Source organism: Arthrobacter sp. sptzw32 (assembly GCF_059089735.1).
Genome location: NZ_JBNHEZ010000003.1, coordinates 56,476 through 287,161 on the forward strand (window position 1 = coordinate 56,476; position 230,686 = coordinate 287,161).

Annotated in this window: 202 protein-coding genes, 4 tRNA genes, 2 pseudogenes and 2 riboswitches; of the genes and pseudogenes, 77 read left to right on the forward strand and 131 right to left on the reverse strand. The window is 65.9% G+C overall.

The annotated features are described in order from the left end of the window. Positions 1-98: 98 nt before the first annotated feature. From AC5RVN_RS06805 to AC5RVN_RS06825, 5 genes and pseudogenes are all read right to left on the reverse strand, one after another. On the reverse strand, positions 99-578 hold the full coding sequence (locus AC5RVN_RS06805) for a molybdenum cofactor biosynthesis protein MoaE (protein ID WP_494106471.1): 480 nt from the start codon (positions 576-578) through the stop codon (positions 99-101). Next, positions 568-1,092, reverse strand: coding sequence for a MogA/MoaB family molybdenum cofactor biosynthesis protein (locus AC5RVN_RS06810; protein WP_494040852.1), 525 nt, complete (start codon positions 1,090-1,092; stop codon positions 568-570). Before AC5RVN_RS06810 ends, AC5RVN_RS06805 begins: the two co-directional genes overlap by 11 nt. Further along, positions 1,089-1,583 (reverse strand): cyclic pyranopterin monophosphate synthase MoaC, encoded by a 495-nt coding sequence (gene moaC / locus AC5RVN_RS06815; protein ID WP_494040853.1) that lies wholly within the window; start codon positions 1,581-1,583, stop codon positions 1,089-1,091. The genes AC5RVN_RS06810 and moaC overlap by 4 nt, the downstream gene beginning before the upstream one ends. After that, positions 1,571-2,878 carry a molybdopterin molybdotransferase MoeA gene (locus AC5RVN_RS06820; RefSeq protein WP_494137457.1) on the reverse strand — a complete coding sequence of 436 codons (1,308 nt, stop codon included), beginning with the start codon at positions 2,876-2,878 and terminating at the stop codon, positions 1,571-1,573. The genes moaC and AC5RVN_RS06820 overlap by 13 nt, the downstream gene beginning before the upstream one ends. 21 nt (positions 2,879-2,899) lie before the next feature. Then, positions 2,900-4,470: pseudogene (locus AC5RVN_RS06825) on the reverse strand (molybdopterin-dependent oxidoreductase). Positions 4,471-4,671: 201 nt separating this feature from the next. Between AC5RVN_RS06825 and moaA the strand changes: the two are divergent. The 3 genes from moaA (at position 4,672) to AC5RVN_RS06840 (ending at position 7,900) form a co-directional block, all read left to right on the forward strand. Continuing rightward, a complete protein-coding gene (moaA, locus tag AC5RVN_RS06830) occupies positions 4,672-5,796 on the forward strand; it encodes a GTP 3',8-cyclase MoaA (protein ID WP_494137458.1) in 1,125 nt (374 codons plus the stop codon). 5 nt (positions 5,797-5,801) lie between these two features. After that, entirely contained in the window at positions 5,802-6,068 is a 267-nt protein-coding gene (locus AC5RVN_RS06835) for a MoaD/ThiS family protein (protein WP_494137459.1), read from the forward strand. A 77-nt stretch (positions 6,069-6,145) separates the two neighbouring features. Continuing rightward, positions 6,146-7,900 carry an HNH endonuclease signature motif containing protein gene (locus tag AC5RVN_RS06840; RefSeq protein WP_494137460.1) on the forward strand — a complete coding sequence of 585 codons (1,755 nt, stop codon included), beginning with the start codon at positions 6,146-6,148 and terminating at the stop codon, positions 7,898-7,900. A gap of 14 nt (positions 7,901-7,914) precedes the next feature. Here AC5RVN_RS06840 and AC5RVN_RS06845 read toward each other — a convergent pair whose 3' ends face one another. From AC5RVN_RS06845 to truB, 10 genes are all read right to left on the reverse strand, one after another. Beyond that, complete coding sequence (locus AC5RVN_RS06845; protein ID WP_494137461.1) at positions 7,915-8,430, reverse strand: DUF1579 domain-containing protein; 516 nt, start codon at positions 8,428-8,430, stop codon at positions 7,915-7,917. Positions 8,431-8,492: 62 nt separating this feature from the next. Continuing rightward, the gene (locus AC5RVN_RS06850) at positions 8,493-9,836 is read right to left on the reverse strand and encodes a M16 family metallopeptidase (protein ID WP_494040859.1); all 1,344 of its coding nucleotides are present in this window, start codon (positions 9,834-9,836) and stop codon (positions 8,493-8,495) included. Between the two features lie 115 nt (positions 9,837-9,951). Then, complete coding sequence (locus AC5RVN_RS06855; protein WP_494137702.1) at positions 9,952-12,213, reverse strand: polyribonucleotide nucleotidyltransferase; 2,262 nt, start codon at positions 12,211-12,213, stop codon at positions 9,952-9,954. A 243-nt stretch (positions 12,214-12,456) separates the two neighbouring features. Then, positions 12,457-12,726 carry a 30S ribosomal protein S15 gene (gene rpsO / locus AC5RVN_RS06860; protein WP_013600532.1) on the reverse strand — a complete coding sequence of 90 codons (270 nt, stop codon included), beginning with the start codon at positions 12,724-12,726 and terminating at the stop codon, positions 12,457-12,459. Between the two features lie 203 nt (positions 12,727-12,929). Further along, entirely contained in the window at positions 12,930-14,195 is a 1,266-nt protein-coding gene (kynU, locus tag AC5RVN_RS06865; RefSeq protein WP_494137462.1) for a kynureninase, read from the reverse strand. Then, entirely contained in the window at positions 14,192-15,046 is an 855-nt protein-coding gene (gene kynA, locus AC5RVN_RS06870; RefSeq protein WP_494040861.1) for a tryptophan 2,3-dioxygenase, read from the reverse strand. The genes kynU and kynA overlap by 4 nt, the downstream gene beginning before the upstream one ends. 39 nt (positions 15,047-15,085) lie before the next feature. Continuing rightward, positions 15,086-16,069, reverse strand: a complete 984-nt coding sequence (locus tag AC5RVN_RS06875) for a bifunctional riboflavin kinase/FAD synthetase (protein WP_494040862.1) — start codon at positions 16,067-16,069, stop codon at positions 15,086-15,088. Between the two features lie 135 nt (positions 16,070-16,204). Then, a complete protein-coding gene (locus AC5RVN_RS06880) occupies positions 16,205-16,627 on the reverse strand; it encodes a hypothetical protein (protein WP_494041329.1) in 423 nt (140 codons plus the stop codon). Positions 16,628-16,715: 88 nt separating this feature from the next. After that, positions 16,716-17,069 (reverse strand): hypothetical protein, encoded by a 354-nt coding sequence (locus tag AC5RVN_RS06885; RefSeq protein ID WP_494104720.1) that lies wholly within the window; start codon positions 17,067-17,069, stop codon positions 16,716-16,718. Between the two features lie 2 nt (positions 17,070-17,071). Next, positions 17,072-18,013 (reverse strand): tRNA pseudouridine(55) synthase TruB, encoded by a 942-nt coding sequence (truB, locus tag AC5RVN_RS06890; protein WP_494137463.1) that lies wholly within the window; start codon positions 18,011-18,013, stop codon positions 17,072-17,074. Between the two features lie 120 nt (positions 18,014-18,133). Between truB and AC5RVN_RS06895 the strand changes: the two genes are divergently transcribed. Then, entirely contained in the window at positions 18,134-19,300 is a 1,167-nt protein-coding gene (locus AC5RVN_RS06895; protein WP_494137464.1) for a pyridoxal phosphate-dependent aminotransferase, read from the forward strand. A 22-nt stretch (positions 19,301-19,322) separates the two neighbouring features. Here the strand turns inward: AC5RVN_RS06895 and trxA are convergent, their stop codons facing one another. Further along, positions 19,323-19,760 carry a thioredoxin gene (gene trxA / locus AC5RVN_RS06900; protein WP_494137465.1) on the reverse strand — a complete coding sequence of 146 codons (438 nt, stop codon included), beginning with the start codon at positions 19,758-19,760 and terminating at the stop codon, positions 19,323-19,325. A gap of 2 nt (positions 19,761-19,762) precedes the next feature. After that, the gene (locus AC5RVN_RS06905; RefSeq protein ID WP_494040867.1) at positions 19,763-20,251 is read right to left on the reverse strand and encodes a nucleoside deaminase; all 489 of its coding nucleotides are present in this window, start codon (positions 20,249-20,251) and stop codon (positions 19,763-19,765) included. Positions 20,252-20,431: 180 nt separating this feature from the next. Here AC5RVN_RS06905 and AC5RVN_RS06910 point away from each other — a divergent pair, with 180 nt between their 5' ends. Then, complete coding sequence (locus AC5RVN_RS06910) at positions 20,432-21,550, forward strand: ScyD/ScyE family protein (RefSeq protein ID WP_494137466.1); 1,119 nt, start codon at positions 20,432-20,434, stop codon at positions 21,548-21,550. Positions 21,551-21,621: 71 nt separating this feature from the next. Here the strand turns inward: AC5RVN_RS06910 and rbfA are convergent, their stop codons facing one another. The 5 genes from rbfA to rimP form a co-directional block, all read right to left on the reverse strand. After that, complete coding sequence (gene rbfA / locus AC5RVN_RS06915; RefSeq protein ID WP_494104715.1) at positions 21,622-22,134, reverse strand: 30S ribosome-binding factor RbfA; 513 nt, start codon at positions 22,132-22,134, stop codon at positions 21,622-21,624. Positions 22,135-22,387: 253 nt separating this feature from the next. Further along, on the reverse strand, positions 22,388-25,306 hold the full coding sequence (gene infB / locus AC5RVN_RS06920) for a translation initiation factor IF-2 (RefSeq protein ID WP_494137467.1): 2,919 nt from the start codon (positions 25,304-25,306) through the stop codon (positions 22,388-22,390). 152 nt (positions 25,307-25,458) lie between these two features. Continuing rightward, positions 25,459-25,797: a YlxR family protein gene (locus AC5RVN_RS06925; RefSeq protein WP_494041331.1), complete on the reverse strand. Its 339-nt coding sequence runs from the start codon at positions 25,795-25,797 to the stop codon at positions 25,459-25,461. Positions 25,798-25,980: 183 nt separating this feature from the next. After that, positions 25,981-26,961, reverse strand: coding sequence for a transcription termination factor NusA (nusA, locus tag AC5RVN_RS06930; RefSeq protein WP_494040871.1), 981 nt, complete (start codon positions 26,959-26,961; stop codon positions 25,981-25,983). After that, a complete protein-coding gene (gene rimP / locus AC5RVN_RS06935; RefSeq protein WP_494040872.1) occupies positions 26,961-27,569 on the reverse strand; it encodes a ribosome maturation factor RimP in 609 nt (202 codons plus the stop codon). Before rimP ends, nusA begins: the two co-directional genes overlap by 1 nt. Before the next feature lie 107 nt (positions 27,570-27,676). Between rimP and AC5RVN_RS06940 the strand changes: the two genes are divergently transcribed. The 3 genes from AC5RVN_RS06940 (at position 27,677) to AC5RVN_RS06950 (ending at position 30,724) form a co-directional block, all read left to right on the forward strand. Next, entirely contained in the window at positions 27,677-28,810 is a 1,134-nt protein-coding gene (locus AC5RVN_RS06940) for a DUF4439 domain-containing protein (RefSeq protein ID WP_494137468.1), read from the forward strand. Between the two features lie 80 nt (positions 28,811-28,890). Further along, the gene (locus AC5RVN_RS06945; RefSeq protein WP_494104712.1) at positions 28,891-29,613 is read left to right on the forward strand and encodes a VIT1/CCC1 transporter family protein; all 723 of its coding nucleotides are present in this window, start codon (positions 28,891-28,893) and stop codon (positions 29,611-29,613) included. A 49-nt stretch (positions 29,614-29,662) separates the two neighbouring features. Next, complete coding sequence (locus tag AC5RVN_RS06950) at positions 29,663-30,724, forward strand: aminoglycoside phosphotransferase family protein (RefSeq protein ID WP_494137469.1); 1,062 nt, start codon at positions 29,663-29,665, stop codon at positions 30,722-30,724. 20 nt (positions 30,725-30,744) lie between these two features. On the opposite strand, the gene AC5RVN_RS06955 is transcribed toward AC5RVN_RS06950, so the two are convergent. The 10 genes from AC5RVN_RS06955 to dxr form a co-directional block, all read right to left on the reverse strand. Next, positions 30,745-32,136, reverse strand: coding sequence for a pyridoxal phosphate-dependent decarboxylase family protein (locus AC5RVN_RS06955; protein WP_494137470.1), 1,392 nt, complete (start codon positions 32,134-32,136; stop codon positions 30,745-30,747). 45 nt (positions 32,137-32,181) lie between these two features. Next, on the reverse strand, positions 32,182-32,985 hold the full coding sequence (locus tag AC5RVN_RS06960) for a sulfite exporter TauE/SafE family protein (RefSeq protein ID WP_494137471.1): 804 nt from the start codon (positions 32,983-32,985) through the stop codon (positions 32,182-32,184). 10 nt (positions 32,986-32,995) lie between these two features. Then, positions 32,996-34,807 carry a proline--tRNA ligase gene (locus AC5RVN_RS06965; RefSeq protein ID WP_494137472.1) on the reverse strand — a complete coding sequence of 604 codons (1,812 nt, stop codon included), beginning with the start codon at positions 34,805-34,807 and terminating at the stop codon, positions 32,996-32,998. A gap of 339 nt (positions 34,808-35,146) precedes the next feature. Continuing rightward, positions 35,147-36,037, reverse strand: coding sequence for a GNAT family N-acetyltransferase (locus AC5RVN_RS06970; protein WP_494137703.1), 891 nt, complete (start codon positions 36,035-36,037; stop codon positions 35,147-35,149). Then, complete coding sequence (ispG, locus tag AC5RVN_RS06975) at positions 36,000-37,166, reverse strand: flavodoxin-dependent (E)-4-hydroxy-3-methylbut-2-enyl-diphosphate synthase (protein WP_494040878.1); 1,167 nt, start codon at positions 37,164-37,166, stop codon at positions 36,000-36,002. The genes AC5RVN_RS06970 and ispG overlap by 38 nt, the downstream gene beginning before the upstream one ends. A 34-nt stretch (positions 37,167-37,200) precedes the next feature. Then, on the reverse strand, positions 37,201-37,494 hold the full coding sequence (locus tag AC5RVN_RS06980; RefSeq protein WP_494040879.1) for a YciI family protein: 294 nt from the start codon (positions 37,492-37,494) through the stop codon (positions 37,201-37,203). Between the two features lie 81 nt (positions 37,495-37,575). Then, the gene (locus AC5RVN_RS06985) at positions 37,576-38,088 is read right to left on the reverse strand and encodes a hypothetical protein (protein WP_494104708.1); all 513 of its coding nucleotides are present in this window, start codon (positions 38,086-38,088) and stop codon (positions 37,576-37,578) included. Next, complete coding sequence (locus AC5RVN_RS06990) at positions 38,085-38,762, reverse strand: MarR family transcriptional regulator (protein WP_494040881.1); 678 nt, start codon at positions 38,760-38,762, stop codon at positions 38,085-38,087. The genes AC5RVN_RS06985 and AC5RVN_RS06990 overlap by 4 nt, the downstream gene beginning before the upstream one ends. Before the next feature lie 129 nt (positions 38,763-38,891). Further along, on the reverse strand, positions 38,892-40,223 hold the full coding sequence (locus tag AC5RVN_RS06995; RefSeq protein WP_494137473.1) for a M50 family metallopeptidase: 1,332 nt from the start codon (positions 40,221-40,223) through the stop codon (positions 38,892-38,894). An 18-nt stretch (positions 40,224-40,241) separates the two neighbouring features. Beyond that, the gene (gene dxr, locus AC5RVN_RS07000) at positions 40,242-41,426 is read right to left on the reverse strand and encodes a 1-deoxy-D-xylulose-5-phosphate reductoisomerase (protein WP_494137474.1); all 1,185 of its coding nucleotides are present in this window, start codon (positions 41,424-41,426) and stop codon (positions 40,242-40,244) included. A gap of 72 nt (positions 41,427-41,498) precedes the next feature. Here dxr and AC5RVN_RS07005 point away from each other — a divergent pair, with 72 nt between their 5' ends. Further along, complete coding sequence (locus AC5RVN_RS07005; protein WP_494104738.1) at positions 41,499-42,968, forward strand: lipase maturation factor family protein; 1,470 nt, start codon at positions 41,499-41,501, stop codon at positions 42,966-42,968. Here AC5RVN_RS07005 and AC5RVN_RS07010 read toward each other — a convergent pair. Genes AC5RVN_RS07010 through AC5RVN_RS07040 form a run of 7 tightly spaced genes read right to left on the reverse strand, consistent with a single transcriptional unit; the run spans position 42,965 to position 50,999 of the window. Next, positions 42,965-43,804: an HpcH/HpaI aldolase/citrate lyase family protein gene (locus AC5RVN_RS07010; RefSeq protein WP_494137475.1), complete on the reverse strand. Its 840-nt coding sequence runs from the start codon at positions 43,802-43,804 to the stop codon at positions 42,965-42,967. The two genes, AC5RVN_RS07005 and AC5RVN_RS07010, sit on opposite strands and share 4 nt — an antisense overlap. Further along, the gene (locus AC5RVN_RS07015) at positions 43,801-44,340 is read right to left on the reverse strand and encodes a MaoC family dehydratase (RefSeq protein ID WP_494104705.1); all 540 of its coding nucleotides are present in this window, start codon (positions 44,338-44,340) and stop codon (positions 43,801-43,803) included. Before AC5RVN_RS07015 ends, AC5RVN_RS07010 begins: the two co-directional genes overlap by 4 nt. Further along, the gene (locus AC5RVN_RS07020) at positions 44,337-45,107 is read right to left on the reverse strand and encodes a CoA transferase subunit B (RefSeq protein ID WP_494104704.1); all 771 of its coding nucleotides are present in this window, start codon (positions 45,105-45,107) and stop codon (positions 44,337-44,339) included. The genes AC5RVN_RS07015 and AC5RVN_RS07020 overlap by 4 nt, the downstream gene beginning before the upstream one ends. Before the next feature lie 2 nt (positions 45,108-45,109). Next, a complete protein-coding gene (locus tag AC5RVN_RS07025) occupies positions 45,110-45,877 on the reverse strand; it encodes a CoA transferase subunit A (RefSeq protein WP_494040887.1) in 768 nt (255 codons plus the stop codon). A 48-nt stretch (positions 45,878-45,925) separates the two neighbouring features. Continuing rightward, a complete protein-coding gene (locus AC5RVN_RS07030; RefSeq protein ID WP_494137476.1) occupies positions 45,926-47,089 on the reverse strand; it encodes an acyl-CoA dehydrogenase family protein in 1,164 nt (387 codons plus the stop codon). Between the two features lie 2 nt (positions 47,090-47,091). Further along, positions 47,092-49,380, reverse strand: coding sequence for an acetyl/propionyl/methylcrotonyl-CoA carboxylase subunit alpha (locus AC5RVN_RS07035; RefSeq protein WP_494137704.1), 2,289 nt, complete (start codon positions 49,378-49,380; stop codon positions 47,092-47,094). An 11-nt stretch (positions 49,381-49,391) separates the two neighbouring features. Next, complete coding sequence (locus AC5RVN_RS07040; protein WP_494137477.1) at positions 49,392-50,999, reverse strand: carboxyl transferase domain-containing protein; 1,608 nt, start codon at positions 50,997-50,999, stop codon at positions 49,392-49,394. A gap of 185 nt (positions 51,000-51,184) precedes the next feature. Between AC5RVN_RS07040 and AC5RVN_RS07045 the strand changes: the two genes are divergently transcribed. Continuing rightward, complete coding sequence (locus AC5RVN_RS07045) at positions 51,185-51,886, forward strand: SACE_7040 family transcriptional regulator (protein WP_494137705.1); 702 nt, start codon at positions 51,185-51,187, stop codon at positions 51,884-51,886. A gap of 97 nt (positions 51,887-51,983) precedes the next feature. On the opposite strand, the gene AC5RVN_RS07050 is transcribed toward AC5RVN_RS07045, so the two are convergent. Genes AC5RVN_RS07050 through pdhA form a run of 3 tightly spaced genes read right to left on the reverse strand, consistent with a single transcriptional unit; the run spans position 51,984 to position 55,596 of the window. After that, entirely contained in the window at positions 51,984-53,399 is a 1,416-nt protein-coding gene (locus tag AC5RVN_RS07050) for a dihydrolipoamide acetyltransferase family protein (RefSeq protein WP_494137478.1), read from the reverse strand. Next, on the reverse strand, positions 53,396-54,406 hold the full coding sequence (locus AC5RVN_RS07055) for an alpha-ketoacid dehydrogenase subunit beta (protein WP_494137479.1): 1,011 nt from the start codon (positions 54,404-54,406) through the stop codon (positions 53,396-53,398). Before AC5RVN_RS07055 ends, AC5RVN_RS07050 begins: the two co-directional genes overlap by 4 nt. Then, positions 54,406-55,596 carry a pyruvate dehydrogenase (acetyl-transferring) E1 component subunit alpha gene (gene pdhA / locus AC5RVN_RS07060; protein WP_494137480.1) on the reverse strand — a complete coding sequence of 397 codons (1,191 nt, stop codon included), beginning with the start codon at positions 55,594-55,596 and terminating at the stop codon, positions 54,406-54,408. The genes AC5RVN_RS07055 and pdhA overlap by 1 nt, the downstream gene beginning before the upstream one ends. A 192-nt stretch (positions 55,597-55,788) precedes the next feature. Here pdhA and AC5RVN_RS07065 point away from each other — a divergent pair, with 192 nt between their 5' ends. Then, positions 55,789-56,262, forward strand: coding sequence for an Lrp/AsnC family transcriptional regulator (locus tag AC5RVN_RS07065; protein WP_494040894.1), 474 nt, complete (start codon positions 55,789-55,791; stop codon positions 56,260-56,262). Between the two features lie 132 nt (positions 56,263-56,394). After that, entirely contained in the window at positions 56,395-56,994 is a 600-nt protein-coding gene (locus AC5RVN_RS07070) for a hypothetical protein (RefSeq protein WP_494040895.1), read from the forward strand. Positions 56,995-57,073: 79 nt separating this feature from the next. On the opposite strand, the gene AC5RVN_RS07075 is transcribed toward AC5RVN_RS07070, so the two are convergent. Together AC5RVN_RS07075 and AC5RVN_RS07080 are read right to left on the reverse strand one after the other, a co-directional pair. Continuing rightward, a complete protein-coding gene (locus AC5RVN_RS07075) occupies positions 57,074-58,690 on the reverse strand; it encodes a monocarboxylic acid transporter (protein ID WP_494040896.1) in 1,617 nt (538 codons plus the stop codon). Further along, positions 58,687-59,067: a DUF485 domain-containing protein gene (locus AC5RVN_RS07080; RefSeq protein WP_494040897.1), complete on the reverse strand. Its 381-nt coding sequence runs from the start codon at positions 59,065-59,067 to the stop codon at positions 58,687-58,689. The genes AC5RVN_RS07075 and AC5RVN_RS07080 overlap by 4 nt, the downstream gene beginning before the upstream one ends. 183 nt (positions 59,068-59,250) lie before the next feature. Between AC5RVN_RS07080 and AC5RVN_RS07085 the strand changes: the two genes are divergently transcribed. The 5 genes from AC5RVN_RS07085 to AC5RVN_RS07105 all read left to right on the forward strand — a co-directional run bounded on the left by AC5RVN_RS07085 (position 59,251) and on the right by AC5RVN_RS07105 (position 63,810). Then, positions 59,251-60,459, forward strand: a complete 1,209-nt coding sequence (locus AC5RVN_RS07085; RefSeq protein ID WP_494040898.1) for a sensor histidine kinase — start codon at positions 59,251-59,253, stop codon at positions 60,457-60,459. 41 nt (positions 60,460-60,500) lie between these two features. Beyond that, complete coding sequence (locus AC5RVN_RS07090; protein WP_494137481.1) at positions 60,501-61,217, forward strand: LytR/AlgR family response regulator transcription factor; 717 nt, start codon at positions 60,501-60,503, stop codon at positions 61,215-61,217. Then, the gene (locus AC5RVN_RS07095) at positions 61,214-61,564 is read left to right on the forward strand and encodes a DUF485 domain-containing protein (protein WP_494104695.1); all 351 of its coding nucleotides are present in this window, start codon (positions 61,214-61,216) and stop codon (positions 61,562-61,564) included. The genes AC5RVN_RS07090 and AC5RVN_RS07095 overlap by 4 nt, the downstream gene beginning before the upstream one ends. A 7-nt stretch (positions 61,565-61,571) precedes the next feature. Beyond that, positions 61,572-63,038 carry a sodium/solute symporter gene (locus AC5RVN_RS07100; protein WP_494137482.1) on the forward strand — a complete coding sequence of 489 codons (1,467 nt, stop codon included), beginning with the start codon at positions 61,572-61,574 and terminating at the stop codon, positions 63,036-63,038. A gap of 82 nt (positions 63,039-63,120) precedes the next feature. Further along, positions 63,121-63,810, forward strand: coding sequence for a hypothetical protein (locus tag AC5RVN_RS07105; RefSeq protein WP_494040902.1), 690 nt, complete (start codon positions 63,121-63,123; stop codon positions 63,808-63,810). 7 nt (positions 63,811-63,817) lie between these two features. Here AC5RVN_RS07105 and AC5RVN_RS07110 read toward each other — a convergent pair whose 3' ends face one another. From AC5RVN_RS07110 to rpsB, 6 genes are all read right to left on the reverse strand, one after another. Then, entirely contained in the window at positions 63,818-64,402 is a 585-nt protein-coding gene (locus AC5RVN_RS07110; RefSeq protein WP_494040903.1) for a DivIVA domain-containing protein, read from the reverse strand. A gap of 82 nt (positions 64,403-64,484) precedes the next feature. Continuing rightward, on the reverse strand, positions 64,485-65,408 hold the full coding sequence (locus AC5RVN_RS07115; protein ID WP_494040904.1) for a phosphatidate cytidylyltransferase: 924 nt from the start codon (positions 65,406-65,408) through the stop codon (positions 64,485-64,487). Then, on the reverse strand, positions 65,408-65,965 hold the full coding sequence (gene frr / locus AC5RVN_RS07120; RefSeq protein ID WP_494040905.1) for a ribosome recycling factor: 558 nt from the start codon (positions 65,963-65,965) through the stop codon (positions 65,408-65,410). The genes AC5RVN_RS07115 and frr overlap by 1 nt, the downstream gene beginning before the upstream one ends. 127 nt (positions 65,966-66,092) lie before the next feature. Then, positions 66,093-66,830, reverse strand: a complete 738-nt coding sequence (pyrH, locus tag AC5RVN_RS07125; RefSeq protein WP_104997352.1) for a UMP kinase — start codon at positions 66,828-66,830, stop codon at positions 66,093-66,095. A 171-nt stretch (positions 66,831-67,001) separates the two neighbouring features. Then, a complete protein-coding gene (gene tsf, locus AC5RVN_RS07130) occupies positions 67,002-67,838 on the reverse strand; it encodes a translation elongation factor Ts (RefSeq protein WP_494040906.1) in 837 nt (278 codons plus the stop codon). 128 nt (positions 67,839-67,966) lie between these two features. Further along, positions 67,967-68,845 carry a 30S ribosomal protein S2 gene (gene rpsB / locus AC5RVN_RS07135; protein WP_494040907.1) on the reverse strand — a complete coding sequence of 293 codons (879 nt, stop codon included), beginning with the start codon at positions 68,843-68,845 and terminating at the stop codon, positions 67,967-67,969. Between the two features lie 433 nt (positions 68,846-69,278). Here rpsB and AC5RVN_RS07140 point away from each other — a divergent pair, with 433 nt between their 5' ends. After that, complete coding sequence (locus AC5RVN_RS07140) at positions 69,279-69,821, forward strand: M23 family metallopeptidase (RefSeq protein WP_494137483.1); 543 nt, start codon at positions 69,279-69,281, stop codon at positions 69,819-69,821. Positions 69,822-69,852: 31 nt separating this feature from the next. Here the strand turns inward: AC5RVN_RS07140 and AC5RVN_RS07145 are convergent, their stop codons facing one another. The 6 genes from AC5RVN_RS07145 to AC5RVN_RS07170 form a co-directional block, all read right to left on the reverse strand. Beyond that, positions 69,853-71,043: an acyl-CoA dehydrogenase family protein gene (locus tag AC5RVN_RS07145; RefSeq protein WP_494137484.1), complete on the reverse strand. Its 1,191-nt coding sequence runs from the start codon at positions 71,041-71,043 to the stop codon at positions 69,853-69,855. Between the two features lie 145 nt (positions 71,044-71,188). Beyond that, positions 71,189-71,262, reverse strand: a tRNA-Ile gene (locus tag AC5RVN_RS07150). Between the two features lie 74 nt (positions 71,263-71,336). After that, positions 71,337-72,533, reverse strand: a complete 1,197-nt coding sequence (locus AC5RVN_RS07155) for a glycosyltransferase (RefSeq protein WP_494104692.1) — start codon at positions 72,531-72,533, stop codon at positions 71,337-71,339. 96 nt (positions 72,534-72,629) lie between these two features. Further along, positions 72,630-73,538 carry a DMT family transporter gene (locus AC5RVN_RS07160; RefSeq protein ID WP_494040920.1) on the reverse strand — a complete coding sequence of 303 codons (909 nt, stop codon included), beginning with the start codon at positions 73,536-73,538 and terminating at the stop codon, positions 72,630-72,632. Beyond that, positions 73,538-74,161, reverse strand: coding sequence for a CDP-alcohol phosphatidyltransferase family protein (locus tag AC5RVN_RS07165; RefSeq protein WP_494137485.1), 624 nt, complete (start codon positions 74,159-74,161; stop codon positions 73,538-73,540). The genes AC5RVN_RS07160 and AC5RVN_RS07165 overlap by 1 nt, the downstream gene beginning before the upstream one ends. A 101-nt stretch (positions 74,162-74,262) precedes the next feature. Continuing rightward, positions 74,263-75,117 (reverse strand): phage holin family protein, encoded by an 855-nt coding sequence (locus AC5RVN_RS07170; RefSeq protein WP_494104691.1) that lies wholly within the window; start codon positions 75,115-75,117, stop codon positions 74,263-74,265. Between the two features lie 181 nt (positions 75,118-75,298). Between AC5RVN_RS07170 and AC5RVN_RS07175 the strand changes: the two genes are divergently transcribed. The 3 genes from AC5RVN_RS07175 to AC5RVN_RS07185 all read left to right on the forward strand — a co-directional run bounded on the left by AC5RVN_RS07175 (position 75,299) and on the right by AC5RVN_RS07185 (position 77,217). Continuing rightward, positions 75,299-76,522: a multidrug effflux MFS transporter gene (locus AC5RVN_RS07175; RefSeq protein WP_494040923.1), complete on the forward strand. Its 1,224-nt coding sequence runs from the start codon at positions 75,299-75,301 to the stop codon at positions 76,520-76,522. Positions 76,523-76,526: 4 nt separating this feature from the next. Beyond that, positions 76,527-76,715, forward strand: coding sequence for a hypothetical protein (locus AC5RVN_RS07180; RefSeq protein ID WP_494040924.1), 189 nt, complete (start codon positions 76,527-76,529; stop codon positions 76,713-76,715). A gap of 94 nt (positions 76,716-76,809) precedes the next feature. After that, complete coding sequence (locus AC5RVN_RS07185; RefSeq protein ID WP_494137486.1) at positions 76,810-77,217, forward strand: hypothetical protein; 408 nt, start codon at positions 76,810-76,812, stop codon at positions 77,215-77,217. A 50-nt stretch (positions 77,218-77,267) separates the two neighbouring features. Here AC5RVN_RS07185 and AC5RVN_RS07190 read toward each other — a convergent pair. The 6 genes from AC5RVN_RS07190 to AC5RVN_RS07215 all read right to left on the reverse strand — a co-directional run bounded on the left by AC5RVN_RS07190 (position 77,268) and on the right by AC5RVN_RS07215 (position 83,576). After that, positions 77,268-77,340 (reverse strand) — tRNA-Asn (locus tag AC5RVN_RS07190). 123 nt (positions 77,341-77,463) lie between these two features. Continuing rightward, positions 77,464-77,536 (reverse strand) — tRNA-Asn (locus AC5RVN_RS07195). 76 nt (positions 77,537-77,612) lie between these two features. Then, entirely contained in the window at positions 77,613-79,529 is a 1,917-nt protein-coding gene (gene dnaG, locus AC5RVN_RS07200) for a DNA primase (RefSeq protein ID WP_494137487.1), read from the reverse strand. A gap of 52 nt (positions 79,530-79,581) precedes the next feature. Next, positions 79,582-80,880 (reverse strand): deoxyguanosinetriphosphate triphosphohydrolase, encoded by a 1,299-nt coding sequence (locus AC5RVN_RS07205; protein ID WP_494137488.1) that lies wholly within the window; start codon positions 80,878-80,880, stop codon positions 79,582-79,584. Then, positions 80,864-82,039, reverse strand: coding sequence for a tRNA dihydrouridine synthase DusB (dusB, locus tag AC5RVN_RS07210; protein ID WP_494040928.1), 1,176 nt, complete (start codon positions 82,037-82,039; stop codon positions 80,864-80,866). The genes AC5RVN_RS07205 and dusB overlap by 17 nt, the downstream gene beginning before the upstream one ends. A gap of 70 nt (positions 82,040-82,109) precedes the next feature. Then, positions 82,110-83,576, reverse strand: coding sequence for a YibE/F family protein (locus AC5RVN_RS07215; protein WP_494104689.1), 1,467 nt, complete (start codon positions 83,574-83,576; stop codon positions 82,110-82,112). An 84-nt stretch (positions 83,577-83,660) separates the two neighbouring features. Between AC5RVN_RS07215 and AC5RVN_RS07220 the strand changes: the two genes are divergently transcribed. Continuing rightward, positions 83,661-84,419 (forward strand): alpha/beta hydrolase, encoded by a 759-nt coding sequence (locus AC5RVN_RS07220; protein WP_494104735.1) that lies wholly within the window; start codon positions 83,661-83,663, stop codon positions 84,417-84,419. 76 nt (positions 84,420-84,495) lie between these two features. Here AC5RVN_RS07220 and AC5RVN_RS07225 read toward each other — a convergent pair whose 3' ends face one another. From AC5RVN_RS07225 to AC5RVN_RS07235, 3 genes are all read right to left on the reverse strand, one after another. Beyond that, the gene (locus AC5RVN_RS07225; RefSeq protein ID WP_494137489.1) at positions 84,496-85,524 is read right to left on the reverse strand and encodes a GNAT family N-acetyltransferase; all 1,029 of its coding nucleotides are present in this window, start codon (positions 85,522-85,524) and stop codon (positions 84,496-84,498) included. 2 nt (positions 85,525-85,526) lie between these two features. Then, a complete protein-coding gene (locus AC5RVN_RS07230; RefSeq protein WP_494104687.1) occupies positions 85,527-86,912 on the reverse strand; it encodes a glycine--tRNA ligase in 1,386 nt (461 codons plus the stop codon). Positions 86,913-87,047: 135 nt separating this feature from the next. Continuing rightward, on the reverse strand, positions 87,048-88,040 hold the full coding sequence (locus AC5RVN_RS07235) for a DMT family transporter (protein ID WP_494040932.1): 993 nt from the start codon (positions 88,038-88,040) through the stop codon (positions 87,048-87,050). A gap of 32 nt (positions 88,041-88,072) precedes the next feature. Here AC5RVN_RS07235 and AC5RVN_RS07240 point away from each other — a divergent pair, with 32 nt between their 5' ends. Further along, complete coding sequence (locus AC5RVN_RS07240) at positions 88,073-88,306, forward strand: RNA-binding S4 domain-containing protein (protein WP_494040933.1); 234 nt, start codon at positions 88,073-88,075, stop codon at positions 88,304-88,306. A gap of 30 nt (positions 88,307-88,336) precedes the next feature. On the opposite strand, the gene AC5RVN_RS07245 is transcribed toward AC5RVN_RS07240, so the two are convergent. Continuing rightward, on the reverse strand, positions 88,337-88,987 hold the full coding sequence (locus AC5RVN_RS07245) for an alpha/beta hydrolase (RefSeq protein ID WP_494040934.1): 651 nt from the start codon (positions 88,985-88,987) through the stop codon (positions 88,337-88,339). Between the two features lie 77 nt (positions 88,988-89,064). On the opposite strand from AC5RVN_RS07245, the gene AC5RVN_RS07250 reads away from it, so the two are divergent. From AC5RVN_RS07250 to AC5RVN_RS07260, 3 genes are read left to right on the forward strand one after another with little or no spacing between them, the layout of a single operon-like run. Further along, on the forward strand, positions 89,065-89,934 hold the full coding sequence (locus AC5RVN_RS07250; RefSeq protein ID WP_494104685.1) for an SGNH/GDSL hydrolase family protein: 870 nt from the start codon (positions 89,065-89,067) through the stop codon (positions 89,932-89,934). A gap of 45 nt (positions 89,935-89,979) precedes the next feature. After that, the gene (locus AC5RVN_RS07255; protein ID WP_494040936.1) at positions 89,980-91,197 is read left to right on the forward strand and encodes a winged helix DNA-binding domain-containing protein; all 1,218 of its coding nucleotides are present in this window, start codon (positions 89,980-89,982) and stop codon (positions 91,195-91,197) included. 13 nt (positions 91,198-91,210) lie between these two features. Next, positions 91,211-91,723: a hypothetical protein gene (locus tag AC5RVN_RS07260; RefSeq protein ID WP_494040937.1), complete on the forward strand. Its 513-nt coding sequence runs from the start codon at positions 91,211-91,213 to the stop codon at positions 91,721-91,723. Between the two features lie 6 nt (positions 91,724-91,729). Here AC5RVN_RS07260 and AC5RVN_RS07265 read toward each other — a convergent pair whose 3' ends face one another. Together AC5RVN_RS07265 and mmsB are read right to left on the reverse strand one after the other, a co-directional pair. Further along, complete coding sequence (locus AC5RVN_RS07265) at positions 91,730-93,214, reverse strand: CoA-acylating methylmalonate-semialdehyde dehydrogenase (protein ID WP_494040938.1); 1,485 nt, start codon at positions 93,212-93,214, stop codon at positions 91,730-91,732. Positions 93,215-93,227: 13 nt separating this feature from the next. Beyond that, a complete protein-coding gene (gene mmsB / locus AC5RVN_RS07270) occupies positions 93,228-94,130 on the reverse strand; it encodes a 3-hydroxyisobutyrate dehydrogenase (RefSeq protein WP_494040939.1) in 903 nt (300 codons plus the stop codon). A gap of 139 nt (positions 94,131-94,269) precedes the next feature. Here mmsB and AC5RVN_RS07275 point away from each other — a divergent pair, with 139 nt between their 5' ends. Next, entirely contained in the window at positions 94,270-95,169 is a 900-nt protein-coding gene (locus tag AC5RVN_RS07275; protein WP_494040940.1) for a LysR family transcriptional regulator, read from the forward strand. Between the two features lie 44 nt (positions 95,170-95,213). On the opposite strand, the gene AC5RVN_RS07280 is transcribed toward AC5RVN_RS07275, so the two are convergent. The 4 genes from AC5RVN_RS07280 to AC5RVN_RS07295 all read right to left on the reverse strand — a co-directional run bounded on the left by AC5RVN_RS07280 (position 95,214) and on the right by AC5RVN_RS07295 (position 100,668). Then, the gene (locus tag AC5RVN_RS07280) at positions 95,214-96,332 is read right to left on the reverse strand and encodes a zinc-binding dehydrogenase (RefSeq protein ID WP_494040941.1); all 1,119 of its coding nucleotides are present in this window, start codon (positions 96,330-96,332) and stop codon (positions 95,214-95,216) included. Positions 96,333-96,435: 103 nt separating this feature from the next. Continuing rightward, positions 96,436-97,818, reverse strand: coding sequence for an MFS transporter (locus AC5RVN_RS07285; protein WP_494040942.1), 1,383 nt, complete (start codon positions 97,816-97,818; stop codon positions 96,436-96,438). A 178-nt stretch (positions 97,819-97,996) separates the two neighbouring features. Further along, entirely contained in the window at positions 97,997-99,112 is a 1,116-nt protein-coding gene (gene metX, locus AC5RVN_RS07290; RefSeq protein ID WP_494104683.1) for a homoserine O-acetyltransferase MetX, read from the reverse strand. Positions 99,113-99,124: 12 nt separating this feature from the next. After that, positions 99,125-99,240: riboswitch (SAM riboswitch) on the reverse strand. A gap of 102 nt (positions 99,241-99,342) precedes the next feature. Further along, on the reverse strand, positions 99,343-100,668 hold the full coding sequence (locus AC5RVN_RS07295) for a bifunctional o-acetylhomoserine/o-acetylserine sulfhydrylase (RefSeq protein ID WP_494104682.1): 1,326 nt from the start codon (positions 100,666-100,668) through the stop codon (positions 99,343-99,345). A gap of 44 nt (positions 100,669-100,712) precedes the next feature. Beyond that, positions 100,713-100,828: riboswitch (SAM riboswitch) on the reverse strand. A 163-nt stretch (positions 100,829-100,991) separates the two neighbouring features. Between AC5RVN_RS07295 and AC5RVN_RS07300 the strand changes: the two genes are divergently transcribed. Then, entirely contained in the window at positions 100,992-101,630 is a 639-nt protein-coding gene (locus AC5RVN_RS07300; RefSeq protein WP_494137490.1) for a VOC family protein, read from the forward strand. A 255-nt stretch (positions 101,631-101,885) separates the two neighbouring features. Then, positions 101,886-103,418 (forward strand): HNH endonuclease signature motif containing protein, encoded by a 1,533-nt coding sequence (locus AC5RVN_RS07305; RefSeq protein ID WP_494137491.1) that lies wholly within the window; start codon positions 101,886-101,888, stop codon positions 103,416-103,418. A gap of 20 nt (positions 103,419-103,438) precedes the next feature. Here the strand turns inward: AC5RVN_RS07305 and AC5RVN_RS07310 are convergent, their stop codons facing one another. From AC5RVN_RS07310 to tdh, 6 genes are all read right to left on the reverse strand, one after another. Further along, the gene (locus AC5RVN_RS07310; protein ID WP_494104679.1) at positions 103,439-104,215 is read right to left on the reverse strand and encodes a CPBP family intramembrane glutamic endopeptidase; all 777 of its coding nucleotides are present in this window, start codon (positions 104,213-104,215) and stop codon (positions 103,439-103,441) included. 71 nt (positions 104,216-104,286) lie between these two features. Next, on the reverse strand, positions 104,287-105,075 hold the full coding sequence (locus tag AC5RVN_RS07315; RefSeq protein ID WP_494104678.1) for a DeoR/GlpR family DNA-binding transcription regulator: 789 nt from the start codon (positions 105,073-105,075) through the stop codon (positions 104,287-104,289). A 97-nt stretch (positions 105,076-105,172) separates the two neighbouring features. Beyond that, entirely contained in the window at positions 105,173-106,384 is a 1,212-nt protein-coding gene (gene hutI, locus AC5RVN_RS07320; RefSeq protein ID WP_494137492.1) for an imidazolonepropionase, read from the reverse strand. An 11-nt stretch (positions 106,385-106,395) separates the two neighbouring features. Next, on the reverse strand, positions 106,396-107,520 hold the full coding sequence (locus AC5RVN_RS07325) for an NAD(P)/FAD-dependent oxidoreductase (RefSeq protein WP_494137493.1): 1,125 nt from the start codon (positions 107,518-107,520) through the stop codon (positions 106,396-106,398). Between the two features lie 39 nt (positions 107,521-107,559). Beyond that, positions 107,560-108,756 carry a glycine C-acetyltransferase gene (locus AC5RVN_RS07330; RefSeq protein ID WP_494040952.1) on the reverse strand — a complete coding sequence of 399 codons (1,197 nt, stop codon included), beginning with the start codon at positions 108,754-108,756 and terminating at the stop codon, positions 107,560-107,562. An 8-nt stretch (positions 108,757-108,764) separates the two neighbouring features. Beyond that, on the reverse strand, positions 108,765-109,811 hold the full coding sequence (gene tdh, locus AC5RVN_RS07335) for an L-threonine 3-dehydrogenase (protein WP_494137494.1): 1,047 nt from the start codon (positions 109,809-109,811) through the stop codon (positions 108,765-108,767). A gap of 133 nt (positions 109,812-109,944) precedes the next feature. On the opposite strand from tdh, the gene AC5RVN_RS07340 reads away from it, so the two are divergent. Beyond that, positions 109,945-110,856: a LysR family transcriptional regulator gene (locus AC5RVN_RS07340; protein WP_494137495.1), complete on the forward strand. Its 912-nt coding sequence runs from the start codon at positions 109,945-109,947 to the stop codon at positions 110,854-110,856. A gap of 111 nt (positions 110,857-110,967) precedes the next feature. Here AC5RVN_RS07340 and gatB read toward each other — a convergent pair whose 3' ends face one another. The 4 genes from gatB to AC5RVN_RS07360 form a co-directional block, all read right to left on the reverse strand. After that, entirely contained in the window at positions 110,968-112,476 is a 1,509-nt protein-coding gene (gene gatB, locus AC5RVN_RS07345) for an Asp-tRNA(Asn)/Glu-tRNA(Gln) amidotransferase subunit GatB (protein ID WP_494040955.1), read from the reverse strand. Next, a complete protein-coding gene (gene gatA, locus AC5RVN_RS07350) occupies positions 112,476-114,047 on the reverse strand; it encodes an Asp-tRNA(Asn)/Glu-tRNA(Gln) amidotransferase subunit GatA (protein WP_494040956.1) in 1,572 nt (523 codons plus the stop codon). Before gatA ends, gatB begins: the two co-directional genes overlap by 1 nt. Before the next feature lie 3 nt (positions 114,048-114,050). Next, positions 114,051-114,347, reverse strand: a complete 297-nt coding sequence (gatC, locus tag AC5RVN_RS07355; RefSeq protein WP_307095783.1) for an Asp-tRNA(Asn)/Glu-tRNA(Gln) amidotransferase subunit GatC — start codon at positions 114,345-114,347, stop codon at positions 114,051-114,053. A 149-nt stretch (positions 114,348-114,496) separates the two neighbouring features. After that, the gene (locus AC5RVN_RS07360; protein WP_494137496.1) at positions 114,497-115,981 is read right to left on the reverse strand and encodes a CitMHS family transporter; all 1,485 of its coding nucleotides are present in this window, start codon (positions 115,979-115,981) and stop codon (positions 114,497-114,499) included. Positions 115,982-116,161: 180 nt separating this feature from the next. Between AC5RVN_RS07360 and AC5RVN_RS07365 the strand changes: the two genes are divergently transcribed. Beyond that, entirely contained in the window at positions 116,162-117,922 is a 1,761-nt protein-coding gene (locus AC5RVN_RS07365; protein WP_494137497.1) for a sensor histidine kinase, read from the forward strand. After that, positions 117,915-118,580, forward strand: coding sequence for a response regulator (locus AC5RVN_RS07370; RefSeq protein ID WP_494137498.1), 666 nt, complete (start codon positions 117,915-117,917; stop codon positions 118,578-118,580). Before AC5RVN_RS07365 ends, AC5RVN_RS07370 begins: the two co-directional genes overlap by 8 nt. Positions 118,581-118,593: 13 nt before the next feature. Here AC5RVN_RS07370 and AC5RVN_RS07375 read toward each other — a convergent pair whose 3' ends face one another. From AC5RVN_RS07375 to AC5RVN_RS07415, 9 genes are all read right to left on the reverse strand, one after another. After that, the gene (locus tag AC5RVN_RS07375) at positions 118,594-118,977 is read right to left on the reverse strand and encodes a RidA family protein (protein WP_494137499.1); all 384 of its coding nucleotides are present in this window, start codon (positions 118,975-118,977) and stop codon (positions 118,594-118,596) included. Positions 118,978-119,023: 46 nt separating this feature from the next. Beyond that, entirely contained in the window at positions 119,024-119,527 is a 504-nt protein-coding gene (locus AC5RVN_RS07380; RefSeq protein WP_494137500.1) for a GNAT family N-acetyltransferase, read from the reverse strand. Between the two features lie 110 nt (positions 119,528-119,637). Further along, positions 119,638-120,471: an inositol monophosphatase family protein gene (locus tag AC5RVN_RS07385; RefSeq protein WP_494137501.1), complete on the reverse strand. Its 834-nt coding sequence runs from the start codon at positions 120,469-120,471 to the stop codon at positions 119,638-119,640. Further along, positions 120,468-122,705 (reverse strand): NAD-dependent DNA ligase LigA, encoded by a 2,238-nt coding sequence (gene ligA / locus AC5RVN_RS07390; protein ID WP_494137502.1) that lies wholly within the window; start codon positions 122,703-122,705, stop codon positions 120,468-120,470. Before ligA ends, AC5RVN_RS07385 begins: the two co-directional genes overlap by 4 nt. 101 nt (positions 122,706-122,806) lie before the next feature. After that, positions 122,807-123,583 (reverse strand): PP2C family protein-serine/threonine phosphatase, encoded by a 777-nt coding sequence (locus AC5RVN_RS07395; RefSeq protein ID WP_494137503.1) that lies wholly within the window; start codon positions 123,581-123,583, stop codon positions 122,807-122,809. An 84-nt stretch (positions 123,584-123,667) separates the two neighbouring features. Further along, entirely contained in the window at positions 123,668-124,795 is a 1,128-nt protein-coding gene (locus tag AC5RVN_RS07400) for an adenylate/guanylate cyclase domain-containing protein (protein ID WP_494040965.1), read from the reverse strand. Further along, complete coding sequence (locus AC5RVN_RS07405) at positions 124,785-125,384, reverse strand: PH domain-containing protein (protein WP_494104665.1); 600 nt, start codon at positions 125,382-125,384, stop codon at positions 124,785-124,787. Before AC5RVN_RS07405 ends, AC5RVN_RS07400 begins: the two co-directional genes overlap by 11 nt. Continuing rightward, the gene (locus tag AC5RVN_RS07410; RefSeq protein WP_494137504.1) at positions 125,377-126,285 is read right to left on the reverse strand and encodes a biotin--[acetyl-CoA-carboxylase] ligase; all 909 of its coding nucleotides are present in this window, start codon (positions 126,283-126,285) and stop codon (positions 125,377-125,379) included. The genes AC5RVN_RS07405 and AC5RVN_RS07410 overlap by 8 nt, the downstream gene beginning before the upstream one ends. 35 nt (positions 126,286-126,320) lie before the next feature. Next, positions 126,321-127,208 carry an SDR family oxidoreductase gene (locus AC5RVN_RS07415; protein ID WP_494137505.1) on the reverse strand — a complete coding sequence of 296 codons (888 nt, stop codon included), beginning with the start codon at positions 127,206-127,208 and terminating at the stop codon, positions 126,321-126,323. A 222-nt stretch (positions 127,209-127,430) separates the two neighbouring features. Between AC5RVN_RS07415 and AC5RVN_RS07420 the strand changes: the two genes are divergently transcribed. From AC5RVN_RS07420 to AC5RVN_RS07430, 3 genes are all read left to right on the forward strand, one after another. Beyond that, positions 127,431-129,014 (forward strand): acyl-CoA carboxylase subunit beta, encoded by a 1,584-nt coding sequence (locus tag AC5RVN_RS07420; RefSeq protein WP_494040969.1) that lies wholly within the window; start codon positions 127,431-127,433, stop codon positions 129,012-129,014. After that, positions 129,011-129,286, forward strand: a complete 276-nt coding sequence (locus AC5RVN_RS07425; RefSeq protein ID WP_494137506.1) for an acyl-CoA carboxylase subunit epsilon — start codon at positions 129,011-129,013, stop codon at positions 129,284-129,286. Before AC5RVN_RS07420 ends, AC5RVN_RS07425 begins: the two co-directional genes overlap by 4 nt. A 95-nt stretch (positions 129,287-129,381) precedes the next feature. Then, the gene (locus AC5RVN_RS07430; RefSeq protein WP_494137507.1) at positions 129,382-131,067 is read left to right on the forward strand and encodes a DUF885 domain-containing protein; all 1,686 of its coding nucleotides are present in this window, start codon (positions 129,382-129,384) and stop codon (positions 131,065-131,067) included. Between the two features lie 34 nt (positions 131,068-131,101). On the opposite strand, the gene AC5RVN_RS07435 is transcribed toward AC5RVN_RS07430, so the two are convergent. After that, entirely contained in the window at positions 131,102-132,076 is a 975-nt protein-coding gene (locus AC5RVN_RS07435) for an NAD(P)/FAD-dependent oxidoreductase (RefSeq protein ID WP_494137508.1), read from the reverse strand. A gap of 122 nt (positions 132,077-132,198) precedes the next feature. On the opposite strand from AC5RVN_RS07435, the gene AC5RVN_RS07440 reads away from it, so the two are divergent. The 8 genes from AC5RVN_RS07440 (at position 132,199) to AC5RVN_RS07475 (ending at position 141,667) form a co-directional block, all read left to right on the forward strand. Next, positions 132,199-132,789: a helix-turn-helix domain-containing protein gene (locus AC5RVN_RS07440; RefSeq protein ID WP_494104659.1), complete on the forward strand. Its 591-nt coding sequence runs from the start codon at positions 132,199-132,201 to the stop codon at positions 132,787-132,789. Between the two features lie 165 nt (positions 132,790-132,954). Beyond that, positions 132,955-134,394 (forward strand): dicarboxylate/amino acid:cation symporter, encoded by a 1,440-nt coding sequence (locus AC5RVN_RS07445; RefSeq protein ID WP_494137509.1) that lies wholly within the window; start codon positions 132,955-132,957, stop codon positions 134,392-134,394. A gap of 141 nt (positions 134,395-134,535) precedes the next feature. Then, positions 134,536-135,246, forward strand: a complete 711-nt coding sequence (locus tag AC5RVN_RS07450; protein ID WP_494137510.1) for a TetR/AcrR family transcriptional regulator — start codon at positions 134,536-134,538, stop codon at positions 135,244-135,246. A gap of 18 nt (positions 135,247-135,264) precedes the next feature. Continuing rightward, entirely contained in the window at positions 135,265-137,787 is a 2,523-nt protein-coding gene (locus AC5RVN_RS07455; RefSeq protein WP_494137511.1) for an MMPL family transporter, read from the forward strand. Positions 137,788-137,842: 55 nt separating this feature from the next. Further along, the gene (locus AC5RVN_RS07460; RefSeq protein ID WP_494040977.1) at positions 137,843-138,487 is read left to right on the forward strand and encodes a Maf family protein; all 645 of its coding nucleotides are present in this window, start codon (positions 137,843-137,845) and stop codon (positions 138,485-138,487) included. Positions 138,488-138,616: 129 nt separating this feature from the next. Then, a complete protein-coding gene (locus AC5RVN_RS07465; protein ID WP_494137512.1) occupies positions 138,617-140,434 on the forward strand; it encodes an acetyl/propionyl/methylcrotonyl-CoA carboxylase subunit alpha in 1,818 nt (605 codons plus the stop codon). A gap of 15 nt (positions 140,435-140,449) precedes the next feature. After that, the gene (locus AC5RVN_RS07470; RefSeq protein WP_494040979.1) at positions 140,450-140,890 is read left to right on the forward strand and encodes a YybH family protein; all 441 of its coding nucleotides are present in this window, start codon (positions 140,450-140,452) and stop codon (positions 140,888-140,890) included. 39 nt (positions 140,891-140,929) lie between these two features. Continuing rightward, a complete protein-coding gene (locus AC5RVN_RS07475; RefSeq protein WP_494137513.1) occupies positions 140,930-141,667 on the forward strand; it encodes a glutamine amidotransferase in 738 nt (245 codons plus the stop codon). A gap of 56 nt (positions 141,668-141,723) precedes the next feature. Here AC5RVN_RS07475 and AC5RVN_RS07480 read toward each other — a convergent pair whose 3' ends face one another. Further along, complete coding sequence (locus AC5RVN_RS07480; RefSeq protein ID WP_494040981.1) at positions 141,724-143,136, reverse strand: MFS transporter; 1,413 nt, start codon at positions 143,134-143,136, stop codon at positions 141,724-141,726. A gap of 276 nt (positions 143,137-143,412) precedes the next feature. Here AC5RVN_RS07480 and AC5RVN_RS07485 point away from each other — a divergent pair, with 276 nt between their 5' ends. Genes AC5RVN_RS07485 through AC5RVN_RS07495 form a run of 3 tightly spaced genes read left to right on the forward strand, consistent with a single transcriptional unit; the run spans position 143,413 to position 148,671 of the window. Further along, entirely contained in the window at positions 143,413-144,885 is a 1,473-nt protein-coding gene (locus AC5RVN_RS07485; protein WP_494137514.1) for an MFS transporter, read from the forward strand. Between the two features lies 1 nt (position 144,886). Beyond that, positions 144,887-147,118 carry a molybdopterin oxidoreductase family protein gene (locus tag AC5RVN_RS07490; RefSeq protein WP_494137515.1) on the forward strand — a complete coding sequence of 744 codons (2,232 nt, stop codon included), beginning with the start codon at positions 144,887-144,889 and terminating at the stop codon, positions 147,116-147,118. Next, entirely contained in the window at positions 147,115-148,671 is a 1,557-nt protein-coding gene (locus AC5RVN_RS07495) for an FAD-dependent oxidoreductase (RefSeq protein ID WP_494137516.1), read from the forward strand. Before AC5RVN_RS07490 ends, AC5RVN_RS07495 begins: the two co-directional genes overlap by 4 nt. A gap of 3 nt (positions 148,672-148,674) precedes the next feature. On the opposite strand, the gene AC5RVN_RS07500 is transcribed toward AC5RVN_RS07495, so the two are convergent. The 3 genes from AC5RVN_RS07500 to AC5RVN_RS07510 form a co-directional block, all read right to left on the reverse strand. Beyond that, positions 148,675-148,860: a PspC domain-containing protein gene (locus AC5RVN_RS07500; RefSeq protein WP_494040985.1), complete on the reverse strand. Its 186-nt coding sequence runs from the start codon at positions 148,858-148,860 to the stop codon at positions 148,675-148,677. Between the two features lie 10 nt (positions 148,861-148,870). After that, positions 148,871-149,128: a hypothetical protein gene (locus tag AC5RVN_RS07505; protein WP_494040986.1), complete on the reverse strand. Its 258-nt coding sequence runs from the start codon at positions 149,126-149,128 to the stop codon at positions 148,871-148,873. A 114-nt stretch (positions 149,129-149,242) separates the two neighbouring features. After that, the gene (locus AC5RVN_RS07510) at positions 149,243-150,658 is read right to left on the reverse strand and encodes an NAD(P)H-quinone dehydrogenase (protein ID WP_494137517.1); all 1,416 of its coding nucleotides are present in this window, start codon (positions 150,656-150,658) and stop codon (positions 149,243-149,245) included. A 105-nt stretch (positions 150,659-150,763) separates the two neighbouring features. Here AC5RVN_RS07510 and AC5RVN_RS07515 point away from each other — a divergent pair, with 105 nt between their 5' ends. Continuing rightward, entirely contained in the window at positions 150,764-151,582 is an 819-nt protein-coding gene (locus tag AC5RVN_RS07515; RefSeq protein WP_494137518.1) for a purine-nucleoside phosphorylase, read from the forward strand. A 95-nt stretch (positions 151,583-151,677) separates the two neighbouring features. Next, a complete protein-coding gene (locus AC5RVN_RS07520) occupies positions 151,678-153,429 on the forward strand; it encodes a phospho-sugar mutase (protein ID WP_494040989.1) in 1,752 nt (583 codons plus the stop codon). A gap of 24 nt (positions 153,430-153,453) precedes the next feature. Here the strand turns inward: AC5RVN_RS07520 and nirD are convergent, their stop codons facing one another. Further along, entirely contained in the window at positions 153,454-153,840 is a 387-nt protein-coding gene (gene nirD / locus AC5RVN_RS07525; RefSeq protein WP_494137519.1) for a nitrite reductase small subunit NirD, read from the reverse strand. Positions 153,841-154,110: 270 nt separating this feature from the next. Between nirD and nirB the strand changes: the two genes are divergently transcribed. From nirB to AC5RVN_RS07555, 6 genes are all read left to right on the forward strand, one after another. After that, positions 154,111-156,753 carry a nitrite reductase large subunit NirB gene (nirB, locus tag AC5RVN_RS07530; RefSeq protein WP_494137520.1) on the forward strand — a complete coding sequence of 881 codons (2,643 nt, stop codon included), beginning with the start codon at positions 154,111-154,113 and terminating at the stop codon, positions 156,751-156,753. A 2-nt stretch (positions 156,754-156,755) separates the two neighbouring features. Further along, positions 156,756-157,790 (forward strand): uroporphyrinogen-III C-methyltransferase, encoded by a 1,035-nt coding sequence (gene cobA, locus AC5RVN_RS07535; protein ID WP_494040992.1) that lies wholly within the window; start codon positions 156,756-156,758, stop codon positions 157,788-157,790. Between the two features lie 14 nt (positions 157,791-157,804). Continuing rightward, positions 157,805-158,953, forward strand: a complete 1,149-nt coding sequence (locus tag AC5RVN_RS07540) for a uroporphyrinogen-III synthase (RefSeq protein WP_494040993.1) — start codon at positions 157,805-157,807, stop codon at positions 158,951-158,953. Positions 158,954-159,154: 201 nt separating this feature from the next. Next, positions 159,155-160,012: an FAD-dependent oxidoreductase gene (locus AC5RVN_RS07545; RefSeq protein WP_494137521.1), complete on the forward strand. Its 858-nt coding sequence runs from the start codon at positions 159,155-159,157 to the stop codon at positions 160,010-160,012. Positions 160,013-160,130: 118 nt separating this feature from the next. Continuing rightward, entirely contained in the window at positions 160,131-160,847 is a 717-nt protein-coding gene (gene deoC, locus AC5RVN_RS07550; protein WP_494137522.1) for a deoxyribose-phosphate aldolase, read from the forward strand. A gap of 50 nt (positions 160,848-160,897) precedes the next feature. Next, the gene (locus tag AC5RVN_RS07555) at positions 160,898-161,164 is read left to right on the forward strand and encodes a hypothetical protein (protein ID WP_494040996.1); all 267 of its coding nucleotides are present in this window, start codon (positions 160,898-160,900) and stop codon (positions 161,162-161,164) included. 57 nt (positions 161,165-161,221) lie between these two features. On the opposite strand, the gene AC5RVN_RS07560 is transcribed toward AC5RVN_RS07555, so the two are convergent. Together AC5RVN_RS07560 and mfd are read right to left on the reverse strand one after the other, a co-directional pair. After that, positions 161,222-162,034 (reverse strand): metal-dependent hydrolase, encoded by an 813-nt coding sequence (locus AC5RVN_RS07560; protein ID WP_494137523.1) that lies wholly within the window; start codon positions 162,032-162,034, stop codon positions 161,222-161,224. A gap of 6 nt (positions 162,035-162,040) precedes the next feature. Beyond that, positions 162,041-165,736 (reverse strand): transcription-repair coupling factor, encoded by a 3,696-nt coding sequence (gene mfd / locus AC5RVN_RS07565; RefSeq protein WP_494137524.1) that lies wholly within the window; start codon positions 165,734-165,736, stop codon positions 162,041-162,043. Between the two features lie 206 nt (positions 165,737-165,942). Here mfd and AC5RVN_RS07570 point away from each other — a divergent pair, with 206 nt between their 5' ends. From AC5RVN_RS07570 to AC5RVN_RS07580, 3 genes are read left to right on the forward strand one after another with little or no spacing between them, the layout of a single operon-like run. After that, a complete protein-coding gene (locus AC5RVN_RS07570) occupies positions 165,943-167,451 on the forward strand; it encodes an SDR family oxidoreductase (RefSeq protein ID WP_494137525.1) in 1,509 nt (502 codons plus the stop codon). A gap of 43 nt (positions 167,452-167,494) precedes the next feature. Continuing rightward, a complete protein-coding gene (locus AC5RVN_RS07575; RefSeq protein WP_494041000.1) occupies positions 167,495-167,992 on the forward strand; it encodes a DUF2505 domain-containing protein in 498 nt (165 codons plus the stop codon). Between the two features lie 3 nt (positions 167,993-167,995). Further along, entirely contained in the window at positions 167,996-168,214 is a 219-nt protein-coding gene (locus AC5RVN_RS07580) for an SCO4848 family membrane protein (protein WP_494041001.1), read from the forward strand. Between the two features lie 76 nt (positions 168,215-168,290). Here the strand turns inward: AC5RVN_RS07580 and sufU are convergent, their stop codons facing one another. The 9 genes from sufU to AC5RVN_RS07625 all read right to left on the reverse strand — a co-directional run bounded on the left by sufU (position 168,291) and on the right by AC5RVN_RS07625 (position 180,227). Next, complete coding sequence (gene sufU, locus AC5RVN_RS07585) at positions 168,291-168,740, reverse strand: Fe-S cluster assembly sulfur transfer protein SufU (protein ID WP_494137526.1); 450 nt, start codon at positions 168,738-168,740, stop codon at positions 168,291-168,293. Between the two features lie 32 nt (positions 168,741-168,772). Then, on the reverse strand, positions 168,773-170,098 hold the full coding sequence (locus tag AC5RVN_RS07590; protein WP_494137527.1) for a SufS family cysteine desulfurase: 1,326 nt from the start codon (positions 170,096-170,098) through the stop codon (positions 168,773-168,775). A gap of 439 nt (positions 170,099-170,537) precedes the next feature. Next, the gene (locus AC5RVN_RS07595) at positions 170,538-173,141 is read right to left on the reverse strand and encodes a LuxR C-terminal-related transcriptional regulator (RefSeq protein ID WP_494137706.1); all 2,604 of its coding nucleotides are present in this window, start codon (positions 173,139-173,141) and stop codon (positions 170,538-170,540) included. Between the two features lie 52 nt (positions 173,142-173,193). Then, the gene (locus AC5RVN_RS07600; RefSeq protein ID WP_494137528.1) at positions 173,194-175,932 is read right to left on the reverse strand and encodes a LuxR C-terminal-related transcriptional regulator; all 2,739 of its coding nucleotides are present in this window, start codon (positions 175,930-175,932) and stop codon (positions 173,194-173,196) included. Positions 175,933-176,053: 121 nt separating this feature from the next. Beyond that, positions 176,054-176,644 carry an aminoacyl-tRNA hydrolase gene (gene pth / locus AC5RVN_RS07605; RefSeq protein WP_494137529.1) on the reverse strand — a complete coding sequence of 197 codons (591 nt, stop codon included), beginning with the start codon at positions 176,642-176,644 and terminating at the stop codon, positions 176,054-176,056. Between the two features lie 110 nt (positions 176,645-176,754). Further along, the gene (locus AC5RVN_RS07610; protein ID WP_494041006.1) at positions 176,755-177,354 is read right to left on the reverse strand and encodes a 50S ribosomal protein L25/general stress protein Ctc; all 600 of its coding nucleotides are present in this window, start codon (positions 177,352-177,354) and stop codon (positions 176,755-176,757) included. 235 nt (positions 177,355-177,589) lie between these two features. Beyond that, complete coding sequence (locus tag AC5RVN_RS07615) at positions 177,590-178,570, reverse strand: ribose-phosphate diphosphokinase (protein WP_163164303.1); 981 nt, start codon at positions 178,568-178,570, stop codon at positions 177,590-177,592. Continuing rightward, on the reverse strand, positions 178,570-180,051 hold the full coding sequence (gene glmU, locus AC5RVN_RS07620) for a bifunctional UDP-N-acetylglucosamine diphosphorylase/glucosamine-1-phosphate N-acetyltransferase GlmU (protein WP_494041007.1): 1,482 nt from the start codon (positions 180,049-180,051) through the stop codon (positions 178,570-178,572). The genes AC5RVN_RS07615 and glmU overlap by 1 nt, the downstream gene beginning before the upstream one ends. 104 nt (positions 180,052-180,155) lie before the next feature. Then, positions 180,156-180,227, reverse strand: a tRNA-Gln gene (locus AC5RVN_RS07625). 187 nt (positions 180,228-180,414) lie between these two features. Between AC5RVN_RS07625 and AC5RVN_RS07630 the strand changes: the two genes are divergently transcribed. Beyond that, positions 180,415-181,041: a TetR/AcrR family transcriptional regulator gene (locus AC5RVN_RS07630; RefSeq protein WP_494137530.1), complete on the forward strand. Its 627-nt coding sequence runs from the start codon at positions 180,415-180,417 to the stop codon at positions 181,039-181,041. Between the two features lie 70 nt (positions 181,042-181,111). Here the strand turns inward: AC5RVN_RS07630 and AC5RVN_RS07635 are convergent, their stop codons facing one another. The 5 genes from AC5RVN_RS07635 to AC5RVN_RS07655 form a co-directional block, all read right to left on the reverse strand. Continuing rightward, the gene (locus AC5RVN_RS07635) at positions 181,112-182,941 is read right to left on the reverse strand and encodes an ABC-F family ATP-binding cassette domain-containing protein (protein ID WP_494104639.1); all 1,830 of its coding nucleotides are present in this window, start codon (positions 182,939-182,941) and stop codon (positions 181,112-181,114) included. A gap of 39 nt (positions 182,942-182,980) precedes the next feature. Next, a complete protein-coding gene (locus AC5RVN_RS07640; RefSeq protein WP_494137531.1) occupies positions 182,981-183,943 on the reverse strand; it encodes a 4-(cytidine 5'-diphospho)-2-C-methyl-D-erythritol kinase in 963 nt (320 codons plus the stop codon). Continuing rightward, positions 183,940-184,812, reverse strand: coding sequence for a 16S rRNA (adenine(1518)-N(6)/adenine(1519)-N(6))-dimethyltransferase RsmA (gene rsmA, locus AC5RVN_RS07645; RefSeq protein WP_494041011.1), 873 nt, complete (start codon positions 184,810-184,812; stop codon positions 183,940-183,942). The genes AC5RVN_RS07640 and rsmA overlap by 4 nt, the downstream gene beginning before the upstream one ends. 112 nt (positions 184,813-184,924) lie before the next feature. Next, positions 184,925-186,121: a resuscitation-promoting factor gene (locus tag AC5RVN_RS07650; protein WP_494137532.1), complete on the reverse strand. Its 1,197-nt coding sequence runs from the start codon at positions 186,119-186,121 to the stop codon at positions 184,925-184,927. A 279-nt stretch (positions 186,122-186,400) separates the two neighbouring features. Further along, positions 186,401-187,306: a TatD family hydrolase gene (locus AC5RVN_RS07655; protein WP_494104635.1), complete on the reverse strand. Its 906-nt coding sequence runs from the start codon at positions 187,304-187,306 to the stop codon at positions 186,401-186,403. Between the two features lie 162 nt (positions 187,307-187,468). Between AC5RVN_RS07655 and AC5RVN_RS07660 the strand changes: the two genes are divergently transcribed. The 3 genes from AC5RVN_RS07660 to AC5RVN_RS07670 are packed head-to-tail and all read left to right on the forward strand — an operon-like array spanning position 187,469 to position 192,538. Beyond that, positions 187,469-188,593, forward strand: a complete 1,125-nt coding sequence (locus AC5RVN_RS07660) for an AAA family ATPase (protein WP_494137533.1) — start codon at positions 187,469-187,471, stop codon at positions 188,591-188,593. A 10-nt stretch (positions 188,594-188,603) separates the two neighbouring features. Then, a complete protein-coding gene (locus AC5RVN_RS07665; RefSeq protein WP_494041015.1) occupies positions 188,604-190,040 on the forward strand; it encodes a DUF58 domain-containing protein in 1,437 nt (478 codons plus the stop codon). Beyond that, positions 190,037-192,538, forward strand: coding sequence for a transglutaminase TgpA family protein (locus tag AC5RVN_RS07670; protein ID WP_494137534.1), 2,502 nt, complete (start codon positions 190,037-190,039; stop codon positions 192,536-192,538). The genes AC5RVN_RS07665 and AC5RVN_RS07670 overlap by 4 nt, the downstream gene beginning before the upstream one ends. Positions 192,539-192,577: 39 nt before the next feature. Here the strand turns inward: AC5RVN_RS07670 and AC5RVN_RS07675 are convergent, their stop codons facing one another. Both AC5RVN_RS07675 and rsmI read right to left on the reverse strand, forming a co-directional pair. Then, complete coding sequence (locus tag AC5RVN_RS07675) at positions 192,578-194,077, reverse strand: NAD-dependent succinate-semialdehyde dehydrogenase (protein ID WP_494137535.1); 1,500 nt, start codon at positions 194,075-194,077, stop codon at positions 192,578-192,580. 178 nt (positions 194,078-194,255) lie between these two features. Further along, positions 194,256-195,194, reverse strand: coding sequence for a 16S rRNA (cytidine(1402)-2'-O)-methyltransferase (gene rsmI, locus AC5RVN_RS07680; RefSeq protein ID WP_494041018.1), 939 nt, complete (start codon positions 195,192-195,194; stop codon positions 194,256-194,258). A gap of 46 nt (positions 195,195-195,240) precedes the next feature. Here rsmI and AC5RVN_RS07685 point away from each other — a divergent pair, with 46 nt between their 5' ends. Continuing rightward, entirely contained in the window at positions 195,241-196,968 is a 1,728-nt protein-coding gene (locus tag AC5RVN_RS07685) for a dolichyl-phosphate-mannose--protein mannosyltransferase (RefSeq protein ID WP_494137536.1), read from the forward strand. 65 nt (positions 196,969-197,033) lie between these two features. Next, positions 197,034-198,860: an AMP-dependent synthetase/ligase gene (locus tag AC5RVN_RS07690; protein ID WP_494137537.1), complete on the forward strand. Its 1,827-nt coding sequence runs from the start codon at positions 197,034-197,036 to the stop codon at positions 198,858-198,860. Here AC5RVN_RS07690 and AC5RVN_RS07695 read toward each other — a convergent pair. Further along, the gene (locus AC5RVN_RS07695) at positions 198,851-200,149 is read right to left on the reverse strand and encodes a TIGR01906 family membrane protein (protein WP_494137538.1); all 1,299 of its coding nucleotides are present in this window, start codon (positions 200,147-200,149) and stop codon (positions 198,851-198,853) included. The two genes, AC5RVN_RS07690 and AC5RVN_RS07695, sit on opposite strands and share 10 nt — an antisense overlap. Positions 200,150-200,286: 137 nt before the next feature. Further along, the gene (locus AC5RVN_RS07700) at positions 200,287-201,279 is read right to left on the reverse strand and encodes a stage II sporulation protein M (RefSeq protein WP_494104628.1); all 993 of its coding nucleotides are present in this window, start codon (positions 201,277-201,279) and stop codon (positions 200,287-200,289) included. A gap of 64 nt (positions 201,280-201,343) precedes the next feature. On the opposite strand from AC5RVN_RS07700, the gene AC5RVN_RS07705 reads away from it, so the two are divergent. After that, positions 201,344-202,144, forward strand: a complete 801-nt coding sequence (locus AC5RVN_RS07705; RefSeq protein WP_494137539.1) for an RDD family protein — start codon at positions 201,344-201,346, stop codon at positions 202,142-202,144. 4 nt (positions 202,145-202,148) lie between these two features. On the opposite strand, the gene AC5RVN_RS07710 is transcribed toward AC5RVN_RS07705, so the two are convergent. The 4 genes from AC5RVN_RS07710 to AC5RVN_RS07725 all read right to left on the reverse strand — a co-directional run bounded on the left by AC5RVN_RS07710 (position 202,149) and on the right by AC5RVN_RS07725 (position 205,749). Next, positions 202,149-203,387 carry a L,D-transpeptidase gene (locus tag AC5RVN_RS07710; RefSeq protein ID WP_494137540.1) on the reverse strand — a complete coding sequence of 413 codons (1,239 nt, stop codon included), beginning with the start codon at positions 203,385-203,387 and terminating at the stop codon, positions 202,149-202,151. Between the two features lie 63 nt (positions 203,388-203,450). Further along, positions 203,451-204,929, reverse strand: a complete 1,479-nt coding sequence (ahcY, locus tag AC5RVN_RS07715; protein WP_494137541.1) for an adenosylhomocysteinase — start codon at positions 204,927-204,929, stop codon at positions 203,451-203,453. Between the two features lie 99 nt (positions 204,930-205,028). Next, positions 205,029-205,280, reverse strand: a complete 252-nt coding sequence (locus tag AC5RVN_RS07720) for a Trm112 family protein (RefSeq protein ID WP_494137542.1) — start codon at positions 205,278-205,280, stop codon at positions 205,029-205,031. 79 nt (positions 205,281-205,359) lie between these two features. Continuing rightward, positions 205,360-205,749, reverse strand: coding sequence for a DUF3499 domain-containing protein (locus tag AC5RVN_RS07725; RefSeq protein WP_494041027.1), 390 nt, complete (start codon positions 205,747-205,749; stop codon positions 205,360-205,362). 119 nt (positions 205,750-205,868) lie between these two features. Between AC5RVN_RS07725 and AC5RVN_RS07730 the strand changes: the two genes are divergently transcribed. Beyond that, the gene (locus AC5RVN_RS07730; RefSeq protein WP_494041028.1) at positions 205,869-206,381 is read left to right on the forward strand and encodes a metallopeptidase family protein; all 513 of its coding nucleotides are present in this window, start codon (positions 205,869-205,871) and stop codon (positions 206,379-206,381) included. A gap of 66 nt (positions 206,382-206,447) precedes the next feature. On the opposite strand, the gene AC5RVN_RS07735 is transcribed toward AC5RVN_RS07730, so the two are convergent. Genes AC5RVN_RS07735 through AC5RVN_RS07745 form a run of 3 tightly spaced genes read right to left on the reverse strand, consistent with a single transcriptional unit; the run spans position 206,448 to position 211,997 of the window. Further along, the gene (locus AC5RVN_RS07735; protein WP_494137543.1) at positions 206,448-208,115 is read right to left on the reverse strand and encodes a DUF5719 family protein; all 1,668 of its coding nucleotides are present in this window, start codon (positions 208,113-208,115) and stop codon (positions 206,448-206,450) included. Continuing rightward, a complete protein-coding gene (locus tag AC5RVN_RS07740) occupies positions 208,108-211,434 on the reverse strand; it encodes a glycosyltransferase family 2 protein (protein ID WP_494137544.1) in 3,327 nt (1,108 codons plus the stop codon). Before AC5RVN_RS07740 ends, AC5RVN_RS07735 begins: the two co-directional genes overlap by 8 nt. A 29-nt stretch (positions 211,435-211,463) precedes the next feature. Next, positions 211,464-211,997 (reverse strand): WhiB family transcriptional regulator, encoded by a 534-nt coding sequence (locus AC5RVN_RS07745; RefSeq protein WP_494041031.1) that lies wholly within the window; start codon positions 211,995-211,997, stop codon positions 211,464-211,466. A gap of 372 nt (positions 211,998-212,369) precedes the next feature. Here AC5RVN_RS07745 and AC5RVN_RS07750 point away from each other — a divergent pair, with 372 nt between their 5' ends. Continuing rightward, the gene (locus tag AC5RVN_RS07750) at positions 212,370-213,068 is read left to right on the forward strand and encodes a TIGR03089 family protein (RefSeq protein WP_494137545.1); all 699 of its coding nucleotides are present in this window, start codon (positions 212,370-212,372) and stop codon (positions 213,066-213,068) included. Between the two features lie 73 nt (positions 213,069-213,141). Here the strand turns inward: AC5RVN_RS07750 and AC5RVN_RS07755 are convergent, their stop codons facing one another. Then, a complete protein-coding gene (locus AC5RVN_RS07755; protein WP_494137546.1) occupies positions 213,142-213,708 on the reverse strand; it encodes a GtrA family protein in 567 nt (188 codons plus the stop codon). 174 nt (positions 213,709-213,882) lie between these two features. Here AC5RVN_RS07755 and AC5RVN_RS07760 point away from each other — a divergent pair, with 174 nt between their 5' ends. The 4 genes from AC5RVN_RS07760 to manA are packed head-to-tail and all read left to right on the forward strand — an operon-like array spanning position 213,883 to position 218,630. Further along, positions 213,883-215,079 carry a 5-(carboxyamino)imidazole ribonucleotide synthase gene (locus AC5RVN_RS07760; RefSeq protein WP_494137547.1) on the forward strand — a complete coding sequence of 399 codons (1,197 nt, stop codon included), beginning with the start codon at positions 213,883-213,885 and terminating at the stop codon, positions 215,077-215,079. Beyond that, the gene (gene purE / locus AC5RVN_RS07765) at positions 215,076-215,660 is read left to right on the forward strand and encodes a 5-(carboxyamino)imidazole ribonucleotide mutase (protein ID WP_494137548.1); all 585 of its coding nucleotides are present in this window, start codon (positions 215,076-215,078) and stop codon (positions 215,658-215,660) included. Before AC5RVN_RS07760 ends, purE begins: the two co-directional genes overlap by 4 nt. Positions 215,661-215,670: 10 nt before the next feature. Next, the gene (locus AC5RVN_RS07770; RefSeq protein ID WP_494137549.1) at positions 215,671-217,323 is read left to right on the forward strand and encodes an LCP family protein; all 1,653 of its coding nucleotides are present in this window, start codon (positions 215,671-215,673) and stop codon (positions 217,321-217,323) included. Between the two features lie 38 nt (positions 217,324-217,361). Then, entirely contained in the window at positions 217,362-218,630 is a 1,269-nt protein-coding gene (gene manA / locus AC5RVN_RS07775; RefSeq protein WP_494137707.1) for a mannose-6-phosphate isomerase, class I, read from the forward strand. A gap of 82 nt (positions 218,631-218,712) precedes the next feature. Here manA and AC5RVN_RS07780 read toward each other — a convergent pair whose 3' ends face one another. Together AC5RVN_RS07780 and glpX are read right to left on the reverse strand one after the other, a co-directional pair. Further along, positions 218,713-219,768: a lipid II:glycine glycyltransferase FemX gene (locus AC5RVN_RS07780; RefSeq protein WP_494137550.1), complete on the reverse strand. Its 1,056-nt coding sequence runs from the start codon at positions 219,766-219,768 to the stop codon at positions 218,713-218,715. A gap of 87 nt (positions 219,769-219,855) precedes the next feature. Beyond that, on the reverse strand, positions 219,856-220,878 hold the full coding sequence (gene glpX, locus AC5RVN_RS07785; protein ID WP_494041339.1) for a class II fructose-bisphosphatase: 1,023 nt from the start codon (positions 220,876-220,878) through the stop codon (positions 219,856-219,858). Between the two features lie 206 nt (positions 220,879-221,084). On the opposite strand from glpX, the gene AC5RVN_RS07790 reads away from it, so the two are divergent. From AC5RVN_RS07790 to AC5RVN_RS07805, 4 genes and pseudogenes are all read left to right on the forward strand, one after another. After that, positions 221,085-221,792 (forward strand): DUF4245 domain-containing protein, encoded by a 708-nt coding sequence (locus AC5RVN_RS07790; protein ID WP_494137551.1) that lies wholly within the window; start codon positions 221,085-221,087, stop codon positions 221,790-221,792. Positions 221,793-221,801: 9 nt separating this feature from the next. Further along, positions 221,802-222,416, forward strand: a complete 615-nt coding sequence (locus AC5RVN_RS07795) for a carbonic anhydrase (RefSeq protein ID WP_494041039.1) — start codon at positions 221,802-221,804, stop codon at positions 222,414-222,416. A gap of 77 nt (positions 222,417-222,493) precedes the next feature. After that, positions 222,494-223,915 (forward strand): class II fumarate hydratase, encoded by a 1,422-nt coding sequence (locus AC5RVN_RS07800; RefSeq protein ID WP_494041040.1) that lies wholly within the window; start codon positions 222,494-222,496, stop codon positions 223,913-223,915. A 125-nt stretch (positions 223,916-224,040) separates the two neighbouring features. Further along, positions 224,041-224,553: pseudogene (locus AC5RVN_RS07805) on the forward strand (dihydrofolate reductase family protein); the annotation flags it as partial. Positions 224,554-224,588: 35 nt separating this feature from the next. Here AC5RVN_RS07805 and AC5RVN_RS07810 read toward each other — a convergent pair. Beyond that, the gene (locus tag AC5RVN_RS07810) at positions 224,589-225,059 is read right to left on the reverse strand and encodes an NUDIX hydrolase (RefSeq protein WP_494041041.1); all 471 of its coding nucleotides are present in this window, start codon (positions 225,057-225,059) and stop codon (positions 224,589-224,591) included. A gap of 43 nt (positions 225,060-225,102) precedes the next feature. Then, positions 225,103-225,657 (reverse strand): prepilin peptidase, encoded by a 555-nt coding sequence (locus AC5RVN_RS07815; protein WP_494041042.1) that lies wholly within the window; start codon positions 225,655-225,657, stop codon positions 225,103-225,105. 58 nt (positions 225,658-225,715) lie between these two features. On the opposite strand from AC5RVN_RS07815, the gene AC5RVN_RS07820 reads away from it, so the two are divergent. After that, positions 225,716-226,507: a hypothetical protein gene (locus AC5RVN_RS07820; RefSeq protein ID WP_494041043.1), complete on the forward strand. Its 792-nt coding sequence runs from the start codon at positions 225,716-225,718 to the stop codon at positions 226,505-226,507. Between the two features lie 42 nt (positions 226,508-226,549). Further along, on the forward strand, positions 226,550-227,197 hold the full coding sequence (locus tag AC5RVN_RS07825; RefSeq protein ID WP_494137552.1) for a GNAT family N-acetyltransferase: 648 nt from the start codon (positions 226,550-226,552) through the stop codon (positions 227,195-227,197). A gap of 158 nt (positions 227,198-227,355) precedes the next feature. On the opposite strand, the gene phoH2 is transcribed toward AC5RVN_RS07825, so the two are convergent. Beyond that, positions 227,356-228,774, reverse strand: coding sequence for an RNA 5'-3' helicase PhoH2 (gene phoH2 / locus AC5RVN_RS07830; protein WP_494041045.1), 1,419 nt, complete (start codon positions 228,772-228,774; stop codon positions 227,356-227,358). Between the two features lie 238 nt (positions 228,775-229,012). Further along, complete coding sequence (locus AC5RVN_RS07835; RefSeq protein ID WP_494041340.1) at positions 229,013-229,774, reverse strand: isoprenyl transferase; 762 nt, start codon at positions 229,772-229,774, stop codon at positions 229,013-229,015. Positions 229,775-229,925: 151 nt separating this feature from the next. Here AC5RVN_RS07835 and trhA point away from each other — a divergent pair, with 151 nt between their 5' ends. Continuing rightward, positions 229,926-230,684, forward strand: coding sequence for a PAQR family membrane homeostasis protein TrhA (gene trhA, locus AC5RVN_RS07840; protein WP_494041046.1), 759 nt, complete (start codon positions 229,926-229,928; stop codon positions 230,682-230,684). Positions 230,685-230,686 lie beyond the last annotated feature (2 nt).

Genomic DNA, 230,686 nt, shown 5'->3' on the forward strand with positions numbered 1-230,686 from the left:
GGGAACCGCGGAGTGTGCGTTACCTCGCAGGAACCCGTAAACCACAATGACAATGCCGGGACACCGGGTGGGTCCGGCAGTCAAGGAGCACGGCAGCGTCAGCTACCTGCGCCCACCCATTCCACCGTTCCGTCGGTGAAGAACTGTTCCTTCCAGATGGGAACCTGTTCCTTGATCCTGTCCACCAGCTCCGAGCAGACCGCGAACGCCTGGCCCCGGTGGGCTGCAGACACGGCACACACCAGAGCCGGGTCCCCGATCTCCAGCATCCCGATCCGGTGGGCCGCCCAGATCCGCACGGGCTGGGAGGAAGTGGCGGCGCCGCTCCCGCCCTGTTGGGCATGTTGTTCGGCAACCAGGCGCGCGACGACGTCGGCCATCACCTGGTGAGCCGTGGGGTGAGCGCTGTAGCTAAGGCGCTCAACTGCCTTGCCGCCGTCGTGGTTCCGCACGACGCCGCTGAAGCTGACCACCGCACCCGCGGTGTCACTTTCCACTGCCGCGATGGCCTGGTCAACGGAAATGGGTTCCGCGCTCAGGACAGCGTTGACAACCTCGAATACTGTTTCAGTGCCCATGTCCGCCTTCCAGTTGGTCGCACAGGTGCCCGATCACCGGGTCCAGGACGCTCAGTCCGTCCATGACCCCTTTAGGTGAGCCGGGCAGGTTGATGATGAAGGTCTCGCCGGCGGCGCCGGCGTAGCCGCGGCTAAGGGCCGCCAGCGGTGTCTTCGCTGCCCCGGCGCGGCGGACCGCTTCCATAATGCCGGGGATCTCGCGGTCCAGCAGCGGCAGCGTGACATCCGGGGTGCGGTCGTCCGGGCTCAAGCCCGTGCCTCCGCTGGTGATCACGACGGCGGGGCGCTGGGTCAGCAGGGCCCGGATGGCTGCGCCTACCGGCTCGCCGTCGGGAACCACCATGGCCGGAAACACGTCAAAGCCGTGTTCGGTGAGCCAGTCGGTGATCACGGGGCCGGTTTCGTCGCCGTAGATTCCGGCGGCGGCCCTGGTGGAGGCGATGACGACGCCGGCCTTTCGGCCCTGTACGTCTCCGTGGCGGTGGGGTTCGGGGGCGTTGGGAGTGCTGGTCACAGTGTCCAGTCCCCGCTCTTGCCGCCGCTTTTGGCCAGTACCTTGATGTCGTCCAAGACGGCGTGCTTGTCCACGGCCTTGATCATGTCATAGACGCTCAGGGCCGCGACGGAGGCTGCCGTGAGCGCTTCCATTTCCACCCCGGTGACGCCGCGGGTCTTAACCGTGGCCAGGATCGAGACCGCATCGGTGGCGAGCTGGAAGTCTACGGTGACCTTGGACAGCGGCAGTGGATGGCACAGCGGGATCAGTTCGGGGGTCTTTTTGGCGGCCATGATTCCGGCTACGCGTGCCACGGCCAGGGCGTCGCCTTTGGGCAGGCCGCCGGAGCCGAGCAGGCCCATGACCTCCGCGGTGGTGCGGACCGTGGCGGTGGCGGTGGCCTCCCGGGTGGTTTCGGCTTTGGCGGAGACATCCACCATCTGGGCGCTGCCGTCCTGGCGCAGGTGCGTCAGCGCGGCCGGGGATTGTTCTGCATTCACAGCATCCATACTTCCACCTCCGCCCCTGCCGCGAGCGCGTCCACTCCATCAGGGACATGGACCAGCACATTGGAACCGGCGAGCGCATGCATCAGGTGCGAACTATCCCCGCCCTGGAGCTCCACCGTTCCGTCGGGCTGGAGGGTGCCGCGGCGGACCTGGTGCTTGTGCGCGGGCGACGTCAGGGGATGCCGAAGGCGGGCCCGGAGGGGCAGGCGCGGCGCGGGAGCACCAAACAGGCTTGCCAGGACGGGGCGGAGGAACATCTCAAAGGACACCAGGCAGCTGACGGGGTTGCCCGGGAAACCCAGGAAGGGCCGCCCTTCGAAGCTGCCGATCCCCTGCGGGCCGCCCGGCTGCATGGCCACATGCAGGAACTCCACCGGCTGGTCCTCCATGGCCTGCCGCACCACCTCGTACGCGCCTTTGCTGACGCCGCCGGTGGTGACAATGAGATCCGTACCGTCTCCCTCGGTCCGCAGCAGCGTGCGAAGCGCCTCGGGGTTGTCGGTGGCGATTCCCGCACGGCGCACCTGCAGTCCTGCCTGCTTCATGGCAGCTTCGAGGAGCGTGCCGTTGGAATCGTAAATTTTGCCGGCGGGAAGTTCCTTGCCCGGTTCCACCACTTCGTCCCCGGTGGTCACCAGCAGTACGGTCAGGGCTTGACGGACTGCCACTTCCGGGATGCCCAGCGCCGCCAGCAGTCCCAGCTGGGCGGGGCCCAGGCAGGTGCCTGCCGCCAATGCTGTTCCACCTGCCCCCACGTCGCTTCCGGCAGCCCGCACGAAGGTGCCCGCCGCTGCCGGTGGCAGCTTTACCGTTGTCTGCTCACCGTGGGGCAGGAAACGGTCCGGAACGGCCCGCTCGATAGGGACGACGGCGTCGGCCCCCTCGGGGAGCATCGCCCCTGTCATGATCGGAGCGGCCATCCCAGGTTCAAGGGGTGCAGGGCTGGCGCCCGCTGGAACGGGAGGCATAACCCGCAGTTCCGCGCCGCCGTCGGGGACATCCACGGAACGAATGGCATAACCGTCCATCTGTGAATTGGCGAAGGGCGGCAGGCTGATGGGAGCGCGGACGTCGCTGACCAGTCCCCGGCCGAGGGCCGCGTGCAGTGGCAGCGCTTCGGTCCTGTCCGGTGACTGCAGCGGGCGCAGCAGTTCGGCGACGGCGGCGGCGTGCTCAGCGACGGACCTTGCCTGGTGCCGGGGTTGACGCCCGTTATGCCCGGTTTGGTGGCTATGGTGCTCTGCCTGCTCTGCTGTTGGGCGCAGGGATGTTCCATGCGGTTGAGGGCTGGTCATGGTTCCGCCTTCAGTGGGCCATCAGGGTTTCACGTCCACTCTAATGGTGTGCAGCCCTGTTGCTCCGTCGGGCGCAACAGGCCTGCTCTGCTCGTCCTGTGCCTGGCCTGCGAGAGTTGTGGCGCGGACCTGGACCTCGTACTGCCCTTCAACCAGTTCCATGCCGAGCTTCCATTGGTACCAAGTGTCCGGCGAGATGCCTTCCGCCAGGTCAGCCTGTTGCCACGGCCCACGGTTCACGCGGAGCTCCACCCGTCCGATGCCTGCGTGCTGCGCCCAGGCGACGCCGCCGAACATCACAGTGCCCGGTCTCACCGCCCGGCCGCTGCGGGGCACGTCAATCCGTGACGAACATTTGATGGGACCCCGCTCCGACCAACCCCTCGGTGTCCAATAGGCAACATCGTCGGTGAACCTGGTGACCTTAAGCTCCGTGACCCATTTGGTGGCCGACACGTAACCGTAGAGTCCGGGTACCACCAGCCGTACGGGGAATCCGTGTTCAAGGGGCAGGGGTTCCCCGTTCATTCCGACGGCGAGCAGCGCATCCCTGCCGTCTGTCAGGACCTCCAGCGGCGTCCCGCGGTCCAGCCGTCCACACTTCGGGAGAGCACCATGTCCGCGCCGGGCAGCGGCCCGGCGAGCGCGAGCAGTTCCCGGACCGGCCAGCCCAGCCAGCGGGCGTTGCCTATGAGGTTGCCGCCCACATTGTTGGACACGCATGCAAGGGTCAGGTGGCGTTCAGCCAGGGGCTTTGCCAGGAGTTCCGCGAACGGCAGCTCGACCTCCCTGTCCACCAGTCCGGTTACTTTCAGCACCCAGGTATCCGGGTTTACGGCGGGAACCGTGAGGGCTGTGTCGATACGGTAGAAGTCGGCGTTGGGCGTGACCAGCGGTTGCATGCCCTCGACTTTCGCCTCAGCAGTTGGAGGTATGGCCGGCGCCGCTGAAGCGGGAGTGGGCAGGGTTACGCGGCTCCTGGCTTCGCTAGCCACTGCTGAAGCACCTCGCCACTTCGCTGCCAGCGCTCCGCCGATGACAGTGAACGCGGCTCCTCCTGCCACGGCCTGCAAGAAGCGGCGGCGTGCCGGGTCGGCGTCGGTTCCTCCCGGCGGTTCTTCCCTTCCCCATTCCTGCAGCCGGCCCATCAGGTATCGCAGCAGGACGCAGGCGAGGACAGTGGTGAGGACCGCCAGGGCAGCCGCGATGGCGGTGGTTTGGGCGCGGGTCAGGACGGCTGCCAGGCCAACCAGCCCAAAGGCGGCAACCACCGCGACGCCGGCAGAGCGGCGGCGCTGCTCCATCACTCCGGCCAGCACAGCCAGCGCAGTTATCACCAGGCCCATTCCTGCCAGGAGAGCCACCTTGTCCGCCGTCCCGAACAGCCCCGCGGCCCAGTCCTTCACTGCGGGAGGGACAGCATCGATGACGGCGCCGCCAACAGCGGTCAGCGGCGACAGCGACGGACTGAACAAGCCAGCCAGCAGCTCGCCCAGCACCACCGCGCTGCCCACCGCCGCACTCCCGGCTGCCGCCGCCCACCCATGGTTCCGGCGTTGCGCTGACCGGGGTGGCGCTGACCGGGGTGGCAACGAAGGTGCCCCGTGCTTTTGCAACCCCGGCCCGCCGTCGCGCGTTGCCTTTGCCTGCCTTGGCTGGGTGGTGTCCACCCTCCCAGCATAGGTTCGCGGAGTCCCCGTGGCGCCGGTCCCGTCCCAGGTTCTTCCGCTGCTGCTTTACCTGCGTCCGTCACGAGGTGTGATGCACAACCCAACGTGGCGTAGCCTGAATTCATGAGTGTCCAGCTAGGCATGCCCCAGCCGCGGGAGGAATCAGCACCCCTGCCCCCGGTTCCCGCTGCCCGCCCCGGCAATGCTCCGGCGGGGCTCACCGACCGCTACGGGCGCCGTGCCACGGACATGAGGCTGTCCCTGACGGACAAATGCAACCTTCGCTGCACCTACTGCATGCCTGCCGAGGGCCTGGAATGGCTGGCGAAACAGGCGGTCATGTCAGCAGAGGAGATTATCCGTATTGTGCGGATCGGCGTGGAGCAGCTGGGGGTGCGCGAACTGCGGCTCACCGGCGGCGAACCTCTTGTGAGGCACGACCTGGTGGACATCATCTCAGCCCTTCGCAGCAACCACCCCAACCTGCCGATCTCCATGACCACCAACGCCGTAGGGCTTGCGAAAAAGGCGGCAGCGCTGAAGGCTGCAGGCCTGACCCGCATCAACGTCTCGCTGGATTCGCTGCACGAGGAAACCTTCACCCAGCTGACCCGCAGGCCCTTCCTCAACCAGGTGCTGGCCGGAGTGGACGCCGCATGGGCAGCGGGCCTGGGCCCGGTGAAGCTCAACGCGGTCCTGATGCGGGGCATCAACGATGCCGAGGCTTCCTCACTGCTGGCATGGGCCCTGGGGCGTGGCTACGAACTCCGCTTCATCGAGCAGATGCCGCTGGACGCAGACCATGGCTGGACACGGCGGAACATGATTACGGCGGCCGAAATCCGCGAACTGCTCTCGTCGGAGTTTGTCCTCACCCCGGATCCCCGCGCCCGTGACGGCGCCCCGGCGGAGCGTTTTGAAGTACGGCGGCGGGATTCCGCGTCCGCTGGTTCGGCTGGTCCCCTGCTGGGAACAGTGGGGATTATTGCCTCCGTGACCGAACCGTTCTGCTCTGACTGCCGCAGGACCCGGATTACGGCAGAGGGCAAAATCATGAGCTGCCTGTTCTCCCGTGAGGAGTTCGACCTGCTGGGCCTGCTTCGCTCCGGTGCTACCGACGACGCTCTGGCCCGGCGGTGGCAGGACGCGATGTGGATCAAACCCAAAGCCCACGGAATGGACCACGTGGGACTTGATGCTCCGGACTTCGTCCAGCCGGACCGCAGCATGAGCGCCATCGGGGGCTGACACTTTTGAACGTACGTTACTTCGCTGCCGCACGCGCCGCTGCAGGCCTTGAAGAAGAGAGCTTCGACCTTGCGCCGGGCTCCACTGTCGCTGATCTGCTGCAAACGGTTCTGTCCGTGAAGCGTCCGGAACCTCCCGCGGGCACTCCCCCGCTGCCCCGCATTTTGTCCCGGAGCAGCTTCCTGCTTAACGAGGTGGCGGTGAGGGACCAGTCTGTAGTTGTGGGTGCAGACGACGTGGTGGATGTCCTGCCTCCTTTCGCTGGAGGCTAGGAACCCTACCGGCTCCTCCCGGCGGCCATACAGCCCATCCCGCCGGAATTGTCGGTGCCTCGATGGATGATGTCGGTATGAAAAACGGCGCGGGGACAGCGGCAGCGATGAAGGGTGTTCATGCCTCCGTGGCCGTCCTGGACGCGCTGTTTCTTGAGGGTGCCGCCCTGACCGCTGGCGCCGCTGGTGCCTCTGCCGGCAGCGGTGTTGGCGGCGAAATCGATGTGTTGCAGCGCGCCTACGAACTCCGGCTGGACCGGCTGGGGCTGCTGTCGAAACTCGAAGCACAAATGGCCGGGCTGAAAGCCCGCGACGCCGCCGAGGCCCTCGACCTCCAACACGCGATGACCCCGCCGGAAGCACCCGTGCACGAACGGATTTACGCCGAAATGTCCGCGACCGAGGAAATCGCCGGCATCCTGACCATCAGCTCCCCCGCAGCCGCAGCGCTCATCACCCAGTCCCGTCAGCTCTGCACCCTGCCGCTGGCCATGGACGCCCTGTCCTCCGGCACCATCTCGTGGCAACACGCCCGGATCATCGCAGACGAAACCGAGACCCTGGGCCCCGCCGGCGGAACCGCCCTGACCGCGCACTTCCTGGACCCGGACGCACCCAACCCCGCCCGCGGAGCCGCCGCCGGGGACCTGATCCCCTCCCGGTTCCGGGCCAAAGTACGGACCTGGCGCGAACGCCACCACCCCGAATCCCTCGAAACACGGCACAACAAAAGCGCCGCCGACCGGCGGATGGAATACAGCCCGGACCGGGACGGCATGGCCTGGATCTCCGCCTACCTGCCCGCGGACAAAGCCTCTGCACTGTGGAACAACATCACAGCCACCGCCCGCGGCCTGCAAGGACCCAACGAACCCCGCACCCTGGCCCAACTCCGCCCCGACATCCTCTGCAACCGGATACTCCGCACCCGCGAACCCGGCACACAGGTACCCGGCACGCAGGTACCCGGCGCTCGGGTCCTTCCAACCGGACCCGTTCCCGCCGGGAACGCGGCACCAACCGTTGGCGGCGGGTCAGGGCAGCCAAGCGCTGAAGTGCCCACCCCCCGGACCGAGGTGCTGGTGACCGTCCCGGTGTTCGCACTCCTAGGCCTCATCGACGAACCCGCCATGCTCGACGGCCACGGACCCATCCCGGCATCCATGGCCCGGAAACTGGTCGCGGACGGGGCAAACTCCTTCTACCGGGTCCTGGTCGACCCAAGGGATGGGACGCCCCTGGAGATCGGCCGCAAAAGCTACCGGCTCCCCGAAACGATGAAGCGCTGGCTGCGGATGCGGGACGGTAAGTGCACCTTCCCCGGCTGCAACAACCGCACCCCCGACAACGAAACCGACCACCTTCAGGCCTGGCACCACGGCGGAACCACCGGAATCAACAACCTGGCCCAGCTCTGCCCCAAACACCACCGCCTCAAACACAACACCCCATGGGCACCCACACCAGCAACCCGAAACGAACCACCCGGCTGGACCTCACCCACCGGCCGCCACTACAAAAGCGAACAACCCGACCAGGAACCACCACACTGGCCCGCGGCTTTCGCTGGGCGTGAGCCATGGAGTTCGCCAGACGCTTCAACCGACACCCCGACGCCTCTAGCTGAAGGGAGGGACTCGCCACCGCAGTACGAGGAGCCTCCAAGCGTTCAACCTCCGTACGTTCAACCTCCGTACGAAGAACCTTCGGACCAGAACCTCGTCGACGCAGACGACATTCCGCCCGACGATGCTGTGTGGGAGGACTTTTACGCGAAACCATACGTCCTGCCGCCGGATCCGGTAAGGAATTGGGACTTGATCCTGTCCTGAACGGGGCCCGAATGTCAGTCTCTGTTGAACCACGACGTCATGAAGGGGCTGTATGCCGTGCCAGTACCATCAGCGGTTACGCGCTCCGCAAGACCACTTTCCCGTACAGCGCCATCTCCGCGCGGACGCAACTCCGTCACATGGGTCAGCACGTCGCCGTCAACGCGCAGCGTGTGCCGGGTCCACCCTGCACTGCCGTGCCGTTCCACCCGCAGGGCCCCTTCATGCCATAAACAGCGGACCGGTGCGTCCGGCGCCGGGCCGGCGCCGTCCACGTAGTACCACAGGACGTCCTGATGATCCGGATCCACGGTGAACATCCCGTGCCCTTCAAAATGCGCGCCGTCCGGCTCGACATGGCGGTAGCTCTGGACCACCGCGAAACCGCCTGCCACGCGCGTATAGGTTACTTCGGCATCAACAGTACGCTCGGGCCCCCAGGGACCAGCCGCAAGGCGGGTGCTCCCGCGCCAGTGACCGAGGAACGCAGCCAGGGCGCCCGGCAATCCGCCGGACTGCGTCCGTTCCACTGGCCCTCACTTCCGGAGCTTAAGTCCTGCCGTTTGCGGGATGCGTTGTTGTTTTGCCGCGGTCACAGACCGAAAGTCTCCGTCTCCTCGAACGGTCCCACCACGGTTACAGTCCTCGGCGCCGCGGCAAGTTCCGCAGCAAGATCCTGTACCTGCTCGGCCGTGACGGATTTGATCAGGCGCAAGGTTTCGTCGATGTCCTGGTACTCCCCGGAGACGAGCTCTGCCCGGCCCAGCCGGGACATCCGCGACCCGGTGTCTTCCAGGGCCAGGACGATGCCGCCGCCGAGCTGGCCTACAGCCTTGCGCAGCTCGTCCTCTGTGATTCCATGCTCCGCAAGCTTGTCCAATTCCGCGCCGAGCAGTTCCAGTACCTGCCGCACCTTGGACGGCGTGCAGCCCGCGTACATGCCGAAGTAGCCGGCGTCCGCGTAGGAGGAAGCGAAGGAGTAGGTGGAGTAGACCAAACCGCGCTTCTCCCGGATCTCCTGGAAGAGGCGCGAAGACATCCCACCGCCGAGCACGGCGTTCAGGACGCTCATGACATAACGCCGCTCGTCGGTGGCAACGATGGTGGGGCAGCCCATGATGATGTTCGCCTGCTCCACTGCCCGCTTGACCACGTGGAGTCCGGCGGTCCCCGTAATCAGGGCCCGGTCAGTGGAACGCCGCTCCACCGGCGCGGCGTCACTCTTCAGCGACCACCCGGCGGACTCAAGGGCGCTGACCACAAGGTCACAGACGACGTCGTGCTCCAAGCCGCCGGCTGCGGTGATCACCAGCTCATCCGGCCGGTAATACCTCTGGTAGTGCTCCCACACGGAGTCACGGGCCACGGCTTTGATGGCGTCCGGTGTGCCACCGATAGGGCGGCCCAGGGGGTGGCTGCCGAGCACTGCCGAGACAAAGTGTTCGTGCGCGACGTCGGTGGGGTCGTCACTGTCCATGGCGATTTCCTCGAGGATGACGTCCCGTTCCTGCTCCATTTCCGCCGGATCCAGGACGGCTCCGGTGATCATGTCGGCGATGACGTCGATGGCCATGGGCAGGTCCGAGTCCAGGACCCGGGCGAAGTAGCAGGTGCTTTCCTTGGCTGTGGCCGCGTTGGACTCCCCGCCCACCTCGTCAAAGGCCGAGGCGATCTCCAACGCAGTACGGCGCCTGGTTCCCTTGAACAGGAGGTGCTCGAGGAAGTGGGTGGAGCCGTGCTGTCCCGGGGCCTCGTCACGGGATCCGACGCCCACCCAGAAACCGATGGTAGCCGAGCGCTGGCCAGGCATTGCCTCTGTCAGCACCCGCACTCCCCCGGGCAATACCGAACGCCGGACCTCGGAGCCGCCGTCGGAACCGTGGACCAGGGTGTTGCCGCGGTGGTTCTGCTCGAGCGGCAGGGGTACTACAGTCATTGAGGCCTTTCAAAGGGGCAGCCGGGATCTGGCTGCCATCGTAACAGCGGCGGGGCCGGTGGATCATCCACCGGCCCCGCCGATTCATGCTTGTCCGTGCCGGAAACCCGAAGTGCTAGATGTCAGCGCCTTCAGCAGGTTCCGTGGTGTGGGCGCGCTCGGTCTCGACCTCAGCGCCTTCTTCCTCGGCCACAACCGGGGCGAGCGAGAGCTTTCCGCGGTCATCGATCTTGGTGATTTCCACCTGGACCTTCTGGCCCACCGAGACAACGTCGTCAACGTTGTCCACGCGCTTGCCGTTGGCCAGCTTGCGCAGCTCGGAGATGTGCAGGAGGCCGTCCTTGCCCGGGGTCAGCGATACGAATGCACCGAAGGTGGTGGTCTTGACGACCGTACCCAGGTAACGTTCGCCGATTTCCGGGACCTGCGGGTTCGCGATGGCGTTGATGGCGGAGCGTGCTGCGTCTGCAGACGGGCCGTCGGTGGCGCCAATGTAGACCGTGCCGTCGTCCTCGATGGAGATGTCGGCGCCGGTGTCCTCCTGGATCTGGTTGATCATCTTGCCCTTGGGGCCGATGACCTCGCCGATCTTGTCCACGGGGATCTTGACGGCGATGACGCGCGGTGCGAACTCGGAGAGCTCGTCCGGGGTGTCGATGGCCGAGTCGATGACCTCGAGGATGTGCAGGCGGGCTTCGCGGGCCTGCTTGAGTGCTGCAGCCAGGACCGAAGCGGGAATACCGTCAAGCTTGGTGTCCAGCTGAATGGCGGTCACGAACTCGGAGGTACCGGCAACCTTGAAGTCCATGTCGCCGAAGGCATCTTCGGCGCCGAGGATGTCGGTCAGTGCCGCGTAGCGCGTCTGGCCGTCAACCTGGTCGGAGACCAGGCCCATGGCGATGCCTGCGACAGCTGCCTTCAGGGGCACACCGGCGTTCAGCATCGACAGGGTGGAGGCGCAGACGGAACCCATCGACGTCGAGCCGTTGGAACCGAGGGCCTCGGATACCTGCCGGATGGCGTACGGGAACTCTTCGCGGGACGGCAGGACCGGCACGAGTGCACGCTCGGCCAGGGCGCCGTGGCCGATTTCGCGGCGCTTCGGGGAACCGACGCGGCCCGTTTCACCGGTGGAGTACGGCGGGAAGTTGTAGTTGTGCATGTAGCGCTTGGTCTTCACCGGCGACAGCGAGTCGATCTGCTGTTCCATCTTCAGCATGTTCAGCGTGGTGACACCCATGATCTGTGTCTCGCCGCGCTCGAAGATGGCCGAACCGTGAACGCGCGGCAGAACCTCGACCTCGGCGGTGAGCTGACGGATGTCCGTCAGGCCGCGGCCGTCAATGCGGATCTGATCCTTGAGGATGCGCTGGCGCACAACGTGCTTGGTGACCGAGCGGAATGCTGCGGACACTTCCTTCTCACGGCCTTCGAACTGGCCGGCGAGGGAAGAGGTAACCTCGTCCTTCAGGACGTCGGAAGCGTTGTCGCGCTCCTGCTTGTCGGCGATCTGGAAGACAGCAGCCAGCTTCTCGGCGGCGGCGGACTCAACAGCGGCGTATACGTCGTCCTCGTAGTCCAGGAAGACCGGGAACTCAACAGTGGGCTTGGCCGCGCGGGCAGCCAGGTCCGCCTGGGCGTCGCAGAGTGCCTTGATGAACGGCTTTGCAGCCTCGAGGCCTTCGGAGACAACCTCTTCGGTGGGGGCGGTGGCGCCCTGTTCCTTGATGAGGTTCCAGGAGTTGTCGGTGGCTTCGGCTTCCACCATCATGATGGCGACGTCGTCACCGGCCACGCGGCCGGCTACCACCATGTTGAAGACGGAGTTTTCCAGCTGCGAGTGCTTGGGGAAAGCAACCCACTGTGATCCGTTTTCGTCGCCAACCAGGGCAACGCGGACGCCACCGATGGGGCCGGAGAACGGCAGGCCGGAAAGCTGGGTGGACATGGAGGAGGCGTTGATGGCCACCACGTCGTAGAGCTCGTCAGGGTTGATGGCCAGGACGGTCACAACAATCTGGACCTCGTTGCGAAGGCCCTTGATGAAGGCGGGGCGCAGCGGGCGGTCCATCAGGCGGCAGGCCAGGATGGCTTCGGTGGACGGGCGTCCTTCGCGGCGGAAGAACGAGCCCGGGATGCGTCCGGCAGCGTACATGCGCTCTTCGACGTCGACCGTCAGCGGGAAGAAGTCAAAGCCTTCACGCGGGTGCTTGCCGGCCGTGGTTGCGGACAGCAGGGCGGTGTCATCGTCGATGTACACCATTGCTGCGCCGGCTGCCTGCTTGGCAAGGCGGCCGGTTTCAAAGCGGATCACACGCTTGCCAAAACGGCCATTGTCAATGACTGCTTCTGAGAACTGGATTTCGGGACCCTCCAAGAGAGTCACCTCCGTTTCTGTTTTACGGAAGTCCAGCCGCATCAACCCAGGCCAGCATCTGTCGACTGGCCCTGCACCCGGTCGTCGATCGAGACCCACGGGCCGGGGCTTCAGTCAACGAAGCCGTTCCCGGAGATCACTACCGAGGACCGCGAATGCGTGATGCGGTTGATCCTCCTGTTTAGTTTTTTTCATTGAAGGAGCGGCCCGTTCCGTTCCGGAAAGGGCCGCCCCAAAGTCCGACTAGCGGCGCAGGCCGAGGCGCTCGATGAGCGAACGGTAGCGGGCGATGTCAGTCTTCTTGAGGTAGCTCAGCATGCGCTTGCGACGACCAACCATGGCCAGCAGACCGCGCTGGGTGTGGTAATCGTGCTTGTGCTCCTTCATGTGCTCAGTCAGATCCTTGATCCGCTGGGTAAGGACTGCAACCTGGACCTCCGGTGAACCGGTGTCGCCTTCTCCGGTTGCGTATTCCTTGATGATGGACTGCTTTACAGCGGCGTCAAGTGCCACAATAACTCCTAGGGATGTGCCGTGAGGGCCCAGGTCAGTAACTCACTGCCGGGTCTGCCGCGGCGGCTGGTCCGGAGAAACAGGACTATGCCACACACAACAGGAACCAGCCGCCACGGACTGCAGCCGGATCCATCCCCCAGTTTACCGGCGCCTGCCCAATCTTGTCGAAACAGGCATCTCCCGGGAGGGAAGCTGCTGCCCTACCGCGCCAGTTGCTTCCGGATTGCAGCCATCCCGTGCAGTACTTCCGCGAAGCTGGTGCTCAGCGGGGACAGCCCCACGCGAACGCCGCGCGGCGCGCGAAAGTCCGGGATGACGTCGTCATCCCAGAGGGACGCGACAGTTGCTTTGGTAAAACCGGGGTGGTCCAGGGTGATGTGGCTGCCCCGCTCCCCCGGCTCCCGCGGCGAGGCGAGCTCCACCCCCAGGGGCGCCAGCCAGGCTTCGAAGATCTCGACGGCGAAGGCGGTCAGCTGCACCGATTTCGCCCGTACGGCAGCCATGGTTGCTTCCTCAATAAGGTCGAGGGTCCCCCGCATGGCAAGCATCCCGAATATGGCGGGCGTACCGCTGAGGAAACCGCGGATGCCGGGAGCTGGTTCATAACCGGAGCCCATGTCAAAGGCATCCTTGCGGCCCATCCATCCCCAGATAGGCTGATTGAGCGAGGCAAGGTGGCGGTGGTTGACGTAGGCGAACGCGGGCGAACCGGGCCCGCCGTTGAGGTACTTGTAGGTGCAGCCGGCAGCGAAGTCCACGTCCGCGCTGTCCAGGTCCATCTCCACTGAACCGGCGGAATGGCAAAGGTCCCACACCACCAGTGCCCCGGCGTCGTGCACTGCTGCCGTGATGCCCGGCAAGTCCGCCAGATGGCCGGAACGGTAGGCGACGTGGCTCAAAAGTACGACGGCGGTGCGCGGTCCAGCCGCGTTGCGCACCTGCTCAACTGTCACCCCCGCGTTGGGGTCCGTTTCAATCCAGCGGAGTGTCAGGCCTTCCTCAAGGGCAATGCCCTCCACAAGGTAGCGGTCGGTAGGGAAATTTTCCGTGTCCAGGACCAGTTCGTTCCGGTCCGGGTCTGCCACGGCTGCCAGGGCTGCCCGGATCAGCTTGTACAGCACCACGGTGGTGGAATCCGCGATGATTGTCTGTCCCGGGGCGGCGCCGAGCACGGCCCGGCCCAGCTGGTCGCCAATGGATTGGGGCAGGTCCAGCCATTCCTCGTCCCAGCCCCGGATCAGGCGTCCTCCCCAGCCGTCGCGGATGAAGGCGCTGATGTCCTCCGCCGTGCGCTGAAGCGGCCGGCCCAGGGAGTTGCCGTCCAGGTAGGACAAGGGCGTGTCCGTGCCGATGAACCGGCTCCTGTACTGGGCCAGAGGGTCCTTGCGGTCCAGCTCGGCCGCGCGCTGTTGCAAGGCGGCGTCCGCATCTTTTGTGGTTCCGGCAACGTGCTCCTGTGTGGTCATTGGCCGATCTCCGTCCTGACAGCGAAAAGTTCTGGGAAAAAGGTCAGTTCGAGGGCCTTCTGCAGGAACGCGGCCCCGCTTGAGCCGCCGGTCCCTGTTTTCATGCCGATGGTCCTCTGCACGGTGCGCAGGTGCCGGAAGCGCCACAGCTGGAAGTTGTCCTCGAGGTCCACCAGCTCCTCGCACGCCTCGTAGGCGCCCCAGTTATCCGCAGCGTTCTCGTAGATGTGCTTGAAGAGCGGCACCAGGTCGGGGGTGAATTCGTGGGCAGAGGTAACGTCCCGCTCCAGTACCGAGCGGGGCACAGCAAACCCCTGCCGGGCAAGGTAGGCCAGGAATTCGTCATAGATGCTGGGCGCGGAAAGCACCTCATCGAGCATGGCGTAGGCTTCCGGATCCGACTCGAACACCGGAAGCATCTTGCGGTCCTTGTTGCCGAGGATGAATTCAACGGCCCGGTACTGGCTTGACTGGAAGCCGGAGGAATTGCCCAGGAAGCCGCGAAACTGTGAATACTCGGTGGGCGTCAGGGTGGCCAGCACTGACCACTGCTCGGTGAGGGTCTTTTGGATGTGCTTGACCCGGGCTATGCCCTTGAGCGCGGACCCCAGATCATCCGCACGGAGCCAGGCCGCGGTGCTCCGGAGTTCGTGCAACACCAGCTTGAGCCACAGTTCGGTGGTCTGGTGCTGAATGATGAACAGCATTTCATCGTGATGTTCCGGCTGGCTGACAGGATGCTGTGCACTCAGCAGGGTTGGCAGGTGCAGGTACGAGGCGTAGCTCATCCGTGTGCTGAAGTCGCGGACTATGCCTTCGTCCAGTTTCCTGGTGTTTTTCTCAACGGACACGGTGATGCCTTTCCCTTGAGCGCTGTCCTGGCGGACGGGTCAGCGCCTGGCGAGGAGGTTGTGCGCCTGGACCACATCCAGCCGCATCTGGTCCACCAGCGCCTCCGGCCCACGGTATGCCACCATGCCCCTCAGCCGGGCCACGAATTCAACAACCACTGTCTGGCCGTACAGATCGAAATCCTCCACCGCTTCGTGGGGCCGGTCGATGACATGGGCTTCGACCTGCCGGCTCACACCATCGAACGTGGGATTCGACCCGACGGAAATAGCTGCAGGCCATCGCGTCCCGGCCTGGTCTACAAGCCAGCCGGCGTAGATGCCGTCCGCAGGGATGAGCCCGCTGGAGTTGCTGGACAGGTTAGCCGTAGGAAATCCGAGGGCACGGCCGCGGGCGGCGCCATGGACAACTTCCCCGCGCATCCGGTGCGCGCGCCCCAGTACTGCCGCGGCAGTGGCCACGTCACCCTCCTGCAGTGCCTCACGCACCCAGGTGGAGGAGCAGCGGCGGTCCGTGCCGTCGTCGTCATGCAGGGGGTAGCCCTCCGAGCCAAACTCACTGATGACCTGGACTTCGAACCCAAACTTCCCGCCAAGGGCCTGCATGGTGTCCAGGTCGCCGGAGTTTCCGCGGCCGAACCGGGCGTCGTGGCCGATCACTACGTGGCTCGCGTGCAGGCGGTCCACCAGGAACTGCTCCACGAATTCCTCAGCGGTGAGGCTGGCCAGATCCAGGGAGTACTTCATCACCAGGATGGCATCCAGGCCCAGCTCGCCCAGCGCCTCCAGTTTGTCGTGCAGGCCCATGATCAGCTCCGGCGCGGACTCGGGACGGTGGACCAGGGCCGGGTGGGGGTCGAACGTGATGGCCACCGACCTGGAGCGGGTGAGGCGGGCAGTGCGGATCAGCTGGGACAGCACCTGCTGGTGGCCGCGGTGAACTCCGTCGAAGTTCCCAAAGGTGACAACAGATGGGCCGAAGTCCGCCGGGACCTCGGACGGATCGTTCCAGATGTAGACCATCACCCTCGCCTTTTACTGCTGAAAATATCGACGTCCCGGACCCTGCCGGCCGCGGAACTCTCTAAAGATTACCCGCATTCACGCAACCGCTATTGCCAGGTGGCCGGGGTTGCCGCCTGGCCCGACGGACAGGTGTCAGGACCTGCGGGACGGCCGCCGCCGGTAGAGCCACACCAGGCCAAGGACGGGCAGCAGCAGGGGAATGAACGCGTAACCGCGGCCAAAAAGGGACCATACCGTCTCGTGCGGGAACTGGACCGGGTCGAAGACGCTCAGGCCGCCCACAACGAGTACCCCGACCAGTTCCACCAGGACCGCTGCCACGGATACTTTGAACCACGTACTGCCGGCCCGGGCAAGGGATACCGTGGCAATGACGTACACGAGTGCGGCGAACGCGGACAGCAGGTACGCCAGCGGGGCCTCGGAGAACTTGGTGAGGATTTGATACCCGGCGCGGGCAGAAGCCGAGATGGCGAAGACCGCATAAACAGCGATGAGCAGGCGTCCGGGCCCGGTATTGCGGGTGTTCCTGGACCCGGTTCCGTTGGGAGCCACGTCCTTGGCCGCACCGGCATGGGCTGCGCCGGTATCGGCTGCGCCAGGGGCGGAGTGCTGGTCTTTCACGTTGCGTGCTTCTTCCACTTCAGTACCAGATCTGGTTCATTCGGGCGGCCATCACCAGCGCGGTGACACCCACGGCGGCCAGGACAAAGTTGCTCCACCGGGTACGTTCCAGGATGGCCCAGTAGACGGCTGCGGGCGGCAGGAGCATCGCGGTGGCGAGGTAGCCCCAGAATTCCCAGGCCTCCCCGGCAATGGGCTCGCCCGCAACCACACGCACGACCGATCCCACCAGGTACACCAGCAGGGCCACCTCGACCGCGGCCACCGAGAGGATAGTGACGTCGTTGGGTGCTTTCTTCAGGATGCCGGCCAGCAGGCAGACTCCGCTGGAAAGCAGCCCCACCACCAGGATGATGTAAAAGTAGGCGTCCACCCTCAGGCCACCCCGGACGCACCGGCGCCGATACCAGTACCAGTACCGGGGGCGAACACCAGCACGGGCTTGGCGAAGCTGCCGGCGTCCGCAAGCAGCGCCACCAGGCTTCCGTCAGGGGCGAACGCGGCGGCGGGATGCTCAGCTGTGGCTGCTCCCGGGCTGCCGGGCGCGGCACCGGCGGCAATGCGCCGGCCAAAGGAAATCTCAATGGTCTCTTCCGCGCTGAGCTCGCGGTTGGGCATTAGCGCCCGGGCAGCCTCGGCCATGTCCAGAACGTTGAGCCCGTCCGCAAGCTGTTCGAGGGTGCGTGCCTGCTCAAGGGAGTAGGGCCCTACGTGCGTGCGCCGGAGGGCCGTGAGGTGTCCGCCGACGCCGAGTGCGTTGCCGAGGTCCCGGGCAAGGGCGCGGATGTACGTCCCGGAGGAGCATTGAACTGTAACGTCCAGGTCCACGACGTCGGCCCCGGTGTCCCTGTTGATGCTGTGCACCTCGAAGCGGTGGATGGTGACGGGGCGCGCTGCGAGCTTCACCTCTTCACCGGAGCGGACCCGGGCGTACGCCCTCTCCCCGTTCACCTTAATGGCGCTCACGCTGCTGGGCACCTGCTGGATCTGCCCGGTGAGGGCGGCAACGCCGTCGTGAATAGCCTGCTCGTCCACAGCGGCAGTGCCGGCAGCGGCCGTAACCTCACCTTCGGCGTCGTCCGTCACCGTGGACTGGCCCAGGCGGATGGTGGCGGTGTAGGTCTTGGAGGTGCCCACGATGTAGGTCAGCAGGCGGGTGGCTTTGTTGATGCCCACCACCAGGACGCCTGTGGCCATCGGATCCAGCGTTCCGGCGTGACCCACTTTCCGGGTACCGGCGAGGCGCCGCATCCGGCCAACCACATCATGGCTGGTCCATCCCTGCGGTTTGTCCACTATCACCAGTCCAGAAAGCACGCTCCCCAGTATATCGGCGCTGGTCCCGGCGCCCGCCCACGCCCGGATTGGGCGCAAGGGAGCCATGCCAGCGCCCTTTCCGCCGGTAACGCCGGTAGCCAGCCAGTTAGGATGGCAGGCATGCCTGAGCTTGCCGCGCACGTCCGCGACGTCCCTGTGAACCAGATCCGGGAAATCACCGAAGCCGCGTGGCGGACCCCCGGGGCCCTGGTCCTCAGCATCGGGGAACCGGGCTTCCCGCTCCCCCGCCACATCCTCGACGCCGGCATGGCCTCCCTGGACAGGGACGAAACCAATTACACCCCCAACGCCGGCATCCCGGCGCTGCGGGAGGCGTTTGCTGCCAGGTTCAGGGAGCGCGCTGGTGCCGGCCACAACAGTGAGATAGGCGCGGACCGGGTGTATGTGGTGGACGGCGCCCAGCAGGGCCTGCACTTTGCCATGAGCCTGCTGCTCTCCCCCGGCGATGAGATCCTGATCCCCAACCCGGGCTACCCCACCTTCGCCATGACCAGCCGCCTCTTGAATGCTGTCCCGGTGGGTTACCCGCTCTATCCTGAGCACGGCTTCCAGCCTCGAACCGGTGACATCGAGGCGCTGATCACGGACCGGACGCGGGTGCTGGTCCTGAACTCGCCCTCCAACCCGCTGGGCGCGGTTCTCGGCGAGGACCTGACCCGCGAACTCGTCGAGCTGACCCGCCGGCACGACCTGTGGGTGATATCGGACGAGTGCTATGAGGCGTTCACCTACGATGTCCCGCACGTAAGCCCTGCACGGTTCGACGGCGTCCTGCCGGGTGAGGCGCGCGTTTTCACCTCGCTGACCCTGTCCAAAACCTATGGCCTTACCGGGCTCCGCATCGGCGCCCTCATCTGCCCGCCGGGACTGGAGCAGAAGATGAACAACGTGATGGAATCAATCGTCTCGTGCGTGGCATCGCCCTCCCAGTACGCCGCGCTTGCCGCCCTCACGGGACCGCAGGATTACGTCGAGCAAGCCCATGGGCATTACCGGGCCAACCGGGACGCCGCCTCCGCCGTACTCGATGCCAAGGGCATCCCCTACTTGAAGGCCGACGGCGCGTTCTACCTTTGGGCGGACGTGTCCCATGTCAGCGGCGGCGACGTCCGCGGGTGGGTGCGGCGCTTCCTGATGGAGTCAGGCGTTGCGCTCGCTCCGGGAACTGCCTTCGGCTCCATCGGCGAGGGCTGGGTGCGGATCGCGCTGTGCGGCAAGAGGCAGGAACTGCTCGACGGCGTGGCCCGGCTGCCGGAACGCGTCTAGGCCCTGCCGCCGGGGTCCCGTCTCAACGGCGGGTGCCGGAAAGAGCACCGTCCAGCCAAGCGCGCAGGACGTCTGCGGGAGCTGCCCCCGCCTGCCGGGCAGCCACCTGCCCGTCAACCAGCACCATCAGGGTGGGGATGGCCTTCACGTCGAAACGCCGGGACAGGCCCGGGGATTTGTCGACGTCGACCTTCACCAGCTTCACTTCACCGGCACGTTCGCGCGCCAGTTTATCCAGGGCTGGACTGACCATCCGGCATGGACCGCACCAGGCAGCCCAGAAGTCCACCAGCACCGGAACCGGCGACTGTTCGGCCACAGTGCTGAAGTCCGAATCCCCGGCCTCCACGATCCAGGGCAGCCCGGCGCGGCAGCTGCCGCAGCGCGGCCGGCCCGCAGCGGCGGCGGGGATTCTGTTGGTCTTCCCGCAGTGCGGACAGCTGACAAGGGTGGCTTCCATGCCTAATAGTCTTTCCTGTTCTTGTGGGCGCCCCACGCCCGGAAAGGAGCGTCCGACGCCGGGACCTCACCTCTGCTGACGGGCAACAGGTCGGGGCGGGTACCAGAAAAGTAGTCGTAGAAGATGGCGTCGTCAAAACCCGCGGACGCTGCACCGTACCGGTCTGCTGCAAAGAACACACGGTCTATCCGGGCCCAGAGGGCAGAAGCCAGGCACAGCGGGCACGGCTCGCAGCTGGCGTAGAGGACCGCACCGCGCAGGTCGAAGTTCCGCACGGCAGCGGCAGCCGTACGGATGGCCACCACTTCGGCGTGGGCAGTGGGATCGTTGTCGCGGGTGACGCGGTTGACGCCCTCGTGAACCCGCCCGTCCTTCGTCACCACCACTGCGCCGAACGGCCCTCCCCCGTCCTCGACGTTTCGGGTGGCGAGGGCTACCGCCTGTTCGAGGTACTGCGTGGCATTGAGCTGCTGTTGGTCCGCCTGAGTCATAGCTAGATCCTAGCCAAGGGTATGGTCCCAGGGGACGTAAATAGGGGGCTGAATAGGGGGAATTTCCCTGCGACATAGTTGCCTGGGAGGAATACTCTGGCGCCGGGGGTTTTCCGTTTTTTCGCCTCTTGCGAGGCTTCCCATACCGGCCCGCAGAGGGCATCGAACCCGGAGTACCCAATGAAAAAAAGACTCAGCATCATCGTCTGCACCGCCGTGGCCGCTGCCATCGCACCGGCGGGCCCGTCGGCCGCTTCTGACCGGGAGCCGGAGGCCAGGGAAATAGTTGGCGGGCTCGTCTCACCGCTGCACCTGGCCATCGGAACAAATAGGTCCATTTACGTAACGCAGGATTTCGCGGGGAAGCTGAGCCGTGTCAACAGGGACGGCAGCGTCAACGACATCTACCAGGCAGATCCTGGCCGGGGCGTAGCGGGTGTGGAGACCCGTGGCGCCACAACGTTCTTCCTCGAAACCGCAGGCGCCGGCTCCAACGACCCTGCCGCCCTGCGGGGCCATTTGAAAGCGATCAGCCCGCGGGGAGATGTCAGGACCATTGCGGACCTGGCCGAACATGAGCGGAAAAACAACCCCGATGCGGGCCAGCACTACGGGTTTGGAGCGGATGCCAGCAGTAAGTGCCTGGAGCAGGCCGCAGCGGTTCCGGGTGCTCCGGGGGCACGGTACACGGGCGCCCTGGACTCGAACGCCTACGCCACTGCCGTCCAAGGCAACACCGCTTACATCGCCGACGCAGGGGCAAACGCCATCCTGAAGGTCAACATTCACTCGGGCGCCGTCAGCACGCTGGCGGTTCTGCCTCCCCGGCCTTCGGTCCTCACGCAACAGACCGCCACTGCTCTGGGGGCACCAGACTGTGCAAACTTCAAGTACGCCTTCGAACCCGTTCCAACTGACGTGGAGATCGGCCCGGACGGCTGGCTGTACGTGACATCGCTTCCTGGCGGCCCCGAAGCCCCTGGCCTGGGCGCACGCGGCGCGGTTTTCAAGATCAACCCCTGGAATGGCCGCACCAAGCTGTGGGCGGACGGGATCCTCAGTGCCACCGGGCTGGCAGTGGCAAACTCCGGTGATGTGTATGTTGCCTCGCTGTTCGGCAACGAGATCATCAGGTTCAGCGCTTGGAAGGGCCAGCGGTCAGTGTTCCTTCCGGTCCCTGCACCGGCCGACGTAGAAATTCAAGGCCGAACTTTGTATGCGACGGTCGATGCAGTGAACCCGGCCGCCCCACCGCCTCCTCCCGCCGAAGGCCGGGTGATAAAGGTGGACATCAGGTAATCCGGCCACCATTTGGGAAGCAAAAACCCCGGTCCGCAACTGCGGGCCGGGGTTTTCCCTGTCAGCAACGGTTACTGCTTGGTGCCGTCCTCCTTGAGTTCCTCGTCGTCTGCGACGTCGAAGTCCTCTTCATCAAAATCGTCTTCGTCGATGTCCACGTCCGCGGACGCATCGCTCCTGTAGGGATCGGCGTCCCCGGCGTGACTCGCGTTGGCAGCCAGGGCGGCCACTTCGGCGTCACGCCTCTTGGCCTCCCGCAGCAGTTCCTCCAGGTTGGAGGCGTTGACGGGGATTTCGTCGGATACGAATTCGAGGGTGGGAGTCAGTCGGATGCTGAGGTTGCGCCCCACTTCCTGCCGAAGCACACCCTTGGCCTTCTCCAGGCCCTTGGCAGCATCAGCCTGGACGGCCTCGTCACCGAAAACGGTGTAGTAAAGGGTGGCGTGCTGCAGATCGTTCGTCACCCGGGCATCAGTAACAGTGATGCCCTCCAGCCGGGGATCCTTAACCTTCCGGCCCAGGGCCTCAGCAACAACAACCTTAATCCGCTGCGCCAACTTGGCAGCACGTGCCGGATCAGCCATGAACAACTCCTATAAGAAGAAAAATTTGGGGGTACGACGGCGCCCCGACGGGGCCATACGTACGTTTGCGTTTTTGCCACCCACCTAAAGCGAGTGTACGACGGGACTCCCGTCGGGATTTCTCCGGCGGCCCGGGAGTGGCATCGGGCCTGCCGGAGCTGGGTGGCCGACGTCGTAAGACGTTGGCCACCCAGCGAAGGGGCGGGGCCGCCGGAAAAATCCCGACGGCCCCGCACCGGTAGAGCATCAACGCTTAGACGCGCGGCTTCTCACGCATCTCGAAGGTCTCGATGATGTCGCCTTCGGTGATGTCGTTGTAGGAGCCAAGACCGATACCACACTCGAAGTCCGTGCGGACCTCAGTGGCGTCGTCCTTGAAGCGCTTGAGCGTCTCAACGGTGAGGTTGTCACCGATGATCTTGCCGTCGCGGCTGATGCGTGCCTTGGTGTTGCGTCGGATGATGCCCGAGCGGACGATCGAGCCGGCGATGTTTCCGAACTTGGAGGAGCGGAAGACTTCGCGGACTTCGGCCGTACCCAGCTGGAACTCTTCGTATTCCGGCTTGAGCATGCCCTTGAGCGCCATCTCGATGTCATCAATCGCGGAGTAGATGACGGAGTAGAAGCGCATGTCCACGCCTTCGCGGTCTGCCAGTTCGGCAACACGCTCGGCGGGCTTGACGTTGAAGCCAATGATGACGGCGCTGTCCACCGTCGCCAGGTTGACGTCGTTCTGCGTGATGGCACCAACGCCGCGGTGGATGACGCGCAGCTGCACGCCTTCGCCGACGTCGATCTTGAGCAGGGCGTCTTCGAGGGCTTCCACGGCACCGGACACGTCACCCTTGAGGATGAGGTTGAGGGTGTCGATCTTGCCGTCGGCCACTGCCTGGTCGAAGTCTTCCAGGCTGATGCGCTTGCGGCGCTTGGCCAGGGCGGCGTTACGGTCCGCTGCTTCACGCTTCTCGGCGATCTGGCGGGCGGTGCGCTCGTCAGCGGTCACGAAGAAGGTGTCGCCTGCGCGCGGCACGTTGGACAGACCCAGCACCTGGACGGGGCGGGACGGGCCGGCCTCGGTCAGGGCGCTGCCGTCGTCGTCGAACATCGCACGGACGCGGCCGTGGGCCGTGCCTGCAACGATGGTGTCGCCGACGCGCAGCGAGCCGGACTGCACCAGGACGGTGGCCACGGAACCGCGGCCCTTGTCCAGGTTGGCTTCGATGGCGATACCGCGGGCGTCCTTGTTCGGGTTGGCGCGCATGTCCAGGGCAGCGTCTGCGGTGAGCAGGACTGCCTCGAGCAGCTCGTCGATGTTGAGGTTCTGGCGGGCAGAGACCTCCACGAACATGGTGTCGCCACCGTATTCTTCGGGAACCAGGCCGTACTCGGTCAGCTGGCCGCGGACCTTGTCCGGGTTGGCGCCTTCCTTGTCGATCTTGTTCACGGCCACCACGATCGGGACGTTGGCTGCCTGCGCGTGGTTGAGGGCTTCAACGGTCTGGGGCATAACGCCGTCGTCCGCTGCGACCACCAGGATGGCGATGTCGGTGACCTTCGCACCACGGGCACGCATGGCGGTGAACGCCTCGTGGCCCGGGGTATCGATGAAGGTGATCTTCCGGTCGTTGCCTTCGTGGTTGTGGGTGACCTGGTAGGCACCGATGTGCTGGGTGATGCCGCCGTGCTCGCCCGCCATGACGTCGGACTTGCGGATGGCATCAAGCAGGCGGGTCTTACCGTGGTCCACGTGGCCCATGACGGTGACAACCGGAGGACGTGCCTCGAGGTCTTCGTCGCCTTCGGCTTCCAGCTCTGCTTCGAAGTCGATATCGAAGGTGGAGAGCAGCTCGCGCTCCTCGTCCTCCGGCGATACGACCTGGAGCTTGTAGCCAAGCTCCTCGCCCAGCAGCGCAAAGGTTTCCTCATCCAGCGACTGGGTGGCTGTTGCCATTTCACCGAGGTGGAACAGCACGGTGACCAGCGCGGCGGGGTTTGCCTCGATCTTGTCGGCGAAGTCCGTGATGGACGAGCCGCGGCGGAGGCGGATGACAGTGTTGCCGTCGCCGCGGGGTACGCTCACGCCACCCAGCGACGGGGCACTCATCTGCTCAAGTTCCTGGCGCTTTGCACGCTTCGACTTGCGCTGCTTGCCGCGTCCGGCGCCACCCTTGCCGAAGGCACCCTGGGTGCCGCCGCGTCCGCGGCCGCCCTTGCCAAAGCCACCACCGGCGGGAGCACCGCCGCCGCCACCGGGACCACCTGTTCCGGGAGCGCCACCCGGGCGTGCCGGGCCGCGGCCGCCGGCACCTGGACGTCCAGCACCGGCCGGAGCCGGGCGTTCGGTGCGGTTGGGCATCATGCCCGGAGTAGGACGGTTTCCACCGGCGCCACCGGGGCGGGGTGCGCCGGGGCGCGGACCGCCGGCGCCTGCGGCGGGACGAGGCCCACCGGCGCCTGCTGCGGGACGGGGACCACCGGGACGGGGGCCGCCGGCACCTGCTGCGGGGCGCGGACCGCCGGGACGGTCGCCGTCGGTACGGCTTCCACCCGGACGGGGCATGCCCTGGGAGGTGGCGAACGGGTTGTTGCCGGGACGGGGTGCGCGCTCACCGTCGCCGCCACGGCCGCGGGGCATGCCCTGCGAGGTGGCGAAGGGATTGTTGCCCGGACGGGGACCGCCGGGACGGGGAGCGGAACCACCCTGTGATCCACCGGGGCGGGTGGGTGCAGCCGGGGTCTCGGCCTTGGGGGCCGGGCGCGCACCGGGCTTTGCGCCGGTGGACGGTGCAGCAGCCGCTGCCGGAGCGGCCGGAGCCGCCGGAGTGCTGGCAACAGGTGCTGCCGGCGCCGGTGCAGCGGGAGCTGCGGGTGCCGGTGCGGCGGGGGCAGGTTCCTGCGCCTTGGGGGCCGGAGCCTTGGGCGCTGCCGGACCGGGAGCGGGGGTGGAAGGACGCGCCTCTGCCGCGGGAGCGGCTGCCTTGGGCGCGGCGGCCGGAGCTGATGCCTTGGCAGCAGCGTCGGGGAAGGCGTTGCGCAGTTTGCGCACAACGGGGGCCTCAATGGTGGAAGAGGCGGAGCGAACGAATTCGCCCAGTTCCTGCAGTTTTGTCACTGCATCTTTGGAAGTTATACCGAGCTCTTTGGCGAGCTCGTGTACGCGGACCTTGGCCACATTTCTCCTGTCTCGGTCCGCACCGAGCCAGGCACGAACCGTCTACTTCTTACTGCGGGCCCCAGCCGCGATTGGTGCAGAAGGGCCCATTGCAGAGCGCAACAAAGTTGTCATCGTTGCGCACTCATCGCTGGGAACTCATCGGGTTTCCATCAGATTTCTGACCCGCTTTCAGGTTGGACGGTTGGTGTTGCAGTTGCCGTGGCTGCAACGCTCGCTTCCTTGATCCAGCGTTCGACGGCGGCGGTTCCGGTTGCGCCCGACAGGGCACGTCCGAAAGCCCGCCGTTTTAAGGCCAGAGCAAGGCACGATTCACTGGGGTGCAGCCATGCACCCCGGCCAGCCATCCGGCGTCGTTCATCCACAAGGACAGCGGTGGAACCGCTGCCTTCGGCGACGAGCCGGAGTAGTTCGGACCGCTTGCCCTTTTTCCGGCAGCCGATGCAGGTACGTTCCGGTTGACTCCCGGTGGAAAGCTCTGCCACGGTCATCTTCCTGACGTTCATATCTGCCGGCCCCGTCATGCCTTGCCTCCGCTTGTTCAGCGGAAGGGACACGCGCAGGGCGCACAACTGCCGGCCGTTGGGCGCGGCCTTATCTATTCTAGCCCCTCCGGGCCGTTCTGCCCGAAACGCATTTGTGGTCGCGGCGCGGCTGGCCGGTAACCGGCGGGACTAGTTTTCGCGGGGGGTCGCTGCGTCGGAGACGATGTCGATGCGCCAGCCGGTGAGCTTGGCGGCCAGGCGGGCGTTCTGGCCCTCCTTGCCGATGGCCAGCGAGAGCTGGTAATCGGGAACCACGACGCGGGCCGAACGGGTTGCCTCGTCGGTTATGGTGACCGAATTCACCCGCGACGGGGACAATGCACTGGCGATGAACGTGGCCGGATTTTCGCTGAAGTCGACAATGTCGATCTTTTCGTCATTCAGTTCAGTCATGACGGCCCGCACGCGTGAACCCATTTCGCCGATGCACGCGCCCTTGGCGTTGATGCCCGGAGCGTTTGCCTTCACGGCAATCTTGGTGCGGTGTCCCGCTTCCCGGGCCAGGGCGACGATCTCGACCGAACGGTCGGCGATTTCCGGTACTTCCAGTTCGAAGAGCTTACGGACCAGCCCCGGGTGCGAACGGGACAGCGTCACGGACGGGCCCTTGGAACCGCGGTGGACGTCGATGACCAGGGCACGCAGGCGGTTGCCGTGGATGTACTTCTCCCCCGGCACCTGTTCGGGCGGCGGAAGGAGTGCTTCCACAGCGCCGAGGTTGACCTGGACCATGTGCGGGTTGTGGCCCTGCTGGATTGTTCCGGCCACCAGTTCGCCTTCCCGGCCCTTGAACTCGCCCAGGACGTTGTCGTCCTCCACGTCACGCAGCCGCTGCAGGATGATCTGGCGGGCGGTGCTGGCGGCGATGCGGCCGAACCCTTCCGGGGTGTCCTCGAACTCGCCGATGGGGGCGCCGTCGTCGTCAATCTCCACGGCCCAAATGGTCACGTGGCCGCTCTTGCGGTCCAGCTCCGCGCGGGCCTTTTCGAAGGCGCCGGGCGACTTGTGGTAAGCCACCAGGAGCGCCTGCTCGATGGTGGGGATCAGGAGGTCCAGCGGGATTTCACGCTCACGCTCCAGAAGCCTCAGTGCGCTCATGTCAATATCCATCAGGCCTCCTCAGAAGGTCCATTGTGTGCAGTTTCCAGACCGTCCTCGTTGAGGTGGCTGAATTCGATCTCGACTTTTCCGTTGCGGATCCTGTCGAAAGGAAGCTTGAGGGGTTCGCCCTGCCTGGGCTTCATGCCCTTTTTCACGGCGATCTCGGGCACAAGCGTCACGCCGCCGTCGTCGACGGACTTGATCCGGCCAGTGATGTTGTCGCCCTGGACAACATTGACCTTGACCATGCGCCCCTTGGCGCGGTGCCAGTGGCGCGGCTCGGTCAGCGGCCGGCCGACGCCGGGGGAAGAGACTTCAAGGTCGTAGGGACGCCCATCGTCACCGGGATCGTTGTCCAGCACATCGGAAAGCACCTTGGAGATATCGGCAATGACATCCAGGCTTACGCCGCCGGTTTCCTCCTGCGGCAGGTCCACCACCACGTGGACCACCCGATGGGAACCGGGGATGATGGCCACGTCCTCCAGGTAGAGGCGGTTGGCCTGGACCGAGGGTTCAAGAAGGGCCCTGAGCCGTGCAGCTTCCGGATTGTGCGCGGCCTCGGCCTTACCCGTACCGGTCCGGTCTGATGAAGCCGTGGCTTCTGCATTGCTCACGATGCCGGCCGCCTCCCGTTTAGATGATGTTGTGTGTACTAGCGTAGCTATTTTAGCGGTTCCTTGGTGCACGAAGTTCTACCCCCGGCGTGACACCATGGTCTGTTGTGACAGACGACAGCCAGGAAAACCGCCTGCAGATGCGCTATTTCCGGTACGCCGTTTTTTCGCTCGCAGCCCTCCTCGTCCTGAGCCTGGGATTCGCCTTCATCCCCCCTGAACCGCCTGCCCCTGCGGAACCGCCGTTCTCAGAACGGGCCCGCGCGGCCGCGTACGAAGAGACAATGCGGCTGCGGTCCGCCGGGCTGGAACTTGCCGCTACCGGAGGAAACGCCGCCGCCGGTGCAACGGCTATGCCCCCGGTGGACGGGGTTGTGACATTGCTGACCATCCAGGCCCGGGCGCTGCTGCTTCCCGCAGGGCCTGCCCCCACTGACCCTGCGTCCGCCAGGGCTGCTGCGGCCTCAGCCACCGCGCCTCCTGCCGGCGCTTCGCCTTCAGCTTCTCCGCCGTCGCCGGCTCCTCCTGCCCAGGTCACGCCGGCGGAGTTCGCCGCCGCACTGGCCGCCAGCGGGCAGCAACGGCTGAAGGACGCGGAGACGGCCGACGGCGGCATGGCCCGCCTGCTGGCGGGGACCGGCACGGCGCAGCTCCTGGCAGCCGAACGGTTTGGGGCCCAGGGCGCAGGAACAGGGCCGGCAACAGCTCCGGCAGCTGCGTCAGGGGCACCCGGCCCAACAAAGTCCGCTGAGGCCTCTGCCTGCCCGGCCGCACCGACCGCGCCCGAGGAGCAAGCGGATGCGGACACCAGCGTTGGGGCCGCCCTTGCAGCCGTGGCTGTGGCTGAGCGGGAGACCGTGTACGGGTACCAGGCCGCCCTCAGCCGCCTTCCGTCCGAAGGGGCGGGCCCGGCGTCGGACTTCCTGAAACAGCACCAGGACCTTGCGGTACAGGCCGAAACGTTAAGCCTGAGACACTGCAGGGGCCCGGTTCCGCAACAGCCTGGTTACGTCCTGAACCAGGCGTTCCTTGATGCGCCAGCGGCAGGACTTGCCGGGCTGGAGTCAGACATTTTGCCCGCTTATGGGGACATTGTGGCGATTGCAGATGGATCCACCCGGGCCTGGGCCTTGTCCGCACTGCAGGGAGCAGCGCGCCGCGCCCAGCACTGGGGCGCCGGGGCGGTTCCCCTGCCGGGCCTTGTGGTGGACGCTGCCCAGCTGCCGCAACTGCCTGCGTAGGGCGGCCTTCGACTGCCCGGGCGCCAATACCCGGGCCTTGATGCTGGCGAGCCTGCCGCGCCCGGTGGTTTGCTGTAGGGATGGACGCCGCACCCCCTTTCCACAACAACGAACCGCACGGCAACGACATCGCGCAGCGGCTGAACTGGCTGCGGGCAGGGGTGCTGGGCGCCAATGACGGCATCGTCTCCGTTGCAGCGATAGTTGTTGGAGTGGCCGGCGCCACCGCCGCAACCGGGCCGATACTGACAGCCGGAGCCGCGGGCCTGGTGGGCGGGGCCGTGTCCATGGCGCTGGGCGAGTATGTCTCCGTCAGCAGCCAAAGTGACAGCCAGCGCGCGTTGATCGAAAAGGAACGCCGTGAACTGGCGGAGGAACCGGAAGAGGAACTGGCCGAGTTGACGGCCCTTTACCTGGCCAAAGGCCTCAGCCCGGAAACAGCCGGCAGGGTAGCCGAGGAACTTACAGCGCACGACGCACTGGCCGCACACCTGTCCGCCGAACTCAACATTGACGAGACCGGCATCGTCAGCCCCTGGCACGCCGCCTTCGCCTCTGCCATCGCTTTCGTCACCGGCGCCGTCCTCCCCATGCTGGCCATCCTGCTCCCGCCACCGGAGCTTCGTGTCCCCGTCACCTTCGCCGCGGTCCTCCTTGCCCTGGCCCTGACCGGTGGGGTTGGGGCCTGGATCGGCGGCGGTTCAAAAGTCCGGGCGGCTGCCCGGGTGGTTGCAGGCGGCGCCCTCGCCCTCGCAGCCACCTTCAGTGTCGGCAGCCTGCTCGGAGCCACGGGCGTGGTCTAAGGATGTACCCTGCGGCGCTGGCCGCTTCCGTACGCCTAGGCTGGAAGGGATGAGCGGGCCGGCGGCAGTACCAATCCCCCCTGACCTCACTGCGCGGTACAGCCGCAGCAGCGCAGGGCGGGCGTGGCTCGCGTCCCTGCCGGACCTCATCAAGGGCCGGCTGGAGAACTGGCAGCTGACACCGGACCTGCCTCCCGGCGCACTGCCCTGGAACGGCCGCGGCGGAGTGGTCATCCCGGTGACGCAGGCGGACGGCACCGCGGCGGCCCTCAAGATCGCCTTCCCCCACGAGGAAGCCCGGGTTGAACGGCACGCCCTTGCCCTATGGCAGGGACGGGGCGCGGCAGCACTGCTGGCCTCAGACGCAGGTACGTGCGCCATGCTCCTGGAAAGGCTCGACGGCGAACGGTCGCTCGCCGCTGTTTCCATGGAAGAGGCTGTGGAAGTGTGGGGCGGCCTGCTGCGGCAACTGAGCATCGCCCCCGATGACCGGCCGCAGTGGCAGGAGTTTGAACACATCGCCGCACGGGCTGAGCAATGGAGCGATGACCTGCCCCTGGAATGGGAACAGCTGGGACGCCCCTTTCCACGCTGGCTCCTCGAAGCTGCACTTGAGGTGTGCCAAACCCGTGGGGCGGTAGGGCGGCGTTCAGCATGCGACGTCCTGGTACATACCGATCTGTCCTTCCTCAACGTCCTGGCACGTCCCGCTGCGCCGGGACCGGCAGGCTCTGGAGCCCCGCCGGCGCTTCCGACGGCGGAAGGCTTCGCCGCCATCGACCCGCAGCCCATGATTGGCGAGCCGGAGTTCGCCGTGGCCCCGCTGCTGTGGAACCGCCTGTCCCGCTTGCCCCTGGACAACGCCGGAGCCGGGCTTCGGCAGCGTTGTGCTGAGTTCAGCTCTGCCGCGGGCCTGGACCCGGACGTGGCACGGCAATGGGGCATCGCCCGGGAAGTGGAAAACGCCCTCGCATACGCTGGGAGGCCAGGCCAGGGCGGGGACCTTGCCCGGTCCCTGTGGGTGGCCAGCACCCTGGCCGGCAGAACCCTGGAAGGGCTCCCGTCAGCGCATCGTCTTCCGGAACCCGGCAAGACTCCCGGCGCGCGCTGATGCCGGTGGCGCCTCGCTGCTCATGCTCCCCCCACGGCTGCGAGGGCGGACTCCACCGCTGCCACGGCAGTGCGCACCTCTTCCCCTGATGTCTGCCAGTTGCTGACGGAGATGCGCAGGATGTCCCGGTCGCGCCAGCGGGAGCCGGACATCCACACCCTGCCGTCCGCAATGATGCGTGCCGTTACGGCGCGGGTGGTCGCGTCATCGCCGAACGCAATACAGACCTGTGTGTAGCCGACATCATTCAGGACTTCCACGCCGTCGAGCCCTGCCAGGCCGGCGGCAATGTCAGCAGCCGCCGTCACCAGGCCCCGCACCTGGTTTTCCACGCCGTCACGGCCCAGGCTCTTCAGCGCAGCCCATACGGGGACCCCTCGGGCACGGCGCGACAGCTCCGGCACCTTCTCAAACGGGTCACCAGGACCTTCAGCATCCTGGATGAGGTAACTGGTGTGCAGGCCCATGGCGGACCGGAGGGCGGCTGCGTCGCGCACAATGGCGATGCCACAGTCGTAGGGAACGTTCAAGGTCTTGTGGGCGTCCGTCCCCCACGAGTCGGCATCCTCATAGCCCCGGGTCAGGTTCCGCAGTTCGGGTACTGCCGCCGCCCAGAGGCCGAATGCACCGTCGATATGGACCCAGGCGCCATGGTTCCGGGCGATGCCAATGGCGTCGGCAAACGGATCAAACGCCCCGGAATGAAGGTTCCCGGCTTGCAGGCATACCAGGGCCGGCCCCGAACCTTCAGCCAGCGTCGCCTCGAGGGCAGCAGGAACAAGCCGCCCCTGATCATCCACGTCAACCACTGCCGGCCTGCCCAAACCCAGGTACCTGAGGGCGAGGTCCACGGTGTCATGCCGTTCGCGGCCCACGAAGCACCTGATGCGTGGTGCTCCGTTCAACCCATCACGGTCCAGGTCCCAGCCGGCGTTCGAGAGGAGCCGCCACCGTGCGGCAGCCAGCCCGGTGAAGTTGGCCATGGTGGCCCCGGTGACAAAGCCGACGTCGGAGTCCGGTGAAAGCCCCAGCAGTTCCAGCAGCCACGTCCCGGCGCTTTCCTCGATGGCTGCCATGGCAGGGGTGGCGTAGCGGAGGCCGGCGTTCTGGTCCCACGCGCTGACCAGCCAGTCTGAGGCGAGGGCGGCAGGCAGTGTCCCGCCGATGACCCAGCCGAAGAAGCGGCCGGACGGCATCGCCATCAGTCCGGGTTCGGCTGTTTCAGCCAGGAGCTCAACAACATCTTCTGCAGGGACGCCGTGAGCAGGCAGCGGGCCGCCAAAGGCGCCGGTGAGGTCCTGGGCCGGCCGGCGTGGACCCACCGGCCTGTCAGGAAGGCTGCCCAGCCAGGCCTTGGCGTGCCTTGCCGCGGCAGCCAGGGCACTGGAGTACTCATCTTCGCCGTGTGGCATAGCTGCATGCTACTCCCCCGCCTTTGGTGCCCGGGAGGCTCCCGCCTACCCCTGTTGGGCGAAGTTTTCCTGCCAGACGTCGTAGCCGAGCTTGATGATCAGGGCGGCCACCACCACCAGGAAGACGACACGGACAAACCGGCTTCCCTGCGCTACCGCCGTCCTGGCTCCCAGGTACCCGCCGGCCATGTTGGCAAGACCCAGCAACAAGCCGAGTCCCCACAGGATGGAGCCGTGCGGCAGGAAGAACATCAGGGCGCCGGCATTGGTTGCCATGTTCACGATTTTGGCCTTGGCACTGGCTTCGAGGAACGCGTAGCCCATCGCGGAAACCAGTGCGATGACCAGGAAAGAACCGGTTCCAGGACCGATCAGGCCGTCATAAAAGCCGATGACGGCACCGATCAGGCACGCCACCACATAGTGCTTGTGTCCGTTGTGCCGCAGGGCGGTGATGTGGCCCGCGTCCGGCTTAAGTGCCGTAAACAGAGCAACCGCCACCAGTGCGGCCACAATTATGGGTTTGAACACGGCGGACGGCAGCGTGGCGGCCAAGACGGCACCACCGAAACTGCCTGCCAACGCGATTGCGGCCATTGGCAGTGCCGTCCGCAGGTCCGGTCCCACCCGCCGGTAGTACGTGACGGCGCTGGTGGCAGTTCCGAAAATGGACCCCATCTTGTTCGTGGCCAGTGCCTGCACGGGCGTGATGCCCGGGACCAGCAACAGGGCGGGGAGCTGGATCAGCCCGCCCCCGCCCACCACGGCGTCCACCCACCCGGCAGCGAAACCCGCAAGCACAATCAGTACCAGCGTGGTGAGCTGGATGGACTCAAGCCCTGGAAGCACCCCTGCTGCGTCAGCTGGCGCGGACAGCGTTGACTACGTAGTCAACAGCCTTGTCTACGGCAACGTTCTCGGCATCACCGCTGCGGCGGTCCTTGATCTCCACCACGCCGTCCACCAGGCCGCGGCCCACGGCAAGGATAGTGGGTACGCCGAGCAGCTCGGCGTCACCGAACTTGACCCCGGGCGAGACCTTGGGCCGGTCATCCAGCAGGACCTCAAGGCCCGCGGCTTCCAGGTCTGCTGCCAGCTGCCCGGCGGTGGCAAAGATGTCCTCGCCCTTGCCGACGGCCACCACGTGGACGTCAGCCGGCGCCACCGAACGGGGCCACACCAGGCCCTTGCTGTCATTGTTGGACTCGGCCAGCGCGGCAACTGCCCGGGTGACACCTACGCCGTAGGAGCCCATGGTGACGGTAACCTGCTTGCCGTTCTGGTCCAGGACCTTCAGCTCCAGGGCTTCGGCGTACTTCCGGCCGAGCTGGAAAATGTGGCCCATCTCGATTCCGCGGGCTATCTCCAGGGGGCCGGAGCCGTCAGGGGCAGGGTCGCCCTCGCGGACTTCCGTGCACTCGATGACGCCGTCCCACGAGAAGTCCCTGCCCGCCACCAGTCCGAAGACGTGCTTGCCTGCCTCGTTGGCGCCGGTGATCCAGGCGGTTCCGCTGACAATGCGGGGATCCACCAGGTACAGGAGCTTCGAGGCGCTCTCGCTGCCCAGCAGTGCTTCGTCCAGTGCAAGTCCGGGTCCAAGGTAGCCCTTCACGATCAACGGCTGCTTCTTGAGGTCGTCGTCGTTGGCGGCCTCGATGCCAATTTCGCCTGCGATTGGCAGGAAGGAGCCGATGTTCGCCTCAACGCGCTTCAGGTCCACGCCCCGGTCGCCGGGGACACCAATGACCACGAGCTGCCGTTCCCCGGTGGGCAGGGTGACGGCGAGCACGACGTTCTTGAGCGTGTCCGCGGCAGTCCACGCGCCGCCGTCGGCTGATGAACGCGGGGCGAGCTGGTTTGCAGCTGCGACGAGCGTGTCAATGGTGGGCGTATCAGGGGTGTCGAGGACCTCGGCGGCGGGAGCAGCCGAGAAGTCGATTTCCGCTGGCGCCACAGTGGTGACGGCCTCGACGTTCGCGGCGTAGCCCCCGGCGGATCGGACGAACGTGTCCTCACCAATCTCCGTGGGGTGCAGGAATTCCTCGCTCTTCGAGCCGCCCATGGCGCCGGCGGTTGCAGTGACAGGGATAACCTCCAGGCCGAGGCGCTCGAAAATCCGAAGGTAGGCCCCGCGGTGGGCCGCGTAGCTGGCGTCCAGGCCGGCGTCGTCGACGTCGAACGAGTAGGAGTCCTTCATGATGAACTCGCGTCCGCGCAGGAGGCCCGCGCGGGGGCGGGCTTCGTCCCGGTACTTGTTCTGAATCTGGTAAAGGCTGAGCGGCAGGTCCTTGTAGGAGGAGTAGAGGTCCTTGACCAGCAGCGTGAACATTTCTTCGTGGGTAGGGGCCAGCAGGTAGTCCGCGCCCTTGCGGTCCTGGAGGCGGAACAGGCCTTCGCCGTACTCGGTCCAGCGGTTTGTGGCCTCGTACGGTTCGCGCGGCAGCAGCGCCGGGAAGTGAACTTCCTGTGCCCCGATGTTCGCCATTTCCTCCCGGATGATGGCTTCAACCTTGCGCAGGACGCTCAGTCCCAGCGGCAGCCAGGTGTAGATGCCGGGGGCGGCGCGGCGAATGTAGCCTGCGCGGACCAGGAGGCGGTGGCTGGCAACCTCGGCGTCGACGGGGTCTTCGCGCAGGGTGCGCAGGAATAACTGGGACAGTCTTGTAACCACGGGAAGGTTTCCGTTTCTGGGGAGGTGCTGGAGCAGCAGCAGGCCGGGCATTTCGTCTGGGTACTAATCTACCGCCAAGCACAGCAGAGCCACGCCCGGGATACAAAGCCCCTGGCCCCCCAAAGGGCTGGTCATCGCATCCGGGCGTGGCTCAAAGCCGTTACCGCCTAAGTACTGGTGAGGACTGGTGAGACCGCCCACGCCACTCCAGCGCAGCTAAATCGAACCTAAGTGATGGGGCCCACAAATGACAAGTATTCTTTCCATCGGCGTTGATCAGCGTCATGTCCAGGTGCGGCGTAGACCAGCAGGTGAGAATGGGGCGAGTGGCAGGAGAGCCTAGAACAGCACGGTGGCGAACGTGCCCACCTGCCGGAAACCAACCCGCTCGTACGTGGCGCGGGCGCGCACGTTGAATCCGTTGACGTAGAGGCTCGTAATAGGAGCGATTTTCCTTGCCTGCTCCACAACGGCCGCCATGTAGCCGGAGCTGAGGCCCTGGCCGCGGTACAGCGGGTTCATCCAGACGCCCTGGACCTGGGTGACCTCCGAGGTGACGGCACCAAGTTCGGCTTTGAACACCACTTCATGGGCGTCGTTAAGGTGAACGAGGGAATGGCCTTGGCGGATCAGGCCTTCCACCCGCCGGCTGTAGAACTCCCTGCCGCCAAGGAAGGGGGAATAGCCCACTTCCTCCTCGAACATGGCCGCGCAGGCAGGAAGGATGCGGTCAAAATCGGCGAGGTATCCCAGACCGAGGCCGGGATCGGGCTGGATCGACGGCGGACCTTCAATAGTCATCAGGGGCTGCTCGGCGCGAACCTCGTGCGCCCGGTGGCCCAGTTCCACAAGTTCGGCGTGGAGGGCAAGGACCGACTCGGCAGGACCGAAGGCGGAGGCGTAGCGGCGTCCGGACCCATTGGCTGCCCGCGCAACGGCCCCGGCAAAATCGGGGTCCAGCTGGACCGGAACCAGGTTGGCCCCAGCCCAGCACGCTCCTACCAGCACGCCGTCGTCGAAGACGCCAATGACGCCGGCGCCGCCGCTGGTGGGAGCGGCGGTACCGGAAGCACGCAGGTGCGCAAGGATGAAGACGTTGGTTACCGGATCCTGCTGCGCCAGCATCCGGAGCGCGGCAGTATCCGTTCCGTCCAGCGTGCGGACAGAAATCCCCGGGGGGTCGGGTGCGTCCTTACGAGACGCTAACCACGGGGCTACCCTTGACAGCATCTTCGCCATCGGCCTCCCCCATCTCTTCCGCGATCCGCATGGCCTCTTCGATCAGTGTCTCAACAATCTGGCTCTCGGGCACAGTCTTGATGACTTCGCCCTTCACAAAAATCTGGCCCTTGCCGTTGCCGGAAGCCACGCCAAGATCAGCTTCGCGGGCCTCACCGGGACCGTTCACCACGCAACCCATGACGGCCACCCGCAGCGGAATCTCCATGCCTTCGAGTCCTGCCGTGACCTGCTCAGCGAGCGTGTACACATCCACCTGTGCGCGGCCGCAGGACGGGCAGGAAACGATTTCGAGCTTCCGCGGACGCAGGTTGAGGGACTGGAGAATCTGGTTGCCCACCTTGATCTCCTCCACCGGCGGAGCCGAGAGGGAAACGCGGATGGTGTCACCGATCCCCCGGGACAGGAGTGCGCCGAAGGCGGTGGCTGACTTGATGGTTCCCTGGAACGCCGGGCCGGCCTCGGTGACGCCAAGGTGCAGCGGCCAGTCGCCCTTCTCCGCCAGCATCTCGTACGCCGCCACCATGATCACCGGATCGTTGTGCTTGACGGAGATTTTGAAGTCGTGGAAGCCGTGCTCCTCGAACAGGGAGGCTTCCCAGACGGCGGATTCCACCAGTGCCTCCGGCGTGGCCTTGCCGTACTTCTTCAGGATGCCCGGTTCCAGCGAACCGGCGTTGACGCCGATCCTGATGGAGGTGCCATGGTCCCGGGCGGCCGCCGCGATTTCCTTGACCTGGTCGTCGAACTTGCGGATGTTGCCCGGGTTCACACGCACGGCGGCGCAACCGGCCTCAATCGCCGCGAAGACGTACTTGGGCTGGAAGTGGATGTCCGCGATGACCGGAATCTGCGACTTCCTGGCGATGATGGGCAATGCCTCGGCGTCATCGGCGGAAGGGCAGGCCACGCGCACAATGTCACAGCCGGACGCCGTGAGTTCCGCAATCTGCTGCAGGGTGGCGTTGATGTCCGTGGTGGGGGTTGTGGTCATGGACTGCACGCTGATGGGGAAGTCTGAGCCTACCCCTACTGAACCGACCTTGATCTGGCGGGTCTTACGGCGGGGGGCGAGGACGGGCGGCGGTGCTGACGGCATTCCCAGGCTGACCGAGGTCACGTGGACTCCTAGAGTTGAAAGGGTTTCGAAGCGGCTACGCGGTGAGGCCGGCGAGCACGCCGATGATGGGCGACCACTCCGTGATGCGGGTCCCGGCGATGACTCCGGCGGCGGCAAAGGGATCCTGCTTGAGGATTGAATTCAGGGCGGCTTCGTCTGCGGTCTTGAAAATCAGCAGCGCTCCGGCGCCGTCGCCGTACGGACCGCTGGCAAGGACGACACCATCCTGCGCAAGGCCCGCCAGCCATTCGCGGTGGGCTGGCCTGGCCTCGTTGCGGGCTTCGGTGGAATCGGCGGCGTAAACGTACTCAACGGCAAAAACTGTCATACCGCTACCCTATCGCCCCGCCTGCCCCAGCACCCATCCGGGAGCCCTGCCGGGCCGACGGGACTGCACAGTGCGCACGCCTCAGGAAAGGAACAGCACTTTAACCACCGCCGCCGTTCCGGCAGCCCACAGCATGGAGGTCAGTGTTCCGATGATGAAGCGTTCGGCTGCCACGGGCGTTTCCTTCAGCTCCGCGAACCTGCCCAGGCCCTTAATGGCCACGATGTAGGCGATGGCCACAGGTTGGCCGGTGAGGATTGCCAGGCACACGCCGAGCCGCTCCAGTACTCCAATAATTGCTCCGCCGCGGAGGATGCGCTGGCTGGAAACAGGGGGCATCCCAGCTGAAGCACCCGGTGACGGGGCGGCGGCTGCCGCTGTGAGCTCCCCGTCCACGTTTTGGGTTCCGGCACGGGGCGGGTCCACTGTCACGTCCGCGGCCGGGTCCTCGGTTGCCCTGCTGGCCTCCTCCGCAGCTCTGGCGGCATCGGCTTTGTCGTCGATGGTTCTGGCTACCCGGAACACCAGGGCGGTCACCGGCCAACCGGCGAAACCGGCCACGAGCAGCGCGGCCGTAACCCACAGTGCGGTCACTGGGCTGCCTCATTCCTGGTATGGACAGCCTGGAAGTGGGCGTGGTCCAAAAGCATCGCTGCTGCCGGCCTGGCTGCCCATTCTTCCTGCCAGCCGGAGCGAAGGACCGCCCGGCTCACTGATTGCTCCGTTATCCCCAACGAGTGGGCAACCTGCTTCTGGCTGCCATGCCGGCCCTCGCCGTCCTGGATCTCGCGCAGCCGGTCCACCACCCGCCACTGCGCCTCCGTGCGCTGCTGCACAACCCTTCCGATCAGGCGCAGCACCGCCTGGGCGTTTGCGCTGGCCATGGCACCTTCCTTTCCCTGGGACGGGAGGTCCCCACGGCCCATAATGCCCGCTACCACTGACAACGGAACCTGGCCCGCTGCACTTTTCGCCAGTTCCACAGCTTTGCGCGCTGCCACAAAGCCGCTGCCTGATCCCTCCCTGGGGCTGTTCCCCGGCGCCAGCTGTACGTTGCCTATCCCAATCCCGACGTACCAGTGGCCACTCCGAAGCGCGTGGAGTGCTATATCCACCACCTCTGCGGCGTTCTCCACAACGCCCTGGAGTTCGTCACCAACCGAGCGTTCGAAGGGTGCCGGCGTGAGGGTCCGGAGCGCGGAGATCAGGTCAGGGACCCGGTCGCGGTCCGAAGAGCTGCCGCGCTGGTCAATGGTCAGAACGTACATGCCATGACCCTAGACACCGGGCGGCACATAATCAATCGGTAATAGCTGATTATCCAATATCAGCCGTCAGAGGCTGATGAAAGCGAATCACCCTTAGCCGGTTTGCAACTCGCGCAAGGCGCTCGAAGGTCAGCCGAAGAGGTTGACGGGTTTGACGATGTCGGCGTAGATGAGGAGCGCGCTCATGCCCATCAGCAGGGCGGCCACCACATAGGTCACAGGGAGCAGCCTGGCAATGTCAAAGGCGCCTGGGTCAGGCTTGCCGAACAGTTTGGCCACTTGGCGCCGGGCCCCTTCGTAGAGCGCACCGGCTACGTGACCGCCGTCCAGCGGCAATAGCGGGATCAGGTTGAAGACCGCCAGGGCGAAGTTCAGCCCGGCCAGCAGTCCCACCAGGGTGGCCACCCGGGACTGTACGGGGATCTCCTCCATGGCGGCCACTTCACCGGCCACCCGGCCCACACCCACCACGCTGATGGGGCCGTTGGGGTCGCGGGGCTCCTCGCTGAAGGCGGCTTTCGCCACGCCTACCACCCGGGCGGGGAGGTTGAAGACCACTCCTGCCACCTGCCGGATGTTTTCGCCGGCCATGGGCAGAACGGACGACGCCGGCTGGGGCACCAGTTCTGTCTGCGCGCCAATGCCCAGGAAGCCGACGTCCTGGTAAAGGAGGGTGCCGGCGTCGTCCGTCGCCTGCCGGCCATCCGCACCGATGATGGGCCTGGCCGACAGTACCGGCGTCACGGTGGTGGAAACGCGGGCACCGTCCCGCTCCACCGTAATGGCTACTTCACGCCCTGCCGAAGCCCGGATCCATTCAGTCAACTGGTCCCAGCTGGTAACGGCTTTCCCGTCAAAGGAAGTGATGGTGTCGTTGGGTTTCAGGCCTGCGGCCGCGGCCGGCGTAAGCTGGCAGTCCGCTGAATCCGGGTCAATGGTTTCGCCCGCCGCCACCTGGCATTTGGAGACGTCCGAGATGGTGGTGGTGGCGGTGGCCATGCCAAAGCCCATCAGCAGGACAGCGGTCAGCACCACGCCGAGGACCATGTTCATGGCCGGGCCGCCCAGCATCACGATGATCTTTTTCCATACGGGAAGCCGGTAAAACACCCGGTTTTCATCACCCGGGCCAACTTCCTCCTGGGCGGCGGACCGTGCTTCCGTTGCCAGCGTCTGGAACATTCCCGTGCTGGAGGGCCTGACGGATCCGTCCTCCTGGTTGGGCGGGTACATCCCGATCATGGAGACGTAACCGCCCAGCGGAATGGCCTTCACGCCGTACTCCGTCTCGCCTTTCCGCCGTGACCAGAGTGTGGGGCCAAACCCGATCATGTACTTGGTGACGCGGACCCTGAAGAGCTTGGCGGGCACGAGGTGGCCCACTTCGTGGAGCGCGATGGAGGCAGCGATGCCGATGGCCACAAAGACGACACCGAGGATAAAGAGGAAAACGGGGGTCATGGAGGTACTTGCTGCTTCCTAGAGACTGCTGACTGCTAAACGTTCATTGGCGCGTGCGCGTGCCCAGCTTTCAGCATCCAGCACAGTTTCCACTGTCAGCCCGGAGGAGCCTGAATGTTCGCTGAGGACGGCGGCCACGGTGTCCACAATGTCCGTGAACCTGATCCGGCCGGCATGGAAGGCCGTCACGGCTTCCTCGTTGGCGGCGTTAAACACGGCGGGAAAGGTGCTGCCCCGTTTGGCCGCGTCCTTGGCAAGGTCAACGGCAGGGAAGGCAGCCACGTCCAGGGGCTCGAAAGTCCACGTGGACGCCTGGGTCCAGTCGCAGGCCGCGGCGGCGTTGGGCACCCTGTCCGGCCAGCCCAGCCCCAGGGCGATCGGGAGGCGCATGTCCGGCGGGGACGCCTGGGCAATGATCGACCCGTCGATGAACTGGACCATGGAGTGAACCACGGACTGGGGATGCACCACCACATCGATCCGTTCCAGCGGCACGTCGAACAGCAGGTGTGCCTCTATCACTTCCAGTCCCTTGTTGACGAGGGTGGCAGAGTTGGTGGTGACCATGACGCCCATGTCCCAGGTGGGGTGTGCCAGTGCCTCGTGCGGAGCGACATCGTGGAGTTCCGCCCTGGTCCTGCCGCGGAAAGGGCCGCCCGAGGCTGTGAGGATGAGTTTGTCCACCTCGGCCGCCGACCCCGAGCGCAGGCACTGGGCGATAGCCGAGTGCTCGGAGTCCACGGGGACAATCTGGCCTTCCCGTGCCGCCGCTTTCACCAGAGAGCCGCCAACAATAAGCGATTCCTTGTTGGCGAGGGCGAGGGTGGCGCCTGACTTGAGGGCCGCCAAAGTCGGTGCCAGGCCGATGGAACCGGTGATTCCGTTAAGCACCACGTCTGCCTGGACCTCTGCGATCCGGGTGGATGCATCCGGTCCTGCGACGATCTCCGGCCGGTAGCCGTGCCTGCCGGCCGCGGCGGCGGCCTCCCCGATCAACAGTGCGAGGCGTCGGGGGTCGCCGCCGGCAATGCCCACAGCCGCGGCTCCCGTGTGCACCGCCTGCTGCGCGAGGAGCTCCAGGTTGCCTCCCCCGGCACTGAGTGCCACCACCTCGAAAAGATGCGGGGCGCCGTCGACGACGTCAATCGCCTGGGTGCCGATGGAGCCGGTGGATCCAAGGAGGGCGATCTTGCGTGGCTGCATTGCTTAAGTATTGCGCACCATCCTTGGCCCGCTGCGCCTTGACCCCGGGTGGCCGGGCGTAACGTGGACTCCGTGGACTGGCTCTCGTGGTTTGATGCGCCGGAATACGAGTTCGCCCGGCAGGTGCTGCAGCGCGGCGTGGCAGCACTGTATTTCGTTGCGTTCCTGTCCTCACTGAACCAGTTCCCCGCGCTGCTGGGCGAGCGGGGCCTCCTTCCGGCGCCTGAGTACCTGTCCGGTTTCAGCCGTTTGCGCCGGCCCACCCTATTCCGCTGGCGGTACTCGGACCGGCTGCTGCGCTGGGTCTGCGCGGCAGGGCTTGTGGTGTCGGCGCTGCTGGTGGCGGGCATCCCGCAGCAGGGTCCGCCTTGGGTTCCCCTCATTGCGTTCCTGAGCCTGTGGCTGCTCTACATGTCCATTGTGAACGTGGGCCAGACCTTCTACGGCTTCGGCTGGGAGATGCTGCTCCTCGAGGCGGGCTTCACCGTGGCCTTCCTGGGGTCGGACCAGACCGACCCGCCGCGCACCATCCTGATCCTGATCGTGTGGCTGGTGTTCCGGCTCGAGTTTGGCGCCGGCATGATCAAAATCCGCGGCGGCCGTGAATGGCGCGACCTCACCGCCCTGTACTACCACCACGAAACCCAGCCCATGCCGGGGCCATTGAGCCGGCAGGCGCATCTGCTGCCCAAACCGCTCCACAAAGTTGAAGTCCTCGGCAACCATTTCGCCCAGCTGGTGGTGCCCTTTTTCCTGTTCGCGCCGCAGCCGGTGGCCAGCGTCGCGGCGGCGGTGGTCATCCTCACCCAGCTGTGGCTGGTGGCCACCGGCAACTTCGCCTGGCTGAACTGGATCGCCATTGTGCTGGCGTTCGCCGCGGTGAGCGACCCGGTGGCGCATGCTGTCCTGCCGGTCATCCCGCTGGACTGGCACGGCGAAGCCGCCGCGGGCAGGGAGACACCGCTGTGGTGGCTGGTCATCACGCTGGCCGTCACCCTTTTGCTGCTGGTGCTCAGCTACTGGCCCCTGCGCAACCTGTTCTCCAGCCGGCAACTCATGAACGCCAGCTTCAACCGGTGGCAGCTGGTCAACACCTACGGTGCGTTCGGTTCAGTAACCAGGAAGCGCATCGAGATCGTGGTGGAAGGCACGCTGGAGGAGGACCCGGACAGTTCCGCCAAGTGGCAGGAGTACGGCTTCAAGGGCAAGCCGGGCGATGTCCGCAGGGTGCCGCGCCAGTGGGCGCCGTACCACCTCCGGCTGGACTGGCTGATGTGGTTCCTGCCGCTGCGGAGCGTCCATGAGGAGTGGTTCTACGCTTTCCTCGGCAAACTGCTGGAAGCGGACCGCCCCACGCTGCGGCTGCTTCGCCAGGACCCGTTCGACGGCGTGCCGCCGCACTGGGTGCGCGTCCGCAGCTACCACTACCGGTTTGCGACGCGTCAGGAATTCCGGGAGACCGGGGACCGGTGGGTGCGGACGTTGCTCCACGAGCCGATTCCCCCGGTTTCGCTGCGGAAATCGAGCGGACGCAAACGTTAGGCGTGCTCCCCTGCACGGCGGATAACTGCCTCGGCGTGCCGGAGGATGGGCCCGTCAACCATGTGGCCGTTGTATTGGAAAACGCCCTGTCCTGCCGCCGCCGCGGCCTGGAGCAGCGCTGCGGCAGCCGAGACCTCCGCTTCCGAGGGCGCATAGGTCCCCCGCACCACTGCTGCCTGGCTGGGATGGATGCATGCCTTGGAACCGAAGCCTGACGCCACCGCATCCGCCGCTTCCGCCGCCAGGCCCGCCAGGTCCGGAATGTTGGTGTAGACGGCGTCCACCGCTTCCTTGCCGAAGGCCCGTGCGGCGAGCAGGACTGAGGACCGGGCGTGGAGCGCGACGGCCCGGTAGCCGCCATCGTCCGTCCTGCTGGAGTTCCCGCCCAGTGACGCCAGCAGGTCCTCAGCTCCCCACATCAGGGCCACTACGTTGGGGGCCGCGGCGATTGCCGGGGCGTTGAGGACGCCGGCGGCCGTTTCACACAGTGCAATCACCTGGTAGCGGGCCAGGGCATCCACCTGCGCGGTGCTCTCGGCTTTCGCGAGCATCACGGTTTTGTAGGGCGTGTGGGCCAGGCAGTGCAGGTCCTTCTCGAATTCTTCGCTCCCGGCAGGGTTTACCCGGATAATGGTCCGGCTCGGGTCCAGCTCGGGCACGTCGCCGGCAGCACCGAGCTGCGCAAGGATGGCACCGCGGGCGCGTTGTTTGTCCGCCGGGGCGACGGCGTCCTCAAGGTCCAGAATGACGGCGTCGGCGCGGGTGGCGGCTTTCTGGTAGCGCTCAGGCCGGTCCGCCGGGCAGAAAAGCAGGGCAGGTCCCATCACAAAGGTCATACCGGTATTGTCCCCTCTCCCGGGCCGGGCTGCCGAGCGTGCGCGTCCCGCGTCCACATCAGGCAACTGCGCTTCGCCAGTGCAACCACGGTGCCGTCCTGGTTGCGGCCGGTGTGTTCCATGCTGACGATGCCCTGGCCGGGGCGGGATGACGAGAGCCGTTTCCCGGCGATCACCGTCTCGGTGTAAAGGGTGTCGCCGTGGTACAGCGGGTGCGGGAAGGAGACGTCGGTGAGGCCCAGTTGGGCGATGATGGTGCCCTGGGTGAGCTGGGAAACGGACTGGCCCACCATGGTGGCGAGGGTGAACATGGAGTTCACCAGCCGCTGGCCGAAAGGCTGGCCTGCGCTCCAGGCAGCGTCGAGGTGCAGCGCCTGGGTGTTCATTGTCAGCGTGGTGAACAGGACGTTGTCCGCTTCCGTGACGGTCCGGCCGGGACGGTGGGCGTACAGCACGCCCTCCTCCAGCTCATCGAAGTACAGTCCGCGCTGCTCGATCTGGCGCAGCCCGTCGCCGGAATTCCTGCCGCCCCTCATACAGTCAGTTCCCGGTCTTCCTCGAAAAGCTCGGCACCGGTGGCCGCTGCCACGTCCTCCACGGAAACGTTGGGCGCCAGTTCCCGGAGTACCAGGCGCGAGCCTGCTGAGTCGACGACGTCGATGACTGCCAGGTCCGTGATGATCCGGTCCACGCAGCCTTTGCCCGTCAGGGGCAGGGAGCACTGCCGGACGATCTTCGGGTTCCCGTTGCGGTCCACGTGCTCCATCATCACGATGACCTTCTTGGCGCCGAACACCAGGTCCATGGCCCCGCCCATTCCCTTGACCATCTTGCCCGGAATCATCCAGTTGGCGAGATCGCCGTTCTCGGCCACCTCCATGGCACCGAGTACGGCGACATCCACGTGCCCGCCGCGGATCATTCCGAAGGAAGTTGCCGAGTCGAAGAAGGCAGCCCCCTTGTTGACCGTGACAGTTTCCTTGCCGGCGTTGATCAGGTCCGGGTCTACGGCATCCTCCGCCGGATAAGGTCCGACGCCGAGAATCCCGTTTTCGGAATGGAGCACCACTTCCACCCCGGCAGGGATGTAGTTGGGAATGAGGGTTGGCATGCCGATGCCCAGGTTGACGTACTGGCCGTTGCTGAGCTCCCGGGCCACCCGGGCGGCCAGTTCGTTCCGCGTCCAGCCCTTGGTTTGGGACGTGTCCCGTCCGTCGCCCGGGGCGTCGTGTTGGGAGGCTGCGCGGCGGTACTCCGGACGTACGCCTTCAGGCCGTGGCGCGTAGGGGCTGTTCGGGTCCATGGCTATGCTCCTGCCTGCTGGTTGAGGGCGACGGTCCGCTTTTCAATCCGCTTTTCGGCGTCCGGGGCCAGCACTACCCGCTGGACGAAAATCCCCGGTGTGTGGATGTGTTCGGGGTCCAGCTCGCCCGGTTCCACCAGTTCCTCCACCTCCGCGATGGTGATCCGCCCGGCCATGGCGCACAGCGGGTTGAAGTTCATGGCGGTGGCGTGGAAGACCAGGTTTCCGTGGCGGTCGCCCTTCCAGGCGTGGACCAGGCCAAAGTCCGGGGTCAGGGCCTCCTCCAGCACGTAATCGACCCCGGCGAAGGTGCGCACCTCCTTCGGGGCCGAAGCGATGGCGATCCCGCCGTGGGCGTCGTATTTCTGCGGCAGGCCGCCGTCGGACACCTGGGTGCCTACGCCGGCCTTGGTGAAAAAGGCCGGGATGCCGGCGCCGCCTGCCCGGAGTTTCTCTGCAAGGGTGCCCTGCGGAGTGAGCACCACCTCAAGCTCACCGGCCAGGTACTGGCGGGCGAACTCCTTGTTCTCGCCGACGTAGGAGCTGATGGTCCGGCGGATCCGGCCGTCCCGAAGCAGTATGCCCAGGCCCCAGTCGTCCACGCCGCAGTTGTTGCTCACCGTTTCCAGTTCCGTTGTTCCGGCCCGGTGCAGCGCGTCAATGAGGGACACCGGGATGCCGCACAAACCGAAGCCCCCCACGGCCAGGGAGGCGCCGTCCGGGATGTCCGCTACAGCCTCCTCTGCGGTGGCAACAACCTTATCTATCATCGGTAATCCCTTCAGGCCGGCTCGGTTCCATGGGGCAAGCGCCCGGTACTACAGACCCAGTTCGCGGGCAATCAGCATCAACTGGACCTCCGTGGTGCCCTCCCCCACTTCAAGGATCTTGGAGTCGCGGTAATGGCGTGCCACGGTGAACTCATTGATGAAGCCATAGCCGCCGAACACCTGGGTGGCATCCCGCGCGTTGTCCATGGCCGCCTCGCCTGCGACCATCTTAGCGATGGCCGCCTGGGTCTTGAACGGCTTTCCGGCCAGCATGCGGAACGCCGCGTCGTAGTAAGCCAGGCGGGCGGTATGGGCCCTTGCCTCCATGCGGGCGATCTTGAATGAGATCGCCTGGTACTTGCCAATTTGGTTGCCGAAGGCGCTCCGTTCCTTCGCGTATTTGACCGACAGATCCACGCAGCCCTGGGCGGCGCCGGTGGCCAAGGCTGCGATCGCGATGCGGCCCTCATCGAGGATGGACAGGAAGTTGGCGTAGCCGCGGCCCTCCACCCCCAGCAGGTTCGACTCCGGGACACGCACGTCCTTCAGCGTCAGCGGGTGGGTGTCCGAGGCGTTCCAGCCCACCTTGTTGTACGGCTTCTCCGCTTTGAAGCCTTCCGTGTCCGTGGGGACCAGGATGGTGGATATTTCCTTTTGGATGCCGCCGTCCGCGCGTTCCTTCTGTCCGGTGACGGCTGTGACCGTGACAAGCCGGGTGATGTCCGTGCCGGAGTTGGTGATGAACTCCTTGTTGCCGTTGATCACCCATTGCCCTGCCTCACGCCGGGCGGAGGTCTTGGTGCCGCCGGCGTCGGATCCCGCCTCCGGTTCGGTCAGGCCGAAGCCCGCGAGCGCCTGGCCGGACGCCAGCAGGGGCAGCCACTCCTGCTTCTGTTCCCCGGTTCCGAAGCGGTAGATCGGCATGGCGCCGAGGGACACGCCTGCCTCGAGGGTGATGGCAACGGACTGGTCCACCCGGCCCAGCTGCTCCAGTGCCAGGGCAAGGGCGAAGTAGTCCCCGCCCATGCCGCCGAATTCCTCGGGGAAGGGCAGTCCGAACAGCCCCATTTCCGCCATCTGCTTCACTACCCCGTAGGGGAAGCTGTGCTCTTCGTCGTGCTTGGCCGATACCGGGGCAACCACGTTGTCCGCGAAGTCCCGGACTGTGTCGCTGAGGTCCTGGTATTCCTCGCTGAGTTCAAAACCTGCCATGTCTAGGCTCCTTTGCCATCTGAAGGGGTGTCGTGTGGCTGTTCTGCGGCGGCCTCCGGGTGGGTGGCGTGGATGGTGGCCAGGACCTGGTCTGCCTTGACGGGGTCCCCCGGCCGGATACTGAGGTGGACCGTTCCGTCCAGCGGTGCCAGCAAATGGTGTTCCATCTTCATCGCCTCCACCGACGCCAGCACCTGCCCGGCCACCACGGCCTCTCCGTCGCTGACCGCGACGGACACCACGGTCCCCGGCATTGGGGAGCGGACGGCGGGATCGGCGGCGCCCTCCTCCCGGTGGACAGCTGCCAGGACCCGTTCCAGCCGTGACTCACGGGTGAGTATTTCCAGCCGGCAGGACCAGCCTTCATTGCCCAGGAACAGTTCCGCCGGTACTCCTGCAACCGGGTGGTCATTGTTAGGTGTCACCGGCCCACGGAAGACCGGTGCTACGGCGTAGGTGGTGCTCTGGCCGTCGAGGGTCAGCACGGCGGCGCGGGGGGAAAGGTACTCCAGCCGCGCCGGTCGCGCGGGCCCGCTGTCCACAGCCACGAGGACAGTGCCGCCGGGGGTCCTGCCTCCCGCGGGCACAGTGCCAAGCGCAGTACCGTCTGGTGATGCGCCGCTGATGCTTACGGTTGCCACGCCGCCGTCGGGCGTTCCCAAACTGATGCGGCGGGGTGCAGGTGCTCCCAGCCGCCAGCCATTGCGTGCCTGCCAGAGGCCGGGCGCGGGGGGCGTATTGTTCTGTGCCTCGGCACCGACGGTGAGGAGTGCCGCCGCCACCAGTTCGGCGTCGGCGACCCGGCGGAAGGTCAGCTTGGGCAGTTTGCGCTCTATCAGTCCGGTATCGAGGCGGCCGGCGCGGACGTCGGGATCATTGATCAGCAACCGCAGGTACTCCACATTGGTGTCCAGTCCCAGTGCGGTATAGCCTGCCAGGGCGGTATCAAGGGTGGCCAGGGCTGCCGCGCGGTCCTCGCCCCAGGCGATGAGCTTGGACATCATGGGGTCGTAGCTGGCCGAGAGCTCCAGCCCCTCCACCAGGGACGAGTCCACCCGCACCAGGCCGTTGCCGGCAGTGACCTGGGTTTGGGAAGGGGCGCTGGGGCGCCTTGGCCCACCGGGCAGTTCGTCCAGCAGGAGCAACGTGCCTGTGGACGGAAGGAAGTTCTTCTCGGGCACCTCGGCGTAAACCCGGGCTTCCACTGCGTGACCGTTAAGTCCGACGGCGGCCTGCCGGACGGTGAGTTCCTCGCCCGCGGCGATCCGCACCTGCCACTCGACGAGGTCGATGCCGGTGACCATCTCGGTGACCGGGTGTTCCACCTGCAGCCGTGTGTTCATCTCCATGAAATAGAACTCCTCCGGCGAATCGTCGGAGACGAGGAACTCCACGGTTCCGGCGCCGCTGTAGTTGACGCTGCGGGCTGCGTTGCACGCGGCTTCGCCGATGCGGGCACGGATGGCGGCGCCTGCCGGGAGTGCTTCAAGCAGCGGTGAAGGAGCCTCTTCGATAACCTTTTGGTGCCGCCGCTGCAACGAGCATTCGCGCTCGCCGAGGTGGATGACGTTGCCGTGGTTGTCGGCCAGGACCTGCACCTCGATGTGCCGCGGGGTGGACACCAGGCGCTCCAGGAACAGGGTGTCGTCGCCGAAGGCACTTGCCGCCACCCTTCGCGCCGTGGCCAGTGCCGGCACCAGGTCTTCCTGGCGTTCCACCTCGTGCATGCCTTTGCCGCCCCCGCCCGCTGAGGGTTTGATCAGGAGGGGAAACCCCACGGCCCCGGCAGCCTGTGCCAGTTGGTGGTCGGTCATTCCCGGTTGGGCAACCCCGGGGACCACGGGAACGCCGTATCCGGCCACGTGGTTCTTGGACCGGATCTTGTCCCCCATCACATTCAGGGCCTCCACACCGGGTCCGATGAAGGTAATGCCTGCCTGGTCCAGTGCGCGGGCAAAGTCCACGTTCTCGCTGAGGAAGCCATAGCCCGGGTGCACTGCTTCGGCCCCTGTCTTGCGGCACGCCTCGATAATGGCTTCGATCTTCAGGTAGCTCTCGGTGGCAGCGGCCGGGCCAATCCGGACGGCAGTGTCAGCTTCGCGGACGTGCCGGGCGCCGGCGTCGGCATCGCTGTACACCGCGACTGACCGGATACCCAGGGCGCGCAGCGTCCGGATGACGCGGCTTGCGATCTCGCCGCGGTTGGCCACGAGGACGGTGTCGAAGAGTGCATCCTGTTTTGGCGGTGCCGTGGCGGATGCTTCCGCGCGGGCGGCCGGCGATAGTGGCATGGTCACTGGGCTCACATCCTGAAGAGGCCGAAGGAGGTTTCCGGCAGCGGGGCGCGGGACACCACGTCCAGTGCCAGCCCCAAGACGGTACGGGTGTCCACGGGATCGATCACGCCGTCATCCCACAGGCGGGCGGTGGAGTAATAGGGGCTGCCCTGGTCCTCGTACTGCCGGCGGATGGGCGCCTTGAAGTTTTCCTCGTCCTCAGCCGACCACTCCTGGCCGGCTGCCTCGTACTGCTCCCGCTTCACGGTGGCCAGGACGCTGGAGGCCTGATTGCCGCCCATCACGGAAATCCGGGCGGCGGGCCACATCCACAGGAACCGCGGCGAATAGGCGCGGCCACACATCGAGTAGTTGCCGGCACCGAACGAGCCTCCGATCACCACCGTCAGCTTGGGCACACGGGCTGTCGCCACGGCGGTGACCATCTTGGCCCCGTTCTTCGCGATGCCGCCCTGCTCCGAATCCTTGCCCACCATAAAACCGGAGATGTTTTGCAGGAACAGAAGCGGGATTCCACGCTGGTCGCACAGTTCAATGAAGTGCGCGCCCTTGAGGGACGATTCGCTGAACAGGACGCCGTTGTTGGCCACGATCCCCACCGGGTGCCCGTGCAGCCTGGCGAAGCCTGTCACCAAGGTGGTGCCGTACTCCTTTTTGAATTCGTGGAACCGGCCGCCGTCCACCAGCCTGGCGATCACCTCATGGACGTCGTACGGGGCGTTGACGTCCGTTGGAACAGCGCCGTAGATCCCGCCAGGATCTGCTGCGGGTTCGACGGCGTCAGCCACCTCCCACACCGGTGGTGCCGGCGGCGGCAGGGTGGCCACGATGTCCCGGATGATCTGCAGCGCGTGTTCGTCGTTTTCGGCCAGGTGGTCCGTCACGCCGGAGATCCTGGAGTGCACTTCCCCGCCGCCGAGTTCCTCAGGAGTGACAATTTCACCGATCGCGGCCTTCACCAGCGGCGGCCCGCCCAGGAAGATGGTGCCCTGGTTCCGGACGATTACGGTCTCGTCACTCATGGCCGGAACGTAGGCACCGCCGGCAGTGCAGGAGCCCATGACCGAGGCGATCTGGGGAATCTTGGCCGCCGAGAGCCTGGCCTGGTTATAGAAGATCCGGCCAAAGTGGTCCCGGTCCGGGAAAACCTCATCCTGCTTGGGCAGGAAGGCCCCACCGGAGTCCACCAGGTAGATGCAGGGCAGCCGGTTTTCGAAGGCGATTTCCTGGGCCCGCAGGTGCTTCTTCACGGTCATCGGATAGTACGTTCCGCCCTTGACGGTGGCGTCATTGGAAATCACCAGCACATGCCTGCCGTGAACCAGCCCGATCCCCGCAATCACGCCGGCGCCGGGGGCCTCATCGTTGTACATCCCGGTGGCGGCCAGTGGCGCAATTTCGAGGAAGGGGCTGCCGTCGTCGAGCAGCTGGTCGATGCGTTGGCGGGGCAGGAGCTTTCCCCGGGCCACGTGGCGTTGCCTGGACTTTTCGGGCCCGCCCAGGGCGGCGTCGGCCAGCTTTTTCCGCAGCTCCTCGGCGAGCGCCAGCTGCTCGGCGCGGTTGGACGCAAAGGCCTCGGCCGTTGCGTCAAGCCGGGTGGCAAGGGTCTCCATTGACGGTCCGTTCCTGTTCCGGTCCGAGCTGTCCAAGCAACTCGGTTAGCGCCCAATAACTGAAAATCAGGTTAGTTTGTATTAACTGTGAAGTCCAACACATACCGCTCTGGCTGACGCCGCGGGGCCGAGGAGGAAACGTGGCCGGCACCGACGCCACCAAGACGGGCGGACGAGGATCCTCGATCCAGTCCCCGGCTGCGGATCCGGGTCCGGCAGGCGTTACCGCCGGCCGGCCCGAACCAGCCACCCAGCGCGTCCCGTCAACGCAGCGCGTCCAGTCAACGCAGCGCGGCAAGGCCAAGGAAAACCGCCGCCAGGCGCTGCTGTCCGCCGCGGCTTCGCTGTTCGCCGTCAACGGGTTCAACCGGGTATCCCTTGAAGACCTTGGAGCAGCGGCAGGAGTCAGTGGCCCGGCCGTTTACCGTCACTTTCCGGGCAAGCAGGCCGTCCTTGCCGACCTGCTGGTGACCGTCAGCCAGGAACTGCTGGACGGCGGCCGTGACGTTGTTGACCAAAATCCTGATCCCGCCTCCGCCCTGCGGCGCCTGGTGGAGTTCCAGGTGGACTTCGCCCTCGGCAAGCCTGACGTCATCCGGGTACAGGACCGGGACTTCAGCAACCTGTCCGAGCAGGACCAGACAGCCGTGCGTACGCTTCAGCTGAATTACGTCGAAGTCTGGGTGGACGTGCTCGCCCGGCTGCATCCGGACACGGACATCGCGGAGCTGCGGATGCGGGCGCACGCCACGTTCGGACTGATCAACTCCACGCCGCACTCGGTCCGCAGCCACGGCCGGAAGGTGGCGGCACGAACCGCCCGTCCCCTGCTGGAGGGCATGGCTTTGGCTGCGCTGCTGGTGGAGGTCCCGCAGGGCTCCCCGTAAGGCCCCGGTTCTTCAACAGCCGAAGGGACGCGCGGCCCGGCAGGAAACGTGCGGCCCGGCAGACCCGGCCGGCGGCAGCGGTCCAGCAGCTGCCGGCTCAGACCATCGTGAGGACCATTCCGGGCTCTGCGAGGATCGCGCCTACATCTGCCAGGAAACGGGAGCCCTGCTCGCCGTCCACCAGGCGGTGGTCAAAGGACAGGCTCAGTGTGAGGACCTGGCGCAGCGCCACCTGGCCCTGGTGCTCCCACGGCATGTTCCGCACCGCTCCCAACGCCAGGATGGCCGCCTCCCCCGGGTTGAGGATGGGCGTGCCGGCGTCGATCCCAAAGACACCGATGTTGGTGATCGAGATAGTTCCCCCGGACAAGTCCGCGGGTGTGGTCTTGCCCGCCCGGGCGGTTTCGGTGAGTTCCGTCAGGGCATCGGCCAGCTGCAGCAGGGACAGGGTGTCCGCGTCCTTGATATTGGGAACCGTGAGTCCACGCGGCGTCGCGGCGGCTATGCCGAGGTTCACGTAGTTGAACGTCACAATCTCCTGGTTCTGCTCGTCCCATCGGGCGTTGAGGGCGGGATTGCGCCGCAGTGCGATGAGTACGGCTTTCGCCGCCAGGGTGAGCGGAGTCAGCTTGTGGCCGCTGAAGCCGCGGCTTTCCTTGAGCCTGGCCAGGAGCTCCATCGACGGGGTGACGTCCACCGTGAGGAATTCGGTGACGTGGGGCGCGGTAAAGGCACTCTGCACCATTGCAGCCGCCGTGAGCTTCCGCACGCCTTTGATGGGCGTCCGGGTTTCCCGCCCGCCCTGCTGTGCCGCCAGCACCGGGGTTTCTGCTTCCCACGCAGGAGCAGCCGCCCTCGGCGACCTGCCGTCCAGGAATTGCTGGACGTCCTCGCGGGTGATCAAGCCGTGCGGGCCGGTTGCTGGAACCAGCGCCAGGTCCACGCCCGCGTCCTTGGCAAACTTCCGCACGGGCGGAGTGGACCGGGGGCGCATTGCGCCAGGGTCGGTTACGGCAGGCCCTGTTCCGGCCGGCTCAACCAACGGTTTTGTCGCTGCTGCCTCGGCCACCGGGGCCGCAGCAACCCGGAGCAGGTTGCGGGGGCGCCGTGCCGGACGGGCGGAGCTTTCGACGACGGCGCCGTACCCCACGAGGTTGGGTTGCCTCCTGGCGGGTTCCCCCTCCTGGCCCGCGGCGGAGGCGGCCGGGCCGGCCGGGGACAGAGCAGCGGTACCGGACCCTGCTGAGGCAGTGCCGGCGTCGTCTGCCACTTCAAAGGAGACGATGGGCTTGCCTACCTCCACGATGGTGCCGGGCTGTTCGTGCAGTTCCCGGATGACTCCGGCAAAAGGGGACGGGAGCTCCACCACCGCCTTGGCGGTTTCCACCTCGGCGATTACCTGGTTCAGGCTCACCGTATCCCCCACCCCCACTTTCCAGCTGAGGATTTCCGATTCAGTGAGTCCTTCGCCCAGGTCCGGGAGCCGGAATTCCTTGATCATGGTGGCGCTCATCCTTCCAGCCCGCTGAGGGAGTTGGGCCGGCCCAGGGCACGGTCCACGCCGTCGAGGATGCGGTCCAGGCCCGGCAGGTGGTGCATTTCCAATTTGGAGTACGGGTATGGGATGTCGAAGCCGGTCACGCGGACAGGCGCCGCTTCAAGGTAGTAGAAGCACCGTTCGGTAATGCTCGCTGCCACTTCCGCGCCGAGGCCTCCGGACTGGCCCGCCTCGTGGGTGATGACCAGGCGGCCGGTCTTGCGGACTGAGGACATCACGGTGTCGTAGTCCACGGGCGCGAGCGAACGAAGGTCGATGACTTCGATGGAGATGCCTTCGTCCGCGGCGGCAAGGGCGGCGTCCCGTGCTGTCTTTACCAATGGACCGTAGGCCACCAGGGTGACGTCTGTGCCGTCCGCCAGCACCCTCGCCTTGTCCATGGGTGCCGCTGACAGTGGGTCAAGCGCCTCGTCCACTTCACCCTTGTCGTGATAGCGGCGCTTGGGCTCAAAGTACAGGACGGGGTCGTCGCAGGAGATGGCCTGCTGGATGACGGTATGCGCGTCCTGGGGGCTGGAAACAGTCACCACCCGCAGCCCTGAGGTGTGGGTGAAGTAGGCTTCCGGGGATTCCGAGTGGTGTTCAGGTGAGCCGATGCCGCCGCCGAACGGCACCCTGATGGTGATGGGCATTTTCACCGCGCCGCGGGTGCGGTAGTGCAGTTTGGCCACCTGGCTGACGATCTGGTCTAATGCCGGGTAGATGAAGCCGTCAAACTGGATTTCCACCACGGGCCGGTAGCCGCGGTAGGCCAGTCCCACGGCGGTTCCCACGATGGCGGACTCGGCCAGCGGCGTGTCCACAACGCGGTGCCTGCCGAAGTCCTTTTGCAGGCCGTCTGTAATCCTGAAGACGCCGCCAAGGGCACCGATGTCCTCGCCCAGCAGGACCACCTTTGGGTCATTTTCCATTGATTTGCGCAGGCCGGCGTTGATGGCACGGGCAAAGGTCATCTGGGTCATCAGCGTTCACCTTTTTTTGAGACGGCTTCTGCGGGATCACCGAAGGAGGCCAGGTAACGGGTGTAGTGGTCCTGCTGCCGGTCCAGCCAGGAGTTGGGGGTGCTGTAGACGTGCTTGAAAACGTCCAGCGGCTGGGGCTCCGGCATGGTGGTGCAGCCCGTGCGCATGTCCCGTGCAACGGCGTCGGCCTTGTCCTTGACCTGCTGCTTGAACCCTGCCGTCAGGAGGCCTTTGCGGTCCAAAAGCGCTTCGACCCGGCTGATGGGGTCCTTCGCTGCCCAGTCCTCGAGTTCATTGGGGTCCCGGTAGCGGGTGGGGTCATCGGCCGTGGTGTGGGGGCCCATCCGGTAGCTGACGGCCTCAATGAAGGTGGGGCCGCCGCCGCGGCGGGCACGGTCCAGGCCCACCCGCGTTGCCGCCATGACGGCAAGGACGTCGTTGCCGTCCACCCGGAGGCTGGGGATGCCGAACCCGGCGGCCCGGTCCGCGAGCTGGATGTGCGACTGAACGCGCACGGGCTCGGAGATGGCCCAGTGGTTGTTGGTGCAAAAGAACACGACAGGCACCTGAAAGCTCGCGGCAAAGACCATCGCCTCGTTGACGTCACCCTCGCTGGTGGCGCCGTCGCCGAAGTAGGTGACGGCCGCGGAATCGGCGCCGTCGTTCTGGATGCCCATGGCATATCCGGTGGCATGCAGGGTCTGGGCGCCGATGATGATCTGCGGCGTGGCCATGTTAATGGAGTAGGGGTCCCAGCCGGACGAGGCGTTTCCGCGCCAGACCCGGACGATGTCCGTCAGGCCGACACCACGGCAGTAGGCCACACCGTTTTCGCGGTAGCTGGAAAAAACGAAGTCGTCCGCGCGCAGGGACCGGGCGGAGCCGACCTGCGCCGCTTCCTGCCCCAGCAGTGGCGGCCATAAGGCGAGTTCGCCCTGCCTTTGCAAGGCAGTGGCTTCAACGTCGATGCGCCGGACAACAGTCATGTCCTCGAACAGCGAGCACAGCTGCTCGTCAGTAATGTCCTGGACCCAGGGGTCGAATTCCGGGTGGCTTATCCGCTCCCCCCGGGGAGTGATCAGCTGGACAAGACCCTTGCCCTGCCGGTGAATATCCGCCCCGGCATCAGCACCCGCGGCATCTGCAAGCGGGGTATTTGCGCCGTCCTGGCCGGTTCTGTCTGTAGACACGATAGCCGCACCTTCTCACGTTGTTGACCAGCGGATTCGGGGACTTGTGGTCCCGCCTGCCTCCGGCCCCCGGGCGCCGTTGCCGCGGATACTGTGACCCTACTCACAATGCTCATTGGGTACAACCACCAGGTCGGTTATTTAGCACAATGCTCTGTGTGGCGGCTTGTGACGGTGCTAACGTTGCGCACTATGCAGGCTCTGGATGGCACTGACACCCGCCTTTTGTCCGCCCTCGCCCAGGATCCGCGGCGGACGGTGGTGGCGTTGGCCCAAAAGCTGGGCCTGTCCAGGAATACGGTTCAGGCGCGGATGGCCCAACTGGAGAAGAAGCACGTTTTCCTTTCCTTCGAACGCAGGATCAATCCCGTGGCCTTGGGATATCCGCTGATGGCGTTTATATCCGTCCACGTCCAGCAGCAAAAGCTCGCCGGGCTGGCAACGGCACTGGCCGGGATTCCGGAGATCCTCGAAGGCTACGGGCTCACCGGTCCGGCCGACCTGCTGCTCCGGGTGGTGGCACTGGACGCCGAGGACCTCTTCCGCATCAACGGGAAGATCCTGGCGTGTGACGGCGTGGACCGGACGGACACTGCCTTGGCGATGGGTGAGCTCATCCCCTTCCGGATGCAGCCCCTCCTGGAGCGGGGCCCGCGAAACGGCTGACAGTGCCGGCGGATCGCCGTGGAAGTACGACGGCGGCAGCGCGGGAATATAGGCTGTTGCAAGTTATTCACGGGTGCCGGGAGGTCCCCGCAACCAGGCGGGTGCCATGCATCACGCCGGAGAGGCTCGATCTTGGGCAATCCTCAGGAACCGTACCAGCCGGGACAGCCCGGGCAGGCGCCGCAGCAGCCGCCCCTGCCCCCGCAGCAAGTGCCGGGCTACAGCGGGCAGGCTTACCAGGCTCCCGCCGGGGCGTATGGGGAACCGGGCCCGTTTGGCCTGCCGGGCCGGCAGCCTCCGGTCAAGAGCCGGCGGAAATTGTGGATTGTGTTGGCGGCGATCGGCGGTGTCCTGCTTTTGGTGGTCCTGGGCGTCATCATCCTGGTTAACGTGGTGGGAAGTGCCACCAACCAGGCGAGGGGCGTTGCTGACGGTTTCACAAAGATGGTCATCAGCGGCAGAAGCTCAGAGGCTTACGACGAGTACCTTGACCCTGCCCTGAAGGAACAGCTGTCCAAGGAAGCGTTCATCGCCGGAGTGGACACCCTGGAGATGGACGATTCCTGCAAGCCGACGTATAACGACCTCCAGGTGGGAACCGAGAACGGGACCAAGGCGGCGGACGTGGCAGGTGTCATCACCTGCGAGGGCAAGGAAGTGGACCTGGCCTACCGCTTCGAAGGTACCGAGGACCTGAAGATGACCAACATCAAGCTCCGGCCCAAGGCCTGACTCCCCCGCACACGAAGGAGCCTCGGCGCCGCAGCGCCGAGGCTCTTTCCGTGATGCCGGGTAACCCTTGAGTCAGGGGTCAGTGGTTGACTGCCTTTTCTGCCCCGACCCCGGTCAGGGACCGGACTTCCATTTCGGCCTGCTTGGCGGTGTCTTCGCGCTTCTTGTCCAGGACGGTTCCGAGCCAGCCGAGGAAGAACGCCAGCGGGATGGACACAATGCCGGGGTTGCTCAGCGGGAAGATCGCGAAGTTGGCGTCCTTGATCATTGAGGTCGCGCCGCCGGAGACCACCGGCGAGAACATGATCAGGACGATCGCGGCGCCAAGCCCGCCGTACATGCTCCAGACCGCACCCTGGGTGGTGAACCTCCGCCAGAACAGGGAGTAGACGATGGTGGGCAGGTTGGCGGAGGCGGCGACGGCGAAGGCCAGCGCCACGAGGAACGCCACGTTCTGTCCGTTGGCGAGGATACCGCCCAGGATGGCCAGGACACCGATGACCACCACAGTGCGCCGGGCCACCTTGACCTCGGTGTCGGCGTCGGCCTTGCCCTTGGAGATGACGCTTGCGTAGATATCGTGGGCGAAGGATGCGGCGGCGGTGATGGTCAACCCTGCCACAACGGCGAGGATGGTGGCGAAGGCCACGGCCGAGATAAAGCCCAGCAGCAGCGGCCCGCCCAGGTAGAAGGCCAGCAGCGGGGCCGCGGCATTCACACCGCCCGGTGCCGTCCGGATGGTGTCGGGACCAACGAGAGCGGCGGCGCCGTACCCGAGCACCAGCGTGAACAGGTAGAAGAGCCCGATCAGCCAGATGGCCCACACCACGGACTTGCGGGCTTCCTTGGCGGTGGGGACGGTGTAGAAACGCATCAGCACGTGCGGCAGGGCGGCGGTTCCAAGGACCAGCGCGAGGCCCAGGGACATAAAGTCCAGCTTGGAGGTTTCGGTCTTGCCGTACTGCAGGCCCGGGTTGAGGACGGCCGGGTTGTTGGCCGTCTCAACTGCTGCGCCCAGCAGGCTGGAAAGGTTGAAGCCGTAGATCGCCAGGACCCAGATGGTCATGACGGCCGCGCCGGCGATAAGCAGGACTGCTTTAATGATCTGCACCCAGGTGGTGCCCTTCATGCCGCCGATGAGAACGTACATGATCATCAGGCCGCCGACGACGATGATCACCAGGGCCTGGCCGCCCCAGTCGCTGATGCCCAGCAGCAGCGAAACAAGGCTTCCGGCCCCTGCCATCTGGGCCAGGAGGTAGAAGAAGCAGACGGCCAGCGTGGAAATGGCGGCGGCGATGCGGACGGGCCGCTGCCGGAGGCGGAAGGACAGCACGTCCGCCATGGTGAACTTACCCGTGTTGCGCAGGAGTTCGGCCACGAGCAGCAGTGCCACCAGCCAGGCCACCAGGAAGCCTATGGAGTACATAAAACCGTCGTAGCCGTTGACGGCGATGGCACCGGTAATGCCCAGGAACGACGCTGCCGAGAGGTAGTCCCCCGCGATGGCCGTGCCGTTCTGTGAGCCGGTGAAGGACCGGCCTGCGGCGTAGTAGTCGGCCGCGGTTTTGTTGTTCCGGCTGGCGCGGAAAACAATGACCATGGTCACGGCCACGAACAGGGCGAAGACGCCCATGTTCAGGAGGGTGGTGTCCTTGAGCGCGGCGACGTCCACCGCTGCGGCAATCCCGATCATTTGTTTACCTCGCCCACGCGGTTGCCGTCCTTATCAAATTCATGCCCCTCGATTTCGTTCCGGATCTCCGCTGCGATGGGGTCCAGCTTCCGGTTTGAGTAGCTGACGTACCAGCTGGTGATCGCGAACGTCGAGACGAACTGGAGCAGGCCGAGGATCAGCCCGACGTTGATGTTGCCCCAGACCTTGGTGGACATAAAGCCCACCGCGTAGTCAGCCAGCAGGACGTAGGCGAAATACCACAGCAGGAATGCGATCGCCATGGGAAAGACAAAGCTGCGGTGACGCTTGCGCAGTTCCTGGAACTGCCCGGTCGACTGGACTTGTTCAAAGTCCACGGACGCCGCTGCGTCCGGAGTGTGGGCATCGTTACCCATCGTTCCTCCTCATTGAGACTTGCCTTGGACACACACCGGCCGGCAAATCCAGTCAGGGCTACCGCAAGTGTGACTGCAATCACTCTGCGGGCGATGGGCAGTACAAGCCATACCCGGCCCGCCGGCGGTCGCTCAACGGTCGGGATGCTGCGCCAAACGGCACCCGCCACTACGCTGGGCACCATGCCTGACTCCCCCCTCCTGACTGCCGCGGCGGTGGCAGTGATCGCCATGGCCGTCGCCGTCGTCGTCGGCGTGGGACTCAAGGTGCTGCGCTCATTCCGGGACCTCGGCACCGACGCCGAACGCGCCACGTACCACACCCTGCATGCGGCATCCCAGGCCGGCCAGCATCTCCGGCGCGGACTGAACCCCGCCGGCGCGGCAAAAGCCGGCAAGCAGCTGCGCGGGCTGCTCGGTTCCGACGCGCTGGCCATCACAGACACCACCGGCGTACTCGCGTGGGACGGTGCCGGCGAGGAACTGAAACCGCAACTGATGGCCCTTGCCGAAGGGGTGCTGGCTGGGGGGCGGACTGCGGTGCTGCTGGCGGGTTATCCCACCGGACCGGGCGGTGCCCCGAAGCGCGGTACGGGCGGGCCGCTCGCGGCGGTGATCGCCCCGGTGCGGGCCGGCACCCGCGTGGTGGGGGCGGTCGCTGCCTTCGCCCCGACAGCCGGCGCGGGCCTGGTGCGGGCCACCACAGAAGTGGCCGACTGGGTGGCCGTGCAGGTGGAGCTTGCCGAGCTTGACGCATCACGGACACTGCTGATGGAGGCTGAGGTCCGGGCGCTGCGCGCCCAGATCAGCCCGCACTTTATCTACAACTCGCTCAACGCCATCGCCTCCTTTATCAACACCGACCCTGCCCGGGCCCGGGAGCTGGTAGTGGAGTTCGCCGACTTCACCCGCTATTCCTTCCGGCGGCACGGCGACTTCACAACGCTCGCCGAGGAGCTCCGCTGCATCGATCGCTACCTCCTTTTGGAACGTGCCCGTTTTGGCGAGCGCGTCCAGGTCAGCCTGCGGGTGGCCCCGGAGGTCCTCAGCACCGTCATCCCCTTCCTCAGCCTGCAGCCGCTGGTGGAAAACGCCGTCCGGCACGGGCTGGAGGCCAAGGAAGGGCCGGGGCACATCAGCATCAGCGCGAACGACGCCGGCGCCTTCGCCGAGGTGACTATTGAGGACGACGGCGTGGGCATGGACCCTGCGCAGCTGCAGTCCATACTGGCCGGCCATACCGACGGCGAGCACGTGGGCCTGCGGAATGTGGACGCCCGCCTCCGCCAGGTCTACGGCAACGACCACGGGCTGGTCATCGACACCGCCCCCGGGGAGGGGACCCTGATCACCATGCGGGTCCCCAAGTCCCAACCCGGCCACGACGCGTGACCCCGCACACCAGGCGCCAGGCGGGAACGTACCCTAGGAAGATGATTTACGTCCTCGTCGTCGATGACGAGCTGCCCGCCGTTGAAGAACTGGCATTCCTCCTCGGCCGGGACGACCGCATCGGCACCGTCCTCCGCGCCACCTCCGGCACCGAAGCCCTCCGGGCCCTGGCAGCCAGCCCGGTTGACGCCGTATTCCTCGACATCCATATGCCGGCGGTCTCCGGGCTGGATATTGCCCGCGCCATCTCCGGGAGCCGGAATCCGCCCGCCGTGGTCTTTGTGACCGCGGACGAGGACCACGCGCTCAAGGCCTTCGAACTCGCCGCTGTGGACTACCTGCTTAAGCCGGTCCGGGCCGAACGTCTGGCCCGCTCCGTGGGGCGCATCAGTGAACTGCGCGACGGCGGTACGGCACCGGAGATGATCACCGTTGACCAGGGCGGTACCACCAGGATGATCCGGCGTGACGACGTCACCTATGTCCAGGCCCAGGGCGACTATGCACGGTTGCACACGGCTGATGCGAGCTACCTGATCCGGGTGCCGCTGGCGGACCTTGAGCAGCAGTGGGCCGACGCCGGCTTCATCCGGACGCACCGCTCCTACCTCGTTGCCCTGAAGCACGTTACGTCCATGAAGCTGGCTGCGGACGGTCCCTGCGTCACCGTTGCAGGTGCCGGCCTTCCCATCAGCCGGCGCCACCTGCCAACGGTGCGGGAAAAGCTGGGGGCCACCCGGATCAGGCCGCACGCATGAGCAGGGTACGCGTTACCGCCCCCCGTTCCGCTGCACTTCCTCCCCGGGACAGCCGGGAAGCGGCGCAGGATTCCGAGGTAGGGCAGGTCTTCGTCAGGTCGCTGATCCGGTCGCAGCTGCGCCTGGCGCTGGTGGTGGCTGCCGGGTTCCTGCTGATCCTTGGCGCTTTCCCGCTGCTGCTGGCCGTGGTGCCGGGGCTGGCGGAGACCCGCGTTGCGGGGATTCCCTTTGACTGGCTCCTCCTGGGCGCAGGCATCTACCCCCTGATCGGACTCAGCGCCTGGCTGTACGTCCGCACCGCTGCGCGCAACGAGGCACGGTACCGCGACCTGGCCAAGGACCAGTGAGGGCACCGTGAACCCCGGCGTGGCCATAGCCGCGCTCACGGTGGTTTCGGTGGCCACTGCGGTGATTGGTTTTTACGGCCTGCGCATTTCAAGGACCACCGGGGATTTCTACGTTGCTTCCCGAACGGTGCGGCCCTGGTGGAACGCCTCCGCCATTGGCGGCGAGTACCTGTCCGCCGCGAGTTTCCTCGGTGTTGCCGGGCTCATCCTGCTGTCCGGAACGGATGCCCTGTGGTTTCCGGTGGGCTATACGGCCGGCTACCTGATGCTGCTGCTGTTTGTTGCAGCGCCGCTGCGGCGCTCCGGCGCCTATACGATTCCTGACTTCACGGAGGCCAGGCTTGATTCACGGGCTGTCCGGAAGGTCACCAGCCTCGTGGTGGTGCTGGTGGGATGGCTGTACATTGTGCCCCAGCTGCACGGAGCCGCTTTGACCATCCGGATCACCACCGGACTGCCGTCCTGGGTGGGATCGGTGGCTGTGGTGGTTGTGGTGTGCCTGACGGTGGTTGCCGGCGGCATGCGTTCGATCACTTTTGTCCAGGCTTTCCAGTACTGGCTCAAGCTCACCGCCTTGGCGGTCCCCATCCTCTTCATCATCTTTATGCTGGCGGGGAACGGAACCCCTGCACTGTCAGCGCCCTCCGTAAATCCCACTTCCCTGGCCCCCGCCGGGCTGTACCAGAACGTGTCCCTGCTGGTGGCCCTCCTGTTCGGCACCCTCGGGCTGCCCCACGTGCTGGTCCGCTTCTACACCAACCCGGACGGGCATTCGGCCCGGCGCACCACGCTGATCGTCCTGGGGCTGCTGTCCGTGTTCTACCTGTTCCCCACGGCATACGGCCTGGTGGGCCGGATGTTCGCGCCAGGCCTCGCCCGCACCAGCCAGGCCGATGCGATGGTGCTGCTGCTCCCCGGCGAACTGGTGGGCGGTGCCGCCGGCGACCTGTTGTCGGCCTTTGTGGTGGCCGGCGCTTTTGCCGCCTTCCTGTCCACGACGTCGGGACTGGTGGTATCCCTTGCCGGAGTTATCAGCCAGGATGTGCTGGGCGCGGGCGTGGGCGGATTCCGGCTGGCCGCCGTGATCTCGATCGTGGTGCCGTTGGGTTTTGCCGCCATGACGGACTCGCTGGCCCTTGCCGGCAGCGTGGGCCTGGTTTTCGCGTTCACCGCCTCCACCGTATGCCCGGTGCTCCTGCTCGGCATCTGGTGGCGGGCGCTGACCGACGCCGGTGCCATCGCCGGGATGCTGACCGGCGGGGTCCTCTGCGGCGGCGCCATGATCGCAGGCTCAGTGGCCGGCGCGTCGAACCTCTCGCCCTGGCTGGCGCAGCCTGCCGCCTGGACAGTACCGGCCGCCTTCGCAGTGATGGTGGTTGTTTCCCGCGCCACCGCCAACAGGGTGCCCAGGACGATGTCCCGGGTCATGACGCGCCTGCACACTCCGGAACGGCCGCTGGCCACCGAGCGGTGAACAGGCCCGGCTGATCCAGCCGGACGCCGCCGTGGCCTGCTTTTTCCTCGCGCTGCTCCCCGGGATGGGAGACAATAACGCCATGTCCACCGAGGACGGCAGGCCGCGCGGCACGCCGGATGGCATTCCTCCGTCGGTGCGGGCCCAGCTGCTCGCCACTGAACACTGGGGCCTGCTGGCATCGCGCAGCACCACCCAGAGCGAGGTCCTGACCCGGATCAGCATGTTCCTTACCTTTACCTCCGCCAGTGTGGTGAGTGCGGCACTGGTGGGTCAGGCAACCCGCTTTTCCGAAGCCTTTGTCCTGCTTGCGGTGATCGTTCTGTGCATTGACGTGGCCATGGGACTCCTTACCCAGATCCGCGTTATGAATGTCGCGCAGGAGGACCTGATGTATGTGACGGCTATGAACCGGCTTCGGGCCGCCTACGTGGATCTTGACCCCGGTATAGCGCCGTACCTGATGGCCGCCAGCCACGATGACGAGGCCGGCTCCGGGAGGACCTACTTCTTCTTCGGGAACCGGAATTCCCTGAGCCATGTGCTGGGCAGCAGCATGATCTTCATGACTGCTGCGAACGCAGCCCTGATCGCCATCCTGTCCGGCCTGCTGTTGTCGCTCCTGGGAGCCGGCACAGCGGTGGCAGTCGTCGTTGGAGCGGTGGCGGGCCTGGCATTCGTGGCCGCGTGGTCGGTCTATGGTTACCGGGCCTACCGGAATATCTGGCGCAGGTTCAAGCCGCTCTCCCCCACTCCGCCCGGGGATGTGTGAAGGCGGCTCAGTCGATGGCTGCCATCAGTTCGACCACACGGTCGAGGAAGGCGTCAACCTGGGTTTCCTCGTACCCGTCACGGCCAACGGCGGGACGGAAGACTGCCCGGCGGACGTTGTCCACGCTCAGTGGCTTGTCCTGCTCAAGGTAGGCAATAAGTTCGCGGCAGAGCCGGTCCACGTCAACCGTGTTGTAGCTGCGCGCCTTCTTCTTTGCGGGGCGGCGGAAGCGGTCGCCGTCGGGGCGGTGCAGCCGGCCGCGGAGGATCCCGGACAGGTTGCCGATCTCGCGCAGCCACGCCTCCTCGCCACGGGCAGCGATCAACTCGTCCCGCTCACGGCGCGCGAAGGCATCTTCGAGGCGGTCCAAGGCCGCGTCAACAACGGCAGCGGAGTAACCGCCCTTGACGGGGTCGAAGGAAACCGCCCTGACGTCAGCACTGTTGACCGGCTCCGCCGCGGCGCCGGGGTTCTCCAGCGACACCCGCGCGCGCTGCAGGAACTGGTCCACCTGCTTGGCGTTGTAGCCGTAATCACTGCGCTGCACGCGCTCAAAGGACGCAGGGATCTGCCGATGAATGTCCAATGCCACTGATGATTCCTTCGATGCTTCTCAAGCCGTACCGCCCGGGCGCCAGTCTAGGGGTGCCCGGGTGTCCGGCGGGGGTTGTGTTTCAGGCCCCGGAGACGAGGCCGTACAGGACAAAGGCCGCCGGGGCTGCAAAGACGATCGAGTCCAGGCGGTCCATCACGCCTCCGTGTCCCGGCAGGATGCTGCTCATGTCCTTGACGCCGAGCTCGCGTTTGACCATGGATTCGGCGAGGTCGCCGGCTGTGGATGCGGCTACGAGTCCCACCGCCAGGACCACACCCACCCACCAGGGCTTGTCCAGCATAAAGAGGCTGGCCAGGACGCCTATAAGGATGGCGCCGCCGATGGAGCCGGCGAAGCCTTCCCAGGATTTCTTTGGGCTGATCTTGGGCGCCATCGGGTGCTTGCCCAATGACGCGCCCACCAGGTAGCCGAAGGTGTCGTTGGATACGACCAGCAGCAGCATGACCGCCACCTGCCACGCGCCGTCGGGAATCATCCCTCCCGGCCAAAGTCCTACGGGGGTGGCACCGCCCGAAGCATGCAGCGGAAGTGCCGCGAAGCTGATGAAGAACGGCACCCAGCCCAGGGTGAAGACGCCCGCAAAGATGCTGTTGGCTGAGCCGGCGGCACTCTCGATGGACCGCCACAGCAGCACGGCCACCGAGCTCAGCAGCATGGCAAACAGCAGGCTCTCGATCCCGCCGAAGTAGGCGGCAAAGGGCATGGCCACCGTGCCGGTTATTACCGGCACGATGGGCATCCTGGTGCCGTTCGCCTCCAGGGCACGGTAAATCTCCCAGACCCCGAAAACGGCGAACGCGGTGGTGACAGCAACAAAGCCGAGAGGGAGGAACAACAGCCCGCCCAGCACGGCGAAGAGCATGGCAAGGCCCACCGCCACCGCAGCCGGCAGGTTCCGTCCGGCCTTCGGCGTCGGGTTGGACCTGGGCTGCTTCCCCCGTGTGCGCGCCCGTTGTGCCGGGGCCTGCTCTGCCTGGCCCATCAGACTTCGAGCAGCTCTGCTTCCTTGCGCTTGAGCAGCTCGTCGATGCCGTCCACGTGCGCTTTGGTCAGGCCGTCAAGTTCCTTTTCGGCGCGGGTGCCCTCATCTTCACCGGCTTCGCCGTCCTTGACCAGCTTGTCCAGGGTTTCCTTGGCTTTGCGGCGGATGTTGCGGATGGAGACTTTGGCGTCCTCGCCCTTGGTCTTGACGATCTTGACGTATTCCTTGCGGCGTTCCTTGGTCAGCTCCGGAATGGTGATCCGGATGACGTTGCCGTCGTTGGACGGGTTGGCACCCACCTCGGAATCACTGAGCGCACGTTCGATGTCGCGCAGGGCCGTCTTGTCGAAGGGGGTGATGAGGATGGTGCGGGCGTCCGGAATGGCGAACGAGGCGAGCTGCTGCAGCGGCGTGGGTGAGCCGTAGTAGTCCACCAGAACCCTGTTGTAGAGGCCCGGATTGGCCCGGCCGGTGCGGATGGAAGCGAAGTCTTCCTTGGCTACCTCAACAGCCTTGTCCATCTTTTCTTCGGCTTCGAGCAAGGTTTCTTCAATCACGGTTTCTCCTGAAGATTCTGGTGCAGTCCGGGCCACCGGGTCCATGCACAAACGTGGTTCTGTTACTGCTTCCGCCCCTGGCCACACAGGCAGGGGCGGAACTGTCCTGAAGACATCCTAGCCGCAGCTAGGCTGTGACCAGGGTGCCCAGCTTCTCGCCGAGGATGGCCCGGGTAACGTTGCCTTCGCCTTCCATGCCAAAGACCACCATCGAGAGGTTGTTGTCCTTGCACATGGTCATCGCCGTCTGGTCCATCACGCGGATGTCGCGGCGGAGCGCGTCGTCATAGCTGAGGGTTTCGAGCCGCTCGGCAGTGGGATCCTTTTTAGGGTCCGCCGTGTACACAGCGTCCACGCCGCTCTTGGCCATCAGGACGACGTCGGCGTGCACTTCCAGTGCCCGCTGGGCGGCAACGGTGTCGGTGGAGAAGTACGGGAGTCCGGCACCGGCGCCGAAGATGACTACGCGGTCCTTTTCCATGTGCCGGATGGCGCGCCGCGGAATGTAGGCCTCGGCCACCTGTCCCATGGTGATGGCGCTCTGGACCCTGGTCTCCACGCCGGCCTGCTCCAGGAAATCCTGCAGGGCCAGGCAGTTCATGACCGTTCCGAGCATGCCCATGTAGTCGGCCCTTGAGCGGTCCATGCCGCTTTGGGAAAGTTCGGCGCCCCGGAAGAAGTTGCCGCCGCCTACCACGATCGCCACCTCCACCTGGGGGACGGCTGCTGCGATCTGCTTGGCGACGTCCCGGACGGTCTCAGGGTCAACGCCCAGCTTCCCGCCGCCGAAGACCTCGCCGGAAAGCTTCAGGAGGACCCGGCGTCGGCTTTTCTCTGGCTGGACTACAGTGTTGACGGCTTCCATGATGCCTTCCCGTTGGTGAACTCTGAAAAAAGGTTATCCTGCTGCGCGGCCGGGGACCCATTCGGGCCCGCACCATTCGAGCCTGTCCCGTTCGGGGCAGGTTCCCAGGCGGGCGTCCCCGCGCATGCAAAAGGGGCGGCCACCGAAGTGGCCACCCCCTTGCTGTTTCGACTAGGAGCCGACGCGGAAACGCGTGAACGCGGTTCCCTTGACACCGGCCTCTTCGAGGACCTGCGCCACGGACTTCTTGGCGTCCTTCGCGAATGCCTGGTCAACCAGGACCTCACCCTTGTAGAAGCCGGTCACGCGGCCTTCCACGATCTTGGTGAGGGCGGCTTCGGGCTTGCCTTCGGCCTTTGCGGTCTCTTCGGCGATGCGGCGCTCGGACTCAACCAGCTCTGACGGGACGTCTTCGCGGGTCAGGTAGTTCGGAGCCATGGCAGCGATGTGCACTGCAACGTCGTGGGCGGCGGTGCCAGCGGCTTCGCCTTCACCGTCGACAGCGAACAGCACGCCAACCTGGGCCGGGAGGTCCTTGGAAGTCTTGTGCAGGTAAGCGTCAACCGTTGCGCCCTCGACGCGGGAGACACGGCGGACAACAACCTTTTCACCCAGGACAGCGCCTTCTTCGACGACGACCTCGGAGAGGGGCTTGCCGTCAACCTCGGTGGCGAGCAGGGTCTCGAGGTCGGCTGCGCCGGACTCGACGGCAACGGCCAGGACCTTGTCGGCCAGCTGGATGAACTTGTCAGCCTTGGCCACGAAGTCGGTCTCGCAGTTGACCTCGATCATAACGCCGACGCCGTTGCTGACCTTGGCGGCAACCAGGCCCTCAGCGGTGGAGCGGCCCTCGCGCTTGGTAGCGCCCTTGAGGCCCTTGATGCGGATGATCTCGATGGCCTTCTCGGCGTCGCCGTTGGCCTCGTCAAGAGCCTTCTTGACGTCCATCATGCCGGCGCCGGTGCGCTCGCGCAGGGCCTTGATGTCCGCGGCAGTGTAGTTCGCCATGTGAACCCCTCTGTCTAGAAATTTATGGTGGTGTACGGACCGACAGGACAGCAGCCCACCTGGTGGGCCGCCATCCTGTCAGCAGCTCCGGCACCGCAGGGCGGCGCAGGAGAATCCGGATTTATTTGTTACTTGGCGTCTTCAGCCGGAGCAGCAGCGTCTTCTGCCGGGGCAGCTGCCTCGGCAGCAGCGGGTGCTTCAGCTTCTTCCGCCGGAGCGGCGGGAGCAGCTTCTTCAGCCTTGCTGCCTTCGAGGAGCTCGCGCTCCCACTCGGCCAGCGGCTCTTCCGGAGCCTCGGTGGTGCCGGTGGCGCGGTTGTTGCGGGCGATGAGGCCCTCGGCAACGGCGTCGGCAACAACGCGGGTCAGGAGGTTCACGGAGCGGATGGCGTCGTCGTTGCCCGGAATCGGGAAGTCGACCTCGTCCGGATCGCAGTTGGTGTCCAGGATGGCCACAACCGGGATGTTCAGCTTCTTGGCCTCGTCAACGGCGAGGTGCTCCTTCTTGGTGTCCACGATCCAGAGCACGGAGGGTGCCTTGGTCAGGTTGCGGATACCGCCGAGGTTGGACTCGAGCTTGGTGAGTTCACGCTTGAGGAGCAGCAGCTCCTTCTTGGTGTACGCGGAGCCGGCGACGTCGTCGAAGTCGATCTCTTCGAGTTCCTTCATGCGCTGGATGCGCTTGGCGACCGTCTGGAAGTTGGTCAGCATACCGCCGAGCCAACGCTGGTTCACGTACGGCTGGCCCACGCGGGTTGCCTGCTCGGCGATTGCTTCCTGGGCCTGCTTCTTGGTGCCGACGAAGAGAACGGTGCCGCCGTGTGCAACGGTGGCCTTTACGAACTCGTAGGCGCGGTCGATGTAGGACAGCGACTGCTGAAGGTCAATGATGTAGATGCCGTTGCGCTCGGTGAAGATGAAGCGCTTCATCTTCGGGTTCCAACGGCGGGTCTGGTGTCCAAAGTGGACGCCGCTGTCAAGCAGCTGGCGCATGGTTACGACGGGCATGCCGACGCTCCTTCCGGCAGGTCATTCATGAGAAAGCCCCTGGGCTTCTTACCCTGCCAATAGTTGACGGTTTATTAGCCGGGCCCGGGCGGGCCCTGCTCCTGGCATCCATCGCACTTCTCATCAGCACCGGGGGCGCTGACCGCAAGAAGCATGATCCTCCGCTGGAGGGCTGGATACGCGTAGTCAGCTGCCACTCCCCCACACTCCTGAATGAGACGTGCCGACGCAAACCCGGACAGGGGCGTATACCGTTGGAAAAAACCATTGGGATAGCCGCCGGACGGACAGCGTTGAGGGCGCAGCAAACTGCTCCATCAAGTGTACTACAGGCACCCGCGCCCCAAGGACGGGACACCGCTATGCCAGGCCTTATCCACATAGGCCGGGCTGGCCCTGCCCAGGTAGTTCCCCGCCGGTGCAGGCTGGGGCTATGAAACCTCCGGTCCTGCTCGCGGCCCTGCTCCTGCTGCCCGCTTCCCTTACCCCCGCCGGCGAGACGCTGGTGGCCGGCCCCCCGCTGTCCGCAGAGCCTGCAGCGGCGGAGCCGGCGCCTTCCTGGCAGTGGCCGCTCAGTCCCCGGCCGCCGGTCCTGCGCGACTTCGACCCGCCGCCCAAGCCGTGGCTCAGCGGCCACCGTGGTGTGGACCTGGCAACAGCGTCCGACGGCGCACAGGTCACCTCGCCGGCGGCAGGCACTGTCAGCTTCGCAGGGGTTGTGGTGGACCGGCCGGTGATCACCATTGACCACGGAAACGGCCTGCGCAGCAGCTTTGAACCGGTGGAGAGCAGCCTGGCCGCGGGAGCCGCGGTGGGCGCGGGCCAGATTATTGGCACTGTCCTGCCGGGGCACTGCCCCGGGGCTTCGTGCGTCCACTGGGGTGTCAGACGGGGCGAGGACTACGTAAATCCGCTGCAGTTTGTTCTGGACCTGCGTCCGTCCATCCTGCTGCCCCTAGCAGCACCGCCGCAGTAGCTGAGGTGCCGTGGAACCGGACCACGCCGGCTCAGACGATGGCTGAGATGCCGGTAATGGCGCGGCCGGTCACGAGGGTGTTGATTTCGTGCGTTCCCTCGTAGGAGTAGATGGCTTCGGCGTCGGCAAAGATCTTGGCCATTTCGAAGTCGGTCACGATGCCGTTGCCGCCCAGGAGGTTCCGGCCGATGGCAACGCTTTCACGCATCCTTGCCGTGGTGAAGGCCTTGGCCAGGGCGGACTGTTCGTCCTTGGCCACCCCGGCGTCCTCGAGCTGGGCCAGCCTCACCATCATGCCCATGGAGCTGACGGCGTTGCCCAGGATCTGGACCAACTGGCTCTGCAGCAGCTGGAAGGAGGCCAGCGGCCGGCCGAACTGGTGGCGTTCCACCGCGTAGCGCCGCGCCACGTCGAAGGCAGCCAGCTGCTGGCCGACGGCCTGCCAGGCGACGCCGAGGCGGGTGACTTTCAGGACTTTGTTGACGTCGCGGAAGCTATTGGCGTGGGCAAGCTTGCAGAAGTCAGGCACCACCACGTTGTCCAGGGTGATGTCGGCGTTCTGGACCGTCCGCAGTGCGATCTTGTTCTCGATTTTCTCCGCGCGGAAGCCCTCCAGCCGGGTGTCCACCAGGAAGCCCTTAACCTGGTTGTCCTGGATGTCCCGTGCGTAGATGACCACCCAGTCGGAGAAGGTGGCGTTCCCGATCCAGCGCTTGGCCCCGTTCAGGATCCACGAACCACCCTCGCGGCGGGCAGTGGTCCGCGTACCCCCCGCTACGTCGGATCCGCCCAGGGGCTCCGTCAGGCCGAAGGCTCCGATCTTCCTGAGCGAATAGATGTCCGGCAGCCAAGCCTCCTTTTGCTCCTGGGAGGCCAACGCTTCAATGGAACCGGTGAAGAGCCCGTCATGGACGCCCATAAAGGTGGAAATGGACGCGTCAGCGCGTGTCACCTCAGCATGCATCAGGCCCGCAAACAGGTTGGAGTGGCCCTGCCTGCGCACAGGACTGACCAGGTCAATATCCGCCAACTTGGGAATCAGGCCCATCGGAAACTCGGCGCGGTTCCAGTAGTCAACCGCAATAGGCCGTACCTCACGTGCCAGGAACTCCCTGACTTCCGACAGCCGGTCCTGCTCCTTCCCGCTGAGCAACTGCTCGAAGGCATAAAAGTCACCATCGGCGTAAGGCAGGTTGTTGAGGTCGGCAGCGGAAGTGGACATGTTTACCTCGCAAATGATCAGCGGTGACCGGGGGCCCCGGAAGGAGCACGTTAAGTTACTGCTCAGTAACATACCTCAGCAGGCACGCTTAAGGAAGAAAAAACCGCGGCCGGCACAAGTGCCGGCCGCGGTTACGCGCTTTGGGTAGGGCTACTCGGACTTGAACCGAGGACCTTAGGATTATGAGTCCCGCGCTCTAACCAGCTGAGCTATAGCCCCAGACGCCCTGGCCCGCCACCGCAAAAGGGATGCGCCGGCAGGGCAAAATTACTCTAGCAAACCCGGGAAAGCCTTCAGACCACTTTGTCCTCGAAGCGCGCCCCCCGGTACAGGTCCTCGAAAGTCTGCAGGGTGCCTTCGAGGCTGTGCGGTTCCACCATCTGCCGGCTGACCTGGCCCATCACGGCGCGCTGGTCCGCTGGCAGCTCAAGGATCATGGTGATCTTCTTGGCAAGATCATCACTGTCGTTTGGGGTAAACAGGTACCCGTTCTCGCCATCGCGGACCAGATGCGGCAAAGCCATGGCATCCGCCAGCACCACGGGAGTGGAAGCGGACATCGCCTCCAGGGTGACCAGGGACTGCAGCTCCGCAGTCCCTGGCATGCAGAAAAGATCAGCCTTGATGTAGGTCTCCCGCAGCTCCTCGTCGCTGACAAGGCCCAGGAACTTCACCCGGTCCCCCAGGCCCAGCCGCTGGACGAGGGTTTCGAGGGAGGAACGCACCTCGCCGCCACCCACGATTTCCAGGTGCACGTTCAGCTCCGGGGGCGTCTTGCTGATGGCTTCGATCAGCACATCCACATGCTTTTCTTCGGCAAGGCGGCCGGCAAACATCACGGTGGGGTGGGCGTGCGGTTCAATGTGCTCGCCCGGCTGAAGCTCGTAGGCGGCCGAGTCGATGCCGTTCGAGAGCGGCAGGACCTTGCGGAGGAAAGCGTGCTGGTGCATCGCCTTGGCCGCCAGCGGGGTGGGCGTAGTTACCACGTCCGCCCGCCCCATCACCTTGCCCATGTCCTTCCAGGAGATCCGCCCGATGATGTTCTTGAACCATTGCGGAAACGGCAGGAACGGGTTGAGGTTCTCCGGCATGAAGTGATTGGTGGCGACGATCCGGATGCCCCGCTTGTCGGCCTCGTACAGGACATGCTCACCGATCATGTAGTGGCTCTGGATATGCACTACATCAGGCTTAACGCGGTCAAAAAGGAGGCTGATTTCCTTCTTGATTTCCCAGGGAAAGCAGATCCGGAAGTACTCATGCGTGGGCACGCCGTGCGAGCGGAGGCGGTGCACCGTTGCTTCTGACCGGAACTCGGTGAAGCTCTTCCCGTTGTCCGCGCGGCAGGCCAGCACGTGCACGTTGTGGCCCCGGCCCGTCATGCCCTTGGCCAGCCGGTATCCGAACTGGGCTGCCCCGTTGATATGGGGCGGATAGGTGTCCGCGGCGATCAGGATGGTCAGGGGCTGCTGGTCTGCGGGCGTGGTCACGTGGAGAACTCCTGATGGTCACGGTGCGGACAGCTGGCACTGGCAGCACGGTTGGCCGCCGCTATGGGCGGGGGCCTCGTGTAGTGGCTGGACGGACTAGTGGGACGGCCTGCCCGCGGCCTTCCGAGCGTCTTTTTTGCGCTTGGTAACCTCGGGATGGTGCCTTGAAAGGGCTATTACCCCCACGATAGCAAGGGAAGCAGCGGTTCCCATGGCAATGGCCATCACGGCGTGGACATCGGGGCGGAGTTCACCGAGGATGACAATTCCGATGGCGATCCCGACCAGCGGATCGATCACCGTAAGTCCCGCAATCACCAGGTCCGGCGGACCCGCGGAGTAGGCGTTCTGGACAAACCACGAACCCAGACCTCCCGCGGCGATGAGGGCCAGCACCGAGTACCACTGAACGTTCAGCAGGAACAGCCCGTTCGGATCAAGCAGGTGTTTGCCGATGATCCGGGTGAGCACTGCTACGAAGCCAAACAGGACGCCGGCGCCAAGGATGTAGATAAAAGCGTTGATGCGGTGCTTGAACATCACGGCCAGGGTGCCGAAAAGTCCGACGGCGAGGGCCAGCAGCAGCACGATGGTCAGTTCGGCATCCAGGCTCACATGGTGGTTTTCCTGGGTGACGTTGACGGCCAGAAGCACAAAAAGCGCAGAGCCCGTCACGCACGCGCTGATGGCCACCACTGTCGCGCGGTTAATGGTGAGGTCCTGGTCCTTGGCATTGATGACGGTGGTGATGACGAGCGCGATGGCGCCGATCGGCTGCACCACGGTGAGCGGGGCGGACACCAGTGCCACCGCGTTCATGGCCATGCCCGCGCACAGCAGCAGGAGGCCGAAAACCCACCGCGGGTTACGGAGGAGGCGGAGGAATCCGTTGGAGCTCAGCGCCAGGCCACCGGTGTCGGCTTTAACCGCGCTCCCCTGGCGCTGGGCACCAAGGGCAAGGCAGAAAGCACCCAGCAGTGCCAGCCCAACCGCCACCCACACCATCAGGAGGTCCCGCCGTCGTGGTCCTGGACCATTCTGCCTTTGCGCAGGATGGCCCAGAAGTAGTTGTAGGCCGCGATCCAGTGCCCAATGAGGCCAAGGCCCAGGACAATCCACGCAGTGACGAGCAGCCCGCCCGAGAACGCGGTGTCCAGCCGGGACAGGACCAGCAGCGGCGTGCCCAGGAGCAGCAGGCCGGTGCGGACCTTGCCCACGGCGCTGACGGGCAGGTCCGGGTGGCCGCCGAAGAATGACAGCGTGAGCACCAGCAGCACGGCGTCCGGGATCAGCAGTGCGGCCAGGTACAGCCAGTGCACAATCCCGGCGATCACCAGCGTGACCGCGACGGCGATCAGCGCCAGCCGGTCCGCGATGGGATCCAGGACCCGGCCAAGCTTGGAGGCCTGGTCAAAGCGGCGCGCTACGTAGCCGTCAATCCAGTCGGTGCAGCCCATCACGGCCAGGACCACTACGGCGGGGCCGTATTCCTTTTGGGCCAGGACCAGCCAGACGAAGAGTGGTACGCCCATGAACCGGACCACAGTGAGCAGGTTGGGGATGGTGAACACGCGGTCATGGTCCACCTGGGGGCGTCCGGGACGGGAGCCGGCACCGATGAACTTCATCCCGACCCCCTTTCCTTCCTGCTGCCCCTCGGGCGCGGGCTAACGGTTCCTGCCGACGGACCTGCCGCGCTGCACGCTGCAGCGCGGGAGGAAGCCTGGTGCTAGTAGGTCCTCAGGAGTTTGCGGACCAGGACGACGAACAAGGTGCCGGCAGCCGCAAAGGCTGCCAGTGGCTTCCACCGGTTACCCAGGCCTCCGGCGGACTCGGAGAGTGCTGCAAGCCGGCGTCCGGCAAGGTCCTTGCCCCGCCCGGCGAGAACCTGGCCCTGGTGGAGCTTGCCCTGGGCGGCAGCCAGCAGGAACTGGGCCTGGGCTTTGACATCGAGCTCATCGCCGAGATCGTCGCGGACCTCTGTGAGGTGGTGGCGGCGCTGGTTGAGGCGGCGGACGAGGTCCGGCTCGGAGGCCTGCGGGTATTCCTTGTTGTGCTCCGCTGCCTTGGCCTCCTTTTCGGCCTTGGCCTTGGCATCGGCCTGCGCCTTGGCAGCCTTGGCCGCTTTTGCCTCGGGGCTTTGCGGATCGAGGATTGCGGGATTGTAGGCGGAGCCTTCCCTCGCGATGCCGATGTCGTGCTTGATGCCGCGGATGGTTTCCTCCGGCAGCAAAGGCATCGCCTTCTTGAATTTGCGCATGCCGATAAGGCCACCGATGAGTGCTATCAGCAGAAAAACCGCAGAGACCAGCAGGGCGGCCAGCCACGCCGGCATGACCGTGGCCAGGCCCATGATCGCGGCAACGATCAGGCCGACCAGCAGGAAGAGGAGGAAGACAAGCGCCACGACGAGGAAGGCTGAGGCAACTCCGACCTGGATACCCTTGCGCTTAAGCTCAATCTTCGCGAAAGCGACTTCGTCATTCAGTTGGCGGGGCGCCAACCGGAAAAGGAGTTTAAGCGTCCCGGGCAGCGCAGCGATGCGCAATCCCGGGCTGGTCCGCCCGCTGTGACGTCCGCTCATCGGTTCCGCCTTACTGTTTCATGGCCAATTCGGCTTCCATGTGCTGCGGGAAAGTGCAGCTGCACAGTCCCCGGCACCAAAAGTATCATTCGGTTGAATGACCGGCCCCCGTGGCTTGCCGGACGGCGCGGCCTACAACGCTGGAGAATTCCCTTAGCCCCCGGCCATAGGATTAATCTCCGTGACCACACCCAGCAATCCGGGCGACCTGTTGAGCCGACGCCGGAAACTTCTGTACATCCTCCTCCTCGGTGCCCTGACGGCCTTGGGTCCGTTCACGATCGATCTTTACCTTCCCGCCTTTCCCGCACTGGAGGCGAGCCTGGGCGTGAGTGAGGCCCAGGTCCAGCTGACCCTCGCCGGAACGACCGTGGGCTTCGCCCTCGGCCAGCTGGTGGTGGGCCCGTTCAGCGACAGGTTCGGCCGGAGGACTCCGCTGATCCTGGCCACGGCCCTGCATATCGCAGCCTCGCTCGGCGCAGCCCTGTCCACGGACATCACCACCCTGGGTATTTTCCGCGTGCTGATGGGGGTGGGCGCTGCCGGCGGCGGCGTGGTGGCGATGGCCATGGTCCGGGACCTGTTCTCCGGCTATGCATTGGTCAGGATGTTCTCCCGCATGTCCCTGGTCAGCGGGCTGGCGCCGATCCTCGCGCCTGTGATTGGCTCCCAGCTGCTCCTGGTGATGCCGTGGCCGGGGATTTTTGTTTTCCTTGCCGCCTACGGCACCCTGGTCATCGTCGCCGCCCTGTTCCTGGTGCGCGAGACGCTGCCGCCGGAAAAACGCCGGCAAAGCGGCATGACAGCCCGCCAGCGCTACCGTGTTCTCTTCACCGACAGGGTTTTCGTTGGGCTGCTGATGGTGGCTGGCCTGAACTTCGGCGGCCTGTTCACCTATCTTTCGGCGTCCCCGTTCCTGTTCCAAGACGTTTTCGGGTTCTCCGCCCAGGAGTACGGCCTGCTCTTCGGCATCAATTCGCTGGGCATCGTGGCCGGAATCCAGACGAGTTCGCGGCTGATCCGCCGCGTGCCGCCGCAGTGGATCCTTGCCGGCGCCACGGCGTGGATGTTCGTGATGGCAATGCTGATCGTGGTGTTCGACCAGCTGGGGTTCGGCCTCTGGGGCGTGATGGTCCCGCTGTGGTTCTACATCATGGGCACCGGCTTTATGTTTCCCTGCGTGCAGGTGCTCGCCCTGGCCAGCCACGCCGCCCAGGCCGGCACCGCTGCTTCCCTGCTCGGCTTCGCGACCTTCATGATGGCCGGGCTCATCTCCCCTGTGGTCGGCTGGCTGGGCATCAACAGCGCAGCTCCCATGGGCGCCGTGCAGGGTGCCTGCATCCTGCTGGCCATCGCAGCCCTCTGGCTGGTGGTACGGCCACGCACCGTCCCCTCGATCCACTGAAGCCATGAAGCATCCACGGCGAAAGCCGCACCGGAACCGCCGGGGCCTGTTCCTCGGAGCGGTGCTTGGCGCCGTCGCCGGCTATTTTGCAGGCCGGGCCCTGGGCAACCCTGCCATGGGGATCGCCCTGGGCATGATTGCAGGAGCGGCTTTGCTGTACCGCGTCAACCCGGGGCCCTGGAACCGGCCCTGATACTGGCCGCAGGGCTTCCCCGACGTTCCCGCGGCACGGCCGGACCGCGGCGCCATGTCTGCCGTCGCGGTGCCCTACGGGATAAACTGTGTCCGTGTCCCGCCGGCAGAACCAACCGCCGCTTCCGGCCACGTGGCAACGGTGCGATGCCCGGATACTGCCACTGTGGTGGGACCGGCTGCGTGCCCAGAGCGGCGAGCAGTCCGCCGCCCTCTACGCCGCCGGCCTGTTTACGGAGGACCGCCGCCGTCCGATCGCCCAGTGGTACAACCCCGCCTTCAAAGCAGCGCTGCTGGTAGCCCCGGAAACCTCGCCCGAGTGGCCCGTCCAGCGCTTTGGGATCTTTTATGCGCCCCCGGAAACGGGCTTTGTGCGCATCCATTCGGCGCCGCATGAGTGGAACCCGCGCCAGCCGCGGAGGTCGCCTACCGAGCAGGAGGCGTTCCTGGCCGCCGTAGCCGAGGCGGAGCGGTTTCTTCAAGTGGAGATGGACTTCGTCTAGGAAAGAAAAATCCCCGTTCTCCAATGGAGGAACGGGGATTTTTCCCTGGGCTCCTCCTGCTGGACTTGAACCAGCAACCCTTCGATTAACAGTCGAATGCTCTGCCAATTGAGCTAAGGAGGAATGAAGCAGGTATGACATTAGCAAAGGATCCACGCCAAAGTGAAATCGGCGGTTGTGCCGGGCCGGGAAGGCTTTGAGGGTACAAAAAATCCCCGTTCCGGAGTCCGGAACGGGGATTGCGCGCTCCTCCTGCTGGACTTGAACCAGCAACCCTTCGATTAACAGTCGAATGCTCTGCCAATTGAGCTAAGGAGGAATGAAGCGGGTATTAGCCTAGCAAAGACTCCGCCTGGAAACGAAATCGGGCCCGCCCCTGGGGCCTGCGGGACCTGCTAGGCCTCCGCCCGGAGCGCCCGGCGTTCCATTTCGAGCATCATGAGCTCGCGGTTGAGCCGCTGGTAGGTCTCCGGGTCTGCCGTCGGGTCCAGCCTCTGGAGCTGGCCCATCTTGTCGGCCTTGACCCGGGTGATCTGCAGTTCGAAAAGCCGCGCGAGGATGTCCCGGCAATACTTTTGCACTGCTTCCTCCGTGCTGGCGGGCAATGGCACCACAGCCAGTTCGGACACCAGGGGCCGCAGCGGTTCGGGGACTTCGTTCATCACATGCTCCACCCAGCGCACGGGATCGGCCGTGAGGGCAGGGTCCGTGGCGCGCATGGCGTCGTGGACCGCCTGGAAAGCCGGGGTGGCGAACCGGGCAGCGGAAAAGCGCTCCCAGACCCCTCCACGGAGCAGTGCGGGTTCCTGCAGTGCCACCTCCAGGGCCTGCCGCTCCATGGACGCCACAGGATCGCGCGGGTCCGGGCGGTGGAAGGACGGGACGGCGCCCTGCACCGGCCCGGCAGCGACGCCCGGACCGCCCGGCAGGGCGGCACGTGCGGAAGTCCGGGCATCTGTTGCGGGTGGCCCTGCCTGGTCTCCGCGTTTTACCGCGGCAGTTACCAGGCGCAGCACTTCGTTGGGGTCCGGCATGCCCAGCCAGCCCGTGAGCGCCTGGCAGTATCCGGTGCGGGTGGATGCGTCACGGATGGCGGCAACCACCGGTACGGACGCTTTCAGGCCCTGCACCCGGCCTTCCACGGTGTCCAGGTTAAACTGCTGAAGCGTGCTGCGGATGGCGAATTCGAAGAGCGGCCGCCGGGACTCCACCAGCGCGTGCACGGCCTCGTCGCCCCTGGTCTGGCGCAGGTCGCACGGATCAGCGCCCGTGGGCTCCACGGCAACAAAGGTCTGGGCGGTGAAACGCTGGTCCTCTTCAAAGGCACGCAATGCCGCCTTCTGGCCCGCGGCGTCGCCGTCGAAGGTGAAGATGACCTCTCCCCCGGTGCCGTCGTCGGACAGCAGCCTGCGGGCGACCTTGATGTGCTCGGTGCCGAACGCGGTGCCGCAGGTGGCCACCGCCGTCGGGATCCCTGCCAGATGGCAGGCCATCACATCCGTATAGCCCTCTACCACCACCAGCTGCCGGTCCCTGGCGATGTTGCGCTTGGCGAGGTCGATGCCGTACAGCACCTGGGATTTTTTGTAGAGGGTGGTCTCCGGGGTGTTCAGGTACTTGGGCCCTTGATCGTCTTCGTAGAGCTTCCGGGCACCGAAGCCGATGGTGTCGCCGGCGATGTCGCGGATGGGCCAGATGAGGCGGCCGCGGAACCGGTCGTAAATGCCGCGGTTTCCTTCAGAGAACATGCCGGTGAGCTTCAGCTCGGAATCGGTGAAGCCGCGGTTGCGCAGGTGCTTGAGCAGCGAGTCCCAGCCCTGCGGGGCGTAGCCGACGCCGAACTGCTCGGCGGCGGCGCGGTCGAACCCGCGGCCGTGCAGGAAGGTCCGCCCCTCGGCGGCACCGGGCGTCAGCAGTTGCGCCTGGAAGAACTCATCCGCGATTTTGTGGGCATCCAGCAGCCGCTGCCGCCGCCCGACTTCCTCGCGGCTGGGCCCTGTTCCGCCGTCTTCGTACCGGAGTTCGTAGCCGATCCGGGCTGCCAGCTTCTCCACGGCCTCCTGGAAGGAGCTGTGGTCCTGCTTCTGGACGAACGCGATGACGTCGCCGTCCTCGCCGCAGCCGAAGCAGTGGTAGCGGCCTACCTGGGGGCGGACGGTGAAGGACGGCGAGCGCTCGTCGTGGAACGGACACAGGCCCTTGAAGGTGCCCAGCCCCGCGCCCTTGAGCGTGACGTAGCCGTCCACCACTTCCTTGATGTCAGTGCGCTGGCGTACTTCGTCGATGTCTTCACGTTTGATCAGCCCAGCCACAGAGCCATCCTAGCCCCGGGGTACGACGGCGCCGGGCGCCTTATGGCGTTCCTCACCACAGTGACGGAAGGCTCCCCACCAGGCGTTCATACATAGCGAGCGCCGAACCGTCGGTGAGTGACGCCACCTGGTCGATTACGACGCGAAGGCGGGCTCCGTCGTCGGGAGCGTCACGCCAGTCCGCCGCGAACATCGGCTCGAGATGGCGGTCCCCGGTGGCGCTCAGGGCGGTTACCAGGGCGTGCAGCACCTCGCGCTGGCGCTCGTAGATCGGCTGGCGGTGCTCGGTGGTCATCACGAAGGTGGTGGCCAGGCCTTTCATGACCGCGATCTCCATGATGGTCTCGTCCGGCACCATGAGCTGGGCGTTGTAGCGGGTCAGGTTTTCCGGGCCGTAGACCGCACGCGTGGTTTCCAGGGCGCTCTGGCAGAACCGGCCAATGAGCTGGCTGGTCATGTTTTTCAGGGCTGCCATGGACTTGCGGCTGCCGTCCGCTTCGCGCACCCACACGTCGGTTGCCTCCAGCCGGGCCAGGGCGGCATCGATGGCGGCGGGGTCGTTGTGCGGCAGGTACCACTGCCTGGCATAACCCACCACCCGGGCGCGGTGGTCCGGGTTGTCCATCCAGCGGAGCTGGAAGTGTCCGGCGACGATCGCGTCCTCGACGTCGTGGACCGAATAGGAGATGTCGTCGGCGAGGTCCATGACCTGCGCCTCCAGGCAGGACCGGCGTTCCGGTGCGCCTTCGCGGATCCAGTTGAAGATGGGGAGATCGTCCTCGTAGGCGCCGAACTTGCTGGTCCTTTGGCCGTGGATCACCGGGGCTTCCAGCGCGGACCAGGGGTACTTCGTTGCCGCGTCGAGGCTGGCCCGGGTGAGGTTCAGCCCGGCCGGCTGGTTGTCTGCCGTCAGCACCTTGGGTTCGAGGCGGGTCAGCAGCCGGAGGGTCTGGGCGTTGCCTTCGAAACCGCCGATGGCGTGGGCCACCTCGTTCAGCGCCGATTCCCCGTTGTGGCCGAACGGCGGGTGGCCGAGGTCATGGCTGAGGCAGGCAGTGTCCACCACGTCAGGGTCGCAGCCAAGGGCGCGTCCCAGTTCGCGGCCCACCTGCGCCACTTCCAGGCTGTGGGTGAGGCGGGTGCGGACAAAGTCGTCAGTGTCCGGCGCCACCACCTGGGTCTTGGCCCCGAGCCTGCGCAGCGCGGAGGAATGCAGCACCCGGGCGCGGTCACGCTCAAAGTCCGACCGGTAAATGTTCTTGGGCGGCTCTTCCACCCAGCGGGCGGAATCATGGGTGTCATAGCCCGGCAGGACCGGGGCAGCAGTGCGCGTTTCAGCCACCGGAAACATCCAGTTCCGCCGCAGCAATGTCCCGGGACTGGTCCGCGTTCAACGCCCGCGAGTCCAGCCAGTCCTTGGGCAGGGCAGGCCTCTTCGGCGAGCCCGCGCGGCCCCGGGGACCCTCGGCGTCGTTGCCCGGGTACGGCGATTCAAGGTCCAGTTCGGCGAGCGTATCCCGCAGCACCTGCAGGCTGGTCACCAGGGCCAGCCGGGTCCGCAGTTCCCCGCCCACCACGTATCCCTTGAAGTACCAGGCAATGTGTTTGCGGATCTCGCGCAGCGCCTTGCCCTCGTCGCCGAAGGTTTCCACCATAAGTTCGGCGTGCCGGTACACGCCCTCGGCCACCTGGCGCAGGTTGGGCCGGAAGCGGGTGTCGCTGCCTTCGAAGGCTGCCTGCAGGTCCCCGAACAGCCAAGGCCGGCCCTGGCAGCCGCGCCCCACCACCACGCCGTCAACACCGGTGTCGCGGACCATCCGCACAGCGTCTTCGGCAGACCAGATGTCGCCGTTGCCGAGCACCGGAATGTCTGGCAGCGCCTCGCGAAGGCGGGCGATCGCGGACCAGTCCGCCTGTCCCGAGTAGAACTGGGCCGCGGTCCTGCCGTGCAGGGCGACGGCGGCAACACCGGAATCCCGGGCGATGCGGCCGGCGTCTAGGTACGTGAGGTGGTCGTCGTCGATGCCCTTGCGCATCTTGATGGTGAGCGGGACGTTGCCCTTTGAGGCCTCCCTGACGGCGGTCTGCACGATCGAGGTGAAGAGGTCGATTTTCCAGGGCAAGGCTGAGCCGCCGCCGCGACGGGTGACCTTGGGTACGGGGCACCCGAAGTTCAGGTCGATGTGGTCTGCCCGGTCTTCCTCCACCAGCATCCGGACGGCGCGGCCCACTGTTCCAGGGTCCACACCGTACAACTGGACGGACCGGACTTTTTCGTCATCATCGTGGGAGATGATGCGCAGGGACTCAGGCGTCCGTTCCACCAGCGCGCGCGAGGTGACCATCTCCGCCACGTACATGCCGCCGCCGTATTCACGGCACAACCGGCGGAAAGCCGAGTTGGTGATGCCGGCCATGGGCGCCAGGATCACCGGGGTGTCCACGGTGATGGGGCCCAGCCTCAGGGGCGGGAGTTCCAGCTTGGGGGCGGGAGGAGTTGCAACAGTCACCTGTCCATTGTTGCAAAGCCGGGCAAATCGGGCGTGCGCGCGGGTCCCGCTCCCCCGGTGACCGCCGCCGTCAGTCCCGCTCGGCCGCCCTGCGCCCCCGCCGGGTTTGCAGGGCAGCGGCGGCAAGCGTGCCTGTATCGCTGACGTCGTCCGGGTTGACGGCGGGCTGGGGCGGACGAGCCGGCCTTTCAGCAGCGGCGGCTTCACCCTGGCCCGATTCCGTTTGGAGGCCTCCGGAACCCGCGGGCTCCACTGCCCGTGCGCCGGTGGCCTTCACCACCAGCACGGCAATGAGGGTGGTGACCGGAATTGCCAGGACCAGGCCGATGGAGCCGACCAGGGTCCGGATGACCTCCTCCGACAACTCCGCGCTGGTGAGGGTGTCCGCGAGCGGGCGGTCGTAGAGCATCACGATGATGAGGATCGGCAGGGCGGCTCCGGCGTAGGCGAAGGCGATGGTGTAGACGGTGGAGGCGATGTGGTCGCGTCCGATGCGCATGGCGGAGGTGAACAGTTTCCGTGCGCTGCTACCCGGTGCCAGTTCGTACAGCTCCCACACGGCGGAGGACTGGGTGATGGTCACGTCATTCAGGACACCGAGTCCGGAGATGATGAGCCCGCACAGGATCACACCCGAGATGGAGATGTTGGTTGAGGTGTTCACCAGGGTGGTTGCCTCGTGATTGCCCACGCCGGCAAGGTTTGCGGCGCCGGTGGCCCAGGCTGCCAGGAGCGCTGTTATTCCGAGCCCGAACATGGTGCCCAGGAGGGCGGTGGACGTCCGGGCCGAGAAGCCGTGGGCGAAGTACAGCACCCCGATCATGATCACGGTCGACCCCACCAGGGCCAGCAGCAGCGGCGGTTTGCCTTCGACCAGGCCTGGAAGCATAAAGCCGGCCAGCACGAGGTAGGCCCCCACGAGTCCGATCAGCGCCCGGAGGCCCCGCCAGCGGGCAACTGCGATGACCACCGCAGCGTAAAGCAGTGCGAGCAGGACTATCGGCAGGGTCCGGACGAAGTCCACGAAGATGAAGGCGGGTGAACCCTGGGAGGCGGAGGCGCCCTGGGCGTTGGAAAGGTTCAGGTACCGGATCTGGTCGCCAGGCTTCACCCCGTGCGACTTGGCGACATCCGGGTTGATGACCACCTTGACGGGGCTTCCGCCCTTGTCCGGTTCGGTAAAGGCAAACGTACAGTCAGATCCCTGCTGGCTTTGTCCCTGTTGGTTTTGGCTTTGCTGGGTTTGGCTTTGCTCGCCCGGCCCCTGCTGGGCGACGCCCTGCATGCAGTTCTCGGTGACGACGCTTTGGATGGATCCGGTGTCGAACGTGACCCCCGGAGCGGCGGAGTAGGGGTTGGCCAGGGAGATGCCCTCCTTGCTTCCGGAGGGCCAGAGCATCGCCATGCCGGCCAGGGTCAGGAGCGTCAGGGGAATCAGCACCGCGGCGAGGATCCTGTTTGCCTTCCGGCGGGCGGCCATTGCCTGCGGTGAAGGCTCCGCATGGCCTGTGGAAGCGTGGGAGTGACCGGAGCCCATCAGCAGTAGAACCTCATACCTTGAACTCTACGTCCGGCACCATAGGGTTGATAAATGGACCGTCAGAACTGGGAGGAACCGGGCATGGCCAACCGCAGCACGGGAGAAAGCGGCCGTTTCAATGCCGCCGGAACTGCTTCTGACGCCGCCCCCCAGGCCGCACTCAGTGTTCTTCCGGCGTCCGGGCCCACCTTGGGGGTTGCCCTGGTGCTGCACGGCGGAAAATCGCACAGCCGCGAGCCGGTGGAAGCCATCCACCTGAGCCCGGCACGGATGATCCCCTTTGCGCGGCACCTGCACCGGGCCGGCCGGCAGAACGGACTGGCGGTGTGGTCCCTCCGCAACAGCGTGCGCGGCTGGAACGGCGCCGACATGTCGCCGCTGCAGGATGCGCGTTGGGCCCTTGAACAGATCAGCAGCCGGCACCCGGGCGTTCCGGTGTTCCTGGTGGGGCACTCGATGGGCGGCCTGACTGCCGTCTGCGCTGCAGACCACCCCCAGGTGGAAGCTGTTGTTGCCCTGGCGCCCTGGCTCAGCACCGGGACTCCGGTTTCGGCAGTGGCCGGCCGGAAGGTGCTCATTGTCCACGGCACCGTCGACAGGTGGACCAGCCCGCCGGCGTCGCTCGCGTTCGCCCGCCGGGCCGCCGCAGGTGCCCAGTCGATGCAGTACGTTGCCCTGAAAGGCGTGGGGCACTTCATGTTCCGCAAGATCGGCCTGTGGCATTCGCTGTCCACGGGATTTGTGCTGAAGGCATTCCACGACGCAACCGGGGCGGATGTTGCCCTTCCCCGCGGGTTTGGCCAGCTGCTGCCGGCATCGGCCGTCCAGGTGACCCTGTAACGCTGCAGAGAGGCTGCCCGCATGACCCGCAGTTAACGCCGGGGACGATCGCTGCGGGTCAGGTGGGTCAGTCTTCCTAGTCCGACACGACCAGGGTTTCGGGACCGGAGAGCCGCGCCTTGCCGTTTTCGAGGAGGGGCTCGACGGCGGCGCGAAGGGCCGTCATTGAATCGTCCAGTTCCAGCATGACCGGGTGCTGGTAAGCAATCAGCGCGAGCATGTCCCGGACGGCCTCGGCGGCGTCCTCCGGGGCAAGCGCGGGTTCGTGCCCAACGAACACGTCAGTAGGAACCTGTTCCCCCTGCGGCGCCGTGTCCTGTTCCGGGCCCTGCGCCTGGGCTGCATAACTCACTGCGAAAGCCCTGATCCGGCCCTTCCTGCTGGGCGAAACCCCCGCCCCGAACGCGGACTCCGGCTGCGCACGCAGCACGATGGCCCCGTGCGCGCCGGTCAGATCGTCCAGGAACAGCTTCTGCACCTGGCCCACGGACAGCACACCCGGCGAATCCCAGTCGTGGATGGCCGTGTAATAGCGGCCCACAACATCGGTCAGCTCCACGGACCCGGTAGCCAGGTCCATCACGACGTCGGAGCCTGCGTTCTCATCGTTCGCCGGCCCGCCGTCGTGGTCCTTGGCCGGGAAGACCGGAAGCCGCAGGGCGCCCGGCTCCACAACCACCAGCCGGGACCGCTGGATAGGCGAAAGGTCGAAATGCTCTGCGAAGGCGGCACCCGGAGTGCCCGGCTCCACCTTGGCCCGTAACCTGGACACGCCCGACGGCGACTGCGCGGCTTCGCGGCGCAGCATGGCCAGGAGCGTGGCGCCGATGCCGGAGCGGCGGTGATCACGTGCCACCTCGATGTAGGCCCACAGCCGCTCGGGGTGCAGTGAGGCCTCGTAGACAACGCCCGCCGCAACCGGAATGCCGACGCCGTCAATGACGTCCTCGGCCACGATGCAGCGCCGCCATGGCGAGCCGCTTCCGTCAGATGACGGTGCCAGGGCGCCGCGGAACTGCCGCGCCTGGTACGTTTCGGGGCCGCCCCAGATTTCCAGGAGGGCCAGGTCGTCGCCCTCGCGCCATTCGCGGTATTCGATAGCCATGGCTAGGCGCCGATCAGGCGGGCGGCCAGGTAGCCCTCCACCTTGTCCAGGGAGACGCGTTCCTGGCTCATGGTGTCCCGCTCGCGGATGGTGACGGCCTGGTCCTCCAGGGTGTCGAAGTCCACCGTGATGCAGAACGGGGTGCCGATTTCGTCCTGGCGGCGGTAGCGGCGGCCGATGGCTCCGGCGTCGTCGAAGTCGATGTTCCAGTTCTTCCGCAGCTGCGCGCCGAGGTCCTTGGCTTTCGGGGACAGGTCCTCGTTGCGGCTCAGCGGCAGCACGGCTGCCTTGACCGGGGCCAGGCGCGGATCCAGCTTCAGGACAGTGCGGACGTCTACGCCGCCCTTGGCGTTGGGGGCTTCGTCCTCCGTGTACGCGTCCACCAGGAACGCCATAAAGGACCGGGTGAGGCCGGCCGCAGGCTCGATCACGTACGGGGTGTAGCGCTCGTTCGTGGCCTGGTTGAAGTAGCTCAGGTCCGTGCCGGAGGCCTTGGCATGAGTGGAGAGGTCAAAATCCGTGCGGTTGGCGATGCCTTCAAGCTCGCCCCATTCCGAGCCCTGGAAACCGAAGCGGTACTCGATGTCCGTGGTGCCCTTGGAGTAGTGGCTCAGCTTTTCCTGCGGGTGCTCGAAAAAGCGGAGGTTTTCCTGGCGGATGCCCAGGCCCGTGTACCAGGACATGCGCTCCTTCATCCAGTACTGGTGCCATTCCTCGTCCGTGCCGGGCTCGACGAAGAACTCCATTTCCATCTGCTCGAACTCGCGGGTGCGGAAGATGAAGTTTCCCGGCGTGATCTCGTTGCGGAAGGACTTGCCGATCTGGCCGATGCCGAACGGCGGCTTCTTGCGCGAAGTGGTGAGCACGTTGTTGAAGTTCACGAAGATACCCTGAGCCGTTTCCGGCCGCAGGTAGTGCATGCCTTCCTCGCTGGCCACGGGACCCAAAAAGGTTTTGAGCAGGCCGGAGAACTCCTGGGGTTCGGTCCACTCGCCGCGGGTGCCGCAGTTCGCGCAGGCAATGTCCTTCAGGCCGTTCTCGGCAGGGCGGCCCTTCTTTTCCTCGTATTCTTCCTCAAGGTGGTCCGCACGGTAGCGCTTGTGGCAAGACAGGCACTCCACCAGGGGATCGGAGAAGACCTCCACGTGGCCGGAGGCTTCCCATACCTGGCGGGGCAGGATGACGGAGGAATCCAGGCCCACCACGTCCTCGCGGCCGCGGACCATGGACTGCCACCACTGGCGCTTGATGTTTTCCTTCAGCTCCGCGCCGAGGGGCCCGTAGTCCCAGGCAGAACGCGAACCTCCGTAGATCTCACCGGCCTGGAACACAAAACCCCTCCGCTTGGAGAGGGAAATGACCTGGTCGAGAACGGATTTTGCTGCCATGGGGAAAACTCCAATTTCTACAGGGCCGCTGGGTGCGGTCCGCGGTTTTTCGGGCCCGCGGTAAGCCGGCGGTGTGCAACCGCTGGCTGCCGCGGGGGCGGATGAAGGAAGATGCAGAAAGCTGCGTGACCTAGCCTACCGGTGCCCACTGTGGAGCGCGCCCCGAGGCCAGGGCAGGGTGGCCAGGATGATGGCCGCGAGAGTGAGGATGGTGCCGAGCACTGTGGCCGGGGCAACCACGCTTCCGGGCGCCGGCAGGATCACGTCGAGGGCGAGCGAGCCGAGCAACTGCCCGGCGATCATGCCCAACCCCGTCACCAGGACGCCCAGGCTGCGCACCAGCAGGGCGCCCAAACCGATGAACACGCACCCCATCGGGCCGCCAACGTAGTACCACCACTCCCCCGGCAACGGATTGCCCGGCCCGGCAACGGCCACCTTGATGGCATACGCCGTCCAGAGGACCAGCGAACCTGCCACGAAATTGACCAGGGTAGCTGCAATGGGCGTGCCGTAATGGGCTGTTGCCGTTCCGTTCATGGCCTGCTGGAAGCTCATCAGGAACCCGGCCGCGACGGGAAGAAGGAGGGGAAGCACCAGGAAAGCAGGACCGCCGTCGTGCGCTCCCCCGCCGGTTCCGGTGAACCGGGGCGAAACTGCCCAGGCGACAGCGGCGATGGTCAGCAGGCAGCCGATGAGCCGGATCGCGGTGACGGGTCTCTTGCCTGCCGGCCCGATGCCCAACCGGTCCACGAGCAGGCCGCTGACGGTTTGGCCGGTAACGGTGGCAACCGTGAAGAGGGCAACACCCAGGATGCCCACCGTGAAGGACTGGGCAAAAACGAACAGCGCCCCGATCCCGCCGGCGAAAACATAAACCCGGGGAAAGGCCCTGCTGCGGACGGCAGGTACGATCCGCGCCAGCCCGGCCCGGCCGCGCGGCAGCAGCAGCGAGATCAGGATCATCACCACAAGGCCTGTGCTGAAACTCACGACGGAAGCGGCAATGCCGTCGTCCAAACGGGCACCAAGGGCACCGTTGACACGGCCCTGAAGCGGAATGGCCAGCCCAGCGCCCACCGCCAACGGCAGGCCTGCGAGCAGCGGCAGGCGGGGGCTGGAGGTCACCGAATCCACCTTACGTCAGGCATCATTGCTTCATGAGCAACCCCGTTGAAGACATTCCCATCCGCGACAGTATGATCCGCCTCGGCCAGCTCCTCAAGCTCGCCAGCCTTGTGGAGGACGGCGTGGAGGCGGCGGATCTCATCAGGAACGGGCTCGTCAAAGTCAACGGCGAAATCGATGACCGCCGCGGCCGGCAGCTGCATCACGGGGACACCGTCACAGTGAACGGGCAGACCGTCCGGGTGGTGGCACCGAAGGCGGGCTGACCTCCCGGGCAGGCGCCCGGCGTCGTCCGCCTATTTCTTCAGCACCTCGTGGGTGAGGAATTCACCCACGTGCCCGATCTCCTGCTGGTTGATCCCGTGCCACATGCCTGTGTACAGCACCTTGGTGAGCTTGACGTGCTTGCGGACCCAGCCCATGGTGTAGTCGATCCTGTCCGGAGTGATCACCGGATCCTGCTGGTCCCGGCCCCAGAACATGGGAATGGTGCCGTCCAGTTCGGAGTCCCTGAAGCTGGGGTCGCCGCCCGCGTCCACCACAAAGCCCGAGAGCCCGACGACGGCCGCAAAGTCAGTGGGGCGCTGCCGCAGGAGCGTGGTGGCCATGGCCATTCCCATGGAAAAGCCCAGCAGTGACACCGAGGGGTGTCCTACTTTGATGGTGTCGATCCAATCCAGCACAAAGGACGACGCTGCCTTGACCCGATCCAGCGAGTACTCGATGGAGGCCGTGAGCGGAAACCAGGTGAAGCCCGGGCCCATGGCGATGGGGGCCCGGACTGAGGCCACGGCGAAGTCCCCCGGCAGCAGGTCAGCCAGACTGAGCAGGTCCTGTTCGTTGGCGCCGTAGCCGTGCAGCAGCACCAGCAGCGGCCTGCCGTCGCGCTGGTCCTCCGGATGTGACCACAAAACAACAGGGGCAGGAAATACTTCGGCTTCGGTCATGGTTTCCATTCTTACAGTTACCCCCAGGTAACAACCTACGTTCGCGTAGCCAGCGAAGCGGAAGGCAGGATAGGACCGTGACTGACACGAGTGCCATTCGAACCCCCACCGCCCACGCCGGATCCCACCCCTGGACCCGCTATGTGGCAATGGGCGATTCCTTCACCGAGGGCATCGGCGATCCCGAGCCCTCGAGCCCCGGCGGCTACCGCGGCTGGGCGGACCGTGTGGCGGAGGAACTGGGCCGCACCCAGCCCGACTTCGCCTATGCCAACCTCGCCGTGCGCGGCCGGTTGCTGCAGCAGATCGTGGACCAGCAGCTTGCCCCGTGCCTGGCACTGAAGCCGGACCTGGTGACCCTCTCGGCCGGCGGCAACGATCTCATCCGCCCTGGCGGTGACCCCGACGCGCTCGCCGAAAAACTCGATTCCGTGGTGCAGATCCTGGCGATGGGCGGCGCCACCGTGGTCCTCTTTAACGGCCCCGACACCGGCTCGTCAGTGCTGGGCAGGATCCGCAGCAAGGTTGCCATCTACAACGAGAACCTTCGCACCGTGGCTGCCCGGCACGACGCCGTTATCGCGGACATGTGGTCCCTGCGCCAGCTCAGCGATCCCCAGATGTGGGACCAGGACCGCCTGCATTTCTCTCCGCTGGGCCACCACACCATCGCGGCCATGGTGCTGGACTCGCTGAACGTTGAGCACACACTGGAGCCGCTCCAGCCCAAGCCTGTGCCTTCCCGCACCTGGCGCGAGGCGCGCTCCGGTGACCTGGTGTGGGCGCGCGAGTACTTTGTGCCCTGGGTGCTGCGCCGGCTGCGGCACCAGTCCTCCGGAGATGGAATCACCGCCAAGCGTCCGACGCCGGGGCCAGTCTTTGGCCCCGGCGTGCCGTTGGGATCCGGCGAGGGTCCTTTGGGCACCACCGAGGCTGCCAGGCGCTAGCGCCCGCAGGATAATCCCGACGGCGGCCAGTTCAGGCGGGCAGGCATGGAACCCCATGCGGTGGTGCGGATGCGGCTTCGGTCCCAGCTGCTCCGGGCACCTGCCGCGGCCTCTCCCGAAGCGGCACTCCGGAGGCTCCTGGCCGTGCAGGCACAGGAGTTTCCGTACGCGCGGTGGAGTCTCGCCCAGCGCGTATCGGCCGCCGGACGTGCACCCGTGACGGCTGCTGACATTGAACAGGCTGTGGCGGACGGCCGGATCCTGCGCACCCACATCCTCCGGCCCACCTGGCACTTCGTTCACCGGGACGATCTGCGCTGGCTCCGTGCGCTCTCCGGGCCACGGCTTGAGCAGGCCAATGCCTTCACCTACCGCAGCACCGGCATTGACGCGGCCGCTGCCGCGCGGAGCGCCGACGTGCTGGCACGGGCTGTTGCGGACGGAAACCACCTGACCCGTGAAGGCCTTGCGGACCGGCTGCGCGGGGCCGGGTTTACGGCGAAGGGCCTGGAGCTGGCCTACCTGATTATGCATGCCGAAATCAGCGGGGTCCTGGTGAGCGGGACGCCCGTGCGAAGCCGTGGCGGAGCGTTGAAGCAGACATACGCGCTTTTTGAAGAGCGGGTTCCCGCCGGGCCAGGGACGGCGCCCACCCGGGAGGAGGCGTTGGCCGAACTCGCCCGCCGCTATTTCACTGGCCGCGGTCCTGCCACAGCCAAGGACTGCGCCGACTGGTCGGGAATGACCATGACGGACGTCAGGAAGGGCCTGCAGCTCACCCTGGAAACTGAACCGGGGGCTCTCGCCTCAGCCCTTATAGACGGCGTCGTGTTCTATTACAGTCCTGAAGCCGCCGGCACTGGCGCCCGCGATGCTGAGTCCGGCAGTCCTGAAGCCGGGGCAGGAGACGGAGCCGCCGTCTCACCGGAAGGCCGGCCCCGGATCGACCTGGTCCAGTGCTACGACGAATACATCATGGGTTATTCCGCCACCCGGCACTACCTCGGGGGCAGCGCACCCGCTTTTCCCTCTGAAGGCCAGCCGATGCACGTGGTGCTGCTGGACGGGAAGATGGCCGGCGCCTGGCGGCATACGCTGCTTCCCGGCCGCTGCGAGCTGGATATCCGGCTGTCACTCTCCGCTGGGACGCCGGGTTCTCCAGTGGCCGCGGCAGTGCAGGAAGCAGTGGACCGGTACGGCGCATTCACCGGGCTCCCGGCCGTTCGCGTGCACTCCGGGGCTAAGCTTGAGGGACACATATGAGAGGCACGGCACCGTGAGCAACTTGTTTTTCTGGATCATCATTTTGTCATTCCTGATCCCGATGGCCATGCGGATGTACCGGAAGTCTGTGGCCCGCAGGAACCAGGAGCAGAGCTTCCTGGGGCGCTACCCCGAGCAGTTCCCGGGCGGAGGCCAGTTCCCGGGCTCAGCCGGCCCGCAGAACAAACAGCCCCGGGACGGCTTCACCCAGCAGGACTACTTCAGCGGCGGATTCCGCGGCCTTGACCGGCCCCAGCCGCTGCCGCCCGTCCAGCCGGTCCCGCCGATGGACCAGCAGTTCCCGCCGTACGGGCAGCAACAGCATGGGCAATACCAGCAGGGCCAGCCGGTGCAGGGACAACCCCAGGTGCCCCAGCAGCCGGCCGCCCCTGCAACTCCCCCGCCGCCGTCGGCCCCGCAGGGCTACCGCGCGCGCAGGCTGGCGGAGCTGGATGAGAAGTACAGCAACGGCGAACTGTCCGTTGAGGAGTACATGGCCCGCCGCGGCGAGATCATGAACGGCTGACGCGCCTCAGTCGACCTGCGGAAAGCCCAGGTCGATGACCGACGTCGCGGGGTCCGGCCACCGGGTGGTGACCACTTTGCCCCTGGTGTAGAAGCGGATACTGTCCGGCCCGTACATGTGCGTGTCACCGAACAGCGAGTTCTTCCAGCCGCCGAAGGAGAAGGTGCCCACCGGCACCGGGATGGGCACGTTCACGCCCACCATGCCCGCCTCCGCGTCGAACTCGAACTGCCGGGCGGCGCCGCCGTCACGGGTGAAGATGGCAACGCCGTTGCCGAACTCGTTGTCGTTGACCAGTTGGACGGCGTCATTGTAGGTATCCACGCGGACAACGGACAGGACAGGCCCGAAGATTTCGTCGTCGTACACCTTCATGCCCGGCTTGACGTTGTCCACCAGGCTGACGCCAATAAAGAACCCGTCTGAATCGAACTGCTGCGAGCGGCCGTCAACAACCACCGTGGCCCCTTCGTCCTCTGCGCCTGCCACGTAGGAGGCCACCCGCTCACGGTGCTCCGCCGTAATCAACGGGCCCATCTGCGATGCCGGGTCCGTGCCCGGGCCGATGGTGAGCGTCGCCATCCGGCTCTTGATGGCCGCCACGAGGTCGTCAGCGACGTTGCCCACCGCAACAAGCACGCTCACTGCCATGCACCGCTCACCCGCTGAGCCGTAGGCAGCCGACACGGCCGCGTCGGCTGCCATGTCCAGGTCCGCGTCAGGCAGGACCACCATATGGTTTTTGGCCCCGCCCAGTGCCTGGACCCGTTTGCCGTGGTCCGCCGCGCGCTTGTAGATGGACTGCGCGATGGGCGTTGAGCCCACGAAGCTGACGGCTTTCACGTCCTGGTGCTCAAGCAGGACATCCACCGCTTCCTTGTCTCCCTGGACCACGTTCAGCACGCCGGCGGGCAGCCCCGCTTCCGCGAAGACTTCCGCGATGAATACGGCCGATGAGGGATCCTTTTCGCTCGGCTTCAGGAGGACGGTGTTGCCGCACGCCAGTGCACTGCCGATCATCCACAGCGGCACCATGGCCGGGAAGTTGAACGGGGTGATGCAGGCCACCACGCCTACAGGCTGCCGGACGGAGTGAACGTCCACGCCGCTGGAAACCTGCTCAGAGCGTTCCCCCTTGAGCATGTGGGAGAGCCCGGTGGCGAACTCGATGTTCTCGAGCCCGCGGGAAATCTCCCCTTCGGCGTCGGAAAGCACCTTGCCGTGCTCGCTGGTAAGGACGGCAGCCAGTTCGGACTTGCGCTGGTTAAGGATTTCGCGGACGCGGAAGAAGATGTTGGTCCGCTTGGCCAGGCTCGTTGCCCGCCACGCCGGCAGTGCGGCCTTGGCCGCGGCGATGGCTTCCTCCACGCGGGCGGCCGAAGCCAGCGCCACCTGCTTTTCCTGCTCTCCTGTGGCGGGGTTGAAGACGGGGCCGAAGCGTTCCGCGTCGGTGACGCGGCTGCCGTTGATGTAATGCGGGATGGTTTGCATGAAAGTCTCTCTTCTACTTTGCTGAATCCAGGGAACCGTCAACGAGCTTGATGATCATGGAGCAGTCCTTGCCGGACTCGCCCGCATCGATAAGGCGCTGGTACAGCTGCTGGACGTGCTTGCCGATTTCCAGGGGCGTGCCGGTGTCTTCCGCAGCGCTGATGGCCAAGCCGATGTCCTTGTTTGCCAGTTCGGCGGTGAACGTGGGCGCAAAGTCGTTGTTGGATGCCGCGGTGGGGACGACGCCGGGAACGGGGTACCAGGTGCGCAAGGCCCAGCTGTCCCCGGAGGAGACGGAGGCGATATCCCAAAACACCTTCTTGTCGAGGCCAAGCCGGTCCGCCAGCACGGCGCCCTCGGCTGTAGAGGCAAGGTTGATCAGGAGCATCAGGTTGTTGCAGATTTTGGCCGCCTGGCCGGTGGTGGCTCCGCCGGTGGGGATGATGTTTGCGGCCATCGGTTGGATGAAGCCGGCAGCATCGGCCACGGCACCAGTTTCACCGCCGACCATAAAGGTGAGTGTTCCGGCTGCCGCGCCGCTCATCCCGCCTGAGACAGGGGCATCAACGAAGCGGAAGCCGGCGGCAGCGGCGGCGTCGTGCAGCTCCTTTGCTGCGGCGATATCGATAGTGGAGGAATCGACCAGGAGGGTGCGCGTATCGGCATGGGCCAGCACCCCGTCCGCGCCCAGGTAGACGGCCCTGGCGTGTTCGCCCTTCGGCAGCATGGTGAAGACGACGTCGGCGCCGGCCACAGCCTCGGCGATGCTTCCCACCGGTTTGACCCCTCCGGCCTCCGCTGCGGCGAGCGCGGCGGGGTTGAGGTCGAATCCCCGTACGTCGTGGCCCGCCTTGGCGAGGTTCCCCGACATGGAACCGCCCATATTCCCCAACCCAATCCAACCGACTACTGCCATGGTCCAAGCTCCTTTGCTGTGTCCCCGGCCGAAGGCAGCCGGAAGGTCTGTGTCCACCATCACACCCCTGTTACAGTGCAATCAAGGGGAAAAAACACAGACAGTATGTGCACTGATGCACACGGATGGAAGGTGATGAGTGGCGCGGCTACCGAGTCCGGACGACCTGCTGATTTTGCTGACCGTGGCCCGGCTGGGGCGTTTCAATGCCGTCGCAGAAACGCTTGGTACCACGCACACCACTATTTCCCGGCGGATCCTCGCCCTCGACAAGCAACTGGGCGGGCGCACGCTGGAGCGCAGCCCGCACGGGTGGGAATTGACGGAGCTGGGCGCTTCGGCCGTCGCCGCGGCCGAGAGGATCGAGGAAACCCTGGGTTCCCTGGCTGCGGTCACAGGCCAGGACCGGGACGCTCTCGCCGGCATGGTGCGGATCAGCACCTCTGACGGTTTCGGCGCCGAATTCGTCACGCCTGCGCTGGTCCGGCTGCAGCACCGGCATCCCATGCTCAATGTTGAGATGCTCAGTGCCACGCGCAAGGTCAGCCAGAACCGCTCCGGCGTGGACCTGGAGGTGGTGGTGGGACGCACGGACGTGAGCAACGCGCAGGCCATCTTCCTGACCAACTACTTCCTGCGGCTCTACGCCAGCCCCGCCTACGCCGCCCGGAGGGGATTACCGGAAACGCCCGACGGTGTGCGGCAGCATGGCTTCGTCTCCTACGTGGAGTCGGCACTTCAGGTGGCCGAACTGGGCCACCGGTCCTCGCAGCTGCCGATGCCTAAGTCCAGTTTCCAGGCGACGAGCATTTTCGCCCAGGTGGAGGCGGTACGCCGCGGTGCCGGCATCGGGTTGCTTCCCAGCTTTATGGTGGCCCGGGATCCAGGGTTCGTTCCGGTGCTCCGGGACTCCTTCCAGCGCCAGGTGCCCATCTGGGCAGTGGCCCGGCCGGAAGCGCTGCGGTCCGCCAGGGTGCAGGCCGTGATTGCTGCGCTGCAGGAAGAGGTGGCGGAACGCCAGGATCTGTTGGCAGCCTGATGCGGCGGGCGCGTGATCCTGCTGCAATTGGAGCAGGATCCATGTCAGGCCTGGAAGAGCCGCCTTACCACCTGTCCTGCGGCGAGCGCATCGAGGCCTTCGTTGATCTCCTCCAGCGGCCGGGTGTCCGTGTGCAGCAGCTCAACGGGGAGCCTGCCCTCCCGCCAGTACCGGAGATAGAGGGGGATGTCCCGGCCTGGAACGGCGTCGCCCATATAGGACCCGAGCAGCCGCTTGCCCGCTCCCGCGAACTGGAGCGCGGGCACCGTCAGCTCCGCAGTGGGGTGCGGCAGTCCCACGGAGACCACGGCGCCGCCGCGGGTCACGTGTTCAAGGCAGGAGGTGATGACACGTGCTGATCCCACAGCTTCGATGGCAGTGTCCACGCCGTCACCCGCGGCCTCAGCAATAAGACGGGAAGCCTCGTCCGGCGTCCCCACCGCCGTGGCGCCGCACTTCAGGGCGAGCCCGTGTTTGCCGGCATTCGGGTCGATGGCAATCACGGAGGAGGCACCCGCGAGAGCGGCGGCCATAACGGCCGAAAGCCCCACGGCGCCGAGTCCGAAGACCGCCACTGACTGGCCGGGCTGGACTGCAGCGGTGTTCATTACCGCTCCCATTCCGGTGAGTACGGCGCACCCGAACATTGCTGCAACAGTGTCCGGGACGTCGTCGTCGATAACCACCACCGATTCCCGCGCCACCACTGCATAGTCGGCGAACGCCGAGACCCCCAGGTGGTGGTTGATCCGTTCCCCTGCAGGCGTCCGCAGCAGGGCCTCGCCGTGCAGGAGGTCCCCGGTCCCGTTGACTTCCGCAGCGCGGTGGCAGAGTGCGGGGCGGCCTGCCCGGCACGCGCGGCAGGCACCGCAGCTGGGGACGAAGACGAGGACCACGTGGTCTCCGGGGGAAACATCCGTCACGCCCTCCCCCACTGCGGCAACGCGTCCTACGGCCTCGTGCCCCAGTGCCATGGGAAGGGGCCGGACGCGGGAACCGTCCACCACTGACAGGTCGGAGTGGCACAGGCTTGAGCAGGTGATGGTGATGCCCAGCTCGCCGGCCCGGGGTTCCGGCCGGTCGAGCTCCTCGACCCGAAGGGGGTGCGCGTCGGTGTAGCTCGTTCCGGGCGGGACAGTGGAGTAAAGAACGGCTGCTTTCATGGGAAATCCTGACTTCGTCGATGGGGCTGACGGCCGAACTGCCCGGGCCTGCGTTGTCGCGGGTCGGGCAGTCTGCGTGTTGTGCGGTGGCGGGTGCCGGAGCCTACTTCTTGGCCGCTGCCAGCAGGTCGGCCGTGCCCTTGGCGTCTGCCGCGTCCACGTCGTGGAGCGAGATGCCACGGGTCTCCTTGAGGAAGAACACCGAGATGGCGGTCACGATGCAGGCACCGAGCAGGTACAGGGCCACCGGGGTGGAGGACTTGAAGTTGCTCAAGAGTGCAGTGGCGATGATCGGTGCCAGCGAACCGGCAACGATGGAGGTGACCTGGTAGCCCAGGGAGACGCCAGAGTAGCGCATCCGGGTGGGGAACATCTCGGCCATGATTGACGGCTGCCCTGCGTACATCAGCGCGTGGAAGAGGAGGCCGATGGTGATGGCGGCCAGGATGACGATGTCGTTGGCGGTGTCCATCATGGGGAAGGCGAAAAAGCCCCAGGTTCCGCCGAGGATGGCGCCCGCCATGTAGACCGGCCGGCGGCCGAAGCTGTCGGACATCTTTCCCACGAGCGGGACAGCGCAGAAGTGGATGAAGTGCGCCACCAGCAGGAGCAGGAGGATCCGGGAGGTGTCGGTCTGGACGACCACTTTCAGGTAGGTGATGGAGAACGTCACCACGAGGTAGTACAGGATGTTCTCGGCGAAACGCAGGCCCATGGCGGTGAAGACACCGCGGGGGTAGCGGCGAAAGACTTCGGCGACGCCGTAGCCCTTCTTCTCGACGGTGACTTCCTTGCGGGCTTCGATGAAGATCGGGGCGTCCTGGACCTTGGTGCGGATGTAGTAGCCGACGATCACGATCACGGCCGAGAGCCAGAAGGCGACGCGCCAGCCCCAGCCGAGGAATGCTTCCTGGGAAAGCGTGGCAGAAAGGGTGAACAGCACGCCGGTGGCCAGGAGGTTGCCGAGGGGAACGGCGGACTGCGGCCAGCTGGACCAGAACCCGCGGGACTTGTTCGGGCTGTGCTCGGCAACGAGCAGCACGGCGCCGCCCCACTCCCCGCCGACGGCGAAGCCCTGGACGAAGCGCAGGAACACCAGGAGGGCCGGGGCCCAGTAACCGATCTGGGCAAAGGTGGGCAGGCATCCCATGAGGAAGGTGGCCACGCCCACCAGGATGATGCTCAGCTGCAGCAACTGCTTGCGGCCGAACTTGTCCCCGAAGTGGCCGAAGACAATGCCGCCGATCGGGCGGGCCACGAAGCCTACGGCGTAAGTAACGAAGGCAGCGATGATGCCGTCGAGTTCCGTCCCTGAGTTGGGGAAGAACATTTTGCCGAACACCAGGGTGGCGGCCGAGGCATAAAGGAAAAACTCATACCACTCAACTACGGTGCCGGCCATGGAGGCCGTCACTACTTTCCTCAGGCCTGTGGATTTGACGTCGGTTTCCTCTGGCCGCCGTGCGGCGGAGTGTTCCGTACTCATGTGAACTCCTTCGGCGTCGTCTTCGACACCACTGGGACAGTCTGTAGCGGATGCGTGTGGTTTTGGTCACGAACCGCCGGGTCCCATCGAGTATGGTCCTCCCAAACGCGCAGCTCAACGCCGAATGATGCAGAGTGCATCTGCATTAATGCACACGGGCAGGCTTGTGGGGCCGGGGCTACTCCGAAAGATGGTCCCGCAGCTGGCTCCCCAGCTGGGCGATCTCCGTGAGGAATCCGTCGTGCCCGATGGGTGCCTCGATAAGGTGGACGTCTACCTCGCCGGGGAGGGCACGGGCCAGTTCCCATGACTGGGACGGGAAGTAGAGCCGGTCAGAGTCCACCGCCGCTACAAAGAACCGTGCAGTGCAAGCGGACAGGGTCTGGACGAGGGCTCCACGCCCCCTGCAGATGTCATGGCTCATGAGCGCTTCGGTGATGGCGATATAGCTGTTGGCGTCAAACCTCTGGACCAGTTTGCTGCCCTGGTGGTCCAGGTAGCTTTCCACCTGGTAGCGCCCGCGCGCTGCAAGCTGCTCGCCTTGAAACGGTGATTCGGGAGCCTGCGGCGCACGGCCGAACCTGCCGTCCAGCTCGACCGGAGAGCGGTACGTGATGTGGGCGATCCGCCGGGCGAGGGCCAGCCCCTCCTCGGGGGCGGGGCCGCCGTAGTAGTCGCCGCCGTTGAAGTTGGCGTCCTGCCGGATGGCGAGCGTCTGTGCCTGGGCGAAGGCGATCTGTTCTGCCGTGCTCGCGGCACCAATGGAGATCACGGCGCAGCGCTGCACCCGTTCCGGAAAGGTGACGGCCCATTCGAGGGCGCGGGCGCCGCCCATTGAGCCGCCCAACACGGCGTACCAGCTCCGGATTCCGAGCTGGTCTGCCAGCCGGGCTTCGGCCACGGTGCTGTCCCGCAGGGTCACCAGCGGAAAACGCGAACCCCACGGTTTTCCGTCCGGGGCAGGCGACGAGGGCCCGGTCGAGCCGTAGCAGCCGCCCACAATATTTACGGACACCACGAAGAAGCGGTTGGTATCCACTGGTGCGTCCGGCCCGGCGAGTTGTTCCCACCAACCGGGCTCCTCGGTGTCGCCCCGGGTCACGTGGGTGCTGCCGGTCAGTGCATGTTCGATCAGGACGGCGTTGCTGCCGTCCTCGTTCAGGGTGCCCCAGGTTTCGTAGGCCACAACAACGTCCGGCAGGTAACCGCCGGCTTCGAGCTTCAGCCCGCCGATGGAGGCGTAGCGGACAATGCCGTGTTCGGGGACAGTTGTACGGGTGACGGTAACCGTCATGGCAAGACCTCTTCTACGCGCTTGCCCGCCGTCATATGACCGGCAGGCCAGGTCTTCACCCGGGGCACCCCGCCGCGGAAGGAGGGTTGCCGGCCAGCAAGCCGGGGCTGTCACTGGCACTCATGACCTGGTTCGAGTGTACGAAACAGCCCCTGCCTGCCGCCAAGAGTGTGACTGGTTGTGACTTCCCCGGCCCGTTGCTGCCCCCGGGCGCCCACCCTGTGGGAGGGCTAGGCTCCGGTGGCCTCCTTGGCCGCGCGGAAGCCGGCTTCGAGGTCGGCCAGGATGTCATCGATATGTTCGATCCCCACCGAAAGCCGCACCAGGCCGGGGTTCACGCCCGCCACCACCTGCTGCTCGGGCGACAGCTGGCTGTGGGTGGTCGACGCCGGATGGATCACCAGCGACCGGACGTCGCCGATGTTCGCCACGTGGGAGTGCAGCTCCAGCGCGTCTACAAAACGCTTGCCCGCCTCCGCGCCACCGGCAAGGTTGAACGACACGATGGCGCCGGTCCCCTTGGGGCCGTATTTGCGGCCCCGCTCGTACCAGGGGCTGGAGGGAAGCCCCGCATAGGCGACCGATTCGACGTCGTCACGCGCTTCCAGCCACTGGGCAACTTCCAGGGCGTTGGCAACATGCCGTTCCACCCGCAGGCTCAGCGTCTCCAGACCCTGGGCGATGAGGAAGGCGTTGAAAGGCGACACCGCCGAGCCGAGGTCCCGCAGCAGCTGCACACGGGCCTTCAGGATGTAGGACAGGTTCGCGCCGAGGGCACCGTCTGCGCCGAGATCGCGGGCGTAGACAAGCCCGTTGTAGGTGGGGTCCGGGGTGTTGAAGCCCGGGAACCGGGCAGGGTCCTTGCCAAAGTCGAACTTTCCGGAGTCGACGATCACTCCGGCAATGGCGGAGCCATGGCCGCCGAGGTACTTGGTGGCTGAGTGCACCACAATGTCAGCACCCCATTCGAGCGGCCGGATCAGGTACGGGGTGGACAGGGTGTTGTCCACGATCAGTGGAACGCCGGCGTCGTGCGCCACCTGGGACACGCCTTCGATGTCCAGGACGTCCTGCCGCGGATTGGACACCACTTCGCCGAAGAAGAGCTTGGTGTTGGGCTGGACTGCCCCGCGCCACTGGTCCAGGTTGTCCGGATCTGCCACGAAGGTGACTGAAATCCCGAATTTCTTGAGTGTATGGGCAAAGAGGTTGTAGGTGCCGCCGTAGAGGCTGGGGCTGGCGACGATGTGGTCCCCTGCCTCGGCGATGTTCAGGACGGCAAAGGTCTCGGCGGCCTGGCCGGAGCTGAGCAGCAACGCTCCCAGGCCGCCTTCCAGGCTGGCGATCCGCTGCTCCACCGCTTCCTGCGTGGGATTGCCGATCCTGGTGTAAATGGGTGCCAGCTCGGCCAGGGCAAAGCGGTTGGCGGCGCTTTCAGCGCTGGGGAAGACAAAGGACGTGGTCTGGTAGATGGGAAGGGCCCGGGCGCCGGTGGCACCGTCCGGCTCCTGCCCTGCGTGGATCTGGCGGGTTTCAAAAGACCATCCGTTGGACAAGTAAGGCTCCTTTGACATGGGCCCGGCATGCTGGGAAGCACCGCGGGCCGCGCTTGCCATCCGGCCGTTGCCGGACAACCAGGTCCTCACCCGGGGCACCCCACCGCGGGTGGAGGGTTGCCGGCCAGCAAGCCGGGGCTTCGTGCTGGCACTCATGACCTGAGCTCAGTGTAGGAACGTGCAGACACGGCCGAACAGGATTATGACGAACATAGTCCTCAAGATTTCGGGGACCTGCGCAGAAAAACCAGTGCTTCCACGGGAAAATCCCAGTAAGGGTTGCCTTAGCTGAGAGCCCGATCACAAAGTGCCAAGATGTTGCCATGCGCATGGATCACGTCTCTTACGCCTGTGAACACGATGGCCTGGCTGCCACCACCGAACGTATCTCCTCTGCCCTCGGCGTTGAGGCAGTGAAGGGCGGGGTACACCCGCGGTTCGGAACCCGGAATATGATCATCCCGCTTGCGGGACACAAGTACCTCGAAGTGGTGGAGGTCCTGGACCACCCCGCTTCGGACAAGGCTCCCTTCGGACAGGCAGTGCGTGCGCGGTCTGCCGCCGGCGGCGGCTGGATGGGCTGGTGCGTCGAGGTTGACGACCTGGCACCATTCGAAGAGCGCCTTGGCCGCTCCTCGGTCAACGGAAACCGTAAGTTTCCCGACGGCCGCGAACTGGTCTGGAAACAGATTGGCATCCTCGGTCTGATCGCAGACCCGCAGGTTCCGTACATGCTCAAGTGGGAGGGCGACCCGACCCTGCACCCGTCCAACGCCTACGAAACCAACGTCAAGATGAGCTGCCTGACCATTGCCGGTTCGGCTGAGCGCGTTACTGAATGGCTGGGTGAGCCGGTAGAGAAGCCGCTCGAGGACGTGGCCGTGGAGTGGGTGGCACCGCACGGAACCCCCGGGATCCTTTCGGTGACGTTCGAGACCGCCAACGGAGCCGTCACGATCTGACTGTCCCCGGCGGAGCTGCGGGGCTGCGGGGCTGATGCCCGAGCTTCCGTACGGGCTTCCGTACGGTCGGATATACCAGCTCGCTCTTTCCTGAGCTTCGGCCGCCATCAGCAGGTGACAACGGCGTCACCCGCTGATGGCGGCCGAATCCGTTTCCTGGTGCACCCCGCGGATGACGGCGCGGCAACGGGTAGTTCAGCTGCCTGCGCATCCACTCCAACCGGTATTGTCAGACCCCCTTGCCATGATGGGTGTATGGGAAAAGCGGCGGTAGCGAAGGCGTTTGAGGACATCAATGCCGCCCTTGCCGTGCTTTATGCCGAAGCGGAGGCTCCGGGTTCCGGGGTGGTTGATGGTGCTGATCCGTTGGCTGCCCTGGCCGATGGTTGCCTGGACATCCTCTCCGGCGCGGCCACCGTGGAGGCACGGGTCACAGGGCTGAAGGCCCGGGCGGCGGTGACGTACGCGGACACCGTCCATGCTGTCGCGGCGCCGGGAACCCCGGTGCAGGCGCGAGAGATGGCGGTCGCCGCGGAAATTGGCAGCCTCCTGGCCCTTGGCGGCCGTGCCGCTGGTGCGTTCCTGGCCACCTCCCACGCCCTGGTCACAGGGTTGCCGCTGACCCTCTCGGCCCTGCAAACGGGGACGATTTCGTGGCGGCACGCCCAGGTCATGGTGGAGGAAACCGCCACCCTGGACCCTTCCGGCGCCGCCGCCCTCGAAGCCCACTTCCTGGGCCCGGATACACCCATACCATCCACGGCCGCGCCGATCGGGGACATCCCGGCGTGCCGGTTCAAAGCCAAAGCCCGGATCTGGCGGGAACGCCACCACGCCGAGTCCATCGACCAGCGGCACACCAGGGGTGTGGCCGACCGGCGGATGGAATACCGTCCTGACCAGGACGGGATGGCCTGGCTCTCGGCCTACCTGCCCGCTGACCAGGCGGTAGCGGGCTGGAACCGGCTCACCGCCATCGCCAGGGGTATGCAGGGCTCCAACGAACACCGCACCCTCACCCAACTGCGGGCCGACCAGTTCGCCGGAGCCCTCCTCAGCAGCGGGGACATGATCAGCGGCGGAACCACTACCGGCAGCAGTGACGATACAGGCGCAGACGCAGGCCCGGCTGCAGACTCTGATGCAGGTACAGGAACGCATCGTGGGCCATCGTCATCGATCCGGCCACAGGTACTGGTCACCGTGCCCGTGTTCTCCCTGCTCGGCCTCACCGACGAACCCGCCATGCTGGACGGCTACGGACCCATCCCGCCCTCGATGGTTAGAGACCTCGTCACCAACGGCGCCAACTCGTTCTACCGGGTCCTCGTGGACCCCCGCGACGGCGCGCCACTGGAGATCGGTCGGACCAGCTACCGCCTCACCAAAGCCATGAAGAAAGCGCTCCAGCTCCGGGACGGCAAATGCACGTTCCCCGGGTGCAGCAACAACTCCCTGGACAACGAAGCCGACCACCTCACCGCCTGGCACCACGGCGGAACCACCGGAATCAGCAACCTCGGCCAGCTCTGCCCCACGCACCACCGCCTCAAACACGCCACCGCCTGGAAACCCACCAGGGCCACCAGCACCCAACCGCCGGGCTGGACCTCACCCACCGGCAGGCACTACAAACCCGAACACCACGACTGGGAACCACCACACTTGCCACGCCAACTCCAGACCGTGCCGGAAGACGCTACACGCGGCCACGTGGACTTTGTCCTCGTCGCGCACTCCCCCGGAGAGGACTGCATCGAACGGTTCCTGCACGCGCGCGGCGGTTGACCTTCACGGATTTTGAGCCTTTACCCCAGTCCTATGGCCTTGCCGAACAGGCTGAAGCCGACGAAGGCCACGATGTCCAGCACGGCATGGGCGATCACCAGGGGCATGACGCGGCGCGTCCGGGTATACAGCCACGCGAAAACGAGGCCCATCACCACGTTGCCGATGAAGGGGCCAAAGCCCTGGTACAGATGATAGGTGCCGCGGAGCACCGAGCTCACGACGATGGACAGCGGTACGCTCCAGCCGAACTTCCCAAAGCGGTTCAACAGGTAGCCCACCACGATGACTTCCTCCACCACGGCATGGCGCACTGCCGAGAGGATCAGCACCGGCACTGTCCACCAATACGCGTCGAGCGCACTGGGAATGATGGCCGTAGTAATTCCAAGAGCCCTCCCCGCGGCGTAAAGGCCAAGGGACGGGATACCTATCAGAGCCGCCAGTCCCAACCCCTGGAACAGGTCCCGGCCAGGCCGCTCGAAGTTGAATCCGAGCTTGCGGAAAGCCGAACCCGCGTTGCTGTCACCGGAGGCTGCCTGCCGCTGGTCCGTGAGGAAGTAAATCACCAGCAGCACGGGCACCAGCGCGAAGATGATGTCCAGCAGTTGGTAGGTCAGGTCAAAGTATTCACGAGTGCTCTGGGAGCGGTTGAGCGTGGACGTGCCTTCTGCCAGCGGCGCCCGTGTCATCTTGTCCAGTAGCTGCACCACCGAGTAGACCGCAGACTGGCCCAGGGACAGGCCCAGGACAATCCAGACTTCAATCTTCAAACGACGGCGGGAGGGAACCAGCATGTACCCATCTTGCCTGCAGTTCCTGGTTCCGGGCTGATTGCCCTTACCGTCCGGCTGGCACACAGCTGAAACTAGCTGGCAGCCACAGTCACTTCCGTACCGTTGGCTTCAAAGGCCGCCTTGTCCCGTGCCGAGATTCCTGAATCCGTAATGAGGCGGGTGAAGTTGTAGCCGTCCATGGTGGCAAAGGCGCGCACCCCTACTTTGGACGAGTCAGCCAACACATAAGAAACGCGTGCCCTGCTGGCTAGCAGGGCGTTCACCGAGGCCTCCCCCTCCCCCGTGTTGGTTGGTCCCACTTCAGGGTCAATGCCGTTGACGCCGATGAAGGCGATGTCCAGCACCACCTTCTGCATAATGATGTCCGTGTAAGGCCCCACGAGTTCATAGGAGCGCGGATTAAGGATTCCGCCGGTCACCATGACCTTGATGTTTGGCCGGACCGCCAACTGCCCGGCGATATTGATCGCATTGGTTACTACCGTGAGGGTGGGCTGGTTGGAAGGCGCGTTGAGGTCCTCGCGGGTGGCCAGGATCTGTGCCAGTGCGGTGCTGGTGGTGCCGCCGCACAGGCCGATCACCGCCCCTGGAGCAATCAGTGCAGAGGCGGCCTGGGCAATCTGTTCCTTGGCCTCGGCGTGGTCGTCACGGTTGTACCGGCCCGGCAGGTCGTACGCGAGAGCACCGGTGGTGGCACCGCCCCGGGTCCTGGTCAGCAACCGTCGCTTTGCCAGGCTGTCCAGGTCGCGCCGGGCAGTGGCTGGGGAGACGTTGAGGGTGGTGACGATCTCTTCGACCTCTACCTGCCCGGTTTTGGCAAGGAGATCAAGGATGGCCGTCAGTCGGTCGGTGCGGGTCATGGCAAAGGCCTCCAGCTACTCCGCCACCAGCTCCGATGACGCTTCCTGATCATAACAGGTCACTTACGATCATCTAACGCCATTTTGCTGGTGCTGGTTACCTGGCCCGCTTCCCAGCACGCCATACAGCGTACGTCAGTGGCATGCCCGGGCGGTAAGCAAGGTGCGTCGCAGAGGGTGCGTTGAGCAGCTGAAGGTCCGCCCGGTGACCGACGGCGATCGAACCCACCGCGCGTTCGCCGTCGGTATCGATTCCTGCGTCCTTGTGCAGCGCCAATGCACCGCCGTAGGTGGCGGCCCGGACGGCTTCATGGACGCTGAGGCCCATCTGCAGCACTGCCGTGGTGACGCAAAAGGCCATGGAGCTGGTGTAGGACGTGCCCGGGTTGCAGTTGGAGGCCAGCGCCACCTGGACTCCGGCGTCCAGCAGGGCCCGTGCAGGCGCGAGCGGCTGGCGGGTTGAGAGGTCGCAGGCCGGCAGGCAGGTGGCCACGGTGCCGCGCCGTCCGGTTCCGGCGGCATCATCCCAGGCGGCCCAGGTTCCGGCGAGCGCGTCCACGTCCTGCTCCGCAAGGTAGTTCACGTGGTCCACGCTGGCGGCGCCGAGTTCCACTGCGAGCTGCACTCCCGGCCCCTCGCCCAGCTGGTTGCCGTGCACGCGCAGGCCGAGCCCCGCTTCGCGGCATGCCAGCAGGACCCGCCGGGACTGCTCAGCCGTGAAAGCGCCCTTTTCACAAAAGACATCAGCCCACTGCACGTATGGCCGGACGGCGGCCAGCATCGGACCACAGACGAGTTCCGTGTAGTGGTCTGGATCCTGCCCGGCAGGCACCAGGTGTGCTCCGAGGTAGGTGACCTGGTCGGCCACGGTGGAGGCGATGCGCGCACTCCGGGTTTCGTGTTCAACGTCCAGGCCGTAACCGGTTTTCGTTTCGATGTAGGTGGTTCCCTGGGCGACAGCTTCGTCAATGCGGGCCAGCGCGAGGCGGGTGAGGTCGAAGTCGGAGGTTGACCGGGTGGCGTCCATAGTGACGGCGATGCCCCCGGCGGAATAAGACTCCCCAGCCATCCGCGCCTCGAACTCCGCCGTCCGGTCACCGGCGAAGATCAGGTGGGTATGGGAGTCCACCCAGCCGGGGAGCATGGCACGGCCTCCGGCGTCGACGGCGTCGTCCGCGGCAGGTGCGTCGGCCGCGGCGCCGATCCAGGAGATCCGTTCCCCCTCAATCACCACCGCAGCGTCCCGCAGGACCTGGTGCTCCAGGTCCTGCGTCATCAGCTCGGCGATATTGGTGATCAGCGTACTCATAGTGCCATTCTTCAGCGCCGGACGGACCAGCGGGTTGCCGCCAGCGCCTGCGCTGTCCGGGATGCCGGACTGTCGTCGGTTCGGCCCGAGGCGCTGCTGGTTGTGTCGAGGCCGGCGAGTATTTGCCCTGCTGCCAGTTCCGCCATCGCGGCCGATGTCTGGAACCCATAGCCGCCCTGGCCTGCAAGCCAGTAAAAGCCGGGGGCTTCGGCGTCGAAACCGGCCACCGGGATACCGTCCGCCGCTTCGGTCCGCAACCCGGTCCAGGCACGGTGGATTCCGGTGATGCCGAGCGTTGTCAGTTGATTAAGCCTTGCGGCGAGCCGCTCCACGTCACCGGGGCGGGGCCTGGCGTCTTCGGCCCTGCTGGGCACTGATTCGGACGGGGAAATCAGCACGTCGCCACCCTCGCGGCGGAAGTAGAGCGAATTGTCCGCTGTCGCCACCATAGGGCTCCGCTCGGGCAACGGGTGTTCGACGGCGGCAATCGCCGCGGTCCGCCGGTACGGCTGCAGCCCGAGCTTCTCCACCCCGCTGATGACGGCGAGTTCATCGGCCCAGGCGCCGGCGGCGTTCACCAGGACGCCCGCTTCGAGTGCCTCCGTGCCGGCTCCCACTTGCCAGCCGGAGCCGAGGCGCTGCGCGGAATGGACCCTCGCGCCGGTGATGATGTCCACCCCGGCCGCGAGGGCACGCTCCCGGTAGTCGGCCAGCAGGAGGGGCGCGTTGCAGCCGAAGGATCCGGTGTCGAGGCCGGCGGCGGCAAACGAATCCGGGACCAGCGCCGGGCAGAGTTCGAGTGCTTCGGCCACGCTGATGGGTTGCATGGAGCCGCTGGCTTCGGCAGCCACCTCCTCCTCGGTCCCGACCAACATGAAGCCGCGGGGTGTAAGCACGTGTTCGGGCAGCTCAGCGTCGCGGGCAGCAATCAGCTCGAGGGTCCGGACCGTCAGTTCCTGGACCACGGGCGGACCGTAGCTGGGGATGAGCTGCCGTGCTGAGCGGGAGGAGGTGTGGTACGCCAGCTCCTGCTCAGCCTCCACCAGCGCCACGCTGCATTTGCCGGCCAGGGCCGAGGCAAGGGATAGCCCGGCGATGCCGCCGCCGACAATCAGGACGTCGTAGTGTGCTGCCATGGCACCATCCTTGCAGAGTTGGGAGGACGGCGGCTGCGCTCAGGCTCCCACTTCGGCACGGCTGGCGACGAAGGCCCGCACGCACGTTTCGACGTCGTCCGCTGAGTGGGCGGCCGAAAGCTGCACCCGGATCCGGGCGGCCCCGCGCGGCACCACGGGGAAACTGAAGGCGGTGACGAAGACGCCATGCTGCAGCATCCGGTCGGCCACCTTGGCAGCCAGGACGGCGTCGCCGAACATCACCGGGACAATGGCGTGCTCGCCGGGCAGCAGGTCAAAGCCTTCCTCGGTCATCCGGCGGCGGAAGAGCGCAGCGTTGTCAAAGAGTGTGCGCCGCAGCTCCGCCGAGTTCTCCACGAGGTCCAGGGCTTTGATGGTGGCGGCAACGATGGCCGGGGCCAGCGAGTTCGAGAAGAGGTACGGCCGGGCCTTTTGCCGGAGCATGGCCACTACTTCCCGCCGGCCGGAGACGTAGCCGCCGGATGCCCCACCCAGCGCCTTGCCGAATGTGCCGGTGTAGATGTCCACCCGGTGCGACACCCCTGCGTGTTCCGGGGTACCGGCACCGGTGGCGCCCATAAAACCGACGGCATGTGAGTCGTCCACCATCACCAGGGCGTCGTGCTTCTCGGCAAGGTCGCAGATGGCTTCCAGCGGAGCCAGGTACCCGTCCATCGAAAAAACACCGTCGGTGACGATGATCTTGCGGCGGGCGTCCTTCGCCTCCACCAGTTTCGCTTCCAGGTCCGCCATGTCCTGGTTCGCGTACCGGTACCGCTGGGCTTTGCACAGACGGATGCCATCGATGATGGAGGCATGGTTCAGGGCATCGGAGATGATGGCATCCTCCGGGCCGAAGAGCGATTCGAAGACCCCGCCGTTGGCGTCGAAGCAGCTGGAGAACAGGATGGTGTCCTCGGTCCCCAGGAACCGCGAGACGCGGGCTTCGAGTTCCAGGTGCAGGTCCTGGGTGCCGCAAATAAAACGGACGCTGGCCATGCCGAAGCCGCGTTCGTCCATGGCGGCCTTGGCTGCGTTAATGATGTCGGGGTGGTCCGCCAGACCCAGGTAGTTATTGGCGCAGAAGTTCAGCACGTTGGCGCCCTGCCGGCCAATGATGCCGGCGGTGATGTGGCTTGACTGGGGCGAGTTGATGCTGCGTTCGGTCTTGAAGAGTCCCGCGGTGCGGATGTCCTGCAGCTCGGTGCTCAGCTGGTCCTTGATCGAGGTGTACATGGTGTTCCTTAGAGTTGGGTCCAGTCGAGGACAACTTTTCCGCCCGCGCCGCTGCGGGCCAGGTCGAAGCCCTTTTCCCACTGGGCGGCAGGCAGCGTATCAGTGACGACGGCTGAGATGCCGGCGTGCAGCACGGGGTTGGACGAGAGCATGGCGCTCATGGCATACCAGGTCTCGTACATTTCGCGGCCGTAGATGCCTTTGAGCGTGAGCATGTGGGTGACCACCTTGCCCCAGTCAATGGTGATGTCCTGGCTGGGCAAACCGAGCATGGCGATCCGGCCGCCGTGGTTCATGTTGTCGATCATTTCCGGCAGGGCGGTGGGGTGGCCTGACATTTCCATCCCGATGTCGAAGCCTTCGCGCATGCCGAGTTTCCGCTGCGCGTCCCGGACACGCGTGGTGGAGACGTCGATGGCGAGATCTGCGCCGAGCTGCCGCGCGAGGTCCAGCCTGGGCGGGGACACGTCCGTGATGGCAATCTTGCGGGCACCGGCATGGCGTACGACCGCGATGGCCATCAAGCCGATGGGGCCGGCTCCGGTAATCAGCACGTCCTCACCCACCAGCGGGAAGCTGAGAGCGGTGTGGACGGCGTTGCCGAAGGGGTCGAATATTGCACCGAGTTCGGCGGTGACGGAGGGATCGTGATGGACCCAGACGTTGGTTTCCGGGATTACGACGTACTCTGCGAAGGCCCCGTCCCGCTGCACACCCACACTTACGGTGTGGATGCACATCTGCCGCCGGCCGGCACGGCAGTTGCGGCAGATCCCGCAGACCACGTGGCCCTCCCCGGAGACCCGGTCACCGACTTTGACGTCGCGCACGTCCTCGCCGATCCCGACGACTTCCCCGTAAAACTCATGGCCGGGGATGAGGGGAGCTTCGATGATCCCCTGCGCCCATGAGTCCCAGGACTGGATGTGCAGGTCAGTGCCGCAGATCCCGGTGGTTATGACCCGGATCTTGACATCCGCGGGACCGGCCGCCGGTTCGGGGCGGTCCACCAGGTCGAAGCCGGCCTGTGGGCCGGCCTTGTACAAAGCCTTCATCGGCTTCCTAACTCTTCATCTTTGCGTCATCGGCGGGAGCTGCCCTCCTCATTACAGCGAGGAAGAAGCTTAAGTACAACCGCTATCTTCTCAATCAACGATGTAGCTGGAGCTAATGCATAGACTGGGGTACATGGAAATACACCAGCTGGAGATCCTGCGCGAGCTCGGCGCCCTGGGCAGCGTCAAGGCCGTGGCGGACACGCTGATGGTGACGCCTTCGGCTGTCTCCCAGCAACTGGCGCTCCTGCAGCGCACCGTGGATGTTCCGCTGACCCGCAAGGAAGGCCGGAACCTGGTCCTGACCGAGGCTGGCCAGGTGCTGGCAGACGCCGGCGCTGCCGTCGTCAGCGCCATGGCGGATGCCAAGGGCGCCATCGGGAGCTACCACGGCACACCGGATGGCAGGGTTACTCTCTCCGGCTTCCACAGCGTGGGCCAGGCCGTGTTTGCCCCGCTCGCGAGGATGCTGGACGCGGAGGGACAACCGCGGATAGAGCTTTCCGACGAGGACGTGGCCCAGCAGGACTTTCCTGCCCTCACTGCCCGCTACGACCTGGTGCTGGCCCACCGGATGGACCACAGTCCCCGGTGGCCCGCGGAGCGAGTGACGGTGATTCCTCTCGCCCACGAACCCCTCGACGTGGCGCTGCCTGCCGGACACCCACTGGCCGGGAAGGCGGCCGTGACAGCGGACGACGTCGGCGGGCAGGCCTGGGTGACCAGCCACACGGGCTACTCCCCCGCCGATGTGCTGTCCGCCGTCGCCGCCGTTTCCAGCCGGGAACTGAACATCGTCCACCGGATCAACGACTACTCCACGGTTGCGGCCCTGGTGGCTGCCGGCGGAGTGGTGGGGCTGCTGCCCAGGTACACCGCCGGGCCGGTGCTCAACGCGCAGATCGTGCTGCGTCCCCTCGAAGGAATCAGCACTCGGCGCCGGATCGACCTTCTGGCACGGCCCGAGAACCTGAAGCGCCGTTCAGTCATGATTGTCTCCGGGGCGCTGCAGGGCATCATGGCCGGCCTGGTGGAACAGGGCTGACGCTGCCTGCCCCGGGCGGCGTGAGAACTGATCAAACCAAAACTGGGTCGCAGCAAATGTCGTTATGACCGCTCAAAACGACACTTACTGCGACCCAGTTGGGTGGGGAATTTAGACGGTGACGCCCAGCTTCTCCAGGATCAGTTCACGGACCCGGCCGGCGTCGGCCTGGCCGCGGGTGGCCTTCATGACTCCACCTACGATGGCGCCGATGGCCTGCACCTTGCCGCCGCGGATTTTGTCCGCCACGTCAGGCTGTGCAGCCAGCGCGGCGTCGATGGCTTCGAGAAGCGGGCCGTCGTCGGAAACCACGGCCAGGCCGCGCTTTTCGACAATTTCTGCGGGGGCGCCTTCACCGGCGAGCACGCCGTCCAGCACCTCCGAGGCCATCTTGTTGTTGATCTTGCCCTCTTCCACCATGCGGGCGAGCTCTACGATGGTGGCGGGCTGGACTCCCAACTGGCCGGGGTCGACGTCGGCGTTCTTTGCGCGGCCCACGATTTCGCCCATCCACCATTTGCGGGCAACGGAAGCGGAAGCACCTGCGGCGATTGTTTCCTCGATCTCGTCCATCACGCCGGCGTTCACCACATCGCGGAATTCGAGGTCCGAGTAGCCCCAGTCGGCCTGCAGCCGCTTGCGGCGGGCGGCCGGCGGCTCGGGCAGCGTGGCACGGAGCTCCTCGACCCACTCGCGTGAGGGAACAACAGGAACCAGGTCCGGTTCCGGGAAGTAGCGGTAGTCGTCGGCGTCGGACTTGGCGCGGCCGGACGTGGTGGTTCGGGTGTCCTCGTGCCAGTGGCGGGTCTCCTGGACGACCGGCTCGCCGGCATCGAGGACGGCGGCATGGCGCTGGATCTCGTAGCGGACGGCGTGTTCGACGGCGCGCAGCGAGTTCACGTTCTTGGTTTCCGAGCGGATGCCGAACCGTTCCCGGCCGTGCGGGCGGAGCGAGACGTTGGCGTCGCAGCGGACGTTGCCGCGTTCCATCTTCGCGTCGGACACACCGAGGTTCTTCACGATTTCACGGACCGCTGCCACGTAGGCCTTGGCGAGCTCGGGCGCGCGGGAACCGGCGCCTTCGATCGGCTTGGTGACGATTTCGACCAGGGGAACACCGGCACGGTTGTAGTCCACCAGGGAGAAGTCGGCGCCCTGGATGCGGCCGGTGGCACCACCCATGTGGGTGAGCTTTCCGGCGTCCTCCTCCATGTGGGCACGCTCGATCTCCACGCGGAACACGGTGCCGTCGGAGAGTTCGATGTCCAGGTAGCCGTCATAGGCGATGGGTTCGTCGTACTGGGAGGTCTGGAAGTTCTTGGGGGTGTCCGGGTAGAAGTAGTTCTTCCGGGCGAAGCGGCAGGACTCGGCGATCTTGCAGTTGAGCGCAAGGCCGATCTTGATCGAGGACTCGATCGCGGCCTTGTTCACTACCGGCAGGACGCCGGGCATGCCGAGGTCCACCTCGTTGACGTTGGTGTTGGGCTCGTCGCCGAAGACGTTGGGAGCGGAGGAGAACATCTTGGTCTTGGTGTTGAGCTCCACGTGGACCTCGAACCCCAGGACGGGATCGTACTTCTCCATGGCCTCTTCGAAGCTCAGGATTGCGTCGGTGTTCATTAGTTTGCCTCCTTGGCTTCGACGAGCACGGCCACGGGACGTGGGGAAAGTTCCGGGGCCTGGGCCAGCAGCGGGCCGCCCCACCTGGCCTCCAGCAGCGACTCCAGCACGGCGCCCACGCGGTACAGGCGGGCATCCTCCCGGGCCGGCGCCAGCAGCTGGATGCCAACGGGGAGCCCGTCCTCGTCGGCAAGGCCGCCGGGAAGCGACAGGCCCGGAACCCCGGCGAGGTTCGCCGGAATGGTGGCGACGTCGTTGAGGTACATGGCCAGTGGATCGTCCAGTTTCTCGCCCAGGCGGAAAGCGGTGGTGGGGGCGGTGGGCGAAATCAGGACGTCGGCCACGGTGAAGGCGGCGTCGAAGTCGCGCTGCACCAGGGTGCGGACCTTCTGAGCAGAGCCGTAGTAGGCGTCGTAGTAGCCGGCGGACAGCGCGTAGGTGCCCAGGATGATGCGGCGCTTGACTTCGTCGCCGAAGCCGGCGGCGCGGGTGGCCCCCATCACGCGTTCGATGGTCATGGGACCGTCCTCGGGGAGGACACGCAGTCCGTACCGGACGCCGTCGAACTTAGCCAGGTTGGAGGACGCTTCAGAGGGCATGATCAGGTAGTAGGCGCCCAGGGCGTACTGGAAGTTGGGGCAGGACACCTCGACGATTTCGGCGCCGGCGTCCTTGAGGAGTTCCAGGGAGTCGTGGAAGCGGTTTTCGACGCCGGCCTGGTAGCCCTCGCCGTGCAGTTCCTTGATGATGCCGATCCGCATGCCCTCGACGTTGCCGGTTTTCGCGGCGGCCACGAGGTCAGCCAGCGGGTCCGGCAGGGAGGTGGAATCGCGCGGATCATGCCCGCCGATGACCTCGTGCAGGAGGGCTGAGTCCAGGACGGTCCGCGAAACGGGGCCGATCTGGTCCAGCGACGATGCCATGGCGATGGCGCCGTAGCGGGACACGCTGCCGTAGGTGGGCTTCACGCCCACGGTTCCGGTGACCGCACCGGGTTGGCGGATGGACCCGCCGGTGTCGGTTCCCAGCGCGAGGGGCGCCTCGAAGGCCGCGACGGCGGCTGCGGACCCGCCGCCAGAACCGCCCGGGATCCGGTCCAGGTCCCAGGGGTTGCGGGTGGGCCCGTAGGCGGAGTGCTCCGTGGAGGAGCCCATCGCGAACTCGTCCAGGTTGGTTTTGCCCAGGATGGGCATCCTGGCCGCGCGCAGGCGCTCCACGACTGTGGCGTCGTAGGGGCTGTGCCAGCCCTCAAGGATTTTGGAGCCGGCCGTGGTGGGCTGGCCTACCGTGACGATGAGGTCCTTGACGGCGATGGGGACGCCGGCGAGGACATGCAGGGCGTCGGCTTCGGCGCCGCCGGCGGCGCGGATCGCGTCCACCTCTGCCGCGACGGCGAGCGCTTCCGCGGCGTTGACGTGCAGGAACGCGTTGACGCCCCGTTCGCCGCCGTCAACTGCAGCGATCCGGTCCAGGTATGCCTGGGTGACTTCCACGGAAGTGACCTCGCCGGCAGCAAGCTTTTCGGCCAGCGTGGACGCGGAGAGGCGGATGAGTTCGTTGGTGTCAGTCATGCTTTATGCCTCATCCAGGATTGCGGGGACCTTGAAACGGTTGTCATCGGAATCCGGTGCGCCGGAAAGCGCCTGCTCCGCTGTGAAGGTATGTCCCACAACGTCCTCGCGGAACACGTTGTTCAACGGGATGGGGTGGGACGTGGCCGGGACGTCATCACCGGCGGCTTCGCTCACGGACTTGACCGAATCAACGATGACGGCGAGTTCTCCGGCCATCCTGTCCAGCTCTTGGGCACTCATCTCAATGTGAGCGAGCCGCGCGAGGTGCGCGACGTCGTCACGGTTGATCGCAGCCATGGATCTCCCCTGCAAAGTTTGAATTGATTTTCCGGTCCATTCTAGTGGGGAAACGATGATGCCCGTCTGACATCCCCCAGCGGGCGTCAGACGGGCACCTTCAGGCCGGGGCTTCCAGCCCGCTTGGGCAGGACCGCGGCAGCTACAGACTAACCGATTCCAATGGCTCCGGTCAGCACGCCGATTCCGAGCATGACCAGGGAGACTACAGCGCTGCGCCACAGGACTTTCTTGTGGTGGTCACCGAGGTCCACCTTGGCCAGCGAGACCAGGAGCAGGATGGCGGGCACCAGCGGGCTCTGCATGTGGAACGGCTGGCCGGTGATGGAGGCGCGGGCCATTTCAGCGGCGCTGATTCCGTAGTGGCCTGCCGTCTCGCTCAGGACAGGCAGGACGCCGAAGTAGAAGGCGTCATTGCTCATGAAGAACGTCATGGGGATGCTGAGGACGCCGGTGATGATCGCCATGAACGGGCCCATGCTGGACGGGATGATCTGTACCAGCCACGCAGACATTGCTTCCACCATGCCGGTGCCGGTGAGGACGCCGGTCAGGACAGCGGCGGCCATGACCATGCTGACCACGGCAACCACCGACGGCGCGTGGGCAACGATTTGTGCCGCCTGGTCTTTGACGTGGGGGAAGTTCACCAGCAGGGCGATGGCGGAACCCACCATAAAGACGTACGGCAGGGGCACGAGGTCGGCAATGAGCATGCCCATGACGGCAACGGTCAGACCCAGGTTGAACCACTGCAGCCTGGGACGCAGGGTGCTGCGGTTGGGATCCAGCGCGGTGTCAGCCATGGCGGTATCGCTGTCATCGACGAGGGTTTCAGGGCGTTCCAGGACTGCAACAGATGAACCGCCGACGGCGGGGGCTGCTCCGCCGGGGTTGTTCCCCTCGCGGCCCGAACCACTGCGGCCGGTTCCGGAGCCGCCGGCGGAGGTGCCGCCGTCGAACCCTCCTGCAGTGAAGGGCTCTGCGGTGGACGGCGCACCCCAGATCTCCGGCTGGGTGGCGCGGAGGCGGTTGCGCTCCTGCAGGCCGAGCAGCCAGGCGAAGGCCAGGACGACGGCGATGCCGGCGAGGAGGGACGGAAGCATGGGCACAAAGACGTCGTTGACATCGATGTTGAGGGCACTGGCGGCGCGGGCGGTGGGACCGCCCCACGGGACGATGTTCATGGTGCCGTTGGCGAGGCCGGCCACGCAGGTGAGGACCACGGGGCTCATCTTCAGGCGGAGGTAGATCGGCAGCATGGCGGCGGTGGTGAGGATGAAGGTGGTGGAGCCGTCACCGTCCAGGGACACAGCCGCGGCCAGGATGGCGGTTCCCAGCACCACCTTGGCGGGGTCGTTGCCCAGCTTGCGAAGGATGAACCGGACCAGCGGGTCAAAAAGCCCCACGTCGATCATCAGTCCGAAGTAGATGATCGCGAACATCAGCAGGGCTGCTGTGGAGGTCATGGCCTTCATGGAGTCCATCACCATGTCGCCGATACCAAGGCCGGCACCGGCAAAAAGACCAAAAACTGTGGGGACGATGATCAACGCCAGCACTGGCGTCAACTTCTTCGTCATGATCAGCACCATGAATACCGCGATCATTGCGAATCCAAGTATTACCAGCACGGCCGGCTCCTTCTTTGTGAACAGCGGCACAGCGGTGTGACGCGTGCTACAGACTGTAGGGTGGCCGCCGTCACGGCCGTGCCTTTGGTTCAATTGATTGGCATACTGCTTGTTGCGAGCATTTTGCTCATTCTGCTCATCGCCCCGATGAGTGCCCGCCCATCCGGATCAAGGAGGACCGTGCCGCGTTCCAGCTCCCGTGCGCCGCTGCGGTTCTCCACCCAGACGCTCCTGCTGCAACTGGCAGTGGTACTTCTGGTGGTTCTGCTCAGCGCCGCCGTGCACGCCTGGCTGACGTACGACAGGGTGGGCCGCGAGGCGGAGAACCAGGCGCTCACCCTCGCCCGGACCGTAGCCTCCGACCCCTCCGTGCGGGCGGATGTCCTGGCCATCAGCCAACAGGCCGGTACTCCCCCGCCCGCCGAACTCGCCGCCGGGCCGCTGATGGCATCCGCGGAGGCTGTACGGGCCCGGACCGGCGCCCTGTTTGTGGTCATCACCGACGAAACAGGGCTTCGGCTGGCCCATCCCGATCCACAGCGTCTCGGGGAAAGGGTGAGCACTGATCCGTCAGAGGCCTTGTCCGGCCAGGAAGTCACCACCCGGAACACCGGAACACTAGGCCCGTCCGCCGGCGCAAAGGTCCCCGTCTACGCCCCGGGCAGCACCACCGTGGTGGGCGAGGTCAGCGTGGGCTATTCCATGGAGACCGTAGGCCAGAGCGTGGCACGCGACACCGGTCCCGTTGCCCTGACGGCCGCGTGCGCACTGCTCGCCGGCGTCCTGGGGTCCTTCCTGCTGCGCCGCCGCCTCCAGCGCCTCACGCTGGGCCTGGAGCCGGAGGAGATCAGCACCCTGGTCCACGACCAGGTGGCGGTCCTGCAGGGCGTGGACGACGGCGTTGTCGGCGTTTCGGCCGACGGACGGATCACTGTCTTTAACGCCGCAGCACAGCGGCTGCTGGGGTTGGCCGACCTGGCCGGAACCCGCTGGGAGGATGCACCCGTACCGGATCAGCTGAAGTCCCTGACCCGCCCCGGCTCGGCTCCCGCCGTTGAGCTGGTGGCCGGGGGCCGGGTCCTGGTTGCCAATGCGCGCAAGGCACTTCACCGGCGTGAGGACCTGGGCTGGGTGGTAATGCTTCGTGACCGCACGGAACTGCAGCAGCTCACCCGCCAGCTGGACGCCGTCGGAACCATGTCTACCGCCCTGCGGGCACAACGGCATGAGTTCGCCAACCAGCTGCACACCATCGCCGGCTTCATGAGTATCGGGCAGCACCACCAGGCCCGCGAGTACCTTGCCCGGCTGGCCGCGACGGGACCGCTGAAGTTCCCCGTGGACCAGGCCGAGCTGCTTCAGGACCCTTATCTCCAGGCGTTTGTGGGAGCCAAGGGCGTGGAGGCCGACGAGCGGGGCGTCGCCCTCCGCATCGGGCCGGAGACCCTGGTCCGCGGGCAGGTGACCGATGCCCAGGACGTCACCACCGTGCTGGGAAACCTGATCGACAATGCAGTGAACGCCGCGGTGGCCGGTTCGGCTCCGGACCGCTGGGTTGAAGTGGAAGTGATGGATGAGCCGGACAACGACGGCGGCACACTCCATGTGGTGGTGGCTGATTCAGGTGACGGGCTGGCCGAGGGGGCGGACGCCGAGGCTGTTTTCGCCGAAGGTTTCACCACCGCGTCCGGTCCTGTCCGCGCCGGTGGCGGCCAGGGCTTTGGGCTTGCGCTTGCTCGCCAGCTGGCCCGGCGCCGCGGTGGGGACGTGACGTTGCTGGACCCCGGCACACGCGGCGGCCCGGGTGCCGTCTTTATGGCCACGCTTCCCGGCACCACCGCGGGCACCAGGAATTCCGGGGGTACAGGAGCAAAGCTGAAGGACGCAGGGTTGACGGACGCAGGGTTAAGGGATACAGGTGGAGAGGAAAAGGATGCCTGAGGACTTTCGGGTGCTGATCGTCGACGACGACTTCCACGTAGCGAAGCTGCACGCCGCCTATGTGGATTCGGTGGCGGGCTTTTTGGCTCTGGCGCCGGTGGGGTCGGCATCGCTCGCGCTGCAGGCCATCCACAGCCTTCGGCCGGATCTGCTGTTGCTGGACGTTTACCTGCCGGACGCCTCCGGGCTTGACCTGCTGCAGCAACTGGATGTGGACACCGTGATCCTCAGCGCCGCCTCCGACGCCGCGTCCATCCGGATTGCTTTCCGCCGCGGCGCCCTGGGCTACCTGCTGAAGCCGTTTACCGCCGAGTCGCTTTCGCAGCAGCTCCGGTCCTACGCCCGGTACCGGCGCCTGTTGTCCCAGCCTGGCGCGCTGGACCAGGACAGCGTGGAGCGCGCCAAGCGGGCGCTGATCCCCGGCGATGTCACGCCGTCGTCGAAGCCCCGCTCGGCCACGGAGGCAGCAGTGCTGGAGTCACTGGTTCCCGGCGAACAGTATTCCGCCGCCGAGGTGGCGGGCCGGGTGGGTGTTTCGCGCGCCACCGCGCAGCGGTACCTTTCCTCGCTGGCAGACGACGGCGCCGTGGACATCCAGCTCCGCTACGGAACCACCGGCAGGCCGGAGCACCGCTACGGCCTGCCGGCGGGCCGGTAATCCGGTCGGGCCGCTAGCTGGCGCTCTTCTGGGCCACGAGCTCGATTTCGACCAGCATCTCCGGATCCAGGAAGGGCAGGACGTGTACCAGTGACAGGGTGGGCCGGATCTCGCCGAACACCTCGCCGTGGGCGCGGCCGGCTTCTTCCCATCTGCTGATGTCCGTCAGGTACAGCTTGGACTGGACCACGTCCTCAAAGCTGAAGCCGGCGTCCGCGAGGACTTTGCCGAGCTTTTGAAGGATGAACTGTGTCTGGGTGTAAAAGTCGTTACCGACCATGCCGTCCTCGCCGCTCGCAGCGGTGGCGGAAATGTAGAGGGTGTTGTCCACCTGAACGGCCCGGGAGTAGCCGAGGGTCTTTTCCCAGACGGAGCCGGTGCCGAAGGTTTTGCGCATGGTGGGCCTTTCAATGCTGGATTGGGTCGGCACCACTTTAGGGCGGCTACAGGTCCAGCCGGTAAACCAGCAGTTTTATGTCCGTTCCGGGCACCAGCCAGTCCCTCTCCGGAACCCTGGCGAAGCCGGTCTTGTTGTACAGCCCGCGCGCGCTCTCCCAGGTGCTGCCGGTAGTCAGCGACACTGCGCTGACTCCGTCCAGGGCCTTGGCGTGCTGAAGGATGGCCGCCATCATCGCTTTCCCGGCGCCGCTGCGCTGCACGGCCGGGTCCACCACCAGCATGCGGAACTCCAGCTCATCGGGGAGGGCGATGTCTGCGTAGGGCTCCCCTGCCCGGGCCAGCGTCACCGACCCGATCACCTGTCCTGCCCGCTCGGCTACCCAGACGGTGGCCTCACCCGCCCGCAGTGCCACTTCCTGGATCTTGCGCATATAGGGATGATCGGCGTCATCAAAGTACCCGGCAGCAAGGTAGGAGTCCCTGGTGATGCGGGCAACGTCGTCGAAATCGGATTCGACGACTGGACGGACTGTTATCTGGGAATGCACCCGTCAATGGTAGTGCTACCAGCCGGTAGCAGCGCGCAAAACCGGGGTTTCCGTGACTGAACTATCAGTCCTCCTTGGGCAGTTGGCCGGCACGAGGCCAGGAGCCCGGATTAGAGCGGGAATTTGCCGGACAGTTCCAGGGACGCTGCGCAGGTCCAGGCATCCAGCCGTTCCCGGTCGGTCGGGCCGCCGTCGAGCGGGCTGGAGAGCCGGGGCCGGCGGACCCAGCAGCCGGCTTCCTCCGCAATCAAAGCCCCGGCCGAGAAGTCGTGCTCGTTCAGCCCGCGCTCGCCGAAGGCGTCATGGGTGCCGTCCGCCACCAGGCACAGGTCCAGCGCAGCGGAGCCGAGCCGGCGGACATCCGCGAAGTCCTTAAGCAGTTCGGCGAACTGGGCGGCCTGCTCCGAGCGGATCCGGGGATCGTAGTTGAATCCCGTGGCAAGGATCTGCCCCTTGCGTCCCGGCACTGGCCCTTCAAGCCGGGTCAGCATTCCGTTCTCCTCCAGCCACGCGCCCTGGCCTCGAGCGGCGTAGTAGACGCGGCCCAGTGCAGGGGCGTTGACGACGCCGGCCAGCCACGCGCCGCCGGCATCGGCTACTGCCACGGAGGTGCCGTAGTAGACGATGTTGCGGATGAAGTTGGTGGTGCCGTCCAGCGGGTCGATGGACCACCGGTAGCCGGTAGGCTGTTCCGGCCTGGTGGTTCCGTGTTCCTCCCCGGTGATGGTGTCACCGGGCCGCGCTGCTGCGATGACGTCGCGGACCGCGTGCTCCGCGGCGACGTCGAACGCCGTGACCCAATCGCCGGCGTCGCCCTTGTTGCTGGCCTGAAGTCCCTCGGCACTCCGGCCGGAGAGCACCTTCGCCCCGGCCGCAGCTGCTTCCCTGGCCACCTCCAGCAATTCCTCTACAGAAACCTCGCTGGTCCTGTCGTCGCTGCTCACGCCGATACCTCCGCCGGTGCCGGCGGGCCCTCGGCCAGAAGCCTGCGGAAGCCGTCCTCATCCAGCACGGGAATTCCCAGCTGCTCGGCCTTGTCCAGCTTGGTTCCGGCGTTCTCGCCTGCCACCACGAAGCTGGTGTTTTTCGAGACTGAGCCGGAAGCCTTGCCGCCCCGCAGGAGGATGGCCTCCTTGGCCTCGTCGCGGCTGAAGTTCGGCAGCGAACCCGTGACCACCACGGTGAGCCCCTCAAGGGTCCGCGGCATGGACTCGTCCCGCTCGTCCTCCATCCTGACTCCCGCAGCAGCCCACCTGTCCACGATCTCCACGTGCCAGTCTTCGGCGAACCATTCCTTCAGTGCAGCGGCGATGGTGGGTCCCACCCCGTCCACGTGGGCCAGTTCATCCTCCGAGGCCTTCCGGATGGCATCCATGGTGCCGAAGGCCGTGGCCAGGGCGCGGGAAGCCCGTGGTCCGACGTGCCGGATGGACAGTGCCACCAGCACCCGCCACAGCGGCTGGGTTTTGGCCTTCTCCAGTTCGCGGAACAGTTTCTCAGTGGTGGCGGTGGGTTTCGAGGGCGACTTCGCGGTGCCCTTGCTGTAGAAGTACGGCACCAGTTCGAATTCCCCGGTAGCCACACCCTTCGTGCGTTTTTCACGACGGATTTTGACCTCTGACAGCAGTTCCGGCGTGAGATCGAACAGGGCAGCCTCGGTGGTGAGCGGCGGCACGTCGGGTTCCGCTGGCTGGGTGAGGGCAATGGCTGCTTCCCACCCGAGCGCTTCGATGTCGAACGCGCCGCGGCCTGCCAGGTGGAACACCCGTTCGCGCAGCTGGGACGGGCAGGATTTCGCGTTGGGGCAGCGGATGTCCACATCGCCCTCCTTGGCCGGGGCAAGGGGCGTGCCGCAGGAGGGGCACTCGGCGGGCATCACAAAGTCCCGGACCGGCGGATCCTGCTGGTCCCGCAGCGCCAGGACCGGGCCAACGATTTCGGGGATGACGTCGCCGGCCTTGCGCAGCACCACAATGTCGCCAATTTTCACCCCCTTGGCCTTGACGACTTCCTGGTTGTGCAGGGTGGCCATTTCCACCGTGGACCCAGCCACCTTCACCGGCTCCATCATCCCGAAAGGTGTGACCCGTCCGGTCCGGCCCACATTGACCTGGATGTCCAGGAGCTTGGTGTGGACTTCCTCGGGCGGATACTTGTAGGCCACTGCCCAGCGCGGTACACGGGTGGTGTAGCCGAGTGCCCGCTGGGTGGCGAAGTCATCGACCTTGACCACAATGCCGTCAATCTCATGGAGCAGCTTGTGCCGCTGGTCCCCGTACCGCTTGATGAAGTCCAGGACCTCATCCAGGCTCCCCAGCACCTCGGAGTAGGGGCTGACGGGCAATCCCCAGTCCTTCAGCAGGCCGTAGGTTTCGGACTGGCTGCGCGCCTGGAGCCCTTCGCGGGCGCCGATGCCGTGGACGAACATCTTGAGGGGGCGTTTGGCTGTTTCCGCCGGGTCCTTCTGCCGCAGGGAACCGGCAGCAGCGTTGCGGGGGTTGGCCAGAGGCGCCTTTCCGGCTTCGATGAGTGCTTCGTTGAATTCGGCGAAAGCCTTGGAAGGGATGAACACTTCCCCGCGGATTTCCACTTCTTCCGGAAACCCTTCGCCGCTGAGCTCCTGCGGGATCTCCTTGATGGTGAGGACATTGTGGGTGATGTCCTCACCGGTGGTGCCGTCGCCGCGGGTGGCTGCGCGCACGAGTTTCCCGTCGCGGTACAGCAGGTTGACCGCCAAACCGTCGATTTTGAGTTCGGTCAGCCACGCAGGCAGCTGAGTTCCGTCGCCGAGCTTTGCAATGCCCGCTGATGCTTTTGTCAGCCAGGCCTCGAGTTCCTCAAGGGAGAAGACATCCTCGAGGCTGTACATCCGCTGCAGGTGCTCCACGGCGGCGAACGCGGCCGAAACTTCGCCGCCGACTTCCTGGGTTGGCGAATCGTTGGACACAAGCTCCGGATGGAGCGCCTCGATCTCCTCCAGCCGCCGGAAGAGTTCGTCGAATTCCGCGTCAGAGACCAGGGGTGTGTCTTCCTGGTAGTACGCAAACCTGTACTTCCGGACCAGGTCAACAAGGTTTTCGTATTCCTCGCGGACCGGGTCGGAAGGGGTGGTTTCCGGCTCGGCGGGTGCGGTGGTCCGGGTGGCGGTCTGTTCTGCGGGGCCTGGTCCTGTGCTCACAGACCTATCTTGCCTTACCGCTGGAGCCGGGCGCTGGCATATGTGCGGCCCGGGGCAGGGACTGCGTCAACGACCAGCCCCGGGAGCAGCCTATGGCGCCGTCATTGTTTGCTTTCCACGGCGTCCACAACGATGACCGTGATGTTGTCCCGTCCACCGCTGCGCAGCGCGGCCTTGATCAGCTCATCCGCTGCCCGCTGGGGATGCTGCACCTTGCTGACGATCTGGTAGATGTCTTCGTCGGTGAGCTCCCCGGTAAGCCCATCGGAACAGACCAAAATGCGGTCGCCATCCCTAACCTGCAGCAACCAGTAATCCGCTTCGGTTTCGTCGCCGGTTCCAAGGGCGCGTGTGACCACGTGCCGCCGCGGATGGATCCTTGCCTGCCCAGGCGTGATTTCTCCGGCGTCCACAAGCTCCTGGACCTCAGAGTGGTCCACGCTGATCTGTTCGAACTTTTCCTGGCTGAGGCGGTAGGTGCGGGAATCCCCGATGTTCACCACCAGCCAGTACGGCATGCCCAGGTGCTCGACGACAACCGCCCCCGCCAGCGTGGTACCGGCACGTGCACCGGTGGCCTCACGGATGGAGTAGTCGGCCTGGACTAAATACTGCTGGAGGATCGCAGCTGTCACGCTGCGTTCACCCGTTGCAAGCTGGGGTATCGCGGCAAGGGCACGGACGCACATGCCGCTGGCAACCTCGCCGGCCTCATGCCCACCCATACCGTCAGCCACAGCGAAAACCGGATCGGCCGCGATGTAGGAATCCTCGTTCAGCTCCCTGTGGAGTCCCCGGTCTGTCCCGCAGCCCACGACAAGGCCAAGCTTTGGCCTCGGTGCGACGCTGGAGGGAACGCTTGCGGGCTGCTGTTTCATGCTCTCCTAAAATTAGTGGCTCGGATGACGGGAACCATGAATTCCGGGCAGCAATCCCCTGCCCCCACACCAACGGTAAAGATGCTAGTCCAGGACAAGCCCCTTGCCGAGCCCCCGGGTCAGGCGCACCGGCCGGATTTCGCCAAAGCCGCGCACGTTCTCCGGAGGCTGGGGCAGCATCACGAACCGTTCATCGTGCTCCAGCGCAGATGCCGTCATGGAGTCAATCAGCACGGTTCCCGGGTCGGCCAGGGTGGTCAGCCGGGCCGCGAGGTTCACGGTGGGACCGTAGATATCACCGAGCCGGGACAGGATCCTGCCCCAGACCATCGCCACCCTCGCTTCAGGCAGGATCTCGTCTTCGGTGAAGGCCTGGGCCAGCGCCAGGGAGATTTCCGCACCGGCCGCGGGGGTTTCCGCGATGTAAAGCACTTCGTCCCCCACGGTTTTGACCAGGCGGCCGCCGCCAACGGAGATGATTTCGGCGCACTTGTTTTCGAACCGCTGGACCAGCCGCGCCAGCGTTTTTTCGTTCATCCGCCTGGACAGGCTGGTGTAGGAGACAAGGTCGGCGAAGCCGACGGCGCGCGCCAGGGGCAGCGGGGCGTCGTCCTCGTCGCCTTCCCTGCCTTCTTCACTGGCCTGCAGTCCTGCTTCGGCACGGACCGCGAGCCGCTGGACACCTGCATTGAGCTGGCGGCGCCAGGAGTAGACCAGTACTTCCTCCAGCGCATCCACAAGTGCGGGAAGTTCGTTCACCAGGCGTTTGCGGGCAACGGCATCGGTGACGCCCTGTTCGTGGACCATGTCCTCCACGAGGGCTTCGATCTGCCAGACCACCATGCGGTCCGTCATCTGGCCGATGGAGCGGGTGACGGAGATGGCGGCTTCCTCCGTCAGCTTTCCGGACCTCACAAGGTCCACCACGGTGGAGAGGGCTGCCTGGTCGCGCTCGGTGAAGGCCACGTCCTCGTCACCAAAGTTCGGGAACCCGAGGGCACGCCAAAGTTTGCGCGCGGAGAGCAGGGAGAGGCCTGCGCCGGCGGCCACTTCACGACGGCGGAGCTTGCGTTCCCCACCCAACAGCCGGGACTCCAGGGCCTTCATTGCCAGCCTCTCGGCGGACATGGTGCCGGTGGCGGGATGGGCGTCGGCGGCCGGAGCGGGCGGCACGGTGGACTCGATACTTTCCTGCTGGTGCTCATCGTTCATTTGGTCCACCTTCTCTCATTTCCCACGGCAAAGCCCCGGCGGGGTAGTCCGCTGTTCGGTCCGGCTGGGCATCGTACCCGTCGGGCAGGTCCCCGATGGCGTCGAGGATGAAGTCCCGGAACGTGGCGACTTCGGGCACGTCGGGGAACGTGACCACTCCCTCATATCCGGTTTCCAAGGATATATTCCCGGAGCGGAAGAGACGTTGCAGGACCGACTCATGGACAGTCAGGTTACGGATGGAAGCGAGGTTGACCTGCTGGTCCTGCCGCCGCCATCTTCCGGACCTGGCCACCAGCCTCCGGCTGGTCAGCGTATAGCGGGTACCGTGCCAACGCAGCAGCCGGGGCAGGCAGTAACCCAGCCACACCGACGCAGCTGCGAGGACACACCCGGTCACGAGCCAGGGAGTCCAGCGGCCGGAGAGAGCCGGCACAGCCCGCCCCGCTTCTCCGCGGATTATCCAGGCGGAGCAATAGGCAGCAACGGCCGGGGCAAAAATGAAGGCAACCATCGCACCGGCAAGCTTCCTCGGCTGCGGACGGGTGGTGACAATCACCTGCTCCCCCGGAACAAGGCTCTTACGCATAACCGCCTTGGCCGGCGGCATCCGGAGCGGTCCACGGACGCAGGTGCACCACGTCTCCGGCGGTAACCACGTGCTCCCGGGAGTCGCGGTCCACCACCAGCAACGACCCGTAGTCATCAAGGCGGGACGCGTGGCCGATGATCTCGTGGTCCCCCGGAAGCTGTGCCCGCACCTGCTTGCCCAGGGTGACCATGACCGCCTCAACCCGCTTGTGCAGCGACGCCCCGCCCGCCATGCCTGCCGCCGGGTCGCCGTCGGCATTGCAGAAGCTGCGGTACAGCACGGAAAACTTCAAAAGATAGCTCTTCAGGAGCAGGGTACGGTCCGCCGTCCTGGCGTCCTCGAGCACCACCGAGGTGGCAGTGGGGACAGGCAGCTCCGCGGCCCCAAGGGTAACGTTCAGGCCGGTTCCCACAATGACAGGCGGCACGGAGCCGTCCGCCATGGGGCCCAGCTGGGCCAGGATGCCCGCAATTTTCTTTCCACGCACCAGGACGTCGTTGGGCCATTTCAGCTCGGCCGGTATTCCTGCGGTTTCGAGCAGGGATTCCCTCAGGGCAAGCGCGGCAATCAGGGACAACCAGGAATAGCTTTGCGTGGGCAGCGGGCGGCCTTCAGCGTTGGCCGGACGCAGGACCACCGAGACCGAGATCGAACTCAGCGGCGGAGCTTCCCAGTGCCGGTCCAGCCGCCCGCGCGCGGCTGTCTGGTACTCGGCAGTGAGCACGGACAGATCGGGCCAGGCACGTGGGTCCACCGTGACGGACCGAAGGAGGTCGGCATTGGTGGATCCGGTGGAGTCCACCACTTCCAGCCGCGGGATGCCGGCGGCGGACAGAAAGTTCGAGTCCGCCAGGTCCCCCCGGTTCAAGGGCGTACCGGGGGTATGTGCGTCATCCATAACTAAATCCTACCGACCCGGGCAGGAGGTCCCGCCTACAGGAAGATGTCCGGAACCAGCCGGTCCTCCGGTGCCCCGAGGCTGTACGGACGAAAGTCGGCCACCCCGGCTGCGGTGAGGACTTCCTCATCCGTATGGAAGTTGCCGCTGGACGTACCCCCGGCACGACGGTTGGCTCCGGTGAGGATGGCATGCGCCGCATCGGCCATGATCCGGGGGCCGCGCGCTGCCTGCACCATTTGCTCGCCGTGGGGCATGTTCCGGATGGCTGCGGTGTCGATCAGGGTGCAGGGCCACAGCGAATTGACGCTGATTCCGTCCGCTTTCAGTTCCTCCGCGAGCCCCAGGGTTGTCAGGCTCATTCCGTACTTGGCCATGGTGTAGGCCAAATGCTTGCCGGCCCAGTACGGATCGAGGTTCAGCGGTGGTGAAAGGGTGAGGATGTGCCCGCCGGCGGAGGCGCGCAGCGCCGGCAGCGCCAGCTTGGACAGCAGGAAGGTTCCGCGGACATTGATGTCCTGCATCAGGTCGTACTTTTTCATGTCGACGGCGTCCGTGCCTGACAGGTCGATGGCGGAGGCGTTGTTGATGACGACGTCGATGCCTCCGAAGCGCTGCACCGCCGCCGAGACTGCCCGCTGCACGTCCTCGTCGCTGCGGACATCGCCGACCAGCGGAAGTGCCTGGCCGCCGGCCGCCTCCAGCTGTTCGGCGGCGGTGTACACCGTGCCTTCCAGTTTCGGATGCGGCTCCCCGGTCTTGGCCATCAGCACCACGTTCGCACCGTCCTCGGCGGCCCGGACGGCTATTGCCAGCCCGATCCCGCGGCTTCCGCCGGACATGAGGACAGTGCGGCCGCGAAGGGAGCCAGCAGGCCGGTACGGGCTGGCGAAGGAGCCCGAAGCATCGTTGCTCAAAGTCATAAAAATCACTGTAACCCCATTATGTTACTGACGAGTAACATCTGGTCTCTGGTTGTGGCACGGCAGAAAATTGTAGGTTCCCTACAGCGGTGGGCGCCAGAAGCGTCATTAGACTAGCCAGCAGGGCTGGTTCTTTGTGTGGATGCTACTTAACTCCCGCGGGAGACCTGCCGCCTAGGACAGCGCCACAGGACCAATTTGCTACAGAGCCGGAGATATTTGATGAGCCACGATCTGACAACGACAGCGGGAAAGATCGCCGATTTCCGCGACCGCCAGGCCCGTGCCGAACAGCCCTCCGGCCCCGAAGCGATCGAGAAGCAGCACGCGCGCGGCAAGAACACTGCCCGTGAGCGTATCGCCCTCCTGCTGGACGAAGACTCGTTCGTGGAATTCGACGCCCTGGCCGTCCACCGCTCCACCGCGTTCGGCATGGAGAAAAAGAAGCCGCTGGGCGACGGCCTGGTTTCCGGCTACGGCACCGTGGACGGGCGCCCCGTAGCCGTTTACAGCCAGGACTTTTCCGTGTACGGCGGCTCCCTGAGCCAGGTCAACGGCGAAAAAATTGTCAAGGTGCAGGAATTCGCGTTGCGCAACGGCTGTCCCGTCGTCGGCATCCTCGATGGCGGCGGGGCCCGCATCCAGGAGGGTGTGGCATCGCTGGCCATGTTCGCCGATATCTTCCGCAACAACGTCCACGCCTCAGGGGTGGTGCCGCAGATCTCCCTGATCATGGGTCCTTCCGCCGGCGGCGCCGCCTACTCCCCCGCGCTCACCGATTACGTGGTGATGGTGGACAAGACCTCACACATGTTCATCACCGGCCCGGACGTCATCAAGACCGTCACCGGCGAGGACGTGGACATGGAAACCCTGGGTGGTGCCCGCCAGCACAACGCCACCACCGGAACGTCCACGTATTTGGCTTCCGATGAAGCCGACGCCATCGAGTTTGTCCGCGAACTGCTGGACTTCCTGCCCTCGAACAACCTCTCGGAAGCTCCGGTGCTGGAGCACCAGCAGGAGCCGGAGGTCGACGACGACGACCTCGCCCTGGACACGCTGATCCCGGACTCGGCCAACCAGCCCTACGACATGCGCAGCGTTGTGGAGCAGATTGTGGACGACGGCCACTTCCTCGAAATGCAGGCCCTGTACGCCCCCAACGTAATGATCGGCTATGGCCGGGTGGAGGGCCACACGGTGGGCATCGTGGCCAACCAGCCACTCCAGTTCGCCGGCACACTGGACATTGCCGCCTCCGAAAAGGCAGCGCGCTTTGTCCGCCACTGCGACGCGTTCAACATCCCCATCATCACCCTGGTGGACGTTCCGGGCTTCCTGCCGGGCAAGGACCAGGAGTTCCAGGGCATCATCCGCCGCGGCGCAAAACTCCTCTATGCCTACGCGGAAGCCACCGTTCCCAAACTCACCGTGATCACCCGCAAGGCCTACGGCGGCGCGTACATCGTGATGGGTTCCAAGAAGCTCGGTGCCGACCTGAACCTTGCCTGGCCCACGGCGCAGATCGGTGTGATGGGGGCACAGGGCGCCGTCAACATCCTGTACCGCCGGGACCTCGCAGCGGTGGCCGAGGCAGGTGGAGACGTCGAGGCGCGCCGGGCTGAAGTCATCCGTCAGTACGAGGAAGAGCTGCTGAACCCCTACCAGGCAGCCGAACTGGGTTACGTTGACGCCGTGATCGCGCCGTGCGAAACCAGGACCCAGATCATCAAGGGCCTGCGGGCGCTGCGCGACAAGCGGGCCAGCCTTCCCACCAAGAAGCATGGGAACATCCCGCTGTGAACCCCGCCCAGCCCGTCACGCCGCAAGCCCAGCCCGAAGAGCCGGCGGTTGATCCTGGCGCGGCGCCCGCAGACGGTGCCCCGCTGTTCACTGTTGTCAAAGGCCAGCCGACGGCTGAGGAACTGGCTGCGCTGACCGCCGTCGTACTCTCCCTGGGAGGCGCAGAACCGGCACTTACGGACAAGCCCCCGGTGCGTCACTGGGTTCGGCGGCAGCAGCTGCGCCTGGCGCCCGCGCCCGGGCCGGGGGCGTGGAAACGCAGCCGGGGTTAATCCTCCCCACCGGCTCCCAAGCCTCGCTGCGCTCGACTTGGGCCCCTCGCCGGAATGGGCCCCTATTCCGGCAGCCGTGCGGTTAGTCTCGGAGGGTGACTACAGATACTGCTCCTGCCGCCCGCCCGAAAACCCGCATCGACGCCGTCGCGGACACCTACACGGATACGCTCATCAGGCTCAATCCGTCCTTCGCCACCACCCTTGGCGTTCCCGGACACGAGACCGAATACCAGGACTTCTCCCCCGCCGGCATCGCTGAGTTCGCGGAGGAGGCCCGGAAGGCCCTCACGGACCTTGAAGGGCTCGAACCTGAGGACGAGGTCGACGCCGTCACACTCGACGCCATGCAGGAGCGGCTTGGCCTGCAGTTGCTGATCCACGCGTCCGGCTGGGATTATGCGGACCTGAACAATATCGCCTCCCCTGCCCAGGACATCCGCTCCATTTTCGACCTCATGCCCACGGAGACAGAGCAGGACTGGCAGCACATCGCCGGCCGGGCCCTGAACGTTCCGGCGGCCATCGGCGGCTACATCGGATCCCTGCGGCTGGCCCGTGACGCCGGCCGGGTTGCTGCTGCCCGGCAGGTGAACATCGTCGTTGAGCAAACCACGAAGTACGCCGCAGAGGACGGGTTCTTCGCGAAGCTTGCGGCAGGAGCCGCCACCGCCGCCGGGCCCCTGTCGGCCGCGGTGCAGGAAGAGCTCGACGCCGGCGCCGCCGCCGCGCGCAGGGCTTATGCAGGGCTGGCAGCATTCCTTCGGACGGAGCTGCTGCCGGCCGCGCCGGAAAAGGACGCGGTGGGCCGGGCCCGCTATGCACTCGCCTCCCGTTCCTTCCTCGGCGCCACCGTGGACCTGGAAGAGACTTATGCCTGGGGCGTGGAGGAACTCGACCGGCTGATCGCCCAGCAGGAAAAGGTGGCGGACACCATCAAGGCCGGTGCCACCATCGAAGAAGCCAAGGACATCCTGAACAGCGATCCCGCGCGCCAGCTAAAAGGCAAAGAGGCGCTGCGGGAGTGGATGCAGGAGCTTTCGGACAAAGCCGTTGCCGAACTTGCCGACGTCCACTTTGAGATCCCGGAGGTCATGAGGAAACTTGAGTGCCTCATCGCTCCCACTGACGAGGGCGGCATCTACTACACCGGCCCGTCCGATGACTTCAGCCGTCCCGGCCGCATGTGGTGGTCCGTCCCGGCCGGCGAGGACACGTTCACCACCTGGGCTGAAACCACCGCGGTCTTCCACGAAGGAGTTCCGGGACACCACCTCCAGGTGGCCACTGCCACCTACCGCCGGGAACTGCTGAACAAGTGGCGCCGTAACGTGTGCTGGACCTCCGGCCACGGCGAAGGGTGGGCCCTTTATGCCGAGAAACTGATGCAGGAACTGGGCTACCTCAAGGATCCGGGCGACTACATGGGCATGCTGGACATGCAGCGGATGCGGGCCGCCCGCGTGGTGTTCGACATCGGCGTCCACCTCGAACTCGAGGTTCCCGAACGCTGGGGCTCCGGCACCTGGACCCCGGACAAGGGGTACGGGTTTCTGAAGCAGAACCTGCCCATCAGTGAGGGACAGCTCAGCTTCGAGTTCACCCGCTACCTCGGCTGGCCGGGACAGGCACCGTCCTACAAAGTCGGCCAGCGGCTCTGGGAACAGATCCGGGCCGAACTCCAGGCACGGCCCGGCTTCGACCTGAAGGAGTTCCACACCCGCGCCCTGAACATCGGCTCCGTCGGACTCGACACACTCCGGCGCGCGCTGCTCCGGTGATGGAGATGGCAGGTTGTGGTCAGACCCGTTCCGCTCATCCTTCGACTGCCACAGCCGTTGGAACGGGTCTGACGCTGCCCTCAACAGCCCACCGGGTTTCCTCTTCAATGAGGTCCGCGTTGATCCCCGCCCCAGCCATGACACCCTCGGCAGCTGCGGTGATTACCTGAGCCATCAGGTTGGAGACGTTGCCCGCTGCGTATACGCCCGGGACGCCTGTAGCACCCATGGGATCGGTCCCGATGAAACGGCCCGCGCCTGACGGGTGCACCTGGGTGGCCAGCCCCAGCGATTCCAGAAAGGTGGACCTGGCCTCCATCCGTGTGCCGACAGCCAGTGCTGCTACCTGGAACGAGGTACCTTCCCGTAGCGTGACTCCTTTGAGGACACCATCCGCAGCGTCAACGGAAGCCACGGGCCCGGGAACCACGGTGACGGACCGGGCAGCGAGCTTGACCCGTTCCGCGTCAGTTGGCTCCACCGCGTCATTCAGGAACAGGGTGACATCACTGGACCACTGCCGGAACAGCAGTGCCTGATGGACGGACAGCGGGCCAGTGCCCAGCACCCCAATGCGCTGCCCGCGGATTTCCCAACCGTGGCAGTAGGGGCAGTGCACAACGCCCTTTCCCCATTGCTCCCGCAGCCCCTGGATCGGAGGCAGTTCGTCCGTCAAGCCGGTGGTCACGAGGAGGCGCCTGCCGGTGAACCGGCGGGCATCTTCGGTGACCACCTCGAAGCCGTCGGCTGTTCTCCGTGCCGAAACAGCTTCCGCGTCAATGACGGTGCCGCCGTAGGAGAGCACTTCGGTGCGTCCCGTGGCCAGCAGGTCCGAGGGTTTCATTCCGTCCCTGGAAAGATAGCCGTGAATTCCGGCCGCAGGCGCGTTCCGCGGCATTCCGGAATCGATGACCAGCACCGTGCGCAGCGCGCGGGCCAATGTTGTCGCCGCGCTGAGCCCGGCGGCCCCGCCGCCAATAATTACAACGTCATACCGTGTGGTGTCCATGCCGCATTCGTCCTTCCCTGCGTTTTTCAGATCCGCCGCCAATGTCCCCGGGCGGTGATAACAGCCTTCCCCGCATCTGGAGGCAGTGGCAAGTATCGTTGCTGATCTGGCAAAGTGGCAGTATGGACAGCGACTTGGACGACGTTCTCGGGGCGGTTGGCCCCCGGCTTCGCGCAATCCGTGCCGAGCGGAACTTCACCTTGGGGGAAGTTTCCACGGCCTCGGGCATATCGGTGAGCACCCTTTCCCGCCTGGAGTCCGGCCAGCGCAGGCCCAACCTCGACATCCTGCTGCCCCTCGCGCAGTTGTATGGCGTTCCCCTGGATGACCTCGTGGGTGCCCCGCCCACCGGAGATCCGCGGATCCACCTGCGCCCCATCACCCACGCAGGGATGACGGCTGTCCCGCTCACCCGCCGTCCGGGCGGGCTGCAGGCCTTCAAGATGGTGCTGGCCGGCGAGGCCCGCGGAGCGGAGCCTGACCCGCGGGTGCATGAAGGTTATGAATGGCTCTACATCCTCAACGGGCGGCTGCGCCTGGTGCTGGGCAACAAGGACTTTGAACTCCGGCCTGGCGAGGCCGCGGAATTCGACACCCGCACCCCGCACTGGTTTGCAAGTGCCGACGGCAAGCCCGTCGAGTTCATTAGCCTGTTCGGGCAGCAGGGGGAGCGGATGCACGTCCGGGCGCGGCCTAAGGCCGGCCAACGATGACCCAAAGAGCGAGACCTTAAGCACTACGGCGAAGGGAATAACTTCATAAAAGCGCGGAAAACCGCTGATTTATGGGCTTTTTCTATGTCTGGTACTTCGCGGGACGCCGTAACATTTCTCAACATCCGTTCGTCGTGATATGGAAGCGCGCCCTAACGTAATCGGGTGAGCACATCAACCCGCCCCTCAGAATCCGCAGGAAAGTCCGGCCTCCAGCTGCCCAAATGGGCTGGCTCGTTCGGCTTCCAGATTATCGCCGCCCTCATCGTCGGGCTTGGCCTCGGCCTCCTGGCCAAGTACACCGGCAGCACCAAAGCCAGCCCCAACGGTCTCGGCGCCACACTCCAGACCATCGGCTCCAGCTATGTATCGCTGCTGCAGACCGCCGTCGTACCGCTGATCTTCACGGCCGTCGTCAGCTCCATCTCCAACCTGCGCCAAGTGTCCAACGCCGCCAAACTGGCGTGGAACACCCTCCTGTGGTTCGCCATCACCTCCCTGATCTCGGTGCTGATCGGCATCGGCCTCGGCGTGCTCCTGCAGCCCGGCGCCAACACGGGCATCACCGAAGAGGCAAAGTACTCCGGCAAGTCCGGTGACTGGTGGTCCTTCCTCATCGGCCTCTTCCCCAAGAACTTCCTGGGCCTGGGCGCCAGCTCCACCGTTGCCGAATCCGGCGCCGTCACCACCTCCGTCAGCTTCAACGTGCTCCAGATCCTGGTGATCGCCATTGCCGTCGGTGTTGCCGCTCTCAAGGTGGGCAAAGCTGCCGAGCCGTTCCTTACCTTGAACGCCTCCGCGCTGGCCGTCATCCAAAAGGTTCTGTGGTGGATCATCCGCATCGCCCCGCTGGGTACCGTGGGCCTCATCGGCAACGCCGTCGCCGTCTACGGCTGGGACACCATCGGTTCGCTGGGCAAGTTCACCTTCGCCATCTACGTCGGCCTGGCACTTGTGCTCTTCGCCGTCTACCCCGTCCTGGTCCGTACCCACGGACTGTCGGTTAAGCAGTACTTCTCCGGTGTATGGCCCGCCGTCCAGCTGGCCTTCGTTTCCCGCTCCTCGGTGGGCACCCTGCCCCTGACCCAGCGGGTTACCGAACGCAGCCTCGGCGTACCCCGCGGCTACGCCTCCTTCGCCGTACCGCTGGGCGCCACCACCAAGATGGACGGCTGCGCTGCCATCTACCCGGCCATCTCGGCTATATTCGTGGCACAGTTCTTCGGCATCCAGCTCGACTTCAGCCAGTACCTGCTGATCGCACTGGTTTCGGTGCTGGGCTCCGCGGCAACCGCCGGCACCACCGGCGCCGTGGTGATGCTCACGCTGACGCTGTCCACGCTGGGTTTGCCGCTTGCCGGTGTCGGCCTGCTCCTGGCCATCGATCCCATCCTGGACATGGGACGCACCGCGGTGAATGTTGCCGGCCAGGCGCTCGTCCCCACCATCGTGGCCAAGCGCCAGGGCATCCTCGACGAGGCCTTGTACAACGCACCCCGCAACGGCACACCGTTTGTTGAGGACACTGTGGACGCCGCTGAGGCCCCGTCCGATGGAACCTCCACAGACACCACAACGCGCCAACTGGCGGACGTGAAGGCCTAAGGATCCCTGCTCACCCCTGCTGTAGAAAGAAGTCCCCGGGAAGATTCCCGGGGACTTCTTTTTTTGCTCGCGGGTGACCCTCAGCAGCGGGAGAAGCCCGAAAACTTGCCCACAGTGCAAAGTTGCACATAGTGTAAGAGCGTGACAATTTCCGCCGGCCAAGCCCCCGCGCCCGTTTCAGCCGTCCCGTCGCGGCGTGAGCTGAATAAGGCCGCTACCCGCCTGGCCATCACTGATGCCGCTTTAGCACTCCTGCGCACCAAGGGTCCGGGAAACTTCACCGCCGAGGACATCGCAGAGGCGGCAGGGATCTCCCGCCGGACCTTCTTCAACTACTTCAGCAGCACTGATGCGGCCCTGGCATCCATCGTCCACAACTTCCTGGACAACGCCATTCAGCAGCTTCGGCTGCGGCCCGCTGACGAACCGATGCTGGAGTCGGCCCAGGCCGCCCTGGTTGCCCTCGCCGACCCGAAAGCCGTAGCTCCGCTGGCAGAACTTTTTACCCTGACCCGCCAGAGTCCGCTGATGTCGCACACCGAACTTGAGGCCTGGGATCACTGCAGGGCCCAGGTCTTCGCCGTGGCACGCGAACGCATGGCGGGAACCGCCGGCGGGCAGGACGAACTGTACGTCCACGCCTTGGCCGGCTCAGTGATGTCCTGCGGCAAGGCTGCCATGGAAGTCTGGTTCAGCCGCCGCGGCCCCGATCTCTCACCGGATTCCCTCGCGGAGCTGCGTCAGCTGCTCATCGACTCGATGGCGCTGCTGGGTGCCGGTTTCAACGGCGCCGGCCGCTCCGCTGCTGCCCGGCACACCACCACCTCTTCTTCAGACTCTCGTTCCTCCTGATCAGATCGGTTACCCTTCATGGCACTGCTCCTTTACCGCCTGGGCAAGTTTTCCTACCGCCGGCGCTGGCTGGTGATTTCGCTGTGGCTGGCTGCCCTGGTGGCCGTGGGCGGCTCTGCCGCCGCGTTCCACGGCACCCTGTCCAACAACTTTCAGATCCCGGGCACTGAAACACAGCGGATCGCGGACAAGCTGAGGGAAGAGCTTCCGTCAGCTTCCGGCGGTACCGCCACCATCGTGTTCGAAGCGCCCGACGGCGGCTTCACGCCCGAGAGCCGCACCGCCGTCACCGATGCCCTCAAAAAGCTGGAATCCGTGTCCGATGTCCGGGGCACCATAGATCCGTTCGCCACGCAGGCGCAGGTGGACCAGGCCGGACAGGCCATCACTGATGGCGAGCAGCAGCTTGCCGCCGGCCAGGCACAACTTGAAGGATCCCGCGCCGAGCTGGAGGCCGGCAAGGCACGGCTCGCGGCGGCCGAACAGCAACTCGCCGCAGCCGGCGCGCCGGCGGCGCTTATCGAGGCCCAGCTCGGCCAGCAAAAAGCCGCCCTCGCGGAGGGCCAGGCGCAGCTCGACGCCGGCGCCCGGGAACTTGAAGCCAGCAAAGCCAAGCTGGAACTGGGCAAGCGGCAGGCAGAGGCATCCTCAGCCATCCGCTTCGTCTCCGAAGACGGCCGCGCCGCCGTCGCACAGGTACAGTTCAGTACCTCCATCAACGGCCTGAGCCCCGAGGTCCGCCAGCAAGTCCAGGACATCGCCCACGAAACCTCCGCTGCCGGCGTCACCGCCTACGCAAGCAAGGAAATCACCGAGGACATCTCCGAACTCTTCGGCGCCGCCGAGGTCATCGGCATCGCAGTGGCCGCCCTGGTCCTGATCATCATGCTGGGCACACTCATCGCCGCCGGGCTGCCCCTGCTGATGGCAGTGATCGGCGTAGGTGTAGGCGTTGGCATCACCTTCGCCCTCTCCGGCCTCTTCGACATGAGCTCCATCTCCCCCATGCTCGCCCTGATGCTGGGCCTGGCCGTGGGAATCGACTACTCGCTGTTCATCGTCAACCGGCACCGGACACAGCTCCTTGCCGGCATGGACCACGAGGAATCGGTTGCCCGTGCCACCGGCACCTCCGGCAACGCAGTGGTTTTCGCCGGCCTGACCGTGATCATCGCCCTCGCCGCACTCGTGGTGCCGGGTCTGCCCTTCCTCGCCGTGATGGGCCTGGCCGCTGCAGGAACCGTGGCAGTGGCGGTGCTGGTGGCCATCACCCTCACACCGGCCATGCTGTCCCTGATTGGACGTCGGATCATCTCGCGGCGTGCCTGGAAAAAGGCGGAGACCCACAACGCTGAACCCGGCCATGAAGCGGCTGACGAAGCGCAGGACCGCGAGCGCAGCACCCATGGCTGGGGCGGTCTGGTCACCCGGCACCCCGTACTGGCGCTCCTGGCCGGCGTGCTCCTCCTGGGCACCCTCGCGCTGCCCGCCACACAGCTGCAGCTTGCACTGCCCGACGGCGGCTCCGAACCAGTTGACTCCGAGGCCTACCAGGCCTACGATCTGACCGCCCAAAGCTTCGGCGAAGGGGTCACCGGCCCCATCGTGGCCGTGGGCGAATTCCCCGTAAACCTCGATGAGGCCCAGGCGCAGACCCTGCAGTACGACATCGCGGACAAGCTCCGCGATGTCGACAACGTGGTGGCCGCCGTGCCTGTTGCCCTCAGCGAGGACCGGCGCACCGCTGTCTTCCAGGTCATCCCCCGGGAAGGCCCGGCCAGCGCCAGCACCGTGCAGGTGGTTTCCGAACTCCGCGGCCTCAACGACGACATCCAGGCCGAATACGACGTCGCCATGGGCCTGACCGGCCAGACCGCCGGCAACATTGATGTCTCCACGAAGCTCGGCGACGCCCTGCCGCCCTACCTGGCGATCGTCGTCGGCCTCTCCCTCATCCTGCTGCTGCTGGTGTTCCGCTCCATCGTGGTGCCGCTGCTCGCAACCGGCGGGTTCCTGCTCTCGCTCGCCGCCGCGTTCGGGGCCGTGGTGGCCGTGTACCAGTGGGGCTGGCTGGGCGGCGTGTTCGACGTCGCCAACCCGGGCGCCGTCCTGAGCTTCCTGCCCATCATCCTGATCGGTGTGCTGTTCGGTCTGGCCATGGACTACCAGGTGTTCATCGCCTCCGGGATGCGCGAGGCGTACATGCACGGTTCCCCGGCAAAGCAGGCGGTCCGGGTGGGCTTCCGGCACTCCGCCGCAGTGGTGACCGCCGCGGCGATCATCATGGTCAGCGTCTTTGCCGGCTTCATCTTCAGCCACCTCACCATGGTGCGGCCGCTCGGATTCGCGATGGCCTTCGGTGTGCTGCTTGATGCCTTCGTGGTCCGGATGACCATCGTGCCTGCCGTGATGTACCTGCTGGGCGAAAAATCATGGTGGCTCCCCCGCTGGCTGGACCGGATCCTGCCGGACGTCGACGTGGAGGGCGCCAAGCTCAGCAGCCCTGAGGCGGCACCCGCACCAGGGGCGCTGGTGCACTGACACAGGTGTACCGCGGCCGGTCCTGCCCTTAGGCAGGACCGGCTAGGCTGGAGCCGTGGTCCGCCTGATTCTTGCCTCCCAGTCCCCCGCCCGCACCAAGCTCCTGGCCGAGGCCGGCATCCGGCACTCAGTCCTCGTATCGGACGTTGACGAGGATGCGGTCCAGGCACGGTACGGCGTTACCGACCCGCACGATACCGCCCTGCTGCTGGCACGGGCGAAGGCTGAGGCGGTGGCGGCGCTGCCGGAAGCGGAAGGTGCGCTGGTACTCGGGTGCGACTCCGTCTTCGAATTCGACGGCGAAGCGCACGGCAAACCGTACACCGCCGCCGTCGCCCGCGAGCGGATGCTGCGGATGAGCGGCAGCACCGGGGTGCTGCATACGGGACATTGGCTGGTGGACTGCCGGGACACAGACCCTGACGACGGCGCCGCCCCCGGCACGGGTGCCACCCTCGGGACTGTTGCCTCCGCGGAGGTCTCCTTCCTTGAAATGGAGCCGGAGGAGATTGACGCCTACATCGCCACCGGCGAGCCGCTGCACTGCGCCGGGTCCTTCACCATCGACGGCCTCGGTGGGGCCTTCATCCGCAAGGTCGACGGCGACCCGCACGCCGTCGTCGGCCTGTCCGTCTCCACGCTCCGCAGCCTGCTGGCTCAGGCGCAGGTACGCATCACCGACCTGTGGCCGGCGGCGTAAGCTGCCCGATTTCCACGAGTCTTGTAGCTTCCCTACAAAGCCTGGGCGCTTTACACGCGGAATCCGCAAGTAATATCGGCGGAACCTCCAAAACCGCGCTAGGCTCCCTGAAGGAAAGAAGGAGACGCCTTGTCAGCAAATTTGGAGCAGTCCGCACGTCCCACGCAGTCGACCCTCACAAAGGTGCTGATCGCCAATCGCGGTGAGATCGCTGTGCGCATCATCCGCGCCGCCCGTGATGAAGGCATCGCCTCCGTTGCTGTCTATGCCGACGCAGACCGCGACGCCCTGCACGTGCGCCTGGCTGACGAGGCCTACGCGCTCGGTGGCAGCACCGCCGCCGAGTCCTACCTCGTCATGGACAAGATCATCGAGGCAGCACGCCAGTCCGGCGCGGACGCCATTCACCCCGGCTACGGTTTCCTGGCTGAAAACGCCCAGTTCGCCGCCCGCGTGATCGAGGCCGGCATCACCTGGATCGGTCCGTCCCCGGAAGCCATTTCCGCCCTCGGCGACAAGGTCCAGGCCCGGCACATCGCCGAGAAGGTGGGCGCACCCCAGGTTCCCGGCACCGCCGACCCCGTCAAGACCGCCGACGAAATCCTGGACTTCGTGGACCAGTACGGGCTGCCCGTAGCCATCAAGGCCGCCTTCGGCGGTGGCGGACGCGGCATCAAGGTCGCCCGCAGCCGCGACGAAATCCCCGAACTTTTTGAATCCGCTGTCCGTGAAGCCACCGCTGCCTTCGGCCGCGGCGAGTGCTTCATCGAACGCTTCCTGGATGCACCCCGCCACGTTGAGACCCAGTGCCTGGCGGACGCATACGGCAACGTGGTGGTGGTTTCCACGCGAGACTGCTCGCTGCAGCGCCGCAACCAGAAGCTTGTGGAGGAAGCCCCTGCTCCGTTCCTGACCGAAGAACAGAACCGCCGGCTGTACGAGTCCTCCAAGGCCATCCTGAAAGAGGCCGGCTACCTGGGCGCCGGCACCTGTGAATTCCTGGTGGGCCAGGACGGCACCATCTCCTTCCTTGAGGTGAACACCCGCCTGCAGGTGGAGCACTGCGTCTCTGAAGAAGTCACCGGCATCGACCTGGTCCGCGAGCAGTTCCGGCTGGCCCGCGGCGAAGAACTGGGCTACGGCGATCCAGAGATCCGCGGCCACTCCTTCGAGTTCCGTATTACCGGCGAAGACCCGGGCCGGAACTTCCTGCCCGCCCCCGGCACCCTCCGGGTCCTGAAAAACCCCACCGGCCCCGGCATCCGCATTGATTCCGGCGTCGAAGAGGGCGACGTCATCAGCGGCAATTTCGATTCGATGCTGTCCAAGCTGATCGTGACGGGAGCCACCCGGCCGCAGGCCCTGCAGCGCGCCCGCCGCGCCCTCGAAGAGATGGTGGTCGAGGGCATCCCGACGGTGATCCCCTTCGATCTCGCCGTGGTTTCCGACCCCGCGTTTGCACCCGCGGAGGGCCCCTTCAGCGTCCACACCCGCTGGATCGAGACCGAGTTCGTCAACAACCTCCCGGCCTGGACCCCCGACGGCGGCGCCGGAACCGACGCCGACCCCGGGGAGCGGCAGCGCGTGGTGGTTGAAGTTGGCGGGAAACGGCTTGAGGTAGTACTGCCCGCTTCCCTCGGCACGCCGGGTACCGGTACGGCAGGCGCCGCGGCGAAGTCCGGCAAATCAAAGAAGCGCTCCCGCTCAGGAGGCACGGCAGCAGCCACCGGCAACGCCCTGACTTCCCCCATGCAGGGCACCATCGTCAAGGTGGCAGTGGCGGACGGCGACGTTGTAGCCGAAGGCGACCTCGTGGTGGTCCTCGAAGCAATGAAGATGGAGCAGCCGCTGACCGCGCACCGCTCCGGAACCATCACCGGCCTGAGCGCTGCACCAGGCGAAACGGTGTCAGCCGGCGCCGTCATCGCCACCATCGAAGACCAGTAAGCGCCGGAGGCTTCCATGCTCGCACCCAGTTTCGAAGAAGAAGTCCACCGCTACCACCTCGCCGTTCCAGAAATCACCCGGGGCAACCCTGGACCCGTCAAGGACCTCTATTCCCGGCTTGACGACGTCACGCTGGCCAATCCGTTCGGCGGCATCGCCCGCGGCTGGGCGCAGGTGGAAGCCCGGCTGGACCAGGCGGCACGGCAGTTCCAGGACGGCGAGATGCTGGGATTCGATACCATCACCTCCTACACGGCACGTGACACCGCTTTTTTGGTGGAGACCGAACACTTCCGCGCGCGGCTTGACGGCGCGGCCGTCGCGGAGGAGTTCGCGCTCCGCGTGACCAGCGTCTTCCGCCGCGAGGAGGGCTACTGGAAACTCCTGCACCGCCACGCCGATCCGGCCGCCCGGCCGCAGTCCCGCCGTTCCCTGAGCCAGCCCGCCACAAGCTGACACGCTGACAGTTTCCGCCGGAGAGGGCACACTTAGCAGATGTTGCCTTTCCTGCTCCTGGCGTCGCGGGCCGAAGACGCAGCCGCCGACGACGAGTATGCCGCCTACCTGCGGTACGGCGGACTGGAACCCGCAGAGCTCGTGCGTCTCAGGCTGGAGGCCGCTCCCCTGCCTGATCTAAACCTGGACAGCTACTCGGGCGTGATCGTGGGCGGCAGCCCGTTCACGTCCAGCGACCCGCTGGAACAGAAGACTGCGACGCAACTCCGCGTGGAGCGCGAGCTGTCGAGCCTCCTGGACCAGCTGGTGGCGCGGGATTTCCCGTTTCTTGGTGCCTGCTATGGCGTTGGCACCCTCGGAAGGCATCAGGGCGCCGTGATCGACAGAACTTTCGGCGAACCGCTCGGTGCCGCGGAAATCCAGCTGACTGACGCAGGCCTGAAGGATCCCTTGCTCAGCGGAATGCCCAGGACCTTCACCGCCTATACGGGGCACAAGGAAGCGTGCACCGTCCTCCCCGCGCATGCCGTGCTGCTGGCGAGGTCCGCCGCCTGCCCGGTCCAAATGTTCCGGATTCAAAACAACCTCTACGCCACCCAGTTCCACCCCGAACTGGACACCGAAGGCCTCTGCACCCGCATCGATATCTACCGCAACGCCGGCTACTTTCCGCCGGAATCGGCCGGGCAGCTGATGGACGACGCCCGCCGGTTTACACTCACCGAACCCATGAACATCCTCAAGAACTTTGTGGCCCGCTACGCCTCGGGGACATAAAAATGCCCGGCTGGTCCGCAGACCAGCCGGGCATTCCGCTTAGCGATGCGGCGTCATCAGGCCACGTTGTTCTCGTAGTCCACGTCACGGGTTTCCTTGCTGACAAACAGCGCGATCAGGGTCAGTACGGCCATGGCGGTCAGGTAGATCCCCACCAGTACCGGGCTGCCGTCTGCGCGTTCCCACAGTGCCACGGCGATGAACGGAGCCACCGCTGCGCCCAGGATGCTGGAGAAGTTGTAGCTCACGGCCGACCCTGTGTAGCGGACGTTCGTGGGGAACAGTTCCGGCAGCAGCGCACCCATCGGACCGAAGGTCAGGCCCATCAGGGAGAACCCGATGATCAGCAGGGCCATGGTGCCAACGAAGCCGCCGCTGAACAGCGGAACAAAGAGCAGGCCGAAGATGAAGATGCCACCGGTTACCGCGAGCAGCATCTTGCGGCGCCCGTACTTCTCGGCCAGCGGGCCGGAGACCAGCGTGAAAATGCCGAAGAAAACGACGCCGGCAATCAGCATCCACAGGAAGTCGTTGCGCGTGTAGCCCAGGCCGGGCACAAAGGCTGCGGCGGCGGCCTCGGACATCGGCTTTCCGGCCTTTTCGGCGGCGGCCCGGGCAGCGTCCAGGCTGGCGGGGCGGGTGCCGTAGGTCAGGGTGAAGGTGGTCATCAGGTAGAAGAGCACGTAGGTGGCAAGCATGATGAACGTTCCGAGGATCAGCTGGCGCCAGCTGGTCTTGAAGACCCGGCCCAGTGGCAGCTTGGCCACCTCGTTGGACTCGAGCACCTTGGTGAAGGCCGGGGTTTCGATCAGTTTGAGCCGGACATAGAGGCCGATGATGACCATGACGGCACTGAGCAGGAACGGCACGCGCCAGCCCCAGGACTGGAAGTCAGCCGGCGACAGAGCGTAGCTGAAGGCCAGGAAGATCACGTTGGCGATGATGAAGCCGATAGGGGCGCCCAACTGGGGGAAAGTACCGTAGATGGCGCGCTTGTTGGCCGGAGCGTTCTCCGTGGCCAGCAGGGCGGCGCCGCTCCATTCGCCGCCCAGGGCCAGGCCCTGGGCAAAACGCATGACAACCAGCAGGGCCGGAGCCCAGAAGCCCCAGCCCGGGACCAGTGCGGTGGGCAGGCAGCCGATCAGGAATGTGGCGATACCCATGGTCAGCAGGGATGCCACCAGGGTGCCCTTGCGGCCGAACTTGTCGCCGAAGTGGCCGAAAACAATGGAGCCCAGCGGGCGGGCGACAAACGCCACGCCGAAAACGGCGAAGGAGCTCAGCAGCTGCGTCGTTTCGTTCTGGTTGGGGAAGAACAGCTGCGGGAAAACCAAAACGGCTGCGGTGGCGTAGACGTAGAAATCGTAAAACTCAACCGTCGTGCCGATCAGGCTGGCTACGATCACGCGGCCGCGTGAGTTCACCGGCTGCGGGGATCCCGGCACCTTGGAAGTATCAATGGAGGACATAGGTAAACGCTTTCATGAGAACCGGCCGGGCCGTGCGTTATCGCCAGGCTCGGAATAGTTAGAGTTCAATATTAGTTCCGGCGGTCCAGTCAATGGACGAAAGGTCCACTATCCGGACGCGTGTCGTGCGTTCCGCTATTAGGCCTGCTGCCCGCGCCTCACGCCCGTCCAGGGCCAACGATAGGCAAATGTCACAGCGCGTTAACAAACCTCGTCGGTGCGTGAAACGCGGCGTCCCTACCTTGGGAGGACAACAACCCCCAAAGGAGGTACCCCGTGACTGTTGACCGCACCGCTGATGCCGGCCCCGGCAATTCGCTGGATCTGGACGAAGCCGCAAGGCCCGGAACCGCCGCATCCGCCAGCGCACAGCCCGGCCCTACCCGCACCACAGACGCCCCTGCCCTCGAGTTCCGCCCCGGCCGCTGGATCGCCAACTGGGATGCCGAAAACAAGGAACAGTGGGAATCCGCCGGCCGCTCCATCGCCCGCCGCAACCTCAACTGGTCCATCTTCGCCGAATTCCTCGGGTTCGTTGTATGGCAGCTCTGGTCCATCGTGGTGGTCCAGCTGCCCGGCGCCGGCTTCAACTTCTCCACCTCCGAAATTTTCTGGCTGATCTCCATGCCCAGCCTCGTGGGTGCAACCCTGCGCATCCCCTACACCTTCATGGTCCCCCGCTTCGGCGGCCGCAACTGGACCATCGTGTCCGCCCTGCTGCTGCTGATCCCCTCCATCGGCCTCGCCTTGTGCGTCTCAAACCCGGGGACTCCGTTCGGTGTCATGCTGCTGGTGGCGGCCCTCGCAGGCTTCGGCGGCGGAAACTTTGCCAGCTCCATGGCCAACATCACCTTCTTCTACCCCGCCCGCGAGAAGGGGTGGGCGCTCGGCCTGAACGCCGCGGGCGGCAACATGGGTGCCGCCGTCGCACAGCTCGCCGTCCCGATTGTGATCACCCTGCTTGCCGTGGGCACGGTCAACCTGCCCATGGCAGGCTGGATGTGGGTGCCGTTCATCCTCGTAGCCGCCTTCGGCGCCTGGAAGTTCATGGACAACCTCACCAGCGCCAAGGGCGACATCGCCGGCTCAGTGGCAGCACTGAAGGAACCGCACCTGTGGATCATGGCGCTGTTGTACATCGGCACCTTTGGCTCCTTCATCGGCTTCGCGGGTGTCTTTCCCAAGCTGATCAAGGACTACTTCCCGGCCTTTTCCTCCATCGGCGTGGGTACGGTGGCACTCTCCCTGGCGTTCCTTGGACCGCTGGTGGGTTCGCTGGCACGCCCTTACGGCGGACGCATGGCCGACCGCATGGGCGGTGCCCGGATGACTGTGGCTGCCTTCGCTTCGATGGCCGTCATCACCCTCACCATGGTTTGGACCCTGCCGCTGAAGAACTTCTGGCTCTTCCTGGTCCTCTTCCTCATGCTCTTCACCGCCAGCGGCTTCGGAAACGGCGCCACCTACCGCATGATCCCGGTCATCTTCGCCACCTCCAGCCGGGCGGCCCGGAACGGTGCAAGCTCGGTGGCCACCCAGCGCCTCGCGTCCTCCGCACTCGGCCTCATCTCCGCCATCGGCGCCTACGGCGGCTTTGTGATCCCGCAGGTCCTGAACGCCTCCAACAGTGCCAGCGGATCCTACACTCCCGCCTTCTACGGCTTCGTTGGGGCTTACGTCCTGATGCTGGTTGTCTGCTGGGCCTTCTACATCCGCAACGCCAACCGAAATGCGATGGGACACGTCTAACATGACCAAAAGCGCCGACACGCACTGCCCTTACTGCGCCCTGCAGTGCGCCATGACGCTCACGTCTCCAGCGGAACTGGCCCCGGCTTCCCTGCCGGGGCCAGTCCCCGTGGCTGTATTGCCCCTTCCGGAATCCCCCGCCCGGGACCTGCCCCTTCTCGAAGTGGGCGGCCGGAACTTTTCCACCAACCGCGGCGGTCTCTGCCGCAAAGGCTGGACGTCCGCCTCGCTCCTGAACCACCCCGGCCGGGTCACCGAGCCCCTCCTGAAGGGGCCCGACGGCGTCCACCGGCCCATCAGCTGGGACCAGGCCCTCCAAGTCGCCGCGGACGCCGTAAAGGCATCCCGCGCCCGTTACGGGGCGGATTCAGTGGGCGTGTTCGGCGGCGGCGGCCTCACCAACGAAAAGGCCTACATGCTGGGCAAGTTCGCCCGGCTCGCCCTGGGGACCTCCCGGATCGATTACAACGGCCGGTTCTGCATGTCCTCCGCCGCCGCCGCGGGGATGCGGGCCTTCGGCGTCGACCGCGGCCTGCCGTTCCCGCTCGAGGCCCTGGACACCGCCGATACCATCCTGATGCTGGGCTCCAACGTAGCCGAAACCATGCCCCCTTTCGTGCAGCACCTGAAGGGAACACGCGACGCCGGCGGGCTGATTGTGGTGGATCCCCGCCGCTCAGCCACGGCTGCTTTCACGTCCGACGGCGGCGGCCTCCACCTCCAGCCCCTCCCCGGAACAGACCTTGCCCTCCTGCTGGGCATTTCCCACGTGGTCATCCACGAAAACCTGGTGGACTCCGCCTTCATCGAGGAACGCACCTCGGGCTACAGTGCCGTGGTTCGCAGCGTGAACTCCTTCTGGCCCGAACGGGTGCAATCCATCACCGGCGTCCCGGCCGGACTGATCCGGGAGACCGCACGCCGGCTGGCCCACGGGGCACGCCGGAGCGGCAGCTACATCCTCACCGGCCGGGGCGTAGAGCAGCACGTGGACGGCACTGACACCGCAACGGCCGCGATCAACCTCAGCCTCCTGCTGGGACTGCCGGGCTCGGCCCGCAGCGGCTACGGCACCCTCACCGGCCAGGGCAACGGCCAGGGCGGCCGGGAGCACGGGCAAAAGGCGGACCAGCTCCCCGGCTACCGCAAAATCACTGATCCCGCCGCCCGCGCCCACGTTGCCAAGGTCTGGGGCGTACCGGAAGGCCTTATCCCCGGCCCCGGTCTCCCGGCCGTTCAACTGCTGAAGTCACTGGGAAAGCCCGACGGCGTCCGTTGCCTTTTTGTCCACGCATCCAACATTGCGGTCGCCTCACCTGACGCCAACGCGGTCATCAGGGGCCTGCGCAGCCTGGACTTCCTGGTGGTCTGCGATTTCTTCATGTCCGAGACCGCCGCCGAAGCTGACCTGGTTTTGCCCGTCCTCCAATGGGCGGAGGAGGAAGGCACACTGACAAACCTCGAAGGCCGGGTGCTGCGCCGCCGCCGTGCCTTGACTCCGCCGGCCGGTGCCCGCAGTGAGCTCTGGATCATGGCACGGCTCGCTGAAGCGCTGGATGCTCCCTCCACCTACAGCGAGGACCCGGAAACGGTGTTCGAGGAACTCCGGCTCGCTTCAGCCGGCGGGCCCGCCGACTACTCCGGCATTGACTACGCCATGCTGGACCGCGGCGAAGCAGCCTACTGGCCCTACCCGGCCGGCAGTACCGGAACGCCGCGGCTGTTCCAGGACCGGTTCGCCCATGCCGACGGCAAAGCAGTGATGACCCCGGTGGCGCCCCGCCGCCGTCGTCCTCCCCCAGGGGACCCCTTGAGGAGCGGCACCGCCCCGGCAGCCAAACAAATGACCCTCATTACCGGCCGGCTCCTTGAGCACTACCAGTCCGGCGCGCAGACCCGCCGGGTATCCGAACTGTTGGAAGCCCGGCCAGAAGCGAAGCTGCAACTGCACCCGGCGGCCGCGGCAGCTCTGGGCATCACCGAAGGCGCGTTCGTCTCGGTGGCCAATGAGCGCGGCGAAGTGCTGTGCCGGGCTGAATTGAGCACCGCCATCAGAACGGACACCGTGTTCCTGCCCTTCCACTTCCCCGAACTTGAGAGCGCCAACCGGCTGACGGAGGCTGCCACGGACCCCATCTCCGGGATGCCCGAGTTCAAGTTCAACAAGGTCTGGGTGCGGCCGGCTGCCCAACCGGTTCCAACCAGCGTGCTTCAAACGACGGAGGCCTCATGAGCGAGCAAGTAGTCATAGTGGGATTCGGGCCGGTCGCGGCCCGGCTGGTCGATGAGCTCCTGCCCGCTGTCCGCAGCGGCCACCTGGGCCTCACCGTGGTGGGAGCGGAGGCGGAAGCGGCGTACAACCGCGTGCTGGTCGCCGACCTCGGCGTCGGGCGGACCACTGCCGCTGCCCTGGCACTTTCCGATCCCGGCGCCCTCGCTGCAGAGGGCGTCGACGTCCGCCTTGGCGTCCGCGTCCGCCGCGTGGACCGGGCGCGCCAGCAGGTCCTCCTGACCGACGGCGGGGTGGCCCACTACGACCGCCTGGTCTTCGCCACCGGCTCCCGTCCGGTCATCCCCAACCTGACCGGCATCAACCCGGACCCCACGTCACCTGTCCTTCCGGCCGGAGTCACGGCCCTCCGCGATCTTCGTGACGCGGAAATGCTGCGCCAGGCGGTGGACGGCGGCAAACGGGTGGTGGTGCTGGGCGGCGGCGTCCTGGGGCTTGAGACTGCCCTGGCCGCGGCGGAAGAAGGAGCCACCGTCACCGTGGTCCACAACGGCCCCTATCCGCTGGGCCGCAACATCGACCGCGGCGGGGGCGCCGTGCTGGCTGCCGGCCTTCGGCGCTGCGGCGTGCGGATGGCCGGCAATGCCCGCTCCACCGCTGTGGAGCACAACGCGCCCGACGGCGGGTTCTCGGCCCTGCTGCTGGACGACGGGTCAGCGATCGACGGCGACCTCCTGGTCCTCTCGTGCGGCGTCCGTCCCCGCACGGAACTGGCAGAAGGCTGTGGGCTCTCCACCTCCGCCGGGATCCTGGTGGACCACCGGCTCCGGGCGCACCACGAGCCCCACATTTTTGCCATTGGCGATTGTGCCGAAGTCCGTTGCCCTGACCCCGCCTGTGCATCGTGCCGGAACGCCAAAGGCCCGTCCGGGCTTGTCGGACCAGGATGGCGGCAGGCCGAGTGGCTCGCTGAATATTTGACTTTGCTCGCCTCTGCCACTCCGGGAGAAGCGGAACTGCTGCCGGAACTGCCCGCCGAGCAGGCCGGAGTCGTTGTCCTCAAGGCCCGGGGCATGAACATGGCGGTGGCCGGCGAGAACGCTGCTGAGCCCTGGGACGAGGAAGTCCTTACCGCCGGTGCAGTCGGCGGCAGGCCGCGCCTGCAGATCGCCCAGTGGGCCGACCCCGAACACGGCCGCTACGTGAAAATGACCACCCGCGGTGGCGTGCTTGAGGGCCTGGTGGCGGTAGGTATGCCGCGCACCGCAGCCGAACTGGTGGGGCTGTTCGAGCGCGGCGCGGAACTGCCCGCCGACAGGTCCCTGCTGCTCCGCCTGGACGGGCCGGACCAATTACCGGGCACGGCCGCCGACCCGCAGGGAACCGTCTGCCGGTGCGCGGGTATCAGCGGAGCCGCCATTGCCGGCGCCGTGGAGGATGGCTGCTCAACCGTGGCTCAAGTATCCAAGGCAACCCGGGCCGGCACCGGCTGCGGCGGCTGCCATGAGGACATCAAGGGAGTCATCGAAAAACACTTCTCCCCGGCCGCCCCCTAAACCCTAGCCCTGCTCCTTGGGGATCAGGATCCAAAGCGCGATGTAGACCAGTTCGCCGATCCCCACCAGGCCGAAAATAACGAAGCCCAGCCGGACCAGGAATTTCGAAAGCCCGAACCGGGCTGCCAGGGCGGCGCAGACGCCGCCGATGACCTTGCCGCTGCGGGGACGGACCAGGGCTGCTGACACGGCCTGTTCCCTAACCTTCCTTGCCGGTGCCGGTGGAGCCGAAGTCCCCGTTGGCCACCGCCTCCGCGTACTGGGTGAGGTCCGGCCCCGGCTGGAAATCCACGAACTGGTCCTTCAGCTTTTCAAACAGGAACTTGTACACCTCGTCCTTGTCCGCGCTGGACAACGTGGAGGCTGCCTCCCGGACCGCTTCCTGCAGGGCCTTGTCAGCGTCGAGCAGGATCTTCTCCCGGGCCTGCTCATTCCATGTGACGTCCTTCAGTTCCACGAACTTCTCCTTGCGTCGTTGGCTGATGCAGGGACGGCCGGGAAATTCCCGGCCGGTCCTTGAAGGAGTCTATGCAGGTCACGCCGTAGGGGTCCAGACTCCCGCGTGCGGTCCCTACAGGTGCACGTGGAGCCGGCGCGCCGCCTCGGAGATGGATCCGGTCAATGACGGGTACACCGTGAAGGTGCTGGCGACGTCGTCCACGTGCAGTTTCTGCTTCACCGCGATGGAGATGGGAAAGATCAGTTCGGAGGCGTTGGGCCCCACCACCACGCCGCCGATCACCGTTCCGGAGCCCTTTCGGGCGAAGATCTTCACGAAGCCGTCCTTGTGGTTGCGCATCTTGGCGCGGGCGTTGCTGCGCAGCGAAAGCTTGACGACATCGCCCTGGTACTTGCCGGAGTCGATCTCTGCCTCGGAGACGCCCACGTTGGCGATTTCGGGCGAGGTAAAAATATTGGACGCCACCTGGTGCAGCTTGAGCGGGGTGACGCTGTCGCCCATGAAGTGGGCCACGGCAATGCGGCCCTGCATGGCCGCCACCGAGGCAAGCGGCAGCACCCCAGTGCAGTCGCCGGCAGCGTAGATGTTGGGGGCCGTGGTGCGGGAGACGCCGTCCACTTTGATGTGGCCGCTTTCGCTGACCGCTACGCCGGCTTCTTCCAAACCGATGCCTGCGGTATTGGGAATGGAGCCCAGGCAGAGGAGGCAGTGGCTGCCCGTGACCTTGGAGCCGTCACTGAGGGTCACCACCACGCCGTCGTCGGTGCGTTCCACGGTCTCGGCACGGGAGCGGGACAGGACCCGGACGCCGCGGCGCTCGAAGACCTCCTCAAGCACCACTGCTGCGTCCACGTCTGACCCCGGAAGAACCCGGTCACGGCTGGAAATCAGTGTCACCTTGGAACCCAGGCCGTTGTAGGCGGAGGCAAACTCGGCCCCGGTCACACCCGAACCGACCACAATCAGGTCTTCGGGCAGTCCGTCGAGATCGTAAATTTGTGTCCAGTTCAGGATCCGATCGCCGTCCGGCCGTGCCGTGGGCAGCTCGCGCGGATGGGCGCCCAACGCGAGCAGGATGGTGTCCGCCTCGACGGTTTCCGTTCCTTCAGCCGTGAGGACCTCGATGGTGTGGTCGTCCACGAGCCGGCCCGATCCGCTCAGGATGCGGACGCCCAGGTTGCTCAGGCCGTCATGAATGTCCTTGGACTGGCTGCGCGCAAGGTTCAGGAGGCGGTGGTTAATGTGCTTGAGGTCCGCCCGCATCACCGGCACGAAGTCGCCGCCGTCGACGTCGAACTTCACACCCAGCTCCCCTGCCTCGGCGACGCGCGTCATCAGGTCCGCCGTGGCGATCAGCGTCTTGGAAGGGACAACGTCAGTCAGCACGGCCGAACCGCCCAGCCCGGACCGCTCAATGATTGTGACCTGCGCCCCGAGCGAGGCGGCCACCATGGCAGCTTCATATCCGCCGGGACCACCTCCAAGGATTGCGATCCGGGGTGAGCTGAAATCTGGATGCGTAGTCACAATCACTCATTGTCCTGCATCCTCCCCTGACGTCCAAAGAAAACGGTCTCTGAGGAAACCGGCGGCGGGGTGGGCGCAGGCGGAACGGCAGGATAGCTTGTACCAGTGAGTACAACAGACTTCCTGAAGACCGATCCCTTCGCTGCCGCCAGCGCCGCCGCCGAGTACATCGCCGAGGAGACCGGGGTGGACAGCCACGACATCGCCCTGGTGCTTGGCTCGGGCTGGGGTGAGGCAGCCGACCTCATCGGTGAAACCACCGCCACCCTTTCAGCAGAGGAAGTGCCCGGCTTCCACGCCCCTGCAGTGGTTGGGCACGTGGGCACCATCCGCTCGGTGCTTACCAAGGAGGGCAAGCGTGCGCTGGTCCTGGGCGCCCGGACCCATTACTACGAAGGCAAGGGCGTCCGCGCAGTAGTCCATGGCATCAGGACTGCAGCGGCAGCAGGCTGCAGCACCCTGGTCCTCACCAACGGCTGCGGCGGGCTCAACGAAAACTGGTCCCCCGGCACGCCGGTGTTGATCAGCGATCACATCAACCTCACCGCGGCCTCCCCATTGGAAGGTGCCACATTCGTTGACCTGACAGATCTTTACTCTGCGCGGATCCGGGGGCTCGCCCGGAAAGTCGACGCATCCCTGGACGAAGGCGTCTACGCCCAGTTCCCCGGCCCGCACTATGAAACGCCTGCGGAAGTGCAGTACGCCAAGCGGATCGGCGCCGACCTGGTGGGGATGTCCACCGCCCTTGAAGCCATCGCCGGGCGCCACGCCGGAATGGAAGTATTCGGCATCTCACTGGTGACCAACCTTGCCGCCGGCATTAGCCCCCAGCCGCTTAGCCACGAGGAAGTTCTTGAGTCAGGACAGGCCGCCGGCCCGCGGATTTCCAAACTGCTCGCCGGAATCATCGCCAAGCTTTAGGGGCCCGTGGAGGCCCCCCGGCCGGGCGGGGGATTTTCACCGTTTACGCGGCGGGGGGCATGGGTTCGGGGCCCAATGACGATAGCGTTAGGGCCATGACGTCTTCCGATGCCGATTCCCGCCTGCTCAACGAGGCCCGCGAATGGGCCGCCCAAGACCCGGACCCCAAGACTTCAGCTTCACTCCTGGAACTCGTCCGGCTTGTCGAAGAGGGCGCACCGGCCGCCCGGCAGGAACTCGAGGACAGCTTCCGCGGGACACTGCAGTTCGGTACGGCAGGTTTGCGGGCGGCCCTGGGTCCCGGACCCAACCGGATGAACCGGGCGGTGGTCCGCCGGGCCGCCGCGGGTCTGTCGGACTTCCTGCTCCAAGCCGTGGGCAGGACATCTCCGGGAACCCGGCCGCGCGCCGTCGTCGGTTATGACGCCCGGTACAACTCGGACATCTTCGCGGAAGAAACCGCCGCTATCTTCACCGCAGCCGGGATAGAAACCTTCCTGATGCCGGCCGCGCTGCCCACTCCCCTGCTGGCTTACGCCGTGCGGGCACTGGAATGCGACGGCGGCGTTATGGTCACCGCCAGCCACAACCCGCCCCAGGACAACGGCTACAAGGTCTACCTGGGCCGCCACGCCGTCCCGGAAAGCGGCAACGGCGCCCAGATCGTCGCTCCCTACGACGCCGAGATCGCGGCCTGCATCGACGCCGTGGGGCCACTGGAGTCCGTGGTTCTTGCCCCCGGCGGATGGACGGTACTCGACGGCTCCCTGGCTGCGGGGTACGAGCAGGCCACGGCCGCGCTGGCCCTGCCCGGGCGCTTCCCGGCACGGGACCTGCGCATTGTACTCACCCCGATGCACGGCGTCGGCGGCGAAACGGCGCAGGCTGTGCTGAAGGCCGCCGGCTTTACCGACGTGACCCTGGTGGCCGAACAGGCAGAACCGGACCCGGACTTTCCCACCGTGAGCTTCCCGAACCCTGAGGAGCCCGGGGCACTGGACCTGGCCCTTGAAACGGCTGAACGGCTGAACGCTGACATCGTCATCGCCAATGATCCCGATGCCGACAGGGCGGCAGTTGCGGCCAAGGATCCGGATACCGGCGCCTGGCGCATGCTGCGTGGAGACGAAGTCGGTGCCTTGCTGGGCGCCCACATCGCAGCGCGGCTGGCGGCAGCTGACGGGAACGACTCCGAAACCGGCCGGCAAGGTGTCTTCGCGAACTCAATCGTGTCCTCGCGGCTCCTGGCCCGGATCGCAACGGCCGCAGGCTACGCGCATGAGGAGACGCTTACCGGGTTCAAGTGGATTTCCCGCGTGCCGGGCCTGCTGTACGGCTACGAGGAAGCCCTGGGCTACTGTGTGGCACCTGACGTGGTCAAGGACAAGGACGGAATTTCCGCAGCAGTGCTGATTGCCGAACTCGCTGCCGCCGCGAAGGCTGACGGTAGAACGGTTTTCGACACCCTGGACGAGCTGTACCTCCATCACGGCCTGCACGCGAGCGACCAGCTCAGCATCCGCGTGGCGGACCTCGGCCTCCTGGACGCCATGATGAACCGCCTCCGGGTCACTCCGCCGGAATCCTTCGGATCATCCGCGGTGGAGGTCTTCACCGATTTGGCCGAGGGCAGCGAACATCTCCCTCCCACCGACGGGCTCGTCTACCTCACACGGGACCTCACCCGCGTCATCATCCGGCCCAGCGGCACCGAGCCCAAGCTCAAGTGCTACCTCGAAGTCATCCAGCATGTAGGCACCGCAGCCGAACTGCCGGAGGCCCGGCAGGCCGCCCGGGCGGCGCTGGACGAGGTACTGCAGGACGTCAGCGAGGCGCTGGGGCTTTAGGGCCGGGCCATGCGGCTGAAAGGCTTAGAGTTCGACTTCGACGAAACCGTCACAGATGCGGGTGCTAAACGTTGCCAGGCCCAGGTTCGGGGTGCTGAAGCACTCGCCCGTCTCCAGGTCGTAGACCTCTTTGTGCAGCGGTGAAGCGATGGTGGGACGGGTGCCCCTTGATCCCAGGATCCCCCGTGCCATAACGTGCGCTCCGGTGGCCGGGTCCTCATGGGCCACTGCGAAAACTTCGCCGGGTCCGGCGCGGAAGAGGGCAATCTGGCGTCCCGCGACGAGGGCTGCTTCACCCCAGGCAGGTTCCAGGTCATCCACCGGGCAGACGCGGTGCCAGCCGGCGGCAGCGCCCGTCACGGGTCCGTCGATGCCGGCCGCGAGTGCCCCAAGTTCCAGTGTTGCCGTCATATCGGCTTCTCTCCTCTGCTGAGCTTCCTGCGTCTGGCCGCCTCTGCAGCCGCGTTCCACGCTAGGCCGAAGGTGTTTCAAAGGGGTGCAGAGAATGTGTCCGGCGCGTAAAAGACACCTCACGCCGCCGGAAACCCGTTCGTGATGCAGAAGTTAAGTTGGCGAAACAATCGGGAAACTGAAGCGAAACTGCGGCTCCCTAGTCTGGACGGACAGCTCGACACCGGAAGGCCGCAGAAAACCGTCTGCCGCCCATGCGAAAGGCCCACAGTGACCGAACAGACTTCCAGCACAGAGACTCCGCGCCGCATCGTCGTCGCCGGCGGCGGCCCTGCGGCCCACCGTTTCGTGGACGCCATGCATGCCCGCGGGCTCGACGGCTGGCATGTCACGGTCCTCACCGAGGAAACCCACCTGCCCTACGACCGTGTGGCCCTGTCCAAGGCCCTCACCCAAATGGACTACGACCTCACCCTGGGTGAGGCGTCCATGTGGGACCACGAGGCACTGTCGCTGAAGACCGGCGAGCGCGTGGTCAAGATCAATTCCGAAGCCAGGACAGTGGAAACCGCGGCCGGCAGCGTCTTCGAATACGACGAGCTGGTGGTTGCCACGGGTTCCAATGCCGCCCGCCTGCCGATTCCCGGCGCCGAACACACACACGTATACCGCACGCTCGAAGACGTCTGGGCCATCAACAAGGCCATTGCCGGTCTCACCGCAAAGCTGGGCCGCAAGGTTAACGCCGTCACGATCGGCGGCGGCCTCCTCGGGCTCGAATCAGCCGCCGGCACCGAGCAGCTGGGCGCCAACCCGATCGTTATCGACGGATCACAGTGGCTGATGGCCACACAGCTGGACGAAGGCGCCGGCCAGGCCATGGGTCGGCTCATCAAATCCAAGGGCTTCGAAGTCCACGGCGGGGTCTTCCCCTCGGAAGTACTGTCCGACGACGACGGCCAGGTCACCGGCGTGCTCATGGCTGACGGCCGCACCATCGGTGCCGACCTCGTGATCGTCGCCATCGGCGTCCGGCCGCGCGACGAACTCTTCCGCGCCGCAGAAGGGGAAGAGCAGCTGTTCTCCCTGGGCCAACGCGGCGGCGTGGTCATCAATGAATACTGCGCCACCGAGGTGGACGGCATCTGGGCCATCGGCGAAGTGGCGAACTACGGCGGGATGTGCCTGGGCCTGGTTGCGCCCGCCAACACCATGGCAGAGATCGTGGCCGACCGCCTGCATGGCGGGAATGCCACCTTCCCGGGTTTCGACACCGCGACCAAGCTGAAGCTCTCCGGCGTCGATGTGGCCAGCTTCGGCGATGCGTTCGCGAAGACCGAGCACGCACTCGAGATTGTGTACGCCGATCCCGCCCGCGGCGTCTACCAGAAGATTGTCACCACTGATGATGCCAAGACCCTCCTGGGCGGCATCTTCGTTGGCGACGCGTCCCCGTACATGAGCCTGCGGCCGCTCCTGGGCCGCGAACTTCCCGCCGAGCCCGGCGCGTTCCTCTCCGCGGCCGGCGGGGGCGAAGCTCCGGAAACCGAACTGCCGGACGACGCCACCCTCTGCTCGTGCAACAACGTCACCGCCGGCAGCATCCGCGACGCCATCAACGGCTGCGGCGCCTGTGAAGGCAACGCTCCCGTCCAGGAACTGGGTGAACTGAAGGGCTGTACCCGCGCCGGCACCCAGTGCGGTTCCTGCGTGCCCATGCTGAAGAAGCTGCTCGAGACCGAACTGACCAAGTCCGGCGTCGAGGTTTCCAAGGCCCTCTGCGAGCACATTGACCTGTCCCGCCAGGAACTGTTCGACGCCATCCGCGTCCTCGGGCTGACCTCTTTCGAGGAAATCATGGCCAAGTACGGCACCGGCTCCGGCTGCGACATCTGCAAGCCCACCATCGCCAACATCCTGGCCAGCCAGAACAGCGCCTACGTCCTGGACGCCGGCCGCGGCACCCTGCAGGACACCAACGACCGCGCCCTGGCCAATATGCAAAAGGACGGAACCTACTCGGTGGTGCCGCGCATCGCAGGTGGTGAGATCACGCCGAAAAAACTGGGCGTCATCGCAGCAGTGGCCGAAAAGTACAACCTTTACACCAAGATCACCGGCGGCCAGCGGATCGACATGTTCGGGGCACGGCTTGAGCAGCTCCCGGAAATCTGGAAGGAACTCGTGGACGCCGGTTTCGAGTCCGGCCAGGCCTACGGCAAGAGCCTGCGCACGGTGAAGTCCTGCGTCGGGTCCACCTGGTGCCGCTTTGGTGTCCAGGACTCGGTGGCCATGGCCATCCAGCTGGAGCTGCGGTACCGCGGCCTCCGGAGCCCGCACAAGCTGAAGATGGGTGTCTCCGGCTGCGCCCGGGAATGCGCCGAAGCCCGCGGCAAGGACGTGGGCGTGATCGCCACCGCTGACGGCTGGAACCTGTACGTTGGCGGCAACGGCGGCGCCACCCCGGCCCACGCCCAGCTGCTGGCCAAGGACCTCGACGACGAAACGCTGATCAAGTACATCGACCGCTACTTCATGTACTACATCCGCACCGCGGACCGCCTCCAGCGCACAGCCCGCTGGCAGGAAGAGCTCGACGGCGGCATCAAGCACGTTGAGGACGTGGTGGTCAAGGACACCCTGGGCATCGCCGAGGACCTCGAGGCTGCCATGGCCAAACACGTGGACACCTACGTCGACGAGTGGGCCGATACCCTCAAGGATCCCGAGCGCCTGCGCCGGTTCCGCTCCTTCGTCAACGCCCCCGACCAGAAGGACGACTCCATCACCTTCGTCCCCGACGAGCGTGGCCAGATGCGTCCCGCCACCCGGGAAGAAAAGGGCAAAGTCCTCCTCGGAGCGTCGATCGCGGTCCGTCCCGGCACACCGGAACCCATCAGGAACGAGGCATAACCATGCAGCTCAGCATCGATCTCACCGGCCGGAAAGTCCTGGTCACAGGCTCGGACCACGCCGCCCGCCAGGCGGTCCGCCGCTACGAAGCCGCCGGTGCGGTCGTCTCCCGCCTCAGCACCCCCCGCGGTGCCGGCCACGACGGCCCGCTGCCCGAGCACCCCTTCCTTGTTGCCGCCGTCGACGACGGCCAGCCGGGCTGGGAGTCCCTGCTGGACCGCTGCCGTGCCGTTGGAATTCCCGTGGCCACCGAGCCTGCGGCCGGGCCGGCCGGGCACGTCACCCTTGTGGGCGGCGGCCCCGGAACAACAGAGCTGCTCACGGTCGGTGCCGTCAAGGCCCTCCGTGATGCCGACGTCGTTTTTTATGACCGGCTGGCCCCCTGTCAGGACCTGCCCCACCTGACCTCGGCCGAACTGGTGGATGTGGGCAAGAAGCCCGGCCACCATAAGGTCAGCCAGGGCGACATTGAAAAGCTCATGGTGGAAAGCGCCCTCGCCGGCAACAATGTGGTCCGGCTCAAGGGCGGTGATCCGTACGTGTTTGGCCGCGGTGGTGAAGAAGTGGCCTCCTGCGTTGCAGCCGGCGTTCCCGTACATGTCATTTCCGGCGTCACCAGCGCCATCTCCGTTCCGGCGGCAGCCGGGATCCCGGTCACCCACCGGGAAGTCAGCCACATGTTCACCGTGGTCTCCGGCCACGCCCCGCTGACCGACAAGGAGCACCACCACCTTGCCGGCCTGGGCGGAACCATTGTTGTCCTGATGGGCATCGGCACCCTCCACCAACTGGCCGCCGGACTGCGGCGGGCCGGGATGCGCCCTGACATGCCCATGGCCGTTGTTGAGCGCGGCTACCGGCCCGGGCAGCGAACCACCATTGCGGACCTCGGCACCATCACCGGGGCGGCTGCGGGCTGCAGCAACCCGGCGGTACTCGTCATCGGCGAGGTTGTTCGCGTGGCGGAAGCCAACCGCGGGCACGCTGAGGCCGCCGCCGACCTCGACAGGCTGGCGGCCTCGCTGCTGGGCTCGTGAAAGGATTGACCTCCATGACTGCACTTGCACCGGCTGATGTTCCGCGGGTTGAAGAAGCGCCCGACGCCGCCGAGGCCCCGCTGGAGGGTTTCCGCATCGGTGTTACCTCGCACCGGCGTTCCCAGGACCTGATCGAGGCCCTGGAACGCCGTGGAGCGGAAGTGCTGCATGCGCCCGCCCTGAAAATTGCCCCCGTGCAGGAGGATATGCGCCTCATCGAGGACACCCGTGCCATCATCGCGGCCAAACCTGACCTCTGCATCGCCACCACTGCCTACGGGATGCGCCGCTGGTGCGAGGCCGCGGACTCCTTCGGCATCGGCGATGAACTGCTGGAGACCCTCGGCGCCTGCCGGATGTTCGTCCGGGGGCCCAAAGCCCGCGGCGCCGTGCGCGCGGCCGGACTTGCCGACGTCGGAATCAGCAGCGACGAAACCACCGCCACCCTGGTGGACATGCTGCTCGCCGAGGGTGTCCGGGGCACGACCGTTGCCGTGCAGCTGCACGGATATACCGATGTGCGGCAGCTGGAGCGCCTGCGCATGTCCGGCGCCACAGTCCTGACCGTGACGCCGTACCGCTGGGTGAAACCTGACGGGGCGGACCGGCTTCCCCGCCTCATCGAGGCCGCGTGCAGCGGAAACCTGGACGTCCTGACGTTCACCAGCGCGCCCGCCGTCGACGCCATGTGGAGCACCGCCCACGAGATGGGCGTTTACAAACAGCTGATCGAAAGCCTGAAGACCAACGTCACCACCGCGGTGGTGGGCCCGGTCACGGCGCAGCCCCTGCTCGACGCCGGCGTGACGCCCCTGGTCCCGGAACGGTTCCGGATGGGTGCGCTCATCAGGCTGGTGTGTGAGCACCTCGCCCTGAACCACGTCCGGCGCCTGGACACCAGGTCCGGGAACATCGAACTCCGGGGACGCAGCCTGCGCATCGACGGCCAGGCCGTGGAACTGGCCCCGGCTCCGCTGCTGCTCCTGCGCGCCCTGCTGGGTGCCGGCGGCGCCGTGCTGTCGCGCGAATCGCTGTCGGAACTGCTGGAACTGCGCGGATCGGTGCACGCACTGGACATGACGGTCAGCCGCCTGCGGTCCTCGCTGCCCGACGGCCGCCTGGTGGAGACAGTGGTGAAACGGGGCTACCGCATCCGCGTCTAGCCGCAGGGGTGCCGGATGTGTCTACTGGCGGAGGAATGAGAGCCACATCACCGGTTCTGTTACCGGCCGGTAAATACTGGCGAACACGGGCACCATAAACGGCAACTGCGGAGAAACACTCCGGAAAAAGCGCGGGCCTACGCTGGGTTCCATCATGAAGTTCCGGCCGGATTCCCCGGCCGCCAGCGAAAGGGCCACCACATGTCCGCTCCGGCACCCACCACCTCCACCGTTTCCGCCACCCGCATTGTCATCGCGGGGGCGGGCCCTGCCGCCCAGGCCCTGGTCAGCCAGCTCCACCGGGCCCGGTTCGCCGGCACCATCACCGTACTGAGCAACCGGGACGACGCCCCGGAGGAGTTGCTGGAACTGGCGCTGCTCCCCCAGGTCTCCGTCCGCTTCGGGCAACCGGCAAGCCACATCGATGCGGAGAACCGGACGGTTGCGACGGCGGACGGCATGGAATTCAGCTATGACCAGCTGGTCATAGCCACCGGATCCGCACCGGTGGCCAGCCCGGTGGAAGGCGCCGGCCGCTGCCTGAGCTACTCCACCATTGACGACGCCGCCCGCGTCGGAGAGGCCGTCAGCGAAGTCACGAGGGAACTGGGCAGGCGTCCATTGGGGATCCTGGTGGGTACCGGCGCCGCGGCGGGCCAGGCGGAAGCAGTGCTCCGGGCAAGGGGCGTACGCCCCATCCGCACCACCGCCAGGCCTGCCGCCGTGATGCCCGCTGAATCAGCGTCAAGCTTCGCCGCTTCCGGTGTGATCTTCGAGGACGGCAGCAGCATGTACGGCGACCTGGTGGTCCTTGCCGAGGAACGGGTGTCCCGGGACGGCCTCGCCGCCAGTGCCGGCCTTAGGACGGAGGCCGGCGGCGGGATTGTCATCACCGGGGACTTCCGGACGTCGGTCCCGGGCATCTGGGCCATCGGTGACGCCGCTGCGTACGACGGCGTCCGGCTGGGTCTGCTCGTTGCCGCTGCTTCCGCAGCCGGCGCGTGCGCGACGCAGCTCCTGACGGCTTCTGCTCCTGCTGCCTTGCCGGCGGCTGCCTGACCGCCGCCTGCACCCGCCGGCTGCCCGATGCCGGCAACAGCGGCTGTGGCAAGATGGTTCCCGAAACGAGTCACGGGCGCCACAGCGCCCGGTCACACGGGCCTTGGAGAGGACCATCATGAGCAACGAAGCCACCCCTTCCGTTCAAACTGCCGTCGCCGGATCCGGCAACATCGCATCCTTCATCGACCACACCCTGCTGAAGCCGGAGGCGGGAGAAGCTGACGTTCTCAAGGTCTGCGCCGAAGCCGTGGAATACCATTTCAAGTCAGTGTGCGTTAACCCGATCTGGGTGAAGACCGTGAAGAAGGCCCTCAAGGGTTCGGGTGTCCTGACCTGCTCCGTGGTGGGCTTCCCCCTGGGTGCCACCCCCACCGACGTCAAGGCTTTCGAAGCCCGTGGCGCAGTGCTGGACGGCGCGGACGAGGTGGACATGGTGATCAACATCGCCGCTGCCCGGGCCGGAGACAAGGGGGCGCTGGTTGAGGACATCTCCGCGGTGGCGGAGGCCGTCCATGCCGGCGGGGCCATCCTGAAGGTCATCATCGAAACTGCCCTGTTTGATGACGGCGGGAAAGTTCTGGCCTGTGAAGCCGCCGTGGAGGCCGGCGCCGATTTTGTGAAGACCTCAACGGGCTTCAATGGAGGCGGCGCCACCGCCGGGGATATCGCCCTCATGCGGAAGACGGTAGGCCCGGACCTCGGTGTGAAGGCTTCGGGCGGGGTGCGTTCCCTCGAAGACGCGCAGGCTATGATTGCTGCAGGTGCAACACGTATTGGTGCCAGCTCCGGCATTGCCATCGTCAAGGGCGAACAGGGTTCATCGTCCTACTGACGGCGGGCCGGGCCGCCACAGATTGAGGCCCGCGGGCCAAGGAGGAACGAATGTCCAGCAGTATCACGGCTTCCAACCAGGGCTCAGAGTCCCGCCAGGGCGGCGCTCTGCAGACCCCCCAGAACGAGAACAAGCTCGGCACGAGCATCGTCCTGTTCGTGGTGTGCATGGCACTGTTCTTCGGCGCCATCTACTCGCTGTCCTTCCTCACCCTGGACAACGCCTGGCCCATGGCCGCATGCGTGGGTCTGTTCGCCCTGGCGTACTGGATCCCGCAGACCATCCTCGGCCGCTCGGACTCCGCCGGCGAGCACTGACCTTAAGCAAGTACCGCGCAGAAACCCCCCGGACGCGTCCCGGGGGTTTCTGCGCGTTTAAAGCCAGAGTTTGATCCAGGCTCCGGCTGCCGCCGCAACCCTGTCCCATTGGCCCTGCGCGATGGACCAGCCGGCCACGCACAGCCCCACCATCGCATAGGCGCTCACAGGGATCAGCAGCAGCCACTCACGCTTCGACCCGGCACGGCCCAGCAGCGGCAGGGACAGGGCGCCGTTGGGCCGCCAGACCTGGCGCAGCAGCGGCACCTTGCGCATAAGTTTGGGCGGCCGGATGACGACAGGCCACAGCAGTGGCACGCCTCCCGTGGTGATCAGGTCGCCCACGATGTGCACCACCACCCCGGTCAGCATCGAAACCGGAAGCCAGGTCCACTGCTCCGGCGCGTACCAGGTGACCAGCCCGGCCATGGTGAGCGCGAAAATCCAGTTGCTGATGAAGCCGGATTTGGGGAACAGCTTGAGTGCTTTGGCCGCGATGTTGATCATGAACATGCACAGCAGCCCCGCGCCCACGGACAGCAGCCCCCAGTCCGTCTGCACCTGGACCTGGCCTGCCAGGGTGGCCAGCAGCACAAAGAAAGCCGCGCCCAGTACTGAGTGCGTGCCCTGCCGGTGCCCGCCGCTGGCGTTCTCGATTCCCACGGCAATCACATTGGACAGCGGCGGCAGGGAGTTCGCTACCGTGCTGTGCCGGTGGTCCCAGTCGCACACCAGGGCGGTGCCCGCCGTTGCCACTCCGCCGATCAGGATGCCGGTGGCGTCCAGCGGATACCAGCCCAGCGTGTACGGCCCCGTTGAGGCAATAGCTACCCACGCCGCGGCTCCCGACGCGGCGTGGTGTCCTCCCATCAACTGCTAACCGCTGACTGCCGGAGCAGCGAGTGGCTGGTCCGAGAAGATGTTCCGGATGACGCCGTTGGCCCATTCCAGGATTTCCGCGTCCTGCAGGTCCCGGCCGCCGATCTTTGCGGTCTTCGGCTTGGGGATCAGCACGGCATCCAGGGCAGGCTTGGACTGGGATCCGGGGTACATCCGGTTCAGGCGCATGACCTTGGACTCCGGCAGCGTGGCTGGAGAGAATTTGATGAAGTTGCCCTGCAGCGCCACATCGGACAGGCCCGCTTCCCGGGCACCCACCCGGAACCGCGCGACGGCCACCAGGTTCTGCGCCGGGAGCGGAGGTTCGCCGTACCTGTCCACAAGCTCGGCCAGGACTTCGTCGATGGCTTCGTTGGTGAGCGCGGAGGCCAGCTTGCGGTAAGCCTCCAGGCGCAGCCGCTCCCCCGGCACGTAGTCGTGCGGCAGGTGCGCGTTGACCGGCAGTTCGATCTTCATCTCCGCGGCCTTTTCCTCGGCCTCGCCGCGGAAGTCTGCTACCGCCTCGCCCACCAGCCGGATGTAGAGGTCGAAGCCCACGCCCTGGATATGGCCTGACTGTTCGCCGCCGAGCAGGTTGCCGGCGCCGCGGATCTCCAGGTCCTTCATGGCCAGCTGCATGCCGGCGCCGAGTTCGTTGTGCGTGGCCACCGCCTTCAGCCGCTCCAGCGCCACTTCACCCAACGGCTTTTCAGAAGGATAAAGGAAGTAGGCGTAGGCGCGTTCGCGGCCGCGGCCCACACGGCCGCGGAGCTGGTGAAGCTGGGACAGGCCGTACTTGTCCGCCCCGTCCACAATCAGGGTGTTGGCATTGGAAATGTCCAGGCCGGTTTCGATGATGGTGGTGCACACCAGCACATCAAAGCGGCGCTCCCAGAAGTCCACGATGATCTGCTCCAGTCGGCTTTCGGACATCTTGCCGTGCGCCACCTCCACCCGGGCCTCCGGAACCAGTTCGCGGATCTTCGCCGCGGTCCGTTCGATGGTGGACACGCGGTTGTGGACCAGGAACACCTGCCCTTCGCGCATCAGTTCACGCCGGATGGCGGCGGACGTCTGCTTGTCCGTATAGGGACCCACGTAGGTCAGCACCGGGTGCCGCTCCTCCGGGGGCGTGGCCAGTGTGGACGTCTCGCGAATGCCCGTCAGGGACATCTCCAGGGTGCGCGGAATGGGCGTGGCGCTCATCGCAAGCACGTCCACGTTGGTGCGCATCTTCTTGAGGGCTTCCTTATGCTCCACCCCGAACCGCTGTTCCTCGTCCACGATCACCAGGCCCAGGTCCTTGAACTCGAAGTCCTTGGACAACAGCCGGTGGGTTCCGATGACCACGTCAACGGCACCGTTCTTGACGCCCTCCGCCGTCTCCTTCGCTTCCTTGGCTGCCTGGAAGCGGGACAGGGGCTTGACGCGGAGGGGGAAGCCGGAGAAGCGTTCGGTGAAGGTTTCGTAGTGCTGCTGGGCCAGCAGGGTGGTGGGTACCAGCACGGCCACCTGTTTGCCGTCCTGCACCGCCTTGAAGGCTGCGCGCACGGCGATCTCCGTCTTGCCGTAACCCACATCGCCGGAGACCAGCCGGTCCATGGGTATCTCGCGCTCCATGTCCGCCTTGACCTCGTTGATGGTGGTCAGCTGGTCCGGGGTCTCCACGTACGGGAAGGCTTCCTCGAGTTCACGCTGCCAGGGGGTGTCCGGCCCGAAGGCGTGTCCGCGCGAGGCCATGCGGGCCGAGTACAGCCGGATCAGCTCACCGGCGATCTCCTTGACGGCTTTGCGGGCCTTTGACTTGGTGCTGGCCCAATCGGCGCCGCCCATCTTGCTCAGAACGGGGGTGTCGCCCCCAACATAACGCGTCACCTGGTCCAGCTGGTCGGTGGGCACAAACAGCCGGTCACCCGGGGCACCGCGCTTGGACGGTGCATATTCCAGGACCAGGTACTCACGCACGCCGTCCCCGCCGCCTGCCACCTTGCGCTGGATCAGCTCCACGAACCGCCCGATGCCGTGCTGTTCATGCACCACGTGGTCCCCCGCCACCAGCTGCAGCGGGTCCACGGCGTTGCGCCGCTTGGACGGCATGCGGCGCATGTCCTTGGTGGATCCCGCGGACGTCCGGCCCAGGAGATCGGCCTCGGTGAGCAGGCCGAGCTTGAGACCGTCCAGGACAAAACCGCGTCCGACGGCGGCAGTGGTCACCTCGATGATGCCCGCCTGGGGCTCGTGGTCCAGGCTGTCCACGCGGGCGCAGGGGATGTCGGCGTCGTGGAACAGCTCAGCCAGCCGCTGGGCGGGTCCGGGACCCTCTGTGGCCACAACGATCCGCCACTGGTCGCGCACGTGGGAGCCAATGAACTCCATCATTTCCGCGACATCGCCCTGGTAACCCCGCGGTTCGCGTGCGTGCAGGTTCAGTACGTCGATGTCCGGCAGCAGCTCCTCGTCCTGGGCCAGGGAGGTGATGGACCACCATGAAACGCCATGCTCCAGCGAGGAGCTCCGCGTTTCGGTCAGCGAACGGAAGCTGGCGGAATGGAGTGCAGCGCTTGCCTGTGAGCTGAGGTCCAGCGGTGCGGTCCCGCCGTCGGAGGCCGTGGACCAGGCCGCTTCCAGGAACTCCTCGTTGGTGGCGGCGAGGTCGTGGGCGCGGGTGCGGACCTTTTCAGGCTCGATGATTACCGAGATGGAACCGGCCGGGAGCTGTTCCACAAACGGGACCATGGCGTCCACCAGTACCGGCGCCAGGGATTCCATCCCCTCCACGGTGATGCCGCCGGCGATCTTTTCCAGCATGTCCGCGGCAGCCGGCAGCTGGGACTTCAGGGTGGCCGCCCGCGACATCACGGACGGGGTGATGAGGATTTCCCGGCACGGCGGGGCGTGCAGTTCCGTGGGGTGGTGCAGCCCGGGTGAGGACAGCGAGCGCTGGTCGGCGACGGCGAACCAGCGCATCTGGTCCACCTCGTCGCCGAAAAACTCAACCCGGATGGGGTGGTCCTCGGTGGGTGGAAAAACATCGAGGATGCCGCCGCGGACAGCGAACTCCCCGCGGTGCGTCACCATGTCCACACGGGCGTACGCGGCGTCCGCCAAACTCCGCACCACTTCGGTGAACGGCATCTCCTGGCCCACTTTCAGGGTGACCGGAACCAGCTCGCCCAGGCCGGCCACCACGGGCTGTACCACGGCACGGACTGGCGCCACGACTACACGGAGCGGCCCCGCCGTCGAACTTTCCGGGTGCGCCAGGCGGCGCAGCACGGAAAGGCGGCGTCCCACTGTGTCCGACCGCGGGGAGAGCCGCTCGTGCGGAAGGGTTTCCCAGCTCGGGAATTCAGCCACGGCGTCCGCGGGGAGGTAGGCGCGCAGCGCGGCCGTCAGATCCTCTGCTTCCCGGCCGGTGGCGGTGACTGCGAGCACCACCCCCGGGCTGGCGTCGCGGGGCGCTCTGCCTGCCGGGGCAGTGGCCGCTATGCCGTCGGCCATCTCGGCAAGAAGCACCGGCCGCAGTCCGGCAGGCGCACTGATCTGGTAGTCCTGGCCCCGGACGTCGAAGCCGCGGGCAGCCTCTGCCCGGACACGGGCGAAGGTCTGGTCCGGGGCGAGGGCGCGGCGCAGTCCGTCCAGCGACGGGCCCGCGCTGGTATGGCCGGCGGTGGACGGGCCGGGATGGCTCATGGCAGAAGCTCCTGTGGTATTCAGCGAAAAAGCGCAACGCGAAAACCCGAAATTCGTTTCGAATCCCGGGTAAACCCAGCCTACCCCTCCGCACCGACATGGCGGGCGGGGCTGGTCCGGCTAGGCTGGCAACGCGCAGCAGGCCGCTATCCACCCGTCCAGGCGCACCGCGGCTCCGAACACCTTAAGGACGAAGAGGAGACAGCATGACCGGAACCAGCAGCACCCATCGCCCGGCAAAGACCGTCCTGGTCACCGGGGCCACAGGCTACATCGGCGGCCGGCTGGTGCCTAAGCTCCTGGAAGAGGGCTTCATCGTCAAGGTCCTGGTGCGCTCCCCTGCAAAGATCGCCGGTGTCCCGTGGCGGGACAAGGTGGACGTCGTGGAGGGCAGCCTGGACGACGGCGGCGGGCTGCGGGCTGCGCTGACCGGCGTCGACGTCCTGTACTACCTGGTGCACTCCATGGCCGCCGGGGCGGGATTTGAAGCCAAGGAACAGGCCATGGCGCTGGCTGTGGCCGAAGCTGCCGCGGGCGCCGGCGTGGACCGCATCATTTACCTGGGCGGGCTTCATCCCCAAGGCGTGGAGCTGTCCACCCACATGCGCTCCCGCGAGGCCGTGGGCAAAGTCTTCCTGGACAGCCCGGTGGATGCGATCGTGTTCCAGGCGGGCGTGGTGATCGGTTCCGGGTCCGCTTCGTTCGAGATGATCAGGCACCTTTCCGAGACGTTGCCGCTGATGCCCGCGCCCAGCTGGGTCCGGAACCGCATCGAAGCCATTGCCGTGCGGGATGTCCTCTACTACCTGGTGTCCGCGGCTTCCCTGGACGGCCCAATCAACCGCACCTTCGACATCGGCTGCCGCCAGGTGCTCACGTATGCCGGGATGATGAAGGAGTACGCCGCGGAAGCCGGGCTGCCCTACCGGATGGTGCTGGCGCTGCCCGTCCCCGCGCCCAAATTGGCCGGCATGTGGGTTGCCCTGACCACGCCCATCCCACTGTCCATGGCCGTGCCCCTGGTCCAGTCCCTCCAGCACGACGCCGTGGCCAACGAGCACGACATCGACCAGTTCATCCCGCAGCCCGACGGCGGCCTCACCGCCTACCGTACCGCGGTCGCCCTGGCCCTCGGGAAGGAGCGCGACGGGCAGGTGCAGACCACGTGGGCCAACGCCGGTGTGGCTGCCGACCCCCTGCCAAGCGACCCCGACTGGGCGGGTCACAAGGTCTACATCGATGAAAGGACCTTCCACGGCGAGGTGGATCCCGCCCATGTGTGGACGGTCATCGAGGGAATCGGCGGCCGCAACGGCTGGTACTCGCTGCCGCTCGCCTGGCAGGTGCGCGGCTGGCTTGACAAACTCACAGGCGGCGCCGGCCTGCTGCGCGGGCGGCGGCATCCGCACACGCTCGCCGCCGGTGAAGTCGTGGACTGGTGGCGGGTGGAACGGATCGACCACGGAAAACTGCTGCGGCTTCGGGCAGAAATGCGCGCCCCGGGCCGGGCGTGGCTTGAACTGTCCGTCGAGCCGGACGGAAGCGGCAGCCGGTACCGGCAGCGTGCCATCTTCTTTCCCAAAGGCCTGAGCGGGCGGCTGTACTGGCTGGCTGTCCTTCCGTTCCACGGCCTGATCTTTCCGGCCATGGCGAGGAACATCACCGCGGCGGCGCGGAAACTGTTTGATGCGGAGCGGACTGCGCGTACCCCGTAGGATGTTTGGAGCTTAATCCGTTCCCCACGTCCCAGGAGGACCCATGGCCCTGAGCGCAACCACCACCCTTCCGCACTCCGTCCCCAGCGTTGCAGCTGTCCTGGTGAACGAGGATTTCCAGCGCCACGTCAGCCAGCTGGTGGGCGGCAGCCTTGAGTCCTTCACCGTTGACGGCGACATCGCCGGCGCCTTCAGCGCCACGTCCGTCCGCACCCTCCCCACCACCAGGCTTCCCGAGTTCGCCCGCAAGTTCGTGGGCGAACACCTCAAGGTGACGCAGGTGGAGAGCTGGGATGCCCCCGCAGCGGACGGCTCCCGCCAAAGCAACATCTCGCTGAAGGTGGCCGGCGCCCCGGTGGACGTCACCGCAGTGCAGCGGCTGGTTGCGGCCGACGGCGGCACGCGCGTTGAGCTCGAAGGTGCCGTCAAGTCCTCGGTTCCGTTCCTCGGCGGGAAAATTGCCGACGCCGCCGAGCCCATGGTTGCCAAGGCGCTGAACCTGCAGGCCAAGCAGGCGCAGGCCTGGCTGGAAAGCCACTAGTTCGTGGAGCTGCCCGTCTTCCCCGCGCTGGTCCTGATTATCGCCGGAGTATGGTCCCTGGTGGTATGGCCGCAGTTCCTGCGCCGGGTTCTCAAGGATCCCCGCGCCCGGGACGCCGCCGGCAAGGCCACGAAGTTCCTCACGGTCCACGTGGTGCTGGTGAGCGTCTCCATGGTGCTCGGGGCGGCTACCGCCATCATCGGCATCATGGCGCTGTTTTAGCCAGGTCCCACTGAGGATGAAATAAAGAAAGTCCGGGCCTCCTTCCAATTGGAAGGAGGCCCGGACTTCTTTGCTGTCAAGCTGCCTGGTTGAGCGCATCCTCTGCAGCAACCCAGGAAATCATGGCGCACTTCACCCGGGCTGCGTAGCGGGCCACTCCTTCGAACGCTGCCGCATCGCCCAGCAGTTCCGGATCTGCGGGTATCTTGCCCCGGGACCGGAGGACTTCGCGGAAGCTGTCAATCACCTCATGCAGCTCGGCCACCGTCATACCCTCGGCCAAGTCCGAGAGGACGGAGGCCGACGCCATGGAGATGGAGCAGCCCGCGCCGTCCCAGGCGATCTGCGCCACTTTGCCGTCGGTGACGGCCAGGCGCACGGTTACTTCGTCGCCGCACACCGGGTTGAGCTGGTGCGACTGCCCTGTCGTGGCGCCGTCCGGCGCCTCGGTTACGGCCAGTCCGCTGCCGTGCCTGGCCTTGGAGTGGTCGAGGATAATCTGCTGGTACAGGTGGTCAAGGCTCATGTCATACCTTCGATGGGCGTCTGAGTTGATGTTTAGGCGCGGAAGTAGGCCCGCACGCCTGCAACGGCATCCAAGAACTGATCAACGTCGTCCGTGGTGTTGTACAGGTAGGCGCTTGCCCTGGTGGTGGCCGTCAGCCCCAGCCTGCGGTGCAGGGGCTGGGCGCAGTGGTGCCCAACCCGGACGGCAATTCCCCGTGAATCAAGGAACTGGCCCACATCATGGGCATGGACTCCTTCGACGTCGAACGCGGCCAGCCCTATCCGGTCCTGGCCGGCGGCGGGACCAAGGACCCGAATCCCCGGGATGGACTCGAGCCCGGTGATCATCCGCTGGCCGAGTTCAGCTTCCCACCGGTGGATCCGGTCCAGCCCTGTTTCCGTCAGGTAGTTGGCTGCGGCCGCGAGGGCCACGGCCTGGGAGATCCGCTGGGTTCCGGCTTCGAAACGCTGGGGGGCGGGGAGGTAATCGGCGCGTTCCATGGTCACGGTGGTGATCATGGAACCGCCCGTCAGGAACGGCGGCAGGATGTCCAGGATGTCCTGCTTCCCGTACAGCACCCCGATGCCCGTGGGGGCAAGCATTTTGTGGCCGGAAAAGACTGCGAAGTCAACGTCCAGCTCCTTGACGTCCAAGGGCATGTGCGGTGCGGACTGGCAGGCATCCAGAACCACCAGTGCGCCGACGTTCCTGGCCAGGGCGGTGAGTTCCCGGACCGGGTTGATGGTGCCCAGGACGTTGGAGGCATGGCTGAAAGCCAGCACCCTGGTCCGCCCGCTGATGATGTCCCCCGCCGAGTCCATGCGAAGGCTGCCGGCGTCGTCAACTGGGATGTAGCGGAGGGTTGCCCCGGTGCGGAACGCAAGTTCCTGCCAGGGTATGAGGTTCGCGTGGTGCTCCATTTCGGTTACCACGATCTCATCGCCCGGGTTCAATGCCAGGTCCTTCAGCCGGGCGTCGCCCCGCCCCTGGGCGGCCCACAGGCCGGCGTTGGACAGGGCGTAGCTGAGCAGGTTGAGGCCCTCGGTGGCGTTGGAGGTCCAGATGATCTCGGAGTAGGCAGCGCTGACAAAGTCGGCCACGGTCTGCCGGGCGTCCTCGAACGCCTCGGTGGCTTCAACGGCGAGGTGGTGTGCGCCGCGGTGCACGGCGGCATTGCGCTGTTCATAGAATTCCTGCTCCGCCTCGATGACACTGAGCGGATTCTGCGACGTAGCCCCGGAATCGAGATAAATCAGGGGGCGTCCGTTGACCAGTTGGTCCAGGACCGGAAAGTCGTTCCGGATGCGCTGCACCTCTGCGTTATCCATGACCGGCAAGGCGCGTTCCAGCGTGGCTGGCGTTGATACTACGGCCAAAACTAACTCCTTGAGATGCCAACGGATGACACTCAATTGTCCCACAGCACGGCTGTGGCGGCCGCCCCGGGGGCAGCCGCCACAGTCGCTCCGGGCTTCAGCCCGCGGAAACAGAGGGCCGGCAACGGCTGGGGGGAGAGCCTCGGTCTCAGAAGACTCTGACGTTGCCGGCCCCGTTCAACCCGGCCCGGGTGGGCCGGAAGATTGGGACGAGGACCTTGTTCGCTGCTGGCAACTCTTGGCGGCCGCTTCCGGCCGTATCCTTTTGCCTTCTTAAGTAGACACTTTGGGGCCACCGCGATGCACGAGTACGGTGTACTCGAATTCCGTGGTCAGGGACTACCGTGATCGCCTGCAGTACCCATACGGCCGCCCTGGGCAGCCGGGCGGCGGGCGCGCAGGACCGCCCCGCTGGTGGCGGGGTGTGTTCCGGCAGCGCCTATTTGGGAAGGGCCGACTCCAGCTCGTCGCGGCTGCGCACGCCCAGCTTTACATAGGTGCGGTAGAGGTGCCCCTCCACGGTCCGGACAGACACCATCAGCCGCTGGGCTATTTCGCGGTCCGTCAGACCCTGCACCGCCAGCCCCACGATGTCCTGCTCCCGGCGGGTGAGGTGGACGGCGGGAGCCGCAGCAATGAAACGGCCCTCCCGGAACCGCTCCCCCAGCTCGTGGTCGCACTTCTCGCGCAGCGCCACCGCCTGCCTGGAGCGCCTGCGTTCTCCTGCGTGCTCCAGAACGGTGCTGGCGCGGGCATAGGCCTCACGCGCGAGGTTCGCAAAGCCTGATTCCTCGAGTGCCGCTGCCGTCTCCATCAGGGCGTCCCCGTCAGCTGCTTCCCAGACCTTGGCCAGCGTCAGCATCGCCTCGGCCCAGCAGCCTTCGACGGTCTTTGCCACCGACTGCACCATGGGGATGACTGAAGGGTCCCCCAGGTCCCAGCAGATTGCCAGGATTTCGAGCAGGCTTCCCGCCCTGGCGGTGGCATCATGCGTGGTGGCCAGAGTATGCAGGGCGGCCAGCCCTTTGCCGTCACGGGTGAGGTATTCGGCGGCGGCAGCACCATATGCTGCGGCCAGCAGCTCGTGGGCCGGACCACCGGCCACTGCGTCAGTGAAGTCCTGTTCGAGCCGTTTCGCCTGTGCTGCATCCCCCAGCCTGGCGGCAGCGTAGAAGCCCAGGGAGGAACCGAAGCGGAACAGTTGCAGGGGATCGTTCAGCCGCAGTGCCTCAACGGCAGGCAGCAGCACCTGGTAGGCCCGTTCCATGCGGCCTTGCCGCAGGAGTGAGTAGCCGCGGAGCATTTGCAGGCTTCCGTTGAAGGTTTCGGATCCGGGTGTGTGTCCGGCGGCGTAGTTGTCCAGTTCCCGCTCGGCCGATTCCCACTCCCCCATGGCCAGGTAGCCGGTCACAAGCCGTCCCAGCACAAACTCGGGAAAGAAGAACAGGCTGTCCTCCAGCGGCGGCAGGTCCGAGGCGGCGAGGAGCGCAAAGTCCAGTCCTTCACCGGCGCGGCCGGTGGCAGCAAGGGCATGGGCTAACAGCGCCTCTCCGAGCACCCTGACCGCTTCGCCTCCGGTTTCCGCGGAGGCACTGCTCCGGATTTCCCGGACCTCAGTGGCCAGCGCTCCGGCATCCACAGCGGCACCGAGCTGCAGGAAGCGCATGACCTGCAGGAGCCGCTCATGGGGACGACCGTTCCTTTCGGCATGCTCCTGGACGTGTTCACGCAGGTCATCGGCCAGGGCGCTCACGGATTGGCCGCTGGCCTGGTGTGCTGCTGCCCGGAGCAGGAGCACTGCAGGAGCGTCGGAGTCGCCGGAAAGCCGGCGCCAGCAGGCATCAAGCAGGTGGGCGGCCTGGGTATAGTCCCCCTGGTTGTAGAGTGCCCGTGCCTGGATGGCCTGGGCCAGGGGCACGAGATCAGGGTCCTGGATTTTGGCGGCTATGGTGCGCGCGCTGGCGTTGCGGAACCGCCTCAGGGCCTCGCGGGCGGCGTCGAGCATTGCGGGATCCGGTACACGGAGCCCGCATTCAAAAGCCCACTCCACGGACCGCAGCATCCCCTCCCCATGCAACACGGTGCCGTTTTGGTGGGCCCGGATCTTTTCGAGCAACTGCAGGCTCCGGGACACGGACAGGGTGCTTCGGATGGCGCCGGCGAAAAGGGCGTTCCACAGGGAGAGCTCGGCCGGGACTCCCGAACTCTCGATGATCATTTGCTGGTCAAGGAGGGACCGCACTACCGCGGCGCCGCTGATGTCCTCGATCACCTTGCGGCTTACAGGCCCGGCAAGTGCGATGAGTTTCAGGGCTTCCTGCTCCTCCGGACCGCGCCTGATGTGGTCCTTGGTCACCACTGCTGTCAGCTGGGCGCCGTCCACCGGCACCGGCCCCAGCAACATCCAGATGCCGTTCCGCTTGGCCAGCACCCCGGTTTCGGCTGCATCGTGCAGCAGGGCGTCGAGGATGCGCGGATTTCCACCCGAGGCGGTCCACACGGAATTCACGGTGGCCGGTGGCACTGTCCCGTCGAGGACGTGGGCAAGGACCTCCTCAATCTGTTCCCTGTTGAGGGGCCGAAGGTCCACCCGCTCGGCAAGGCCGTCGTACCACAGCTGCTCCAGCGGCTGCGGCAGCCCGGGCCGGGGCCTGGCAGCAGCCACCACTGTTGCCCAACCTGCGGAGATCAAGTCGGCGACTACTCCGGCAGAGGCGTCGTCCAGGTGGTGTGCGTCATCCACGACCAAAAGGACAGGCGCACCCCGGCCGGCCTTCAGCTTCTCAAAATACGTCCACATCGAACGCAGGACCGCCACGGGCGACACCGACTCTTCAGCGGTCAACTCTCCGGTGTAGGGGGTCAGGACGCCGAACGGAACAACGGCCAGTGCGGAGCTGCCGTGGATCTGCACGATGTTCAGGTCCCCCGCGAGCCGCTCGGTGATGGCCTCTGTCAGGGACGTTTTGCCGATCCCTGGCCCTGCCATCACGAATACCGCCTGGCTGGTCCCGTTCCGGACGATGTTGCAGATCCGGTCCAGGGGCTCGCGCCGGCCGGTAACGGGGCGGTGGGCGGCTGCCGGCTTGTGGCCGTTAGACGAGTCCAGTCAGATCACCCCTGGAAGTTACGCCGAGCTTTGTGAAGACCTGGTACAAGTGGCCTTCCACCGTTCGGACGGAGACACCCATTTCCAGGGCGATGTCGCGGTTGGACGCGCCGCGGCCGGCCAACCGTGCGATCTGGCGCTCCCGCGCCGTCAGCAGCGGACTGCCGCTGGTGGGCACGATGGGAAGGTTTGCCACAGTTGCAGCCAGGATGTCCAGCCGTGCCTGCGCGGTCCGGGCGGAGATGGAATCTCCGTCCTGCCTCGCAAAATCGACTGCGAGGGCCATGCAGCGGGCCTCCATGGTGTCCAGTTCGAGGGTGGCGGCGATTTCCCCCGCGCCGAGCAGGGTCTTGGCATCCTTGCTGCGGCTTCCCACCGCGACCAGCCGGGCGATCTGCGCAAGGGGGCCTTGCCGGTGAGCCGTGATCTCCTCCAGGAGGCGGAAATCGGCGTCGCTGCCGTTGACGGTTGCTGCCAGCAGGCTGATCCCGGCCAATGTGTATAGACCTGCTCCCAGGTTCCGCCGGGCAGACTGCTTCAGCCCGGCAACGGCCTCGGCGTCGCCCAGCCAGCGTCCCGCCAGCAGAGCACAGAACTCGATGATGCTTTCCGTGGCGAAGCTCGACGTGCCCGTTGTCCGTTGGAGTTTGGTGAGGAACTTGCGTGCCTGGGCCGTGTTGCCAGTTTGCGCGTAGGCAAGTGCTGTAGCCGCATAGGCACAGCGGAGGGCACTCTGGAGCGGTTGGAGCTCCAGTTGCGCCACTGCGGAAATCAGCGGGTCCAGGGCAGCTCCGCCCCTGCCCGAGTAGACGTAGGCGAGGCCGGCAGCAAGTTCAGTGGAAGCACTCCGATACGGGAGGCGGTCGTATTCTCCGCCGCCGGCCGGACCCAGAAGGTCGATGCACCGCCGCCATTGCCCGGCCGTCAGCAGCACCAGATAAGCCTCCCTGGTGTACTGCTCACGCAGCCCCACTACGTGTGAGGCGTCCGTAATCTGCCCTCCGAGCTGCCGCATCAGGCTCAGGGCGTCCATCTCGCGCCCCGTCAGGGCCAATGCCGTCATCAGGACGACGGCGGACTGCATCCGGTAGGCAACATCCGGGTTCCGGGCCGGGTCTGCTGCTTCTTCCAGCTCCGGAACCATGGCCGCGTAGTCGCCGACGAAGGCGCGGTATTCGAACCCGCTGAGGGCTACGCGGTTCGCCGCAGCCACTGCAGGGTGGGGCCAGGCGGCGGTACTTGCCGCGGCATCCAGGCGTTTCCGGGCTTCACCCAGCAGGGCCGGAACCTTGCCTGCCTGTTCCGGATGCGCCACCATCACCTTGGCTTTTGCCGCTACGACGCGGGCGTATTCTTCGACACCCACACTGTCCAGCTCCGGCTGCGAGATGTCGTCCAAGGCAGCAAGGGCCTGGACTGGCAGGTCCAGCTGAAGATAGGCGGCCGCCTTCTGGCGCTGGGCGGGTACCCACTCCTGGTCCGACCGCTTCAGCATCTCCGCATAGGCCAGGGCAAAACGTGGATCGAAAAGCTGGACGGCCGCTTCGGCCGCTGCCAGGGCCAGCGCGGGGCTCAGCTCTGCCTCACACTCGTGCGTCCATGCGGCGAAGGCCATGAGCTCCTCGACCGTCATGTCCGCAGGGTCCGGTTCCCTACCGCCGAGGAGGGTGCTCCGCAGTTCCCGGCGCCGGGCAATGCTTAGCCACGACCGTACGACGTCGCCAATGTACTTCTCACGCAGGGAAACCCAGCGGTGGTCCGAGTCGTCGATCTCCAGCAGGCCGGCGTCCTCCATATCCGCCACTACTTCGGAGCGGTACACGGCCGTGAGCCTGGAGAGTTCCACCCGCCTGGCGCAGGACAGCATTTCGATGACTTCCCGTGTCTCCGGCGTTTCCCGGGACCAGCGGGACCGGACGATGTCATCAAGGCTTGCAGCGCCGTCGAGCACCACTTTGTCGCGAAGGGTCCAGACAGAGTCTGAGAGGACGAGGTTGCCCGAGAGCCGCTGTTCGGTGACGAGCGCTTTCAGCAGCAACGGGTTGCCGCCCACCATGTGGTGATAGGTGCTGACCAGCGACGCCGAGACCCGGTGGCCGAGCAGGGACAACAGAACCTGGCGGGTCTGCAGCTCGTTGAGGTTGCTGAGCCGGACCTCGGTCAGGCGCCTGTCCGTGAGCAGCCAGTGGAAGTCGGCGGGAAGATCGCTGATCTTTGGCGCGACTGCGATGATCTTGGCGGTACCGGTCAGGAGTACATTCAAGAGCACGCCCGCGCTCATGTCGTCAATGCTTCCGGACGTGTCCAGGGTGATGACGCAGCTTCTGCCGGCCGCGTCACTGCGGATCAGTGACGTAATTCCGCGGAGGATTGCAGTGGGAGATCCCATGTAGGCCTGCGGCAGGCGGGCCAGCAGGAAGGAAAGGCAGCCATAGGGCGTGTTGGCGCCGGCAGGCCCGCTTCGCAGCTGCAGGGACCAGACGTCCGCTCCGAGGTCGGAGACTGCGGCGCGGGCGAGGGAAGACTTCCCCACGCCCCTGCCGCCGGTGATGACAGCGCCCAGTGAGTCCTCGCTGACCAGCGCTGCGCGGACGGCTTCGAGGTTCGCGCTCCGGGCCGGCGCCGACCACGGTTGCGCTCCGGGCACGCCGGAGCTTTCACTACTGTGCAGCCCAACGTCGTGAGAAGTTGACCCACGTCCCCAGCTAAGTGGCTCGATTGACATGAACTTATCCCCTACGTCCCGCGATAGCGGGATGTAGCCCCATTGCTCCCCCGCATACGAAAAAGACTACCTCGTGGCACAGACAAGGAAACAGGTACCGGGACTTAAAGTTTTTTTGTTGCTAGCGCTCTGACTTCGCTGGATGGAACTTTTGCTGGGCAGCGGTAAGCCCTTCCCGCAGCAGCAGTTCCACCGCATCGGCTGCCTCGTCCAGCAGGAAAGGCAGTTCCTTCAGCTCCGCCGTCCCGAAATCCTTCAGCACGTAATCCGCCGTGTCCATCCGGCCCGGCGGCCTTCCAACCCCCACCCGGACGCGGAGGTAGTCCTTGGTGCCAAGCGCTTTGGAAATATCCCGCAGCCCGTTGTGGCCGCCTTCTCCCCCGCCGGTCTTGAGTTTCACCGTGTTAAAGGGGATGTCGATTTCGTCGTGTACCGCCACCACGTGGTCCGGGGCGATGCCGTAAAAGCCTGCAAGTGCAGATACGGGGCCGCCCGAGACATTCATGTAGCTCATGGGCTTGGCCAGCACAACGCGGGGACCGCCGATGCCGAGACGGCCCTCCACCACCTGGGCGCGTGCCTTGTGGGTTTTGAATCCTGCTCCCACACGTCCGGCGAGTTCGTCAAGGACCATCTGTCCGACGTTATGCCTGTTGCCCTGGTACTGGGCTCCCGGGTTTCCGAGGCCAACAATCAACCAGGTGTCAGTCATGAATCAATCCTAAGGTGGGGCGAAGGGCGCTCTGGGCGGGGGTTTCGCGGCGGATGCGGCAGTGGCCGGACCCCAGGAGGATCCGGCCACTGTTGCAGAGTGCAGGCTGATTACTCGGCTGCGGTCTCGGAAGCAGCTTCGGCAGCTTCCTCCGTGCCTTCTTCGTCGCCGGACTCAGTTGCCTCGGAGATGTTCACTACGAGGGCATCGGCATCGGCCAGGAGGACGGCGCCCTTAGGCAGGACCAGGTCGGACGCGTGGATGTGCTCGCCGGCCGTGCGGCCTTCAATGCTGACCTCGACGGCGGTGGGCAGGTGGGTTGCCTCAGCCTCAAGGGAGATGACGGTGAGTTCCTGGTTGAAGACGTTGCCCGGAGCAAGCTCACCGACGACGTGGACCGGGATGTCAACGGTGACCTTCTCGCCCTGGCGGACGGTCAGGAGGTCGATGTGCTCGATGATCTGCTTGATCGGGTCGCGCTGGACATCCTTGACCAGGGCCAGGTGGCCTTCGCCGTTGATGTCCAGGGACAGCAGGGCGTTGGCGGTGCGGACAGCCAGGGTGGTGGCCTTGGCCGGGAGGGTAACGTGGATGGGCTCCGCGCCGTGGCCGTAGATGACGGCGGGGATCAGGTTGGCCATCCGGGCACGGCGGGCGTAGCCCTTGCCGAATTCGGTGCGCAGTTCTGCTGCGAGCTTCTGCTCAGACATGGATATCTCCTTGATAACTAAACGGTGTTCAGCAAGGGCGGAGGTCTGTTGCGACCTTCAACGCCGGGCGGCCGTGGCCGGACCCATTTTCGAAGGGAGATTCAGACCCAGTCGATAACGGAGACTGCGGACCGGTACCCGTGGGGGTTACCGGCGCTCTCCCTCGCCAAGGTATCGCTGAAGAGTCTATCAGCGCTGAACCAACTTATTGAAACCGGGTCCGGTCCGCGCGCGGTCAGGCCTTGCCGTCGAACAGGCTGGTGACCGAGCCGTCGTCGAAGACTTCCCTGACCGCACGCGCGATCAGCGGAGCGATGGACAGCACCGTCAACTGCGGGAACCGCTGTGAGGCGGTGAGCGGCAGCGTGTTGGTGACCACCACTTCCCGGGCGCCGGACTCTGAGAGGCGCTGGGCAGCCGGTTCGGAGAAGACGGCGTGCGTGGCGGCGATGATGACGTCCTTGGCCCCGGCGTTCTTCAGCACGTTCACCGCACCGGAGATGGTTCCGCCGGTGTCGATCATGTCGTCGATCAGGACGCAGGTCCGTCCCTCGATCTGGCCCACCACTGTTTTGGAGACAGCCTGGTTGGGAACGGTGAGGTCCCGGCTTTTGTGCACAAACGCCAGCGGGGCGCCGCCCAGGCGTTCTGCCCACTGCTCCGCGACGCGCACTCGGCCGGTGTCCGGCGAAACCACCGTGATGTTCTCGGCATCAACGCGGGTGCGGATGTAGTCGGCGAGCAGCGGGATGGCCATCAGGTGGTCCACGGGGCCGTCAAAAAAGCCCTGGATCTGGGAGGTGTGCAGGTCCACGCTCATGATGCGGTCGGCGCCGGCGGTTTTGTAGAGGTCTGCCACCAGGCGCGCCGAGATGGGTTCGCGGCCGCGGCCCTTCTTGTCCTGCCGGGCGTACGGGTAAAAGGGTGAGACCACGGTGATGCGCTTGGCGGAGGCCCGCTTCAGCGAATCGATCATGATCAGCTGTTCCATGAGCCAGTTGTTCAGCGGCGCGGGGTGCGCCTGGATGACAAAAGCGTCGGTTCCGCGGACGCTCTCGCCGGCACGGACGTAGATCTCGCCGTTGGCGAAGTCGTAGGCGTCCACCGGAAGGAGGTCGGTGCCGAGCTCCTTGGCGATTTCCCGGGCCAGTTCGGGGTGGGCACGCCCTGTGGCCAGCACCAGCTTCTTTTCGCCGCGCGCCGTAATTTCGCTCATTATCGCTTGCCCTCTTCTGTAGGTGCCGGGGTACTTGAGGAATCCTGGGTGGCTGCCTGGGCCAGTTCAGCGGAGCGGCTGCCGGGGCGGTTCGCGGCCACCCAGCCCTCGGTGTTGCGCTGGGCGGCAACCGACAGCACGAGCGCGCCGGCCGGCACGTCCTTCCGGATCACCGCGCCGGCGCCGCTGTAGGCGCCGTCCCCCACGGTGACCGGGGCAACGAAGACTGTGTTGGAGCCTGTCCTGACGCCCGAGCCGATGACCGTCCGGTGCTTCTTCTCGCCGTCGTAATTGGCAGTGATATTCCCGCAGCCAATGTTGGTGTCCTCGCCGATTTCGGCGTCGCCGGCGTAGCCCAGGTGGGACAGCTTGGAGCCGCGGCCGATGGTGACGTTCTTGGTCTCATAGAAGGCACCAATTTTGCCGCTTTCGCCCAGGACGGTGCCGGGGCGCAAGTAGGTGAAGGGCCCGACGGCGGCGTCCGGGCCGATGACCGCCCCTGAACCGTGGGTCCGTACTACTTTGGCACCCTCACCAATGGTGACGTCGGTCAGTGTCGTGTCGGGGCCGACGACGGCGTCCCTCGCCACCGTGGTGGCACCGTGCAGCTGGGTGTTGGGCAGGATCCGGACGTCCTCGTCGAGGGTCACGGATGAGTCGATCCAGGTGGTCGCCGGGTCCACCACGGTGACGCCTGCGCGCATCCAGGCCTCCACGACCCGGCGGTTCAGCTCGGCGCCCAGGGCGGAAAGCTGGACGCGGTCATTGGCGCCTTCAACCTGCCAGCGGTCGGCGGTGACGACGGCCGCGACCCGGCCGCCTGCCTGCCGGGCCAGTCCGAGGACGTCGGTGAGGTACTTCTCGCCCTGGGAGTTGTCGGTGGTGACGTGTGCCAGTGCGTCGCGGAGGACGGCGGCGTCGAAGGCGTAAATGCCCGAGTTGACCTCGCGGATGAGCCGCTCGGCGTCGGAAGCGTCCTTGTGTTCGACGATGCCGGTGACCGTCCCGTCGTCTCCGCGCAGGATGCGGCCGTAACCGGCGGCGTCGTCCAGGACCGCCGTGAGGACGGTGACTGCGTTGGCCTCACGTTCGTGGGTGGCCACAAGCTCGGCCAGCAGGTCTCCGGAGAGGAGGGGAACGTCACCGTAGGTCACGACAACGGTTCCCGTGAGGCGGTCGTGGCCGTCCAGGGCTTCGAGGGCCACCTCCACTGCACGCCCGGTGCCCGGAATGTCGTCCTGGTCCACGATGACTGCGGCGGGATCAAGCTCTGAAAGGTGGCGTGCCACCAGATCACGTTCATGGCGGACCACGACGGCGAGCTGCCGCGGATTGACGCTGCGTGCAGCCAGGAGAGCGTGGCCCACCATGGACCGGCCGCCAATCTCATGAAGGATCTTGGGAGTGCGCGATTTCATCCGCGTACCGGCGCCTGCCGCCAGAACGATGACCGCGGCCGGTCCGGTATTCTCGGGGATCACGTAAGGCTCTCCTTGCTAAGTGACGCTGGCGTTTGCGGTGCCCGCGCGGCCCTAGGCCGTCCCGGCACCGAATGTCATCCTACTGAACGCTCCTCGCACAGCAGTTCCGCCCATAGGATTCGAACCTATACTCCACGGCTCCAAAGGCCGGGGTGCTGCCATTACACCAGAGCGGACCGTGCCGCGGCGCTTTGCCTGGGCACAAGTAGTTATTTTGCCACGGGTTCGGGGCGCCGCGCGACACGGGCCGTTCATCCCCCGGTCCTGCCGCGTTCCGGCCCCGTTCCGGCCCCCGCCTGCCCTCCTGCGGGCGCGGCCGGGCCACTGCAGTTCGGCCGGGGACGCGTAGTGCATGATGGAAATGTGAGCAACAACCCTCCGCGGACACGGATGACCGGCCTTCAGCGGCGGAGCCAGCTGATCGACGTCGGACGGGGCCTTTTCGCAGTCCGGGGACTTGACGGCACCACCATCGAGGAAATCGCAGCCTCCGCGGGAGTATCCAAACCGGTCATCTACGAGCACTTCGGATCCAAGGAGGGGCTGTACACCCAGGTGGTGGACTTCGAGTTCCGCATCCTTTTGGACGCCATCACCACAGCCCTCACCCAGGAGGCAAAGCCGCGGGTCCTGGTGGAACGCGCCGCCCTTGCGCTACTGACCTACATCGAGGACCGCACTGAAGGGTTCCGGATCCTGATGCGCGACGCCCCGCCGTCACAGCCCGAGGGCGCCTTCTCCACCCTGCTCTCCCACGTCACCGCCCGCGTGGAGCATATCCTTTCCGACGAGTTCGACCGCCGCGGCTTCAGCGCCCAGGACGGGGCAATGTACGCCCAGATGCTGGTCGGCATGGTTGCGATGACCGGCCAGTGGTGGCAGGACAGCCGCGAGCCCGACAAACAGACCGTCGCGGCACACCTCGTGAACCTCGCCTGGAACGGCCTCACCGGCCTCAGAAAGGACCCGGAGCTCATGTCCGGGAGCTGATTGGTCCGGCTTCTCTTGCGCGACTGCACGAAGGCCTCCTGCACCACTACTGCCGCGCGTCCCGTTTGGCTTATTCGCCGAGGACTTCCAGGGCTTCCAGCCATTCGAGTTCGAGGGCTTCGCGTTCGCCGGCGAGGTCCTTGAGCTTTTTGTTTTGTTCGGCCAGGGCGTCGAAGTCGTTGTCGGCGGTGCTCTTGACCATCTGGTCGTGAAGCTTCTTTTCCTGCTGTTCGAGTTTGCCGAGCTGGCGTTCGATGCGGTTCTTGGCCTTGCGGGCGTCGCGCTTTTCGGCTTCGGACGGGCCGGCAGGAGCGGCGGCCGGGGAAGCTGACCCGCTGCTGGTGACGGGGTTGCCGCCGCCGGTAATGGTGGAACCGGCCAGGGCTGCTTCCCGCAGTTCCAGGTACTGGTCGACGCCGCGCGGCAGGGCGCGGATCCTGCCGTCACCCAGCAGCGCCATCTGGTGGTCGGTCACGCGTTCCAGCAGGTAGCGGTCGTGGCTCACGACGACGAGCGTGCCCGGCCAGCCGTCAAGGACGTCCTCGACGGCGGCGAGGGTGTCAGTGTCGAGGTCGTTGGTGGGCTCATCGAGCATCAGCACGTTGGGCTCCCCCACCAGCAGGCGCAGCAGCTGGAGGCGGCGGCGCTCACCGCCGGAGAGATCCTTGACCGGGGTCCACTGCTTCTCGTTGGTGAAGCCGAGCTGTTCCACGAGCTGGCCGGCCGTGAACTCCTTGCCGCCCACGCTGAAGGAACGCTTTTCACGCTCGATTACTTCGATGACGCGCAGGTCCGAGACGTCGTCGAGCTCTTTGACTTCCTGGGTGAGCACGGCGGTGACCACGGTCTTGCCGCGCTTGAGCTTGCCGGAGGTGGGTTCGATCTGGCCGTTGAGCAGCTTCAGGAGGGTGGTCTTGCCGGCGCCGTTGACGCCCACCAGGCCGAGCCGCTCGCCGGGGGCGAGGCGGAGGGTGATGTTGTCGAAGAGCTTTTGTCCTTTTTCACCGCCGAGGAAGTCCAGCGAGACGTTTTCCAGGTCCAGCACGTCCTTGCCCAGGCGTGCGGTGGCCATTTTGCTCAGGGCCGTGGAGTCCCGGGGTTCGGGCACGTCGGCGATGAGGGCGTTCGCCGCCTCGATGCGGAACTTGGGCTTGGCGGTGCGTGCCGGCGCTCCGCGGCGAAGCCAGGCGAGTTCCTTTTTAACCAGCTGTTGGCGCTTGCTTTCCATGACGGCCGCTGACCGGTCCCGTTCGGCGCGGGCCAGCACGTATGCTGCATAACCGCCTTCGAAGGGGTCCACAATGCCGTCGTGGACTTCCCAGGTCTTGTTGCAGACCTCGTCCAGGAACCAGCGGTCGTGGGTGACCACCAGGAAAGCGCCCTGGTTCGCCCGCCAGCGCGTCTTCAGGTGCCGGGAGAGCCAGGCGACACCTTCGACGTCGAGGTGGTTGGTGGGCTCGTCGAGCATGATGACGTCGTGGTCCTCGATGAGCAGCTTGGCCAGGGCAACGCGCCGTTTTTGCCCGCCGGACAGGGCGTGGACGTTGGCGTGCCAGTCGACGTCGGACACCAGCCCGCCCATGATTTCCCGGATCTGCGGGTTCCGTGCCCACTCGTAGTCCGCCTGGTCCCCTACGATCGCCGCGCCAACTGTCAGGTCGCCGTCGAGCACATCGCTTTGGTCCAGGTAGCCGACATTAACGTCGCCGCGTTTGGTAACGCGCCCGGAGTCGGGGGTGGACCGGAGCGCCAGCAGGCGCATCAGGGTGGACTTACCGTCACCGTTCCGGCCTACCATGCCGATCCGGTCGCCCTCTTCGAGTCCGAGGGTGATGCCGTCAAGGACGGTGCGGGTTGCGTAGGAGACCGTCAGGTTCTCGCCGCCAAGAAGGTGTGCCAAAGGGAACTGCTTTCTGCTGCTGAGTAGGAACTGAACGTCTTAGAGAAGGGTGTCGGACATGATGCGGGCCCCCGGGACGGGGCCGTGGACGGCGAGTGCGGTCAGGCCGTAGCGCCGCAGGTTCTCCGCCAGGCCTTCGGCAGCCACGGGGTCGTCGGCCAGCAGCGCCACAGTGGGGCCTGAGCCGGAGACGATGCCTGCAATGGCTCCGTGCGCTTCGCCAATTCCCAGCGTATCGCGCAGTGAGGGAGCCAGTTCGATGGACGCCCGCTGGAGGTCATTGACCAGGACCCGGCTCAGGGCTTCGGCATCCCCGCTGCGCAAGGCTGTGAGGATCTGCGGATCCACCCCTGTGGGTTCGGCAACGTCGATGCCCTCTGCTGCCCGCAGGCGGTCCAGCGTCCTGTACACCTCGGGCGTGGACAGCCCGTAATCCGCCGTGACCAGCACCCAGTCGGTCTGCGCCTTGGCCAGGGCCGGGGACAGCTCATCGCCGAGGCCCAGGCCCACGGCAGTTCCGCCAAGCAGGGAAAAGGGGACGTCGGCGCCAAGCTCCGCGGCAAGGTGCGCGAGTTCTTCACGGGACAGCCCGCTGTTCCATAAGGCATCACAGGCCAGGAGCGTGGCGGCAGCGTCAGCAGAGCCGCCACCCATGCCGCCTGCCACCGGCACCCGTTTGGTGATTTCCAGATGGACCCCGGTGGCACGCTCTGAGACGTCCGCCATGATGGCTGCCGCCTTGTACGCCAGGTTGTTGCGGTCCAGCGGAATATCGACGTCGTCAAGGTCCAGCGTGCTGTCCGGGCTGAGGCTGACCGTAATGCCGGGGGCCTCGGTGCTGGTGGCCGCCACCTCCTCATACAGGGATACGGCAAGGTACACGCTGGCCACGGAGTGGTAGCCGTCGGGCCGGAGTGGCCCGACGTCGAGGGAGACGTTGACCTTCCCCGGAGCCTTGGCGCGGACGGTTCTGGCGGTAAACCGTCCCGCCGGTGCCTTCACGGCCGCGCCCCGCGGGCTTCCGCGATCTTGGCGAAGGCTGCAATGTCGATCACTTCACCCCTGGCTGTGGGGTCGACGCCGGCGGCCAGCAGGCAGCGCTCGGCTTCTGCCGCGCTTCCGGCCCAGCCGGCGAGGGCGGCGCGGAGCGTCTTGCGGCGCTGCGCGAAAGCGGCATCTACCACGGCGAAAACCTGCTCACGGGTTGCTGTGGTGGCCGGAGGGTCGTGGCGGGTGAAGGACACCAGCCCGGAATGGATCTTGGGTGCGGGCCAGAAGACATTCATTCCAATGACGCCGGCTTTGCGCATCCGGCTGTACCAGGCAGCCTTTACCGAGGGCACGCCGTAGGTTTTGGAGCCGGGGCCGGCAGCAAGGCGGTCAGCCACCTCATCCTGCACCATCACCAGCCCATGCTGCAGGCTGGGGAAGTGCTGCAGCAGGTGCAGCACCACGGGCACGGCTACGTTGTAGGGCAGGTTGGCCACCAGGGCGGTGGGCTGGACCGGGAGTTCTGTGACCTTCATGGCGTCGGCCTGCACCAGGTGGAAGGTTCCAGCTGCAGCCGGGCGCCACTCCTTGACCGTGGCCGGAAGCTTTGCGGCCAGTACGGGGTCGATCTCCACCGCGACCACCGAGGCGGCCGCGTCCAGCAGCCCCAAAGTCAGCGATCCCAGGCCGGGCCCCACTTCCAGGACTGTCTCGTCCGGGCCGACACCCGCCGCGGCCACAATCCTGCGGATCGTATTGCCGTCAATGACGAAGTTCTGGCCCAGTGTCTTTGTTGGCCGGACGCCTATCTCTTCCGCCAGCCGGCGTATGTCGGAAGCACCAAACAACGGTGCGGGCGCGGCGGGGATGGGTTCAGTCACCTAGGTATCCTATCCCGCGCGCCACTTGCGCCCGGCGTCGTTAAGTGCTGCGGCCGGCCCCGGAAGATCCGGAGCCGGCCGCTTTGCCCCGCAGGGCCTGGGTCAGGTGGCGTCAGCTGGTGGCAGCCCAGCCGCAGCCCCACGGCTGCAGGCCGCGCTGGGCGTAAACGCGGTTGGCAATATCGATCTGCTGTGCTTTGGTGGCGAGGCTGGCGTTGGGGGCGTAGGCGCCGCCGCCGGATCCAAGCCAGGTCCGGATATCGAACTGCAGGCCACCGTAGTAGCCGTTGCCGGTGTTGATGGACCAGTTTCCGCCTGATTCGCACTTGGCGACCTTGTCCCACATGGCCTCGTTCATCATCGCCGGGGCGGCGGCACCGGTGTTGGCAGCTGCACTGGCCGCCGGAGCGGGGGCCGGCGCTGCCGGAGCCGCAGCTGCCGGAGCCGCAGGTTTGGCCTTGGTGCCCACGGTGATCTTCTCGGTCACGGGCTGCACGGTGACAGCTTCGGACACGAGCGTGCGTGACGCTTCGCGGCCGTCAACCAGCACCAGTTTGTAGGTCTTCTCCATCTTGCCGGCAGTACCAGCCTGGGTAACTTCCTTTTCGCCCTTCAGCAGCTCAGCGCTTTCCTTGGTCTCCGACGGGAAGGCGACGTCCTCGGTGGTGACCGCAGTCTGGCTGGTGTCCACGCGGGAGACCTTGATGACCATGTTGTTCACTACGTGCGCATTCGCAGGCTGGGATATCCGGTCATTGGCGCCAAGGGTAAGCCCTGCATCTTCCAGTACCTTGCCGACGTTGGCGGCAGTTGTCGTGGCGGTCTGCACGTTGCCGTCAGCAACAATGCTCACGGACTTGGGGGTGGAAATTGAAACGAAGGACCCTGCTACCGAGAGCTGGGCGTCCTTGGGAACGGAAACCAATGATGCACTTGCGACACCAAGCTCCGTCACGAGTCCGGCGACATTCTGGGCCGTGGTGTTCACTGTTTTTTCAGAGCCGTCCAGGCTGACCTTGACTTCTTTCGCCATGTTGACGTTGATGACCGTCCCGTTCTGGACGGTTGCATCCACGGCCGGCGAGACCCTGTCGGCCGGCTTCAGCTCGACGTTGGCGCTCTTGACCACCTGGCCGACTGTTCCACCAAAGGTCTGAACGGACGTTACCTTGCCGTCGACGTTCAGCGTGATGGTTTTGTTATTGCCCACGAAGGCTACGAGACCCACCACCAGTGCGCACAGCACCAGGAGCTGGGTCCCAACCTTGATGTAGCTGAACTTGCCGTCCGTTGTGAAGAACTTGACCACGATTGCCCGTTACTTTAGGTCCTTCCGGGCACGGGGATAGCGCAATAAAAGGCCCGGCACTATCCCAAAAGGGCGGGTCCGGGCATCATTGCGGCGCCACACTACGGCATCAGGCAGGCTGGAACCAGGGTCGGCAGAAACCTGCTGCGAATCGAGTGCATTTACCCGGCGGCCTTCCCCGACCCCGGCTAATGAATTCCTACTGTAACCGTAGCGTTATAAAGGGACCAATATTTGTGAATACCCGGTATGCAACTCAGGTTCCGCCGCGTTGTGATCTTAATCCCAGGATCCGTAGGCCCGCAGCGTGTTCTGCTGGATTCGGTTGCACAGCTCTGCCAGGTCCGTACCTGTCAATTCGGCCATGGAACGGACTGTGTACGGGACCATGTAGCTGGCGTTGGGGCGGCCCCGGTGGGGATGGGGTGTCAGGAAGGGGGCGTCTGTTTCCACCAGGACCAGGTCGGGATCCGCCACGGCGAGCGCGGCCCGCAGGTTGGTTGCGTTCTTGAAGGTCACGGTGCCGGCGAAGGACATCCACCAGCCCTCTTTATTACAGACAGCTGCCAGCTCCTCATCGCCGGAAAAGCAGTGGAAAACCACCCGTTCCGGAGCTCCTTCTTCCGTCAGCACCTGCACCACGTCGCGGTGTGCATCCCGGTCGTGAATTTGCAGCGTCAGGTCCAGCCGCTTGGCGATGTCGATATGCCGGCGGAAGGAATTCCGCTGGTGTGCCAGGCCTTCCCCTTCGGTGCGGAAAAAATCGAGCCCGGTCTCGCCGATGGCCCTGACCCTGGGGTGGGCGGCGAGCCGCTCAATTTCCGCCAGGGCCGCTTCCAGCTCACCGCGCTCGGCGTAGCGTGGAGCGTCATTGGGATGCAGCGCCACAGCTCCCAGCAGCCGCGGATCCAGATCCAGCGCCTGCACCGTAAACCGTGAGGACTCGAGATCGCAGCCCACCTGTACCGCACCCTGGACCCCCACGGCCGCCGCCGCGTCAAGCGCCTCCTTGATGCCCACCGGAGCCTTCCCGTCCGGGAAATCCAGATGCGTGTGGTTGTCCATTACAGGCACCGGCAAAGGCTCGGGCGCGGGCGGATATTCCCGTTTGGGGGAAGTTCCGGCTTCCTGGCCGCCGTCTCCGGCGTTAGCCCGGTAAGCGGCGGGGATCAGCGGATTGCACATCCATCCACCCTAACCGGGAACAGTCCCCCAGATTTATTGGAACTCTCTGTCAGCCGAAGCAGTTGTGTTAGTAGTCTGGTACGAACACATGCGGTCGCCCACCGACGGGCGAAGGCAGGGCTTGCTGTCCGTCCAGGTGAATGCCTGGCTGAAAGGTTGCCGATGGAATCCCACCGACGCACTGCCAACGATGTGAGCGCTGCGAACCGCAGTCTGGCGGGGTTCGCAGACCCGGTCAGCCCCCTCAACGGGCACCGGCAAACGGCAATGGACCCCTCATCATTCCACGCCGCCAGCGAGCGGATCCTGACCACCATCAACACAGTGATCGACGGTAAGTCCGACGCCGCGAAGCTGGCGCTGACCGTCCTGCTGGCCCAGGGGCACCTGCTCCTGGAGGATGTTCCGGGCGTGGGAAAGACGCTGTTGGCCAAAACTCTCGCCAGGACCATCGATTGCACCGTCAACCGGATCCAGTTCACGCCGGACCTGCTGCCCTCCGATGTGACCGGCGTTTCCATCTACAACCAGTCGTCCCGGCTCTTCGAGTTCAGGCCGGGTGCGGTATTCGCCAACATCGTCATTGGTGATGAAATCAACCGTGCCTCAGCCAAAACCCAGTCCGCCCTGCTCGAATGCATGGAAGAGCACCAGGTGACGGTGGACGGTACTTCCTACCGGCTGGATGAACCCTTCATGGTGGTGGCAACACAGAATCCGATCGAGATGGAGGGCACGTATCCGTTGCCCGAAGCCCAGCGGGACCGCTTCATGGCACGCATCTCGATGGGTTATCCGGACAAGGACTCTGAGATCGAGATGCTTGAGACCCATCAGGCAACGTCGCCGCTGGCAAAGGTCTCGGCCGTGGTAACCAGTGCCGATGTCGCTGCCATGATCGCCACCGTCCAGCAGGTCTACGTCTCGCAGGCCGTGAAGGAGTACACGGTATCCGTGGGCAGGGCCACCCGCGAGAGTCCGCTGCTCCGCCTGGGCGCGAGCCCCCGTTCCATGCTGCAGCTCCTGCGGGCTGCCAAGGCCACCGCGGCCCTTGACGGCCGTGACTTTGTGCTCCCTGACGACGTCGTGCAGGTTGCGGAAGCTGTCCTGGCCCATCGGATTATCCTGGACCGCAAGGCCGCCGGAGCCGGAGAGACCCCGCACAGCGTCCTTCGCGGCATCCTGTCCAGGCTGCCGGTCACGCAAAGGCCCGCTGATACAGGGACCAGGACTTCGGGGTCAATGAACCGGAACACCCCCGTCCCGGGCCTGAGCCGGAACCACTAGGCGGTTTTCCATGGTGCTGCCGGACAAACTGCCCCGACACCTCTTCACCCGGCGGGGCTGGGGAATGCTGGTGGCAGGCGCGGCGGCACTTGCCGCGGCACAGGTGATGGGCCGCAGGGACCTGCTGAGCCTGGCTGTACTGCTGCTCGTCCTTCCGCTGGTTTCCCTTGCCGGGATCCGCCTGGTGAAACCGCGTTTCCAGGTGTACCGGGAGTTCAACCCGTCACCGGTAGAAACCTCGGCCCCCACCACCGTGCGGCTTGCAGTTGCGCGGACGGGCGCAGCCACCGGCAGGGCGACGATGGAGGAAAGGCTGCCGGCACGGTTCGGGGAGTCGCCCGCCTTCCGTTTTCCGTCCCGTTCGGCTACCGGCGGCACCAGCCGGTATGAGTACCACCTGCGCTCCACGCAGCGCGGCCAGTTCCTTATCGGTCCAGTGACGGCGGAGTTCACCGATCCCTTCGGGCTGTCACTGCACCGGCAGGCGATAGACGACGGCGACACCCTCACCGTGACGCCCGCCGCCGTCGCGCTCCCCTTGACAGGGCTCGCCGGTGCCCGCGGCAACGACGGGGTCACCGCGACCAGGATCCGGGCAAACCCCAGCGACGACGACGTCATGACGCGCGAGTACCGCCACGGTGACCCGATGCGCCGGGTGCATTGGGCAGCCACAGCGCGCCACGGTTCCCTGATGGTCCGGCAGGAAGAATCGGTCACGACGCCCGAGGCCACCATCATCCTGGACCAGAGGTTTACCGCTTTCTCCGGCGGGTCAGGGGCAGTACCGTCCGGAAGCGCAGCACTGGGCGGCCACTCCATGGTCAGCAGCGCAACCTTCGAGTGGGCTGTGGTTGCCGCCATGTCCATCAGTGCCCACCTCGCTGAGCGCAACTACGGCCTGCGCGTGCTGGACGTCCGCGGGGAACCGGCGTTTTTGCGTTCGCCCTCGGCCCCGGAACCCGGCGTGGAGGAATACAGGGGGGCATCCGGGCTTCAGTCCATCGCCGAAAGCCTCGCGGCAATCCAGCTCACAGGGCCGCATTCCCGCCGCGAGGCCGGGCGGAAGGACATTCCCGGCCCCCGGGATTTCCATGGGCACCAGGACTCCGGTCCGGCACCCTTTGATGACAACCTGATGGACAAGTTGTCAGCGCACCGCATGCGGGGACCGGTAATCGCTGTCTTGGGAAGGATCTCACCCTTGGAAGCCCTGTCCCTCGCCCCGGCCGCCGGTTACGGCACCAATGCGTTCGCCATCATTGCCACCGACCGCCCCGCGGATTTCGAGGACGCACTCGAAAAGCTCCGGCAGGGAGGCTGGCGGGCGGCTGCCGTGCCGCCGTCGGTATCCGTTGCAGCAGCCTGGAGCCACTTCGACCAGGACCCGGCCCTGCCGGAAACCCAGTCCGCAGAGGTCCGCCGCGGAGCGGAGGTGGCAGGATGACCATTGCGCCGCCCCGGAACACCGGAATGGACCAGCAACCGGCAGCGCCGGCAGTAAACGCAGCAGGACGTCCCCCGGTTGGGCCCTACCCGTGGATGATGGCAGGTTCCATTGCCGTGGGCGTGGCCGGGGCTGCCCTGTCCTTGAACGGGGTTCTGCGGGGCTGGGGCTGGTACTGGCCCGTGCTCACCACGGTGCTGATGGTCTGTCTTGCCCTGGCCGCCTTGCGTGCGGTGCGGGCGCAGCCCCTGCTGGTCACCGCCGGCGGGTTCCTTGCGCTGGGCACCGTCCTGACCCTGACGTTTTTCCGCGGCTCCAGCTTTGCCGGCATCATCCCCACCGGGGCGAGCCTGGCTGAACTTAATCGGCTGATCCGCCGGGCCAGCGAAACCGTGCTGTCAGAAACTGCCCCCGTAGCCCCCAACGTGGGCATCGTGATGGTGATCTGCGCCGTTTTGGGCCTGGCAGTGATCCTTGTGGACGCGCTCGCGGTGCCGCTGGGCATGCCTGCCGCCACGGGTGCGGGGTTGCTGGCCATCCTCGTGGTGCCGGCCATGATCAAGCCCCAGAGCGTTGGGTTCTGGGGCTTCACTGCCGCCGTGGCCGGATACCTGATGATCCTGGCCTGCAGCCAGTGGTTTGTCCCGGACCCCCGGATTGCGGCTGATTCCGCCCGCAACCCGGGCCAGGTCCGGCGGGCTGTTCTGACAGGGTCGGTTGCCCTGGTTGCCACCCTGCTGGTGCCGCTGGCAATTCCGGGCTTTGACCAGGGCACTTTCCCGCAGGGTTCCCGCCTTAATCCCTGGGGCACGTCAACGGGCCTGAACCCGATGATCACCCTGGGCAACAGCCTGCGGACTCCTGCCGGCACCGGACGGATCACGTACGCCACCAATTCCACGAAACCGCTGTACCTGCGCTCAGTCACCGTGGACCATTTTGACGGCGACTCGTGGGGCCCGGATGACCGCAACGCCTCCCGGCGCTCCCTTAGCAGCCAGATCGACCCCGGCTATGTGGTCCTTGCGGACGAACAGCAGCCGGTGGTGACCGCGATTGATGCCGGAACATTCACAAGCCCCTACCTGCCGGCCCCATATCCCCCGGAATCCGTGCGCGGCCTTAACGGCCGGTGGACCTGGGATCCGGCCACCCTGAGCATCAAGGGAACGGACACCACCTCCCGGCGGCAGGAATACCTGGTCCGGTCCTCAGTTCCGAAGCTCACTGCCGGGCAGTTGGCCCGGTCTTCGGCGGCGGTGCAGGGCATCGAGGACGACTTCACCAGGATCCCGGGGAATATTCCCGAGATTGTCCGGGCTACGGCGGGCACGGTGGCCGGTTCCCGCGCCACGCCGTATGAAAAGGCCATGGCGATCCAGAGGTACCTCCGCTCCGCGGAGTTCACCTATTCCCTGCAGTCGCCCGTGCAGGGCGGCTATGACGGAAACGGCCTGTCGGTCCTTGCGGATTTCCTGGATGAGAAAAGCGGGTACTGCATCCACTACGCGTCGGCCATGGCCGTAATGGCAAGGCTGGAAGGAATTCCCAGCCGCGTCGCCGTTGGCTATGCCCCCGGCAGGTTAACGGGTGCCACCGTCTCCGTGGCAGGCGAGGGCGCGTTGCCCGAGTACGAGGTGGACGCCCGGGACGCCCACGCCTGGCCGGAACTGTACTTCCAGGGTTTGGGATGGGTGCCGTTTGAGCCCACGCCCTCCCGCGGGTTCGTTCCCGACTACGCCTCGGAGGCATCAGCCCCTTCAGCGCCGGGTGCTCTTGAGAACAATGACGATCTGGTCCCTGACGCGATCCCTGCTCCTGCGCCGGCACCAAGCGCCGCTCCCCTGCCCGCTCCCGGGGGAGGCGACGGCGGCACAGATACCGGCGTGCAGTTGCTGCCCCTGCTCCTGGGCCTGGGCGGTGCCTTGGGAGTTGCCCTTCTGGCAGTTGCGCCACGCCTGGCCCGGCAGGGCATTAGGGCACGCCGGCTTCGGGCGGTGGATCCAGGCACGGCCGCGGTTCTGGCGTGGAGCGAGATGGTGGACCTGGGGACTGATTACGGCCTGCCACCGCAGCCCAGCGAAACCCCGCGCGCCTACAGCGCCCGCCTCCGGGAGTCCGCGCTGCTCGGGGAACAGGGCGGAATGGACGATGCTGCCCACCGGGCCGCTGCAGCACTGACCGCAAACTTCGAACGCCGCGAGTACGGTCCCCCGCCGGCAGTGGCAGATGCGCCGGCGGGCAACGGCAAAGCCGGCCCCCGGGCCTCAACTGATGGCCAGGACGTGACCGGCGCCCGGATCGCAGCACTTGAATCAGCCTTGCGCGCCCATGCCCCCACCCTGCGAAGGCTTCGTGCATTGTGGGTGCCGCCGTCGGTGATCGGGCTACTGGGACGCCTGCTCGTGGCGCCGTTCCGTGGTGCCCAAGCAGCAGCGGTCCAGGCAGCAAGAGCCGCCGCACGCTTCTGGTCAGCCCGCTGGTCTGCGCGTTCCTGACCCCGGCGTGCGGCGGCTTTGCCAGCTGGCGGAAAAGGACTACCCGGCGTAGGGGTCGGCGATGCCGATGTACTGGGTGTAGAGGTATTCCTCAATGCCTTCGAGGCCGCCTTCGCGCCCCAGTCCTGACTGCTTGACCCCGCCGAACGGTGCCGCTGCGTTGGAAATGACCCCCGCGTTCAGGCCAAGCATGCCGGTTTCCAGCCGTTCGCCCATCCGGATGCCGCGGTTGAGGTCCTTGGTGAAGACGTAGGCCACCAGCCCGTATTCGGTGTTGTTGGCCAGCCGGACCGCGTCATCTTCGCTGCTGAAGGTGATGATCGGGGCAACCGGGCCGAAGATCTCTTCCGACAGTATGCGGGTACCTTCGCTGACGCCGGAGAGGATGGTGGGCTGGTAGAAGTAACCCGGGCCCTCCACGGGCCCCCCGCCCAGCACTGCTTTGGCGCCCGAGGAGACGGCGTCGGACACCAGTTCGTGGACCTTGTCCCGGCTTTTCGCGTCAATCAGCGGGCCCACCTTGGACTCCGGTTCGGTTCCGCGCGCGGTGGTCATCTCCTTCATCTTCGCGGCGAACTTCTCCGCGAATTCCGCTGCGACGGACTCGTGCACGATAAACCGGTTGGCAGCGGTGCAGGCCTCGCCCATGTTCCGCAGCTTCGCCAGCATGGCGCCTGCAACGGCGGCATCCAGGTCGGCGTCCTCGAAGACCACGAACGGCGCGTTGCCGCCAAGCTCCATGGACGTGCGCAGGACAGTTTCGGAGGCATCGGCGAGCAGACGGCGCCCAACCTCGGTGGAACCGGTGAAGGAGAGCTTGCGCAGCCGGGAGTCCTTGATCAGCGGGCCTGTAGTGGCACCCGCTGTTGAAGTGGGGATGACGTTCAAGACACCGGCGGGCAGGCCCGCCTCCATCATGACGGCGGCGAACAGCTGGGAGGTCAGCGGGGTCAGGTTCGCGGACTTCAGCACCATGGTGCAGCCCGCGGCAACAGCGGGAGCGATCTTTCGGGTAGCCATGGCCAGCGGGAAGTTCCACGGGGTGATCAGCAGGCAGGGGCCAACCGGTTTCTTGGTGACCAGCAGGCGGGACTTGCCGTCCGGGGACACGGAGTAGCGGCCAAAGGCACGGACGGCTTCCTCGGAGAACCAGCGCAGGAACTCTGCGCCGTAGGTGACTTCACCGCGGGCCTCTGCCAGCGGCTTGCCCATCTCCATGGTCATCAGCAGGGCAAAGTCCTCGGCACGCCCGGTCACGAGCTCAAACGCGCGCCGCAGGATCTCGCCGCGCTCGCGCGGCGGGACCTTTGCCCAGGACTCTTGGGCGGCAACGGCGGCATCCAGCGCCGCGGCACCGTCCTCGGGGCCGGCGTCGGCAATGCTCAGCAGCACTTTGCCGGTAGCCGGATCCTCGACATCAAAGGTTTTACCTGTTGCGGCGGCCCGCCACTCACCATTGATGAGCAGGCCGGTAGGAACAGAGGCCAAAAGGGCGCTTTCGCGTTCTGCGGAAACGGCCGGCTGTGCAGTGACAGTCACGATGACTCCCTCGTCGGTGGGGTGTTGCAGCCCCGGCGGCGGCCGGAGTAGCCGCCGTCGTCCTGGCTGATTAGTTGCCAGACTACTGCTGCGCCACCAGCCGGTCTACGCCTTCACGCACTGCAGAACCACTGAAGGGCTGTGCACCTGCACAGCCCCGGCGGGCTGTTGGGGCCGGCTACCGGGCGGCCAGAACAGCGGAGTAAAGCTCCCGCTTGCTCACCCGGACGTCTTCCGCGACGGCTGCAACAGCCTCCTTCAGGCGGATTCCCTGGGCCACCAGTTCATTGACGGCAGCCACGTGGTCCTCCGGCGTTCCAGCTTCCTGTTCCGGTGCGCCTGCCAGGACGACGGCAATTTCACCACGGACCTCGGTGGTTTCTGCCCACTGCAGGAGCTCGTTAAGGGAGCCCCGGATCACTTCCTCGTAGGTTTTGGTCAGTTCCCGGCACACGGCCACGCGGCGGTCGGGGCCGAAACGCTCGCGCAGCGCCCGCAGCATCACCTCCAGCCGGTGCGGCGCTTCGAAGAACACCATCGTCCGGCGCTCCCCCGCCAGGTCCGCCAGGCGGGACGCGCGCTCGCCTGCCTTCCGCGGGAGGAATCCTTCAAAGCAAAAGCGGTCCGTGGGCAGGCCGGACAGCGCGAGCGCCGTCAGTACAGCTGACGGGCCGGGGACGGCAGTGACCTTGAGCCCGGCGTCGACGGCACCCTCCACCAGCCTGAACCCCGGATCGGACACCGAGGGCATCCCTGCGTCGGTAACCATCAGCAGTGTCTTGCCTGCCCGCACCTGGTCAAGAAGCTCGGCGGTCCTGGCTGCTTCGTTGTGCTCGTGATAGCTGATCACCCGCCCCGCTACGGTGACGCCCAGGCTCTGCACCAGCCGGTGCAGGCGGCGGGTGTCCTCGGCGGCGACGATGTCCGCGGTGCCCAGCAGCTCCACGAGGCGGGCAGAAGCATCGCCCGTGTTTCCTATCGGTGTGGCCGCCAGCACGATCCGCCCATCCGCCGGCGCCGCAGCTCCTGCATCCGCCACCCTTACCGGCTGTTCTCCGGTTTCCTCATCGTGGGTGGGAGTGCCGGAATCAGGGAAGGGGCTGGGGTTAGTTTCCACGCCACCAGCCTACTGCTGAGGAGCGCGGCCAGCCGCAAAAGGTAGCATGGGGCTCGTGACGCAGACCTCGACGCGGCCGGCCGGGGCCGGGTACCCCACGCCCCCGGCGTCCGGCTGTTCCACCCCCGACGTTGAGGGCCGGCCCGCAACCTTTCCTGCCCGCCCGTGGGTCAGCCGTCCCGTTGATGCCTTCACCGCTGAGTCCCTGCAGGCGCGGCTCCTGGGATCTGTCCAGAGCTGGCGGGACTACCCGCCGTCGCTGCGGCTTTGGTTTTTTCTGGTCCCTGTCCTGACTGCCGCAGCCGGCGGGGTCCTGAGGTTCTTCCGGCTTGAGACGCCGCACAAGCTGGTTTTTGACGAAACGTACTACGTCAAGGATGCCTACTCCTACCTCGTCAGCGGTTATGAGCGCAGTTGGCCGGACAAAGCCAATGATTCATTCAACGCCGGTAACCCCGCGCTGCTTCTGGATACTCCCGAGTACGTCGTCCACCCCCCGGTGGGAAAGTGGATGATCGCCGCGGGCATGTGGCTCTTCGGCGCGGACAATTCCTTCGGGTGGCGTTTCGCTGCTGCCCTGACCGGAACCCTGTCCGTCCTGCTCCTGTCGCTCATAGCGCTGAAACTCTTCCATTCGCTTCCCCTGGCCGGCGCGGCAGGACTCCTCCTGGCCGTGGACGGCCACCACCTGGTGATGTCCCGGACTTCACTGCTGGATATCTTCCTGATGTTCTGGATCCTCGCAGCGTTTGGCGCCCTGCTGATGGACCGGGATGACGGCCGACGCCGGCTTGCGGCGCGGCTGGGCAAGGTTGCCTCGGCCGACGGTGGGCTTCCCGGCACCGCCGCGTTGCTCTCCGGACCCTGGCTGGGCATCCGCTGGTGGCGGCTGGCGAGTGGCGTATTCCTGGGGCTTGCCGTGGGAACGAAGTGGTCGGGGCTGTTCTTCCTGGCCGTTTTCGGAATCCTTACCGTCCTGTGGGACCTGAACGCACGGCGGGTAGCGGGAATCCGCGGCTGGATCAGCGGCGGCGTGATCAAGGACGGCATCCCGGCATTCCTGGCTATGGTTCCGGTTGCCGCGCTGGCCTACACCGCCACCTGGACCGGCTGGTTCCGCTCCGACGACGCCTACTTCCGCCGCTGGGCACAGAGCAATCCGTCCGCTGAATGGGGCTGGCTGCCGGAATCGGTCCGGTCCCTGGCGCACTACCACCTCGAAGCCTACAAGTTCCACCAGGGCCTGGGGTCAGAGCATCCGTACGAGGCCAGCGCCTGGAGCTGGCTGGTGATGGGCAGGCCAACGTCGTTCTTTTATGAGTCGCCCCAGCGCGGCACCCCGGGCTGCGACGTGGACAAGTGCACCTCCGCCATACTTTCTGTTGGTAATCCCATCATTTGGTGGGCGGCAGCCATATCGCTGGTGGTGCTCCTGTTCTGGTGGGCCGGGCGCCGTGACTGGCGGGCCGGAGCCGTGCTGGCCGGAGTGGCCGCAGGCTACCTTCCGTGGTTCATGTACCCGGAGCGGACCATGTTCTACTTCTATGCGGTGTCCTTTGAACCGTTCCTGGTACTGGCCCTCGCGTACTGCCTGGGGCTGGTCCTGGGCAGGACGACGGACCCGCCGTGGCGCCGCCGGTCCGGCCTGTACCTGGTGGCCCTGTTCGTGGCCGCAGCAGTCCTGTTGACAGCCTTTTTCTATCCTGTCTGGGCGGCTGAGGTCATCCCGTACCAGGAGTGGCGGCTCCGGATGTGGATGCCTTCCTGGATCTAGGGCAGGATGGCAGGAGACCCCGACGGAGCCGCTGCCGCGGCATGGCAGCGGAACGGAGACCTGCTGTGAGAGAAGCGAGCACCGAACTGCTGGTTGAGCTTGATGCCGCCAGCAACGTCACGGATCTGTTGCTGGAGCAGCAGGCGGCCAACCCTGCCCACGCCCTGTACCGGCGCAAGGGGCCCAACGGCTGGTATGACGTGACGGCGCAGAAGTTTCTGCAGGACGTCAGCGCGCTGGCCAAGGGCCTCATCGCCGGCGGGCTCGAACCCGGCGACACTGTGGCGGTCATGTCCGCCACCTCCTATGAATGGACCCTGGTGGATTTCGCCATTTGGTTCGCCGGCGGTGTGACCGTGCCTATTTATGAAACGTCCTCAGCCAGCCAGGTGGAATGGATCCTCCATGACGCCGGCGTGCGGCGCGTCTTCGCCGAGGACCATGCGAAGGTGAAGCTGGTGGCAGATGTCCTGACCGGCTCCGAGCTCCTGCGGGACCGGCTCATCCACGTGGGCCGGATGGACTTCAAGGGTGAAGCCCCGGACCTCGCGAGCCTGGCCGCCGCCGGAACGGGGGTCACCGACGCGGAGCTGGAACGGCATAGGAGCCGGGCAGGACTGGACGACATCGCCTCCCTGGTCTACACCTCGGGTACCACCGGAAATCCCAAAGGCTGCGAAATCACCCACGGCAACTTTGCCCTGGTGGCCCGCAACATCGTTGCGTTCCTTCCGGAGCTGCTCCTTCAGGACCTGGCCCGAACGCTGATGTTCCTGCCGCTCGCACACGTCCTCGCCCGCGCGGTCCAGGTTGTGTGCCTTACCGCCGGAGCCACGCTCGGGCACACAGGAGCGGCGCAGCTGGCCGATGACATGGGATCGTTCCGGCCCACCTTCCTGCTGGTGGTTCCGCGGATTTTCGAGAAGCTCCGCGCCACCGCAGCACACAAAGCCGCAGCGGCCGGAAAAGCCCGGCTTTTCGACGCTGCGTCGGCTACCGCCATTGAGTACTCGCAGGAACAGGACAAGCGCAGCCGCGGCGAGGGCAGCGGTCCCGGGATGTTTTGCCGCATCCGCCACGGAATTTTCGACAGGCTGCTCTACCCGCGGCTCCGCCAGGCCTTCGGCGGCCAGGTGGGCTACACGGTGTCCGGGGCCAGTGCCCTGTCACCGGAGGACGCCCACTTCTTCTACGGGGCCGGGATTCCTGTCCTTGAAGGCTATGGCCTCACCGAGACCACGGCGCCGTGCACCGTCAACACCCCCTCCCGTACCCGGCTGGGTTCAGTAGGCATCCCCATCCCCGGCACCACCATCCGGGTAGCGGAAGACGGCGAGGTCCTGGTCAAGGGCATTGGCGTCTTCCGGGGCTACCACGCCAACCAGGCCGCGAACGCAGAGGCCTTCGTGGACGGATTTCTCCGTACCGGCGACCTCGGGGAACTTGACCCCCAGGGGTTCCTCACCATCACAGGGCGGAAAAAGGACCTGCTGGTCACCGCCGGTGGCAAAAATGTTGCGCCCGGGCCGCTGGAAGAAAAAATCCGCGCGCATCAGCTGGTGGCCCACGCCGTGGTGCTCGGCGACGGAAGGCCTTATGTGACCGCGCTGGTGAGCCTGGACCCCGAAGGCCTCACGCACTGGTGTTCCGGGCAGGGACTGCCCTCACTTGCTGTCCGGGACGCCGTCGCGGATCAGCGGGTGATTGAGGCGGTTCAGGAGGCGGTTGACCAGGCCAACCGGCAGGTGTCCAAAGCCGAATCCATCCGCAGGTTTGCCCTTCTGGACGCCCAGTTCACTGTCGAGTCAGGGCACCTGACGCCGTCCCTCAAAGTGAAGCGCGCCGCCGTCGTGCATGACTATGAAAGCGAGATCGCCGGACTCTATTCCTGAGCCGCCGCATGGCGCGCCGCCGGCTCGGCCGAGTGGTTGGCTGACTGGCGGGTGCCGTCAGGCCGTTCCTTGACGAGGCCGCGGCGCCGGCGCGTAGGCCAGGTGAGGATCAGGGTAATCAGCGCGGTCAGCAGCACCAGGGCTGCGATCACAATTCCTGCGTCGACCCAGAACTGGCCGGGAAACAGCCGGATGAGGGTGTCATCAAGGCTGAACGTCCACGTGCCGTCGGCAAAGAAGATCCGATGGAATTCGGTGAAGAACTGCTGCCATCCCAGCACTGCGAGGGAACCCAGGCCCAGGATAAGGACCAAGGTGATGATGGAGCCGGCGAACAATCCCCTGCGGACTCCCCCGTTGGTTTTCTTCCGCAGGTAGAGGACAGCGACGATGCTGACCAGGGCCAGCAGCACGCCGGCGCCATAGGTGGAGAGGATCACCAGCTTGACGTCCGCCATATGGCTGACTTCGCCGTCCTTGAACAGTTTGTCGCCGCTGCGGTGCACCAGGTCGCCCAGGTAGCGCGGTCCGGACCAGTTACTGAGGTAGTCGACCGCGTAGGAGCCGTAAGTCATCCTGTCGTCGGTGCTGAATCCGTAGCCGTCACCCGGAAATCCGGGGCGGTTGTACTCCACCCAGAGGAACAGCGGACTGGTCACCGCACGTACCGCAAGGATGAGCAGGATCAGGGGGAAGAAGATGGCAAGCAGGACCTGCATCACCCGCGGAGCCACCGGCTTGGCGTTGGCTGCGCTCTCGCGTTGGGCGTTGCGGCGCTCCACCTCCTCCTCCAGAGGACGGACCTGCAGTGCGGAGGTGGGAAGCGGCTCCTTGAAAACAGGCGAGCTGCCGCGCCCGGGTGCAGGATCCGCATCGTCAGCGGCGGCCTCCGCGGCTTTGCGGCCCGCCCGGCTCTCCGGTTGGACGGCTTTGCGGTCCGCGGGGGCGGCGGCAGCATCGGTGATACCAGTAGCGGACGAACCGCCGGCGACTGCTGCGGCTGCACCGCTGCCGGTTACGGAGGAACCGGTACCTGTTGCAGTTGAGCCTGCGGCTGTTAAGGTTGAGCCCGCGCTTGTTGCCACGTCGTCCGCGCCGGAGCTGCCGGATGACTCTCCGGACGTTTCATAGCCCGGGTCATTAGACCCGTGCGTTGCAGAACTGCCGGCGCCTGTACCGGCGGACGTCATCCAGGAAAAGGCCGGTTCGTCGGAGTCCCCTGACGTGTCCAGGACAGGTTCCGGCCGGGGCTCGGTGCGCCTGGCGCGGGCAGGAGTTTCGTCTTTCACAGCAGCGTCGCTTCCCTTGGGCTTCCGCGCCAGGTTGTGGTCCCCCGGCGCGCTTGGTCTGTTGACGAGCCTACCGTCATGGCTCCGCCGCGGGCGCGGAACCACCCCGGAAGGATTACAACGATTCAGGCAACGGTTCAGGCAGCGACTTCCGAATAGCCTGCGTCCTCGCGGCGCAGGTCGCCGCGCTCCCCGGCCAGGTAGGCTGGCCGTCCGCAGGCGAGGACATACAGCCAGTAGCCGGCGAGCACCGCCGCCCCAATGGTGATCTTTGCCCAGACCGGAAGCGCGCTTGGTGTGACAAACCCTTCCACCAGGCCGGAGACAAACAGCACAAGAACCAGGCCCAGGGCTACCGTAATGAGGGATCTGCCCTCCTCCGCTACCGCCCGGCCCCGGGTGCGCGGTCCCGGCGATACCATCGCCCAAAAGATCCGAAGACCGGCTGCGCAGGCGATGAACACGGCAGTGAGTTCCATCAGGCCATGCGGCAGGATGTAGCTGTAAAAAACGTCTGTCTTCCCCGCGGCCGCGAAAATGCCGGCCGCGATACCCACCCCCTGCGCATTGCTGAACAGGATCATGGGCACCCATACTCCGGTGATGCCCAAGGCCACTGCCTGCGCGCTGATCCAGGCGTTGTTGGTCCAGACGGCACCGGCGAAGGACGCGGCGGGGTTCTCCGAGTAATAGTTGATGAAGTCTTCCTCGACGTATTGTTCTGCCGCCGCCTCGGAAGCCACCGCCCGCAACGCTTCGGGGGATGTGCCAATCCAGAACGCGTAGGCTGCGCCGATGAGGACAAAGGCCGCCCCGCAGGCAAGGGTAAGCCACGTGAGCCGGTAGAAAGCGGCCGGAAGGGCCACCACAAAAAACCTTGCCAGGTCCTCCATCACGTTGGAGCGGGCACCGGTAAAACGGGTCCGCGCCTGGGCAAGTGTGGCGGACAAGGAGGCGGACAGGCCGCTCTCCGGAGCCACCGACCGGATGAGCGAAAGGTGGGATGACGCGGACTGGTACAGGGCCAGCAGTTCATCTGCTTCCGGCCCGCTGAGCCTGCGTTTGTGGGCGAGTTCGTGCAGCCGGGACCACTTGTCCGCGTTGACGGCGGAGAACGCGTCCATATCCACGGAACCAGCCTAGCGGGCCGCAATAGACTGTGAATATCCCATCAGCAGCAAGGACAGGAACAGCGTGAGTTCGATCATCACCGGTGAGGCAGTGGTCCTGGAATTACGCCCCGCATCGTTTGCAGCGCGCGCGCTGGGCCTGCTGCTGGATATGGCCTTGAGCATTGTCCTGTTGGCGGTGATCCTGATTCAAGTAGCGGGCGCGGCTGAAGAACTCGACGAAGCCGCCGTGCGGGCCTTGGTGGTGTCCAGCGTGGTGTTCTGCCTGGTGGTTGTTCCGGTGGCTGTTGAGACTCTTAGCCGAGGGCTGTCGCTGGGCAAGCTCGCAGCCGGGCTGAGGGTGGTGCGGGAGGACGGCGGTGCCATCCGCTTCCGCCACGCCCTGATCCGCGGGCTGACCGGATTCCTTGAGATCTACCTGACGCTGGGCGGGGTGGCCATTGCCGTGGCGCTGTTCAACCACAGGTCCCGCAGGCTGGGCGACCTGATGGCCGGGACATATGCCATCCGCCGCCGGGTACTGCTGGAAGAAATCCCGCCGGTGCCCGTTCCGCCCCGGCTCCAGTCCTGGGCCTCGGCGGCGGATATCGGCAGGATTCCGGATGCGACGGCCCGCCGGGCTTCCCAGTTCCTCCGCCAGGCCAACCGGATGGCCCCGCTGTCCAGGGCCGGCATGGCCGGGTCGATCGCCACCGAACTCGCGGCGCACGTGGCCCCGCCGCCGCCTGCCGGAACAACTCCCGGTGACTACCTTGCCGCGGTGGTGGCCGAGCGGCGGAGCAGGGACCTGGCGAGGTTGTCCGGGGCACGACGGCGGAGCGCTGAGACAGCCGAGCGCCTGCACCGGCTGCCTTTCAGCGGCTGAGCGCCTAGTTGGCGTATTCGCTCCACGGAATATTCCAGTCGCCAAAACCGTCGTCGTGGGCCGCGTAATCGCCCTCGGTGTTGACGATATGGACAACGTCGCCGGTGCCCATGTTGTCAAAGACCCACGCGGCACCGTCGGGGGCAAATCCAATGCAGCCGTGTGAGACGTTGGTATTGCCGATAAAGGGGTAAGCAGATTCCAGTGCCTGGTGGATATAAGCACCGCTGAGGGTGAGCCGGATGGTGTATTCGACGTCAACGTCCCCGTAGTAGGCCGGATCGTCGGGCTTCAGCCCGATGCTCGAAGCCCGGAAGTGGTCATAGCGCTTCTTCTCCATCAGCACCCCGTACCCGCGCGCGGACGGGAACCGCTTATCCCCCATGCTCACCGGCAGCGTCTTGACCACCTGGTCGTTGACGCTGAGCGTGAAGGTGTGGGCTGCTGCATCCGCCACTGCCACCTTCTTGTCACCAATGGCGACGTTCACCTTCTTGTTGAAGTTGGCGATCTGGCCGTTGCCGAGGTCCACGCCGAACAGCTGCATGTCCATGGTGATCGTGGAGTTTGCCGCCCAGAAATTTTCCGCGCGGTACCGGACCATGGTGTCGCTGTGCCAGTGAAAGTCACCCACCTGGCCTGCGCTGCTGGTGATGCTGATGGCCTTTTCCACCGCCTCACGGTTAAGCACGGGTTCGCTGAAGATAACCTGCAGCGGCTGCCCGACACCCACCTTCATGCCATCCAGCGGGTAGATAGCGGCATCGGCCTCATGGGAACTGGAAACGGTGCTGAAGGCCTGGGTGGTGCTGGTCTCGCGGCCGGCCCCGTCCTTCACGACGTAGGTGTAGCTGTAGTCCGTATTGAATTTCAGCGGCCCGGAGGCCGTCCAGCCTGTGCCGGCGGCGTCGATGCGGCCCTCCACCGTCTCTCCGGAGGTGCTGGTGAGGGTGACGCGTTCTATGGTGCCGTTGGACACCTTCAGGGACACCGGGGCTGCCGGGTTCACCTGCTTGGCGCCGTTAACCGGCACGGCGTCGAACTTGACCGGGGCAATCACCGGCGCTGCGATGCCGGGTGATGTCCTGGCAGCGGACCCCGACTCCGACTCGATGGCTCCGCGGGCAATTCCCGGTGCCACTGCAGCGAACACCCCGCCGAGGGCGGCGAGGAGGCAGACGGCCACCACCACAAGTATCTTCTTCACACGACCCGGCCGGCGGGACTGGACTTCGGGCTCCATATTTTGATCCTAGGCGCAGAAAGTAACAGCCCGGGTGCTCGGGGCACCCGGGCAGTTCACTTCTTAGTAACGATAGTGCTCGGGCTTGTACGGACCGGCGACGTCCAGATCCAGGTACTCCGCCTGGTCCTTGGTCAATTCGGTCAGCTCCACGCCCAGCGCACCCAAGTGCAGGCGGGCAACTTTTTCGTCCAGGACTTTGGGCAGGACATACACCTGGTTCTCGTACTCGCGCTCCCCCTCGGGCTGGTCCTTCTTCGTCCACAGCTCGATCTGGGCGATGGTCTGATTGGCGAAGGAGTTGCTCATCACAAAGGACGGGTGCCCGGTGGCGTTGCCCAGGTTCAGCAGGCGGCCTTCAGACAGGACGATGATGGAACGCTCGGCTTCGGTGCCGGCCTCAAAAACCCATTCGTGGACCTGCGGCTTGATTTCCACCTTTTTGATGCCCGGGATTCGGGCGAGTCCGGCAATGTCGATTTCGTTATCGAAGTGGCCAATGTTGCCCACAATCGCCTTGTTCTTCATGCCGGCCATGTGCTCGGCCATGATGACGTCCTTGTTGCCGGTGGTGGTGATGAAGATATCGCCCTGGGCCAGGACGGACTCCAGCTTGGCCACCTGGTAGCCGTCCATGGCGGCCTGCAAGGCGCAGATGGGGTCGATCTCCGTGACAATCACGCGGGAACCCTGGCCCCGCAGCGCTTCCGCGGCGCCCTTGCCGACGTCGCCATAGCCGCAGACGACGGCGACCTTGCCGCCCATGAGGACGTCCGTTGCGCGGTTGATGCCGTCCGGAAGGGAGTGCCGGATGCCGTACTTGTTGTCGAACTTGCTCTTGGTGACGGAGTCGTTGACGTTGATTGCGGGGAAGAGGAGCTTGCCCTGTTCAGCCAGCTGGTACAGGCGGTGGACGCCGGTGGTGGTTTCTTCGGTGACTCCCTTGATGGCGGCGGCCGTGCGGGTCCACTTCTGCGGGTCTGCGGCGAGGGAGCGGCGCAGCACGTCAAGGAAGATGCCGTATTCTTCGGAATCCGTGGGGTCGTTGGACGGAACGTTACCCACGGCCTCTAACTCGGCGCCCTTGTGCACCAGCATGGTGGCGTCTCCGCCGTCGTCAAGGATCATGTTGGGGCCGAGCTCCGGGTTGGTCTCCGCGCCGGGCCAGGTGAGGATCTGCTCCGCGGTCCACCAGTATTCCTCGAGCGTCTCGCCCTTCCATGCAAACACCGGGACACCCTGTGGGTCCTCAACGGTGCCCTTACCCACCACCACGGCAGCCGCGGCTTCATCCTGGGTGGAGAAGATATTGCAGGAAGCCCAGCGGACCTCGGCGCCCAGGGCGGTAAGGGTTTCGATCAGCACCGCAGTCTGCACCGTCATGTGCAGCGACCCGGCGATCCGCGCGCCCTTAAGCGGCTGGGTGGGGCCGAATTCCTCGCGGAGGGACATTAGGCCGGGCATCTCGTGCTCCGCCAGGCGGATCTGGTGCCTGCCTGCCTCTGCCAGCGAGATGTCGGCAACCTTGTAATCAAAAGCCATGGTGAATCCTTTACTCTGTCCGGCCAGGAGCCGGATGCTGCTGCGGTGCCGGGCCGGGGAGCCGCGGGGTGTGCGCCGGTGGTTTGTACTGGCGGGGGGTTAAACGGCCCGGCGTCTGCCGGCGGCTGAATCGTGCTGGTCCGAATCGTGCTGGTCCGAACCAGCTGCCGCCGCTGCCGCCAGGAGTTCGGGCGGCAGGAGGAGGGGAATCCCGTCCTCGATGGCATAGCGGGGCCTCACGCCGGACTCGCCCGAGACGGCTGCAACAAGTTCCCCGCCTTCCTGCACCAGGGACGACCCTGTTACCGGGCAACGCAGAACGGACAGGAGTTCAGGACTGATATTCGGCATTGTTTTTCATGCTCCTGGCGGGCGCGCCGGCGCCGGTAGCGGACGGAAGTGCAACTTCCAGCCTACCGCCAGATGCCGCTCAGGACGGTTCCCGCAGGGCGCGGAGGTGGCCCCTGCGGGTTCCTTCAGCGCCGGCCGGGGCTTCAAGCGCCGAATGGGAGCCGCGCTGACCGGACGGCGGCGGCGCCTGGGCAGGCAGGGCAGCGGCGTCCCGGACCGCGTTGGCCAGTGCCAGGAGGTCATCCGGGCCGGGCTGCTGCGGCGTGGAGGGCATGGCCAGGCGCAGAACCTCCCAGCCCCGCGGGACAGTCAGAGAATCAGCGTGCTGCTCACACAGATCGTAACAATGGGGTTCGGCGTAGGTGGCCAGCGGACCAAGGACCGCCGTGGAATCCGCGTAGACGTACGTCAGAGTGGCTACCGCTGACTGGCGGCACGCAGATCTTGAACACTGACGGATAGCTCCCACGACATCACAGACTACTCCGTGCAGGCGGTAAAACACGGTATTGCCGCCCCGGGTCGACGCGCACCGGTGCATGCAGCCCATGTGTCGCGTAAATCCGCCCCCGGGTTTACAGTCGATATATGCAGTCATCGAACCATGAATCAGGCTTTTCGGTCCGGTTGGCTGATCCGGATGCCCACACTGACCCAGGCAGCGCGGCGCCGGGCAAAAGCTTTATGATGCGCCGCCGCAACCGCCACGGACGGGGCCTTCGCGGGGAAGTGATGCTCCCCACCCATCCCGGTTACCGCACCCGTTCGGACCGCTTCGATGACATGGTGCTGGACTCCGCGCAGCGCCTGCATGACATCTGGGGCAAGACCCTTGACGGTGTCCGTTTCGGCGTCGATGAAATCCCGCCGGACCTTGAGCAATTGGCGGCAAATGGCACCACCGCCCCCATGGGTTCCTACACCCCGGCGACCGACGGGGACGGGCCGATGATCACGGTGTACCGCCGGGTGGTTGAGCAGGCGTGCGGGAGTGTGGACGAACTCCACGACCTGGTCCATGACGTGGTGGTGGAGCATACGGCTGAAATGCTGGGTGTTGCCCCGGAGACCCTTGACCCCGTCTACCGCCGCCGGTACTGATCCCGCTGCATCCGCACCAGTCACTGCTTACATCAGGCATCGGCTCTGACAGGCATCGGCGGATCTTCAGTAACTCAGCGTGACAGGCACCGTTTCCTGTCCCGCCGCTGCCGGCAGGAAGGCAAGCGTCGACACATCGTCACGCCCGTCCTGCTGCAGCAACAGAGCTCCATACACAGCGTCGCCGGAAGCCGACACCACATAGCCGACGACGGCGGAATCCTCGGCATTTTCCGGAATGGCGATGGAGGCGGTGGTTCCGCCGGCAATGTCTGCGGTGGACGGCGCCCGGACCTTCCCGTCGGCAGTTATGGCGGAATAGGTGATGGTGGCCCGGTTGTCCAGGGCACCGAAAACAAGGTGGCGCTGGCCTCCCTGGGGAACGGGGACCACGTGCTGGCTGCCGAGTCTTACTCCCGATGCTGCCCACGCGACGTCTGCGGCCTTGCCGTCCTGGAGGCCCCGGGTCACCCGGGTGGCAGCGACAAAGGTGACATCCGACGATGCCTCCACCGTGTAGTGGCCTGCCGGGACGCCGGCCAGCGGAATTTCCGTGGCGGTGCCCGCCTTGGCTGTGATGACTCCCCCATTGGGCAGTGCCCTCTGGCCGTCGCGCCCGTAGAGCTTGACCTCCACCACGGCGTCTGAGGGGCCGGGGACGGTGAGCTGCAGGGCTGGCCCGGCGTCCTCGTACCCTGGCCTTCCGGTCAGCGCAGCTGATTGGCCAGGGTCCTGGATATCGACTCCGGTCATCACCTGCCGGACCGCCGGCGCCGCTCCCGGGGTTATGAAGTCCACGCCGCCAGGAGTCAGCCCGCGCAGGGCGCTCTGCTGGATGATGGCTGCGACGGGGCCTCCGGCGCTGCGTACGTGCACGCTGAGCTGCGCCTCTCCGGGAGCCAGCCCGGCGAGGACTACCGGCCGCGATGTCCCTGGTGCCACGAGCAGCCCCCGGCTGCCGGGTGCCTGGATCTGCCCCGAGGACCCGAAAAGTTCGAGGCTGACGGTGGCCGGAGTGGAAGACCCGTTGGTCAAGACCAGCACCGACGTTCGGCCCACGGTGGTGCTGGCACCCGCGAGCCATTGGTCATTCGACGGCTGCAGGCAGTTGGCTGCAGCAATTCCCTGCAGGTCGCCGTCGGTTGCCGTGAACTTCATGGCCGCTGCCGCCGAGGCCTGCTGGCTTACCACGGCATCGGCGCTAAGCACGCTGATTTGGTCCACCCGTTGGCTGGCCACCACGCCGGCGAGGAGCTCCTGCGCACCTCCTGCGATGGCAGCTGCCGGGGCCTGCTCTTTCACGATCTCAACCGCTGTTGCTCCGCTGAGTTCCGACAGCCGGCTTGCCGGCAACACCCCTCCTGCGCTGAGTACTGCTCCGGTGACAGAGCTTGCGGCCGTTGCCGACTCCGGGCTGAATTGCGGATCGGTGCCCGCTTCAGTACCTTCCAGCAGCCTGGCCGGACCGGGACAGACCCCAACACTGGTGCCCGCCGGCACTGCCGATTCACCCGCGGGTACGGCTCGGCTGGACACGGGCTGCGGAAGGATTGATCCGGCCGCCACTACGGCGCCGGCACTGGCGATGACGACGGCGGCAGACGCCAGGCTGGTCACTAGCGCCTTCCTGCCCCAGGCCGCCGGGCGCCGGGCAGGTTCAGAGCTTTCCGCGGGTTCGACGGCCGTCGCACCGCCTGGCCCCGATGCTTCCGCGGACGTGGAAGTTCTATGCATTCTGGTGTTCCTTACGCAGCGATCCTTCGTTCCGTGAAAGACCTGTCCTCTGGCGCGGGGCAGGCATCGGGATGGCAAGCATGATGGTCAGACCAATAACGGTGCACTGCGCGATTCCAGACCACAGGGCCCACGGGTTCTCGTACCGCACCGTGAGGTGGCCCGCCGAAGCCGGGAGGGTAAAGGCTTGCGACCATCCGGAAGTTGTTGAGGTCAGCCTGCGGCCGTCCAGCCATGCACTCCAGCCGGGATCCGCCCGTTCCGCCAGTACCAACAGACGGCCCTCCGGCCCTTCGGGAACAGCGGCATCGACGTCGTCATACCCTGACGGGACGAGGGCGGTGGTGGCGCCTTCCGCGTCAACAACCCGTACCCGGTGGGCCACGTCCGCCGCTTGGAGGGCCGGCTGGTTCAGTGGAGTGATCCGCCACAGCCATCCGGTGTCTGTCTGCCCCACCGCGATGAGCCCGGGGACGGCATCCATCCTGCTGGCGGTGAGCTGGGCTGCCGTATCTGCTGCCCGGAGAACCACAAATCCGGCCCCCAGCTGTTCGAGGTCGGTCCGCGGGTCCACGCCTTTGCCAGCTACCAGCGTTGCCACCACGCGGCGGACCGCGGAGGTGACGTCGTCGTCGTCGCGCACTGTTTCTGATCCCGGCGCGCCCAGGATGTTACGCACTGAGGCGATGGTTGAAAGGCTGTCCAGGGTTGTGCCCGCGCCCCTCATGAGGGAAGCATCATACGTGCCGTTCTCGCCGGTGCTGATGGACAGGGTGCGTGTCTGTTCAGGCCCGGTTCCGCGGTCCGTGGCTGTCGCCGGAAGGGTGCGCACGCCGGTTGCCTCGACAAGCCGGGGCGTGCCCAATGCGGTGGAGGCCGTGGGCATTTGAGCCGTGGCTGCAGCTGGACGGAGAAGGTTCTGCGCCGACCATGCAGCCATTCCTGCCAGGGGGCCGGCAAGCAAAAGCACCATGGCGCATGCCGCCGCGGACTGCAGTGCCCTCCTGGGTTTCGCAGTGCCCGCCGCTGCCCGGTCCGCCAACTCCAGCAGCCGCTCGGCTCCCAGGACCGCGGCAGCGAGCAGGGCAAACGCCGCTGCGGAAACCGCCGCTCCAGGGAAGGGTGTGACCATGGTGTCGGCATTTATGCCGGTAGCCACATGCCCGGCCAACCAGCCTCCGGCGAGCGCGATAGTGGCAACCACCCACAGGGACCTGGCCATTCCGGCCCGTTTACCGGGCATGCCGGTGGCAGCCACTGCCAGGAGCACCACGGGGACACCAGCAAGGAGGGCCAGCAACAGGGCCCACGGCACCGTGCTGCCCGCGAAGTACGGCAGTCCGGCCAGCCCGCTGTTGGGACCGAACTCGAGCGGCTGGCCAAGCAGTTGCTGCCACAGCGGGGCGGCATCAAAACCCAGCGGCAGGCCGGGATCGGCCAGCAGGGCCCGAGGCCTGTCAAGCGCTGAAAGCCCGAACGGGATAAACAGGGCCGCAGTGGGCAGCAATGCCCACCATACTGTCCGGCCCCGGCGCCCGGGGAGAACCCAGCAAAGAATTATGACCACTGTCGCAGGTATCAGCAGTGACGGCGCGGACGCCGTCACAACAGCCAGTACCAGGCCAGCCGCCGCTGCAGCCGTCCACGACGGCACTCCATTGATTCCGGGCTTCACCGGCGTCGGCCCGGTGAAGCGGCGGTCACCGGCAGCCGGCTGCTGGAATCTTCCCTGTCCCACAGCGGAGCCAGTCGCCCGCAGCAAGGCCAGGACCAGCAGCGGAATCATGAAGTGCGCAACAAGGGCTCCAACCCGGCCCTGGTTGAGGGCCACCTGCAGGGCCGGGGCCGCGGCCCAGAACAAAGCTGCTGCCAGGCGCAGGCGGCGGCGGACGGTCAGGCCGCCTGCAGCAAACCATGCGGTGAGGCCGGACAGCGGCATGCCGAGCAGCAGCAGCCAGGCCATGGCGGCATTGGCGTCACCGCCCCCCAGCACACCCAGGACCCAGAGGACATACCCAAAGGGATCCCCGCGTCCGGGAAGCCCGGCACCCAGGGAAACCCACCAGCTGGACGCATGATGCCAGATGTCGCCAAGGCCGGCTGAGACCGGAATCAGCGCCCCGCCGGTAACGGCAGGGGCACCGAAAAGTCCGGCTAAGCCCAGCAGCGAGGTAATGGACGCGATAATGACCGTGGCCAGGGCTCCGTTGCCCACCCAGCCGCGCTTGCTGGTGGCAAGCGCTGCGAAGTCGTCCTCGGCGTCACCGGTGGGCTGGTTCACCAGCGGGTCCTGTTCGAGGTAATCCGCCGGGCTCCCGTCCGAACCAAACGCCTCCATGAGGGAACGCCGGTGGCTCCAGACCTCACGGCGGGGTGTCTGAAGCTTACGGATTACCGACCGGCGGATGCGGCGGCTGTTCCTGGCGTTCGCCCTTGCCCTCATCACTGCGCGCGGGCGGCCGAGCGCTGCGAACGTTGCTGCCAGCTGTGTAATGCCGTGCCCGGGATCCTTTACGGCAATGCTCAGCACCAGTTTGAAGATGCTGCCCAGGAGGGCGGCGACGCCGTGGACGGGGACCATCCACGGCGTCGCGTGCTTCAGCCTCAAATGGACCTGCGCTTTACGGGCCGCGGCGGCGTTGCCCAGCGCATGGGGCCGGTGCACTACGTGGAACATCCTGGCCGCGGGGACGACCACCACGCGGTGCCCGGCCAAGCGGTTGCGCCAGCAGAAATCGACGTCGTCGCCGCTGCCGGGGAGTGCGGGGTCAAAGCCGCCAAGCTGCTCCCAGACGTCGCGGCGGATAAGCATGCCGGCGGAATTGACGGCGAAGGTATCGCTGCGGCCGTCGTATTGCCCCTGGTCAAGTTCATCGGCGTCAATGAGGGTCAGCCGCTCCGCCCAACGGCTGGTGGAGAGGCCCACGTCCACCAGCTTGCGTCCGGCGTGCCAGTCCAGCTGCTTGCAGCCGGCAACTGTTACGGAGGGGGCGCGCTCGACGGCGAGGAGCAGTTCGGCGAGGGCCTGCGGCGCAGGTGCGGCGTCATCGTGAAGCAGCCAGATCCACTCAGAACTGCCGCTGCCGCAATCGGCCCGCCAAGGGGCGAGTTCGGCGAGGCCCGCGGATACCGCAGCACCCATGCCGTTCTTTCCGCGATGGCTTACTACGCGCGCCGCGCCCAGGGCCTGTTCAAGGAGGGCTTTGGAATGATCGCGGGAGCCGGTGTCGACGCCGATGACGGCGTCAGCAGCCCGGGTCTGATCCGCCAAAGCTGCCAGGGTTCTGGGGAGATAGGCACTGCCGTTGTGGGCAACCACAACGGCAGTGACGTGGACATCCTGAAGAATTAGATTGCTCGCTTCCTTAGCCGCCGGCGCTCACGCTCGGAAAGGCCTCCCCAGATGCCGAACCGTTCGTCATTGGCCAGGGCGTATTCGAGGCACTGGGACCGCACGTTGCAGGCACCGCAAACCTTCTTGGCATCCCGGGTGGACCCTCCCTTTTCAGGAAAAAAGGCCTCGGGGTCGGTTTGGGCGCAGAGGGCGTCCGTCTGCCACCCAAGTTCGCCTTCATCACCCAGGTCCTGCTGGAAGGGCAGTCCAATCCACACAGGCTGTGCCGTTCCGGCCGCAGCCAGCTCCATGGGCGGGTCGAGCTCATCCTCGGGGTCCTGCCCGCCATTCAGAAGTGCCTCATGTGCGGCAAGGAAAGCTGTGGCCTGGTCCTCCTGGGAGTCCCTGTTGCTTGTGTTGTACCGCTCCGCGGCGTCAGGATCGGCCGGATCGACATACCAATCGCTGGGAACGCCCCGCGCACGGTACTTTGCCGTTGCCTGACCGGCCACGACGGCATCTTCCTGGATACGCTCTGCTTGCCCCACGGCGACCCTCCTGATGTTGCAACCCTTGCCTGGATACGTGGACACTCGGTTGTGTGCCGGTATTTACGCAGGTGCCTTTAGACATCTAATTACACGCGTGTAACTAGGGTGAGTCAAGCCGCTGCCCGGATAATAATCACCAACAGCCCCCAACATGGTGCACGCCACGCCCGAACTTTTGGCGGGGTACCCATTCCCGCACCGTTTATGCAGCGCTTCTGCTCCGGAAACACCGCCGTAAGCCCGGTTCCCGGCCCTTGTACGGCAAAGTGCCCCATCTTCTGACGAGACGAAGATCACCTGAGCGGCCTCACGTTTTTGTCGGGGTGACGCACCGGTGACCGCGCTCCTCTGCGGTGGCAGGATTAGGGCATGACTACCCCGGCAATCGATCTGATGAACAGCCTCCGCTCAGGCAACTCCACCGCCCCGCGCCTTACCTGGTACGGCCCGGACTCGGAGCGCGTAGAGCTCTCCGGGAAGGTGCTGGACAACTGGGTGGCCAAAACCAGCAACCTGCTCCAGGACGAGCTGGACGCCGAACCCGGCATGCGGCTGGCGCTGGACCTGCCCGCGCACTGGAAAGGCCTGGTCTGGGCCCTGGCCGCCTGGCAGCTGGGCATGGAGACGGTCCTCAGCGGTGATGCGGCGGACCTTTTGGCCACGGCCACTCCGGAAGCGGCAGCAGGGAAGTACGGCGCCGTCGTGGCCGTGGCACTGCCAGCCCTGGCTATGCGCTGGGCCGGTGAACTGCCCGCCGGCTGCCTTGATTACGCGGCGGAAGTGCGCTCCCACGGCGACGTTTTCATGCAGCACACCGAAGCCGACCCCCTGGCCTGTGCGATCGTTGCCCAGGACGGCCACCGGCACTCCCACCAGGACTTGCTGGACGGCTTCGCAGTGCCCCACGGGGAGGCCGTGCGGCTGCACATTCCGGGGCGGGACGGGCTGGAGGCGGCGCTGGCCAATGCCTTGGGCGCGTGGCGGCACGGGGGCTCAGTGGTGATGACACATCCCGACGTGGAGCCCACTGAGAAGCTGCTCGCCGCGGAACGCATCCACGGCACCTGATATCGGCTTCTGAGCAACATCCCTGATTGGGGGCTGGCCCGGCTTTCCGGGCCGGCCCCGCTTTCAGGCCGGTCTAGTTTTTGGGCCGGGCGGGGTCTTCTGTTACAGGCTCCCGCTCCGGAACGCCGGCGCCGGCATCCGTGGAATGGTGGTGGAGTTCGATGAGTTCGTGGTCGTGGGAGAACTCCGGCTCCTGGTCCAGTTCCTTGTTGAACACCAGGAACCGGTAGGCGAAGAAGCGGACCACCGTGGCCACCAGGATTCCTGCCACTCCCGCGAAGAAGAGCATGTTCTTGTCTGTTATGCCGAGTCCGTACTTCGCCAGGGCAGTGAAGCCGGTGGAGATGCCGATGCCGATGCCGTTGATAAGGATGAACATCAGGAATTCACGGAGCACGTTGTCCTGCCTGCGGTGCCGGAAGGTCCAGAGGCGGTTGGCAATCCAGGAAAATATCGTGGCTACGGAGGCGCCAACAAACCGGGCTTTGGCCTCGCTGTCCGTCATGGGGCCGTGCATGAGGTAATACGTGAGGCCGTTGTCGATGACGAATGCCACACCGCCTACGGCTCCGAATTTGGCCACCTCACGCCAGAAAAGTGAGGCGAGCCCCCGGATGCGATCTGTAAGCGTGTTAAACATGACCCTCCATGGCCGTTGAAACAATGGGCCACACGGCCGGAGGCCCATTTTAGCCCCTGAAGCTGGAGGGCAGCCCCCTAACGTGGGGCAGGAACGGACCGGCGGAGTCAAAACTGCTTCCCCGCCGCGTCCCAAAAAGCGGGATACCCTGCGGTCTTCGGTAGGCTGGCACATGTGACTTTTCCAGTAATAGGTGTGGTTGGCGGCGGCCAGCTCGCGAGAATGATGGCCCCAGCCGCAACTGCGCTCGGCTTTGAACTGCGTGTCCTTGCCGAAGGCGACGACGTCTCCGCCGTCTCGGCGGTGGCCTTATCACCAGTGGGTGATTACAAGGACCTGCAGACCCTTTTGGAGTTCTCCCAGGGCCTGGACGTCATGACCTTCGATCACGAGCACGTCCCCACGGCCCATCTGCGGGCCCTGCAGGAAGCCGGGGTCAACGTCCAGCCCGGCCCCGACGCTTTGGTCCACGCCCAGGACAAACTAGTGATGCGCGCCGCCATTGAGCGGCTGGAGCTTCCCAACCCCGCGTGGGCTTCGGTTGCCGATGTGGCCGGGCTCATCAACTTTGGCGAGGACACGGGATGGCCGGTAGTCCTGAAAACGCCCCGCGGCGGCTATGACGGCAAGGGCGTACGGATCATCTCCTCAGCTGAAGAGGCTGCCGAAACCACAGAATGGTTTGAGGCCATGAGCCCGCTTCTCGCGGAGGCGAAGGTCGACTTCACCCGGGAACTTTCCGCGCTGGTGGCCAGGACCCCCGACGGTGAAGCCCGCGCCTGGCCCGTGGTCCACACCATCCAGGTTGACGGGGTGTGCGACGAAGTCATTGCCCCCGCCCTGGACATCCTGGTGGAGGTTGCCGCGGCCGCCGAGGATGCCGCCCTGCGGATAGCCCATGAACTTGGAGTGACAGGGGTCCTTGCCGTGGAGCTCTTCGAAACTCCTGGTACAGGTGCGGGGTTCCTCATCAATGAACTGGCCATGCGCCCCCACAACACCGGGCACTGGACCCAGGACGGGTCCGTCACCAGCCAGTTTGAACAACACCTCCGTGCGGTCCTGAACCTGCCGCTGGGGGCAACGGACGTCCTGGCTCCGGTAGTGGTGATGAAGAACTTCCTGGGCGGCGAGAACCAGGACCTGTTTTCCGCCTTCCCGCTGGCGCTGGCCAGCGAGCCGGCGGCCAAGGTGCACTGCTACGGCAAATCGGTACGGCCGGGCCGGAAGATTGGCCATGTAAACCTGGTGGGGTCATCCACGGACGAGGTTGACGCCGTCCGGCGCCGTGCAGGAACCGTGGCAGGCATCATCCGCGACGGGCGGGTACCCGCAGAAGAACCCCCGGCAATTTTTGAGGAGAAGGCATGAGCGCCGAAACCAGCCCCGCCCGGGGTTCCGCCGGCAACCCGCTGGTAGGGCTAGTGATGGGTTCGGATTCGGACTGGCCGGTCATGGAGGCTGCCGCTGACGCCCTCGCGGAATTCGGCATCCGCTTTGAAGCCGACGTTGTGTCCGCCCACCGGATGCCCACTGAGATGATCCGCTACGGCCAGACCGCGCACGAGCGCGGGCTGCGGGTGATTATTGCCGGCGCCGGCGGTGCCGCCCACCTGCCCGGGATGCTGGCCAGCGTCACTCCGCTCCCCGTGATCGGAGTGCCGGTCCCGCTCAAGACGCTGGATGGCATGGACTCGCTGCTCTCCATTGTGCAGATGCCCGCCGGTGTTCCCGTAGCCACCGTTTCCATCGCCGGTGCACGCAATGCCGGCCTCCTGGCGGTCCGGATGCTTGCAGCAGGCACGGACGAGCTCGCGGCGTCGCTGCGCGCCGACCTACTGGAGTTCGCCGCAGACCTGAATGCCGTAGCGTCGCGCAAGGGGGCAAACCTGCGGCAGAAGGTCAGCGAGGTCTTCGCCGAAGGCAACGGCCCGCTCCGGGGCAGCCGTTAGGAAGGCGGCCGTGTCCAGCAGAAAGCTCCCGCCGCCCGCTTCTGACGCGACGCTGACCGATCCGGTCCGCTACCCGGTGAGCGCCTCCTCCCCGGTCCGGACCAAGCGGGGCTTCGTGCTTGTGCTCCTGACTCTTTTGGTGCCGGGCAGCGCTCAGCTCGTCGCGGGCGACCGCAAACTGGGGCGCGCTGCGCTTCGGGTCACGCTGTGCGTCTGGGCGGCCCTGGTGCTGGCCGTGCTCCTGCTGGTCTTCAACCGGCCGCTGCTCATCAACATCGTGACCCACCCGATTGCCTCGCTGGTCATCGTGATCCTGCTGGCGGCACTCGCCGCCGGGTGGGCACTCCTGTTCATCAATACGCTGCGGCTCATCCGCCCGGTCCTGCTGGCACCACCGGCACGGCCCGCCGTCGTGATCTCGCTGGTTGTGGCGATGGTCCTGGGCAGCGGAACCCTGGGTTACACGGCCTACCTGCTCAACGTGGGGCGCAACGCGATCGGCAGCATCTTTTCCGCCGGCCCCGCTATCGACCCCGTGGAGGGCCGCTACAACTTCCTGATGATGGGCGGTGACGCCGGCGACGACCGCACCGGCAGGCGCACCGACAGCCTCTCGGTCCTGAGCGTGGATGCCGAAACCGGCCAAACCGCCATCATCTCCGTGCCCCGGAACCTCCAAAACGCCCAGTTCAGCGAGGACTCCCCCATGCGGGCGATCTACCCTGACGGGTACGACTGCGGTGACGCCTGCCTGATCAACGCCATCAACACCGAAGTAAACAACTCGCACGCCGACCTCTACCCCGGCGTTGCAGATCCCGGGGCGCAGGCCACGCTTGAGGCGGTGTCCGGGACACTGGGAATCACGGTGCAGGCGTACGTGCTGGTGGATATGGAGGGGTTTTCCAAGCTGATTGACGCCATGGGCGGCATCAGGATCAAGGCCGGCGGCTGGGTGCCCATCAGCGGCGAAACCATTGATGAGGCCAACGGCATCCATGGGATGCCCCTGGGCTGGATCCCCGCCGGGGATCAGACGCTGGATGGCTACCATGCACTCTGGTACGGGCGGTCGCGCGAATTCGTTGATGACTACGCCCGTATCCAGCGCCAGCAGTGTGTTCAGCAGGCGATGCTCAAGCAGTTGGACCCCGCTACCCTGCTGAGCAAGTTCGAGGAAATCGCCAACGCCGGAACAAAGGTGGTGGACTCCAATATCTCCTCCTCGCAGCTGGGAAGCTTTGTGGACCTGGCCATGAAGGCAAAAGGCCAGGAGATCAAACGCCTCACCATCGGACCGCCGGATTTTGACGCGTCATTCTCCACCGTGCCCGACTTCGACGTCATCCATGAGCGGGTGGACCAGCTCTTGGCTCCCGCTCCGGAAGCCCAGTCCGCCGGGCTGCCGGATGACGCCATGGTGGTGCCGCGCACCGCCGGCGGAGGGCTGCAGGCTGCACCGGCACGTTTGGACACCGCGCTGCCCGTTGCCGGCGGAATCCGGACCCAGCAGTCTCCCCCGGCTGCGGACTTCACTCCTGTGACCACCACTCCTGACGGCGAGCCGATCACCGAAGAGATGCTCAACGAGCTCAAGAGCCAGGGCGAAGAGCAGGCCATCCGGGAACTTGTGGCAACCAACGGCCAGTGCGCCCCGTTGTAGCCGCCGCCACCACATTCACCTACGGAACGGACACCGCCTTGTACGAGATTGAGAACGTCCTCCGGGACTATGCCTGGGGATCGACGACGGCGATCGCCGCCCTGCTGGGGCGTCCAGAGTCGGGCGGCCCGGAAGCCGAGTTGTGGATCGGAGCGCACCCGGACTCACCGTCCCTGGCCCACCTGCCCGAGGACGGCTCCACGGCTCCCCTGGACGCCCTGATCAAAAGGGACCCGGAACATTTCCTGGGTGCGGACTCCGTGGCGCGTTTCGGTCCCCGGCTGCCCTTCCTCACCAAGATCCTGGCGGCTGCCCAGCCGCTGTCCCTCCAGGTGCACCCAAGCCTTAAGCAGGCGAAGGCGGGCTTTGCCCGGGAAAACGCCGAGGGCGTCGCAGCCGATGCCCCCGACAGGAACTACCGGGACGATAACCACAAACCCGAGATGATCCTTGCCCTGACACCGTTTGAGGCGCTGTGTGGTTTCCGGCCGGCCGCCGCCAGCCGGGCAGTCCTGCAGCACGTGGCCGCCGCCTGTGATGCAGCCGGGCGCGGGGTGCCGGCACTGATCACCGCCCTGCTGGCGGATCTTGACGACAAGGATGAACGCGCCGCCCTGCGTACGGCCTTTGAGCGGCTGATCTCCGGCGGCCAGGCCGTGGCTGAGGGTACAGCGCTGGTGGTGGCGGCCTTGCATTCCGGAGCTTCGCTGGCTCCCTTCGACGCCGAACTCTCAACCGCGATCAGCCTCAACGAGAAGTACCCCGGCGATCCCGGCGTGCTGATCTCGCTGCTGCTGAACCGCATCTCCCTTGAGCCCGGTGAGGCGGTCTACCTTCCTGCCGGCAACGTCCACGCCTACCTGCACGGCCTCGGTGTTGAGGTCATGGCGTCCTCCGACAACGTCCTACGCGGAGGGCTCACCCCCAAGTACGTGGACGTCCCCGAACTGCTGAAAACCATCGACTTCCAGCCCGTGGCAGTGCCGATGCTCGAGGCTGAGCGGACCGTGATGGACCAGGAGCTTTTCCGCCCGCCCTTTGAAGAATTCCAACTGCAGCGCATCGAACTCGCCCCCGGCGCCGGGCCCGTCCCGCTGGCCCAGTCCGGCGCCGCTGTGGTGATCGTAGTTGCCGGAGATGTCTATCTGGACTCGCCCAAGGGCGATCTTCAGCTTTCCCGCGGCGGCAGCGCCTTCCTGGCGGCCGCCGAAGCCCCGGTCAACGTTCACGCGGTGGCGGGCAGCACCGGGCCGGCGCTGGCATTTGCCGTCACCACAGGACTGCAGCGGACTGCTGTGCGCAGCTGACCGACAACCCCAAAGGGCGACGGCGGCACCCGCGCGGGTGCCGCCGTCGCCCTTTGTTGTAACAGGAGGCGTCCATGCAGGGTCAGTTGCCCGGGCGCAGCTTCCGGATCAGGGGCCGGACCCGGCCGGCTGCGGTCTTCAGCAGGCGCCGACCTGTCTGGAGCCCCCGGCGGGCCAGTGGCATGGCCTGTGCGTAGGCGGGGTAGAACGGCGACAGCGGCTTTTCCCACGTGCCCAGGAGCATGTTTTCGTGCTTGGCGAACTGCTTCTTGAAGTCGGAGATGCCGTCGTTGAGCAGGCCGTTGAAGTCGTACCGGGAACAGCCATCTTCCCGCATGGCCTGCAGCGCTGCCCATTTCACACCGTAATTCACGCGCTGCTTTTGCCCTTCGGCGGAGACCCCGCCGTACAGCTCAAAGGCGGTGGAGCCGCTCCTTGCGAGCCAGACGAAAGCAAGCATCTCCTCGCCGTCGAACGCGGCAACGACAGGCGAGCCGTCGCCCATGTTTTTGAAGATGTCCCGGTAATACTGGTCTTCGTGGATGCCAAACCCGGCACGATCGGCGGTCTCGTGGTAGATCGCCAAAACCTGCTCAAGCTCGGCGTCATTCTTGACCTTGCGGAACTCCACATCGCTGCGCATCGCCTTGCGGATGTTCGCCCTGGTGGACTTGGACATGTCCGACATCAGTTCGTCGTCAGTGCGGGTGAGGTCCAGGATGAGCGTCCGCGGAATCAGGACGGTGTTGGTGGTTGCCCGGAAGCCGGCCGAGGCGACGGCACCGGCGAAGTCCGAGTCCTGGTCCCAGTCCGGTTCAATGCTCAAGGCAACGCCGCGGTAGCGGACGGCCGCATACTCTGCCAGGTGGCCAAGCACGGCAGGGGCGTTCTCCACCGAACACATCGGACCCCGTGGAATGTAGACCAGGGCGCGGAAGGGGAACGGCAGCCGGCGGATGAGCAGCTGGGCGCAGCCTGCCGTTTCGCCGCCGTCGTTGACCAGCACCCGGTCCACAAACCAGCCGTGCATGGCCTTGGTTTCGCCCCACCCCCACAGCTGCTGCGGATGTCCCTGGAACTGGTCAACGTGTTCGTCCCAAAGGGCGCGGTCAGTACAGGGCACAACAGCAGGAATCATGGCTTCAACCCTATACCAACCCCTCAAACGGCAGATCCCCGGAGCAGCCGTGCAGGGCTCCGGGGATCTGGCTCAAGCAGGAAAGAATCAGCTCTTGCGGGCGTACCCTTCCCACTTGCTGGCCTGGTGCTCGCCGTCCACAAAGCGGATGGTGCCGGACTTGGAGCGCATCACGATGGACTGGGTCAGGACCTTGTCCTTGGAGTACCTGACGCCCTTGAGAAGGTCGCCGTCAGTGATACCTGTTGCTGCGAAGTAGCAGTTGTCGCTGGAGACGAGATCGTTGGTGGACAGGACGCGATCCAGGTCGTGGCCGGCGTCGAGCGCCTTCTGCTTCTCGTCATCGCTGGTGGGCCACAGCCGGCCCTGGATAACGCCGCCCAGGGACTTGATGGCGCAGGCAGCAACGATGCCTTCGGGGGTTCCACCGATGCCCATCAGCGCGTCCACCCCGGTACCGGAGCGGGCAGCAGCGATGGCGCCGGCAACGTCTCCGTCCATGATGAACTTGGTGCGCGCGCCGGCCTCGCGGATTTCCTCCACCAGCGGGCGGTGGCGGTCGCGGTCCAGGATCATGACGTTGAGCTGGTTGACCTTGACGCCCTTGGCCTTGGCAATCAGGTGCAGGTTCTGCTTCACGGGAAGGCGGAGGTCCACCATGTCCGCCGCTTCCGGGCCGGTGACAAGCTTCTCCATGTAAAACACCGCGGAAGGGTCGAACATGGAGCCGCGCTCAGCCACAGCCAGCACGGCCAGGGCGTTGTTGATGCCCAGGGCGGTGAGCCGGGTTCCGTCGATGGGGTCAACCGCCACATCGCACTCCGGGCCGGTACCGTCGCCGACGCGTTCGCCGTTGAACAGCATGGGCGCTTCGTCTTTTTCGCCTTCGCCGATGACCACAACGCCATTGAAGTGGACGGTCTGGAGGAAGGAGCGCATGGCGTCTACGGCAGCACCGTCGGCCGTGTTCTTGTCGCCGAAACCAACCCAGTGCCCGCCGGCGATTGCTGCTGCTTCGGTAACGCGGACTAGCTCGAGGGCAAGGTTGCGGTCCGGCTCATCGTTGCCCACCGCCAGGGACGGGGAGATCGTGGAGTACTTCTGGGTCATGGACGCTTGTGACACGTGAACCTCTTCTTCGAGTGGCGATCATTGAACCCGCCGGCCGGAACAGCCGGGCGGTGATTCCTCTGATACCGATCATAGTCGCGGCACCGCTTTCCGGCGGCGGGATGACGCCACCGCGCAATGTACGCGAAGGTGACGTTCATTGGCGGGCCTGCTCCGCCCGGGCCGGGTGTGAGTTGCACACCGGAATGGGCGACTATAGAGGGGTGAAAGAATCGCAGGAAAAGACCACCCCTTCCCCCGCACCAGCAGGATCCGGAAGCAACAGCGGACCGGGCGGGGCTCACGGACAGGGCCCGGTTAAGCCTGTTATTCCGGCGGCAGCAGCCAAGCGGGCCAACGCTTCGGTGATCGGCATGATCATTGCCCTGGTGGTGAGCATTGCGGCCTTCCTGCCCATCGTCCTGATGAACCCCTCCCCCAAGAGCGACGGCTACCGCCCGAACGTCGATGTCAGTGCAGCGGCCCGGAACGCCACAGACGTGGCAGGATTCACACCGGCGGCGCCCGATACCGGCAACTCCTTCCGGGCCAACTACGCCCGGTGGGAAGCCGGCACGGGCAGCGGTGTGCCGGCCTGGGAGGTGGGTTACATTACGCCCAAGGAGTCCTTCATCGGACTGGTCCAGACCCGTGCCGCCAACCCCACCTGGCTCCTTCAGGAGACCGGGAACGCCCCGGTCACCGGTTCCCGGAACGCAGGCGGCCAGCAATGGCAGCTGCGGGACACGGGAAAGGGCGAAAAGTCGATGGTGCTGGAGTACCGCGGGACCACCGTCATCCTCGCCGGGGCTGCCCAACTGGACGAATTCGCCACCCTGGCAGACGCCGTCGTGAAGTCCATGGAAAGCAGCCCCGCCGTCACAGTTTCACCATCGGCGGCTACTGCACCGTAACGTAGTCGCGTGGCTACTTACCTGACTCCTGCACTTGCCTGGCGCCGTCTGCGCGAAGGAAACGAACGTTTTGTCAGCGGCGAGACGTCGCACCCCAACCAGGACGCCTCGCGCAGGTCCTCCCTGGTGGAAAACCAGCACCCCTTCGCCGTGATTTTCGGTTGTTCCGACTCACGGCTGGCCGCCGAGATTATTTTCGACGTCGGACTGGGCGATGTTTTTGTGGTGCGCACCGCAGGGCAAGTCATCGACGACGCCGTCCTGGGATCTCTGGAGTACAGCGTCGGTGTCCTCGGGGTTCCGCTGATCGCTGTCCTCGGGCATGACAGCTGCGGCGCCGTCAGCGCAACCAAGGCAGCCGTGGACACCGGAGAGATGCCGCCGGGCTTCATCCGCGACCTGGTGGAGCGCATCACCCCTTCGGTGCTGACCTCCATCCGCCAGGACAAGCATGAGGTCAACGACATGGTGGTGGAGCACGTCAAGCAGACGGCCCAGCGGCTGGCGGACAGCTCCCGTGTGATTTCCGACGCAATTGAAAGCGGACGCACTGCCGTCATTGGCCTTTCCTACAGCCTGGCGGAGGGGCGCGCCAACGTGGTTTCGGGGATCGGCGAGCTCTAGAGACCGGCGCGGGAGGCCGCCCGTAGCATGCTCTTCACGGTTTTCGATGGGGCGCCGGATCGCCCTAAGCTAGCCCCATGACTTCCACTGAAGAGTTCCGCATTGAACATGACACGATGGGCGAAGTCCGCGTCCCCGTGAACGCACTGTACCGCGCGCAGACGCAGCGGGCAGTGGAGAACTTCCCCATTTCCGGCAAGACACTGGAACGCGCCCACATCGAAGCGCTGGCCCGGGTCAAGAAGGCTGCGGCCCAGGCCAACGCTGAACTGGGTGTGCTCGACGGCGAGCTTGCCAAGGCCATTGCTGACGCGGCAGATGAGGTGGCCGCCGGCAAGTACGACGGCGACTTCCCCATTGACGTCTTCCAGACCGGCTCCGGCACGTCCTCGAACATGAACACCAACGAGGTCATCGCCGAACTTGCCTCGCGGGCCTTGAAGGCTGCCGGCAGCGAGAAGGTTGTCCACCCGAACGACCACGTCAATGCCTCCCAGTCGTCCAACGACGTCTTCCCCACGTCGGTGCACGTTGCTGCCACATCAGCCCTGATCAACGACCTCATCCCGGCCCTCGGCTACCTGGCCGAATCCCTGGAGCGCAAGGCCGTGGAGTTCAAGGACGTGGTCAAGTCCGGCCGCACGCACCTCATGGACGCGACGCCGGTAACGCTCGGCCAGGAATTCGGCGGTTACGCAGCGCAGGTCCGCTACGGCATCGAGCGCATCAACGCCTCACTCCCCCGCGTCGCCGAAGTTCCCCTGGGCGGCACCGCTGTGGGCACGGGCATCAACACCCCGGCCGGCTTCCCGGAGCGCGTAATCGAACTCCTGGCCACGGACACCGGGCTTCCCCTGACCGAAGCCCGTGACCACTTCGAAGCGCAGGCCAACCGTGACGGCCTCATCGAGGCGTCCAGCCAGCTGCGCAATATCGCGATCTCGTTCATGAAGATCAACAACGACCTCCGCTGGATGGGCTCCGGTCCCAACACCGGCCTCGGCGAGATCGCCATTCCGGACCTGCAGCCCGGTTCATCGATCATGCCCGGCAAGGTCAACCCGGTCATCTGTGAGGCGTCCATCATGGTGGCCGCGCAGGTCATCGGCAATGACACCGCCATTGCCTGGTCCGGAACCAACGGCGCCTTCGAGCTGAACGTCGGCATCCCCGTGATGGCCGCGAACCTGCTGGAGTCTGTGCGCCTGCTGGCCAACACCAGCCGCGTGATGGCGGACAAAATGATCGACGGCATCACCGCCAACGTGGAGCGCGCCCGCTTCCTCGCTGAGGCTTCGCCGTCCATCGTGACGCCGCTGAACAAGTACATCGGCTATGAAAACGCCGCAAAGATCGCAAAGAAGGCAGTGGCTGAGGGGCTTACCATCCGTGAGACCGTCGTCGCCATGGGCTTCCTGGAGCGCGGCGAGGTTACCGAGGAGCAGCTGGACACGGCACTGGACGTCATGTCCATGACGCGCCCGCCGCACAAGGCATAACACTTCCCAGCACAACGGCGGCCGCCCACCTTCCCAGCGAAGGCGGGCGGCCGCCGTCGTTCTGCAGGAAGGATTGAGCCTGAGCTACTCTGGGGGCACCTGAAGCAAAGGAGAGCCCCATGGGCAGGCCCCTGTTCGACTGGTTGTCCAGCGGTGAGGTGCCGTTGGACGACAGCGGCGAGTTGAAGGTGTCACAGACTTCCTATGACTACACCAGGCCGTACTGGGACCAGATTGGAGCGACCATCGTCGGGCGCCACGTCTTCGACATGACGGACGGCTGGGACGGGAAGCCTCCGGGCGGGGTCGACCACGTGGTGGTCGTAACGCACCGGCCGGAGCCTGAGGGCTGGAACCCCGAAACACCGTTTCACTTCGTCGACGGCGTGGAGGCAGCCGTGACCAAGGCGCAGGAGCTTGCGGGTGACCGCCTGGTGGAGGTTGCTGCTGGCGACGTCGGTGGCCAGGTGTTTGCCGCGGGCCTGGTCGACGAGGTGCGCATGGACGTCGTGCCCGTCGTGTTTGGGTCCGGCAAGCGCTACTTCGGGTCGGTTTACACCCAGCAACTGTTGGAGGATCCTGACGTGGTGATCCAGGGCAACCGGGTGCTTCACCTGCGCTGCCGGGTGCGCCGTTGACCGACCTGGGAGGGTACGGGTGTCCGGAGCGAGGGTCAGGGTTCGAAGTGGGCGGCGTCGGCCGGCGCCAGGGCGCGGTGGATGCTGGTGAGGTGACCGGGCATCAGCTCAGGGAGTTCGTCGAGGGCGAACCAGCCGACGGCCAGTGATTCGTTGTCGTTAACCCTGGCATCGCCGGAGACATAGCGGCAGCGGAATATGACGTCCAGGAACTCGCAGACGTCGCCGTTGGGATACGTAAACGGACCTACTGCCCCCACGGAGACAACGCGTTCCGGTTCAGCCACTACCGCCGTTTCCTCGAAAATTTCCCGCACCAGGCCGCGCGCCGGCTGCTCCCCTGGCTCAAGCATTCCGCTGACCAGCGCCCATTGCCTGTTGTCGGCCCTCTGGGCGAGCAGCACCCTTCCCGCGTCATCAAGCACCACACCGCGGACCCCGGGAACCCAGAGCGGATCGTTGCCGATTTTCTTGCGGAGTTTCAGGACATAGTCAGGGGCAGGCATTCCGCCAGCTACCGAACTGGCTGCCACGGCCGGATATCCGGGATCAGGCAGGCAGCAGCATTGCAGCCGCTGCCCCGGCGAGCATGAACGGGCCGAACGGGATGGATGATTTCAGTGTCCCCCTGCGGGCGGCCAGGAGCGCGATGGACCACAGGCCGCCCAGGAGGAAGGCCAGGAAGGTGCCGGCAAAGAGGTGTCCCCACCCAAGATAGCCGAGGTAGATCCCCAGCACACCTGCGAGTTTTACGTCCCCAAAGCCCATGCCCGGCGGGTACGCAAACCGCAGTATGAAGTAGAAGAGCCACAGGATCGCGGCCCCTGCCACCACGCGCAGCGCCGGCACAGCCAGCAGGCCGGGGATGGCACCGTCATGACGCTGCAGGGCGCCGGGAACGGCGCCGGCAATGACTGCGGCATTAAGGAGCAATAGGCCGGCCACGGCATAGGACGGAAATACGATCCGGTTGGGCAGGAGGTGATGCCGGACGTCGATTACGGTGAGACGTACGGCCATCACGGCGAAGTAGGCGCAGGCCGCAAGCACCAGCCAGAAGGCCGGCGGGGAATGCTGCCAGAGTTCGCCCAGTCGTTGGATCACCCTCGGATGCTACTGGAATCCCGCTCGACGACCCACCGCCCGCGCGTAAACTGTGGATATGTCGACGTGGGGCTCCCGGCACCGGTTGAACCCGGAAAGCGATCCAGCCGCTGCCGATCCGGCGCTGTTCCGCAACCTTTGCAGGTCCTCCCCCTGGAAATGGCAGTCCCTGCGTTTCGAGTACTGGGACGAGCCCTTCAGCACTGCCCCCAGCCCGGCAACACCCCTAGTCCGTGCGTGGTTGCGACGCCCCGGCGCCCTGCGCCTTGAGACCGCCGATGGTCGTGTCCTGCACAGCACAACGGGGATCAACGATTCCAAGGACGGCCTCTACGTCAGTGCCACGCGTACATCGTGGCTGCTCCCCCCGCACCTGGTAACCCCCGTCTACGACGGCCATGGCCTGGTGCGGCGGCGGCCTGAGGCGGCCTATGGCGAGCCCGGGTTCGGCAACGGGCGGTTCTCCGCGGCCCTCGACCCGGTGGAACTGGCTGGAAACGCCCCCGTGCCCCTGGAGTTTCCCGGCAGCAACACGGTGGACATCCAGGAGGTCCGGCAGCAGGAGCACGAGGGACGCCCTGTTCTTGAAGCAGTTGTGGCGCCCACAACTGCCTACCGTCCCCTGCATCCGTCAGCGCCGCTGTGCCTGCCCGGCAGATCCCGGATCCGCGTGGACCTCGGCACCGGCGTGTGCGTGGCCAGCCAGTCACTGGAAGCGGGAACTAAAGAGTACGGCCACTGGCTCCGCATCATCGCCGTGGATGAGTACATGCTGGACGACCTGTTCCTGGCCCAGTCAATGAGCCTGACCGACGTCCGGCAGCACATCCCCTGGTATGTCCCGGCCTGACGTTGGCACACCGCAACGATGCCCGTCCGCTAGGCTTCGCGAATGACTTCACTGATCGACGTGTGGCCACTTTTCGGTCTTCGGCTCGCCACGCCCCGGCTGGAACTCCGCCTCATCCAGGACCAGGACATCCCGGCAGCTGTTGCTGCCGCCCAAAGCGGGATCCACGAGGCCGGCAAAAGCCCGTTCAGCACTCCCTGGACGGAGCTCCCGGCAGGCGAACTGGGACCAAACATGGCCCGCTGGTACTGGCACTGCCGCGCCGAGTGCTCCCCGGAGGCCTGGACCCTGCTCCTGGGCATCTGGTACGAGGGCAACTTGATCGGTTGCCAGGATGTGGGAGCCAAGGATTTCGTCAAGCTCAGGACCGTCACCACCGGGTCCTGGCTTCGGCAGTCCGCGCAGGGCCGCGGCCTGGGCAAGGAGATGCGCGCCGCCGTCGTCCTGTATGCGTTCGACTGGCTGGGCGCAGAAGTAGCCGAGTCAGAAGCAGCCGGCTGGAACAAAGCCTCGCTCGGCGTCTCCCGCTCCCTGGGCTACGAACTGAATGGCACCACCAGGAATGCCTGGGGCACCAAAGTCGAAACAGTCCAGCACGTCCGCCTCACCCCCGAAACCGTCAAGAGGCCGGACTGGGAGCTGCAGGTTGAGGGCCACCAAGCAGCAGCGGACTTCCTGAAGGTGACCTGACCACGAGGCGGGTTACGGTCCTTTGCGTAGGAGCGCATCGCCGACCAGCGATGCGCAGGTCGCCCAGCGACCGCAGCGGCGCGCCGGGAGGTGTCTAAGCGACGGCAAAGGGCCGTGGCCCGCCGAACGGAACCACGGCCCTTCAAGCGCACTCCGGCTTAGCCTTCGAGCAGTTCCGTCACCAGGGCTGCGATCGGTGAACGTTCTGAGCGGGTCAGGGTGATGTGGCCGAAGAGCGGGTGTCCTTTCAATGTTTCGACGACGGCGGCAATTCCGTCGTGGCGCCCGACGCGGAGGTTGTCGCGCTGGGCGACGTCGTGCGTGAGGACGATCTTCGAGTTCTGGCCGATGCGGCTCATGACCGTCAGCAGGACGTTCTTTTCCAGCGACTGGGCCTCATCAACGATGACGAAGGCGTCGTGCAGGGAGCGTCCGCGGATGTGGGTGAGGGGCATGACTTCGAGCATGCCGCGGTCCATGACCTCTTCCACCACTTCCTGGCTTACCAGTGCCCCGAGGGTGTCGAAGACTGCCTGTGCCCAGGGATTCATCTTCTCGGACTCGGACCCGGGGAGGTAGCCCAGTTCCTGTCCGCCCACTGCGTAGAGGGGCCGGAACACTATCACTTTGCGGTGCTCACGACGCTCCAGGACCGCTTCAAGGCCCGCGCACAAGGCCAGGGCCGACTTGCCCGTCCCCGCCCGGCCGCCGATGGAGACGATGCCGACGGCGGGATCCATCAGCATGTCAATGGCGAGCCGTTGTTCCGCGGACCGCCCATGCAGGCCGAACACATCGCGGTCACCCCTGACCAGGCGGACCTGCTTGTCCGGCCCCACCCGGCCCAGCGCGGACCCGCGGTTGGAAAGCAGGACCAGTCCGGTGTTCACCGGCATTTCCGCCGCTGCCGGAATGAACACAGGTTCGTGCCCGTACAGGGCAGTGATCTCCTGCTCGCCGGCTTCCACTTCGGCGACACCCGTCCAGCCGGAGTCCTTGACCAGCTCGTTGCGGTATTCGTCGGCCGTCAGCCCCATGGCGGACGCCTTGACCCGCATGGGAAGGTCCTTCGACACCACGGTGACGTCCCGTCCCTCGTTGGCGAGGTTCTTGGCGACGGCGAGGATGCGGCTGTCATTGTCGCCGCTTCGGAACCCCAGCGGCAGCACCTCGGCGGAGATGTGGTTCAGTTCCACCATGAGGCTGCCGCCGTCGTCGCCGATGGGAATGGATGTGCTGAGGCCGCCGTGTTTGACCCGGAGGTCATCGAGGAGCCGGAGCGCTTTCCGCGCGAAGTAGCCAAGCTCGGGGTCGTGCCGCTTGGCCTCGAGTTCGGTGATGACCACCACCGGCACGATGACCTCATGTTCCGCAAAGCGCAGCAGCGCACGAGGGTCGGACAGCAGGACGGAGGTGTCGATCACGAACGTGTGGATGGCGGCTTTCCTTCCGGAGACAGCAAAACCGGCCGCAGCATCTTTTGCTGTGCCGGTCTCTGGATTGGCTCGCACGGCGCGAGAGGCAGCTTTCTGTCCCTGGTCCGAAGGGACCGCGGGCAGTTGTTCAGAAGTAGCCACATCGACTCCAGCCCCGGGCACATGCCCGGAATTGTTAGTGGTGAGGCGGCTCGGCCACGAGGCCGGGTCCGGCCTCCCATACAACCGGTGCGATGTATCGCTCCATGTACTGGCCTCCCCGATCAGCCGGCGGTTTGCCTGCTGATGAATATAACGTAAATCCATCGGAAGTAATTTCCGCAACCATTACACGGCGATTCCTGTTGCCTCCGCGTGAACTGTCGGTGAACCCGGACGGTCAGGAGCCGAAGCGCCGCTGCCGGCCGGCGTAATCCCGGAGGGCGCGCAGGAAATCCACTTTGCGGAAGGCCGGCCACAGGGCCTCACAGAAGTAGAACTCGCTGTAAGCGCTCTGCCACATCAGGAACCCGGAGAGCCGCTGTTCGCCGGAGGTGCGGATTACCAGGTCCGGATCCGGCTGGCCCCGGGTGTAGAGGAACCGGGAAATGTCGTCCACGCAAAGATCATCCGCGAGCTTGCCGATGTCCGTGCCCTTGGCGACGGCATCGTGCAGGAGTTCACGGACGGCGTCCACGATTTCCCGCCGCCCACCGTAACCCACCGCCACGTTGACGTGGATTCTTTCGCGGACCGGCGTCCGCGCCGTGAGCTTGTTGAGCCGCTCCGCAAGGTAGTCCGGCAGCAGCTCGGGCGCGCCCATGGCGTGCACCGAGATGTTGGCGTCCTCGTCCAGCCGGTCCAGGGTGTTGGCAATGATGCCCATGAGGAGGTCGAGTTCTTCACTGGACCTGTTCATGTTGTCCGTGGAGAGCATGTACAGCGTGACTACCTTGACGCCGAGTTCCTGGCACCAGCCAAGGAATTCATGGATTTTGTCCGCTCCGGCCTGGTGGCCCTGGCTGGTGGGCGCGTTGAACTGCTTCGCCCAGCGCCGGTTGCCGTCCACCATGACGCCGATATGGCGGGGAATGCGGTCGCGCGCGAGATCCCTGAGCAGCCGTCGCTCATAAAAGCCGTAGAGGAACCCGGGCAACTCCACGCGGTCTCTCACCTGACTTCCTTGCTGTACGTTCGGCTTGCACATCCTAGGCTACCGTCAGCCGCGGACGGTGAAGCTCCCTTCGCCCGTGCGCAGGCCAATCACCTGTTACTGGGCAGTAACTTACCGGCCCGTAAGTTATTCTGGAGCCATGAACAGCGACACCCCGGACGCTTTCCGGACCCCGCAGCCTCAGGACAAACCCGGAGCGGAAACCGGCGCGGGAACGAGCGCCGATACGGGTGCCATGGACGATGCAGCCGTGCGCCTTGCCGAGCTCCTGATGATCAAGCCGAAGTGGCGCGGCTGGATCCACACGGTGACTGCACCACTGGCACTTGCGGCGGGGATGGTCCTGGTGCTGCTGGCTCCGACGGTCGACCGGAAGCTGACTTCGGCCATCTACGCGGCCACCGGCGTTCTGCTGTTCGGCGTCAGTGCTGTGTACCACCGTGGCAACTGGTCCCCGCGGGTGAAGATGGTACTCAAGCGGCTGGACCACACAAACATCATGCTGGTCATCGCCGGCACCTACACCCCGCTGGCGTGGACCCTCCTGGAACGGCCCCAGGCGGTCCTGCTGCTGTGGGTCATCTGGTCAGGCGCCATCCTGGGCGTGCTGTTCCGGCTGCTGTGGACTGAGGCGCCCCGCTGGCTCTACGTTCCGATCTACATCGCGCTGGGCTGCGGTGCGCTCTTCTACCTCCCGCAGTTCTTCCAGGCCAGCGCCCCCGCCGCCGTCCTCATCTGCGCGGGCGGCGTCCTCTACATCACCGGCGCCGTCTTCTACGCCATGAAGAAGCCCAACTTCAGCTACCACCACTTTGGCTTCCACGAGCTCTTCCACGCCTTGACCGTGGTGGCCTTCGCTGCGCACTTCACAGCCATAACCCTGGCGGTGCTTAGCTAGGA

Coding starts and splice junctions, on each gene's coding strand:
- AC5RVN_RS06805 (WP_494106471.1), bottom strand. CDS start 578: ATGGGCACTGAAACAGTATTCGAGGTTGTCAACGCTGTCCTGAGCGCG.
- moaC (WP_494040853.1), bottom strand. CDS start 1,583: ATGGATGCTGTGAATGCAGAACAATCCCCGGCCGCGCTGACGCACCTG.
- AC5RVN_RS06820 (WP_494137457.1), bottom strand. CDS start 2,878: ATGACCAGCCCTCAACCGCATGGAACATCCCTGCGCCCAACAGCAGAG.
- moaA (WP_494137458.1), top strand. CDS start 4,672: ATGAGTGTCCAGCTAGGCATGCCCCAGCCGCGGGAGGAATCAGCACCC.
- AC5RVN_RS06840 (WP_494137460.1), top strand. CDS start 6,146: ATGAAAAACGGCGCGGGGACAGCGGCAGCGATGAAGGGTGTTCATGCC.
- AC5RVN_RS06850 (WP_494040859.1), bottom strand. CDS start 9,836: ATGACTGTAGTACCCCTGCCGCTCGAGCAGAACCACCGCGGCAACACC.
- kynU (WP_494137462.1), bottom strand. CDS start 14,195: ATGACCACACAGGAGCACGTTGCCGGAACCACAAAAGATGCGGACGCC.
- AC5RVN_RS06875 (WP_494040862.1), bottom strand. CDS start 16,069: ATGGTCTACATCTGGAACGATCCGTCCGAGGTCCCGGCGGACTTCGGC.
- AC5RVN_RS06895 (WP_494137464.1), top strand. CDS start 18,134: ATGCCTGAGCTTGCCGCGCACGTCCGCGACGTCCCTGTGAACCAGATC.
- trxA (WP_494137465.1), bottom strand. CDS start 19,760: ATGGAAGCCACCCTTGTCAGCTGTCCGCACTGCGGGAAGACCAACAGA.
- AC5RVN_RS06905 (WP_494040867.1), bottom strand. CDS start 20,251: ATGACTCAGGCGGACCAACAGCAGCTCAATGCCACGCAGTACCTCGAA.
- AC5RVN_RS06910 (WP_494137466.1), top strand. CDS start 20,432: ATGAAAAAAAGACTCAGCATCATCGTCTGCACCGCCGTGGCCGCTGCC.
- rbfA (WP_494104715.1), bottom strand. CDS start 22,134: ATGGCTGATCCGGCACGTGCTGCCAAGTTGGCGCAGCGGATTAAGGTT.
- AC5RVN_RS06925 (WP_494041331.1), bottom strand. CDS start 25,797: ATGACCGTGGCAGAGCTTTCCACCGGGAGTCAACCGGAACGTACCTGC.
- nusA (WP_494040871.1), bottom strand. CDS start 26,961: ATGGATATTGACATGAGCGCACTGAGGCTTCTGGAGCGTGAGCGTGAA.
- AC5RVN_RS06945 (WP_494104712.1), top strand. CDS start 28,891: ATGGACGCCGCACCCCCTTTCCACAACAACGAACCGCACGGCAACGAC.
- AC5RVN_RS06950 (WP_494137469.1), top strand. CDS start 29,663: ATGAGCGGGCCGGCGGCAGTACCAATCCCCCCTGACCTCACTGCGCGG.
- AC5RVN_RS06955 (WP_494137470.1), bottom strand. CDS start 32,136: ATGCCACACGGCGAAGATGAGTACTCCAGTGCCCTGGCTGCCGCGGCA.
- AC5RVN_RS06970 (WP_494137703.1), bottom strand. CDS start 36,037: ATGCTGTCAAGGGTAGCCCCGTGGTTAGCGTCTCGTAAGGACGCACCC.
- AC5RVN_RS06980 (WP_494040879.1), bottom strand. CDS start 37,494: ATGACAGTTTTTGCCGTTGAGTACGTTTACGCCGCCGATTCCACCGAA.
- AC5RVN_RS06990 (WP_494040881.1), bottom strand. CDS start 38,762: ATGTACGTTCTGACCATTGACCAGCGCGGCAGCTCTTCGGACCGCGAC.
- AC5RVN_RS06995 (WP_494137473.1), bottom strand. CDS start 40,223: ATGACCCCCGTTTTCCTCTTTATCCTCGGTGTCGTCTTTGTGGCCATC.
- dxr (WP_494137474.1), bottom strand. CDS start 41,426: ATGCAGCCACGCAAGATCGCCCTCCTTGGATCCACCGGCTCCATCGGC.
- AC5RVN_RS07010 (WP_494137475.1), bottom strand. CDS start 43,804: ATGACCTTTGTGATGGGACCTGCCCTGCTTTTCTGCCCGGCGGACCGG.
- AC5RVN_RS07015 (WP_494104705.1), bottom strand. CDS start 44,340: ATGAGGGGCGGCAGGAATTCCGGCGACGGGCTGCGCCAGATCGAGCAG.
- AC5RVN_RS07020 (WP_494104704.1), bottom strand. CDS start 45,107: ATGGACCCGAACAGCCCCTACGCGCCACGGCCTGAAGGCGTACGTCCG.
- AC5RVN_RS07025 (WP_494040887.1), bottom strand. CDS start 45,877: ATGATAGATAAGGTTGTTGCCACCGCAGAGGAGGCTGTAGCGGACATC.
- AC5RVN_RS07030 (WP_494137476.1), bottom strand. CDS start 47,089: ATGGCAGGTTTTGAACTCAGCGAGGAATACCAGGACCTCAGCGACACA.
- AC5RVN_RS07035 (WP_494137704.1), bottom strand. CDS start 49,380: ATGCCACTATCGCCGGCCGCCCGCGCGGAAGCATCCGCCACGGCACCG.
- AC5RVN_RS07040 (WP_494137477.1), bottom strand. CDS start 50,999: ATGGAGACCCTTGCCACCCGGCTTGACGCAACGGCCGAGGCCTTTGCG.
- AC5RVN_RS07050 (WP_494137478.1), bottom strand. CDS start 53,399: ATGAGCGCCACCATGATCAAGGAATTCCGGCTCCCGGACCTGGGCGAA.
- AC5RVN_RS07055 (WP_494137479.1), bottom strand. CDS start 54,406: ATGACCCAGATGACCTTTGCCCGTGCCATCAACGCCGGCCTGCGCAAA.
- AC5RVN_RS07065 (WP_494040894.1), top strand. CDS start 55,789: ATGCAGGCTCTGGATGGCACTGACACCCGCCTTTTGTCCGCCCTCGCC.
- AC5RVN_RS07075 (WP_494040896.1), bottom strand. CDS start 58,690: ATGATCGGGATTGCCGCAGCGGTGGACGTCGCCGCGCTCAAGGACACC.
- AC5RVN_RS07080 (WP_494040897.1), bottom strand. CDS start 59,067: ATGGGTAACGATGCCCACACTCCGGACGCAGCGGCGTCCGTGGACTTT.
- AC5RVN_RS07085 (WP_494040898.1), top strand. CDS start 59,251: ATGCCTGACTCCCCCCTCCTGACTGCCGCGGCGGTGGCAGTGATCGCC.
- AC5RVN_RS07090 (WP_494137481.1), top strand. CDS start 60,501: ATGATTTACGTCCTCGTCGTCGATGACGAGCTGCCCGCCGTTGAAGAA.
- AC5RVN_RS07095 (WP_494104695.1), top strand. CDS start 61,214: ATGAGCAGGGTACGCGTTACCGCCCCCCGTTCCGCTGCACTTCCTCCC.
- AC5RVN_RS07105 (WP_494040902.1), top strand. CDS start 63,121: ATGTCCACCGAGGACGGCAGGCCGCGCGGCACGCCGGATGGCATTCCT.
- AC5RVN_RS07115 (WP_494040904.1), bottom strand. CDS start 65,408: ATGGGCCAGGCAGAGCAGGCCCCGGCACAACGGGCGCGCACACGGGGG.
- pyrH (WP_104997352.1), bottom strand. CDS start 66,830: ATGGAAGCCGTCAACACTGTAGTCCAGCCAGAGAAAAGCCGACGCCGG.
- tsf (WP_494040906.1), bottom strand. CDS start 67,838: ATGGCGAACTACACTGCCGCGGACATCAAGGCCCTGCGCGAGCGCACC.
- rpsB (WP_494040907.1), bottom strand. CDS start 68,845: ATGCCCGTCGTAACCATGCGCCAGCTGCTTGACAGCGGCGTCCACTTT.
- AC5RVN_RS07140 (WP_494137483.1), top strand. CDS start 69,279: ATGAAACCTCCGGTCCTGCTCGCGGCCCTGCTCCTGCTGCCCGCTTCC.
- AC5RVN_RS07145 (WP_494137484.1), bottom strand. CDS start 71,043: ATGTCCACTTCCGCTGCCGACCTCAACAACCTGCCTTACGCCGATGGT.
- AC5RVN_RS07160 (WP_494040920.1), bottom strand. CDS start 73,538: ATGGTGTGGGTGGCGGTTGGGCTGGCACTGCTGGGTGCTTTCTGCCTT.
- AC5RVN_RS07165 (WP_494137485.1), bottom strand. CDS start 74,161: ATGAAGTTCATCGGTGCCGGCTCCCGTCCCGGACGCCCCCAGGTGGAC.
- AC5RVN_RS07170 (WP_494104691.1), bottom strand. CDS start 75,117: ATGAGCGGACGTCACAGCGGGCGGACCAGCCCGGGATTGCGCATCGCT.
- AC5RVN_RS07180 (WP_494040924.1), top strand. CDS start 76,527: ATGAAGCATCCACGGCGAAAGCCGCACCGGAACCGCCGGGGCCTGTTC.
- AC5RVN_RS07205 (WP_494137488.1), bottom strand. CDS start 80,880: ATGTTTCCGGTGGCTGAAACGCGCACTGCTGCCCCGGTCCTGCCGGGC.
- AC5RVN_RS07215 (WP_494104689.1), bottom strand. CDS start 83,576: ATGGGCTCCGGTCACTCCCACGCTTCCACAGGCCATGCGGAGCCTTCA.
- AC5RVN_RS07220 (WP_494104735.1), top strand. CDS start 83,661: ATGGCCAACCGCAGCACGGGAGAAAGCGGCCGTTTCAATGCCGCCGGA.
- AC5RVN_RS07225 (WP_494137489.1), bottom strand. CDS start 85,524: ATGGCTATCGAATACCGCGAATGGCGCGAGGGCGACGACCTGGCCCTC.
- AC5RVN_RS07230 (WP_494104687.1), bottom strand. CDS start 86,912: ATGGCAGCAAAATCCGTTCTCGACCAGGTCATTTCCCTCTCCAAGCGG.
- AC5RVN_RS07240 (WP_494040933.1), top strand. CDS start 88,073: ATGAGCAACCCCGTTGAAGACATTCCCATCCGCGACAGTATGATCCGC.
- AC5RVN_RS07245 (WP_494040934.1), bottom strand. CDS start 88,987: ATGACCGAAGCCGAAGTATTTCCTGCCCCTGTTGTTTTGTGGTCACAT.
- AC5RVN_RS07255 (WP_494040936.1), top strand. CDS start 89,980: ATGGAACCCCATGCGGTGGTGCGGATGCGGCTTCGGTCCCAGCTGCTC.
- AC5RVN_RS07265 (WP_494040938.1), bottom strand. CDS start 93,214: ATGCAAACCATCCCGCATTACATCAACGGCAGCCGCGTCACCGACGCG.
- mmsB (WP_494040939.1), bottom strand. CDS start 94,130: ATGGCAGTAGTCGGTTGGATTGGGTTGGGGAATATGGGCGGTTCCATG.
- AC5RVN_RS07280 (WP_494040941.1), bottom strand. CDS start 96,332: ATGAAAGCAGCCGTTCTTTACTCCACTGTCCCGCCCGGAACGAGCTAC.
- AC5RVN_RS07285 (WP_494040942.1), bottom strand. CDS start 97,818: ATGAGTACGGAACACTCCGCCGCACGGCGGCCAGAGGAAACCGACGTC.
- metX (WP_494104683.1), bottom strand. CDS start 99,112: ATGACGGTTACCGTCACCCGTACAACTGTCCCCGAACACGGCATTGTC.
- AC5RVN_RS07300 (WP_494137490.1), top strand. CDS start 100,992: ATGCGCATGGATCACGTCTCTTACGCCTGTGAACACGATGGCCTGGCT.
- AC5RVN_RS07305 (WP_494137491.1), top strand. CDS start 101,886: ATGGGAAAAGCGGCGGTAGCGAAGGCGTTTGAGGACATCAATGCCGCC.
- AC5RVN_RS07310 (WP_494104679.1), bottom strand. CDS start 104,215: ATGCTGGTTCCCTCCCGCCGTCGTTTGAAGATTGAAGTCTGGATTGTC.
- AC5RVN_RS07315 (WP_494104678.1), bottom strand. CDS start 105,075: ATGACCCGCACCGACCGACTGACGGCCATCCTTGATCTCCTTGCCAAA.
- hutI (WP_494137492.1), bottom strand. CDS start 106,384: ATGAGTACGCTGATCACCAATATCGCCGAGCTGATGACGCAGGACCTG.
- AC5RVN_RS07325 (WP_494137493.1), bottom strand. CDS start 107,520: ATGGCAGCACACTACGACGTCCTGATTGTCGGCGGCGGCATCGCCGGG.
- AC5RVN_RS07330 (WP_494040952.1), bottom strand. CDS start 108,756: ATGTACACCTCGATCAAGGACCAGCTGAGCACCGAGCTGCAGGACATC.
- tdh (WP_494137494.1), bottom strand. CDS start 109,811: ATGAAGGCTTTGTACAAGGCCGGCCCACAGGCCGGCTTCGACCTGGTG.
- AC5RVN_RS07340 (WP_494137495.1), top strand. CDS start 109,945: ATGGAAATACACCAGCTGGAGATCCTGCGCGAGCTCGGCGCCCTGGGC.
- gatB (WP_494040955.1), bottom strand. CDS start 112,476: ATGAACACCGACGCAATCCTGAGCTTCGAAGAGGCCATGGAGAAGTAC.
- gatA (WP_494040956.1), bottom strand. CDS start 114,047: ATGACTGACACCAACGAACTCATCCGCCTCTCCGCGTCCACGCTGGCC.
- gatC (WP_307095783.1), bottom strand. CDS start 114,347: ATGGCTGCGATCAACCGTGACGACGTCGCGCACCTCGCGCGGCTCGCT.
- AC5RVN_RS07370 (WP_494137498.1), top strand. CDS start 117,915: ATGCCTGAGGACTTTCGGGTGCTGATCGTCGACGACGACTTCCACGTA.
- AC5RVN_RS07375 (WP_494137499.1), bottom strand. CDS start 118,977: ATGCGCAAAACCTTCGGCACCGGCTCCGTCTGGGAAAAGACCCTCGGC.
- AC5RVN_RS07395 (WP_494137503.1), bottom strand. CDS start 123,583: ATGAAACAGCAGCCCGCAAGCGTTCCCTCCAGCGTCGCACCGAGGCCA.
- AC5RVN_RS07400 (WP_494040965.1), bottom strand. CDS start 124,795: ATGAACGATGAGCACCAGCAGGAAAGTATCGAGTCCACCGTGCCGCCC.
- AC5RVN_RS07405 (WP_494104665.1), bottom strand. CDS start 125,384: ATGCGTAAGAGCCTTGTTCCGGGGGAGCAGGTGATTGTCACCACCCGT.
- AC5RVN_RS07410 (WP_494137504.1), bottom strand. CDS start 126,285: ATGGATGACGCACATACCCCCGGTACGCCCTTGAACCGGGGGGACCTG.
- AC5RVN_RS07415 (WP_494137505.1), bottom strand. CDS start 127,208: ATGACTTTGAGCAACGATGCTTCGGGCTCCTTCGCCAGCCCGTACCGG.
- AC5RVN_RS07420 (WP_494040969.1), top strand. CDS start 127,431: ATGAGCCACGATCTGACAACGACAGCGGGAAAGATCGCCGATTTCCGC.
- AC5RVN_RS07435 (WP_494137508.1), bottom strand. CDS start 132,076: ATGGACACCACACGGTATGACGTTGTAATTATTGGCGGCGGGGCCGCC.
- AC5RVN_RS07440 (WP_494104659.1), top strand. CDS start 132,199: ATGGACAGCGACTTGGACGACGTTCTCGGGGCGGTTGGCCCCCGGCTT.
- AC5RVN_RS07455 (WP_494137511.1), top strand. CDS start 135,265: ATGGCACTGCTCCTTTACCGCCTGGGCAAGTTTTCCTACCGCCGGCGC.
- AC5RVN_RS07470 (WP_494040979.1), top strand. CDS start 140,450: ATGCTCGCACCCAGTTTCGAAGAAGAAGTCCACCGCTACCACCTCGCC.
- AC5RVN_RS07475 (WP_494137513.1), top strand. CDS start 140,930: ATGTTGCCTTTCCTGCTCCTGGCGTCGCGGGCCGAAGACGCAGCCGCC.
- AC5RVN_RS07480 (WP_494040981.1), bottom strand. CDS start 143,136: ATGTCCTCCATTGATACTTCCAAGGTGCCGGGATCCCCGCAGCCGGTG.
- AC5RVN_RS07490 (WP_494137515.1), top strand. CDS start 144,887: ATGACCAAAAGCGCCGACACGCACTGCCCTTACTGCGCCCTGCAGTGC.
- AC5RVN_RS07495 (WP_494137516.1), top strand. CDS start 147,115: ATGAGCGAGCAAGTAGTCATAGTGGGATTCGGGCCGGTCGCGGCCCGG.
- AC5RVN_RS07520 (WP_494040989.1), top strand. CDS start 151,678: ATGACGTCTTCCGATGCCGATTCCCGCCTGCTCAACGAGGCCCGCGAA.
- nirD (WP_494137519.1), bottom strand. CDS start 153,840: ATGACGGCAACACTGGAACTTGGGGCACTCGCGGCCGGCATCGACGGA.
- cobA (WP_494040992.1), top strand. CDS start 156,756: ATGCAGCTCAGCATCGATCTCACCGGCCGGAAAGTCCTGGTCACAGGC.
- AC5RVN_RS07540 (WP_494040993.1), top strand. CDS start 157,805: ATGACTGCACTTGCACCGGCTGATGTTCCGCGGGTTGAAGAAGCGCCC.
- AC5RVN_RS07545 (WP_494137521.1), top strand. CDS start 159,155: ATGTCCGCTCCGGCACCCACCACCTCCACCGTTTCCGCCACCCGCATT.
- deoC (WP_494137522.1), top strand. CDS start 160,131: ATGAGCAACGAAGCCACCCCTTCCGTTCAAACTGCCGTCGCCGGATCC.
- AC5RVN_RS07555 (WP_494040996.1), top strand. CDS start 160,898: ATGTCCAGCAGTATCACGGCTTCCAACCAGGGCTCAGAGTCCCGCCAG.
- AC5RVN_RS07560 (WP_494137523.1), bottom strand. CDS start 162,034: ATGGGAGGACACCACGCCGCGTCGGGAGCCGCGGCGTGGGTAGCTATT.
- mfd (WP_494137524.1), bottom strand. CDS start 165,736: ATGAGCCATCCCGGCCCGTCCACCGCCGGCCATACCAGCGCGGGCCCG.
- AC5RVN_RS07570 (WP_494137525.1), top strand. CDS start 165,943: ATGACCGGAACCAGCAGCACCCATCGCCCGGCAAAGACCGTCCTGGTC.
- AC5RVN_RS07575 (WP_494041000.1), top strand. CDS start 167,495: ATGGCCCTGAGCGCAACCACCACCCTTCCGCACTCCGTCCCCAGCGTT.
- sufU (WP_494137526.1), bottom strand. CDS start 168,740: ATGAGCCTTGACCACCTGTACCAGCAGATTATCCTCGACCACTCCAAG.
- AC5RVN_RS07600 (WP_494137528.1), bottom strand. CDS start 175,932: ATGTCAATCGAGCCACTTAGCTGGGGACGTGGGTCAACTTCTCACGAC.
- pth (WP_494137529.1), bottom strand. CDS start 176,644: ATGACTGACACCTGGTTGATTGTTGGCCTCGGAAACCCGGGAGCCCAG.
- AC5RVN_RS07610 (WP_494041006.1), bottom strand. CDS start 177,354: ATGTCTGAGCAGAAGCTCGCAGCAGAACTGCGCACCGAATTCGGCAAG.
- AC5RVN_RS07615 (WP_163164303.1), bottom strand. CDS start 178,570: ATGAGCGAAATTACGGCGCGCGGCGAAAAGAAGCTGGTGCTGGCCACA.
- AC5RVN_RS07655 (WP_494104635.1), bottom strand. CDS start 187,306: ATGTGCAATCCGCTGATCCCCGCCGCTTACCGGGCTAACGCCGGAGAC.
- AC5RVN_RS07660 (WP_494137533.1), top strand. CDS start 187,469: ATGGAATCCCACCGACGCACTGCCAACGATGTGAGCGCTGCGAACCGC.
- AC5RVN_RS07665 (WP_494041015.1), top strand. CDS start 188,604: ATGGTGCTGCCGGACAAACTGCCCCGACACCTCTTCACCCGGCGGGGC.
- AC5RVN_RS07670 (WP_494137534.1), top strand. CDS start 190,037: ATGACCATTGCGCCGCCCCGGAACACCGGAATGGACCAGCAACCGGCA.
- AC5RVN_RS07685 (WP_494137536.1), top strand. CDS start 195,241: ATGGGGCTCGTGACGCAGACCTCGACGCGGCCGGCCGGGGCCGGGTAC.
- AC5RVN_RS07710 (WP_494137540.1), bottom strand. CDS start 203,387: ATGGAGCCCGAAGTCCAGTCCCGCCGGCCGGGTCGTGTGAAGAAGATA.
- ahcY (WP_494137541.1), bottom strand. CDS start 204,929: ATGGCTTTTGATTACAAGGTTGCCGACATCTCGCTGGCAGAGGCAGGC.
- AC5RVN_RS07720 (WP_494137542.1), bottom strand. CDS start 205,280: ATGCCGAATATCAGTCCTGAACTCCTGTCCGTTCTGCGTTGCCCGGTA.
- AC5RVN_RS07730 (WP_494041028.1), top strand. CDS start 205,869: ATGCAGTCATCGAACCATGAATCAGGCTTTTCGGTCCGGTTGGCTGAT.
- AC5RVN_RS07735 (WP_494137543.1), bottom strand. CDS start 208,115: ATGCATAGAACTTCCACGTCCGCGGAAGCATCGGGGCCAGGCGGTGCG.
- AC5RVN_RS07750 (WP_494137545.1), top strand. CDS start 212,370: ATGACTACCCCGGCAATCGATCTGATGAACAGCCTCCGCTCAGGCAAC.
- AC5RVN_RS07755 (WP_494137546.1), bottom strand. CDS start 213,708: ATGTTTAACACGCTTACAGATCGCATCCGGGGGCTCGCCTCACTTTTC.
- purE (WP_494137548.1), top strand. CDS start 215,076: ATGAGCGCCGAAACCAGCCCCGCCCGGGGTTCCGCCGGCAACCCGCTG.
- AC5RVN_RS07780 (WP_494137550.1), bottom strand. CDS start 219,768: ATGATTCCTGCTGTTGTGCCCTGTACTGACCGCGCCCTTTGGGACGAA.
- glpX (WP_494041339.1), bottom strand. CDS start 220,878: ATGACCCAGAAGTACTCCACGATCTCCCCGTCCCTGGCGGTGGGCAAC.
- AC5RVN_RS07790 (WP_494137551.1), top strand. CDS start 221,085: ATGGGCGACTATAGAGGGGTGAAAGAATCGCAGGAAAAGACCACCCCT.
- AC5RVN_RS07800 (WP_494041040.1), top strand. CDS start 222,494: ATGACTTCCACTGAAGAGTTCCGCATTGAACATGACACGATGGGCGAA.
- AC5RVN_RS07810 (WP_494041041.1), bottom strand. CDS start 225,059: ATGCCTGCCCCTGACTATGTCCTGAAACTCCGCAAGAAAATCGGCAAC.
- AC5RVN_RS07820 (WP_494041043.1), top strand. CDS start 225,716: ATGTCGACGTGGGGCTCCCGGCACCGGTTGAACCCGGAAAGCGATCCA.
- AC5RVN_RS07825 (WP_494137552.1), top strand. CDS start 226,550: ATGACTTCACTGATCGACGTGTGGCCACTTTTCGGTCTTCGGCTCGCC.
- trhA (WP_494041046.1), top strand. CDS start 229,926: ATGAACAGCGACACCCCGGACGCTTTCCGGACCCCGCAGCCTCAGGAC.